This window comes from Acinetobacter sp. SFA (assembly GCF_001647535.1).
Lineage (GTDB): Bacteria > Pseudomonadota > Gammaproteobacteria > Pseudomonadales > Moraxellaceae > Acinetobacter > Acinetobacter pecorum.
Map to the genome: position 1 here is coordinate 57,672 of NZ_LSZI01000001.1, position 230,686 is coordinate 288,357.

Below are 230,686 nucleotides of genomic sequence, written 5' to 3' on the forward strand. Positions count from 1 at the left end.
CTGCCAGTTCAGTACTTTTGATTTGACGAGAAGAGTTTGCGATATCAATGGTATTATCCCCTACACCATTACAGAACTGCTTTAAACCGCCTGAAGAACCGCCAGAACCGACGACTGGTGTTTTAAACTGTGGAAAAGTATTACCGAATTCTTCTGCCACGATACTGGCATATGGAAGTACAGTTGAAGAACCTGCAATTTGAATGGTGTCACGAGCTGCATGTGCAGTCGTTACAGCAGCTGCCCCGGTTACTGCTAATGCTAAAGCTAAATTTGTAAAGCGCATTCTAGTATCTCTCTCATTTATGCAAATTTGGAGTACACCACTTTTTATTCAGTTTTGTACTTCTTTCGATACCTGCATTTTGATTTTAGAATATGACAGATAAGTTACAGCTTTATTACGATTTAGTGATTTTTAATCTAGCGGTTTTTTCTTGATTAAATTTTTATGGATTTCAATGATTAAGTTCTTTATATCATTCAGTTCAATAAAAAATTTAGACCGATGACATGTAACATTTTTTATAAACCCGAACCCAAGATAAATCCTGCTCCTCAGTTTTACATAAGCCTATGACAAATAAATAACAGGCTAAACGGGATTCAGACCTTCTGGATTTTTGTGGTGAATTTTGATCTGGGAAATGACCTTTTTTGTTTTTTTAAAGCCCATAAAAAAAGGAGATCATTTCGATCTCCTTTTTATTTAAATACAGAATTTCAATCTAATTTTATACAAAAATATTATGCATCTACCTGAACCTTTGGAATGCGATATTTAATCAGGAAGACACAGCAGAGAGCCAATAATAGAGGTACGCCAAGCGCATAAAAATAACCTGAAACACCATATTGCGTGAGTACAATTCCGCCAATGGCTGATCCTAAAATTGCACCCATACGGCCCATTCCAATTGCCCACCCTGTGGCAGTTGCTCGAACTTGAGTTGGATATGCAGCGACCACCAGGTAATTCAAAGCCAACTGCTGACCGCCAATTCCAAATCCTGCCAATGCAATCAAAGCGAAGATATAGCCCCACTGATTACTTTCAATAAATAAACCTAAACCAGCGACGATCACCAATCCTGTAATTAGCATAAAAGTGAGAATTTTAGCTGTATTTACTTTAGGTAGCCAATAAGCTAATGGCAAGGCAAATAAGATAAAGGCAGCATTTACTGTAACGGATGCATAAGGCGCATTTTCCGGTGCCAATCCTGCCTGTTTCAATACAGTCGGCAACCACGATAACAACATAAACCACGCAATCCAGTTAAAGAAATAAGTACCCCATACGCCAATGGTAGTACGAGCCAAATTATTTTGAAACAAGATCGCCAACTTGGCTTTTTGTTGTTGTGTCTTATTTGGCTGAAGTAGGTCTTTGACTTTAATCTCGCCAATCCCCGGAGAAATTTTATTGAGAATTTTTTGAATTGATCTCAAAGAGGAACTTTTATTGTTTTGCGCTAAATATTCCAAAGATTCAGGCAACAAGAAATACATGACAAACAGCAATAGCAACGGGAATCCACCGCCAATCAAATAGATCCCTTGCCAACCTAGCACTGGCAAAATCTTGGCAGCCAGTAAGCCACCTAACATTGCCCCTGCTGGCAAGGCTAACAAAACGCCTGTAGTAACTGTGCCTTTGAAACGTTGCGGAGAATATTCGGCAGCCAATGCAAGCAACACAGGTGTCGCTCCACCCATCCCCAATCCAGCAATAAATCTCAATACTAATATTTGATCAACACTCGTCACATACGCAATAAATATAGTTGCTAGAGAAAAAATGGCCGTACATATGATTAATGTTTTTCGACGTCCTAATTTATCCCCTACTAGTCCTAAGAGCATTGCACCTATCGTCATTCCGACGATACCTGCAGTTAAAATCGGTGCTAATGCACCTGTTTCTAAGTCAAAGTGTACTAGCAAGGCGGGTGCAGTAAATGCAACAGCTTGGGTGTCAAAACCATCAAATAATGCAATCAGAAAACAAAGTGCAATGACCATCCACTGATACTTAGAAATTCTTTGATCAATCACCGTTTTGATGAGTGATTTTTCTTGTATATTTTGCTCCATATTTCCGAGTTTTCCATTTTATTTTGAATAGCTTATTATTTTGAAAAACACGCAGCAAAGACTTAAAAGGTATATTTATATATTGAGGCTAGTTTGATCCTGGCCTCTAAAACTAAAATTTAATTATAAAAAAAGGAGATCTTTCGATCTCCTTTTTTCACACCACAATCACTTATGCAATGGGTGGCGTATAAGTGCCATCAGCGATTGAATCCTTGATTCGATCCGCTTCTGCAAGCACCAATGCCAGCAAGTTCTTCACGTTATCAAGCGTTGCAACCGGGCTTAAAGTGGTCATTTTCAGAGACTGAACCTGTCCCACTTTCGTCACACCAATGTTCGCTTCACCACGCGCAAACAATTCGTCTGCTACGTTCTGGTTCAGGGCATCCAAAAATTCTGCTGGATAAGCTGCTGGAACTACACGGAACAGAACTGATGCAAATTGCGGCTCGACCAGAAGTTCCAGACCATCAGTTGCCTTGATATAGTCTGCCACTTCACGCGTCAATTTTACGCCATGGTCAATCATTGAACCATATAACTCTTCACCAAGTGCTTCAACGGTCATCCACAATTTCAACGCGTCAAAACGACGAGTCGTTTGCAGAGACTTCGATACCAGGTTTGGAACGCCATGCTCTTCATCATAAGCGGAGTTCAGATACTCAGCTTCATAATGCATGAAACGATAATTCGCCTCATCTTTCAGCAGGAACGCGCCACAAGAAATGGTCTGGAAGTAATGCTTATGAAAATCAAGCGTGATCGAATCAGATAATTCAATACCATCTAGCATTGAACGATATTCATTCGACAGGATCAGCGCACCACCCCATGCCGCATCGATATGCATCCACGCGCCATATTTATTAGTGATTTCACGAATCTGTTTCAGCGGATCAATCGCACCCGCATCCGTTGTACCTGCAGTCGCAACCACACATGCCACGATTTTACCTTCAGACTGAAGGTGCGCCATGGTTTTTTCTAGTGCATCTACGTCCATCTGTGCATTTTCATTCACAGGAACAGTTACAACAGACTGGAAGCCCATGCCCATCATGGCCATGTTCTTTTGCACAGAGAAATGTGCATTTTCAGAACAGATGACTTTGACGTTGCGCATTGCATCCGCAGGAATACCATCACGCTGAACAGACCACGGATTGCCGTTTTCGTCTTTCCAGTTTTTTGCGATGCAGGCATCACGTGCCAGCAATACACCCATCAGGTTCGATTGTGTACCACCAGAAGTAAATACCCCTGCCTGACCTGAACCATAACCCACTTTTTGACGCAACCAGTCGATTAACTGAACTTCCATCAAAGAACCCGCTGGGCTTTGATCCCAAGAGTCCATTGACTGGTTAGTTGCATTAATCAGCACTTCTGCAATCTGGCTTGCCACCATGGTAGGACAGTGCAAATGCGCTAGAGAATGCGGATGATGTACTTTCAGGCTTTTGTTGAGGAATAGCTCAACCATACGCTCTAAAGACTTCTGGAGGCCCATACCTTCTTGAGAAGGCTTGAAAGAAATTGCGCTACGCAATTCCTTAATGCTACCGCCTGGGTACATTTTGTCGTCTTGCAACCATGCTGCAACCGCTTTGGTCGCCTGTTCCATTGCTGACTCATAGTCAGCAATGGATGCAGCATCATTGCAGAGTAACGCTTTACGATGTTCTGCAAAATCTACCATGAATTATACGCCTCGAACTGCTATCAGAGCTTCAGCAACCGCTCTCTTGAAGCGGACAATAACTTCTTCACATTCTGTTTGAGTGATGATCAGTGGGCAAAGTAAACGGATTACCGTACCGTTACGACCACCTTTTTCAAGTAACAGTTTGTTGTTGAAACAAGCGGTCTGAATTGCTGCGGCCAATTGACCATCAGCAGGCAAAGAGCCCATATGATCCGCTGGTTTACGCTCGTCAACAATCTCAACCCCGATCATCAGACCACGGCCACGCACGTTGCCAATACATGGAAATTCATTGGCTAACTCTTTTAATGCAGACTGTAGATAATCACCGCGCTCTTGTGCATTTTGCGCCAGGTTCTGCTCTTTAATCGTATTGATTGTCGCAAGACCCGTACCCATAGCCAACTGGTTGCCACGGAAAGTACCGGTATGTCCGGCAGGCTGCCATGCATCAAACTTGCGTTTAATACCTAGAACCGCAAGCGGCAGGCTACCACCCACGGCTTTAGACATCACTACAACATCAGGCTCAATGCCGGCATGTTCGAATGCAAACATCTTGCCTGAACGCGCAAAGCCTGCCTGTACTTCATCAAGAATCAACACGATGTTGTGCTTTTCAGTCACTTCACGGATTTTTTGCAACCATTTTACTGGCGCAGTCACCACACCGCCTTCACCCTGAATCGCTTCGAGGATTACAGCTGCAGGTTTGGTCACGCCGCTTTCGACATCCTCAATGAAGTTTTCAAAGTAGTAAGTCAGGGCATCTACACCGGCTTCACCGCCAAGACCCAATGGGCAACGGTATTCATGCGGATACGGCATAAATTGCACGCCTGGCATTAAACCGTTCACTGCATTTTTCGCAGACAGGTTACCTGTCATTGCCAATGCACCGTGAGTCATACCGTGATAACCGCCAGAGAAGCTGATTACAGAGCTACGACCGGTAAAGGTTTTCGCGAGTTTGATTGCAGCTTCTGTTGCATCTGCACCGGATGGACCGCAGAACTGCAAGCAGTACTCTTCTTGACCACCTGGAAGATAAGAAAGAAGTGCTTCAGTAAAAGCATCTTTTAAAGGAGTAGTAAGATCCAGGGTATGCAATGGTAGACCGCTTGCAATCGTATCCTGGATGCTTTGAATGACTGCAGGATGATTATGGCCTAATGCCAACGTCCCTGCCCCAGCTAAACAATCAAGGTACTCAGTACCTTCAACATCGGTAACCCAGCAACCTTGTGCTTTCGCTATCGCTAACGGTAATTTACGTGGATAACTACGCACATTCGATTCCATCTGACTTTGGCGAGTCAAGTAGTATTCGTTTGTGGAATTGGTGGCAGGGTTTACAGAAGTAACGCTCATATCGAATTACCATCTCTGATATGGGTGAAAGAAATAAGTCTGGTGACGTTTGGTCCTTTGACTCGGCGCTTTATAAGGTTCTAGCTAGCAGTTTTGTATTCGAATAACTAGGAGGCGGATGATACCGAATTTTTCAGGAAAATAAATAACTTTCAGTCACATTTTGTCCTAATCTTTATCGAAAAAAAACATCGTGCCAATCCATCCCCTGAATCATCATCTTACAGCCTGATAGCAGAAAGGAAAGCCTGTTCTTTTATGCTTTTTTGTAGCACAGCTAATATTCAGAAAATAAATTTTAAAATTTATTATTAAACAATTAATTATTAACAATAAATATAGATTAAATAATAAGTTAAAATGAAAGAAAAATTAACACTCTTACCACAAATATTTCGTAAAAAGATCACAATTGAGAATTAATATTTCTTTAACGGCTTAGATGGCCAATTTTAAGAATAACAGGACAATTTCATGCGTCTCTTAGCACTTACCAGTTTTATCCTTGCCAGCACACTCGCCACAGGCGCATTTGCAGCTCCCGCCGAACCCATGAATTATAATGTTGTTAATCTTTCAGCAGAGGCCAGTCGTGAAATTTCAAATGATGAAATGCATGCCGTACTTTATATTGAAAAATCCAACAAACAGCCGGCTGAACTGGCCACCCAAATCAACCAGCTCATGAGTCAGGCGATTGCTACAGCACGCAAATATCCTACTGTGAAAATCGAAACAGGTACACAAAGTACTTACCCTATTTATGACAATGATAACCGTAAATTAAAAGAGTGGCGTGGTCGTGCCCAGATTCGCCTAGAATCAAAAGATTTTAAAGCGGCTTCGCAGCTCATTGCAGAATTGCAGCAAAATTTCCAGACCGAGTCAATTAATTTCAAGGTATCAGATGAAAAGCGCAAAAAAGTTGAAAGTGAACTGATGATTGAAGCGACTAAAAACTTCCAGCAACGCGCCCAAGCACTCACCCAGACTTGGAACAAACCGGGTTATCAACTGGTAAACTTGAACATCAATACCAATAACTATGCACCACAGCCCGTACCGCGCATGGCCATGATGAAATCAGCTTCGTCTGATATGATTCCAGAGCAGGCCGTTGCGGCAGGTGAATCGCAAATGACTGTCAGTGCCAATGGCTCGATTCAGTTTAAATAAGACTTCTTTATATTATTCGGATTTTTAAGAACCACCCTTTTGGGTGGTTTTTTATCATGTGAATATTCTTTAAAAAGCGAAGCTACAAATTCATACAAACTCGGGTAGGAATTGAGGTTTGACCGGTTTACAGTAACGGACATTTGCACCAGCCCTTTCTACTCATGTCTCCTGCTCAACTAAACCTTTCCCTGTTTCATCTTCTCAATGTACCTGATCAAGCCTCGATCTGGATGATCAACTATGCCTCCCTGATTGCGCATGATCTGGTTTATCTTTTTTTGCTAATTTTTGCTATTGCCTGGTTCCGTGGTAGTTACGAAGTAAAAACAGGGATTATTAAAGCCTTCATCTTTACAGCTATTACCTTATTGATGAGTGAAGTGTTGTCTACGGTACTCAATACCCCACGCCCGTTTGTGATGGATGTTGGTCGCACCCTGCTTGAACATGCACCGACTGGTTCTTTTCCCAGCAACCATATGAGTATTTTTAGCGGGATTGCCTTCGCCTATTATTTTTCACCGCAGCGAGACTTGGGACGAATTCTAATCTGGACAGCTTGGCTGGTAGCGTGGTCGCGTGTTTATGTCGGTGTACATTTTCCGATTGATATGCTGGGTGCATTCCTGATGGCAATAACAGTAAATTTAGCTGGATTACCATTGTGGTGGAAATATCAGGATAAACTCATGCGCTTTATTTTAAATATTCATCTATCGCTGTTTGCGCCATTGATCCGGATGGGGTGGATTAAATAAGCTTCAATGACAAAAATCCCGCTCGAAGGCGGGATTTTGTGTATCTCTTAACTTAAATCCGAATAACTTAGTAGATTGCCATATGATTGCGATGAATCATCTCTAAAGAACGTGCTTCACCTAAAACCTGATGAACCTTATCTGAGGCCAAACCTTTAACGATTTCCGCAGAACGCGAACTAAAATTGACACGCCCTACAGCAATGCGATGACCTTGTCGATCGACACATTCCACCACATCGCCACGTTCGAAGTGCCCTTCAACTGCTTTTACACCGACAGGCAACAAGCTGCGATGATTGTCTTTGATAGCTTTCACTGCACCATCATCAATCACCAACCGACCTGCAGTCTGCAGGTGTGCTGCCAACCATTGCTGGTGCGCGGTCATACGGTCTTTGTCAGTCACAAACAAAGTTCCCAACATCTCGCCCGCCATCAGACGTGATAGAACACCATCACTGTCACCGCTTGCAATTAAGGTTGGACAACCCGATTTTGCCGCCAGACGTGCAGCACGAACTTTGGTCAGCATACCGCCACGACCAAATTTACCTCCCCCACCTGCCATATCAAACAGGCTTTCATCCATCGCACGTACGGTATGAAACAGTTTGGCATCTGGATTCGACCGTGGATCTGAGTCAAACATTCCTTCCTGATCCGTTAAGATAATCAGAAGATCTGCATGTACCTGACCAGCCACCATGGCAGCAAGTGTGTCGTTATCACCAAAACGGATTTCGTCAGTAGAAACCGTGTCATTCTCATTGATCACCGGAATCACACGCCATTCAATCAGGTGCTGCAAGGCATCACATGAGTTGAGATAGCGACGACGATCTGCCAGATCATCATGAGTCAATAGTACTTGAGCAGTTTGAATCTTGTGTTTCTCAAGTACGCTTGACCAAGTATGAATCAGGCCCATCTGACCGATGGCAGCACAAGCCTGAAGACTGGGTAGATCGGTGGGTCGATTCTCAAGTTTCATTCGCACCATACCTTCAGCCACAGCACCGGAAGACACCAGAATAATCTCGTGTCCTGCATTGTGTAGATTTGCGATTTGTCCCGCCCAGTGCGAGATGGCATCTAAATCTAGACCTTGTCCGTTTGCTGTGAGTAAAGATGATCCGATTTTAACAACGATTCGTTTACAACCCTTGAGCTGACGTTGCCCATCTACCACTTCTATCATCTTGTCCTCAGACTCTTCTCTCAGAGATTAGCGTACGTAGTACACTTCCACATCACTATCATCATCGCCATCTTCATCATCTTCGTCATCGCCTAGAATACCGGCAAGACGTTGCTGACGACGCATCTCACGATACGCTTCTTTTGCAGCGATGGTTTGTTCACGTGTTTCAGCTTCAAGCTGATCACGGAATGCTTTCATTTCTGCTGCATATTCTGGATCTTCAGTTTCGCGTTCACGCTGCTCTTCGATCTGATCCATCAGGTAGTAAACTACGTCTTTGGTGCCTTCAGCCGTTAAGCCAGAAGTTTCAAAAACCGGCCCTTCCCACTGCAATTCTTCAAGAATATGAGTACACCATTCTTCACGTGTTTCCTCAGCCAACTGATCGACTTTGTTCAGCACCAATACGATCGGTAGTTTTGAAAGCGTTGGGGAGAAGTTTTTTAGCTCTTTCATAATTGCTTTGGCATTATGTGCCGGATCTGAGCCATCAATCGGTTGTACATCAACGATGTGCAACAGGATACGGGTACGCGCCAAGTGCTTCAGGAAGCGAATCCCAAGACCTGCACCTTCAGATGCGCCTTCGATCAGACCTGGAATATCCGCCATCACGAATGAACGATGACTGTCGGCATCGACCACACCCAGGTTTGGCACCATAGTAGTAAATGGATAATCTGCCACTTTTGGTTTTGCAGCCGAGACTGCACGAATAAAGGTTGACTTACCCGCATTTGGCATACCCAGCAAGCCGACATCGGCCAGAACTTTAAGCTCTAGACGGATTTCACGGAATTCACCTTTTTGACCATGCGTACACTTACGTGGTGAACGGTTGGTCGATGATTTAAAGTGGGTATTACCTAAACCACCCTCACCGCCTGCCGCAACTTTCACGCGTTGACCATCTTCGATCAAGTCGCCAATAATGTCACCAGACTCTACATCTACAATTGTTGTTCCTACCGGAACTTTTAATACGGTATCTTCACCGCCACGACCAGCACAGTTCGCCCCACGGCCATTTTTTGCTCGTTCTGCACGGAATTTACGTGTATAACGATAATCAACTAGCGTACTGGTGTCGTCGTCAGCCTGAATATAAATGCTGCCGCCACGACCACCATCACCACCATCTGGACCACCAAATGGTACGAATTTTTCACGGCGAAAACTGGCTACGCCATTGCCACCGTCGCCAGCCTCTACGGTAATGACTGCTTCATCAACAAAGCGCATATTGCCAATCCTCTAAAAACTTTAAAACCCCATATTCTGCCATATTTTAAAGAATTTCTCGACTATATTTATGACACAATCAATGAAGATCGTTCACCTTGCTCTGAATTTTATTCAACAAGTCTGATTTCCTTGTTTTGAAAATTAAAAATTATATAATTCTTACTTATATAAGGTGTAATTAATAAGTTGCTCTAGTATAGGATCAAATCCTATCTGAGATTTTTTAACCGTTTCTCTAGCATATTTATTAGAATTCTTGTGTAAAATATCCCAATACTCAACATTACGTTCTTGCGCCTGCTGATTAAAAATTTTAGTGATTTCATACAAATTATCATTTAAAAGAATAATAGATTTCTTGATTTGTATTCTTAAATCATGAAATTCATTAACATTTTTCTGACTCTTTTCGAAGCTGATATTGCTTACACAAACACCGCTAAATATTTCATTATTAAGTGCTCTTAATTCCAATATGTCAGTGGTTATATCTTTAGCTAAGATCGCTACAACCTCACTCCCTTTCTGCTCTCGCCAACTGTTATATGTCATCAATACTGCAACAGGTGCAAAGATCGCTGCAGACCAAAGCAAGAGATTGGTTGCTAAAGTAATATCAACTTTTAATATCTTAAAAATCGCATAAAGTGCAATACACAAAATCAGGATGATCGTATATACCGCCAATAAGGTCGCAATTAAGTGTTCAGATTTTTTTCATTTATTGCTTCCCCAAAAGCAATGCAATATTATTTTGCTACGCGTGCTTTATTCTCTACAATATCTGGCAGACTTTTCTCAATCCAGCCAATTAAGTACATAATTTTTTCAGCTGCTTGTGAACCGGTAATCGTCAACTGATATTCTACTTTCGGCGGCACGACCGGATAAACAGTTCTTAAAATAAAACCATCCTGCTCCAGCATTTTTAAAGTCTGGGAGAGCATCTTTTCACTCACCCCTTCGATTCGCTGTTTCAACTCGCTAAAACGATGCACCCCTTCACTGAGACAGCGCAAAACTAAAACAGACCACTTATTGGCGATATGCTCTAATATTTCTCGAGAAGGGCAATCAGTAGATAAAACTTGCCCCAATAATTTACTGGTTTCATAAGCAGACATAAAAATCTTCCCTTCTAGTAATAAGCTTACTTTTTAATATGGGCTTAAATTGAGTAAGTTATCAGATTAATATTTATTCATCAAAAAAAGCGAGAATAAAAAATGAAAATTGCAATTACTGGCGCAACGGGTCATCTCGGTCATCTGGTTATTCAACACCTACTTCATCAAACATCTGCAAACAATATAGTTGCCTTAGTGCGTAATGTAGAAAAAGCTGAATCATTTCAAAACCAAGGAATCGAAGTCCGCCATTTTGATTATGATCAAATCGAATCTCTTCAACCTGCCCTTCAGGGAGTCGATAAATTACTTTTAATCTCTGCCAGTGAAATTGGTCGACGGACCCCGCAGCACAAAGCGGTAATCGATGCTGCTGTTGCGGCTAAAGTTCCCTATATCGCCTATACCAGTTTATTGCGTGCAGATACCTCCCGGCTTAGTCTTGCACAGGAACATCGTGAAACAGAACAATTTATCCATGATAGTGGCCTAAAATATACCTTATTAAGAAACAACTGGTATATCGAGAACTACCTAGCCAACATTCAACACACGATTGACTCAGGTATTTTCTATGGTGCGGCTCAGGATGCCCTTATCAGCGCTGCTCCACGTGAGGATTATGCAGAAGCTGCAGCAAACGTCCTGCTTGGTTCAGATCATGACAATAGAACATATGAATTGGCGAGTTCTAAAGCATTTACTTTTGACACTTTGACCAAAACGATTTCTGAAATTAGCTCGAAAACTGTCATTTATAAGAACTTGAGTGCTGAAAACTACAAACAAATGCTTCTACAGGCAGGACTACCTGAAAGCTTAGCTGAGACAATGGTGGAGGCAGATGTTGAAGCAACTCGTGGTGCATTTTTCAGTGAGAGTAAAGATTTAGAAAATTTACTGAAGCGTCCTACCACTCCAATTGAAACGACAGTTAAATCTTCACTTACCTCTTTTTGATCACGTATAAAAAAAAGAGCCTCAAATGAGGCTCTTTTTTTAGCTAAAAACTAATTATGCATTAGTCTCAGCAGGAATTTTAGGATAGCTTACGCCGCCCATCTGTTCAGCAATACGAAGTACCTGACAGCTATAACCTACTTCATTATCGTACCAAACGTAGCAAGTTAAACGGTTACCTGAAGTGATAGTCGCTTGCGCGTCAAATACACCTGCAGTACGTGAACCGATAAAGTCAGAAGATACCACTTCAGTTGAGTTGGTATAGCCGATTTGACCTTGCAGGCTAGATCCGATTGAAATCTGACGAATGTATTCGTTCACTTCATCACGATCAACATCCTGACCCAAGGTAAGGTTAAGAATCGCCAATGATACGTTTGGTGTAGGTACACGTACAGAGTTACCTGTCAGTTTACCTTGAAGAGCTGGAAGCGCCTTAGCAACTGCTTTCGCTGCACCAGTTTCAGTAATGACCATGTTCAGTGTAGCAGCACGGCCACGACGGTCAGCTTTATGATAGTTGTCGATCAGGTTCTGGTCGTTCGTGAACGAGTGAACTGTTTCAACATGACCATTAATCACTGTGTATTTGTCGTTTAACACTTTTAATGTTGGAGTGATCGCATTTGTAGTACAGCTTGCTGCAGAGATGATTTTGTCTTCATCCAGAATGTCAGCCTGGTTCACACCAAATACCACGTTCTTCATGTCACCTTTACCCGGTGCAGTCAGAATAACACGGGCAGCGCCTGGACATTTCAGGTGCTGAGCAAGGCCTTCCGCATCACGCCATTTACCTGTATTGTCGATAACAAGTGCATTTTCGATACCGTATGCAGTGTAATCTACTTCAGATGGGCTTGATGCATAGATCACTTTGATGAACTGACCATTAGCAATAATTGCTTCGTTTTCTTCATCAACAGAAATCGTACCCGCGAATGGACCGTGGATTGAATCACGACGCAATAAAGACGCACGTTTTTCCAGATCACCATCAGACGATTTACGAACGACAATTGCTTTCAGGTTCAAGCCACGGCCCAGACCTGACTGGCTGATCATCAAACGTGCAAGGATACGACCAATACGACCGAAACCGTAAAGAACAACATCTCTACCTTCAACAGAAGTTGGATTGCCTTCAAGAGATTTCACAGCGTCAGCAACGAATGCGTTAACATCCCCACCTTTTGCTTTGAACTCAACAGCAAGTTTGCCTAGATCGACTTCAGCAGTACCGATGTTGTCAATTTTCGCCAATGCTTCAAGGATTGGGAAAGTGTCTACAACAGAAAGTTCAACGTCTAGCACGCGAGTACGGCGATGTGCTTTCAGAATCTGAATCACAGAACGGTTAATTAAAGAGCGACCATAAACTGTAGCTACAATATTTTTTTCACGATATAACTGACCCACAAGGGCAATCATACGTTCCGCAAGTTCTTCACGGTTTTTCCAGCGACCTTGGTGCTCTGCATGTAGGGCAACGATAGTGTCTTTGCTCACAGATACGTCCTCTAATTAATTGTAAATCTAGGCATAAATTTCTAAACCCGACAATTGTAATGGAATTGGCGGCAAGTTTGAATCAAAAGCTCATTATGACGGGCAGTTTTTAACGTATATTCACTATAAATTTTAAAAATAATTGTAATTAGCTGAATGATTTTGCATCCAAAAATTTTAAAGATAGCTGTTTTTTAATCACAGGCATAAATTTGTTAAATGTTGTTTATTCATGCGATCTCTTCTTAATTTTAAGATTGAAGTCGATCTTTATAGTTTTCCAGATTTTTCTTAAGGGCTAATTGATGTTTACGTTGTCTGAGTAAATGCAAGATTCCTTCCACTACCAGCACGAAGACGGCCAACCAGATTGGGATATAAGTCAGCCATTCACCTGATTCTACGCGCTCACCAAGTGCCATTGAAGCAAAAGCCAGCAATACCGGTTCAAGATAACTCAATAGCCCAAAAATCACAAAAGGCAAATATCGACTGGCCAGGATATAACTGCCTAAACCGAGCGCACTTAAAAAGCCTAACCCAAGCACTGCCAATATCAAGTGATAATGACTGAATATTAATGGCAAAGAGTCGCTATAAATAAAGCCAAGATAAAACGCAACAGGCAAAATCAGAAATAAATCCCACCAAAATCCACCCAGGTGATCGGTAGCGAATTTACGCCGCATAAAGAAATAAATTGGGTAAGCTAAAGCAACATAGACTGTTTCCCATGCGATTGAACCAATTCGCCAGATTTCATGCCCTACTCCCAATACTGCCAATGCAACAGCGACCATCTGGAAAGATGATAATTTTTCTTTGTAGAGCACACAGCCGAATAACACCATTACCAGAGGCAGGAGAAAATAGCCGAGCGAGACTTCGAGACCACGCCCATTGATAGGCCCCCATAAAAACAACCACAATTGTGTGGTACATAACAGCGAACTAATCAGCAACCAGATCAAAAATGAAGGCTGTCGTAATACCCGCTTAAAGATACTGCTGATATGTTTCAGGTCCCCTGACCACCACATAAATGCAGTCAGAAATGGCAAGGTCGCCAGCATACGCCAAGCAAAGGTCTGTTCACTGTCTAAAGGCTGTAAAAAGGGCGTAAATATATAGAGCACTCCAAAAACCACGGAGGCCAATACAGATAACGCAATGCCTTTATACATAGTCAAACTCTACTTTGATTCGTCTGCATTATAGCGACTAGCATTATAGAAAGCTTGATAATTCACTTATATAAAAAGGTCTCCATTTAAAATTAGATACTATGTTTTCACAAAGCATAAAAAACCATGCCTAAGCATGGTTTACATAAAAACGCTAAACTTATCTTTGAGTTTGCTTGGTATAAATCACATCACTCAGGTCATAGCCCACCGACTGTGCATATTGCAAATATTCATTCACTACGTTTTTATCCAGTTGGGGATTACGGGAAAGTATCCACATGTATTTACGTTTAGGCTCGCCCACCAACACAGTCTGATAGTTCTCATCCAGTTTTAAAACCCAGTAATCACCACGGGCGACCGGAATCCAGCGAATAAAGTCTGGCAAGAAACTGACTTTTAACTTGGTATTCTGTGGTGGATTCTGCACAAATGCCTCACCCAGTGATTGGGTTTGTCCACCATCTTTTTTAATGCAGCGGTTATCCACCACAATATTGCCATTTTCATTTAAAGTATAAGTCGCTGTGACATCACGATCACACTTATTCTGAAAATACAGAGGCTTGCGTGCTACTTCGTACCATGTCCCCAAATAACGGTCCAGTTCAACTTTCTCAATGGTCGGTAATGGCTCGTCTTTCGCATAAGCCATAGTAGCGGCGCCCAAACCGAGAAGAACCGCGCTACCCACCGCAATTTTTGCCAGCTTTAATCCGGTACGTGAAGATTTTTGAGTTGTCATAAAGATACCTATTGCATGTTCACAAAATATTTATTTAAAAAATTCTGTTCATACAATAGCTTTATCACAGTCCTTAATTTGTTACATTGTGTTTGCTTTGTGATTGATTTTACGTCATTTAAATATAATTAAATGCTAAACCACTCAATCAAACATCTGGGCTTTCAAGCGTAAAATTTCATCACGCATACGTGCGGCCTGCTCAAATTGCAGCTCTTTGGAAGCTTTCAGCATCTCTTTTTCCAGTTTGTTAATATGTTTCGCAAACAGTTTCGGATCTGCCATGATATGCCGCTCATCCGCACTGATCGCACGTGCCTGATCTGATACGTGTAATTCAATGGATTCATCATCCAATATTTCACCGGTATCAATTTCCTTGATCACCTGACGCACTGCACTACGTGGCGTAATGCCATGCTCTTCATTAAACTGAATCTGCTTGGCACGACGACGATCCGTCTCATCAATGGCTTTCTGCATCGAATCAGTAATACGATCAGCATACAGAATCGCCTTACCTTTCAAGTTACGCGCAGCGCGGCCAATGGTCTGAATGAGAGAGCGCTCAGAACGCAAAAATCCTTCTTTATCTGCATCCAGAATAGCCACTAACGATACTTCTGGCATATCAAGGCCTTCACGCAGCAGGTTAATCCCGACCAGCACGTCATGAACCCCAGTACGCAGCTCATGAATGATTTTTACCCGTTCAACAGTATCGATATCCGAGTGTAAATAGGCGACCTTAATCCCATATTCTTTCAAATAAGAGGTTAAGTCTTCGGCCATGCGCTTGGTCAAGGTTGTGACCAGCACCCGCTCATTAATATCTTTACGCAAATTAATTTCTGAAAGCACATCATCGACCTGTGTCAAAACTGGACGAATTTCAATTTCCGGATCGATCAGACCGGTCGGACGTACTACCTGTTCGACAATCTGCTGGGATTTTTCCAGCTCGTAACGTGCGGGCGTTGCGCTAACATAAACAGTCGTCGGCACAATACGTTCCCACTCCTCAAACTTCATCGGCCGGTTATCCAGCGCACTCGGTAAACGGAATCCGTAATTCACCAGATTTTCCTTACGCGAACGGTCGCCCTTATACATGGCGCCAATCTGCGGCACCGTCACATGCGATTCATCAATAATCAGCAAGGCATCATCAGGAATATAATCGAACAAGGTCGGTGGTGCTTCACCCGCAGGACGACCCGACAAATGCCGTGAATAGTTTTCAATGCCGTTGGTATAACCCAGTTGCTGCATCATTTCCAGATCATAGCGTGTGCGCTGCTCGATGCGCTGGGCTTCCAGGAGTTTGTCATTTTCCCGGAAGAACACCAGGCGCTCTTTAAGTTCTTCCCGAATGGTTTCGATGGCACGGGACAAATTGTCTTTCGGCGTAACATAATGGCTTTTAGGATAAATGGTTACGCGAGGTACTTTACGAACCATTTTCCCTGTCAGCGGATCAAACCAGCGAATAGAGTCAACTTCATCATCAAACAGTTCAATCCGGATTGCATCCTGATCGGATTCTGCCGGAAAAATATCAATAATTTCGCCGCGAATACGATAAGTACCGCGCAGGAATTCCAGTTCATTACGCGAATACTGCATCTCGACCAGACGGCGAATAATGTCATCACGACCAATACGATCGCCTTCTACCACATGCAGCAACATGCTCATATAGGCATTCGGATCACCCAAACCATAAATCGCAGATACCGATGCGACAATAATCGCATCACGTCGTTCTAATAATGAGCGGGTTGCAGAAAGGCGCATCTGGTCAATATGGTCATTAATTGCAGCATCTTTCTCGATAAAAGTATCTGAAGATGGCACATAGGCTTCCGGCTGGTAATAATCATAATAACTGACAAAATACTCAACGGCGTTATTGGGGAAGAATGCTTTAAATTCGCCGTAAAGCTGCGCAGCCAAAGTTTTGTTATGCGCCATGACTATGGTCGGACGCTGGGTCTGCGCAATGACATTGGCCATGGTATAGGTTTTACCAGACCCGGTAACTCCCAGTAAAAGCTGATCATGAAAACCCTGTTCAATGCCTTTGACAAGTTTTTCAATGGCCTGTGGCTGATCGCCTGCTGGTTGATAACTGGTCACTAATTCAAAGGGCTTTTTATCACTCATAGCTTTCGCTGACTTCGTTGCGGATATAGATTTGATTTATTATGAGGGTAAATTGGAATTACTCAATCCCTGCTTAGGTTTCTGTTTGGTAAAATAAAACAATATTACTATTCATTATTTGTTAGCACTTTAATCGCCATCTGGTTTGAAAAATCATCAAAAAATATACAGTTACAAAGCGAATAAATACAGAACAAACCAATCATTTTCAGCCAGCAGCTTTATTTGGGCGTACTCGGCCTCATATTTTGGCGCATGGGTGGAATATTGACTTATCTGTTTGGATAGCGCTGCAGAATAATGCCTTGACCCCTATTCATTTCACGGGCAACATGAAGATCAGGATGGCCTAGAATAGACAATTATGACTTACCACTATCACGATGAAAGTATTGTTAAATCCCTTCCAGAAAATACCGTTTTTGTGTTTGGCAGCAACCTGGCTGGCCAGCATGGTGGTGGAGCAGCTAGAACGGCACTTGAGCATTTTGGCGCAGTCATGGGCGTCGGTCGTGGCTGGGCGGGTCAAAGCTATGCCATTCCCACCATGAACGAGCATTTGCAACAAATGCCGCTCTCACAAATCCAGCACTACATTGATGACTTTAAGATTTACACCAAAAACCATCCTAAAAATAAATATTTTATTACTTCCATAGGCTGCGGGATCGCAGGTTATAAGGTCGAGGAAATTGCACCGATGTTCAAAGGCATCTCGCGCAATGTCATTTTCCCGCAATCTTTCCGTCCTTTTGTCGAAAAACCTTTGCCCAAATTAACCGCAAATTTCTTGCATACCATTTTCCGTGATTCGGTCATTTTAACTCCGGCTAGTGATGAGCTGATTGAAGAACTGCCTTTGACTGAAAATGAGAAAAGTCTGGCAAGGATTATTTTAAATACTCAGATCTACCCGACCGACAGCAATGGACGGGAACGTGTTTTTGAAATTGAAGATATCCTGCATAACCTGAATACCAAGCTGGTCGATTTTCAAAGCCAGACAGAAGGTGCCATGTTGTTTGGAGGCGTGATTTTAGCGCTACTGGAACTTTATAATATTAACGAGAAAGATTTTATTGATGTCTGGCAAGGTGAGCGAGAAATTGCTCCACCCAAACCGGAAAATAAAGCACGTAAAAGTATTCGTTAATGCCGCTACAATACCCCTACGTAATCTTTAACAAAGCCAATTTCTGAATTGGCTTTTTTTTAGCTACTCAAATATTGAATATGAAATAGATCAGGTCTGGATTTTGTTTTGTTTGGTATTTAGAAAGCTTAAATATTTCGTTTGCTTTATTAAGAATAAAACTGAAAGAGATTTGGATCATCCGGTTTTTTACTTTTTCATGCTCAGGAAGCTGCAAAAATGAAATACAGATCACCACTCCCGCTAAAAACTTCCACAAAAAAAGCCATGATTTATCATAGCTTTTTGAATGGGATCAATTAGCGTTTGCCCATTGAACGGCGAGTACCACGTGGCGGCATCCAGGTACGGTCAGCATAGCGCTGCGGTCTTGGTCTTAAATCTTCCAGAACTTCTTCGGCAGCATTTTGCTCTGCTTGTTTAATAGGGAAAGGTAAATTGACCAGGGGCTTTTTTTTGGGAGTCGTTTGGGTGCTCATATGATTCACTCAATAATATATAGAACTATTGTACAAAAAAACTCAACCTACTGGGTAGCAGCATCTTGGATAAATTCATTTCGACGTATTTTTTAAAATAATAAATATGCTCAGACAGACATTTACATGAACCATGCCCAGCCTAAAATTTACTTAAAATATCATGTAGATAATCAAAAATTAGTTTGATCGATAGTTGAGTTAACTCCAAGCTAAACTTTCTTTATATTTACATTAAAATTAAGCAGCAAACTCCTCATTTTTCAAAGCACTTTTCTTTAAAAAAGCAACTAGGATACACATAAAGCATACAGCCGTTACCAAGATTAACTATTGATTAACTTTTAGCCTATTGTTCTATAACTGAATTTTTAAATTTAATTCACATAATTAATGAACTAGAAAAATGAATAAATACACTGGACATGGAGTTCCAAATCAATGAAAAAAATGCTGGCATGTATGGCAGGCTTGGCGACTTTACCTATGGTCGCTCATGCAGATTCCCCTTATTTTAGCTTGCAGGATGGAGATGGCTTTAAACGCTTTTCTGTATCAGTTGGTGCATTGCATGTAATGCCACAGGGTAAAGCTCAACCATTTAAGGTGAATACTGCTGTCAAAGAAAGTGAAACATCAAAAGTAGGTGACATATCAATTGCTTCAGTCAAAAATAATCTCGATCCGGAAATGGACCCCAATCTGTCCTCGTTTTTTGTCAATTTTCTGGATGCATTCAATGCAGAAACATTACCTGCAGCCTTAAGTGGGCAAGCTGAAATTTATGGACTGGAACGCTGGGATAATCCCGGTACAGGTCTGGTAGCGGATGATGTCACCACCCTAGGCATTTTAACCAACTATTATTTTACCGATAATATTTCTTTTGAAATGAAAGCCGGCATTCCACCCAAAGTGGATCTACAAGGTAGTGGTAAAATCTATGCACCATTTTCTGCACTTGCGACTCCAAGTATTGATTTGATTCCGCAAATTCCAGGTGGAATTGATTTACCTGGTATTTCATTAAAAAATGATATTTTGATTACCGACCTGGAAGCTTATGGTCCTACCGCCTCTGCTCGTGCCTGGACACCCGCATTCGAATTCCAGTATCACTTTGGTAAAACCGGGGTCAATAAATTCCGCCCTTATGTTGGTTTAGGTGTGATGTATGCCTATTTCAATGAACTGGAAATTAACTCACGTACCGAACAGGACCTGATTGCTGCAGGACATATGATTGCCAATATCAAGGAAGGAAAAGCCGGTGCTTCCTTGGACGGAACACCAAGCGCCGCCAATCCGAAAGTTGATCTGAAGGCATCCGATACTTTCGCGCCTGTGGCCACGGTCGGCTTTAGCTATGACTTTAATGACACCTGGTTTGCTGTCGGCTCGGTTACTTATGCCCATTTAAAAAATGACACCACAATTACGGTCACAGATGCGAATTTAGGTGAATTGATTCGTTCCAAAGCCGATATTGAAATTAATCCGATTCTGGCCTATGCCGGATTTGGAATGCGCTTCTAAGTTAATTTTTTACTTTTTAAAGAAAACGGCTCCGGCCGTTTTTTTTGCGAATGATATTGATAAAAAAAATTTATCTTTTGATCAATTTTTATTTAATCGTCTCTCTTGCTTGAATCGAATACTATACCTATCAACTTTTATAGGCATGAATGATGTATGGCTGACGGTCAGTTTTCCAAAGCTCTGGTTTTTATGCTCATTGGCTCCGCCATTATCTTGGCATTGTCGCTGGGCGTACGCCATGCATTCGGCCTGTATCTGGTGCCGATGAGTGAAGAATTTGGCTGGGGTCATCATGTTTTTAGTCTGGCGATTGCCATGCAAAACCTGATCTGGGGCGCAGTTCAGCCGATTACCGGGGCATTTGCCGATAAATATGGTAGCAAGATTGTCGTTGCTGTAGGTGGAGCTTTATATACAATTGGCCTGCTCCTGATGGCAGTCAGCTCGACCGGGCTACTGCTCAATCTGAGTGTAGGATTAATTCTGGGTCTCGCCCTGTCAGCTACGTCATTTCCGGTGTTATTGTCTGCAGTGGGGCGTGCAGCACCGCCAGAAAAGCGTAGTCTGGCCATGGGAATTGCCAGTGCAGCCGGATCTTTTGGCCAGTTTATCATGTTGCCTTCGACCCTTTTACTCTTACAGAATGTCGGCTGGTCAGCAGCGTTGGTGGTCAGTGCCATTCTGATTGCACTGATTGTGCCATTGGCCTGGATGCTAAAAGCACCGATGTATGTTAATCCCAATGCAGCCTCTACCCCGAATAAAGTCTCACTGAGTTTTAAACAGATTCTGGTGGTAGTAAAAAATCATAAACCATTCTGGTTTCTGGCCTTAGGCTTTTTTGTTTGTGGTTTCCAGGTGGTATTTATTGGCATCCACCTGCCTGGCTATCTGATCGATCATGGTTTTAATGCCACAACAGGTACAATTTTTCTGGCGCTAGTCGGTTTGTTTAATGTGGTAGGTACCTATACTGCCGGCTGGCTCGGTGGCAAATATTCCAAACCGCATCTGCTGATGGGGCTTTATGGTTTGCGCGGGATCGCGATTATTGCCTTTCTCATGCTGCCTCTGAGTACATGGACAGTTTATGCCTTTGGTGTCATCATGGGATTACTCTGGTTATCGACCGTTCCGCTGACCAATGGCATTGTCGCGAATATGTTTGGGGTAAAATATCTGACCATGCTCAGCGGTATTGTATTTTTCACCCATCAAGTTGGCTCATTTTTCGGTGGCTGGCTGGGTGGAGTCAACCATGATTTGAGTGGCAATTATGATGCGGTGTGGATGCTGTCAATTGTCCTCAGCATTTTTGGGGTAATGGTACATTTCTGGGTCAATGAGGAGCAAATCGTCCATGACTGATTCTCTACTGAAACTCAAAATTTCGATTACTGTAGTCCTTCTGCTTTTAATGGCTTTGTCGATTGGGCTGTGGTTTCAAACCCCAGAGCTGTTTGAATATTTTAATCAGGCTTTCTGTGCCCACTAATCTGCTGGAATATCCTCAGCAAAAAACACGCAATCCATCGCAGAATAAGTTAAATGCTGTAAAATCAGCAAAATAATAAAAATATAAGCTTCTTCATAAACTTATCACTTCTTTTGATTTTATTTCAGTCCGGAATTTTCTTAGATTCTGATTATTAAAAAATTCTGAGACTCGATAATGACCAGCTTAACCCAACTTTCACAAGCCATTCATGATGCTCCACGCTGGCATCAGCAAGATCAATTTCAACATCCGACTGAAATCAAGATTGTTCCGCAAACAGATCAGGCCTTAGGTGCAGTGGTCTATGGTCTGGATGCCCGTAAAGCACAGTCATCTGAAACCATTCTGAAATTAAAACAGGCGCTGGCCGAGCACCTGATTTTGATCTTTAAGCAGCAAAGTCTGGATGATTTACAATACTTGGCGTTTTCAACTTATTTCGGTTCCATTTTCCGCCCAGGTGCAGATACACCGGTACTGGCTGCGCAGTCAGATAGCGGTGTTCCACCCGATGTCGTTCCGGTGTCCAATGCTGTTGGTCAGGGAGATTACACCGGGCATGGTGAACTGACTCCACATGCCGATCATCAATGGACACCCCTACCTTCTTTTGGTTCCCTTCTGTATGCAATTGAACTGCCTCAGGACGGCGGTCAGACCAGCTGGATCAATACCATTAAAGCCTATGATGCACTCGATAAAGAAACCAAAGCACAAATTGATCAGCTACAACTGATTACTTACAACCCATTCGTGCGCCGTCAAAAAACTAGAGATCAGGTTGAGGATCAAGGTTATGGCAATAGCCCGCTGTATCGCTTTAAAGATCAGCCCATATTAAGTCATGCCTATCCACATCCACTGGTGCGCACTCATCCCGAATCCGGTCGTAAAGCACTTTGGCTGAATACGCATACCGAAGTTGAACTGGTCAATTATGATGATCAGGCTGGCAGCGAACTGATTGCAACATTGCGTGAGCATATTTCAAAACCTGAGTTCGCTTATGAACATCATTGGGAAGTGGGCGATATCGTGTTCTGGGACAATCAGGTGACTCTGCACTCCCGTCGTCCTTTCCCGGCTGATCAGCGCCGTTTATTGAAACGTATCAGTCTGGCAGGTAGCCGTCCATTTTAATAATAAAAACGAGAATAACGAGAAAGGTAGAACTAGCTTAAACCTTCAATAATTACAATTCATCATGTCGATCTTCCACCATTGAGACTTTGACCACCTCAATGGTTTTTTATTTTCAAGCAAAAAATTAACTTTGAATATTAGCTTTGATCCAGTCGATCTTTAACAAAACAAAGTAGCGGTTTACTTTTTCTCACTTAATCTGTCTGGTGTATTTTCCTTTTTCTGCTTAGCGTATTAGAAAATCAGCAATAAACCCCTGGAAAGAGGAAACAACAATGAATCAGCTTCAATTTTCAGATTGTGTTCAGACCTGTATGAGCTGTTCTCTCGCATGTGCCAACTGTGCCAGCGCCTGTCTTAAAGAAAAAGAGCTAGAGATGATGCGGGAATGTATCCAGCGCTGTCTGGATTGTGCAGATATTTGTCAGCTGTGTGCCCGTATGGAACAAAAGCAGTCTCCTTTCATGCATGAGATATGTGAACTTTGTGCAAAAGCATGTGACTACTGCGCAGAAGAATGTGGTCAGCACCAACATGAACATTGTCAGCAATGTGCCGAAGCATGCCGCCGTTGTGCTGAAGAATGTCGAAAAATGGCTGCCTAGCCCTCACGGTGACTGGTCAAAAGTAGCTATAAAGATTAAAAAAGAAAAACCCGCAAGATTGATCTTGCGGGTTTTTGGCTAACTTGAATGAGTCAAATTAGAATAAACGGTTCATACCATTCAGCGTTGCCACACGATAAGCTTCCGCCATAGTCGGATAGTTAAAGGTAGTTTCTACAAAGTACTTGATGGTATTGTTCGGGCTGTTCATGACTGCCTGACCAATGTGGATAATCTCAGATGCATTATTACCGAAACAATGAACACCCAAAACTTCCAGCGTTTCACGATGGAACAGAATCTTCAATTCGCCCACAGTATCACCGGTAATCTGTGCACGTGCCAGGTGACGGAACGATGCCTGACCGACTTCATATGGAATTTTCTCTTCAGTCAGTTGCTGTTCATTCTTACCAATCGAAGAAATTTCAGGAATGGTATAAATCCCGGTTGGAATATCAGTGACCGGAGCAACGTCTTTCTCGCCACTCATGTTTGCACCCGCGCAACGACCTTGGTCATAGGCAGCAGAAGCCAGAGATGGCCAGCCAATCACATCACCAGCAGCATAGATATTTTCAACGTCAGTCTGATATTGATCATTTACAGTCAATTGACCACGACTGTTCGGTTTCAGGCCGACATTTTCCAGACCCAAGCCATCGGTATTGCCTGAGCGGCCGTTACACCACAAAATTGCATCTGCTTTAATTTTCTTGCCACTCTGAGTATGCAGAACCACATATTCATCAGACGTTTCAAGATAATCAATCTGTTCGTTATGACGGATCAAAACACCCTGTTCACGCAAGTGATAAGACAATGCATCAGAAATTTCATCATCCAGGTAGCTGAGCAGTTTCGGCTGTGTATTGATCAGGTCAACTTTATGCCCCAGACCAATAAAGATCGATGCATATTCGCAACCAATGACACCTGCACCATAAATAATGATTTTTTGGATTGTATAATCCAGATCCAGAATCTTGTCTGAATCAAATACACGCGGGTGATTAAAATCGAGAATTTCAGGACGGTAAGGACGAGAACCGGTCGCGATCACTAACTGTTTAAACTGAATCGTTTCCTTGATGCCATCCGGGGTAAATACAAAAATGGTATTTTCATCCTGAATGTAGGCACGGCCATGGAAAATATCAATTTTATTACGGTCGTAAAAACGCGAGTGTGTTTCAACCTGCTGTTGAATCACTTTATGTGCATTACGAAGCACCTGCTTCATGGTGAACTGTTTCCATTCACCTACTTTTTGAAACATTGGATCACGTTGATAACGGATGATGCTCGATACCGTCTGACGCAATGCTTTACTTGGAATCGTACCAACGTGGGTACAGTTACCACCTAGCTGTTCACGCATATCAACGATTGCAACACGTTTACCTGATTTGGCAAGTTTCATTGCCGCGCCTTCGCCCGCAGGGCCCGAACCTAGAACTACCGCATCATATTTAACGAAAGTCCCACTAACGACCTCTTTTTTACGTGGCATTCAACGCTCCTCAAAATTAAAAAATTTACTTTAATCTACCTGCTTATTATGACGTAAATCCTGTTGATTTGGTGTATTTAACTCACATATATTACTTGATAAGAACATTTTTTAAATGAATAGTCCTTTTTGCCCCATTTGTAGCTAAGTCCGTTATAATAAAGGCGCTATCTTTGATTATCTCCTCCCTTCAAAAACAGTGGAAAGTTAAATATGTCTGAAAACCGTAAACCAGAACAGGGTGTCAAACTTCGTGGCGCGGAAAAGGTCGCTCGTATTCCTGTAAAAGTTGTACCTACGGTTGAAACACCACGGAAGCCGGACTGGATTCGCGTCAAAATGGCAGCACCTGATGAAGTACAACGCATTAAAACTACACTTCGTCAGCAAAAATTACATACCGTATGTGAAGAAGCCGCGTGTCCAAACCTGCCTGAATGTTTTGGTGGCGGCACTGCTACCTTTATGATTATGGGGGACATCTGTACCCGTCGCTGTCCGTTCTGTGATGTGGCTCATGGCCGTCCAAATGCACTCGATGCAGATGAACCGCGTCATATGGCTGAAACCATTGCCAACCTGGGTTTGAAATATGCAGTAATTACTTCCGTAGACCGTGATGATCTGCTGGATGGTGGTGCTCAGCATTTTGTAGATTGTATTAAAGAGGCACGTGCCTTAAGCCCGAATACCCTGCTGGAAATTCTGGTGCCAGACTTCCGTGGCCGTATGGATATTGCGCTACGCATCATGACTGAGTGTCCGCCTGATGTGTTTAACCATAATATCGAAACAGTGCCACGTCTGTATAAAGCCATGCGTCCAGGTTCTGACTATCAGCACTCTTTAAACCTGCTGAAAATGTTTAAGGAATACTGCCCAGACATTCCAACCAAATGTGGACTAATGGTAGGAATTGGTGAAACTGAAGAAGAAGTGCTTGCCCTGCTTGATGATCTGCATGCGCATGGCGTGGACTATGTCACCATTGGTCAGTATTTGCAGCCTTCCAAGGAACATGCAGCGATTGACCGCTTCGTGACACCTGAAGAATTCGAACGTTATACTGAACATGGTCAAAAACTGGGCTTCCGTAATATCTGGGCAGCGCCAATGGTTCGTTCAAGCTATTTTGCCGACCGTCAATACTATGGCGAACCTGTACCATCAGTGCGTCGTAAGGTTGATCCTGCCAAGAAAATTGCAGTTCAGACAATTGAAGCTTAATTGGTTTAAATAGATGAAATAAAAGCCCTCTCAAGTAGAGGGCTTTTTAATATCTATAATTAAAATTTTACTCAGCCTTAAGCTGTTTTTTCTCTATTAGACAAAGATTAAGTCATTACTTATCTTCACATTTCTTTGCGCGTTCTCACTTGAAGAATGAGCATTTTTCAAACAATCTCAAAAATAGATAAACAACTTATCTTATTCATTTTAATACTTGAAAAAGATCATTCTCACACGTGCACTGCTGAAGCTATCCAAATCTCAAGTGACAAGAATGAATGAATTGTAATAACGAAATATCCATGAGGGATCTTGGCAAAGCCAGCTTGGTATAAATCTGGAGAAATATAACAATGCTATTTATATTTGCTGTACTACTGCTATTACTCAGTTTATGGGCTGTTTTCTATTTTCAGCTCTCGCGTAGTGCGGGTGCAATCACGCTAATTATTATGTCAGTGGTATGTGCCTTTATTAGCCCATGGTCACTTATTCTCGGTATTCCGCTCATCCTGATTAGCCTTGTAGTAATGATCGAACCTTTGCGCATGTCGTTTATTTCCAAACCGGCCTATAAAGCACTGGCCAATGCTATGCCGAGCATTAGTCCGACAGAACGCGAAGCACTGGATTCCGGAACCAGCTGGTGGGAAAAAGAGCTGTTCATGGGTGCACCGAATTGGGAAACCTTTAACAACTATCCTTATCCAAAGCTGTCGCTAGAAGAACAGGCATTTCTGGACAATGAAGTTGAAACCTTGTGCAGCATGCTGGATGAATGGGAAATTTATGAGCAAAAAGCGCTGCCTGAGCACATCTGGCAATACATCAAAGACCATGGTTTTCTGGGTCTGATTATTCCCAAAGAATACGGTGGTCGCGCCTTCAGCTCCTTTGCCCAAAGCCGGGTGATGAGCAAGATTTCCTCCCGCTCGCTCACCACAGCCGTGAGTTGCATGGTGCCAAACTCTCTTGGTCCGGGTGAGTTATTGTTGCATTACGGTACTGAAGAACAGAAAAACCGTTATTTGCCAGGTCTGGCGCGCGGTGAAGAAATTCCCTGTTTTGGTCTGACCAGCCCGGAGGCCGGTTCGGATGCCGGTGCGATTCCTGATACCGGTGTAGTCTGCTATGGTCAGTTTGAAGGCCAGGAAGTTCTGGGCTTGAGAATGAATTTTTCCAAACGCTGGATTACGTTAGCCCCAATTGCAACAGTCGTAGGCCTGGCCTTTAAAATGTATGATCCTGATCATCTCCTGGGTGAACAGACTGAATACGGCATTACCTGTGCCCTGCTCCCTGCCAGTCATGAAGGCGTAATAGTGGGACCACGGCATAACCCGGGACCACCATTCATGAATGGTACGGTTGAAGGTAAAGATGTCTTTATTCCACTGGACTGGATTATTGGTGGCGTCAAAAATGCCGGTAAAGGATGGCGCATGCTGATGGAATGTCTGGCAGTCGGTCGTGGCATTTCCCTACCAGCGCTGTCTACGTCTACGGCAGAAATGACTTATTTAAATGTGGGTGCTTTCTCTCGTATCCGTCAGCAATTCAAAATTTCAGTCGGTAAGTTTGAGGGGGTACAGGAAGCCAATAGTGAAATCGCCAGTGATACCTATATGCTGGAAGCCTTCCGTTATCTGGTCACCTGTGGTCTGAATCAGGGTGGCAAGCCTGCAGTAATGACGGCGATTGCCAAATATTATGCGACAGAAGGTATGCGTAAAGTGGTCAATCACGGTATGGATGTGGTCGGTGGCCGCGCCATTCAGATGGGTCCGCGCAACTTTCTGGCGCCTTACTATCAGGCAATTCCAGTCTCCATTACCGTTGAAGGTGCCAATATTCTTAGTCGTTCCCTGATGATTTTCGGTCAGGGTTCAATGCGTTGCCATCCTTATCTTTATGAAGAATTACAGCTTTTACAGGCTGAAGATCGGGCTGCCGCTCTAAACCCTTTCGATGACCTGCTTTTTAAACATTTGGGATACACCTTTAACCGGACTGCCCGCTCCTTTGCCTATGCCTTTACAGGTGGCTCCAGTGCTGCACCGCAAAGTGCGGTTGACTTTACCCATCCTTATTACAAAGTGATTAACCGGCTGAGTGCCAACTTTGCCCTGACCGCGGATATGTGCCTAGGATTACTCGCGGGTGATATCAAACGTAAGGAAATGCTTTCGGGTCGTCTGGCCGACATTCATGCTCACCTGTTTATTGCATCGGCAATTCTCAAGTTTTTTGAGCATAGTAAAAAAACTGAAGATGAGCGTTTACATGCACAGCTTGCGGTAGAAAAGTCTCTGTATACAGCGCAAGAAGCATTTTTTGACCTGTTTGCCAACTTTCCATCAGGTGCAGCAGCAGGTATGGTCAAACTGTTATGTTTCCCATTTGGCCGTCCGGTACAGAAACCATCAGACTATCTGAAACAACAGGTAGCGAACAGTATGATGGAAGACAATGCTTTCCGGCAGTCACTCAAAAAACATGTCTACTATAATATCAATGAAAATGATGTCACTGGCCGTATGGAATCAACTTTCAATCTGCTCCTAGAGATTGAAAAGCTCTGGGATCGCTTTAAAAAAGCTGAAAATAAAGGACAATTTAAAGGACTTAGTTTTGCTGAGCATGTAGCCGATGCACATCAACAAGGCTTTATTAATGATCAGGAAGCAGAAAAACTGGTGCACTATAATGCGCGCCGTTATGACAGCATGTTGACCGATGTATTTGATCTGCAATTGAATGAGGTATTAGAGCTTGAGAATCCGTATCTCATCAAGGAAGATGCTAAAGGAACGGATACTTCAGTGCAAACTGATCCTTCACACTCAGTATCACCTTAAATAAAACTTAGATTTAAGATGTCATAAATTCCAGAGTGAAGTCATTTTATTGCTTTACTCTGGAAGCTTTACAAGTGGCTTTTCTGCCACTTTTTTACGACTATGGCACGATAGTATTTTAGCTTAAAAGCGTTAAGCTAAAGCAATAATAGAATTGAGGATAAAGCATGTCACAACAAGATTATGAAAATGGCTTGAAAGTCCGTACCGAAGTAATGGGGGAAAGTTTTGTGCAGCGTGCTCAGGAAAATACCGTGCCTTTTACCCAGCCTCTACAGGACTGGATTAATGAACATGCCTGGGGTTCGACCTGGCAACGTGAAGGTGTTTTACCACGTAAATATCGTTCTTTAATTACCATTGCCTTCCTAACCGCGCAAAAAAGTCCCACTGAACTGAAAGGCCATGTGCGAGGTGCGCTGAATAATGGCGCAACGGTTGAGGAAATTCAGGAAGTGCTGCTGCATAGTCTGCCTTACTGCGGTGCACCGGCGACTCAGGAAGCATTTCGTGCGGCGCTTGAGGTGATTCAGGAATATGAAGCGAATTAAGAGACCTAAATATCAGTGTATTAGAGCTCTTTCATAAATAATTCTTAATGATTAAAAATTATTTATGAAATTCCCGCTCCTCATAGGAGAGGTTCTTTATAAAAAATCTCTCATCCTCTTGCGGAGCATGCTCCTCACCCCTAAGGGAGAGGGAACATTAAATATGAATGGACGATCATTTTCTAATTCATAAAAGAAATCTATTTATTTAAATTGCTCAAATATCAGTTAAATTCAAAACTGCTTAGGCTATTTAAAGTAATGCTTAATAAGAAAGCCGAGAGTTGTTAAATTCCCGGCTTTTCATATTTTTGATAATAAATCTGTCGTTATGGATTTAATTCAAAATTAATAGGTTCTCTATGAATAGCAATTTATAAGAAAGACTTTAATCCCTTAATTCAATTTGCGTACGTTGTTCCAACCCTTGTACCGCAGCGGAAAAATCCAGCTGACTGGCCTGAGGTCTGGTAATCTGTTGAAACTGTTGTTGCACCAATGACATGACTGATAAATCCAGTTGCTGCTGTTGCACCAGTTCCAAAGCAATACCAATATCTTTCTGCAATAAATCCAGCGCAAAGGTTTTATGAAACTCACGGCTCAGTACACGCTGCGCCATGATATTTTCCGACATGCTGCTTTTACCGCTGGAATGATTAATACAGTTCAAGGCACTGCTTAAATCAACTCCCTGTCCTTTCAGTACAGTTAAGCCTTCAGCCAGTGCCCATAAATGGGTAGCCATCAAAGTATTGTTAACGGCTTTCACTGCAAAACCGGAACCACTTTCTCCTACATACTCAATCAACCCAGCAAAAGCAGCAATGACCGGTTTGGCTTGTTCAAAGGCAGCTTTATTTCCTCCCACCATCACGGTTAAAGTACCTTTTTCTGCGCCAATGGTCTGACCGGATACTGGAGCATCCAGATAATAACTTCCCTGCTGCTCCAATCGTTGTGCCAGTTTTTGGGCTGATTCTGGTACACCGCTAGTACAGTCAATCCAGATTGCACCTGGCTTGGGTGGATGTGCAGCGATTAGATTTTCGACATCCTGACTGGTGGGTAAGCAGGAAAAGATAAAGTCGGCTTGAACCGCCTGCTCAATACTGACAGCCTGAGTGGCGAAAAGTGTGGCATGCTCTACAGCTTTCTGTTCAGACCGGTTCCAGACCCAAACCGGGTGTCCGAGTTTTGGCAAATGGGAAGCCATATGCCAGCCCATTGCGCCGAGTCCTAAAAATGCAATTGTATGACTCAAAAGATACTCCTTATATTTAAGCAACCGGTTTCACTTCAATGTCCGTTGCGGTTGATGCAGATACAGGCGATTCTTTATCTTCCCCACGATTCAGGAACAGATTAAGTAAAATCGCAGCCAGAGTCGCAGTGCCAATCCCACCTAAATCAAAGCTACCAATCTGCAAGCTATAATTACCTGTACCCATAATCAGACACACTGCGCCAATGATCATTGTGCTGTTCTTGGTAAAGTCAATACGGTTATCTATCCAGATTTTGGCACCTGCAACCGTAATCAGACCGAATACTACAATCGAGGCTCCGCCAAGCAAGGCCACAGGAATCGTACTGATCACCGCACCAAATTTCGGTGAAAGCCCGAGCAAGATAGCGAATATCCCGGCAAAGACAAACACAGTGGTTGTATACACTTTGGTCACTGCCATAACACCGATATTTTCAGCATAGGTGGTCATTCCCGTACCTCCCACAGAAGCGGATAAGGAAGTACAAACACCATCTGCAAAGAAACCGCGTCCCATATACGGCGACAGATTTTTACCAGTCATTGCAGATACTGCCTTAAAGTGTCCCAAATTTTCTGCCACCAGAATAATGGCCACCGGTGCAATCATCAGCATGGCATTCATTTCAAAGACTGGACTCTGGAAAGTCGGCAGACCAAACCATGCCGCTTCACTGACTTTGCTGAAATCAATTGCAGGCCCGAAGCCCATCACATTGGTGAAAAGAAAATAAAGTAGATAGGAAGACAATAAGCCGAGTAACAGCAGCAGACGGCGCACCATTCCGCGGGTAAACACGGCAATCACACTGATACAGAGAATGGTGACCAATGCCATCCAGGAATCAAACTGGTTAGCAGATACACTTTTGATCGCGACCGGTGCAAGATGCAGACCGATAATCATCACGATGACGCCCGTAACCACGGGTGGCATCAGCTTTTCAATCCAGGCTGTGCCAGTTTTCATGACCAGCAAACCAATCAAGGCATAAACAATACCGCAGGCAATGGTTCCGCCAAGTGCGAGCGCAATATTGGAATTCGCACCTACTCCTGAATAGCCGGTAACCGCTACCACGGCACCAATAAATGCAAAACTCGACCCCAGATAACTCGGCAACCGGCCGCCAGTGATCAAGAAAAATAAAATGGTGCCAATCCCGGTAATAAAAATTGTGAGATTGGGATCAAACCCCATTAAAAGTGGCGCTAGTACGGTTGCCCCAAACATCGCAAACACATGCTGTAACCCGAGAATAATACTTTTCCCAGCGGGCAGATATTCGTCTGTTTGCACTGGTGTTGAATCGATATTGCCTTGGTAAGGCTTAAATTTTGGAAACCACGATTCTTTTTCTTGCATGGGCTTCCCCTCCTTGATTAGGATTGAATTGATTTAGCACATTTTGTGTGGCTCACAGTAAGAACGGTTAAAGTACATCAGCGCATTGCCTTGACGCTGGCACATGGCTTTCACTTCACAGAACAGCACGTCATGACTGCCTACAGATACTTGCTGCACCACCTCACAGTCAAAACTGACCAAGGCATCCTCAAGTACAGGTGACTGGGTCAGCAACGTTTTCCAGTTCCCCTGACTGAAACGCTCTGCCATAGGTGTTTTTCCACCAAACAGATTGGATAAATGCTGCTGATGTGATGCTAAGGTATTCACACACAACACCTGATTATTTTTAAAAGTTTCATAAACTGATGCTGAACGGTTCAGACAGACCAGCAAAGTCGGCGGCGTATCAGTCACACTACACACGGCGGATGCGGTAAATCCAGCCATGCCTGAACGACCTTGTGTAGTAATCACATTCACTGCCGCACCCAGATTGGACATGCCCTGACGGAAAATCTGCTGATCGACCTGGGTAAACATTTCAGCTGCGTTTTCAGTCTTTACCACCTTATTTAGTGCACTGTTATCTGCAACTGCTTCTGTAATCATTTTAGACAATTTGGCATTCATGCTGTTCTCCTCCGCCCCAAGTCAGTTTTCAGTGACAGACTTAGGGCTGATATAGATGAAATTGAATCAGGTGGTTCGGCTTAAACATGGGCAATCGAGGCGATTTCGACCAGTGCATCCGGTTTTACCAGGCCAGTCTGTACGCAATATCGTGCCGGTTTATCTCCCGGAAAATACTCTGCATAAACGGTATTAATTGCTGCATAATCTGCCCAGTCTTTGACAAACACATGATTGAAAGTGACGTCATCCATGCTGCCACCGGCTTCTTCAATGACACGTTTGATGGTTTCCAGAATATGACGGGTCTGGGCTGCCGCATCACCGACATGCACAACGTTATTATTTTCATCAAAAGCCAGCGTGCCTGACACATAGACAATATTGTCTGCCTTGGTTGCCGGTACAAACGGTGCTAATGGTTTTGAAGTTCCTGCTGGAATAATGACTTCTTTAGGCATACTGTTTTCCTTAATCTTGATATTTAACTTCTTAAGCGCTTTGAGCTAATCCAGTTTCTTTAAGTGATTCACTTTCTTTTTGAAAGGTATCGACAAAATTTGAGGTATCCGACACCCAGCCAAAGAAGGTCTTGATGTTGTACAGGCTGGCTTCGTGGGCTTCGACTGGACCGGCCTGATGGCAGGCATCCGCCAGCGCCACGCCAAAATATTCCAGAAAGAAACCATCACGCAGCGTCGACTCCACGCAGACATTGGTGGCAATTCCGACAAAAACTAGGTTACGGATACCACGAACACGCAACATGCTGTCCAGTGCGGTATTAAAGAAACCGCTATAGCGAGGTTTTTCAATGACCAGATCTTGTGGTAGTGGCTGTAACTCATCAATCAGGTCAAAGTCCCAGCCCCCTTTGGCCAGTAATTGCCCCTGTAATTCGGGACGTTTGCGCATGGTCTTTAAAGCATTGGATTTATGGAAATTTGGAGAATCCGTACCACCTGCTTCCTTATATTCTGCATCCCAGCCATTTTTAAAATAGATGACCTGAATACCGGCCGCATGCGCAGCATCGACTGCTTTCTTGATATTTTCGACCACGGGTTTGGTCTTTGAGACATCAAAACCCGCCAGATCCAGATAGCCACCCTGCGAGGTATAAGCATTCTGCATATCAATCACAATCAGGGCAGTCTGTTCTGGTGCCAGACGGATCGATTCAGGTTCCGCCTTGAGCACTTTGCCCGTGCCTAATGCTTCAGTAAAGCCTACAGATACGATGTGCTCACTCATGCGCTTTTCTCCAAAACGGGTGCTGTATCTTCAATCACAATATGTTCACGGCACTTCATTAATGGCTGGATTTTCTGACCGAAATCTTCCACACCCTGAACGAAATCATCAAAAGTCAGCAGCACACCTTCTGTACCTTTGATTTCGCCAATTTCATCCAACATTCGTGCCACATTTTTATAAGAACCTACCAAAGTTCCCATATTGATATTTACAGGAGATACGCTAGAAGCCATTTGACGGATATTGGTATCTGTACCGGAAGTCGTGTCTTTCCCACCTTGATTCATCAACCAGTTAATCGCTTCCATATCGGCACCATCGTTATAATGCTGCCATTTAGCCTGAGCTTCTTCATCAGTTTCGGCTGCAATCACCATAAACAGCACATACGTCTGCACATCACGACCAGTAAGGTCGGTTTTTTCTTTTAAGCGATCATTAATTTCTGCATAAGCCGTTGGAGTATTCAGCCCTTTACCAAAAACAAAGTTGTAGTCGGCGTATTGCGCAGAAAATTCCAGACCGGCATCAGACTGACCTGCACAGATGATTTTCATATCGGCTTGCGGGCGCGGACTAACACGGCAGTCTTCCATCTGGAAATGCTCACCTTTAAAGTCGGATTTTCCGTTTGCCCAAAGCTCACGCAAAATTTGTACATATTCAGATAGATATTCATAGCGTTTGCCAAAATACTCATTGCCTGGCCACATGCCCATCTGGGTGTATTCAGGCGGCTGCCAGCCAGTCACTACATTTAGCCCAAATCGGCCATTAGAAATCGAGTCAATGGTAGATGCCATGCGCGCTACAATTGCAGGTGGCATGACTAGAGTTGCAGCTGTTGCATAAATTTGAATTTTGCTGGTAACAGCAGCAAGGCCGGCCATCAGGGTGAAAGTTTCCAGGTTATGTTCCCAGAATTCAGTCTTGCCACCAAAGCCACGCAACTTGATCATGGAAAGTGCGAAATCGAAACCATAGTGTTCAGCGCGCTGCACGATTTGTTTGTTTAACTCAAAAGTCGGCATATATTGTGGTGCATTTTCAGAGAGTAACCAGCCGTTGTTTCCAATTGGACAGAAGACACCTATTTTCATTTTCACACCTCATTATTTTTTAACACTTATTCAAAATCTTGAATCCACTACGGGAGTCTTATTTACAATATAAACATTGCAAACCGTGTGCCAACTATATTTATTCATTTTATTTCAATAACTTAATATTTATTTTTTTGAATTTTTAGTAAAATAACTATTTTTAAGCATGAATCAATTTCGCTCACTATGTTTCATTCAAGTGCATTTATAAAAATTCATGCGTGTGCAGAACCTGTATAAATTCGCAGTAAAATTCCTGCTCATACCATAGAAACGATTCATTAGAAAAAATAAAAAGTCAGACCCAAGGTCTGACTTAAATAAACAGATTTATTGGCTGAAAATATCAGGCTGATTTTAAAAAATGCAGTATGTTTTGGTTGATCAGGGCAGTTTCAGTCACCGTAGAAGCATGTGCTCCAGTTTCGAGCAGGTTTAACCGGCTATGTGGCAATAACTGCTGCAGTTGTTGTGAACGTTGATATGGCACCAGAAAATCATCCCGATTGGCAATCAGATGTACAGGAACATGTTTGAGTGCCTGCTGATGCACTTCTTCTACTTGAAAAGCTTGTACTGCCTGTATACGTGCCAAGACATTTTGAATCGGTGGAAAGTCAAGGAGCTGCTTATTTTCTGCTTCGGTTAATGGGTCAATATGTGTTGAGATCCAGTGTGGTGGATATAAAAATAAAGCTTGGGCCCGAACATAGGCTTCTGCTCCGCTATTCAGCAATAAAGAAGTCCTTGCCTGAAAACATTTTTGGGTATGTGAGTCCAGTTCGCCCCAGGCATTCAACATGGTTAGACTCAGCAACCTAAATTTTTTCTCCGCCTGATAGGTTGCGAGCTGCATGCCAATATGCCCACCCAACGCATGTCCAATAAAATGAAACTCGCAAATATTCTCATTGATCAATAAATCCAGGATCTGCCGGGCCATACGATCTACGGAATAAGGCGTTGGCAAGAGTTCAGAATCCGAATGACAACCTTCCTGATCATAGGTCACCACATGAAAATCTTGCTGTAAGGCTTTAATTTGAGGATTCCAGAAGCTGGCATGTCCGCCCAAGCCGGAGGAAAGCACAACATATGGCGCATGTGCCTGTGCTGCAGAGTGAATAAATAAAGACATAAAACTCTCATATTTGAACTATGAGATGAATACAGCAAGATATATGCCTGAATAAGACTTTTTTTGAACAGTTGATAAAATTATAGCCAGTACACATTGAACCTGTAATAGAACTCCTCTACCTCAAAGCGTACGTTATAGCCCAGTTCTGTCAACTCCGCTGAAAGATGGTGGATTTCTTCCAGTGGCAGATGCTTGGGAAAAACTGCAGTACCGCTGTATTACCCTGTCTGGCATTATCTTCAATTAGTTGCGCTAAACGTGGCTTGAACATCTCAATATTGATATTGGCTACATCAGATAATATTTTGGCTTGATCAGCAGTCATAAAACTCATTGTTGAATACTCTTTTTAATTTTATTCAATAAAATTAAATGATTTAAATCACATAAAATATTCTTGTTTTGTAATCTAAATATAAAAAGCTGACCAAAAAAAATCCCTCAACAAGAGGGATTTTTTTATTTAAATTTACTGACCTGGCAAAGGAATATATTGCGAAGCACTATTTTGTGCCTTACGTTCAGTTACTACCACTTCAAGCGTCATCGGTTTACCTGCACGCTCGATTTCAATCTGGATAGTACTGTTCGGTTTTTGCAAGGCGACAAAATTAATCAAATGTGAGGCTGAGCTGATCTCTTCCTCATTCACCTTGATAATTTTATCACCACGCTTGATTCCAGCCTTAGCAGCGGGTCCATCTGGTAGCACCTCAGCGACGGTGACACCTTTTTCTTTAGGTTGCAGCACATCATCACGTTCGGCAGGTAACAAGCTAATCCCCAACCAGCCACGAACGACGCGGCCATCTTCCAGAATGGCATTCAATACCTGCTGACAGATTTTAGCCGGAATAGCAAAACCGATGCCCAGTGAACCACCAGACTGCGAGAAAATTGCGGTATTCACCCCAATTAAGTTGCCGGCGACATCAATCAGTGCACCACCCGAGTTACCCGGGTTGATGGCGGCATCGGTCTGGATAAAATCTTCATAGGTATTGATACCCAGATCAGAACGGCCTGTGGCAGAAATAATTCCTTGAGTGACGGTTTGACCTACACCGAATGGGTTACCAATGGCCAGGACAACGTCCCCGACTTCGTTACCACTGAGCTTAAATGGCAGCACAGGTAATTTATCCAGCTCGATCTTGATCACGGCAAGATCTGTATCTGGGTCAGTCCCGACGACCTTGGCTTCAGCACGACGACCATCCTGCAAAGCCACTACAATTTGGTCCGCCTGCGCGATCACATGATTATTGGTCAGGATATAACCGTCCGGACGAACAATCACCCCAGAACCCAAGCTGTTTTCATTCGGGCTTTGTCCATACTGGTCAGGTAACTGATCGCCAAAGAATTCACGAAATACCGGATCACTCAGCAAAGGATGAGCCTGCTGCTTGACTTTTTGAGTAGTAAAAATATTCACCACAGCCGGTGCTGCCACTTTGACCGCAGCATTATAGGAGACAACGCCTCCTGTGCGCGAAATATCAATCAACGGCTCTACTTTTTCAGCAGGCATTTTGACGCCATCTGGCGCAACTGGTGCCTTTGGTTTTTGGAGTTGTTGCCACCCCAGAAAACCGATAATGACCAAAATCAGTAACACCCAAGGTAACCATGTAAAGGTGCGGCGCACGTTATTATCCTCTAAAATATTTTAATTCGTTGATGACTAAGTAATTTATATTCTATTGTAATGCTAAATACATAACTAAATACAAAAAAATCCACAGAGATTTGTGCAGCTTTAGTTACAATCAAACCCATAGCTAACTATGGGCAAGCTTTTAAACTAACAGGACTTTTATGGCGAATTTGAACGATATTATTCACTGGTGTGACCAGACCTTGGTAACCCGTGAATTTAAGGACTATGCACCAAATGGCTTGCAGATTGAAGGCAGACCCGAGGTAAATAAAATCCTCTGTGCTGTGACTGCTTCCCAGAGTGCCATTGAAGCTGCAATTGAACAAGGCGCAGACTTGCTGCTGGTTCATCATGGATATTTCTGGAAAGGTGAAGCTTACCCAATTACCGGGATGCGTGGAAAACGAATTAAAACACTGATTAAAAATGATATTTCTTTAGTCGGATATCATCTTCCTTTAGACAGTCACCCTGTTTTAGGAAATAATGCCGCGATTGCAGATCTGCTTGAACTGGAAAATATTGAACAGCTCGATCCAACCGAACGACATCCGATTGGCAATATTGGCTATTTAAAACAGTCCTTGACTCCAGAAGGTTTCAAAGCCTATGTATCAGAAAGACTCGGCTTTGACGCACTACATTTGCCTGCAGAAAAATCCTTGATTCAAAAAGTTGGTTTCTGTACAGGCGGGGCGCAGGATTATATTCAAAAAGCGGCCCTACAAGACTGTGATGCTTATATTTCGGGCGAAGTGTCTGAACGGACCTTTTATGAAGCTCAGGAACTGAATGTGCACTATTATGCCTGTGGCCATCATGCGACTGAAAAATACGGTGTGCAACGCCTGGCCAAGGCTATTTCAGAACAGTTTAATATTGAGTATGATTATTTCGAATTAAACAATCCGATTTAATTCGACTGACGGTTATGATCAGTGGCTTTATTCATATATTTTCAGGCTTTATTCTGTATTGTTATTTATACACGATGCCCATTTCGGCCCGATTATCTATTACAATAACGCCACTTATTGTTAAAACCCAGCAAAATGCAAGGAATTGAGAACATGACAACCATTACTTTACCAGCATTACCTTACGGCTACGAAGATCTTGCTCCACACATCAGCAAAGAAACTTTAGAATACCATCATGACAAACACCACAACACTTATGTGGTTAACCTGAATAACCTGATCGCTGGTACTGAGCTTGAAGGCAAAACTCTAGAAGAAATTATTACAGCAACTGCTGGTGATGCTTCTAAAGCAGGTGTGTTCAATAACGCGGCTCAAGTTTGGAACCACACATTCTACTGGAACTGTATGGCTAAAAACGGTGGCGGTAAAGCAACTGGTACTTTGACTGCAAAAATTGACGAAGCTTTTGGTTCTTACGAAAAATTTGCTGAAGAATTTGCTGCTGCTGCAACTACTCAATTTGGTTCAGGTTGGGCTTGGTTAGTGGCTGACGAAGTAAACGGCCAGCTTTCAATCATGAAAACTTCAAATGCTGATACGCCAATGGCGCACGGTAAAATTGCAGTGTTGACGATTGACGTTTGGGAACACGCTTACTACATCGACTACCGCAATGCTCGTCCTAAGTACATCTCTACTTTCCTGGAAAGCCTGGTGAACTGGGATTATGCAAATGCGAAATATGCAGGCCAGCCTGCAGGTGTTGAGAAATAATTCTTTATTTCTTTGCTAAAAAAATCACCCATTTTGGGTGATTTTTTTATTTTTAGACTCTAAATGAATATTTATAAAGCAAACAATTCATTTCTTTACATTAATTGATTGACGACCTGCCGATTCCTCCCTAAAATGCCGATCAGATTCTCCAATAGCTCAGTCGGTAGAGCGACGGACTGTTAATCCGCAGGTCCCTGGTTCGAGCCCAGGTTGGAGAGCCAATCTATTCTCCCATAGCTCAGTCGGTAGAGCGACGGACTGTTAATCCGCAGGTCCCTGGTTCGAGCCCAGGTGGGAGAGCCAGGATTCTAAAAACCCACTCATTGCGAAGTGGGTTTTTTTATACCTGTGTTTTTAAAATTGAGATCATATTGATTTATATAGGCGATCAACCACTCATCGCTTATGTTCCAGCTCGCTTATAAAAATTAAGGCTGATCGCGATTTTGTGGTTAGGACCGCTTTACATAAACATAACAGTTTGAACTACAAACCTTTTCGACTATTTTTAAAACACTTGATTCAATTTATGCTGCTTTTTTCTAAAAGTGCCTTGACCCCTTTTCAAATCTCTCTATAATCGCTGTCAGATTCTCCAATAGCTCAGTCGGTAGAGCGACGGACTGTTAATCCGCAGGTCCCTGGTTCGAGCCCAGGTTGGAGAGCCAATCTATTCTCCCATAGCTCAGTCGGTAGAGCGACGGACTGTTAATCCGCAGGTCCCTGGTTCGAGCCCAGGTGGGAGAGCCAGGATTCTAAAAACCCACTCATTGCGAAGTGGGTTTTTTTATTTTCTCTATCTGTGATCTATGTTTGATTTGAGTCAGTTTATATTTTTTGTGATTGGTTGCCTGGCAACCTTTGCATTAGTTTGTCTGCTCTTCCCACATCTGTTTACCCGTCAAAAGAAATTCTATCCAAAACGTGTGATTACTGCTTTTGAAAGCAGGATGTTTACTCGTCTAAAAGATGCCTTTCCTCATCATCATATTCTGGCCCAAGTCGCGTTTAGCGCCTTGATCACGCATGACCAGATCAAAATGCGCAATCAGTTCAATCGCAAAGTCACAGACTTCGTGGTACTTGATCGCGAATATAATGTGGTGGCGATTATTGAATTAGATGATCCGAGTCATATTGGCAAAGAACAAGAAGATGCTGAACGTGATGCAATGTTGATTGCAGCAGGATATACCGTGATTCGATATACCCAGATTCCGAGTATCAGACAGCTACAAAGGGATATAAGATAAATTAAGGAACAGTTACTGTACTTTCAGATGCAGCTTGAGTTGAATTTGCTAAAGCATCCTGCTCTGCTTTGAGCTTTTCCGCAGCTTCTCGTGCTTCAATACGTGCAATCATATCTGCCTGCTGCTGCTTGTATTTTTCCTGATTTTTAGCATCACTATTTACCGCAAGAAATGCCATACTAATTAAAAATACCGGAATACAGAGGGCAAGCGTACCGAAGATCAATAGCTTTTTGACACTGCGGGGCTGTGGCTGCTCAGACATAACAAACCTGCTTTAATTTCGTCATTTAATTGCAATGCCCAATATAACAAAATAAAGTCATAGCTCAAGGCCGAACAGTATTTAAATCCACGCCGACTTCAAGCCAGCATGGGTTTATCCCTCTTATTTAATTATGACACTGGCGTATTCATAACGGCTTCTACCGTATTGAGCAGTGCGGGAATATTTTCAGTGACCACTGTAGCGTGCGTGGCATTTAGGATCGGAATTAACTCTACATTAGTTCCGTCTGCAAGCATACCATCATATAAGATCTGGGTAATGGTATAAGGTACTGTGGTATCTGCGGTGCCTTGAAAAATATAAACTGGACGGTCTAGTCGGGTTTGTGCAGGCTGATTATCTATCAGATAATTCATAATATCAGGGTCGCTCAGGAAGTTTTCCCGTAATGCCTGATATTGCGAGAAATTCACATCACTTTGTAATGCCGTTTGAATATCTGCACCAAAACGCTGTGCAAGCTCAGGGGAACATAAACTTTCAGCCTGTCTAGCCAGATCTACCTTGGCATTAACAAAGGCCTGATTGTAATTAAAGTTGGTTTTTTCTGCCTTAATTCCTGAACTGACAATAGCGGCATACGTATACAAAGTCGCTGCTATTGGTACTGCTTGAGCTACATTACCATCAGCAGCCAGACCTTGAGCAAATAAAAGCCCTTGTTCCAAGGTATCATTAAGATAAGAAGCTGGGGCAATTGCAACTGCACCACGATAAGTATTATTTGGTAAAGCCTTATAAAACTCTGCGGCTGCTAAAGCTGCATGTCCGCCCTGTGACCACCCGATCACCCCCCAATCTTTGGCCAGTAGTCCACCATACTGTTTTTGAGCTTCACTAATCGCCGATAATATTGAATTGGCAGCACTTTCCAGATGCAGATAAGGATGTGGCTCATTATCATTGCCCAGACCCTCATAATCTGGGGCAATCACCGCATAACCTCGTTGTACCAGCCCCATAACCAAGGCCTTTTCAGGTCCATCCAAGGCAAGGCGTGAAGGTGCACACTTATCTGCTCCACCTGTAGTACCATGGGCCCAAACCACAATCGGCCAGCCACCTATAGGTGGAGTACCTTTAGGGGTAAATACCAGTGTAGTAGCACGAATCTCTCGATTCTGTACACCTTCCATTCGATAAGTAAAGATATCATGACGCCCGACAACCGCTTTCACCTGCTCATCAACCGTATAAGTTCGAACAGGATTAAATCCTACAAAATTATCGTTATCATCATCTCCACACGCAGATAAAAACAGTACCGAAGAACACAGTACGCCCAACATCAATTTCTTATAACTGTTCTGCATATTTCTATCCTTTTATTGTTATTCCCTATCTCTTTTTATCGAGATCACTCAAAATTAAGCATAAAAAAAAGCATCCTTATAGGACGCTTTTGTTATTAGCCGATAGACGGTTAGTACCAAAGAGCCAGAAAAATTCCAGCAAAGATTATGAATCCAATCCAGCGGTTATGCCTAAACGCCCAGAAACACAGCTGTGGATTTTTATCTCGAGTTTTAAACCATTGGTAAATAAAATCAAGAGCAACAACAATTAGTGCAGCCAGACCAAATGGAACCAGTAAATTTTCTAGCCATAATGCAGCACCTATCAATAAAATACTACTTACCTGCAATGCACTAATGATCTGAATATCGTGCTGACCAAATAAGATCGCTGTCGATTTTACCCCAATTTTCAAATCGTATTCACGATCTGCAATTGCATATTGGGTATCATAGGCGACGGTCCAGGCCAGATTACCAAAATATAGAAGCCAGCAGATTAAATCCGGCGTTTGCCCGACTGCAGTATAGGCCATCGGAATCGACCAGGAAAATGCTGCACCCAAAAAGACTTGAGGTAAATGGGTATAGCGCTTCATAAAAGGATAAATAAACGCTAAAAATAAAGCCCCGAATGACCAGTAAAAGGTTTCAATCGGCAGGAAAAGAAGCAGGCAGGCGCTGGCAGCCACCAAAACCAGAAATACCATCACGGCTTCTTTGGCACTGATAACTCCGGTCGCTAACGGACGGTTTTTAGTACGCTCTACATGTGCATCGACTTTACGGTCAGCAAAATCATTAATGGCACAACCTGCTGCCCGCATAAAAATCACCCCCAAAATCATGGGAATTAAAATTTCAATGCGTGGCATGCCCTGAGCAGCAATCCACAGCGCCCACATGGTGGGCCAAAAGACCAGTTCAGTGCCAATCGGTTTATCAAAACGACAAAGATAATAATAGGCGTTAAGACGCTCACGCCAGGTGATTGCTTGTGCGGTTGCCATAAAAATCAAGCCTGTGAATTTTGTATAAAGTGTTCAAATGCCGGTAAAAATGTTTCTTGTACGATAAATTTACAGCCGTGCCAAGTATAGCAGCTCTGACGGGTCCAGCCCTCATCTAAAAGTACCACCCGACGCTGGCAGAGTGGATTGGTACGTTGAAACAGAAACCAGCCAATCGGTTTGGTGCCAATATGCTGAAAAATTCGGGCTTTTTTTTGCAGGCTTAAAATTGGAAAAATACTTTTGGCTTTCACCCAAGGAGATTGTTCCGAACCATAGAGATAACTTTCACGCACCCAGGAAGTATGCTGAGGTGACATCTGCATCCATTTGGCATTGGCAAAGCTTAAACGCTGAAAATGCTCTTGAATTGGCTCGACATGAAATTGTCCCTGCCCCAAATCGGTCAGTTGCTGCGTAAGCGAACCTGAGGCATATAGCCACGGTTTTAACTCAGCCGGCAGAGCTGATAGCAACACACGCGGATTTTGTTTTCTAGAACGACTATTCATTGTTAACAGTTATCTGTTTTTGCAATGATTTCATATTTGCCTTGCGGAGTCTTAATTAAAATAAAACCTTCAGCACTCAAATAAAATGAATCGGGATAAGCATAATCCAGCGCCATTTCTGGATTTTTCAGCCCCACAAATTGAGCCTGCTTATAACCCTCGGGAGTCCGCCCCACTTCAACATAAGTCACTTCAGAGAAATTCAGTTTGAAACCTTTGTCATGATCTTTTGGATCAATCCATGGATAAAAGCTGGTGTGCTTTTTACGTTGTGCCATTTAAACCCATCAATCATTTAAAATTATAAATAGATGATACAAAAAAACCCGCGACATGCGCGGGTTTTCTTCACTTTAATTCGGAATGAATTACAAGCTGTAGTACATTTCAAATTCAACTGGATGAGTAGTCGTGTTCAGGCGACGAACTTCTTCAGTTTTAAGCTCAATGTATGCATCAAGCATTTCTTTGGTGAACACACCACCTTTAAGCAGGTAATCTTGGTCCGCTTTAAGCGCATCAAGAGCCATATCCAGGCTGTGCGCCACTGTAGGGATTTTTGCTTCTTCTTCCGGTGGAAGATCATACAAGTTCTTGTCAGCAGCTTCACCTGGATGAATCTTGTTTTGAATACCATCGATACCCGCCATTAGCAATGCTGCGAAACCTAAGTACGGGTTCATCATTGGATCTGGGAAACGCGCTTCAATACGCTTGCCTTTCGGGCTCGACACGTAAGGAATACGGATAGACGCAGAACGGTTACGCGCTGAGTAAGCAAGCATAATCGGTGCTTCGAAATGTGGAACCAAACGCTTGTACGAGTTTGTAGAAGGATTAGTGATCGCATTCAAAGAACGGGCATGTTTAATTACACCACCGATGAAGTACAACGCCATTTCTGAAAGGCCTGCATATTCATCACCAGCAAACAGGTTTTTGCCGTCTTTAGAGATCGACATATGCACGTGCATACCAGAACCGTTATCACCCACCATTGGTTTAGGCATAAAGGTTGCAGTTTTTGCATATTGATGCGCAACGTTCCAAACTGCATATTTGAACTGTTGAACTTCATCTGCTTTACGCACCATGGTATTGAAGCTCACACCAATTTCTAACTGGCAAGAAGCAACTTCGTGGTGATGCACTTCTACACGACCTGGCCCCATAATGTCTTCGATACGCGCACACATATCAGCACGCATGTCATGTGAAGAATCTACAGGAGGAACTGGGAAGTAACCGCCTTTTACGCGTGGACGGTGACCAGAGTTGCCGCCTTCATAGTCTTTGTTGGTTGACCATGCAGCTTCTTCAGCGATCAATGTATGGCGCGCGCCAGACATGTCGATTTCCCATTTTACTTCGTCAAATACGAAGAATTCTGGTTCTGGGCCAAAGAATGCTGTATCACCGATACCAGTAGATTTCAAATATTCTTCTGCACGGCGCGCAATCGAACGTGGATCACGATCATAACCTTGACCAGTAGATGGCTCGATTACGTCACAAGTTACAACAACTGTTGGCTCTGCAAAGAACGGGTCGATAAAACCAGTTTCCGCGTCCGGACGTAAAATCATGTCCGATGCTTCGATGCCTTTCCAACCTGCAATTGAAGAACCGTCAAACATTTTGCCGTCTTCAAATGTATCTTCATCAATACTGTCTGCTGGATAAGTAACGTGTTGCTCTTTACCCTTGGTATCAGTAAAGCGAAAATCGACCCATTTTGCGCCACTTTCTTGTATGAGTTGAAGGACCTTGTTCGCCATGCTCATTTTGCTCCGATGTTTTTGTTGCACCCGTGAAGTGCGTGTTAGCAGTTGATAGTTATTAAGCAATTACCATACCAACTTTTAAAAGTATAGATAAAATCTTGAATTCTTTATAAGAATTCATGAATTAATAAAAATACTTTGCGGCTATTATACTAGCTGCAAAACTAAATGCACTATATTCAAGCATTCTTCATTTATTTTATTTCAGCTTTATTTTTTAGCGCACCTAAATAGTGCAGTGGTGAATAAAAATGTATTAGAAACATAATTTTTTATAGTGGATATGCTGCTTTTTTCAACTTTTGTTTAGTTTTTATTTAGTTTTAGCTAAGAATTAAGCATTTTTTATGAGATATCAGTAAAGAAAACTTCCGGATTGACTTAGGATCACCTGATTATTTTGAGGCATTTTCTTTAACTATACTTTTGAAATAAAATTTTATATCACGCGGTCTGATTCAAGTGATGTTTTTTTCACCAAAAAATTTTAATCTTTTTTTAACTTTCTTTTTAATTTTTAAGTTCTACTCTAAAACTAATCATACTTATAACTTTCTAATGGTAAGTCTATTACTTAAAATAATGATTCAATAATTTCCATTCTGTTTAGATCGGCTTCTTAAGCCATCAAATTTGATGAAATTGTTGCGCCGAATATGGCTATTTTTTGCTATGATGAAGCGTGCTTTATTTTCACACAATGAAATCAATGATTTAGTTGTGTTACCCAAGTGCTTGCAATAAGCGCGAATTAAAGTACGATCGGGACAACTTTAGCACAGTTAAGTGCATTAATTTCAATAGGTTAAGCTCATGCTTTTAATGGTCGACAACTATGACTCCTTTACTTATAACATCGTCCAATATTTTGGCGAACTGAATCAAGAAGTAAAAGTAGTCCGTAATGATGCCGTGACATTGGAAGATATAGAGCGATGGCAACCCAAGTATTTAGTGATTGGTCCTGGACCGTGCTCGCCAAGTGAAGCAGGAATTTCTATTCCTGCAATTCAGCATTTTGCTGGTAAAATTCCCTTACTGGGCGTTTGTCTTGGTCACCAGAGTATTGGTCAGGCATTTGGCGGCGATATCGTGCGTGCCAAACGTGTGATGCATGGCCGTCTGTCTGATATGTACCACAGTAATACCGGGATTTTCAGCAATCTTCCTTCTCCATTTCCTGCAACGCGCTATCATTCACTGGTGATTGATCAAGCTACCTTGCCTGAATGTCTGGAAGTCACCTGCTGGACCAATGAAGCGGATGGCTCTATGGAAGAAATTATGGGTGTGAAACATAAGACATTGCCGGTCGAAGGCGTGCAGTTCCATCCTGAATCGATTCTGAGCCAGCATGGTCATCAAATCTTTAAAAACTTTCTCGAAATTTATGCCTAAGAACACCTTATGAATATTCAACAAGCTTTAAGTAATATTACTAAAAACATTCACCTGACTCAGGATCAAATGCAAGACGTGATGCGTGCCATCATGTCAGGTGAAGCAACCGATGCCCAGATTGGTGCCCTGCTGATGGGCTTACGCCTTAAAGGCGAAAGCATTGATGAGATTACCGCAGCTGCACGTGTCATGCGTGAACTTGCCACCAAAATTGATGTCAGTGACATTCCCTATCTGGTCGATATCGTCGGCACAGGCGGTGATGGCCAGAACCTGTTTAATGTCTCTACTGCTTCCGCATTTGTAATTGCAGCAGCGGGCGCAACCATTGCCAAACATGGTAACCGCGGCGTTTCGACCAAATCAGGTTCGTCAGATTTACTGGAACAGGCCGGGATTAATCTGGACCTGAATATGCAGCAGACCGAGCGCTGTATCCGTGATGTCGGTGTCGGTTTCCTGTTTGCACCCAATCATCATCAAGCGATGAAATATGCAATCGGCCCACGCAAAGAATTAGGGATTCGCAGCATTTTCAACTTACTTGGCCCGCTTACGAATCCGGCCGGAGTAAATCGTTTAGTCATTGGGGTATTTTCCAATGAACTCTGCCGCCCTATTGCCGAAGTCATGAAACAGCTCGGTGCTGAACATGTGATGGTAGTACATTCACGTGATGGTCTGGATGAAATCAGTATTGCCTCTTCAACTCATGTCGCTGAACTGAAAAATGGCGAAGTCACGGAATGGGAAATCACGCCTGAATCGGTCGATATTGAATCGCAAACTCTGACCGGACTGATTGTGGAAGATTCTGCGCAAAGTCTGGCTTTAATCAAAGATGCACTGGGCAAGAAAAAATCAGACATCGGTGATAAAGCCGCCAACATGATCGCGCTGAATGCCGGCGCGGGTATTTATGTCTCCGGTTTAACCAGCAGCTATAAGCAAGGTGTTGCGCTGGCACATGACATTATTTACGGCGGTCAGGCACTTGAAAAAATGAGTGTGCTGTCTGAATTTACCAAAACCATTAAACATTACGAAGCTTAATTCGGTCAGGAATTTTGATCATGGTGGATATCGCAAACACAATTTTAGGCAAGATTGTTGACCGTAAAAAAGAAGAATTTGCCCTACGTTTAAAGCAGAAAAGCTATAAAGATCTGGAGGAACTGGCTCAGGGTGCATCACCTGTACGTGGTTTTGCACAGTCTTTAATGTCGAAACGTCTTGGTGTGATTGCTGAAATTAAAAAAGCTTCGCCATCCAAAGGGATTATTCGCGAGAACTTCAACCCTGCGGAAATTGCGGCACAGTATCAGGATGCAGGCGCAGCCTGTTTATCGGTGCTGACCGATGTAGACTTTTTCCAGGGTCATGATGACAATATTCAGATTGCCCGTTCACATTGTGACCTGCCTGCACTGCGCAAAGACTTTCTGATCGACCCTTATGGGGTCATCGAAGCACGTGCCCTGCATGCAGACTGTATCTTGCTGATTGTGGCTTGCCTGTCTGACCAGCAGTTAGAAGAAATGTCTAAAACTGCATTTGAACATCATCTGGATGTACTGGTTGAAGTTCACGATGAAGAAGAACTATCACGTGCTTTAAAGCTTTCTGATCGTTGTCTGCTCGGCGTGAATAACCGTAATTTAAAAACCTTTGATGTCGATTTAAATACATCATTACGTTTGAAAAAATTACTGGACCCTTCACGCCTGCTAGTGACTGAAAGCGGTATTGCAACTCCTGCCGATGTGGCCATGATGCAGGAAAATGATATTCACGCCTTCTTGGTCGGCGAAAGCTTCATGAAACAGCCACGTCCGGATCATGCTTTCCGCGATCTGTTTGGTGAGCCTGAAGCGGTTTAAAATGTAAATGCTCACCTAAGCATTAAAAAAGCCCAATCTCAGAATTGGGCTTTTTAATTTTATTCAGCAAAGTTTCACAGCAGATAAACTCAAATTACATTGCAATTGTTTTAAGCAGAACTAAAGAGAGTGGAAATAAAACAGGCGAAGATTGACAAAGTACTGCCTCGAAACGAGCCCCTGCACTTTGAGCCTTGGTCTTAAAATATAATCCTGCAAACATTGCAGCGAACATAAAAATAATCAATGTTGGACTGAATAATTTTACTGACTGGATATCGAATAAAATGAGCGAAAATAATCCGACAATACTCAAGTTATAAAAATATTGAAGATGCCACATATCCTCATTTCCTTTTTATTAAGAGTATATATCGGACTTATGCATTTCTATATCTGAAAACTTCATTTTACTGATCAAAATAAGATAGCAGTTCTTCAAACTCCGGCAGTTCAGTATAGCTTTGATTCACCTTGATTTCGTCTGCCCAAGTAATTTTAGAGCTCAGGCAAAAACTTAATTTTTGCTGAATCTTTGGTGCATTATCTAACAACCCTAAAGGAATCCATATCAATGCAGTTGTGCCCACTTGATTGGGAACGGGTGAGCCACAGCGCTGACAAAAATGGGAGCGAAAGCCAGTCTCTTTTTGATAACAGGATATTGAGGACGTGACTGACGTCCATTCAAAATATTGCTGATTGATTAAAGTGGCTGCATTGGCGGCCGTACCACTCTGTTTCCGACACAAACTGCAATGACAGTGATACATGCTATGAATGTCTGTATTAACCCTAAATTTTACATTGCCGCATAAACAGCTGCCTGAATAATTCATTTTTTATTTTCGCGATTATATGATCTTATATTTAAAAAAGAGATATTCCATAGAAGCAACTATTTAAGTGATCAAATCAGAAAAATCACGAAACATCTTTTATTTACAGCGGATTCGGTTTTTTGATTGTAAAAATGTGCCGCTATTTTAAAGTCCAATTTTTATATTATGTGGTTATAAACGCATTTCATTTCTCCTTTCAGCCATTTAAGACTATAATTCTATTAAATTCCGTTTCTCTCCCCATTTTCAGATTATGAGCAAACATGATTCTTCGCTTTCTAAAGATCAGTACAACTTACTGAAAGATTTAAAAAAGCAAATTAGTCAGCCTAAGGCTGAACCTGTTGCCCCTGTCGTGAAAACAGCGGAGCAAGAACAGGCTGAAGACCTCGACCTGTTTCGTAAACAAATGCAAGGTGTACAAAAAATCGATGCCGGCAATACTGCCAAAATTGAAAAATCTGCCAAGAAAAAGCCGGATGCACAAATTCTGGCAAAGCGTGCCGCTGCCGAAGGGCCAATGCACACCGATGAAACCGTTCTTTCAGATACTCAAGCCATGCTGAATCCAGTCGGTAGTCAGGCCAACTTGAGCTATCGTATTGCCACCTTGCAACATAAAGTTTTTGAAGACTTAAAAGCCGGTAACTTGCGCTGGTTTGAAGCTGTGGATCTGCATGGCTGTACCGTAGAAGAAGCGCGACAAGCTGTGCTGCAGATTATCCAGATCGCCAAAGATGAAAATCAAAACGTGATTAAGATCGTACATGGCAAAGGCCCAGAAGCGATTTTAAAAACCTATGTCAACGGCTGGCTGCGTCAGCATCGTGACGTTTTGGCCTTTGTCAGTGCCCCTGAAAAACAGGGCGGTACTGGTGCGGTACTGGTTCTGCTGAAACGTGCGGAAAAGAATCCAAAGTTCAAACAATAAACGGTTTTAGCTCCAAAACAAGGCATTGTAAAAGTTTTCTGCTACAATGCCGTCCTTGTTCATTCTCAGTTTAAGTGAATACGTCATATGACTATGCAGCAATCCTACGCAAACATTCTTACTGCCGTTGGCGAAGATCTCAATCGCCCTGGTCTCAAAGATACGCCAGTGCGCGCTGCGAAAGCATTTTCATATTTAACATCGGGTTATAGCCAGACACTTGAGGAAGTAACCAACAAGGCGGTCTTCCCTTCTGATAACCGTGAAATGGTACTGGTCAAAAACATCGAATTTTATTCGCTCTGTGAACATCACTTACTGCCATTTTATGGCCGCGTGCATATCGCCTATTTACCGGAAGGTCATGTTTTAGGTTTATCCAAATTTGCCCGCATTACAGAAATGTTTGCGCGCCGTTTGCAAATCCAGGAAAATCTGACCCAGCAAATTGCAGAAGCAGTGGCTGAAGTCACCAAAGCACGCGGTGTTGCAGTCATGATTGATTCTGCACATATGTGTATGATGATGCGTGGTGTAGGCAAGCAGGAATCAACTACTCGTACGGTATCGTTTATTGGGGATTTTAAAACCGATAAAGAAACACGTCGTGAATTTTTAAGTGCAGTTCCAGAAAATTTCTAATAAATTCATAAATGGAAGCCTCAATTGATATTGGGGCTTTTTTATCACAACGAGGCTACCAATGTCATCTATCTGGATTGCGGGTCAGGGTTTAAGTCAGGCTAAGGAAAGTGTCGATTATCCACGACCAGATCGTCTGGTCAAAGCCAATCCTCAACGCCTGACTCAGAGTGCCTATCAGCATCCTCATATGGACTGCGGCATCTGGCAATGTGAAATCGGTGCCTGGAATATTGTATTTGCCGAGAATAAACAGGAATTTTTTCAGGTCATTGAAGGCATCGTACGTTTACATGATACCCAAAAACAGTCATTTGTTGAAATTAAGGCAGGTGAAGCCGGCATTATTCCTCCTGGTTTTATTGGTACTTTTGAAGTGATTGAAGCTGTTAAAAAGTATTATGTGGTAGTGGAATGTTAAAAGGCTTTTCGCACTTTATTTTCCTCAACGGTGAAGAAATTTCGTAATAAACTCCTTAACTATTTTAATATTCTTTAGACTTTCTCATTTTTGAAATTCTTTCTATAACGCTTGTTTAGCTAAAAACCTTCTCAGCATATGATCTGAATCTCCCTTTTACTTCTATAAATAAAAAAATGAAAATAAGTCGTTTCATATCCTCTATTGCGAATTTCTAAACTACATTTTCTGTCATGTTTAAATACAGATCTTGCTGTTAGATGATTGCATGATTCAGGTATGCAAATACTGGAACTCGCCATGAGCAAAAAGCAGCCTGCTCCTCCTAAACGCACTTCACGTGTTTATTCAAACAGTTTTGACTATAGCCTGGACTTTAAAAAAATTAATTTTCGCAAACGACCAGAACTGTACCGGATTGGCCGTGGTGAACAAGGCGTGTTACTGGTTGAACCTTACAAATCGGAAATCCTGCCGCACTGGCGCTTTGCCGATGCAGACAAAGCCCAAGCCAGCAGTGACAAGATCTACCAGCTTTTCCTAGAATATTTGAAACAAGAAGATTTTATCGGGGCAGACATGGCACGCAAGTTTTTACAGATGGGTTTTACCCGTGCGCGTCGTTATGCCAACCATAAAGGTGGCAAAAAATACGATGGTCCTGTTCCAGAAGATAAAAAAGGCTTGAGTGGCGCACATGGCCGTTCAGAGCTGCCACGCTATCAGGAAGATCCGGTTAAAGCCGCTGCTGCCGAAATTTTTAAACAGAAATGGGATGAAGCCAAAACCCATCCGGCATATCTTGAGCAAAAACAGAAATTTCAGGATTTTTTACAACAGCAGTCTCTAACTGGATAAATGCATATAATTTAGACTGAAAGTGGCTGTACGGCCGGCTTTACGGACTGATGAGCCATATAGACTCTGTTACGCCCGTTATTCTTCGCCATATACAAGGCAGAATCTGCTGCGTTCAGGAAGCGCTGATAATCCGGATGTCCATCATAGAGGGCACACCCAATACTGACAGTAAATTTAAATTGATGGCCTTGTACCGAATTAATCATGCCATTTTCAATATATTTACGAATACTTTCTGCAATATTCAGGGCGCGTTTTTCATCAGTATCCACCAGTAACAGCAAAAATTCTTCACCGCCGATCCGGAAAACATAATCACTGCCCTGACTGTATTTTTGCAAGCCTTCGGCCAGAAACTTCAAGGCCAAGTCACCTGCAGCATGCCCGAATTTGTCATTGATACTTTTGAAATAGTCGGCATCAATGGCAAGCAAAGACAAGGGGGTATGATTCTTGCGAGAAAAAGTGATTTCACGTGAAATAATCGTATTCAAATAACGACGATTCAGTAATTGAGTCAAGGAGTCATTGCCTGATTCAATATACTCGGCTACCTGAAATAACTGATCTACCAGTAGCTGAATTTCACGATTCAGATTCCGGATTTTCTGGATCAACCCCAGCATATTATTCTTATCCGTACAGTTCATAATATCTTGATTGAGTTCATCAACCTGATAAATCCGCTCAATGATTAAATCGACCTGATCAGAACCGGTAAAAGCATAAGAGGCTTTATGGACAAACCATAAACCGAACTCCGACTTGGATAGCATCGGATGATTGAATTTCTCATGCTCGGAAAAGACCTTGAACATGAGTTCATTTTCCCAGTCCAGCAGCGAGCTGCGCTGTTTATCTTTTTGTACGGCCACATCCTGCATTGCTGAAAAAACACGATAGCTGTGTTTGATTTCCTGGTTCAGGGCTGTTTTGGCTTCATAGGATCGGCACATTATTTCTGTGGCAAAGCCCATAATTTGGATAATATAACTGCAGGTGGTCAACACACCCTGGTCAGGATTCTCATCCAGCAGTTCAAACATTTTACGTTCAATTTCACGTACACCACGCATGATCAACCAGGATGGAATCCCGACACGTGCATGCACATGCCCCACCAATGCCTGTTTCTGTACGGCATCAGCATAACGTTTATTAATTCCTACACTAAAGCTTTCAAGTAACCAGGCATTCAAGGTGTCACGCAAGCGCTTCTGAATCAGGTCATCGGAAAAGAATTCTGCAGATTCCTTTTCGATAAGCATGTTTTTATAGAACTCTTCAACCAGAATCAGGGAATGGTCTTGAATAAACTGAAAGGCATGCAATAAATTATCTGATGAATAATTTTGACAGATCTGTTTCCACTGCTCGGCCAACCTTGCCATGCATTCATTATCCATACTGCCTGTTCCCCAAAACTCTGAAATTTGCACTCACATTATGTGATAAATATAACAAATATCAGGTATTTTTCCTAAAATATTGATCAGATTATTTGTATCAGACCAAGCCACTCTCTATACAAGATAAGGGCAAACGGAAAGACAGCCTTATGGAGAACCAAGGATTGATGAATAGTTTAAATCTATTTTAACCCATTTTAAAAAAACCGTATCAAGCCAAGGCTCCATTGATCCCAGTCTTTGGATTGCTGTTGCTGATACGTCCAAGACAGCCGAAGCGCATGTTGTGGATTGAATGCATATTGGAGCTGGGTATTCAATTTCAGGTGCCAGTGATGCGAATCCTCCCAATACGGCAGCTCTACCTGTACCAGACTGTTAATCTGATCGCTCCAGATATTCTGACAACCCACGGTGGGGCCAGCACCTATGCGCCAGCCCTGATCGAGTGCCTTGCCGGCCTGTAGCTGAGTTTGCATTTGTGCATAACATAGATGTTCACGGCTGGCATTTGCCCAGCTATAGCCAACCTGAGATTTTAAGCTGGTAACGCCATGTTGCGCATTTTCACTAAATCGGCCATGCGCATCCAGTGCTTCCTGTTGCCAACCCAGATTAAAACCCCAAGATAATGGTGTATTAAACGGATTGACCGGGTTATAGGAGTTGACAGTCAATAGATCCAGATGCTCCAGTTTGAGTTCACTGTCACGATATTGCAAAGCCCCATCTAGAAACAGCAGTTGTGTGCCGGTTCGAAAACCGCCTTGCGGGTCGACGAGATCGTGATAGGCCTGCCGATGGCCAAGCTGGACAAAAGATTCACCCTGAACCTGTCCGGCCTGAATACTGATATTGCGTGCATGATGGCTTTGTACCGGATCTATTTTTGGACGTTCCGGCGCTTTACGCTGTTTCTCGACATTTAGCTGACTTCTTAAACCCAATAGCTTGCGGAAACGTGGCTGGGAAAATGATTCATCGACTTTCTGCCGGAGGAAATCCAGATATAAATGATCATAGGCCATTTCCAGAATTTTGGCCTGATCCTCTGCCGGATAATCTTGCAAGATTGAAGGCATTATGTCTGCTTCTGCATAAGCTAACTGATGTGCACTTTTTGCCAGCGCTTTGCCATGCTGTCTGGACTGAGCCAACAATTGAGTCTCAAGCGCCGGACGATAAACTTTCTGCTTAACCAAGCCCTGCTGTTCTACGACTTTCAGCGTTTCAATCGGAATTGCAGTCGAATTAAACTGTTTCTGTAGATTTAACTCGGGACGAACCAGATCAAACAACCCGAGTAAACGATAGGAGCAATTATCGTTGATAAAATAATAAGGGAAACTTACATTTTGCATTTCCCAAAGATGCTGTACCAGAAATCTGGTTTCTTGCGGGCTTAAGTTTAATTCGTATTCCCATAAATCCCGGCTTTCGAAGTCACCATACTCTTTGACCTTGCGGTAATACGGCATCAGTGAATATTCACCCGGATATTGTCCGGTTAGTCCTTTCCAGGCAAAGGACCAGTTATCATTGCTATTAACCGTTGCAGCATAGTTGACGGCATAAGAAATCAGATTAAGTTGTTGCTGGTCTTTAGGGTCCAGACGCAACAAGGTATGACCAAACATGGAGCTGGGATTGCCCATGAAATCCGTGGCATAAATCAGGGTCGCCTGATAAGGCTTGACTTCGCCTAGCCATTTCTCCAAATCCGGACAGCTGACCGCAGGCAATTGCTGTTCAGAAATATCCAGTTGCTGCATTAACCAGCTGCTTCGTGCCGGAAACTTACAGCGCACGGACTGATTCGGTTCTGCACTCAAAAATAAAGCCTGAATGTTATGTTGCATTTCCTTTTTTAAATCGGTTTTTCCCTGTTCTGCCAGAAAATATCCTGAGTAGCTTACTTCGCTATGACCTTTGGGATTGGCATACATCAGACGTTGCCAGGTAGTGCTTTGGTCCAGATGCTGTGTTTCGGCCTGAACCAGATAATGCTGGATGTCTGAATTAATTTCACTGGAAAAACTTAAAGGGCTGAATGTGAGGCCCAGCACAAAGAACGCATATTTCATTCAGTTAACTTATTCTCATCAATTTCTTTTAATCATAAGAAAACCCTGCCAGAACAGCAGGGTTTTTATGGTATGAATCAGATGTAAGCTTTTAAGACTTCATCTTTGGCCATCACAGTTTGTAAGGTGTTTAAAACCTGTAAGGTATTCTGGTTGTGTGCAGAATAGATTTCAGAAAAATTTTGCTTGGAAACGCTAAAGAAACGTGCTTTATCTTCAGACTTGATATTAAGTAGTTCCGCCAGTACATTCAGGCTTTCACCTTCGCCAACCGCCATATCACGTGCCAGTGCTTCAGCATTTTCATTGGTAAAGGTCACCACTTGAGCAGTTACAGTACCACCCTGGCTACATCCTAGAGTACCAAAAGTAATCCCGAGCCACTGATTCGTAAACAGAACGTTAGTCGTACCTGCAAGTAGCTTAGGAATAATGCCTGACTGGCCCGCCCACACCTGACTACCGATACCACAACCGACATCGTTATCCGCCATCGCCATACCAGAACCCGTTGCCAAAACCACAGCGAGCATAATTTTTTTCAACATACTTATTCTCCGATTATTCTCATGCAATCTTTGTTATTACTCTAATTATGTAATTTAAATTACATACTGAGCAGAGTAGCGATAAGTCAAGTTTGGTGCAATCGAAAAAATACATGCTTTACATAAACATAACCTGAATAATTTTACTGCACTTTAAGTGTCCAATTGCCTTGTGAATTACGCTGTCCCAAGATTTTCAATACCAACACCAGACTCAGCAATAACAACAGATACCAAGACCCGAGTTTGCCCCACCCCACCATATGCCATTTTTCTACCTGGCTTGGATAGAGCCAGATCTGGTAAAAGGTGCTGATGTTCTCGGCAATCCAAATAACAAATGCCAGAATCAGCAGTACCGGTAGCATCGGCAACTGAAAAGCATGCTGATTCAGCTGAAAGCGGATTTTGGTTTTCCAGAACATGGCCACGCTCCAGACAAATAAAATCACCCGATAGTCGGGAATAAAAAACTTGCTCATAAAGTTGATATAAGACAAGACTGCCAGAGCCAACATATGACTAAAACGCGGTAACTTTTCGAATGACACCTGATATATGCGCAAAGAACGGGCAAAAAAACTGCCAACCGCAGAATACATAAAACCGGCAAATAAAGGCACAGTCATAATTTTAAAGACTGCAGGTTGAGGGTAATGCCAGGATGCAATTGCTGGATGGGTCAGAAAAATTTCCATGACCATGGCCATGAGATGAAACAGGGCAATGACTTTAGCTTCAGCCCATGATTCAAGTTTGGTATAGAGCAGCAATACCTGAATGATCAGGGCAAAAAACAGTAAATAGTCATAGCGGTAAAAACCAAAAAAACGATCACTACCCATAGAAGCGGTCAGCGCAAAAGCCAGCAGGAGTAAAATCCCAAATAAGGCAGCCGAAGCTGCCTTATAGGTAAATTCAAACCCTGATTTAAGTAGGTCAATCAAAGTTCACATCCTAGAGATATTTAGCGCTGTACTCATGTACGGTATCAATAAATGCCTTAGGCTTGGCCGGATCGACCCATTGGGTAATACCATGCCCCAGATTGGCGACATAACCGCTTTTTTCCCCATTGGCATAGGCATCGTCCAGCATGGCTTTGGTCGCTTTCATGATGGTTTCTGATGAACCATATAAAGTGGCAGGATCCAGATTGCCCTGAAGTGCTGCACGTCCAGCAATGGTCTGACGCGCAACATTCAATGGTGTCGTCCAGTCCAGTCCAAATGCATCTGCACCTGTGGTAACCATCGGTTCCAGCCACTGACCACCACCTTTAGTAAACAGAATCACCGGAATCTTGCGACCGTCTTTCTCACGTTGCAGGCCAGCGACAATCTTCTGCATATAGTTCAGCGAGAACTCAATATATTCACGATGCGCTAATGCCCCACCCCAACTATCAAAGATCTGTACCGCTTGTGCTCCCGCATCAATCTGCGCATTCAAATATTCAGTCACTGCATCAGCCAGACGGTCCAGTAAAGCATGTAAAACTTCAGGCTGTTCATACATCATCTGTTTGGTAAACCGGAAATCTTTGCTTGAACCGCCTTCGACCATATATGTCGCTAAAGTCCAAGGGCTTCCCGAGAAACCAATCAGAGGCACCTGACCACCCAAGGCTGAACGAATGGTCGAAACTGCGTTCATTACATAATCCAGATCCGACTTGGCATTAAATGCAGGCAGGTTTGCCACATCCTGCTCGGTACGTACAGTTTTATGAAACTTAGGACCTTCACCAGCTTCAAAATACAGTCCCAATCCCAGAGCGTCTGGCACTGTCAGGATATCCGAGAATAAAATCGCAGCATCCAGATCATAACGGCGCAAAGGCTGCAAGGTCACTTCACAGGCAAATTCTGTATTTTTGCAAAGAGACAGGAAATCTCCAGCTTTGGCACGTGTTTCACGATATTCTGGTAAATAACGGCCAGCCTGACGCATCATCCATACGGGTGTAGCATCTACAGGCTCACGCAACAGTGCGCGCAGAAAACGATCATTTTTTAAGGTCGTCATTCACATTCCCATCTTTCTTTGACATTGCCGACATCATAGCAAAAAGGCTACAGTTTTAATAACTTCTGCCGACTTTTAAAATCGATCATGTGTCGTGATCAAATGTGATCAATTACACAAAACAACTACTGCATCTCCACATTTTTTCTGTAATACTTATAGTGTTTTTTCACATAGTTAAGAAATATTTTAAGGTTGAGTTACATGTTCGTTCGCACAATGCTCGCTGTGAGTCTAGGTTGCATTTTCGCAGGTACTGTTTTCGCTGCGTCTACTGCTGAACAACCATTAAACCCCCAAGTAGTAACTGATGTTTCAGTACAGGATCCGATTGATCCTTTGGCAACTGAAGCTTCGGCAGCCCAGGCTGAAACCAGAATTACTGCCCAAGAACAACAAGACCTGAAGAAAGCTTCTGACGCTCTAAATGTACTACAAAATACTGAAGACCAGACTGCTGATATTGGCGCCGCTCCGACCAGTAAAACTCCAGCCAGCTCGGCTGCAGCCAAAGCTTCCTGGACCTTAGACGGTCTTAATAATGCGGAATGGTATGAAAATATCGGTAAAGGTCAATTTCCTGTCTATGCACGTGCTCATGTCATGCTGAATAATGCACATGCTTCTCCGGGTGCAATTGATGGTACCAGCGGTAAAAACACCCTGAAAGCGATTGCATCTTTCCAGCAAATGAACGGCATCAAGCCTACTGGAACACTGACCAAAGAAACCTGGGATGCGCTGGTAGCAAAACAGGGCTCTAAACCTGCCTTCGTCGAGTACACTATCACTGAGGATGATCTTAAAGGTCCATATGCCCAGTCTATTCCGCATGATTACGCCTTGCAGGCCAAAATGAAAGGCCTGTATTACACCCGTGTATCTGAAATGTTGGGCGAAAAGTTCCATATGGATGAAGACTTTTTGAAAAAGTTAAATCCGAAAGCGACCTTTAAAAAAGCCGGGGAAAAACTGATTGTTGCCAATATCCGTAACGAAGTTCCTGAAGACATCCATCTAATTGTGGCGCATAAAGGTGCCAAGCAGTTATATTTATTTAATAACCGTAACCAGATGATCGGCTCTTTCCCTGCCACTATTGGTAGTTCGGACACTCCATCTCCTACCGGCACTTATAAAGTGACTGGAGTAGCTCCAAATCCATGGTATAGCTACTCACCAAGCAACTTTGTTCAGGGCAATAACAAGAAACCGTTATCTTTACCACCTGGTCCAAATGGTCCGGTCGGTAATATCTGGATTGGTTTAAGTAAAAAATCCTTTGGTATTCACGGTACGCCAAACCCGTCTGCAATTTCTAAAACTGCATCGCATGGCTGTATCCGTCTAACCAACTGGGATGCCAATGACTTAGGCCGTAAAGTGAAATCTGGTGTGACGGTCCGTTTCCTAGAATAATGACCTCTCTACCGGTTAAAATAGAATAGCCTGCTTTTGAGCGGGCTTTTTTATTCCTGAGTTTTTGCTTTGAGCTGTGTCGTTGCAAAAATGCAATGATCTGTCGCCTATTTGAGATTTTTTCAGCTTTAAAACGACAGTATGATGATCTCAAGTTCAAAATAATATCGAGATTAAATCATGAAAGCTTTTCTACATCCGAGTGAAAATCGTGGTCATGTAAAAATGGGCTGGCTGGAGTCTAAACACAGCTTCTCATTTGGTAACTGGTATAATCCGAACTACATGGGAGTCAGTGCCTTACGCGTGATTAATGATGATTTAATTGATGCACATCAGGGTTTTGGCACACATCCGCATGACAATATGGAAATCCTGACCTGTGTGCTGAAGGGAACCATTACCCATCAGGACAGCATGGGCAATCATGGCGGAATCTCTGCGGGTGAATGGCAACTCATGAGCGCCGGAACAGGTGTACGACATAGTGAAATGAACCAGGGTGATGAACAGGTCCATCTGTTACAGATCTGGATTATTCCCAATGAACGTGATGCCAAGCCGAACTATCAGCAAATCCGTCTGGATCCCCATGAGCAACCCAACCAGTGGCATTTGATTTGTGGTCCAAATGACAATGCACCGATGCATATTCGTCAGAATGCCGAAGTCAAAACTGCGGTAATTCAGCGAGGCCAGAGCCTGGAAGTCAAAGCAACCCAGCATATTAATTATGTACATGTGGTTTCTGGTACTGTCGAGATTGCAGAACATACAGTTAAGGCGGGTGGTGCAATTGCTTTTCTGGAAGACTCCGAAATTAAAGCAAGTGAAGATGCGCAAGTCATCTGGTTTGACTTACCTGAAGTACCAAACTAAGCTTTTAATAAGGCTCCCTCTACAAAGGCTATTGATCATTTTGATGAATAGCCTTTTTTATACATAGAATAATGAATAAGAAATATAAGTTCGCAGAATCATTATAAGGTTTCCTCACTAAGAAAATTATGCCTACTACCTATACAAATCCAACCAATTCTCATCACATTTTTACCTAACCACAGCACTATTTAGGTGAATATAAACTGATCCATGTCCAGGAAATCAAACGCTGTATAGCTTTGATCATTCATGACTAGTTTGATATTGTCTTTTATAGGCATAAAGTGAATTGACCTTTTCATTTAGGTTAAATAAATAGAAGAGCATATCGGTATGAACCAGATTTTAGAGATTCAAAACAGCCAACAACAAGCTTTGCTTTATTTATTAGCCTTTTTAAAAGAACAAGATTATCACTTTACAACCATTACCCCGCTTTCACATCAGCGAATTCTGGACCGAAAAAAGAATGAAACTTATAAGCACAGAACCCTTCAGGATATCTTTGGCTGGAATCTAGGTTTCAAGAAAACTGATCTTGATCCCGTCCTGTTTGAATTATTGCAAGAACATCAACTTCTACAGCTACAGCAAGGCCAATACTTGAGTCAGGTTCGGGTTTCTTCACTTGATAATGAACTCTTTATTCATTCTGCTTTTCCCACCACTCAGCAGGATGCAGTATTTTTTGGTCCGGATACTTATCGCTTTGTCTATCATCTTAAGCAATATCTAGCCACTCAGCCTCATCCTTTTAAACGGGCCGTAGAAATATGCTGTGGTACGTCAGCAGCTGCGATCAGCCTCGCCAGACATTTTCCAGATAATAATGAAATCATGGTTGCTGATCTGAATCCCAAAGCTTTGCTCTATAGCCAGATTAATATCAGTTTTGCCGGCTTAAATCATATTCATCCGGTTCAAAGTAATTTATTTTCCAATCTTGAGGGGAATTTTGACTTAATTTTTGCTAATCCGCCGTATTTAATTGATCCAGATCAACGTCAATACCGGCATGGCGGTAATAAACTGGATGGCTGTGATTTATCATTCAGGATTATAAAAGAAGGTATACAACGGCTGAATTCTGGTGGACGTTTATTCCTATATACCGGTGTGACCGTGACTGAACATGGCAATCTATTTTTGCAGCATCTTAAAGATTCGATGAAACAGCATCAAAATATAATCTGGTCCTATGAAGAAATTGACCCGGATATCTTTGGTGAAGAGCTAGAGCAGCCGGCTTACCAACATGTGGAAAGAATTGCTTTGGCTCTGATCAAGATTGAAGTACATGCTTGAAAAATATCTATTTATAAATTATTGATTTTTTAAATGGTGGTTTTCTTCGAATCCCGTTTATTTTCCAGCATTCTATTAAAATCTTAAAGTAATAAAAAACCCCAATCTTTCGACTGGGGTTTTTAAAATTTGGCGGAAGCGGTGAGATTCGAACTCACGGAGGACTCACACCCTCGTCGGTTTTCAAGACCGGTGCATTAAACCGCTCTGCCACGCTTCCATGTGCGCAATAATACGGAGCTTTTATCCGACTGACAAGTGAAAATTACAGTGAATGCAATCAACTGCATATAGTTTCATCAAATCGCTACAATTTTGCTGCCAATTCCGCTCCTTCACGAATAGCACGCTTGGCATCCAGTTCAGCTGCCAGTTTTGCACCGCCAATAATATGATACTGCGCCAAGGTATTTTCCCCGTTAAGCGGCATCAGATCCTTCACCGATTCTTGGCCTGCACATACCACAATACTATCCACACGCAATAATTGAGCATGGCCATCGACCTCAATCCATAAACCTTCATCGGTAACAGATTTATATTGCACACCGCGCAACATACGTACTGCATGTTTTTTTAACTGGGCACGATGTACCCACCCTGAAGTCTTGCCCAGCCCTGCACCAAGTGTTGTTTTTTTACGCTGTAACAGATAAATTCCCCGTACCGGAGGTTCTACTTCAGCTCGCTGTAACCCGCCTTCAGTCACATAATCTGGTTGGGAATCTACACCCCACTCTCGCTTCCATTCATTTACGGGTTGCGGCTGTATCTGATGCGGTGGCTTTAATAAAAACTCGGACACATCAAAACCGATCCCGCCTGCGCCAATGACCGCAACACGATCACCGACAGGTGCTCCACGTAGCACTTCTGCATAAGACAAGACTTGTGGTGCCTGACTGCCTTCGATATTCAAGGCACGTGGCACGACACCTGTAGCCACAATCACTTCATCAAAACCTTCACGCTCCAACTGCTCGCGGTTTACCCGCGTATTTAAACGTACATCTACTCCGGTTTTTTCCAGTTGCACCTTAAAATAGCGAATTGTTTCGTGAAATTCCTCTTTCCCCGGAATCACTTTAGCCAGGTTAAACTGCCCGCCTACTTCGTGACTGGCTTCAAATAGCGTCACATCATGGCCACGGCTGGCAGCGACTGTGGCTGCTGATAAACCCGCAACTCCTCCTCCAATCACTGCAATACTTTTTGATTTTTTGGTTTTGACATAGACCAGTTCGGTTTCATAACCGGCACGTGGATTGACCAGACAGGTTGCCCGCTGGTTTTTAAAGGTATGATCCAGACAGGCCTGATTACAGGCAATACAGGTATTGATTTCATCAACGCGATTGGTTGCAGTTTTATTGACCCAGAACGCATCTGCCAAAAGTGGACGTGCCATCTGTACCATATCTGCCTGACCGGAAGCCAGAATCGCTTCGGCAGTGTCTGGCATATTGATGCGGTTAGACGCAATCACTGGCACCGAAACATGTTTTTTGACTTCAGCGGTGTAATCGACAAAAGCTGCTCGCGGCACAGAAGTGACAATAGTCGGAATACGCGCTTCATGCCAGCCAATACCGGTATTAAGTAAAGTAATTCCGGCCTTTTCCAATGCTTTAGCTACGGTAATCACTTCCTGCATAGTATTGCCATCATGCACCAAATCGAGAAGCGACAAACGGAAACAGATAATAAATTTCTCACCAATTTCAGCGCGAATCGCTTTAACAATTTCTACGGCAAAACGCATCCGGTTTTCAATCGGGCCGCCCCAACGGTCAGTACGCTGATTGACATGACGACTTAAAAACTGATTCAGCAAATAGCCTTCAGAACCCATAATTTCCACGCCATCATAGCCAGCCTTTTTGGCAATGCTGGCAGTTTTCACATAATCCTGAATGGTATTCAGGATCTGTTTATCTGACATTTCACGCGGTTTAAAAGGAGAAATTGGTGATTTGATCGGGCTGGCCGAAACCACAAAAGGCTGATAGCCATAACGTCCGGCATGCAGAATCTGTAAAAGAATTTTGGCGCCATGCTTATGAACTGCATGCGTCACCAAGCGGTGCGGTGCAATATCGCCCAAGGTATTCATGGTACCGCCCGCCGGCAACAACCAGCCTTGACGGTTTGGCGATATTCCACCTGTAATCAGCAGACCCACACCACCCTTTGCACGTTCGCCAAAATAAGCTGCCAGTTTAGGATAATTATAAAAGCGATCTTCCAGACCAGTATGCATCGATCCCATTACCACCCGGTTTTTAATGGTGGTGAAACCCAGATGAAGTGGTTTTAAAATATTGGCATAGCGCGTCGTAGTCATAACATATCCCTGATTTTTATTTGGCTAATAGCTTAAATCTTATAAAGGTACTTTAACTGATTTTTAGGGGCTTTTTATGACTATCAGGTCTGCATTCTCAGGCACAAATACCAATTGGCATATTCATGTCGAACATTCGCGATTAAATTATTGCTGCCATTGCCGTGCACTGGATTTCCATAATGCAATCGCACCCAATACTGTCCCAATCGGAAAACTGAACAGCATGAGGATTGCCATCACTCTGGATAATGTCCGCCCTGAACCATTCCCCAGCTTAACCTTGAGACAGGCCTGTATATTTAAAACAATCAGTATCAACAAAATTAGTAGGATCATTCCCAGACTCAGCATGGAAATCGTGGATTGCTGATATTCCAGATATAAAAAAGCAATCGTACTAAAAACCAGCAAACCGGCATAAATCCCATGCAACAGTGCCAGCGTTTCATTCTTGGTTTTTGGATTTAAGTTAGGTAATGGTGGAATAGGAGACGCCATGATTTTATTCCTCATTTATCTGATTTTTTAACTTTATGCGCTGAATATAGCGAATTTTTAATTTTTTAGCAGGATTCTGGTCAAAATTGTGCGATTTATGATTATTTAAGTCTATTGAATAGAGATTTTAAAACGAGTTTTTCTTTTCTAAAGCAAACCTAAATAAATTAATGATACAATTGATGCAATATGTATTTTTTCAGGCCACCAATTCTGGCGTGCCTATTTCATATCATTAGGATGAACAATGTCTGATAATGCAACTATCTTGCAGAATGTCCCAGTAGGTAAAAAAGTTGGTATTGCCTTCTCTGGTGGTCTAGATACTTCTGCTGCTCTTTTGTGGATGAAACAAAAAGGCGCTGAACCTTATGCTTACACAGCTAACTTGGGTCAGCCAGACGAAGACGATTACGATGCGATTCCAAAAAAAGCTGAAGCTTATGGCGCAGTAAAAGCACGTTTAATCGACTGCCGTTTACAGCTTGCATTAGAAGGTATTGCAGCAATTCAATGTGGCGCGTTCCACATTTCTACTGGTGGTGTTCCTTACTTCAATACGACCCCGCTTGGTCGTGCAGTTACAGGCACCATGCTGGTTACTGCCATGAAAGAAGATGACGTGAACATCTGGGGTGACGGCTCTACTTATAAAGGTAACGACATTGAGCGTTTCTATCGTTACGGCTTGTTGACTAACCCGAATCTTAAAATCTATAAGCCTTGGTTAGACCAGACGTTTATTGACGAATTAGGCGGCCGTGCAGAAATGTCACAGTTCCTGATCGACAACGGTTTTGACTATAAAATGTCAAAAGAGAAAGCATACTCAACAGATTCCAATATGTTAGGTGCGACTCACGAAGCCAAAGATCTTGAATACCTGGATGCAGGCATCAAAATCGTTGAGCCAATCATGGGCGTTGCGTTCTGGAAAGAAGAAGTAGAAATCAAACCTGAAGAAGTATCCATTACTTTTGAAGAAGGCTTCCCTGTGGCCATCAATGGTCAACGTATCGAAGATCCAGTTGAGTTCATTCTTGAAGCAAACCGTATCGGTGGCCGTCATGGTCTGGGTATGTCGGATCAGATCGAAAACCGGATTATCGAAGCGAAATCTCGTGGTATCTATGAAGCTCCGGGTATGGCACTTCTTCATATTGCTTATGAACGTCTTGTGACCGGTATTCATAACGAAGATACCATCGAACAATATCGTATTAACGGTTTACGTTTAGGTCGTCTGCTTTACCAAGGTCGCTGGTTCGATTCTCAAGCGCTGATGCTGCGTGAAACTGCACAGCGTTGGGTCGCTAAAGCAGTTACCGGTACAGTGACGCTTGAACTTCGTCGCGGTAATGACTACACCATTATGAATACTGAATCTCCTAACCTCACTTATGAAGCTGAGCGTTTGACTATGGAGAAAGGTGATTCCATGTTCTCGCCGATGGATCGTATCGGCCAGTTAACTATGCGTAACCTGGATATTACAGATACTCGCGCGAAACTGGGCATTTATACAGAGACAGGTTTACTCGCAGTCGGTACAGCATCTGCAGTGCCACAACTGAAAGACAAAAACTAAGTTTTGTCTTTAGCAAAAAAACCGCGCCTTGAGCGCGGTTTTTTATTGGTGATGCTTATAGATGTTTAGAATTTCTAACCATTTGCGATATCTGAATTGACTGATCGAATGGACTGATAATAGATCTGATTGCGTCCAAGCTGCTTGGCACGATATAGCGCCTGATCCGCGATTCCCAACAATGCATCTTTATCAATATCATCCTCACCACGATAGACAGTAATACCTAAACTGATAGTGATATGTTTCGCAACTGAAGATTTTTCATGTGGAATTTCCAGCCGGTCAATCGCTTTAAAGATATTTGATGCCACTGCATAAGCACCATGCGCATCCGTTTCAGGCAAGAGGACCACAAACTCTTCTCCGCCATAACGTGCGACAAAGTCCATATGCCGGATCGCATTCTTAATTGTTTTAGCAATGCTTGAAATAACGTCATCACCTTTCTGATGTCCATAAAAATCGTTGTAATTTTTAAAGAAATCTACATCAATAAACAGAATCGCCAAAGCCGTTCCCTCACGGCGAGCACGTTCGAAATGGACCTCCAGTGTCTCATCAAAGGTTCGTCGGTTCGAAATCTTGGTCAGCTCATCATACTGGCTTAAATGTAATAATTCGGTGGTATGAATACGCTGGATTTGCTCACTGATTCTGGCACGAATGCTATAGAGAAAGATCACACGTTCACGTGCAAAAATCATATGACTAATCACATAACCCAACAAACAACTCCCAATCAGAATACGCCCAAAAACCAAGGGGCTAAATTCTATGGACATGATTGATAAAGCAATAATCGTGGTAGCTGCTGCAGCCAGTCCTGTCACCAGCATCTGTACAGGCTTGATACCGGTTAGAACATATCCCAGTATATAAATAATGGTGACAATCGCCATCGACTGATGCTGTAAAGCTGGAGTTTTAATCGACATGGTAATACACGAAATTGAAACCAGCATCCAAAATACCAGCAGCATTGATGCCTGCGGGAAAAACCGCCTGATTTTGGGTAAACAGGAAAACATATAAAAGAGGGTTAATGCGATGCAGCCATTGATGAGACCCAGCATGCACAACACAAAATCATGTACGAAATGTTCTTTGCTGATAATCCAGTAATCTGTAGGAATGATCACCACTAAAAAAATAAAATAAGCCAATACTCCGCCCCAAACATATTTTTCGACATGTTTACGGGCACGTTCCAGATTTTTTGTCCAGAATTCTTGTTCCAGATTTTGAGGGAAGACCGGACCTACACGCTGACTTTGCCGTGCGATCAATTTTTCTATGTCTTCTTTATTATCTTGTAATTTCGCTAGACTGTACTTGTATTCCATTGCCAAGTATTTATGTAATTTTTTTAGTAATTCTAAAATAACATACTTTTTGAAATTAAATTATAGATATCCCTTATTTTGTAGCGCTTTCTCGTTACCATTTTTATTATAGATGGATTATCATTCACTTTATTTGTTCGACTGAATTTGCCTTGAATACGATTACGATTCTCCAGCCAGATGACTGGCACGTTCACCTGCGTGATGGTTTAGCACTTCAACGTACCGTTCCCGATTTAGCCAAACAGTTTGCTCGTGCCATTTGCATGCCAAACCTGGTGCCACCCGTTAAAACCGTGGAGGAAGCCAATGCCTATCGTGAACGCATTATGGCCCATGTGCCTGAAGGGGTAAATTTCGACCCACGTATGGTGCTGTATTTCACTGACAACACCCCGGCAAGCGAAGTTAAAAAGATCAAAGAATCTGCGTATGTCAATGCCATCAAGCTCTATCCTGCAGGTGCGACCACCAACTCCGATAGCGGTGTGAGCGACATGAGCAAGGTCTACGGCGTAATTGAACAGCTTGAAGAACACCAGGTGCCTTTATTGCTGCATGGTGAAGTAACGCACAATCATGTGGATATTTTTGACCGTGAAAAGCGCTTCCTGGATGAAGTGCTAGCACCCTTACTCAGACAGTTTCCAAAGCTAAAACTGGTACTCGAACACATTACCACCAGTGAGGCTGCAAATTTTGTGCTCGAGCAAGACCGGAATGTCGCTGCAACCATTACCCCGCAACATTTATTGTTTAACCGCAATGATATGCTGGTCGGTGGGATCAAGCCGCATTTCTACTGTTTGCCAATTTTAAAGCGTCAAACGCATCAGCAAACTTTGCTGGAAGTCGCAACCAGCGGTAATCCTAAATTTTTCCTGGGAACAGACAGCGCGCCACATTCAAAAAATGCAAAAGAAAATGCGTGTGGCTGTGCAGGATGTTATAGTGCGCCGACTGCCATTGAGCTGTATGCTCAGGCATTTGATCAGGTGGGTAAAATTGAACGCCTGGAAGGTTTTGCCAGCCACTTTGGTGCAGACTTCTATGGTCTGCCACGTAATACCAGCACTATTACCCTGATCAAAGAAGATCAAGTGATTCCTGAAAGTTTAGACTACCTGGATGGTGCACAGATTATCCCTCTGTATGCGGGTAAAACCATTCAATGGAGAAAAGTGTGACAAATGAAACTCTCCCAATCATTGGTCAACGTTTTCGTGGATTCTTACCTGTAGTTGTCGATGTCGAGACTGCAGGTTTTAATGCACAGACTGATGCATTGCTGGAAATTGCGGCCATTCCGATTGTTTATAATGAAAATGGTCAATTTGTGCCAGGTCAAGCCTACCATGCACATATCAATCCTTTCGAAGGAGCAAACCTCGACCGCCGTTCGCTGGAGTTTATTGGGATCGACCCCTCTAATCCGATGCGAATCGCAATGGCCGAAGATGAAAAAACTGCGCTTAAGCGTATTTTTAAATCTGTGAATGAAGTACGTCGCCAGCAAAACTGTACCCATGCGGTTTTAGTTGGACACAATGCACATTTCGATTTGGGTTTTCTTCAGGCCGCGATTGCCCGTACTGGAACCAAAAACCAGAACCCGTTTCATAGTTTTTCTGTCTTCGATACAGTGACTTTAAGTGCGGTGATGTTTGGTCAGACCGTACTGGCGAAGTCCTGTATCCAGGCTGGAATCGAGTTTGATGGCAAAGAAGCCCATTCTGCATTATATGATACGCAGAAGACCGCTGAACTGTTTTGCTATATTTTAAACAAACTCGCACCTCACCTGCTTGACACTCTGGTGGCGGATCAATAAGATACCGCCATCTTCTAAACGTCCCTATCGTCTAGAGGCCTAGGACATCGCCCTTTCACGGCGGTAACCGGGGTTCGAATCCCCGTAGGGACGCCATCTATCTTCTTCTCTTCCTTTATATATCTTGTACCAGCCCCTCAAGCTGATTAATTCATGAACATTCATTATTTTATTAATGAAAATAATTCTCATTTTCATTGATTACCACACCATAGTTAATGATAATTACTTACATTATCTTTCTCATAATCAAGCTCTCTCATGCGTTTTGCTTATTCCCCACTTTCTATTGCGGTTTTAACTGCATTGAGTTCAACTGTTTTTGCTGAAAAATCCGATCAATCAGAACAAGTCAAATCACAAGCTTCTGTTAAGTTTTCCACCATTGTGATTCAAGCTAAAACAGAAAATGAGGTGGGGAAAACGGTTTACAATAAAGAGGACATACAGCAAATACCAAATGGCTCTAAGACCATCACCGAATTATTAAAAGTTAATCCGAATGTACAATTTGATTCAAACGCACGTAGTGGATTGCAGCAAGGCGAACTCAACGCGACGGATATCAGTATTAATGGCAGCCTACCCTACGATAATAAGTTTTTGATCAATGGCCTCAGCATTAATAACAATATTAATCCAGGTAGTGACGCAAAAAGTAATACCCTGAATGAAATAATGGGAAGTTCACAAACGGTGACAATTAATGCCGATCTGCTGTGTAAAATCACCCTACTTGATAGCAATGTGGGTGCCGAATTTGGTGAGTTCACAGGTGGCGTAGTCAGTGCAGAAACCTGTGTTCCCCAAACCGAAATTGGTAAAATTCATGGCAGCCTGAGCTATGACTATACTTCTGATCATTGGTCAGACATCAATTTCCCTAGTAAAGAAGCAGCTGAAGAATTTGAAAATTCCACCAGTGAAAGCAAACAACCTTTCTTTACACGTCAAGGGATCAGTGCAACGTCATATGGCAAACTTGCTGAAAGTTTGGGTTTCAATGCATTTGGTTCATATCGCCGTGCAGATATTCCTTTAAAAACAAGTATTGATAACCCAGATTCTTATGAACAAAAACGAGGTTCAAACAATGCAGGTATAGAGTTTTTCTATACTCCCAGTGACAATACGGTTTTAAAGATCGGCACACAATTTATGGAATCGAGTGGTGACTATTTTCTTTCATCCACTCATAACTCCCAAAGCTCACATACATCAGACAGCCAAAGTTTCTATATCAACTTAAAAAATAAATTGAATTCAGTTGAACTTGAGCAACAAGCCAATTATCAAACGCAGACTGCAAACCGTAAAAGTGCGACAGATAATATTTCCTGGTTGAAATCATCAACCAAAAACTGGAAGTCCTCGGGTATGCAAATTGAAGGTAGCTTTGGAAGCACTCAGCAGCAGGAAGAAAAACTGGAATATAGTCTTAAGGCATTATTTGAACCCATTCAAACCCAGCATACGACCCATACGTTCAAAATGGGCGGAGGATATGGACACTATAATGCTCATTGGAAACGTCCTGTCACAACAAGCATTTATTCTAGTGCGACTGGAAATATTGCCAATCTCAGCTGTTATTCAAATACTGGTCATAAATATGATGCATGTGATGAAGGAAATGGCCAAGACGGACAGTTTCTAAAAAATCGCACCTCTTATTTGGCAGGTAAAATTGAGGTACAGCAAGACCGTTGGCATGCATTTTTACAGGATCAGATTCAATGGGACAAATACTTCACAGCAACACTTGGCTTTCGTGCAGACTATGACAGCTTAACTAAAAATAATAATGTTGCACCACGTAGCTCATTTGTTTTTAAACCTTTTGCTAATGAACAATTATCCTTTACCACTGGCTGGAACCGCTACTATGGTTTAAATGCCTTTTATAATGAATTACAAGATCAAAAAGGTTTATTGATCATTCGCCAAACACGTGACAACCTATCAGCCGACTGGAAAGAAAAAGCATATGCCGGTTCTTTTACTTATCGTTCGCAGCTTGATACCCCTTATGCAGATGAAACCATGTTCGGAATCAATGCTGAATATGCAAATAGCCGTATTGGTCTAAAATGGGTTAATCGTAAAAATAAGAACCAGATCCGCCGCACAGAATCAGTTAAGGATCCAGCCATTTCAACCAATCGCTTTAGCTATACTTATGATAATGAAGGTAAATCTGAATCTAATATTTATACCTTAAGCTTGATTAACATTAGCCCATTGAAGTTATTTGGCACACAGCATTTATTCAGCCTAAATGCAGATTATACTGAAACCCAGCGTAACTTCGACTCATACAGCACAGCGTATTATACCGGCACACCCATCATCTACTACGATGGTAAATTGATCAATGCTGAAGATAAGCCATCTGAAATCTTTAATACTCCCTGGACAACACGTTTAGGTTGGAATATTAAATTTGACCGGATTCCTTTAAGCATTAATAACTTCATCAGTTACCAGGGCAAAGTGGATGCCATGAAGAAAATATCAAAAGGTTATTCTGATAAAAATAATGAACAATATGATATGTATACCCCATACACCACCAAAAATACCTTCTACTGGGATGTACGGACGACCTATGATATTCCTTTAAATAAGGACCTTAAAGCCATTTTAGGTTTAACGATTAACAATGTGACGAATCGTGATAATTTTTATCTGGATTCGGGTATTGCCTATCCACAAATTGGCCGCCAATTTATTGCAGATGTCACTTTTAAATTCTAGAGTCTGAATAGAGGTACATGCTGCTGCTCTTTTTAATTTGCTTAGGCTATAATTAATGCGATTTCATATTGTGCCTTTGTGTCATGTTAAAAAAGATCTTACTGGTTTTACTGATTTTAGCCCCATCCGCGCTATATCTCTATATCGTCAACCGTGATGATAACCATACTGCGGAGACTGAGACAGTGACAACGCCAGCTGAAAACTCTCAGCCTGAGCAATATCAAACTCCAGATCACTAATTTTGAGTGATCTTTTCAAAGATTTATTTTTTAAATTAAAAAATAACTTTATGGGGAAATTTCAATTTATATGATATTTCATATAATTAAAACTAAAATACCTCTTTTGAATCTCCTCTCTCGATTTAGTTATGCAATCTCCCTCTCCACCTTCACAGCATTCGTCTGTTGAGGGTCAAACTCCGTCGTTAAAACGTGCCATGGGCACACGCCATCTGATCATGCTTTCTCTGGGTGGTGCGATTGGTACCGGGCTGTTTATGGGCTCAGGTGAAGTGATTTCCCAGGCTGGTCCGCTCGGTGCCGTACTGGCCTATATTATTGGTGGCTTGATCGCTTATATGGTCATGCTCTGCCTGGGTGAACTGGCAGTACATTTGCCAGTATCCGGCTCCTTTGGTGCATTCGCCACAAATTATATCGGTCCGGGTACCGGCTATATGGTGTCTTGGATGTACTGGCTGGGTTGGTCCGCGACCTTGGGTACAGAATTTACGGCCGCTGCCATTCTGATGCAGGAGTGGTTCCCGCAAACTTCTATCTGGTTATGGACATTAATCTTTGCTGGCGGGGTCCTGTTATCCAACCTGAGTTCAACCCGCACCTTTGCCGAGTCTGAATTCTGGTTATCAATGATTAAAGTCGCCACTGTATTGATTTTCATCATTCTGGGTTTTGCGTGTATTTTTGGATTTATTCCTTTCCACGGCTATGAATCTGCACCACTGTTTAGCAATCTGACCGAGCATGGCTGGTTGCCGAATGGCTTGATTCCCCTATTTACCACCCTTCTGATCGTAAACTTTGCCTTTAACGGTACAGAGATGATCGGAATCGCTGCAGGTGAAACTGAAAATCCCGAGAAAAATGTACCTAAGGCGATTCATGCTGCGGTATGGCGTCTGATTATTTTCTTTGTCGGCACCATTATCGTTATCAGCTCACTACTATCTTATACTGATGCAGGTCTGCAAGTCGGTGGTCATGGTGGCCTGAGTAGCAGTCCATTTGTATCGGTATTTACCCAGATGGGCATTCCCTATGCAGAAGACTTTATCCGTTTTGTGATTATCACTGCCCTGCTTTCTACTGCAAACTCCGGCCTATATGCTGCTTCACGTATGATGTGGGCACTTTCTTCAAAAAATCATTTGCCCCGAATATTTGCTAAAGTCAGTAAATCAGGTGTGCCTTATATTGCGGTTTGGGTAACCATGATTGGGGGTTTACCGGGCTTACTGTCTGAACAGTTCGGTGCTGATGTGATCTTTAAGAACCTGATGGGTGTTGCCGCATTCACTATGGTCATTGTCTGGATGAGCATTTGTTGGAGCCAGTTTAATTTCCGTCGCCAGTGGCTCAAATCTGGTCATGCGCTGTCTGATCTTAAATTCCGTACCCCATGGTTTCCACTTGTACCAATTTTAGGTTTTGTATGCTGTACCGCAACGGGATTAAGTATGGCGGCTGATCCTGAAATGCTGTCCGGTTTTATTGGCTGCTTACTGTTTATGGCGGCATGTTATGCAAGTTATTACTGGCTCTATCATAAAAAAGCTTAATTTTTAGACTTCGGTATAGAGATTTTTCTCTCTTTAATAAACCCAATTTCGATTGGGTTTATTTTTTATAATCTGCAAATCTGTTCAGAAAATAATATCTTAATAAAATAAAGTTTTTGTTTTGCCTAATGTTTAAACTGTTAAATGAATTTTAGCAAAAACCCTTTTGACAAAACCCGGCTTAATCCTTAATATACGCATCACCTCACAACGTCCCTATCGTCTAGAGGCCTAGGACATCGCCCTTTCACGGCGGTAACCGGGGTTCGAATCCCCGTAGGGACGCCATCTATTGATCTCATACGATCAGACCTTATTCGAAATTACTATTATTCGATTGCAGATTTGTAGTTTTTCACTACAATAGCTCGCTTCATTCCTTTGAAGTATTTCTTATTTCCTATGCACTCATCTCCGAATGATGCTACGCATCAGGGCAATTCTGCGCCTTTAAAACGCGCTATGAGTACACGACATCTGGTCATGATTTCGCTGGGTGGCGCAATCGGAACAGGCCTATTTTTAGGGTCGGGTGAAGTCATTGCACAAACGGGGCCTGTAGGTGCCATTCTCGCTTATCTCCTGGGCGGTATTATCGCGTACATGGTGATGCTATGTTTGGGCGAACTTGCCGTCCACATGCCAGAATCTGGTTCATTTGGCGCTTATGCCAAACGTTATATCGGACCAGGTACAGGCTATACCATCACCTGGTTATACTGGCTGACGTGGTCGGTCACTCTCGGAACTGAATTTACTGCAGCTGCCTTGCTGATGCAGGAATGGTTCCCGGATATTTCCATGTGGTTATGGACCATTATCTTTGGTGTATTCGTATTTAGTCTAAATATGATTTCAACCCGCTGGTTTGCCGAATCCGAATTCTGGCTGGCACTGGTCAAAGTGGTCACGGTTGTTGCTTTTATTCTTTTAGGCCTATTGGCCATATTTGGTGTTTTGGGCTATCAGGGATATGAAGCCGCTCCTTTATTTACCAATCTGACTGCACAGGGCTGGTTCCCTGAAGGTCTGTTCCCGATTTTTGCGACGATGCTGATTGTGAACTTCGCCTTCTCTGGCACCGAGTTGATTGGTGTGGCTGCGGGTGAGACTGAAAACCCTGCCAAAAATGTTCCTAAAGCGATTAATACTGCGATTTTCCGCTTATTAATTTTCTTTGTAGGTACGATTATTGTGGTAACAGCTTTACTTCCGCATCAGGAAGCGGGCTTAGCTGCGGAAGGCGTAAGTAGCAGTCCATTCGTAACAGTATTTCAGCATATTGGTATTCCTTATGCTGAAGATATCATCCGTTTTGTGATTATCACTGCATTGCTGTCTGCTGCCAACTCGGGCCTGTTTGCTGCTTCACGTATGATGTGGTCATTGTCATATAGCAAACAGTTGCCTGCAATATTCTCAAGACTCAATGCTCGCGGTGTACCGTATATTGCAGTCATGGTAACTATGCTGGGTGCATTGCCAGGTTTATTGTCTGAACAGTTTGCGCCAGAGACTATCTTTACCAACTTGCTGGGCGTCGCGGCGTTTACCATGGTGGTGGTCTGGATGAGTATCTGCTTAAGCCAGTTCAACTTCCGTCGTCAGTGGTATAAACAAGGTCATACTGCCAAAGAACTGGGCTTCGCTGCACCATTGTTCCCGATTGTGCCAATCCTGGGCTTTGTGTTCTGTTTTATTACCTGTATCAGTATGGTCTTTGATCCATCAATGCGGATCAGCTTCATAGGCTGTCTGATATTTATCGCGTTATGTTATGCAAGTTACTACAAGTTCTATCACAATAAAGCTTAAATCTTAAAGCACATAAAAGAGCAGCTCCGGCTGCTCTTTTTGTCAATATATCTTTAATTCAAATCTATACATTTCCTGCTTTGCTTTTATCTGTTCCCATAAATATACATATGTCTGTTAATCCTTGTTTTATCAAAAAAATTTAAAACATTAATACTACAAGAAGCGCCGGTTCAGCTGAGGCAAGATTTTTATACTATGGGTATAAAACTGTCGGTCTCAGTGAGGCATCGATGAAAATTGTTTTTATTCATGGCATGAACAAGCAAGATTATACAGCTACTTCATTACGGCAACACTGGCTGCATCTTCTCAAAAAAGGCCTGCGCAAAAATTCGCACCAGCAAGCTCGTTTCACTTATTTAAAACGGCATATCCGCATCCCTTTTTATGGAGATTTACTCTCTCAGCATCATTTGCGTAATCTGCTTAGTGGAAATATTTTAATGCCACAGCAGTGGCCGCATTTTCCCTTCCTGCATCCAGTTCAGCGGCAACCCACGCCACCTGTAGATCAGCGTATCAATCAAATTTGTGACGTCCCACAATTGAACCTTGATGACGCACTCAAGTTCAACCAGAAACTGAGGTTCATCACAGCGTTAAGCAAGGATATTGCTTTACGCGATTTTGTGATACTCCTTAATTATTTTCCCCGCTTGCATGCCAGTTTGTTGCAAAAATTTTTACAGGAAACTTATCTTTACTTGGCCAATCCAGAGTTTATGCAGGAAGTTCACCTTCGCATTCATCATCAACTATATAGCAGCAAACCACAGATTGTAGTGGCACATTCGCTTGGCACCGTGATTGCCTATAATTATTTGATTGAGCACCCGGAACTGAATATTAAACGTTTTATTACCCTCGGATCACCGCTGGCATTTCGGGTCATCCAAGCCCATCTCCAGCAACCGATCACACGACCTGCTGCCATTTCAGGCGATTGGATAAATTTTTATTCACCTGATGATTTTCTCACTGCATTTCCACTCTCAAAAAGCCCTTTTAACTTTCAACCTAACATTATCAATCAGGAAATTCGTACTTTTGTGGAACGCCCACATGACGTTGAAGGTTATTTACAGCATCCGAAAGTATTAACTGCCATGCTGGAATTGCTTAAAAATCCTGCTTAATTCGGGTAATTTTCCCCTATTTCCATAAGATTGTTTTAAATTTACGCACTCAACCCGTAAAATCATTTTTTTTATGGAAATGCGTTTGACACCCCCCTGTTTTCACCCTATTATACGCCCACCTCTGAAACGTCCCTATCGTCTAGAGGCCTAGGACATCGCCCTTTCACGGCGGTAACCGGGGTTCGAATCCCCGTAGGGACGCCAATTTTCAGAAGTACATTTTATTAAGTCCCTATCGTCTAGAGGCCTAGGACATCGCCCTTTCACGGCGGTAACCGGGGTTCGAATCCCCGTAGGGACGCCATTACTTCCAGCTAAAAGTAAGGGTTTTAAAATTTATCTTCTGTACTGTCCCTATCGTCTAGAGGCCTAGGACATCGCCCTTTCACGGCGGTAACCGGGGTTCGAATCCCCGTAGGGACGCCATATTCGAGATGATTATCTTATAAATGATCTTCTCACAAAAAAGCTCAGGCATTGCGACCTGAGCTTTTTTTTACCCACTTAGAAACCTCAATTCTATTTTTACCGCTCGTTCAAATTCTGCGGTTACTTTCCTGAATGCCAACCTATTCTTAATTTTATAATTTGTATTTTTTTACATTTCTATGCACAGAAATATCCGTTCATTTTCATTTAAAGCAATACATCAATAAATTAGAACAAAAATTCAACACCCTGAGTTTAGAGCTCACGTTAAGGTAAATAAAAGAAATCTGCAAGGATCAGATTATGTTCTTCAGCACAGAGTTAAGTTTACCTTTATCGCCGAATAAAAATCATAATTTTCAATTTAAAAGCTTTAAGGAGTGGGTCGACTTTTTTCAAGATACTGAAATTTCGATGTATGCCAAAACCGAACAAGCCGAATCTTATTTGAGTGATCTGATTAAAAATTTAAAGATTAATACTCTCGGATGGTTAGATCAGCCTGCACAGGTTGAACAGCATCTTCTAGAACAACATCATCAGGTTTGTACGACTTTCCAGGCCTATGTCAATCGCCGGAAACAGCACCAAGCCCGGGAATATTTTCCTACGGTTTCCCATGCTTTCGAATTCCTGGCAAAAGTTGCACCAGTCAAGCTGGTCGATGGTGCTTGGTTATATTCGACCGTACCGAATTGCAATCAGCCCGAGCTGAAAGATTTGATTTACATCTATCTCGAAGAGCTTGGCTTAGGGCATCCGCGTGCCAATCATGTCACCATGTATCAGGACGTGTTAAGTCATTATGAGCTGAACAGTTATGCCGAGCATCTGGATGACAGTTACTATGAACAGGCTGCCGTACAGTTGGCACTGGCTTATGCCCCGGCCAAATATTTACCTCTGGTCATTGGCTTTAATCTCGGTTATGAACAGTTACCGCTGCATCTGTTAATCACCAATTATGAACTGGCTGAACTGGGTATTGATCCGCATTATTTCAATGTGCACATTACTATTGATAATGCTCACAATGGTCATGCGCAGAAATCCCTGCAAGCATTTATCCAGCATTTTAATCATGCTGAAGATCCACACGCTTATCTGGATCTGATTAAAAAAGGCTATGTTCTAAATGACCTTGGTAAAAGTTCTTCCCAAATCATCCGGGAACTGGACATTGAGCAGATGGCTTTAAAAGTTTTCCAGAACAAGGCCCTGATTGGCCAATATATTCATAATCAGAAATGCCAGTTTAGTGGCAAGACCATCAATGACTGGTTATCCGATCCTGCCCAGATTGCCGAGTTTTTGCAGGTGATGATTGAAAAAGGCTGGATCGTGAAAGATGCGCCAGTAGAACAAAGTCGCTTCTGGAAAATGATCGATCATCCGGAAGGTAAAATGTTTGGGGTCTTTAATGCGACCGAAAAACAGATTATTAAAGACTGGATTCAGGGTGCAGGCTTGGCAACTCGCCTGTCCTCACGTAGTGCAGCCCCATCACAAGCAAAAATTGAACCTGCAATGAGCCGTATGGACCAGCAGCGCTTAAATCAGTTAAAAAGCCGCTTCATGCGCTGTGAGGGTGCTGAACAGAAAATTGATTTACTGATTCCTTATACTGCACCGCATATGCATCATACCGAAATAGGCTTATGGGCGACTCGTCAGTTAAGTCAGTTATTATTTCCTTTTCAGACCCAGGCGATGCATTACTCCTAAAGCCCCCCTAAGTGCCAGAAATTAAAAAAACCGGACATTTGCAGTGTCCGGTTTTTTAATAAAGATTAAGCCGATTTTCGCGAGTTTAATTGTCCCTTGATCACCGCTTTGACATTGCCTTTCAGATACTGCAAAAAGACTTTTAGTGGTGAGAGTTTCGGATTAGGCTGCTTGCCTTTGGCAATTTCCTTAAACTGCGCGGCATACCAGATGATTTCCATAATCGCCATCTTGTCGACCATTGGAATACCGGTTTTAATTTTCTCAACTGCATAACGTACATCCTGCCCTGCAACCAGACGATTGCCCAAGTCAGGTTCTACCGCAAAGGGACGTGCAATCCCGACAAAATCACAAGCACCACTGTCGAGCGCGGCATTCATGCCTTCAACTGTTCGGAATCCACCAGTGACCATGATATGGCACTTTACTTCCTGACGAATTTTTTCGGCAAAATCGAGGAAATAGGCTTCACGGGCAATGGTCGAGGCCTTGCGCTTGTCTGCTTTCACGCCGGCCATCGCAGGTGCTTCATAGCTACCACCTGACACTTCAATGATGTCGATGCCTGCAGCGTCCATCGCCTTAAAGACATAAATGACATCTTCTTCGCTAATACCACCGCGCTGGAAATCAGCTGAATTCAGCTTGACTGAAATAATAAAATTTTCCGAAGTCGCAGTACGAACAGCCTGATAGGTTTGCAGCAAGAAACGGGTACGATTCTCAATACTACCACCCCATTGATCCTGACGCTTATTGGTCAGCGGTGACAGAAACTGGCTAATCAGATAACCATGTGCCCCATGCAACTGCACCCCCTCAAATCCTGCTTTTTCACAGATGGCAGCCGAAGTGGCAAAGCGCTGGATAATATCTAGGATTTCATCTTCACGCAGTTCCCGTGGGGTTCCAAAGCTCATTGCCAATGCCGGACTAAAGGGTACTGCGGACGGTGCAACTGTTTCTTTATTCAGACCTTTAGGACACTGGCGGCCCGGATGTGACAACTGGACCAATTGTACCATGCCATGCTGTTTGCCTACGTCAGCCCAGACTTTGAGCTGTGCCAGATCACGTTCTGTTTCTACCACTACGACGCCCGGTTCATTCTTGGCACGATAATCCACCATGACATTACCCGTAATAGCACAACCCAAGCCACCTTCGGCCCATGCTTCATACAACTTGAAATGCGCCTGATTGGGCTGGCCGGCATCATTGGCCAGTGCTTCACTCATGGCACCTTTAATGATGCGGTTTTTAAAAGTGGTATTGCGAATTTGAATGGAATCGGCCAATTGAGTCATGATCTGTCCTGATACGTTACTTTTATTTTGTACTCGTTTATAACGTAAGCCAGAACAATTGACAATCAGTCTTGTCAAATTTACACAATTTTTATCTGCTTATTTTTTCATGGTTAAAGATTTTTGTGATTTAGTTTCTTGGATCAAAAGCATCCCGTACTGCTTCTCCCATATAGATCAGCAAACTCAGTACAATCGCCAAACTAAAGAATCCCGACAATGCCAGCCACGGCGCATTTAAGTTGTTTTTGGCCTGAAGCAAGAGTTCCCCTAGGGATGCCGAATCGGGTGGCAAACCATACCCTAAAAAATCCAGAGCCGTCAGTGCAGTAATATTGGCAGTTAGCATAAAAGGTAACTGTGACAGGCTAGAACCTATCACATTGGGGAGAATATGTTTGAACATGATCCGTCCATCCCCAGCCCCGATACTTCTTGCTGCCCAGACATATTCCAGATTTCTGGCGCGCAAAAACTCAGCGCGCACCATACTCACCAGTGTGGTCCAGCCAAATAACAGCATGATCAGAAATAGCCAGTAAATACTCGGGGTAAACAGACTGACCAGTACCATCACCATAAACAGCATCGGCAAACCGCTCCAGACTTCGAGTATGCGTTGCCCGATCAGGTCAATCCATCCACCATAATAACCCTGAATTGCTCCTGCTAAAATTCCCAACGCCGCAGACAATAAAGTCAGAGCAAAACCAAACAGTAATGAAATCCTTAAGCCATATAGAATCCGTGCCAGAACATCACGGCCCTGATCATCTGTTCCCAGCCAGTTTTGCGCACTCGGTGGCGAAGGCACCGGTTCAGCCAGTTCAAAATTTGGCGTTTGATAGGAAAATGGAATGATGGGCCAGATCGCCCAGCCTTTTTCTGCAATCAGTTGCTGTACAGCGGGATCTTTATATTCTGCTTCTGTCTCAAGTACTCCACCAAACGTGGTTTCCGGATAGGATTTCAGGATGGGCAAATAAAAAGCATGATCATATTTCACCAGCAAGGGCTTATCGTTAGCAATCAGTTCTGCACCCAAGGAAATAATGAAAATAGCACTGAAAATAATGAAGCAACTAAAGCCCAGCTTATACTGCTTAAAACGTTGCCAGCGTGCTTGCATCAAGGAAGACATTATTGTGATCCTCGACGTGAACTGAAATGAATCCGTGGATCTATCAGCTGATACAGCAAATCGCTGAGTAAACGCAGTATCAGACCGAGCAAGGTGAAAATAAACAAAGTACCAAAAATAACCGGATAGTCACGCTGGATAATCGCCTCAAACCCTAAAACACCTAACCCATCCAGATTAAAGATAATCTCGATAAACAGGTTGCCCACGAAAAACACCCCGATCAGAACTTCGGGCAAACCTGCTATAAGCACTAAAATGGCATTCCGGAATACATGCCGATACAGCACTGCATGTTCAGTTAAACCCTTTGCCCGCGCTGCCAGAACATATTGCTTGCTCAGTTCTTCCACAAAGGAAAATTTCACCAGATAAGTCAAACTGGCAAATCCGCCAAGCACCATGGCCAACAGCGGCAAGGCCATATGCCAGAAATAATCCTGAATTTTCGCAAAGAATGAGAGTTCTGCAAAATTTTCAGAGCGAATGCCCTGCAAGGGAAACCAGTGCAGATAAGACCCGCCAGCAAAAAATACGATGAGTAAAATAGCAAAAATAAAGGCTGGAATGGCATAGCCCACGGCCAACACTAGAGAGGTGGTCTGATCAAACAGACTGCCATGTTTGCGGGCTTTACTGATCCCTAAAGGAATGGAGACCAGATAAATCAGCAAGGTACTCCACAGGCCTAAAGAAAGCGATACTGGCAATTTTTCCCAGATGAGTTCAGTCACAGGCTTGTCTTTGAAAAAACTCTGCCCCAGATCAAACTGCGCATAACGCGTTACCATTTCCCAAAAGCGGATATGCAGCGGCTGGTCAAAGCCGTATTGGATATTAATCTGCTCAAGCATCTCGGGTGTGAGGCCTTGCTTTCCCTGATACTGCAATCCGGTATGCGCCAAACCATTGACCTGTTGCGCCTGATAAATCGCCTGCTCCACCGGACCACCGGGTGCCAGCTGGATCACCATGAAATTGATCAGCAAAATGATCAGCAAGGTTGGAATCATCAGCAACAGACGTTTGAGAATATAAGTGCTCATGGCACTCCCTGATAGGCTTGGAGCTTAATGCTGTTTGAAATAATCAGCCACATGTCTGGCCTTTGCCGTATCGACCCACCAGTAGTCAATCCCGGCGGAGAGTTTAGGTTTTCGTTGCGGCTGCTGATACATATTCCAGTAAGCATACCAGTATTCGCCCGTACCATAAGTCAGAATATGATAATAGCCTGCACGCAGTAAACGGTCTAATGCTCGGGTACTATTCACCAGCTGTTCACGGTTTTGAGCCTGTGTCACCTGCTGAATGACGGCATCAATGGCCGGATTTCGAATGCCGGCATAATTATAATTACCTGGCTGCGTGGCGGCCTGACTGCCCCAGAACTGTTTCTGCTCCTGCCCCGGTGTCAGGGATTGCGGCATGGTATCGACAATCATATCAAACTGATAATTCCGCAGCCGTTCATAATATTGCGCGGTTTCTACCATACGAATGCTGGCCTGAATGCCCAAGCGTTTTAAATGACGCAGATATGGCATCAGATCACGCTGCTGTTCCGCCTGATGTAACAGGAACTCAATCTGTACCGGTTGACCCGCAGCATTGACCAACTTCCCCTGTTGATAACGATAGCCTGCCTTTAATAGCAATTGACGGGCCTTTAACAGATTGTTCCGGTTAAAACCGGAGGCATCTGACTGAGGATATTTCCAGTCCTCAAGTACCGCCTGACGTTGAACCGGATCAAGCTGCTTTAAATGGGGTTTCAAAATGTGCAGTTCTTGAACACTTGGCCGTCCATGAGATGCAAGCTCGCTATTGGAAAAAAAGCTGTTCAGGCGCTGATATTCACCATAGAACATGGCTTTATTCAGCCATTCAAAGTCATAGGCAAAACTCAAGGCTTGGCGGAAACGGATATCGGCAAAAGGCTGACGACGGGTATTGAATATCAGACTTTGGGTCGGAATCGGGTTGTGATGCTGAAAGCGGTAACGCTGCACCTGTCCTTGCCGAACGGCGGGAAACTGGTAGTCTTTCACCCAGCGGTTGACCTGTTTTTCCTCATGCAAGGTAAATTGGCCCGACTTGAAAGCTTCGAACTTGATTTCAGGACTACGATAATAACGATACTTGATCCGGTCAAAATTATAACGTCCGCGGTTGACCATCAAGTCTTTACCCCAGTATCGGGGATTGCGTTTGTAGCTAATACTACGTCCAGCATCTATGTGTTCAATGACATAAGGTCCTGAACCCAGCATCGGTTTCAGCGTCAATTCTTTAAAATTACGCTTTTGCCATTCCTGTTTAGAATAAATGGGCATCTGCGCGACAATCATCGCCATTTCCGGATTATGTCCGGATTTAAAATGCATTTTGACCTGTAAAGGTGACAGGACTTCCAGCCGGTTTAAATCAGCCAGATACATCTGCAGTCCAAAATTGGACTGGGTCTGAAACAGTTCAAAACTGTATTTGACATCTTGTGCAGTTACCGGCTGGCCATTGCTAAACCGTGCTTTCGGATTTAAATGAAAAATAATAAAGGCGGTTTTCTTGGGGTCAAAACTGACTTTTTCTGCCAGCAAGGGATAGTACACACCGGGCTCATCCAGTGACTTGGACAGCAAACTGTCAAAAATATAGTTGATCCCTTCAGTGACATTGCCCTTGCCATTCATGCTGTTCAAATTATCGAAACTGCCATCAGCTGCCAGAATCAGCGTACCGCCTTTGGGCGCTTGCGGATTGGCATAAGGCAGGGATTTGGCCTGGGCATATTTCGGCTGGTTATATAGCGCGATATATGGGGTGGTGATCAGGGCTGCCCAACTGCTACTCACGAGCAGCGGGGCTAGCCAGATCAACCTGAAAGTTTTAAATAAATGAGCGAATCTCATGATCCATTCATTAATTCGGTACTTTAATCACATCGCCAATACGCAATTGCGTATTCGGTTTGAGATCATTCATTTCCGCCAGTTCATTGCTGTTCATACCATAGCGTGAAGCCAGACCGATTAAGGTATCACCGCGTTTGACTTTATAATCAGTCACCAGTTTTGGAATCTGAATGGTTTGACTGACCCTTAATCCTGCGCGTGGACTTAGATTATTTAATTGAGCCAAGTCGGTCACGCTTATGCCTAAACGGCTGGCGATTGCATTCAGGGATTCGCCTGATTTAACGGTATAGGATTCAGTTGCCTTAGAAGCTACAGGCTTAGTTGCCACTTTCACATCTTCAACTTTTTTATCTACCGGAAAGTCACCCTCAATTTTTAAACGCTGACCAATACGCACCGTACTATTGGTATTCAGGCCATTTAAATCTGCCAGATATTTCAGTTGTAAATGATACTGACGTGCAATAGAACTTAAGGTTTCACCTGACTTCACCACATGCGAATCCGATTTTGTATTCTTCGTCGCAGTTTCAGCAACCACTTCACGTACCGGTTCAGCAACTTCACCACTGAGTTTCAGGCGCTGTCCCACACGCAAGCCGGCATTACGTGACATGCCATTCAGGCTCGCCACCTGGTCCATTGACAGATTGTATTTTGCGGCAATGCCGGTCAGCGTATCACCCGCTTGAACCGTATAGGTTTCAGGGATCTGACTGCCGGCTGGAATCTTGATGGTCTGACCTATACGTAAACCACTATTGGCAGACAACCCATTCAATGCAGCCAGTTCAGAAACACTCAGCTTGCTTTGACTGGCAATGCTATACAGGGTTTCACCGCGTTTGACCTGATAGTTTTCAGTCGCAGTCTGATCGACTTTGACATTTTCAAACTTCTGCTCAGTTTTCTGGCTAGATGCCGTTAGCCCTTCAACTTCCTGAAGTGGTACATTGATTTTCTGTCCCACCATCAGACTGCTACCGGCAGTCAGACCTGAAGTCAAGGATGCCAGTTCAGCATTTGAAAGCCCATAACGATCGGCAATCAGTTTCAGATACTCACCACGTTTCACTGTATAGGATTTGGTCTGAACCTTGACAGTTTCAGCTTTTTTCGTGTCTTCAACTTTGGCTTTGGACTGCCCTGTATCTTTCAATGACAGCTTTTGCCCAACAAACAGACCGCTATTGGTACTCAGTCCATTAAAATCAGCCAGTTGTTTCACACTAAAACCAAACTGATTCGCTACACTGGTCAGGGAATCATTGGCCTGAACCACATAGGTTTCCGGTTTTTCTTTGGTTGCAGTTGCTTCTTGTACGGGTTTGGCATCATACAGATAAATGGTGGTGCCCACATATAGCGGAGAATTTGGATCAATCTGGTTCCATTTCGCCACATCACGCCAGTTCACCCCATTTTTAGCTGCAATCAGAGCCAGATTATCGCCTGCTACAACCTTATAAGTACTGCGTTTGCCTTTTGGAGCGACCACTACCACTTCAGAATCCGTCTTGACGAAATTTTTGCCCTGATTTAGCTTGGCTTCAACTGAGTTTGCGGTGGTATTTTCAGCAACCTCTTTTGGATAAGAGAAGCCTTTGGTCAGTTCCTTGCCTTGCTGCTCGGCCACAGACAGGCTGGTTTGAATGGCAGTCAGCTTGATTTTGCCGTCATAAGGATCAACAATTTCTGTGCCTGCCGGTGCCAACGCTTTTAGCTCCTCAACCACCTGAGCCTGTTCTGCCAGTGTTGCGACAGGCTGCAGAATTTCATCCACAGTCTTGTTCATATCCTGTGCGGCTACGACCTGTTGAATTTGCTGACGTTCAGCTGCTGAAATCGGTGGTTCAACCTGAATCTGCTTCACTGGTGCGGCAGGTGTCACTGCCACCGGAATACGTGGTGCACTTGGAATAGGCAAATCACTTTGTGCCGCAAAACTCGCCAAGGCAGATGGGCCTTGAGGTGTCGAAACCTTTTTCGTGGTCTGGGTCACAGTATTTGCTGTGGTCGACGTACTTACAGCAGCTGTTACCACGGGTACGGTCGTGACAGTTCTTGCCGGAGTCGTCGTTTTGGCAACGGTCGTTGCTGGCTGATTACTAACAACCGCTGGCGGAGTCTGTTTAGAAGGCGTAATCGTTTTCGTATTTAATTCTGGCGGTGCAGCTCTGCTGGGCACCACTGTCGTCGTATTTCTCGGCAGGCTGCTCGTGTTACTCGCCCATAAACCGCCTGAGCCGGATAATTTTTTCAGCTTCTCATCCACTGAAGGACTTAAGTCAGCAGGAATCAGAATACGGCGCGGACTTGAAGGATCAATATGATCACCACGATGACCAGGGTTTAATTGATACAGCTCTGCACGGCTTAGACCAGTGATGGCTGCAATTTCATTTAAACTGGCCACACCGACCGGTACTTCACGGAAATGTGGACGGTTGGCAATCGGTGGCAAGCTCACCCCATAGCTGCCTGGATTTTTAATAATCTGTGCAACTGCCAGGAAACGTGGCACATAACTCATGGTTTCTTGTGGCAATTTCAATGACCAATAATCGGTAGGCAGACCTGCGGCTTTGTTGCGGTTTATCGCCTGCTGGATACGGCCTGGGCCGGCATTATAAGAAGCAAGTGCCAATTCCCAGGAACCAAATTGGTTATACAGACTGCCCAAAAACTCATAGGCTGCACGGGTCGATTCCACGACATCACGACGACCATCGTATAAAGGGGTCTGCTTTAAACCATAAATACGGCCGGTACTTGGAATAAACTGCCATAAACCTGCCGCTGCCGCACTACTGGTCGCTGCCGGGTCATAGGAACTTTCAATAATCGGTAACAGCGCCAACTCGGTCGGCATGCCACGGCGTTCTGCTTCTTTTACCGTATAATACAAATAGCGTGATGCACGGGCACTTAAGCGGTCCAGATAAGGCTGACGTGAAATAAACCAGCCGCGCTGTGCATCAATCCGTGGATTCCAGACACTTAAATTCATCTTGAAACCTACAGTCATGCGCTTCCAGACATCACCATGTTTCAAAATCTGTAAACGGTCACCCTCAACTGCACGCATATCTGTTGCAGAAAGTAAATCTTCCAATCCATCCAGACTGCTGCCATCCAGATATTGAGATCCAACCTGCTTGCTTTTTGCTGTTTGGTTCGCATTATGTGTAGACGAACAGCCCGTCAGTCCCAGAGACGCAAGTGCAGCTCCCAGTACAGAAAATTTCAAAAAAGTCGGTAATGTCGGCTGCCACAAGATTGTGGTTGGTTTATACATAAAGAAATCCAAACAACTCGTATATAAATTTATTTTTTAGATATGCCATTGTAGTGAAGCATGTCGAAGACACAAGGCAATAATTTACCGCGATTTCACGTTAAATGTTACAAGAAATTAAAAAATCCGGAACATATAGATTGATCGACTGCATTTGCGCTATACAATAACCCTTCCAGTTTGTTCCATTTTGATCGGATTTAATTTATGTCACACACTATCACACTTTATGTTGATGGCGCCTGCCGCGGCAACCCGGGTTTAGGTGGTTGGGGGGCATATATTGTAAATGAACAGCAAGAATACAAAATATATGGTGGTGAAGACCATACCACCAACAACCGCATGGAACTGACAGCTGCCATTGAGGGCATTCTGTTTTGTGACAAGCAAGACAAACTGGTGATCTATACCGACTCCAACTATGTCAAACAAGGTATTACCGAATGGATTCATGGCTGGAAGAGGAAAAACTGGAAAGACGTCAAAAATCCTGACCTGTGGCAAAAACTGGATGCAGTTTGTCAGGGACGAGAAATTGAATGGCACTGGGTTAAAGGCCATGCTGGACATCCAGGTAATGAAATGGCCGATCAGTTAGCCAATCTGGGTGCCGATGAAACCCTGAAAAAATCCAAGCAAAGCCCTTCAATTTCTGAAGATAAAAAAAAATCTGAACCAGACTGGTTGCTAGATGATCCTTTCGGTCTGGATCTGGCCGAGAGTGAAGAAGAACTGGAAGAACTGCCCGAAGCCATCATCGAAGTGACTGTTGAAGAAATTGTACAAACTGAATTAGCAACGGTCAGCAATGAAGATGCTTCATCTTCAGACGCATCTGCCGCGGCTCAATTACACCCGCAAATTGTCATTACACCGGCCAAGTTACAGCTGCATGGCCCACGTCAATTGATTCTAGATACCGAAACTACCGGTTTTTATTATCAGGATGGTGACCGGATCATTGAAGTGGGTGCCCTTGAGATGATTAACCGGAAGCTTACCGGCAGCTCGATTCATATTTATATCAATCCGAAAAAACCGGTCGGTGATTCTGTCAATGTCCACGGTATTACCGATGAATTCCTGCAAGACAAACCGCTGTTTGAAGAAATTTCCCAGGTGCTATTTGACTATTTGCACGGCGCGGAAATTATTGCGCATAACGCGATCTTCGATATGAACTTCCTGGATATGGAATTCAAACGCGCAGGTTTTAAAGCGCTCTCCGAGGTCTGTGAAGTCACCGACACCCTAGCAATGGCCAAATCCAAGCATCCCGGGCAGAAAAACTCGCTGGATGCACTGGTGCGCCGTTACGAGATTCCACAACGCGACCGTACCTTCCACGGCGCCTTGCTCGATGCGGAAATCCTGTCCGATGTTTATCTGGCCATGACCGGTGGACAGGTCTCTTTTGATATTGATGCCCTGTCTCAGTCGGAAGAGCAGAACAGTCGCTCTGGGATGGCTAGAGTTGAAATTGATTTGCCCGTGATTCTTCCATCAGAACAGGAATTACAGGAACATGAGAAATGGGTCAAACATTTCGAAGAAAAACATGGAACTGCTTGCCTTTTCGCGAAATAAAATCTACATTTCCGGGGATACTTTAGGTTTAAAACTATCGTTCTTCAGTTATAGTAAATACAAAGAGGTCCCGCAGTTTGAAGCGGGGCTCATATATAGATAATACTTCAGGAAAGGTGCAGATCATGTCTTACCAAACCTCTATACATTTTGATCCAACAGCCTTACTGATAATAAAAAATGAGGTTGATAACTCGATCAAGTTAGTCGAATCAGCAGTAAGCACCTTGGTAGAAGACCAGACTTTACCTTTTGGCATTGATGATGCATTAACTCAGTTTGAACAATGCGCCCAGGTTCTGGCTCTGATCGACATGTCCAGTCTGGCAAAAATCGCTCAATATTCAGCAGAACTGATGCGCAAGATCATGGGGAATCCAGCGCAGGTCAATACTCAGGATGTTATTGCCTTGAGTGAAGGCACCACCATGCTGAAACGCTATATCGAATTCATCTGCCTGCGTGAAGTGAAAATTCCACAATTTTTGCTAGATACCCTGAACCGCCTGGAACTGGCTTTGGGTAAACCGCTGACAACTGAAGGCCAGCATGTAGAATCCTTACTGGATTGTATTACTCCTGACTTTGCATTGCCACAAGCGCCAGGTCTGGAAAAATCCGAATATGTACACCGCCTGTATAAGCTGTCACTGAACAAGCTGATTACTCAGGAAGAAAGTGAACTGGATCTGCAAGCCATCAAACTGGTAGGAGCCTATCTGGCTGGACTTTCCGAACAGCATGATGGCAGCAAACAGTACTGGAATCTGGTCTATGTTGCCTTCAACAATATCGAGCATCTGTTCATTAATGAGCCACGTCTACGCACCCTGGTGAGCATTGAACGTAACATGGCACAGTATTTTAGCTCGGCAGACAGTTTCAAGGCTTCATTGGCTGATCTGGCCAATGTGCTCAGCCTGTGTATCAGTCAGGAAGATGAAACTGCACAGTCTATCCGCAGCCAGCTGAATGTGAGCGATGACCTGCTGACCGATATGCAACTACAGGTTTTCAGTCGCCATCTATATGGTCCAGACTTTGAAACCATGCATACCATCAGCGAATTGGTGACCACAGAAATGGCGCACATTCGTAATGACATCGAGTTCAACTATCACAGCATGACACCTGAAAAGACCCAGGAATTACAGGCTCAACTAAATAATCTGGCCAATATCTTCAAGGTGTTGAACCTGAATGAAGCCTATCATGACCTGACCCGTCAGGCTGCTACACTGAGCCAGCCGGAGATGATGCAAGATGCCAGTTTTGCCCAGCAGTTGATGAATGTCATCCTGTCTGCCATGAACTCGATTGGCGTACTGGAGCGTCATCACACTTCGAGCCGTTTGCAGCTGCGCGTCAACAACATGAATATTTCCCTGGACCGTCTGGATGAAGCACATGCTGCTTTACTCACTGAAACCAAGGCACTGATTGAACTTTCCAGCCAGATTCTCAGCAATTACTTGCAAGACCAGGACTTGGCTGCCCTTGAAGCTGTACCTGTACAGTTTTGCGAGATTGGCGGCGCCATGCTTTTCCTGAATGCAGAACATGTTCGTACTGCCTTCGTCACAACTGCGGAATTTATCAAGAACCGTATTGATCTGTCGATTGCATTAAGTCCAGAAGAAATTCATCGTGCTCTAGACACCCTGGCCAGTGCCGACATGATGATTGATAACTTAAAGAACAAACAGCCTGTATTACAGACCATGTTTCAGGTAGCATTGGACAGTAGTGAGAAACTCAAAATAGTTGCCTAATGTCCAAATTATCACTTGCTTATATTTTTCAACAACAGCAACTGCTGGTCGATCAACACTTTCAACTTCCACGGGTTGAAGCCTTAGCAAGTGATTTGCTACTCCACACGGGTGATCAGGTGATTGCCCGTGACCTCCTTCCCGATGAGCCAATTCCTCCAGGCTTGCAACTGGTTCCCATCCGTCAGCTGTTACAGTTCTGGAATACCCAGCAATTTGAACAGGCTAGTCGTGCGGTACAGCTTTTAGAATGGCGTCGTAACCATAAATTTTGCAGTCATTGTGGCACAGCCACTGAAGCACATACTGTTGAATATGCCATGGTCTGTCCATCCTGCAATTATCGCCAGTATCCACGGGTACAGCCTTGCGTTATTACTGTCATTACCCGAGGCAAAGACGAGATTTTACTGGCTAAAAATGCACGTAATACCAAAAGCCAGATGTATGGACTGATTGCCGGTTTCGTTGAAGTGGGTGAAACCCTAGAAGATGCAGTACGTCGTGAAACGCTGGAAGAAGTCGGTTTAAAGCTCAAGAATATTCAGTATCTGGCCAGCCAGCCCTGGCCGTTTCCAAGCAACCTGATGATTGCCTTCAAGGCAGAATATGCTGGCGGTGAGCTACAGCTGCAGGAAGAGGAAATTAGCGATGCGCAATTCTTTAAATTCGATCAGCTGCCGGAAATTCCATTCAAAGGTAGTATTGCCCATGCCATGATCATGCATGTGACTCAAGGCACGCCCGTCGCAGACGACACCAAAACCTGGCTATAAGCCTGTACTTAAAAGTAAATTTTTCAAGGTGTACGAGAGTAAAAAAGTATCATACTGGGTTACTCTTAACCCTTTGATTTTACCTAGAAGTACCTAAGCTAAAAAACAATAAAGATTCATACCGAAGTGATTAAGCATGACCTACATATTTTTTTGAAGTAATAAACTTTCATACTGGAAATGAAGCTTTAGCCTCAGTAAATTAATTTTATATTATTCAGATGGTTAATTTTGATACTAAAGTATTTAATTTATCTTAGATTATTATAAGTGATTGATATTATTTATTTTAAGTAATAAGCACTATTTTTTATAATAAGAAACGCAATAGTTCATTTCTTATAATATTAATTATTCATTCAGATCCACTATAGCTTTAAACTTATTTTTATGATTTGAAAAAATCTTTTTATAACTTTGGTTATATAACTATCTAAAATTATTACAGAAAAATTACTAAAATTTAATATGAAATTTACATCAAAGTTGATAATTGTAACTTAAAATAAAATGGGAAATAAAAAGTGAAAAAAAATCTATTAGTTTAGCCCTATGTATACCATTCTTGCATGGATGTTCCGTTGACGAAAAAAATATTAACTCAACACTTATTACCCCTGACCAAGTTTCGGTTAGTAGCATTACTCATGAAACGAAAGTGAAAGAATCTTATAAGCAATTTTTCCTTCTTTCAAAGGATTTAAAGTTCGATAAAGATTTACATCAACTAGAAGCGATATGGCTTGGTAAATTAACTCTGCACAACAATTGTTTATCCATTTTAGTAGAAGGGAATAAAGAAACTCTTTATACCTTAGTTGTTCCTAAAAATTATGAAATTTTATTTGATAATCAGAAGAATATTATAGGGATTAAAAATATTAAGTCTAAAGAGCAATATAAAATAGGTGAATCATTAACTTTCGGGGGATTAGCTTTAGACAAAGCAAAAATGAACTCAAATAAAAGTATACCAAATTATTGTGAGCCACGACTGGCCCTACCCGGAGACATTAAGAAATGAAAAAAAATGATTTGAAAAGAAAAATATTATTAAGCCTGTTATTGGTGATTTAGCATTGAATGCTTCATATAAATATTAAATACAGTATTCAGATACTGAGGATTCAATAAGTATTAACTACACGGACAAAGATAAAAAACTTCATTCTGAGTCTATAATAGCATATTCTGCTAAATATGCTAAAGAAGATCTTATATTTAATATCAAATAAATATATCAAATTAATTAAATAAACAACTGCAAAGTGATTTTTTTAGAATTAAGAAAGTTATAAATATTAAATCTCATTACTCTGTATCATACTTTAATACTTAGTATGAAATTTTATTACTCTCATACGCAAGACTCAAAAAAAGAACCCTATGGATAATCGCCTGGGGTTCTTTTTTATGTGTTGCTACAGGGTTATCCAGCTATCAGCTCAGGATTTAAACGCATCTTCGAGTGCCCAAAGCACCTGAGACTTGGTCTGGAAAAAGTGGCTAAACAAACTGGAGAGCGAACCCACGATCGTAATATGGCCAAGTTTCGGAATATGAATCAAATGGCTATGATTGCCCTTCTCTTTCAGTACGCGGTCCAAATCATGGCTATTGAAATGCCCGACAATCTTGTCTTTTTCGGCAATAAACAGATAATGCCGGGTTGAGCTATTTCTAACAAAATAATAAGGCATGACCTGCTGATAAGGTACCGCCTGATCAAATGCACCTGCACAGATCGGATCATTTTTATAATCAAAATGATAAGGCCCTGCCAGACCAATAATCGCCCGGATTTGACTATGATCGATAGTGGCAGATTGCGGATGATACAAGGCAGACATGACATTGAATGCGCCGGCAGAGTGTCCCATCAGGACCAGATTTTCAGCACAGATCTGCAACTGCGCAGCCGACTGCTGCAAATGATTTAGCAACAAATGCAGATCATGAATATAGGTAGGGAAAATATGCTGTGGTGCCAGATGATAATTCATCACCACTACATCATAACCTTCTTTGGCAAAGGACTCGCCAATAAACTGGTAATCCCTTTTATCACCATGCAACCATGCACCACCATGTACAAACACAATCAGGGGACGGTGGGGCAAAGGCTGCTGACTTCGAAACAGGTCAAAGCGTTGTCGGGATTTCAGACCATAGGCCAATTGGGTTTCGACCATATAACCCTGTTTCGGAGTTAAACGATTTAGGGCATAGCTGCCAAAATCGTATAACCTGAAATCTTTATACTGTTGCTGAAGCTGAAGAATACGCTGTGAAAGTTGGGTTTTAAACTGACCGACCTTATGGTTCATAGGTCGGTTCAACCTTATCAGGATCAATGGCAACCGGTGTCTGTTCAATACCCGGCTGCGCATATGCCGGTGCAGCAAAATTCTGACTGGCCAGACTTGAGGATTGCTCAACATTATCGATCAGGGTCACGATTTTAGTAACATTGCCTACCTGCTGTAACACCTGATTCAGGTCAGTAATCTCGGCACTGTTTAAACGTCCCATCACATACAATATGCCATCTTCAGTATGAACATGCACCTTACTATCTGCAACTACAGGCGCCTTCATAATTAAACCGCGGGTATTTGCAGTCACCGCCGTATCCTGCATGATAGTGCTATAGCTGATCTGATTGCCGACAGTAATAAAATTATGAACTGCCTTCACATCACTCATGGATTTGACATTGTCTTCGGCCAATTGTTTCAGATGGGCATCTGGCACCTGACCGGTCAGCAGGACATTGCCATGAAAACTTTCAATATTGACCCGGGCCTGCTTAAAACGCGAGTCCAGTTTATAAAGGTTAATTTTTGCAGTACGGACAATCGAGGAATCAATAAATACCTGCCCCAAGGTACGCGCCCCACTTTCAGTTCCGACAGGAGCCGTACCTGTGCCGCTAGAAATAAAACTGGCACAACCTGATAAACTTGCGACACACAGCATTGTTATTGCAATACGCTTAACCACTCAGCAAGACTCCTTCATTTTATTACGTCTTTTCAATCTAATCATCTTTTCCAAGCTCAGATCATGGCAATTCTGCTTGAACTTTACAATGATCTTGAAGCAAATATATGCATCTTTAGATCTTATTTTGTTTAAAGGTTAATAAACTCTTGATCAAAAGTAAAAGCATTTTCAATCCATGCCAGATCATAAGGGTATTGCGAAAAGTCATGCTGTAGGGTTTTTGCAAATTGCTGTTTAAAATCAAAACAAATCACGTCAAAACGATAGTAATAGTGTGCAAATTGTGGATTTTTTTGAATAAAGCACATGGCTGTCTTGAGCATCTTGCCCTGTTTCGCCCTGGACACCGACTCGATCGCTTGTGCATATCGGGTTTGTGCACGTGCTTTGACTTCCACAAAGACCAGCTCCTGATCACATACTAGAATCAGATCCAGCTCGCCATAGCGACTGTGATAATTGGCTGCCAGGAACTGAAATCCATGGTTTTGCATCAATTGGGCCGCTTGCTGCTCCGCCCATGCACCTAGTTGCTGTCGTAGCATTCCTCTTTCGCTCATAGTAGCTTGACGCCTGTGCCACTATACTGAAAACATTGTGGACTACGCTGAATACTGTGGTCCGTGATTTCAATCCGGCCAGTTCTACCCTGAAATTCAATATGCTGCAAATGCGGTTGTGACAGGTACTGCTGGGTAATCTGCCAGGCATCTCCCCCGAAGGCAATCAGCCGCTGATAGGACATATCCACCGCTTCTTTGGCATAGGCTTGTACAACATCTGGCCAGTCAGCCAGATAAAGTACCGGAACATCACAGAACTTGATCCCTTTCGGGGGTCTATGCTGCTCGCTGATCGCATTGGCCACGGTATACATCCGTTTATGGCTTAATTCAGGTATGGCAGCCAGCCCTTCTGCATTGCCGAGGTATAACAGCCCTTGTTTTGGCATTAAAAAAATGGGTGCCTTGTTCACGATCTTGAATTTCAGATCACTTTGACTGAACAATGACATCAGCAACAGTTCATGCTCGGCTTCACTGCCCGGCTGGCGTAAAATCAGCAGCTGTTGAATTCCATCTTTGTGCAATAAGGTTTTTAGGGCAGCGGCATCTTCTTTTTTGGACAGGCTGAATTGCCAGACTTGGGGTGATGACCCTGCTACATCATTCAGGCTGAGGGTACGTACTTTAGGTTTGCTCTTGAGTAGTTGTTCTACATCGCTACGTGCCAATGGACCCACCACCATTTTGGTCTTTTTATTGACATGCTGTTTCAGTAGCTGGGAGATATTTTTCTGATTGGAATTGACCCATTTTAATGGAACTTTCTGCCCGGAAGTAGCATAAGCACTGAGAAAACCCTGTTTGATACTCGATGCAGCTCGCGTCAAAGGTCCGGATTCGGGTAGAATGATCAACACTTCTGCTTGTACGCTGCTGATGTAGCTGACTAAACACAAGCCCAATATTTTATTTTTAATCTTCCATTTTTTATTATTCAATTTATTCCACATGGAGAAACCTATGAGTGCTCAGTTATTTGTTGTTGCGACTCCAATCGGGCACTTAGATGATATTAGTTATCGTGCAATTCAGGTGTTAAAGTCGGTGAGTCTTATTGCTGCTGAGGATACACGAACTTCAGCACAATTGCTTAAACACTTTAATATTCAAACACCTCTGACTGCCTGTCATGAGCATAATGAAAGCAACAAGATTGATCAGCTGATCCAGCGCCTGCTCAATGGCGAAGATATGGCCCTGATCAGTGATGCTGGCACTCCCCTGATCAGCGACCCTGGCTTTAAATTTGTCCGGGCTGCTCAAGCGCATAATATCCGCGTGATTCCCGTTCCTGGTGCTTGTGCGGCTATTGCTGCCTTAAGTGCTGTTGGCTTGCCGAGTGACCGTTTCAGTTTTGAAGGTTTTCTGCCATCCAGACAAAGTCAGCGCCTGCTGAATCTGGAAAAACTGAAAGATGAAACCCAAACCCTGATTTTCTATGAAGCACCGCATCGAATTCTGGAGTCCGTTAAAGATATGGCCAGCGTTTTCGGAGCAGATCGCCCGGTCGGTTTTGCGCGTGAGATTACCAAGACCTTTGAAACTATCAAGAAAATGACCTTGGGTGAACTAGTCGAATTCATTAGCAATGATCACAATCAGCAAAAAGGCGAAATTGTTCTGGTGATTGGCGGCGCCACCGAAGAAAAAGATCTGGATCAGGAAAAGCTGGATAAATTATTGAATCGCCTATTACAGGACCTTTCGGTCAAAGCTGCTTCACAACTGGCGGCAGATTTAACCGGAATCAAAAAGAAAGTCGCTTATCAACGTGCTTTAGAACTGACTTCGGCAAACGACTAATTGCTTTAGATATTTCTATCTCATTTTGGTTTGCAAAAAAACACCACATTTAATGTGGTGTTTTTTATAAGAAACAAGTTAATCAATAACTTATTCTTTGGCTACTGATTCATCTGCCGGCACTTCAACAATACGACCACCACTAGCAAGGAAAGCCGCAATCTCGTCTTCAAGTGCTTGACGCTTTTTCAGCTTTGCAGTAACGGTCAAAGTTTCAGCTTCTACAAGATCGGTATCACTGACGACCTCTGTGCTATCGACCGCGCCTTTTTCAGCGGCTTTTGCTTCATCATCGTCAACAATTGAATCTTCAACGTCATCATCATAATCATTCATGTCTGTCATTTGCATCTCCCCAAAAATGGCCCTCGCTTGGTATTCCAAGTCAGGTATCGAATTAAGTGAAATTTAGCAATCTCTTTGACCTTCGCCTAGTACCAAAACTCAAAAAATCGTATCTTTTTTAAACAAAAACGTTACTCTTTATTGGCATTTGTTTAAAAAATTTACATTTCTCCCTTAAGCTGCGTAGCGTGTGTCTTTGAGTAAACTCAGGCCGTTGGCCTGTGACATAAATGCATCTTTTAATATTGGCTGATTTTCTACCTGTTTTAAACCAAAATTACGTACCCAAACCATTGGGAAGAATGAAGTGGTTTCCATCCAGCCAATCGCAGACATGCTATGCATCATGGCATCGTTCTGACCTTTACGGCGATGTTCATAGCGTTTGAGGGTCTGCTCATGTGCCCATACGCCACGCGCCTGATCATGCAGTAAAACATCACAGAGCACTGCAGCATCCAGACAGCCAATATTCACCCCTTGACCTGCCAGCGGATGAATCACATGTGCGGCATCGCCAATCAGGGCTAAACCGTCTTGAACATATTGCTGAGCGGCACGGGCTTTTAAAGGGAAAGTGGCACGTGGTGTTGCCTGCAATACTTCACCCAGCATATGCTGGCTTTCACGGGTTAATAGCTGGGTAAATTCAGCATCTGGGAGCGCTGCATATTCCTCGGCATAATCCTCTGGCAAGGTCCAGACAATTGATTGCCAGTGTCCCTGCTCTTCTGGATTAAGGCTGGCCATAGGTAAAAAAGCCAGAGGGCCAGTTTCGAGAAAAATCTGACGTGCCATGTGCTGATGAGGCTGTACAGTTTTAATGGCACAACTGATGCCTGCCTGTTTATAGTCCAGTACATCAATGTCGATGAACGCTTGCTCACGAACAAAGGAATTGGCACCATCGGCACCGATCACCAGCTTGGTTTTAAGCTGAGTGCCATCGGCCAGATGAATGATCCACACACCGACGCCACGTTCCATACGACTAACTTTAACCTGTGTTCTATAATCTTGAACATCTTCCAGCATCTTTTGCTGAATGGCCAAATTCAAAATGCTTGGTTCCACCATCGAGCCTAAAGCCTGCTCTACCGATAGTGTTTTTTCTGAAGACTGGCCAAAATTAATTTCTCCATAGCCATTTTTATTCCAGACCTGCATGCCGGTATAAGGCTGCTGACGTGCTAAATTTTCCCAGACACCCACCGTTTTTAATAGGTGAATGGTTGCCTGACTTAAAGCCAGGACACGCGGATTAGCCACCCTTAAGGTTTTATCTGCATCCAGAATTGGCGCTGCATCCAGAACTGTAGGCTGCACGCCCCCTTGGGCCAGCAATAGCGCAGTGAGCCCGCCTACCAACCCACCACCAATAATGACAACGTCTAATATTTCGTTAGTTTGATTTAAGCTCATGCTTTTAACCCCATGGCATAATTTGCAACGAGTGGCTTGATGCCTGGAATCGTATCAAATGCGACTAAACCTGTATTACGCATCAATTTTAAAAACGGATTCTGGTTACTGAAACCGCGTACCACTGAATCACAGAACTTGATCACACGCTGCTGGTCACTGAGACGGGATTTCTCATAGTCTAGCAATATTGCAGCATCGCCCAAGTCTGAGCCTTGTGCCTGCTGCTCTTTCAGGTAACGCACCAATACATGCGCATCACGCATACACAGGTTAAAGCCCTGTCCAGCGACCGGATGAATCGTATGTGCTGCATTACCCATGAGCACTACACGACCAACAGCCTGCTTTTCAGCTAACACTTGAGACAATGGAAAACTGAACCGTTTTCCGGTTTTCTGGAATTTTCCGGCACGATCGCCATACGTTTCCTGCAAGGCATCCAGAAAATGCTGGTCATTTTCATCTCCCAACCATTCTCCTTCAGTACCTTTTTTCACAGGCCAGACCACTGAACGGCGATACTCACCCGGTAAGGGCAACAGTGCCAAAGGGCCTAAATGACTGAAACGCTCAAAACCTACATGACCATGTGGCTTCGACGTTTGTACTGTGGTCACAATCGCGACCTGATCATAATCATGTTCTGATGCACCAATACCCAAAGCCTTACGACAGAAAGAATCCCGCCCATCGGCGGCAATAACCAGTTTGGACTGTAATTTCAGTAGAGATTCGCCACGATGCGCTTCGATATAAGCAAACTCTGCATCTTGAGTCAGTGAGCTCACCTGCACACCATCAATCAGTTCAATTAATGGCTCTTTTTTGACTTGAGTGAGAAGCACCCGACCGAGCCAGGCATTTTCAATGACCTGACCAAAGCTTTCGACTTTTTCCTGCTCGGCTTTCAGTCGGGCCTTACCAAAGCTGCCCTGTTCGGTAATATTCACTTCCAGAATTGGGGTAGCATGTTCTTGCAAGGCATTCCAAAGTCCAAGCTCCTGATAGATTTGTACGCTACGACGTGACAAGGCGCTATTACGTGCATCAAAACTGGAATGATATGGCGCAAGATTTTCATCATCATAATTTGGGTATTTGATGGCTTCCAAAAGTTTGACTGCAATATTAGTTTTCGCCAACATTAATGCGAGGCTTAAGCCCACCATCCCACCACCGACAATGATGACTTCTTGTTGCATGCTGTAATCCTTTCAATGTCGTATCTATACAAATAGATACTTATAATCATGATGGATTTTATATTACATCATGACTCGAGATTTTGACATTGTGATACATGCTGTTGTTGTAGCTTGTTTTGACCTCAATGTTCTGCTGTCTGGCAGACCAGACAAAGGCTGAAATGCATTACTACTAAAAATACCCGGTCAATCAGCTTAGCTCTTATTTAAAAGAAAAAATTAGAATCTATTTTCAAAACTGTAGAAAAAATTAAAGTGAATAAAAATTCACCCAAAATAATTTTATATTTTTAATAGATCATTTTTCTAAGATATCTTTTTATAAAATTGAAGATTTTAAAAAGTATTAATAAAATTTCAGCTTCTATTTTTTCCAACAAGCTCTCTGAGCTAATAATTGGTTTAGTTTGTCTTGAATAGTGACTACGGTCCAATCTTCTAGGTAAAGTGTTATCTCTATAAATAATTCCATTTTGACAACTGCTTCCCAGACAACGCAGTCCATGCTTATCAGTAACTTCATCTATGGCATTGGTATAGGGAATAGGTCCCGTGGTTTTCAGTACACCACTCCAGCCATATCCAAATTTAATATAAGTATAGTTTTCTAAATTTTCTGTTATTTTTTCAACCACATTGGCCAAATATTTATTTCCCGGCGAAGATATAATATTCCATTGTTGGTATTCTTTACCTCTTTTAATCTGTATATGCTTTCCGAACTCTTCATATTCAGCTGCTCCTCCTTGCCATTCAAAGACCAGCAGTTCATCATCTTCTAAAAGAATGTCACTTAAACTACAGGTGGTAAAACTTTTTAAATCAAAATATGCCCCACCTAAGCTATAAAGCAATAAGTATCGAAAATAATCAGTTTGTGCAGCGCCATATAATGGATTTATTTTAAGAAACGCATTTAAATATCTGGAAGAATAATGATTTTTAACAAAATCTACCATGTCATTATAATCATAAAAACGGTATTCCCAATCAGGATTATTTTTCAGAAGAACAGCCCTTGCCGTTCTATCTTCTTCTGATAGAAAATTTATTCCTTTTGTATGAATTTGATGAATTATTTTTGGTATTTTCATATTGAGGTACGTCCTTAATCTTATAAATTTCAATATTCTTGGAGCTGGTATGGTTTATATTAATCAAATCCCAGATAAAACATTTCACCTGAAATACAAAATATTGAGGCTAGTAATTGAGTAAGTACACTATACTTAAACCTAGTTCCCATATTTAATACAATCAAACTATTCTAGATGGCAAATAATTTCTTCTTAATATTTGATTTAATATAGATTCATTAAACAGCGTATTACTAATTAAGAGCCCTTAAGATAATACTAAGCACTGAGCATTTTATTAATTATCTTTATTATAGCTGTATATTAATGCCCTCACATTATTTTTTTAACATACAACCATAAAATTGATGTTAGTACTTTAGTTTAAATATCAATTAGAATAATAAAAAAAAATTTTAAGTATTTCCCATCTTCTCATATCAGTAAAAAGGTAAATCATCACATTTGCTGTGATAAGAAAGACAATACCTATTGTTACAAATTCAATAGTTATAGACTCTTTTTTTGTATGATTGATATTTCTCTAAAATCAGTTTTTTATTTTCAGATAGCACTCAGACTAAAATAACACCAGACTTTCCAGTAGCTATTTAGAAGGCTGAATGCTGTAATTTTATCTGATTCTGATGATATTCAATAACCAGCTCAATTAAACGAGTAATTAAATTAGTGTATGTCAGTCCACTTGCTTCCCAAAGCTTCGGATACATACTGATGTTGGTAAAGTCTGGTAAGGTATTTATTTCATTTACTAAAATTTCACCATTTTCGGTCAGGAATAGAGCCATCTTCGCCCAGCGTTCCAGGCACAATTGGAAAAATAATATCCAGTTGAAATAAGTTTTGTTCTTTAAATTCAATAATTTGCTTTTCTCTCCAACCCGGAATAAAGGCAAGATTTCTACCGGATTGATGCAGTGCGATTAAAGACGGATTATCCGAATTTAATAAAAATGGGTACTTTCATCCAAATGCCAAATCCCATTTTTATCAAGCCCAATCAGGGTAACATCAAATTTTTCTCGATCGATCGCATCAACTATATTTCTTGCTGACTAAGTGAAACTTCATGTTCTGTAGACTTACTGCCAAAGATAATACCAATATTTTTCTTTTGCACGTTTATATTCCCTTGGTTCTAGACAAGTACCCAACTTAACAATAAATTATCGTTATTAATTTTTTGATCATTCAGTAATTTTATGCTTATAAAAGTATAGGAAAATCTCTGTTAATGGAAAAAAATCTAAAAAGATAGTAATAAAAAACGAAGCCTAAGCCCCGTTTTTTATTCTTGTACCATTCATTCAAGCCGGATTTCATATTATTCAAAATTGGCCTTATAGCCATGCAAATCATCTAGACCTGCTTTAGCTGGTTAACGCACAACATTGGTATGATGATCTGTATGGTGTACTGTTTTGCCAAGCTTCGTTCCTGTATAGATCAGGTACAATGCCGACAAACCAACCAATACATAAATAATTCGAGATAAGGCGCTCATATCACCAAAGATCGCAGCGACCAAATTAAAATCGAATGCACCAATTAAGCCCCAATTGATGCCACCAATAATTGTCAAGGCATAAGCAATCCAGTCAATCGTATTTAATCTCATAAGTCTTCTCCTGCTTTTATTTAAGTTTATTTAAGTATCAGAGAAATTATGAGAATATCAGCAGATATAATATGTAGCTTTGATGCTAAAAACGGATTTTCTGTGTTGACTTCCTGTCAATTTTTAAGCTGTAAATTTTAATTAGGTTTGTTTTATTTGACTTGTTCAATATAAACGTAAGTTATATTGCTGGTTGATCATTACGAAATATTTTAAGACACCTACTTTGCACAGCATATAAGTGTCATAAAAAAGCCGGTCTTTCGACCAGCTTTTTTGAGTTTTCTCAGATCAGGCAGCTTGAGCTTTTGCCATCAATGCTTCAATATCTTCTACCGTTTTGACCACTTTCGCGGTTAAAACCAGTGGACCATTTTCGGTAGCAACAACATCATCTTCAATCCGGATGCCAATACCGCGCCATTTCGAATCTACGGTTTCATCATCGGGCGCGATGTAAAGACCGGGCTCAACTGTTACGACCATGCCCTCTTCATATGCACGCCATTCACCATCAACCTTATAAGCACCGACATCATGTACATCCATGCCGAGCCAGTGTCCGGTACCATGCATGTAGAATTGGCGGAAAGCTTCTTTTTCTATAATCTCGTCAATATTCCCCTGCATCAAGCCAAGATCGAGCAAACCTTGCACTAGGATGCGCACTGCAACATTATGTGGTTCTTTATACGAGTTACCAATTTGCACAGCATTAATTGCAGCAATTTGAGCATCCAGCACTACATTATATAAAGCTTTCTGTTCCGGGCTAAATTTACCATTCACTGGAAAGGTACGGGTAATGTCTGAAGCATAGAACTGATATTCAGCCGCAGCATCAATCAGGACTAAATCGCCATCTTTGAGTTCTTTGTCATTTTCTACATAATGCAAAATACATGCATTTTCACCGCCACCGACAATACTGTTGTAAGCTGGAACACCGCCATTTTTGCCAAAAACATAATTCAGTTCGGCTTCCAGTGCATATTCCATCATGCCCGGCCGTACTGCCAGCATTGCTTGAGTATGCGCATCAGCAGAAATATCGGAGGCAATCTGCATCAGTTCAATTTCATTTGCATCTTTATGCAGACGCATTTCATCGACAATACGATCTAGCTGAATGACTTGCGCTGGCGCAGAAGTCCCACGACGGCTTTCACCACTTGCAGTTGCAATCCATTTCGCTACACGAGCATCAAATTCTGCATGCTGCCCGATGCGATAAAATAACCGATCCTTATTTTGCAGTTTTTCCAGAATTTCTTCATCGAGCAGATCAATCGCATAGGCTTCATCTGCATCATAATCCTGAATAGCCCCGTCAATACCCGCGCGGTAGCCGTTCCAGATTTCCATTTCACGGTTACGTTCCCGGCAGAACAAACTGTAGCTATAGCCTTCTTCTTCAGTATCAAAGGTTTCAATCACAGCAACAGCTTCAGGTTCTGCAAACCCGGTTAAATAGAAGAAACTGCTGTCTGCACGGTATTTATAATCTGCATCACGGTTACGCATGGCTACCGGACTGGTGGCGATAATAGCAATACTGCGTAAACCGATTTCCCCTGCGAGGATTGCGCGACGTTCCTCAAAAACTGCCTGTGTCAATTTCTTCATTACACCTTACTTCTTATCGTTTAGTACTGTTATTTAGAATATGATCTTGAAACCAGACCATCAACTTTACTGTAACCAGCAAAATATATGCCTGATTTCAAGTATGAGTTAGTTCACCTCAGCATTTCATCAACTTGGACGTTTAGGCGAGAAAATCTCGACAACGCTTTGCGGCTCTGTAGGAGCGGCATCGTTAGGCTGATTTTTTTGACCAAATTGCTGCAGGAGTGGCGTTTCTTCAACTCCTACTTTTTTACGCCCTAAAGACAGGCTAACCGGAATCAGGCGCACAAATTCATACAATTCCTGATAGCTTTCTTCACCTTCAGCATCATCGTCCGAATCTTCAAATTCAACTGCGGCTACATCCTGCAAATGTTCAATTAGTTCAACTTCATCCTGGCGGATATGCCCGGATGCCAGTCCAAAACCTAAGACTACACCTGCACACCAGTCCGCCAGTGCCTGCACACGTTCTGAAAGCGTATGCTCATCATCAGGTAACAAAGGTAAATAATCCAGCTCATCTTCAGACAAGGCATGGAAGATGTCTTCGGCTTCGCCTGTCAACAGCTCTAATGCTTCGGCATCCAGTTCAGATACGTCCAATGTTTCTAAAATCTGTAACCACTCTTCACTGCTTGGGGCCTGAGTGACACAAACAATGCCCGTCAGCAAACCATGCAGTTCGCTAGGGCTGGAAATCTCCTCAATTGAAGAAAAATTGCGGTGCCATTCGGTCCAACCTGAAATATCGTCTTGCATTCGTTTATCCAATCTTTATACTGCTTATATATTACCTTTGTTTGCAACACTGTGCGACCTCGATATGTTAGAAGAATTACAGCGTCTACAAGTGCAGATCGGCGTGTTAAAAACGCGACTTGCACGGCTTGAAAGTGAAAATTCCAGCTTGCGCGAAGAGCAAGACTCTTCATCAATGCAACATCAACTGCAAATTGAACAAAAGAACAGCGTAATTGCGCAAAAACAACAAGAAAATGAAAACCTGACAGAACAATTGACGGACTCCCGGGCCCAGTTTCAACTGCTTAATAATGATGCAACTGCACTGGCAGACCGTTATGGCAGACTTGAAAAAAGCTGCACCGATCTGAAAAACCGTTTTCAGGAAATTCTGGCTGAACGGAATGATTTGCGGGTACTTAAAGAAAAGATGCTGATTGAACAGCGTCATTCTCAGCAGGAAATCCAGCGTTTGACTCAGGAAGCTGAACGTTTAACCCAAAAAAATGAAAATGCCAAAGCCAAGGTTGAAGCAATTATTCAACGTCTGGCTATTCTTGGCACTGCGCAGGATCATCACGCACAGGAAATTCAACAACTGGCCCATCCGACTGAAGTCATTGAGGAAGCTTCATCATGAGTGAACAAATTGCAATCGATCTCAGAGTATTGGGGCATAGTTTCCGTTTAGCCTCGCCTCCTGACAAGCAGGAAGAATTACAGCGTGCGGCACAGTTATTAAATGAAAAGTATGATGAATTTCGTCGTAAAGCTCCACGCATGGAACCTAGTAAACTGATTATTATGGTAGCACTTGAGTTGATGCAGGAAGTTCTGAGCATGAACCGGTCCCTGCAACAATACGGACATTGCGAACGTTTGTTACAAACCATTTTAGAAGAAGTTGAAGAACTTACTGAATAATCACATATTCCGCTTAAACTTCAGACATTCGAATGAACTGTTTACAGTTCATGAACAGCATGGAGTTGCCACACCGGCATTATTGTTTATAATTAACTTAACTCTGGGGTGTTCGCCAGCGGGTCTATTCCCCTGCCGATACTAACACTTATGGGTGTGGTCTGTATATTTAGAGTGTATGCCCATCTTCGTATGGGAAACCCAGCAAGTATACGTCACATCCTCCTTGAACTCATCGGGTTCAGGGTAACGACACATGCAGCGGCATCTCCGGAGTGCTTATTTTCTTAGTGAAAATATATTATTTATAATTCATATAAAATTCTTTCTAAATCTTCTCTTCTCATTTCAGCATTTATTTCGATCACGCCCCCCTTGTATTAACGCAGTCATCTTGTATGCATGAAATGCCTCAAAAGTCCTTTTCACTTTATTTTATTCAAAAATAATTTCTTAAGCTATTTTATCCCGATATAAAATATATATGGCCCAGATTGCAGCAGGAATCCAGCCAAAAATCGAAATCTGAAGTAGCAAACATACTACCGATTCGGCTGGCCGATGAAGAGTCATAAACAATGACCACGGAAAAATAAATGCAATAATTGATTTCACTTTTTAAAATCCTCTTTTTGCAATGTCTTGAGCTTTTAAGTCCAGTATTTACGGATACCTAGAACTGCTACTTATATTCAGATATTTTTAATGTGATAAGCAGAATCTCTGTACATACGAAATCACGTTTAAAAATATCTTGAGAGCCTAATTCAGCCAGCTTAAAAGAAGCTTAAAAGAAGCTTAAAAGAAGCTTAAAAGAAGCTTAAAAGAAGCTTAAAAGAAGCTTAAAAGTTATCTTACATCCACTCAGCTCTTGTATCTTTTCAACCCGAATGTTGACGTTTTAATAAAAAAAGTTTTTGCTTCAATTTTTTCTATGCAACAGGCCCATATCCAAATAAGGCACTTAGCCTATTTATATTTATAGATTTATTTTTTGGGTCTTGTACTCAAGGGTGATACCCGCCAGATCACGTCTCCGACATCATCTGCCACTAAAATGGCTCCTGAAGAATCCACTGCTACACCAACAGGACGTCCATATGCTTTCCCTTGATCACTTAGAAATCCGGTCAAAACATCCTGAGGCTGTCCGACTGGTTGGCCATTTTGAAAGGGAACAAAAATCACTTTATAGCCGCTATGTGGTTTGCGGTTCCACGAGCCATGCTGACCAATCAGTGCCCCATCACGATATTGAGGCATCAGATCTGCCCTATAGAAAGCCAAGCCCAATGAGGCAGTATGATTGCCTAATGCATAATCCGGTGGAATTGCTCGCCCAACTAAGGCAGGGTTTTGCGGTTTGACCCGTGTATCAACATGCTGACCATAATAACTATAAGGCCAGCCATAAAAAGCGCCCTCTTTGACAGAGGTCAAATAATCAGGAACCAGATCATTGCCGAGCTCATCACGTTCATTTACCACCGTCCAGAGTGCGCCGCTCTGGGGTTGCCAGTCCATGCCATTCGGATTACGTAGTCCGGTTGCATAAGGTCGAGCTTGGGCACTATTCAAATCAAACTCCATAATGAGTGCCCGGCCCTGCTCCTGCTCTAAGCCATTTTCAGCCACATTACTGTTGGAACCCACTGTGATATAAAGTTTATTGCCTGCAGGATTGGCAATAACATTTTTGGTCCAGTGATGGTTTAAACGGCCTGCCGGTAAATCGAGCACCTTGTTACCGGCTGCTGTGATTTGAGTCATCCCGTTCTGATAAGGAAAGCGCATCAAGGCATCAGTATTGGCTACATACAATGTATTGCCAATCAGCACCATACCAAATGGAGAATTGAGATTTTGCAAGAATACGGTTTTTTGTTCAGCAACCCCATCTCCGTTACTGTCCCGAAGTAGTGTGATGCGGTTGGCACTAGGATGCGATGAGCCGGCGCGCTGCATTACCCACTTCATGATTTTTCCTTTGATCCCTTTACTATCATCAGGCTTGGGCGGTGCATCCGTTTCAGCCACCAGCACATCACCATTCGGCAATACATACAACCAGCGTGGATGTCGCAGTCCTTTGGCAAATGCCTGAACTTTTAAACCTGTCGCAGGTATAGGCATTTCACCCACAGGCCAGCCTTTGGCAGGCGCAATATTGACCGTAGGCAGCAAGCTTGATTGTGGTTTAGGTAAATCTGGATCGGAACCATAACTATCAGTAATGGGCGTTTTGGAAGGCATCGTACATCCTGTCATAGTCAGGAAAGATGCACAGGCGGTACCAGCAACTAAAAGTCGTATGTGCTGAATAAGCATTTTTATCTCTTTGTTATTATTATCCTCGACTTAACTTTAAAAAACTACAAGAGATGCCACTAGCTGATTCTTGTTTTTTCTGGTTATGAATTGGTTATCAACTTTGAGTCAGGTCTGATGTTTTTCTTGCTGTAAACATAAATTTATTCTGACTCACTTACGCAGGACAACACGACAACATTTCCAGAGTAATTTTTTTTACCTCATTACGGCTGAGTCGAATATGAGCCTCTAATATAGAAAGGCAGGAGACTGCATCTTGAGCAAGCAGCGCCTTTAAAATCTGTTGATGTTCAGCATAGGTGGCTGTAACCCGATAATCCTTGGAAAAATCCAGCCGGCGTATGATCCGAATTTTTTCGCTGATCTCACTATGTATTTTTGCCATTTCTGCATTGCCGGCTGCAAATACCAAATGACAATGAAATGCTTCATCTTCTACAGATAACCGCCTGAGATCATAGATATATTGTTCTGGTTGAATACACCAGGTTTGAATCAAAACAGCCAGAGCAACCTGCAACTGGTCTTTGGGCATCTGACAAAGTTGTTCGACTGCATAACCTTCCAATAAAATCCGCAGATCATACAGTTCTTCATAAACTTTAAAGTCTAGGGGCCGGACCTGCCAGCCACTTCTAAACTGAACATCCACATAACCTTCCTGCTGCAAGCGATACAAAGCTTGCCGGATGGGTGTACGGCTTACGGCATAGCTTTCAGCAATTTCCGATTCGGTAAAGCGCTCTCCCGGCATCAGCTTAAAGTCAAAAATGTCATTTTTAATTTTCTGGAAAACCAGCTCAGACAGATTGTCTGAGCTTTTTCCTGTCGCTTTAGTACTTGGATTGCGAACAATAGTCATGGCTCAATCCATTACTCCATATAGACCAGTGGCTCACCACTATGCACGGTCTGACCAGAACGGCAGATAATGGCTTTGACAATGCCATCATCGTCAGCATAGACCGGCAGCTCCATTTTCATGGCCTCGATGATGGCCACCGTGTCACCTTTTTTCACAATCTGCCCGGCTTCTACAAAAATCTTCCAGATATTGCCGGTCATAGAGGCGTTGAGAGGGACATACTGGCTGTAATCGGTATCATCCTGCAGCACTTCTATTTCTACAGGTGCATCAAAATCGTCTTTCCAGCGTTCAACTTCGGTGCTAAAAGCGGCCTGTTGCTGTGCTTTAAAAGCCACAATACTGTCCTGTTCTGCAGCTAGGAAATCCTGATATGCTGCAAAGTCAAACTCGCATTCCTCAATTTTGATTTCTGCCAGACCATGGGCGAAATCAGCACGGAACTGATCCAGTTCGGCCTCAGTGACCTCATAATATTTAATCTGGTCAAAAAAGCGTAAGAACCATTGCTGATCGCCAAACTGCTTGTTCTTTTTAAACTTGTTCCAGATCGGCACGGTACGGCCAATCAACTGATAGCCACCCGGTGAGTCCATGCCATAAATACACATATACATGCCGCCAATCCCGACTGTGCCTTCGGCGGTAAAAGTACGGGCCGGATTATATTTAGAACTCAGTAAACGGTGGCGCGGATCAATGGGCACTGCACAAGGTGCAGTCAGATATACATCACCTAGCCCCAAAATCAGATAATTGGCATCAAAAATAATGTCTTTAACTTGCTGGCGAGTATGTAGACCATTAATCCGCTGAATAAAATCAACATTATTCGGAAGCCACGGGGCTTTGGCACAGACGCTTTCCTGATAACGCTCAACCGCACCCAGAGTCGCCGAGTCCTCAAAGGCCATGGGTAAATGGATAATTCTTGAAGGAATTTTAATGTCACGCAAATCGCCCATCTGTTCTTCAAGACCAAGCAGGAAGTGAATCAGTTGCTGCTGGCTACACTGCAGACCATCATATTTAATCTGCAAGGATCGCACACCAGGCGATAATTCCAGGATACCGTCAAGATCAGCTTCACGAATCAGTTGCATCAAGCAGTGTACGCGCAGGCGCAGGGCCAAATCCAGTACGTTATCGCCATATTCCAGCAAGATATAACTGTCTCCTGCCTGACGATATACAGCTTTTGGTGCATCTGGTGTAGCTTCACGCAATGCCAGGATACTTTCTGCCTGAACTGCAACAACTTCAGCCTCGTGGGTCATCTCTGCCTTGGCAAAGTTTTGGAGGGTTTGAATTTGCTGCCGCTCCAGCGCATTGGCCTGCTCTATCGAGATTGGATAGAAGCTAATCGTGTCATCGGCTTTCAGTTGACCAATTTTCCAGAGTTCTGCTTTGGCAATGGTCACCGGACAGACAAAGCCACCCAGGCTCGGACCATCTTTGGCAAGGATTACAGGGAAGTCACCGGTAAAGTTGATTGCACCAATGGCATATTCACAGTCATGCACATTGGATGGATGCAGCCCCGCTTCACCACCATTTTCACGCGCCCAGCTTGGCGTCGGTCCGGTTAAACGGATACCCAACCGGTTCGAGTTAAAATGCACTTTCCAGCTTGATGCAAAAAACTCCTCAATATATTCAGCTTTAAAGAAATCAGGTGCTCCATGCGGACCATAGAGCACACCAATTTTCCATTCCTTGCCATAACCTGGAATCAGAGCTGTTGCCAAAGCTTCAGGTTCTGCAATCGCCAAAGGTAGACCATCGGCCGGCAGCTCAGGATTCACCATCTTAATCATGTCACCAGCCCGTAATACTCGGCCTGCATGTCCACCAAAATTACCTAAAGCAAAGGTAGAACGGCTACCCAGATATTCCGGTACATTCAGACCATTTCGCACAGCCAGATAAGTCCGGCATCCGGATTCAACCTGTCCAATTTTTAAGGTTTGTCCTACTTTTATCTGAATAGGCTGCCAGAAATTTACTGCTTCATCATCCAGACTTACCGGACAAGGGGCGCCAGTTAAAGCAATGACATTGTCTGCATGAAACTTGAGGGTTGGACCTTGCAGGGTAAATTCGAACCCGGCGGCGGCCTCGGCATTCCCGACAATTTTATTGGCCAGCCGGAAGGCATAATCATCCATTGGGCCTGAAGGCGGTACACCAATATCCCAATACCCGACACGACCCGGATAATCCTGAATCGAACTTTGTGTACCCGGCTGAATCACCTCAATCACATTCGGCACATATTTGAAATCATCCAGCATGCGTGTCCAGATCTGCATCTGTTTAAAACGTGGATCTGAAATAACAGTATGCACATAATCCAGATTGGTACTAATACCATTCAGGCGAGTTTCAGCTAAAACTGATTTAAGCGTACGAATGGCAGTATCACGATCTTCAGCATGCACAATAATCTTGGCAACCATCGGATCAAAATATTGGGAAATTTCAGTTCCGGTACTCACCCAGGTATCAACCCGGACATTTTCCGGAAAAAAAACATCGGTCAAAATCCCTGGACTCGGCTGGAAATTCTTGACTGGATCTTCGGCATATATGCGTACTTCAATCGCTGCACCCCGAGGCTGAATACTGCTTAGATGCTTCCAATCCAAAGTATCGCCTGCTGCGATTTTCAACATGCATTCGATCAGGTCTAAACCGGTCACCATTTCAGTGACAGGATGTTCCACCTGCAAACGGGTATTCACTTCAAGGAAATAAAACTCGTCACGTGCTGCATCGTAAATAAACTCAACCGTACCGGCACTGCGATATTTCACCGATTTGCCCAGTTCAACTGCCGCCTGATGCAGTTTTTGACGGGTTGCATCAGGTAAATGAGCCGCTGGTGTTTCTTCTACGACCTTCTGATTACGGCGCTGTAATGAACAGTCACGCTCACCCAAAGCCACTACCTGTCCCTGTCCATCTCCAAAAATCTGAACTTCGACATGACGGGCTTTATCCACAAAGCGTTCCAGAAACACCCCGGCATCTTTAAAGAACTGCTCACCCAGACGTTTTACACTTTCATAAGCCTCTCGAAGTGCTTCTGCATCATCACAACGGGTCAAGCCAATTCCGCCACCGCCTGCTGTGCTTTTCAGCATAATTGGATAACCAATTTTTTCAGCTTCTGCCAAAGCTTCGTCCAGACTATTTAGCAGACCTGTACCGGGAGTCATGGGTACATTGGCAGCTGCAGCAAGTTCACGGGCACGATGTTTTAAACCAAACTCTAAAATCTGCGCAGCTGTGGGTCCCATGAAAGCAATGCCATTTTCTTCGCAGGCACGGGCAAAATCAGCACTTTCTGACAGAAAACCATAACCCGGGAAAATTGCTTCGGCCCCGGTATTTTTGGCTGCAGCAATCAGCTTTTCGATACTCAAATAGGTATCGCTAGGTTTAGTCCCTTGCAGAGATACGGCAACATCTGCATCAAGTACATGCTGCGCATAACGATCTGTTTCTGAATAAACGGCGACACTGGTTACACCCATTTTTTTTAATGTGCGAATGGCGCGAACAGCAATTTCGCCGCGGTTTGCAATCAGTACAGTCTTAAACATATGAATCCCCTGTTATTTTATCTATTTTTTTGAATCTGCTGAATGGCTCTGTTTCATTTTTTATTGATTCAGCTCATGGACATAGACTCGCTACCTACCAAGTTCACTGATCTGTAATGCAGGTGCAGATGCACACTATCCGCATATACAGCTTTCCTGAATGCATCAATTTTTTCTTTCAGATATGTGCCAGTCGCAACCAAAATACAGGCAGGTCCATTACGCTCGAATTGTGCATTGAGTTGAGTGGGATTTTTCGGTGAGAACTGTTTTGGCTGATCGGCCGCACGCCATTTCAGGACTGTCCAGTCGATCATTTTGTGAGGAAGCATTCTGTATCCAATCTTGTATCCAAGTTTAAATACAGATATGCAGAACTTATGCCAGTTTTATTTTTATATTAATTTCAATATTTTAATATTATTTAAGATGTCCCAATGAGAGGGAAATTTGATTAGATGACTGTTTTTGGTTCAGTCTGTTTTCAATTCAGTGCAAAAATTATTCTGTAACTCATATTGCATGATCTGCATCCCTTCAACTTTTACAATTGATATATAAAACCTATCTATTAATAAACCTTTAAGGGAACCATTCAGCTTATATCTTGGACTAGTAATAAAATTGGAGGTACTCCATGCCGGACTTAAGGGGGTTTTAACCCAAGATGCATTATAGGCAAACAGGAGATGATCAAAAGGAAATATAAAAGGAGAGGTTTCAAATATTGAAGTAAATAAGGCTGCCCAGTAGTATTCACTGAAATTGCGGATAATCTCTGTCACTCAACCACGAAAAGCGGCTTCAATCACGGCAACATCAATTTTCTTCATGTCCATCATGGCCTCAAATGCACGTTTGGCTGCAGCACGGTCAGAACTGTTACAGGCATTGATCAGGACCGCTGGCGTAATCTGCCAGGAAATGCCCCACTTGTCCTTGCACCAGCCACACTCACTTTCCTGACCGCCATTGCCCACAATGGCATTCCAGTAGCGATCTGTTTCCTCCTGGTCTTCAGTCGCCACCTGAAATGAAAATGTTTCATTATGCTGAAAACCAGGACCACCGTTCAACCCGATGCAGGCAACGCCCATTACTGTAAATTCGACCGTAATGACATCACCTTCTTTCCCAGAGGGATAATCTCCAGGAGCAAGGTTGATCGCGTCAATCGAGGAATCTGGAAAGGTGTCCGCATAAAATCGCGCAGCAGTTTCAGCATCGTTATCGTACCAGAGGCAGATAGTGTTCTTCACAATATTCATCATGTTCTCCATTGAGTTAGGTCTTACGTGCCTACCTAAGTCCAATGTCCAATGTGTATCATTTCTCAGCCGAGAATAGTCATATGATTCCGTATCTATACTATTTCACCAAAAACGGGACAAATCTATTCTGAAGCTGTATGTTTATTGATCTAAAGCTTTTCAACATTTTTCTAATTATTCACTGCTGCAGCTTGCTATCACCCTGTTAATTACATAAAAAGCGATGAGAATCAAAGAGCGTATACTACTCGCCTCATCACCTTTTAAAAACAGGTCATAAAATTTCTTTAATTAGACTTTAAACCTGGCACGATTTATATCGGGAGATAAAATGCAATAGGACATTACAATTCAGAATTATTTTTTACTTTTCCAGAATTCCCACTTAGACTAGAGCACAATTTTGTTGCATATGCTTTTGCGCCCTATGACCATTCAGGAATTAAGAAGATACCTTCGTAAAACGCGTCGTCATCTCTCTAAATTTGAGCAAAGGCAGGCCGCACAAAAAGTCTTGAACCGTCTGATCCGTAGTCCACAATTTATTCATGCCCAACGTATTGGGCTGTATCTGCATGCGTTTGGGGAAATTCAGACTCAGGCGATTATTGAACGCTGCTTTCAGCTGGGCAAGCAGGTTTATCTCCCTGCAATTTGTGACATGAATCAGCATCTAGTCTGGATCCGGATCAGCCTGCATCAATACCATAACAGGCGCTTTGCCCACCATCGGCTGGGTATGCGAGAGCCCATGAGCACCCATGGTGTGCATGTTTCCAAACTGGATCTGTTGCTCATGCCATTATTGGCCTGTGATACTTCAGGCACCCGGATTGGTATGGGCGGCGGTTTTTATGATCGCACCCTAGCTTCTGCACCCAAACACCCTTTCCGTCTGGGACTTGCGTATGACTTTCAACTGGTTAGCCAACCTTTAAAACGGGAAAAATGGGATCAGCCCCTAGATGCTTTAATCACTCCGACAGTTTCTATCAAGTTCAAACGTTAATTTTTCAATTTTGCTCTTGATAACTACTTCAAAATCACATAATTAGTCATTTTTCATACAATTTAATCTCAACTGCCCTTGTATTTTTAAAATTACCCATCACTATTAAAAGCATGGCAACACCGTTGTCACTCATTAGGAGTGCCCATGTCTGAAATTATCATGAATCCAGAAACCTTAGAGCCGCAGGTTCCAAGTGTACTACCCCTTTTGGCGCTGCGTGATGTGGTGGTTTATCCGCACATGCAAATTGCGCTGTTTGTCGGTCGTGAAAAATCGATCAATGCAGTTGATGTGGCTCGTAACAGTGACAATCTAGTATTTGTGGTTGCACAAAAAGATTCGCTTACAGAAGAAATTGATCACGACAATTTATATCAATACGGTACTGTCGCGAAGATTGTGCAAGTTGTGAATCACGAAAATGATGAAAACTGTATTAAAGTCCTGATTGAAGGACTGCATCGTGCCAAGCTGAAAACGATCATTGACGAAAACGAGTATCTGACAGCAGAGCATGAACTCAGCCCAATGACAGTTACGATGGATAAAGACACGCAAGCTGTGCGCTTGCAAGAATTACGTGCGCTTTTCGCTCAATATGCAGAAGCGAAGTTACGTAATGCACGTGAACTGATCACTGCAGCCAACAAAATTGAAGATTTATTACAGTTATTGTTCTTCGTTGCAACCCGTGTTCCATTGAATATTGAAGTGAAACAAAAGTTCCTGGAACAGGACGAGTTCGAAGCGCATTTAACTGAATTAATGACTTATCTATTGCAACAGTCTGAAGAACAGCAGATCGAGCAAACCTTGCATGACTCTGTTAAACGTCAGATGGAAAAGAACCAGCGCGAATACTTCCTGAATGAAAAAATGAAAGTCATTCAGCGCGAGCTTTCTGATATGAACGGCGGTGCAGAAGATGATGTCGCCGAAATTGAAAAACGTCTTGCTGAAGCAGATTTGCCTGAGCATGTACGCAAGAAAGCAGAAAACGAGTTCCGCAAGCTGAAAGCAATGCAGCCTGCTTCAAGTGAAGCTGCCGTGGTACGCAACTATCTTGAAGTCATTCTGGATACACCATGGAATAAGGCCAGCAAAGTCAGCATTAACCTGAACAAGGCGCAGGAAATTCTGGATGCAGACCATTATGGTCTGGACGATGTCAAAGATCGTATTGTGGAATATCTTGCTGTTCAGTCACGTGTGAAAAAATTGCGCGGTCCGATTCTATGTCTGGTTGGTCCTCCAGGTGTCGGTAAAACATCACTGGGCGAATCCATTGCCAAGGCGACCGGTCGTGAGTTTGTCCGTATGGCGTTGGGTGGTGTACGTGATGAAGCCGAGATTCGTGGTCACCGTCGTACCTATATCGGTGCGATGCCAGGTAAAATCGTGCAGTCTTTAATTAAAGTAGGTGTGAAGAACCCGTTGTTCCTGCTTGATGAAATCGACAAGATGGCACAAGACTACCGTGGTGATCCTGCTTCTGCGATGCTTGAAGTACTAGATCCATCACAAAACAGCAAGTTCAGTGATCATTACCTTGATCTCGATCTTGACCTGTCAGAAGTGATGTTTATCTGTACTGCGAACAGCATGAACATTCCTGAGGCGCTGCTGGACCGTATGGAAGTGATTCGTCTTCCGGGTTATACCGAAGAAGAAAAAGTGAATATTGCTGAGCGCTATCTGGTTCCTAAAGCAATCAAGAACAATGGCTTACGTTCTAAAGAGCTTACAGTTCACGAAGAAGCCATTCGTGATATCGTGCGCCATTACACCCGTGAAGCCGGGGTTCGTAATCTTGAACGTGAAGTATCAAAAATTGCACGTAAAGTGGTAAAAGAAGCAGTCAGCAAGAAAGCTAAAAATCTTGAGGTAGATGTAACAGCAGTTAATCTTCCAGAATACCTGGGTCCACACAAATTTGACTATGGTATGGCGGAAGAAGAAGCACAAATCGGTCGTGTGAACGGTCTGGCTTGGACTTCTGTCGGTGGTGAGTTACTGACTATTGAGGTTGCTGCAGTTCCGGGTAAAGGTAAGTTTATTACTACCGGTTCTCTTGGCGATGTCATGAAAGAATCGATTACCACTGCCATGACTGTTGTGCGTACCCGTGCAGATGAACTCGGCATCGAAGCCTCTCGCTTTGAAGAAACTGATGTGCATGTGCATTTACCTGAAGGTGCGACACCAAAAGATGGTCCATCGGCAGGTTTGGCACTCACCACTGCACTGGTATCTGCCTTCACCGGTATTCCGATTCGTCCGGATATCGCGATGACAGGTGAAACCAGTCTGGGCGGTCGTGCACTACGTATCGGTGGCTTGAAAGAGAAACTTCTGGCAGCCCATCGTGGTGGCATCAAGCTGGTATTCATTCCACAGGAAAACGTACGTGACCTGGCGGAAATCCCAGAAAATGTCAAAGAAGGTTTAGAGATCAAAGCAGTAAAATCAATTGATGAGATTTTACCGCTGGCATTGACCTCCTTGCCAAAAGCATTGGTTAAACCGCCAATTGTGAAAACCAAAGAAGAAGCGAAAGCAGCACGTCATTAAGACCTGCTGATTCCTAAAAACCCTGCTCCGGCAGGGTTTTTTTATTGGGTAAAAAGCCACTTAACTCAATTATGGCTGTAGCGCCATAGCAACCAGCCCATCAATCACATACGTCATCTTGTTCAAGTCCAGCTTGTCTAAGGTGTCCAGTTCGGTGTTGTAATAAGGATTGCGATAATTCGCAGTATCGGTGATCAGCATAGTTGAATAATTGAATTTGGTATAATTCAGATAGCCCGAGAAACTCATATCCTGAGCAAAACTTGGACTGACAAAACGCTGACAATCCAACCTGTTAAGCCGTTGCATAGCATCACAATAATCGCCGGTCAGGCCGGTTGAGGCCAAATGTCCAATTGATGCAATAAAGTTGCCATTTCGTGGATAAATCCATTTTAATCCGACTGGATAACTCTGTACCTGATGTTCATCAAAATAGCCAATCGAATCCAGAATCACCACGCCTTTAATTTTCTGTTTTTGCACTTTTAATGATTTGGCATGTATATAACTGCCCATGTGTTCTGTCTTAAAAAAGGGTGGCTCTTCCAAGGTATAGAAAGCAAATTCAATATCATGCTTGAGTCTGGATTTTTGCAAAGCAAGTAGTCTTGCCGTTTCCAGCAGACCCGCTACACCTGATGCATTATTGTCAGCCCCATATCGGGCACTGAAAACATCATAATGTGCTCCCATTACCATCTTGGTTTTGGCTTGAGTATTGATTTGACAGACGACATTCCGGTAACTCAAGTTATTGACCACATAAACCTGATACTGACATGGGACACCCAGACGCTGCATCTGCCCTTTGATCCAGGCAGACACCCGATTCAGCTCCTTAATATTTTTATAATTCCGGTATTCATCCACATTCATAATCTGGCTAAAAAACAATTCCAGATGGGGGACTTGAGCACTTTTGCTTGAGCTGGCCATACATAGGCTTGAACCCATGAGACCAAGCAGTAACAGGAGCACAGTACAACATCCTTTTATCATGACACTGTTCCGCATTTATTATTATTCCATTCCTTTATCAAGCGGATACTTGAACTACGGACATTAAAGCAACACTAAATCCCCCCTTTCAATTTCAATTTGTTTCCTGGTTCAAATTCATGTTGTTTGATCGTTATAATGAAGTATCCAATTATTGATCTGCCTGTATGAAAATCCGTATTCTGACCATTGGTCAAAAAATGCCAGCTTGGGTGTTGACTGGTTTTGAAGATTATTTCAAACGTATTCAGCCTTTTGTACAGACCCAGATTATTGAACTGCCGATGGCCAAGCGCGGGAAAAATGATTCTGAAGCAGATATTCTGAAATACCGCAATATTGAGGGTGATAGCATTTTAAATGCACTGAAGCAGAATGAAATCCTGATCGCGCTAGAAGTAGGCGGACGTGAATTCAGTACTGAAAAACTGGCTGAAACCATGAAAAGCTGGATGCTGGAAGGCAATGATGTGGCACTTGCGATCGGTGGACCGGATGGTCACTCGGAAGCCGTGCGTAAAGCTGCGGCATGGCACTGGTCCTTGTCGAAGTTAACCCTGCCGCATCCTCTGGTACGTGTCATGCTGATTGAGCAGCTCTATCGTGCCATGAGCATCAATCATAACCATCCCTATCATCGAGCGGGATAATTTAATAATGCGTTCTGTATATGCAACGTTTTGTTGAATTATTACCCCTGCCTTTATCCCTGTTTTTATTGCATGATTAAAACATTCAACTAATGTGGTTTGACTTATGAACTTACAGACCTTGCCGGGCTTATTTATTTCTCATGGCTCGCCCATGCTAGCACTCAATCCCGAGCAGGTAGGCCCAGCATTGCGTCGCTTAAGCCTGAATCTGCCACGTCCAACTGCGATTATTGTCATGTCGGCACACTGGGAAAGCGAAGCGCTTGAGGTGAATACCGGCATCCGTCCTGAAACCTGGCATGACTTCCGCGGTTTTCCACCTGAGTTGTATGAATTACGCTACCCGGCTCCTGGAAATCCCGAACTGGCTGAGCAAGTGCTAGGCTTATTGGCCAATGCCGGTTTTTCTGCACATGCCAATAGTACCCGCCCGCGAGATCATGGTGTCTGGATGCCTCTATTGCATATGTATCCAGAAGCAGATATTCCAGTGGTTGAAATTTCTTTACCAATCACGATGAGTGCTGAAGATATTTACAGAATTGGTCAGACCTTGGCACCTTTGCGTGAACAGCAGGTATTTCTGATTGGATCAGGCAGTATTACTCATAATTTGCGGGAACTGTCTTGGCAGGGAAATACCGATGAGGTTCCTGAATGGGCCTCAACTTTCCGTAATTACGTAGTGAATAAACTGGTTCATAGTGATTTTGATGCCGTACTGGACTGGCAAACGTTACCCCATATCAAGCGTAATCATCCAACCTTGGAACACTTTGCGCCCTTATTCTTTGCTATGGGTACTGGAAACCGCTTCAGTGTCGTGCATAGCAGCTTTAGCATGGGTGCATTAGGAATGGATATTTACCGCTTCGACTAGCCGATAATACCGAGCTTTTAAGTTTAGCTTCTGATTTGGATACATTTTGTTAGCAAAAGCTACGATTTGTATCAATATTTTTCGCTAATCTCCTGATTATAATCACGTTGAAATTTAGCACATAGAATTACACTGATGAAATCAAGAATTTTTGCACTTGCTCTGCTCCCTTTAGCTTTAATTGCGTGTCAATCCTCTCATCTTCCTGCGACTTCAGGAGATACAGCTATTTCCACTCCATCGACTACATTAAAAACACCAGCGCAAATCCTGTCTGCTTATACCTGGGAACTGGATCGTGGACTAGAACGACCCATCGTACTCCATTTTGATGCTCAAGGCCGGCTGAACGCCGTTACGAGCTGTAATGGACTCGCAACGACATGGTCAGTCAAAAACAATATCATCACGACCAGCGAAGTCGTAGGCACCGAAATGGCTTGTGATGCAGCACTGATGGAGCAGGAACGTTTTGTCAGCCAGCTTTTGCAAAAGCGTGATATTCTTTTCAGCTTAGATCTCAGTGATTCTAATCAGCCAAAATTAAGCATTACTGCAGCCGATGGGAAAAAATATATTTTTACTGGAAAAATGACCCCGGAAACCAAATACCAAGGGCAGGCAGAAACTATTTTTCTGGAAATTTCTCCACAAACCAAAACCTGTACCGGGGTAGCTCTACAAACCTGTTTACAGGTGAAAGAAATTAAATATGATGATAAAGGTTTAAAGACTCAGGTCGATAAAGACTGGACTTTATTCTATGACCAGATTGAAGGCTTTCAGCACTCACCAGATGAGCGTCAGATTATCCGGGTAAAGCGTTATGAAATTAAGAATCCGGCTGCAGACCAGTCTAAATACGCCTATGTATTTGATATGGCAGTAGAGCGTGAAGTGGTAAAAACCACCCTCTAAAGCAAAAAATAAAAATAAAAAAACCGAGGTAAATACCTCGGTTTTTTCAGCTTAGACTAAGTCAGACTTAGAATACGCCTTGAGCAAGCATAGCATCAGCAACTTTTACGAAGCCCGCAATGTTTGCACCGTCCACATAGTTCACAGTACCGTCTTCCTTAGTACCGAATTTTACGCAGTTACGGTGAATTTCTTTCATGATCGCGTGTAAGCGCTCGTCAACTTCTTCGAAAGTCCAACCTAAACGCAATGCGTTTTGAGACATTTCCAGACCAGAAGTTGCTACACCACCTGCATTTGATGCTTTACCTGGCGCATAAAGAATTTTCGCTTCAACGAATTTCTCAACCGCTTCAAGCGTAGAAGGCATGTTTGCACCTTCAGCTACACAGATTACGCCATTGGCAAGAAGTGCAGCAGCATCGTCTGCATCCAGTTCATTTTGCGTTGCACATGGCAGTGCGATATCACACTTAATACCCCAAGGACGTTGGCCTTCAAGATATTCGAAACCATGTTTAGAGGCAAACTCTGAAATACGGCCACGTTTTACATTCTTAAGTTCCATAACTTCAGCAAGAAGCGCCTCAGTGAAACCGTCTTTAACGTAAACTGTACCCGCAGAATCCGAAAGTGAAACTACTTTCGCACCAAGGTACATTGCTTTTTCAGCAGCATATTGCGCAACGTTACCAGAACCTGAAATCGCAACGACTTTATCCTTGAAGCTTTCGCCACGAGACTTGAGCATTTCCTCAGCGAAATACACAGTACCGTAACCCGTTGCTTCCGGACGTGCCAATGAACCACCGAAAGTTAAGCCTTTACCAGTGAATACACATGCAGTGTCGTTACTTAATTTTTTCATCATGCCGGCCATGTAGCCCACTTCACGACCGCCTACACCAATATCACCTGCAGGGATATCTGTGTTCGCACCAAGGTGACGATACAGCTCGATCATTAAAGCTTGGCAGAAACGCATGATTTCGCCTTCTGATTTGCCTTTAGGGTCAAAATCAGAACCGCCTTTACCACCACCCATAGGAAGTGTGGTTAAAGCATTTTTAAATGTTTGCTCAAAGCCTAAAAATTTTAGGATTGAAAGATTCACTGAAGGGTGGAAACGCATACCACCTTTGAATGGACCGATCGCTGAGTTGTACTGTACGCGGAACGCACGGTTTACCTGAGTTTGACCTTGGTCATCTACCCAAGAAACTCGGAACTGGATCGCACGTTCTGGCTCAACTAGACGCTCTAGCAAACCATGTGCTGCGTATTGTGGATTCTTTTCAATGAACGGCCACAAACTGGTCATCACTTCTTCTACAGCTTGAAGAAATTCTGGTTGATGTGCATCACGTGATTTTACGTAATCTAGGAACTCATTAAGTGTGTTGTATTTCAACGCTTAATCCTCAGCAGAAAATGGATCAAAATTGGTCAAATTTACAATCAATGTTAAATTTTGGCGCAAAATATTAAATATCTTTTGTAACCAATCTACAATACTTTTTTTGAAAATACTTTAAAATTAATTTGATAACAAATATTTATATTGATTATGAATATTTTTTCTAGGTTATTAAATACCAATTGAATCAATACCTAATTGTCATTTTATGCCTAAAAATAAGGCATAAAATGACCTCAATTCGTGCACCACTCAGTATCCAAAAAACATGTTAAAATTAATAAATCGACATATTTTGTTTCACTTACTCTCTCATGCTTGCCATGAGTAATGCTGGTTATACATGAATTCGCCTATTTCTCTGGTCCAATCGATTGATACTTTACTCCCTCAAACCCAATGTGGACTCTGCGGTCACCGTGACGGATGTTTACCTTATGCCCAGTCGATTGCTGAGGGTGAAGATGCCAACAAATGTGTACCTGGCGGGCAGCCTGTTGCCGATGCTCTGGCCGTATTATTAAATCGCTCTAAACTACCGGCTGAAGAAAGCGTCTGGCCAGTTCAAGCCGATGGTCGTCCCCAGCGCATGAAAGCGGTTATTCGTGAAGATGAATGTATTGGCTGTACCAAATGTATTAGTGCCTGCCCGGTCGATGCAATTATTGGCTCAGGTAAACTGATGCATACAGTGCTTACTGACCTGTGTACCGGTTGTGAGCTTTGTATCCCGCCTTGTCCAGTAGACTGCATCGATCTGGTTGAAGATCAACAACCCTTACCGACTGAAGCACAGCGCATTGCAGAACAGGATGATCTGCGTCAGCGTTACTATGCGCACATCCAGCGTGAAGAAAAACGGCGTACCGATCGTAAAGGACCTGTGGTCCGTGCAGAAATCGATACTGCCCTGTTTGCCCGTTTCTCAGCTTTAAATGAGCAACTCCCCGTGATTGAAGTCGCGAGCAAGCCAGAGAATGCCCCCGTATCACTTGATTCCAAGACCACGATTGAACTGGCAAAACTACGTACCCAAATTAAAAAACTGGAAAAACAACTCTCAGTTCGTGAAGATGCCCGAAAGCGCGCCCAGTTAGAAGAATTGACACAGCAATTACAGGCTTTACAGGCTTTACAGGGATAACATGACAATTGCCAAGGCCAAGCCCGTTAAAAACATGACCAAAAAACAGATTCAGACCTTTTTTGAACGCCTGCGTGAACAGCGACCCAATCCAAAAACCGAGCTGAATTATGCTAATCCCTTTGAATTGCTGGTCGCAGTCACGCTGTCAGCCCAAGCCACAGATGTCAGTGTCAACAAAGCCACAGACAAACTGTTTCCAGTCGCCAATACACCGGAAGCAATTTATGCGCTAGGTGTCGATGGTTTGAAGGAATATATCAAGACCATTGGTTTATATAACTCAAAAGCAGTCAATGTGATTAAAGCCTGTGAAATGCTGATTCAGAAGCACAACAGCGTGGTACCGGATAATCGTGCGGATCTGGAAGCCCTGCCGGGTGTAGGTCGTAAAACGGCGAATGTGGTACTGAATACGGCCTTTGGTCAGCCGACCATGGCGGTCGATACACATATTTTCCGGGTCGGTAACCGTACTGGACTGGCAGTTGGTAAAAATGTGCTTGAGGTCGAGCATCGTTTAGTGAAGGTCATTCCAAAAGAATTTATTATTGATTCACATCACTGGCTGATTTTACATGGCCGTTATTGCTGTGTTGCACGTAAACCGAAATGCCATGAATGTGTAGTTGCAGATGTATGTAACTGGCCGGACCGGTTTGAGTTTGGTGCAGATCGTGCAATTCCGGTGAAAAATATTGAAGCTGAAACTTAAGCTCAGCTTTTTTCGTTTAGAGTACCTCAAAGCATTTATTTATTATTTTGCTCAGCCTGCTCTTGTTCGTGCTTCTGTTGAAGTTCTGCCTGTAATTTGGGATGTAACTGACGTGCCGGTACTTTTCCGGCATTTTCTGCCCGTTCTTCCTGGCGTACCTTGTTAAGTATTTTAAAACTGATATAGAACAAACCCACCACTACTGCCAGCAATATAACCATTAATACCAATATGCCAAATTTCATAGCAGCAAGCACCCTGTTTAAATACACAACAAAAAAGAGCCCTAATATGGCTTAGGGCTCTTCGATTGTCAAAATAATCGGTTAATGATTATTTTGATTGATCTAAAATCGCGAAAAGATCTTTTTGAACTTCGTCGATTGGACGCAAGCCATTCAGCTTGTCATAAGTCGGTGCATTTTCCCCAGATGCTGCACGGCCTTGGTAGAAACCCACCAGCTGTTCAGTTTCAGTGTGGTAAGAACCTAGACGCTTACGAATTGTTTCTTCCTGGTCATCAGGACGCTGAACCAGATCTTCACCTGTTTCATCATCTTTACCTTCCACTTTTGGCGGGTTGTAAACGGTGTGATAAACACGACCAGACGCCGGATGCTGACGACGGCCTGACAGACGTTGAACGATTTCTTCATCTGGCACATCAATTTCAATCACGTGATCAATTGCAATGCCTTCTTTTTCCAAGGCTTCTGCTTGAGGAATGGTACGCGGGAAACCATCAAAGATGCAGCCGTTTACACAGTCAGGTTGCGCAATACGTTCCTTGACCAGACCAATGATCAACTCATCAGAAACCAAACCGCCATTGTCCATGACACTTTTAGCTTGTAGACCTAATTCAGTTCCTTCACGAATTGCAGCACGGAGCATATCACCGGTTGAAATTTGTGGGATATTGTAGCGCTTACAGATCAACTGAGCTTGTGTACCTTTACCTGCTCCAGGTGGTCCGAGTAAGATAATGCGCATATATAAACATCCTCATTTAAACAATATGTATGACGCCACGACCACAATCACCCGATTGTGTCCCCCGGCATCTCATTATAAGAAAGCCACAAACAAATGGATTAAACCCGCGACAAAACCGGTTACCCCACCCAATAAAATCAGAATCCATTCATCTTCCTGAAATGCAGGACGTAAAAGATTCTGAAACTCCTTCGGAGTCAACTCACGTATGCGGTCTCTAAACATTTGATAGATTTTCTGTGCACGGCTCGCATTAAATGCTGGGTCGCATACAGGTACCATCGTAATTTCAATCGAGCGATCGATCAAGTCCGTCTTGAGTTTTGCATACTCTTTTGGTCCTAAAGACAGCTGTAAAGAGGTTCTGACCAGGGGTGTTTCCATAATTTCATTAATATGACGTTTGATAATGCGGCGGGTTTTATCTTTTCTGCCGCCATACATCATCTCGGTCATGATCGATTTTAACGTAATCAGATCTTCTGTGACTACACTTGCGAAGACGTCAGAGACTTCATCCTGACGTTTCATAAATGCGCCTTGTATGTTATAGGTGCCGATACGAGGAATCACCGGTTTGATCCATGGAAACTTGCGATCTGCGGTACGGCTAAAGAATTGCAGGTATTTTACCGGATGTGGTTCTAGTGGGTTGAAGACCATCCAGATGGCAATCCAGTTGGTCAAAAAGCCCCAGATGGCAGCCCAGAACGGTACGGTCCAGTGCCAAGGCACCACAAACCAGACAATCATCTGGAAAATACCAAAGAACATCCCGATGAGCGCACTGATATGCCAGATGAAATTGATCTCTTTTTGACCCACTTTCAGGAACATGCGTACCATAAGTCGGCGGTCACCTTCCATCTGGCTGACCACCATTTCACGCATATCCACAAGTGACTCGACGTTCATGGTCAGCTCAGTCACTAATTCACGTAAAATTGCCGGCATTTGTTTCTGTGCTTGTGCATAAATTCTGCGCTTGATGGCAAAAGGTAGGTTTTCCCAAAGGACCGCATTGCGATCCATCATGACTTCATCAATCAGGTGTTCCAGTTCAAAGCCAACCTGCTCCCCAATGATCCGTGCCATGTCATCGGGATCCATCGCCTGTAAGAACTCACGGATGGAACCTAGTTTTGAGAGTGTATTATCGGTAATAATGCCTGAAATACGCCCAGCTTTGCGTGGCACAATTCCCTGCCAGCCGATAGGAATGGGCCCTAAATGAAAACCCCAAAAATTGATCGGATAAAAGACCATTTTCAGTGCCATCCAGACGTGAGCCCAGGTTACAAATGCAGTCACCGGAATAATGCTGAGCACGGCCCAAAAATCTGGGCGATTTACAAAGGCTTGCCACAACTCGTTGATGTACTCAAGCATGCATAATTTCCATATTTAATTTTTTGTTCACAGAATACACATATTAATAAGGTCGAATATTTTGTCTATAAACCGATACTTAAAGTATAGGAAAATTGTAGTCGGGGTTCTGTTTCAGCCACAACAAAACCAGTTCGGTCTTCGAGTTTCTCCCCCACACCGATCCCCACACTAAAACTGCTGATCCGTTCAGAACTAAGCAAAACATAAGCCAAGTCAATACCGGCACCTAAGCGGGTCTTGTACTCATTGTCAATCCGCCTGCTATCAATATGCCCTGCATAAGCCCCGACATAATAACCATTATTGTCTTTACCAGTGAGATAGGCCGGATAACGAAAGCCAGCCTGTGCTCCTATCTTATGGTCATCATTCAGAAAAACCCCACCTTTCACATAAGCAATCCCGTAAGGATTAACCCATTCAGTATTTAAGTGTATCAATTCCTGGGTAATACCAACGCCAACATTAAAGGCTTTTGCCGGCTCAGGTTCTATTTTAGCAGCAGTAGTATTGATTTGATCATGTGCATAAGCCCCATTCGCCCAAAATGCAAACGCTAACAAAGGGTAAACCTTGTTCATTCCTTCACCATCTTCCTTAATTATAGTTTTTGGTATAGTCCTATTTTTATTGGATTTTACTCTAGCAGAATTATCACAACTCTTGTATACAGCACTTTACAATTTTAATGTCTGCAAAGTCAAAGCTTATAGAACTGATGACAAGGTCAGTTTTTCATTATCAAATCAAGTGTACTTGCGTTAGAATATTCCACTTTGATTCTTTTCAATCACTCTCAGGTCTTAAGTCGATCGCGTATGAAGCAGCACTTTCCTTTAAAAAATGCACAACAAGAAAAGCGCATCTATCGCAATCGAGTCTTGATTTCCATGGGAATTGTGATTTTCTTTATGCTGCTGCTGGTCAGCCGCTATGCCTATTTGCAACTGTTCAACTTTGAAAGCTTTAGTACGGCTTCGGACGAGAACCGGATTCGCTTGCAGCCCCTACCCCCAGCACGCGGTTATATTTATGACCGTAACGGCGTATTGTTGGCCGACAACTATCCAGTCTTTACTGCCACTTTAAGTCGTGCCGATGTACAAGACATTGACCAGACACTCGAACGCCTGAAACCAATTCTGGAACTGACCGAAGAAGACCTGGAACGCTTTCAAACCCGTATTAAAACAGCACGTAAGACCGAACGGGTTTCGATCAAGCTCAATCTGAATGAAAATGATATTGCCCGTTTTAGTGAAGTGAAATATCAGTTTCCGGGCGTGAATATTGAAACCCAGATGACCCGCTACTACCCGCATGGTGATCTGTTCGCGCATGTGATTGGTTATGTAGGTCGAATTAATGACAAAGAACTTAAGGCTATTGATAAGGACCTGTACGCCGGAACCAACCTGATCGGAAAGATCGGGGTGGAAAAATCCTATGAAGAGCTTCTGCATGGTGTGCCAGGAAATGAATCGGTAGAGGCCGATGCCTTTGGTAATGTGCTACGTCATCTGGGCCGCAAGGATCCGGTGCGCGGTAATGACCTGTTCCTGTCACTCGATTACGGCTTACAGGTAGTAGCTTCAGAACAGCTGGCTGGGCGTCGTGGCGCAATTGTAGCGATGAATCCCAAGACTGGAGAAATTCTGGCGCTAGTATCCAGCCCAAGTTTTAATCCGAATCTGTTTGTAACCGGAATCAGTACCAAGGACTACAGCGGTTTACGTGATAACCTCGATCAGCCTCTCTATAATCGTGCTGTACAGGGTACCTATCCACCCGGTTCTACCATCAAGCCGATGTTTGGTCTGGGCGGACTACATTATGGCCTGGTGGACTGGAATACCGCTATCTCGGATCCAGGCTATTTCACCTTGCCTGGTGACAGTCACCGCTTCCGTGACCATAAAAAAACCGGGCATGGCTCAGTAAATATGCATAAAGCACAAATTGTGTCCTGTGATACCTATTTCTATGTCATGTCCTACCGCATGGGCATTGAAAAAATGAACACCTGGATGCGTCAGTTTGGCTTTGGCGAAAAAACCGGGGTCGATTTACCAAGTGAAAGTTCCGGACTTTATCCTAGCCCGGAATGGAAGATGCGTACCCGTAATGCCAAATGGTCACGTGGTGAAACCATTTCTGTCAGTATTGGTCAGGGCGCTTTTACCTCCACACCGTTACAGCTGGCTATGGCCACTGCGATTACCGCCAACCAGGGTAATAAAGTTATTCCTCATGTGCTGCGTGAAAGTCGCGGTGCCAAACCATTCAAGGTACATAATGGTACTCATGGCAAGATCGATTTTAACGGTCAGGAAGAAGACTGGATCAAGATGCGTGAGGCGATGGTAGATGTCATTCAGTCGGGTACAGGTCGAGGCATCAAAAGCGGCCTGCAATACTCTATTGCGGGTAAAACCGGGACAGCACAGGTTAAAAGTATTGCTCAGGGCAAACGCTACAATGAATCCCTGTTGACCGACCGTCAGTTGGATCACGGTCTTTTTGTCGGTTTTGCCCCTGCTGAACAGCCCGAAATTGCAATCGCAGTCATTCTGGAAAATGGTCGTGGTGGTAGTGCGGCCACTGCCTTGGCCCGGCCAATTTTCGATTACTGGTTACTGCATAAAGATAAAAATCCAATACGCCCACAGGGACACCAATTAAGTGGCGGCCTGATGACAGCCGGAATCAAGCCAGCTGAATTACCAAGTGGTGCAGGTATGCTAAGTCAGGATGCAGCCTCTAGTGCAGCTCCAGCCAGTACCCAGTCCGCTCCTCCTGCTCCGGCTTCTACAAATACTGCTGCATCTCCCGCAGCGCCTCATGCTCCGATACCGGTAGAACGAGATTAAAGATGAAAAACCAGCTTCGAATTATTGGTGGTGACTGGAAACGTCGTCAACTACCTTTTGCCAGTATTGAGGGTTTGCGCCCGACGCCTGACCGTGTCCGGGAAACTCTATTTAACTGGCTGATGTGGGAGGTGCAAAATGCCCAGGTTCTGGATATGTGTGCCGGTTCAGGGGCATTGGCTTTTGAGGCATTATCTCGTGGCGCTGCCTCAGTGGTGATGATTGAACCTGATCGTACTCAGGCTCAATTTTTAACTCAGAATCTGGAACTATTGAAAGTCACCAAGACACGTGCCCAATTGAAAGTAGCTACTGCGCAACAAGTTTTGCCCACGCTGCAGACACAATTTGATCTGGTTTTTCTAGATCCGCCGTATAGCCTGAATTTATGGGAAACCTTGTCTGAACAGGCAAATCATCTGATCAAGGATAATGCTTATATTTATGTAGAAGCGGACCGCGATCTGCAATCTCTTAAATTACCCGCCTCATGGCGTTTAATTAAAAATACCAAAGCCGGAATGGTCCGTGCAGGACTCTATCAAAAAACGCATCTGTAAGACCAAAATTTAAAAGGATTCCTGTAATAAGAAATCCTTTTGGTCAAATCATAGGGTTTAAAAATTAATGAGCGGATAACAGAGCAATTAACGGGTCGGAGATGGAGGTGGCGGATTCCGATTGTTTTGGCCGGGATTATTCCAGTTAGGACGGTCTTTGTTGTTATTCCAGTCAGGACGATCTTTGTTGTTATTCCAGTCCCGGTCACCATGTGGTCGATCATGATGCCTATCCCGATCTTTATGACCACGATAATCATCGTGAGGATCCGAAACACAACCGGTTAATGAGACTGCCAATACAGAAAGTAATATTACTATTTTCATGTTCATTACCTCTTGCGGTACAGGTTTCAGTATCCGGCAATTTGATTGATAATTCAGAAACTCCGTGTTGGATTCTTGTTTTATTTTATGCTCGGATTTCTTGATTTCCGATGCAGACAAGAGCTAAATTCCCTGGCGTTTATATCAATTTGCACTGAGATTTGCATAAATACCACTAAGCAAGTACTTGGTTTTTCCAGTTATCTTTTTAATACTACTGACTTTAATTTCGTACCGATCCTTATGACCTGGTTGTTATTTATTTTTGGTGCGATGGTCGCAGGTTTTGTTCAGGGTCTGACTGGTTTTGCCTTTGCCCTGATTGCCATGTCCTTCTGGGTTTGGGTATTAGCTCCGCAACTAGCCGCGCCCCTGCTGGTATTTGCCTCGGTCTGGAGTCATGTGATTTCACTGAGTCAGGAACAGACGCAGCCCTTTTTATCCAGACAGTTAGTACTGCCTTATCTGATTGCCGGCCTGATCGGTGTACCGCTTGGTACTTATTTGTTGCAGATCATTCAAGCAGATACCTTCAAAATGGTCCTAGGATTTTTTCTGGTGCTGTGGTGCCCGGTGATGCTGCTTAGCCCACAACTTAAAATGATTCAGCATTCAGGAAAATTAGCGGATAGTGGTATAGGCTTCATGGGTGGCATCTTAGGCGGACTGGGTGGTTTTTGCGGCGCTATTCCTTCAGCCTGGGTCATGCTAAAGCAAATACCCAAAGCGCAGCAGCGCTATATTTTGCGGCATTTCAATTTTGCCATTCAGCTTTTCACGTTGGGTACGTATCTATGGCAAGGCCTGATTAATCAAAGCCATTTACCTTATATGGCCTTGCTGATTGTTTTTGTGAGCCTTCCGGCGATTCTAGGGGCAAAATTATTTTATAAAATTTCAGAATTACTATTTAAACGTATTATCTTAAGTTTACTTTTTAGTACTGGCTGTTTTCTATTAGCATCTCAATTCATTTAGGCATAAGAAAAAGCCACGCCCTGTTTTCCCTCTAAAGCTTGAATCTAGCAAGATAAATGCTATTTTAAGGCCATTCTTTCGCAATACAGATCATCATTATGCAGATTCGTGATCAGATCGTTCTTGTTACTGGCGGTGCACGTGGTTTGGGTTTAGCCATTACCCGGGCTTTACTCGCTGAGGGTGCGCGCGTGGTCGTCAACTATCATAGCAGTCAGCAGCAAGCTGAACAGCTGGCCCAACAATATCCTGCGCAGGTATTTACTTATCAGGCAGATGTTACTGAGGCTGATCAGGTACGCGCTTTATTTGCCGCGGCAAAAAATCATTTTGGGGAAGCAATTCATGCGATAGTCAATAATGCGTTGATTCAATTTGAATTTAATGGCGATGCACGGCCTAAAGTTGAAACACTCACTTGGGAAATGTTGCAACAGCAGTTCAGCGGTGCAGTACAGGCAGCTTTAAATACCACCCAAGCCGCACTGGATGATATGAAACAGGCAGGATTTGGCCGGATTGTGAATATTGGTACAAACCTCGTGCAAAATCCGGTAGTTCCTTATCATGACTATACTGCTGCCAAAGCCGCATTATTGGCGTTTACCCGTACTACGGCACAGGATTTGGGACAGTATGGTATTAATGTAAATATGCTTTCTGGCGGCCTGTTACAAACCACAGATGCCAGTAAGGCCACACCTGACTTTGTCTTTGACCTGATTGCTCAATCGACCCCTTTACGCCGTGTGATTACTCCCGAAGAATTTGCCGCTGCAATTCTGATGTTTCTGTCACCTTATTCACGTGCAGTCACAGGACAAAACCTGATTGTAGATGGCGGTCTGGTCAAAGGTTAGGCGGTTAGTGCATGCAATTGATTTTAAAATTCTATTATTCTATTTTTTAACCATTTGGTAGATTAAAAAGGTTTTTGGAACAGTTTTTACTTCTACAATAGAGCGTTCTCATAAAACCTTTTGCCTACTTTCATGAAATTTATCACGACATTGCTCAGTACCTTGCTGCTGGCAGGTTGTATGTCCAGCGATTTGAAAAAATCCGAACAATTACTGCGAAATTTCCACTGTGCCAAGGTAGATACCGCACAAATGCCACATAGCAGTATGAATGACTATTATCAGCAGATGTTGTACAGCAGCAAATCCAAAGTCGAGTCTTATATCAAACAGTATCATCAGGGTGAAAAGCTGTTTGATCTACCGCTACATGAGGTAGTGGAACAACAATATGCTTTGTATAAAGATGCCTGCCAAAACCTGGGAGGAATTTTACCCGCTTCTGAAAATGCATCTTAAGCCTGTCAATTTTAAGATTAGACGAAAAAAAGCAGGAAATATTTTCCTGCTTTTTTCCAACCTAATTTTAACTCTGATAATAGCGCTGATCTACACTGAAGCATTCAGGGAATTTTGGTTCAATATCTGCATAAAATGCCATAATTTCTGCCATATCCTTTTCATAATCCCCCGTCGGATAGACAATTTTTCCTACACCAGTTTTTTTCTTGGCATAGTCCATATAGGCCAATGCAATTGGCACACCGGCATTGATGGCGACATGATAAAAACCCGTCTTCCACTGTTCCTGCTTGGCTCGGGTCGCTTCTGGCGTGACCAGCATGACCAGTTTCGGATGGGTCTTGAATAATTCCGACATCACCTGAACCATACTCGGACGAGGCTCCCCCGGCTGTTTAGGTCGGCGATCAATACCGATTCCACCCATAGCCCGAACAAAAGGCCCCAATGGAAACTTCATATAACTGTCTTTAATGGTTAAGCGAACATTCACACCTAATGCTTTCAAAGCCAGACGCGCATAAAGTGCATCCCAATTACTGGTATGTGGCGCAGCAATCATGACACATTGATCTAAATCTAATGGCCAGTGATTGTCAATTTTCCAACCCAGTATATTCAGGCTTTGTTCTGCTAACTTCTCAAACACGTCACGCACCAATTCTATTCAAAATTGCGCGAATTTTAACAACCTAAGCAAATATAGATAGTGCAAAAAGATCAATAAACAACCAATTAATCTATATTTGTATAATTAGATTTTTCAAATGAAAGATTAATTTATAGTTCTAATATTTAATTCCCCACTGATAAATAAATCATAAAACGATTTATGCTCTTAGCTTTAAAATGGTACGAAATAAAGGAAGATTCAGACCTTGAAAGCCCTGCAACAGGCTGGCAAAAATCAAGTATGTCTCTCAAATATTATGATAATCATCATATTTTCAACTGTAGATATAAGCACTCATTTTACTCAGAGTAGGCCAAATAATTTGGCTAAACTCGATTAAATTTTAAAGTTAAATTTAACTATTTTAATCAACATGTTCAAAATGAATCGTACAGCCCATCAATAAATGCATCAGCTCGATTTGCGAACAACAATGGGTTTTTTCATAGATATTTTTAAAATAAGTCCGAACCGAACTAAGGGTAATGCCACACTGCTCTGCAATATCTTCTATTTTATATCCATTAATCAACAACTCACATAAATCAAATTCCCGTTTAGAAAGTTGATAGCACTGTTGTAGATAAGCTCTTGAAAGTGAATAATGCTGGCTTTTATGGGTCATAAATAATGCAACCTGATGTTGGGCAGACTGTAGATGTTGCATATTCCTTAATTTCTTAAAGGGCACCACTGTAAGCATGAGTTGCGCGCCCATAGTATCACTTAGCGCCAGAACCCCGCCTGCTTCTGTGTGAATAGCCGCATCTTCGAGTAAAGCACTTTCCAGCAATTGATCGAGACGTGTCTGCTGCCCAGAAGCGGCTTTCAGACGATTATGCATATCTAAATCAAGACATGAACTTTGATCTAGCATCTTTTGTGCAACCGGATTGGAATAGCTTAAACACAAATTTTGGTCCAGCAGTAAAATTCCTGTCTTGAAATTATCCAGTACCGTATACAAGCTTAAATTATCTTGCTGGATGACATTGATTTGCCGATGAATTTGCAAAGCCCGACGTAAATGGAGACTGATACGCCTTAAAAAATCCAGCTCAACCTGTGCAAAAGGCTGCACTTCACGTGTACGATGAATACCCAATACTGCCCAACGATAATTCCCCCGATCCAGCAGTACTCCTGCCAGATGACAGATACCACTCGGTTTTAAACATTTTTCATAGAATACATAGTGATCGGTTCCCGGATGCTGGGCATAATGCTGACAGCTTTGACTTAATGCCTCTCCTATCTCGCTTCCATTCCATAATGGCATATGCAGTTTCATATCAACTACTCTGATTCGGTCATCTTGATAAGCGGCCAGAGTTTCATTTGGGATATTATGCGTATACACAAAATCATAACCTGGATTAAGCTGATCCAGACCGGTAAAAATTGCGCTCTTGCTTTTAGTATGGTTCACAATATCTTTGATTACATCCAGCCATAGATTCGGCAATAAAGCAGCATCATAAATTTTTGCGATCAGATTATTTTCTCGTTCTAACTTCATTATCCTCTGCTCTTTATCATTATCATTATCATTATTTTCTTAATAATAGCGTTCAGAATCCCAGAACGAAACAGCATAAAGTTACTTTGAACTTTGATAAAAATTATTTAATTCTATTCAACTAGGAGTAACTTCAGCCTCATTCACCTAATGAATCAAACATTAACAGGATTGCCCTAGTTATCTGTACAGACTACTTTTAAGCTAAGTGATAACAACAAATCAATAAGGTCCGAACAATGAAAAAACTACCACTTATTGCAGCGACAGCAGTCACTCTCGCAGTAGCCTTAAGCGCATGTTCAAAGCCAAATAATAATGAACCGATGAATAATAATGCTGAATCAAGCCCGGCAACCATGGAACAAAACACCGCAGATACCAACATGGCTCGTGCTGATAGCGCAGAAACCTCACTAGACTGGGCGGGTGAATACGAAGGTGTGTTTCCTTGTGCGGACTGTGAAGGAATTAAAGTCGAATTAGACCTACATCCGGATAAAACCTATGAGCTAAATGAGGAATATTTGGGTAAAACTGGAAAGAATGAGTTTGAGACTAAAGGAAGTTTCAGTTTTGACCCTCAAGATCCGTCAATTATTACTCTAGATAACCATGCTGACAATCGTAAGTTTTTTGTAGGTGAAAACTTTATTGAAGCACGTGATGTAGAATCAGGTAAAAAAATTGACAGTAATTTAAATTACAAATTAGTTAAAAAATCTGCATCTTAATTTTGTAAACATATAAAAAAATCCCCGCAATTGCGGGGATTTTTTAGTTTCAATCAGGCTAAGCTTAAATTATTTACCGCCAAACACATATGAAACACCTACACGACCACCAACTTCGCTACCACCGAAACCTAGTGCAGCGCTTAGAGAAGTACGGCCATCAGCAAGAACACTTGCAACACCTAGAGCAGCAGCAGATTCACCTTCATAGTGACCTACACCGCCAAACACTGCGTACTGACCAGCACCGATGTTAGGAATTTGTTGTTGAGTCGCTAACGCGATAGCGATACCACGGTAAGAAGTCTTCTCTACATCATCAATACGGCTGTTCAATTGACCAACACGGCTATTGAATCCTGCAACTGCATTATCAGTATAAGCATTTGCAGAGGCTAAAGTTGCTGCATCCCCCTCTACAGCTGCAGCACGAATCGCCTGGCGGTCTGTTGCCGCTGCTGTTAAACCTGCATCAACTGCAGCTACAGCTTCAGTTACGAATGTTTGATTTGCAGCCAATTGAGTTTCAACTTGCGCCACAACTTCCTGAGTTGCTTCGCCTACAGAAGTCTGAATATTTTGAACGATGCTTACACCACCGATCTGGAAGTCAGCAGCATTAATTACGCCTGTAGTGTTGATACCATCTGCATTTACTTCTGTGAACTTATCTGCTTTACCAGTTTCTTTTTGAGAAACAACTACACCATAAGTATTTTTACCATCTTTAGATTTTACAATACCAGTAGTAACTGCTTGTTCTACTGATGTAGTCGGGCTAGTTGAACCAATACTGAACTGATTACCTGCCTGTAATACTTCAGATGTATCTGTAGAACCCACAGTAATTATGCTCGCATTAGTGAATTTTTCAGTTTTTTCACCATATACAGTTTGTGTAGCTCCAACAAAAGCAGTATTCGTTTGCTTAATAGTTTCAGCATCAAATGCACCTGTAGCAGCACCACCAGCTACAATTGACAGTCCTTCAATAGCAGCAGCATTAGCTTTTGTTAGTTCAGAACCATTAGCACCAACTGTATAGTATTCACCATTGAATTTAATTACATTAACAGCGCGACCAATTTCATTTTTATCCTGATCACGTGCAATAGTACCGTAAGCTACTAGATCAGTACGATCAATTTGCTGGCCTGCTTGAATGGTACTAATGGTCACTTCACCAGTATTGAAATCAACTTCTACCTGAGAATTTGGATTTAGCTTCGCTAAATCAACTGGTTTTACAAGTGTTAAACCTTGTGAGTTAAGAGCTGAAGCTGAATATACTTCAGTATTTTTAGCTTCATCAGCTATGATTTGTGCTGAATAAACACCGGTATTATTACCATTTGAACCTTCAAAGTTACCTACTTGAAGATATTGTTTAAGAGATTGTGTAGTAGTACGAGCATCCTCGGTAGTCAAGTTACCGTTAATATCCGCTGCATCACCCAGTTCATCGGTTACTTGACCGATATAATCCGTTGAACTACCAGTGGTAGTAATTACAGTTTCTTCTAAATAACCCCAATTTTGATTTTCACCATAAAAATCATATTCTGTTTTCGGTAGATTAACAGTAGGAACTGTACTGGTTGTACCTACTAGCCCACCACGACGGAATTCATATTTAGTTGTATCTTTAACATCAATATCTTTAACTTCTTGATATTTAAAACCACTCGGAATGCTTGAATCTTCTATACGATCATAAATCTTCCCATTGATTTCATAAACATAAGAGCTAGTTGCATTACCTTTAGCATCTAATACTACATATTGATTAACAATTTGCTCACCAGGCACTGTAGTTGTTGCAAATGCTGTTGAGGTAATTGCTGCTACAGCTAAAGCTACTGCCAATACGGTTTTTTGAAATTTCATATAAATTTCCTTCAATTTTTATAAAAAGACTGGTCTACCCTAGGATTGATGTAAACCAGCAAAACTGATTTGAATGTCTGGTTGTTCTGGAGACTGCCATCCACTACAAACCGCTGTCATAGCGGTTCTGCAGCAATAATAAACAAAAAGAAACAATAATATCAATCAATATTTGATTTAATTTTAAAGCAATAATTACCTAGAGGTATTAACAAAATATAAATATTTATTAATTTCAATTAGTTAATTATAAAATACGATACGCAAAAAAATATATATAAAGTGAAAGTTGATATAAATTTGTGGAAATTTTACTAATTAAGTTAATCTAATAAATAACTTTTCGTATCTCAATAGTCCTTTTCATCTTAGGAGGCCGCTACAAAAAGGAGGTGATACCTTGGATAGAGATCACAAGTTTGTTTTTTATTTAATATATTTTTTGTTTTTTGATTAATTTAACTTTAAAGCTACAATTTAATAAACAAATAATTGTACAAAAAGCATAAAATACAAAAAGGTATATGATTTATTTTGGATTATGAGTAATCAACAAGAAAAAAAGCTATTTGCTGAACGCTTAAATAAAGCTTTGCTGGAAGCAAAGCATCCTATTAGTCCCACTTACTTGGCGAATGAATTTAACAACCGTTACAATGGTCAACCTATCAGTGTACAGTCAGCCAATAACTGGTTATTAGGTAAAGCAATTCCTAATCAGGATAAGTTAGCCATATTAGCCTTATGGTTAAATGTATCTAATCAATGGTTACGTTTTGGAGACATTGATCAAATAAATACACCTAATAGTAATTCATTAGAGTCAATGGATTTAGATTTTCTATTGAAATTCAGAAGATTAAGTAATTCTCAAAAGAAACTGGTTACTTCATTGATAGATGAAATTCTAAGATAATTTATTATGTAGAAGCTTCATATAATGTTGCTTCTCCTTCCTGTAGATCTCAAGCAAATCTTCATATTCTCTTATTTTTGCATATAATCTTTTCAGCTCATTTTTTTTAATGACCACTGAATCTATAGGATCATAACAAGTTCCTAAACATGCCTTTTTTTTCTGTTCCATACTTAAAATAATAAATCAATATTTGATTAAATCATAAACTATCTACAATAAAAAACCAATAAAAAAGCCACAAAAATATACTTTTGTCTATAAAACTGTGACCTGGTTCATAAGCAAAAAACAATTTCAATCAATCACTTAATTTTACTTATTAAAGGAAACCATATTTTTTAATCAAAAAATCCCCGCAATTGCGGGGATTTTTTTATGAAATGATCAGCTGATGAATTACATCATACCGCCCATACCACCCATACCACCCATATCAGGCATCGCAGGTTTGTCTTCTGGAATATCAGTGATCATGCATTCAGTTGTTAACATGAGGCCAGCTACAGATGCAGCGTGCTCAAGTGCAGAACGAGTTACTTTCGCTGGGTCAAGAATACCCATCTCTAGCATGTCACCGTATTCGCCAGTTGCAGCGTTGTAACCAAAGTTACCTTCGCCATTTTTAACAGCGTTGATCACTACAGAAGGCTCATCACCCGCGTTAGATACAATTTGACGAAGCGGTGCTTCGATCGCGCGGCGAAGAATGTTGATACCTACATTCTGGTCATCGTTCGCGCCTGTTACACCTTCAAGTGCTTTAGCTGCACGTACCAGAGCAACACCACCACCAGCAACAACACCTTCTTCAACTGCAGCACGAGTCGCGTGAAGCGCATCGTCTACGCGATCTTTCTTCTCTTTCATTGCAACTTCAGTTGCAGCACCGATTTTGATGACAGCAACCCCGCCAGCAAGTTTCGCTACACGCTCTTGAAGTTTTTCTTTGTCATATTCTGAAGTCGACTCTTCAATCTGTGCACGGATTTGCTGTACACGCTCAGAAATCTGAGTTGCATCACCAGCGCCATCAACAATTACAGTATTTTCTTTAGATACAGTTACTTTATGTGCAGTACCCAAGTGATCAAGTGTTGTTTGATCAAGCTGCATGCCGATTTCTTCAGAAATTACAGTACCGCCAGTCAAGATCGCGATATCTTGAAGCATTGCTTTACGGCGATCCCCAAAACCAGGCGCTTTCACTGCACATACCTTGATGATGCCGCGCATGTTGTTTACCACAAGTGTAGCCAGTGCCTCACCTTCAACATCTTCAGCAATGATCAGCAGCGGTTTGCCAGTTTTTGCAACAGCTTCAAGTACAGTGATCAGTTCACGGATATTACCGATTTTCTTATCAACAAGAAGAATGAACGGATTTTCAAGTTCTGCTGTCAAAGTATCTTGTTTGTTTGCAAAGTACGGAGAGATATAACCGCGATCGAACTGCATCCCTTCAACTACATCCAGCGAATCCTCGAAGCCTGAACCTTCTTCAACCGTGATCACGCCTTCTTTACCTACTTTTTCCATCGCTTGCGCAATCAGCTGGCCTACAGTCGTATCAGAGTTAGCAGAGATCGAACCTACTTGTTCAATAGCTTTAGAGTCTGATGCTGGTTTTGCAGTTGCCTTGATGTTTTCAACAACAGAACGTACTGCAATATCGATACCGCGTTTCAAGTCCATTGGGTTCATACCCGCAGTTACTGACTTGATACCTTCGTTCAAGATTGCTTGAGCAAGAACAGTCGCAGTCGTTGTACCGTCACCTGCGATGTCATTGGTCTTAGAAGATACTTCGCGAACAAGTTGAGCACCCATGTTCTCGAACTTGTCTTTTAAAGTAATTTCTTTGGCTACAGTAACACCATCTTTAGTGATGTGCGGCGAACCAAAAGAACGGTCGATGACAACATTACGGCCTTTAGGACCAAGCGTAACTTTTACTGCATCTGCAAGGGTGTTTACACCAGCAATCATTTTTGAACGAGCTGAATCACCAAATTTTACGTCTTTAGCTGACATATTTGACTCCGAATATTATTGTATCTTTACAAAATCTGATTTGGAACGAATAAAACTTTTTAGCGTAGATTAAGCTTCTAATACTGCTAAAATGTCAGATTCTTTCATGATTAAAAGCTCTTCACCGTCTACTTTTACAGTAGTACCTGCATACGTACCGAACAATACTTTGTCGCCAACTTTTACATCTAGTGCACGTACACCATTGTCGGTGATTTGACCATTACCAACTGCAATAACTTCCCCTTGAGCAGGTTTTTCAGCAGCCGAACCAGGAAGTAAAATCCCTCCCGCTGTTTTAGTTTCTTCTTCAACACGACGAATAACAACGCGATCATGTAATGGACGAATGTTGCTCATAAATAACTCCATCAGACTAAGTCTTTTTTAAGGTCACTGATGACGACTTAATTATTCCATGGGTCATCATCAAAAATTTTTGATGTCACTTTTATGGAGATGGAATAAAACGCTTCAAGGGCAAAAATGAAAAAAAATTGGTTTTTTTTAAAGAATTCTTAATTTCCGTCTATTTCTTGGACAGATCAGCTTTAAACACAAAAGATTGTGCCATTTCATCGAACAGATATTGAGAAATGTTTCCTGTGGCATCAATCAGGTTAAAGCTATTAGGTTCATTTTGATGCAGACGATTTGAGGCAGAAGTCCCCGCATGTACATCGTAAACCGGATGATCTAATCCTAGCTTAAATATCTGGTTCAGATCATAAGTCGCCGGTTGATGCAGATGTCCATGCAACACACCAAACAGGCCATGCTCCGCCCAGGCTTGTAACGCAATTTTAGCCATCAGTGGGCTGTCCTTGAAACCGCGCTTGTTTTGAGAAGGCACATAAAAAGGTTGATGGCTGACAATGATTTTTAGTTTGGAAACCGGTGCTTGGGCCAGCTTCATATCAATACGTTGAATCTGCTCAAGCGATAAATGTCCTTTGGTATGATACCGGCGCCGGATTGAATTCACGCCAATCAGGTAAAAGTTTTCTGTTTCAAACACCGGCTCCAGTTCGCCAAAAAAAATCTGGTAGCGGGTGAATGGATTGAAAAACCGGTTCCACAAATGATAAAGCGGAATATCATGATTACCTGGAATTACCATATAAGGTGTATTGAGCTGATCCAGAAATTTCTTACAGTCAAAGAACTGACCAAAACGCGCACGTTGCGTCAGATCACCACTCACCACTACCGCCTCCAATGGGTGAGACTGGCAAAATTGTTGAATCGCTTTTAAACACTCCGGTCTTTCTGTACCAAAATGCAGATCAGAAAGATGTAGAATCATGCGGCACCATTACATTTAAAGCATTTTTTAAAACTGAAATATTTAGAGGAGGTGTCATTTCTACAGTCTCTCCATCTATAGCAATCATCAGCTTGTTACGTCTAGATTCAATCCGTACCTGATCCGCAGCAAAACTATACACATCCGATGCTTCATCAATCTTGCCCCGGATGAGCTGATATACCAGCTTAAACAACGTCATTTTGTCACTTTTAGCGACCACGACACCGGCAACCTTCCCCTGTTCCGCAGCCTGAGCAATCCGCATTTTCATTTCGGCCAGTTGTAGTGGATTATTACCAAAAAAAATCAGGGGAGTTTTAACCGGGTATTTTTTTTGATCTACCCAGATTTTGAGTTTTAATTCTTTGCGATCGCGAATCAGCACATCTAGCGCAGAGGTATAGGCATGTATAGGTAGCCGCCCAAAGATCCGGTTGTAATCTTCACGCTTTTTTATAAATAAAGGATAGAGTCCCAAACTGGCATTATTCAGATAAATTTCCTGATTAATACGAGCGACATGAATAGATTTAATCTGACCTGTGGCAATGACTTGTGCGGCTTCAACCAAGTCCAAAGGAATACCCAGCAACCTTGCTACATAATTAAAAGTACCTAAGGGCAAAATACCTACCGGAATCTGCGTTTCAAGTAAATGTTTTGCGACAGAGTTCAATGTTCCATCTCCACCAGCTGTGACCACTACCCCAGGTTCGACAGACTGCTGATGGCGCAGCAAAACTTCGGCCATAATTGTTTTAAATTGCTGTGAATCATTGATTTCATAGCTTTTAATCTGATAACCATGCGTTGAAAAAATTTCCATCAATTGCTTATAATTTTCTTGCTGATCGAGTAAACGAAAACCAGAATTATGGTTATAAATAATCGATAAGGGTTTAGATTGATTAGACATTTTTTGTTCAGATTAATGTAGACCTATTGGCATTTTGTCCAATTCATACACAATTAATAGTGGCTTTATGTAAAATTCAAATAGTGACCATTTATTTAATCAATGACAAACCAGATTAAACCATTTTATTTATATTATTGATTTTAAATAAAATAATTAAAATAAATACTATACATAAAATTAATAAATACAATATTAAGTCTTTGAATTTATTTATATCTAACTGTTTTTTCTATATTTAAATAGAAAATAGCATAATATTCCAAATAAAATCCAACACTTCTTTGGTCTTATTTTTTTTACGATTTTATGCTTTAATACAGCCACTTTTTTTTCATATTTCATCTGGCCAGTATTTTATTGACCAGATTGTACTTTGTACAACATTTTGTACACATTTGAGATAGGCCTCACCATGACCCAAGTGAACGCACCAGAATTCGTTCGTCACCCTAAGCTTATTGCGTGGGTGGAAGAAATTGCTAAATTGACAAAACCAGCAAAAATTGAATGGTGTGACGGTAGCGCAGAAGAATATCAACGTTATATCGACTTGATGATCGCTAACGGCACAATGCAAGCGCTTAACCAGGAGAAACATCCGGGTTCTTATCTTGCAAATTCTGATCCTTCTGACGTTGCTCGTGTTGAAGGTCGTACTTATATCTGTTCAGAAAACAAAGAAGACGCTGGTGCGACCAATAACTGGGAAGCACCTGCTGAAATGCGTGCTCGCCTGAACGGTTTGTTCGACGGTTCTATGAAAGGCCGTACTTTGTACGTTGTACCTTTCTCTATGGGTCCTTTAGGTTCTCATATTGCACATATCGGTATCGAACTGACTGACTCTCCTTATGTAGCAGTCAGCATGTCTAAAATGGCTCGTATGGGTAAAGCTGTTTATGACGTTTTGGGTACTGATGGCGAATTTGTTCCATGTGTACACACTGTTGGTGCACCTTTAGAAGAAGGTCAAAAAGACGTTGCTTGGCCTTGCAACCCTGAAAAATGGATTGTGCATTACCCAGAAACGCGTGAAATCTGGTCTTACGGTTCTGGTTACGGCGGTAATGCATTGCTTGGTAAAAAATGCCTAGCTTTACGTATTGCATCTTATATGGGTCGTCAACAAGGCTGGTTAGCTGAACACATGCTGATCCTTGGCGTGACAAATCCACAAGGCGAAAAACACTACATCGCAGCTGCATTCCCATCTGCTTGTGGTAAAACAAACTTCGCGATGCTGATTCCACCAGCAGGCTACGAAGGCTGGAAGATTGAAACTGTAGGTGACGATATTGCCTGGATCAAACCAGGTGAAGACGGTCGTCTATACGCAATCAACCCTGAAGCTGGTTTCTTCGGTGTAGCGCCTGGTACTAATACCAAGACCAACCCGAACTGTATGGCTACACTGCACAAAGACGTGATCTATACCAACGTTGCTGTGACTGACAACGGCGAAGTTTGGTGGGAAGGTCTGACTAAAGAAGCACCTGCTAACCTGACCAACTGGAAAGGTCAACCACACACTGGCGAAGAAAAAGCAGCGCATCCAAACGCTCGTTTCACCGTTGCTGCTGGTCAATGCCCTTCTATCGATGCTGATTGGGAAAATCCAGCGGGTGTTCCAATTTCTGCGTTCATCTTCGGTGGTCGCCGTGCAGACACAGTACCGCTAATTTCAGAAGCTATTGATTGGGTTGATGGCGTGTATAAAGCTGCAACCATGGGTTCTGAAACCACTGCCGCTGCTGTTGGTCAACAAGGTGTTGTTCGTCGTGACCCATTCGCGATGCTGCCATTTGCTGGCTACAACATGGCTGACTACTTCACGCATTGGTTAGAAATGGGTGAGAAAGTGGGCGAGAAAGCTGCTGCTGCAGGCAACAAGCTTCCAGGTATCTACAACGTGAACTGGTTCCGTCGTGATGCTGAAGGCAACTTCGTATGGCCTGGTTTCGGTCAAAACATGCGTGTTCTTGAGTGGATCATTGACCGTTGTGAAGGTCGTGCAACTGCTGTTGAGACTCCAATTGGCCGTGTTCCAACTTACGAACAGTTGAACTGGAACGGTACTGATTTCTCTAAAGAACAGTTTGACCTGGTAACTTCTCAAGACAAAGATCAATGGATCAAAGAGCTTGAAAGCCACACTGAATTATTTAACAAATTAGGTGATCGTTTACCTGAAGCGTTGAAAAAACGTCAAGCTGAATTACTTGAAGCTGTTAAATCTGCTTAAGTGCTGATTTAATTTAAGAAGGTCGCGTAAGCGGCCTTTTTTATTAGGTGTCTAAACAATTGATCACAATTCGCCAGATCAACAGATCTGGCAAACTATGGCATACTCGGGACAATACATCAGGGAATATAACTATGAATAAAACCACAATTTTTTTAGGATTAGGTCTCAGCAGTCTACTCATCAGCGCATGCCAGACAGCACCACAACAATTTAATGGCCAGACAGGTTATGAAGTCCTGGAGCGTTCAGAAAATGCTGCGACCCTGAGCTATACACTCGCAGGGCGACCAAGCCAAGATGGAAACCGCCTGCAAGCCGCTTGCAGACAGGTTTTAGGCAACTCTAAAACTTACAATATCCAGATTCTAAGCATAAATGAAATTCCCAATCCCACTGCGGAACAAGAACAATATGGCCGACAATTAGGGAACAGCCGTACGCAAATCAGCTTAAGTAATACACCTGATTTATATAATAGCGATAACCCCGGTGCACGCGAAGCCTTAGATGCCCGTCCGACGATCATGCGTGTAATTCGTTATACTTGCTCTTAATCACTGATACTTATTTAAAATGAGGCAATAAAAGGGCTAACAGCCCTTTTATTTTTAAACTTTAAAGGGTTTTATAAAAACTGACATTACGAAACTCGGGTGATTCATCTAAATCTGGCCAGGTCGTTGCGCTGCGTTCCTCCAGTTTTTCGTATAGGGGATGGCTAAAGTTTTTGACCCGACTATCTGCAACCCATACCTCAGGGGCAAATTTTAAAAACTCGTCCAAGAAGAAACGGTTGCACTGATCATAAAGCACATCTGCAGCTAACAGAATATCCACCTGCTCGGCTTTATATAGATCATCCAGATATTCAAGCTCGATATCATTCAGCTCAGCATTGGCCCGACATGCCTCCAGACTGACCTGATCGATGTCACAACAAATCACACGTTTCGCGCCCGCCATTTTTGCGGCAATTGCTACTACACCCGACCCTGCACCAAAATCCAGCACCACCTTATCTTTGACATGATGCGGCTCTGCCAATAGCCATTGAGCCATCGCCAATCCTGATGCCCAGCAGAAGATCCAGTACGGCGTATCATTCCAGATGCGACGAATCACTTCATCATCCAGCTTATCTGCCGGAAATACTGGTGGAATCAGCCAAAGTGAAATTGGCGTTTCAGGCAATTGCTGTGCCAGCAACTCACAACCAGGGATTACCTCATGTAAGACTTGAAGTAAATGCTCGGGGGCTTTGGGGAATTGGAAAGTACAGCTCATTGGATTTCTTTTTAATTGGTATTTATATCTTTAAATAATCTCCCCTAACCCCTCTTTAAAAAAGAGGGGAAACTCCATCCAAAAATAATGATCAGAGTTCCCTCCTTTGAAAAAGGAGGGTTAGGGAGGATTTAAAATTAACCTAGCGCTTTTTCAGCAGCTTCAACCGTTTGACGAATCAAGGTGGTAATGGTCATAGGACCTACACCACCTGGAACTGGCGTGTAAGCAGAAGCTATTTCTTCAATACCTTGTAACTGGATATCCCCCACACCACCGCCATCACGTGGATGGAAACCGGCATCTACAACTACTGCACCGGGTTTGATCCAGTCTTTCTGAATCAGCTCAGCCTTACCTACCGCACCAACAATGATATCTGCTTGCTTCACGAAGCTTGTAAGATCTTGAGTACGTGAGTGGCAAATGGTCACAGTTGCATTGGCTTCAAGCAGCATTGCTGCCATTGGTTTACCCAAAATTGCAGAGCGACCAACCACTACCGCATGTTTACCAGCAATTTCAATGTTGTTTTCTTTCAGGATGGTCATGATGCCTGCAGGCGTTGCAGAACCATAAGCTGCTTCACCCATTGCTATACGGCCGTAGCCCAGACAAGTGACACCATCTACGTCTTTTTCAAGCGAAATTGCATCAAAACATGCACGCTCATCAATTTGCGCAGGAACCGGGTGTTGGAGCAAAATACCATGTACATCTGGGTTTGCATTTAGTTTTTCAATTTCAGCAAGTAATTCTTCAGTAGTGGTCTCCTTAGGAAGTTCCACTTTAAGTGAATCCATACCAACACGGCGGCAAGCATTGCCTTTCATGCGAACATAAGTAGCAGATGCACCATCGTCACCTACCAAAATCGTCGCAAGAATTGGAGTACGACCTGATTTTGCTTTCAGCGCTTCTACGCGAGTAAACAAGTCAGCTTCTATTTGCTTCGCCAATGCACGACCGTCTAGAACTAATGCCACAGCATTTCTCCCAAGTGTTGATATGAATCAATTTTGCACATTCTACATGATAATGCTAAATATTTTCCGCCAGATGCTGTTTTTATGCGCATACGAATGAATACACTATTGTTTTTTTTTCTGAGCTTGATAATATACGCATCAACAAGACGCGGCGGGGTGGCAGAGTGGTCATGCAGCGGACTGCAACTCCGTGGACGCCGGTTCGATTCCGACCTCCGCCTCCATCTTGTTAAAGCCCGAGTGGTGAAATCGGTAGACACAGGGGATTTAAAATCCCCCGCCCACAAAGCGTGCCAGTTCGAGTCTGGCCTCGGGCACCATTCTTCTACTATAGAAAATGGTGCAAATAAAAGAACCCAGCGAAAGCTGGTTTTTTTATGCCTGTAATTTAGTTATTCTAAAAATGAGTAAGTCTAAATTTCCTGTTTAAGTTTCATTACCTATTATGCAGCGCCCTGCTTTCATTTAAAATATCATCCGGCAGAGCGTAAATATCCTTGCAGATCCTGTTCCAGTTTTTGCTGAAAATGAATCGGTTCAATGATTTTCACATAAGGTAACCAGTAACGCACCAAAGGCAGTAACTGCATTTCATGACGAATCTGGCAACTAATCAATAATTCTCCAGACTCCAACTCCTGCTCAATCTGCTGTTCCGGAAATAAACGGCGCTCTTTAAAAAATACTGTGACTGCAGGCTGTACCTTGACCAAAACCTGCTGTTTTTGCCGTCCAAACCAGATACTGTCTTCATCTGTTAGCATTTTCAGTACTTCAGAATCATGCTCAAAACTTTCAGCCTTGAAAACCAGTTTTACCTGCTGCAACTGGCTTAGGCGATAGGTTTTCAACTCGCCCTGAATCACACCAGCCAAGTACCAGATACCATGATGATGAATCAAGCGATAAGGCTGGATAATTCGCACTTGATCTGAATAGAGCAACTCAATCTGCTGACGTTTATAGATCGCACCTGCAAGCAGCTTGAAATGTTCGGCAAACTGTTTGGCATCTTCAAAATAGTAGCCTTTTGCCGAAAACACCTGATTTGCCCGCTCATCCAGCAGTTCACGTATAAAAGACATGTCCAGCGTCGGGTACAGATCACTGATCCCGGACAATTGGGCAAAATTCTGGATATCCTGTAACTTGAAACGTCCTAAATAGGAAGGTTCAAGATAATAGCGTTTTGTATGTTCATCCTGTATCAGCGGCAAATAAGAATTAAGGCGATCAAAATCACGCTCAATCGTTCGGGTGCTCACCTGAAATTCTCGTGCCAACTCCTGCACATTTAACTGATGCCCTATATTAAGTTTGGTTAAAATACTGGCCAAACGTTCTGCGAGGCGCTCATGCGTTGACGCATTGCCCTTCATAAATCCCCTCTTTTCGCTATTTTTAGCGCAATGCATACTCTGCTTAGAATTTTTAAATTATGGGAAAATTATACAGCTTAATAAAAATGAGATTAGAGTTAATTACTTCAACTTAAGGCTAATAGGAACAGTCTTTTTAAGCTTTTTTACGGCGTTTAAAAGCAGATTTAGAACTTTTCCGGTTCAGCCGTTCCATATAGCGTTCCAGATGCAGCATAGCCTGATACAGCTTATGTAAATCTGAACGGATGAACTGATTAAGAATAATGACTTTATGCAACCGCTTTAATGCCCGAAAGCCATGTTCACGCGTATAGGGAGCTGACACTATTTTCATCATATACTTCCTCTTGTTATGTGATATTTCATTCAATACCAAACAATTTAGTCAGGTTAATTTTAATTGTTAATTTACTCCCCAGTTTCGACAGGTTGTGTCGAACAATTAACATTTTTACCATTTTTTAAAATTTAAACCCCCATATCAATCAATTAATTTAAATTAGTTGTCATTTTTTATGTAAAATAAAAGCCAACACAAGTTGGCTTTTATTGTTTTTAGTATTCTAATCACAAGAATAATTAGATGATTTCCACCACAATTTTTCCAATATGTTCACCGGTATCCATGGCTGCATGCGCCTCCTGAATCTGGTCAAACTTAAAGGTCTGATAAATCATTGGCAGACATTCGCCTTTTGCCCATAAGGGTGCCACATGCGTTTTCAAACCTTGTGCAATTTCAGCTTTTTCAGCCGTGCTACGTGCACGCATGGTTGAACCAGTAATAGTCAGACGTTTCATCATGATCTGACCCAGTTTCAATTCCTTAGCCTTGGCACCACCCAAAAATGCGATATATACCAGACGGCCATCACGGCGGAGCAAATTCAAATTACGCTCTAAATATGGCGCACCGACCATATCCAGAATCATATCTACACCTGCATTATCCGTTGCTTCATTAATGACCTGCTCAAAGTCCTGAGTCTTGTAATTGATTCCTGTGGTCAGATGTGAAATCGCCTGGATTTTCTCGTCATTACCTGCTGTGGCAAAGGTTTTAATACCCAAGGATTTACATAGCATGAGTGCCGTGGTTCCAATCCCACTGGTTCCGCCATGCACCAGTACCGTCTCCCCTGCCTTGGCTTTACCCATCTGGAACAGATTTGCCCACACCGTAAAGAAGGTTTCAGGAATCGCGGCGGCCTGCACAAAGCTCACGCCTTCAGGAATATTTAAAGTCTGACTTTCAGGTACGATGCAATATTCTGCATAGCCACCACCATTGGTCAGGCCACAAACCTTGTCACCGGCTTTAAACTGGCTTACATCAGTTCCGACCGCAACCACTTCACCTGCCACTTCCAGACCTGGAACAGGAGTTACGCCTTTTGGCATCGGGTACAAACCCTGACGCTGCAAGATATCCGGACGGTTAATTCCAAAAGCATGAACCTTGACCATCACCTCGTCAGCTTTGGGTTCAGGAATAGCAACTGTTTCATAAGCGAGTTTATCCACCCCACCCGGTTCTGTAATAATGACGTGTTGCATGTTTTGTTGCGACATGGATTGTTTCCCTAACGTTGATGTTTTATCTCTCTTAAACTTATTTGAACATAGAACGCTTATGGATTGAAGGCTAATGGACTTATGTATAATCTTTGGGGTATTTTATAAATTGATATTAAGCAGCCCATGACTATTATTATTCAAAAAGTTGAAACAGAGGATATAAATCCAGTTCTAGACATCTGGCTAAATGCCTCCCTACAGGCGCATGCCTTTATTCCCGCACCATATTGGCAACAACAGCTGATTGCCATGCGTGATCTATATCTGCCTCTTTCTGAAAATTATATAATCAAAGAAAATCATACAGTTCTGGGTTTTGCCTCATTGCTAAGATCAGAGCAGGTATTGGCCGCACTTTTCATTGATCCCGCCCAGCAGGGCAAAGGTTATGGCGTACGTCTGCTGAATTTCCTGAAACAGCAATGTGAGCAACTGCATTTAAATGTGTATGCTGAAAATACCTCAGCAGTTCAGTTCTACCAGAAACAAGGTTTTAAAATGACCAGTCCAGGGATTGACCAAAATACCGGCCATGCAGAACTAGGTATGAGTTGGTGCAGGCCTTGATCTGGAACATATAAGGGCAACTTATGTCAGCAGTCATCCTTTATAACGAAGATAATTATAGCGATTTTGAATGGTATGAAGGCCTTGCGGTGATCCGCTTCTATGCAGACTGGTGCAAACCCTGTGTTCAAAACTTTCCTGTATTTGAACAACTGGCAGCGTATTATGCTGAGCACAAACCAACCATCAAGTTCGGCAAGATCAATGTTGACCAGTCACCGATTCTGACTTTACGCTATAACGTCTATGGCCTACCTTCCACCTTGATTTTTAAAAATGGCCAGATTATTCACCGTATAGCCGGTGTAAAAAGTCTGACTGAAATGAAAGCCATTCTGACCCAAGTAATGGATGAATTATCCAACTGATGCAAGCAGATCAATCCCCTATTTGGCAGATTGATTCGGCATTTGCACAAACCGCATCAGGAATTTACGCACCAGTGGCAGCACCACCAAAATTAAGGGAAATGCCATCAGCCATGACATGCTCCAGGCATGCAGCCACACTGAGATAAACTGATTACTCCAGCCTTTATTCAGTAGCAGATTAAAGCAGGAAATTGCGCCACTCATAATGCCAGATAGAATCAGCGGCATGAGCCAGTTCAGATGTTTGGCATGAAATTTGGGAACTATATTTTTCATCATTTTACCTAATTTTTAAATCGTGAATCGAATTACAGACGTGTGATGTTTATTGCTGCTTGGTCGATCTGTTTTGCAATCTTTTGAATATCTTCAGTGCTTAATTCATCATCAAACAGTTTGTATCGCAATGCAGCTTTCAGACTTTCCATCGCAGTATTAATGTCGATATAACGCTCATCATCTTTAATCCGGCGACGGGTTTCAAACCGGCGAAGAACTTTTTGCAGGATTTCCTGATAGCTTTCCAGATGCTTAAGACCTTCGTCAGTAATGTGATATTGCTTGCGCTCATCAGCGCTCATAGTCACTTGTGTATATTGCTGCTCTTCCAAATAACTAATGGTTGGACAGATCGTGCCGGTGCTCGGCTTGTAGTTTCCGCCGACCAAAGCAGCCACTTCTTTAATAATGTCATAGCTAAACCTGGGTGCCTGGGCAATAAAATGCAGCACCAGCAATTTCATTTCACCTGCTTCAAACAGACGTTTGCGAAGTTTTGGAGAGTTTTCTTGTTCTTCTGAAATAACAGAGTGAGGACTTACAGGCATGGTTAAGATATATCTTAAATTTAATTAAGATATATCTTATTGAGAATTTAATTAAAATTCTAGTTCTAATTCAACTTTTATTTGATCAACTTAAGCATCTAGAAAACCATCATGAATAATTTTATTTCTCATTTCTTTTAGAAAAGTCAAACTTGATGATTCGGACTCAAATAAACTTCCACTTAATTCATTCAACCTCAATAGTTTTCTTTTACCATGTTTAATATCATGTTTATAACATTCAAGCTTTTGATAAGAAGAAAGTGTTATAAATTAATTTTCTTTCAAATTGATATGCATAATCCATCAATGGAGAGTGATATTCTTCCATCCCATTCTTATAAAAATGGTTGATTATTATTTTGTTCACCTTTTACCCCATTTAAATTAAAGTACAACATTTCAATTTCTCTTTTTTAACAGATTAACTCTTAATTATTTCCGACTCAAAAAATTTTTTATCATCTTTTCACTTACATCTTCCGGATAACAAAGTGGTGCATATCCACCAGCGCGGTTATAAGCACTGCGTTTCCCACAACGGCTGCCATTACGTGCAGTATTGTAAGGGCATGGACAATTGCCCGGATAACTCTCAATCGACTCTTTAATAATTTTCTGCTTGATCGCTTCAACACTTTGACTACTCTGTTTGGCTTCAGCTCCAAAAGCTACACACACCAACCAGTAATAATAATTTTTTCATAAATACCCCCATTTATGGAGCATTGTATTAATTGACTAGTAAATTGAAAGATCACATTTTGACTAATCGAATGATTTTCATGCAAACAAAATTTAGGCAATAAAAAACCCGCTTTACAGCGGGTTTCTCTAAAACCAGTCCAGTCTTATAGACGAACCAATTCAACAATCTTTTCAGCAAGTTCTTCAGCAGACTCCTGAGCAAAAGTAACATCTGTACCTTCAGTTGCATCAGTTACTACAACTACACCGGTTTCACGCACTAGCGTAACTTGATCAGCTGAAAGACCTGCTTTCGCAATCGCAACTACACCTTGCTGGATCAGCAGGCTTTCAAGAGCTTGAGCATTTTCAAGCGCTTTAGCAGACACAGTTACCGCAGCAGGTTTCTGACCTAAACGCGCAGCACGCGTTTCAGCCGTTACAGGCTCGTTGTGCGCAGTCCACTCCACTGTCGCTTCAACCATTCCCGCACCAACAGTCACGTTGCTTAGACGGTCAATAAAGATGAATGAGCCGGTGTAACGGCTATCCTGATAACGGTCGAATACCACTGGCGCATCAAATTCGATGGTGACATCAGCAATTGCATTCAACTCCAGCTGCTCAACTTCCATTTTTTCCAATGTGTTGACATTGGTACGGTAGTGAATTTTCGCAACTTTTGCTGGAATGGTCTGAGTACCGAACTTCACGTTATAAAGTTTGCCAATGACTAGCGGCTGATCATTCATCCAAACCACTGAGGCTCGCGCAGAACGTGAAATTAAAGGCTGCTCACCCGCTTTAACGAGAATGTTACCACGTGAAATATCAATTTCATCATTCAAAGTTAAAGTAATGGCTTGCCCCGCAACAGCGTGATCCAGATTACCATCAAAAGTGACGATTTCTTTGACTGTTGATTTCTTGCCAGATGGCAGGGCAACAATCTCATCACCAACTTTTATTTCGCCCAGAGCGATCGTACCGCAGAAACCACGGAAGTCGAGGTTCGGACGGTTCACATACTGAACCGGAAAACGGAATTCATCTTTGCTGGTATTACGCGTAATTTCAACAGTCTCCAAAGTCTCCATTAAGGTTTGACCTTGGTACCACGGCGTATTTGGTGATTTGTTAACGACGTTATCACCGTTGAGTGCAGAAATTGGCGTGAAAATAATATTTTCAGGCTTACGTTCACCCAACTGTTCAATGAACTTGTTGTACTCTGCCTGAATTTCATTGAAGCGTGCTTCAGAAAATTCAACCAAGTCCATCTTGTTCACGGCCACTACGATATTATGAATTCCTAAAAGACTCGCAATAAATGAGTGACGGCGGGTTTGAGTCTGCACGCCGTAACGCGCATCAATCAGGATGATCGCAAGATCTGCTGTCGACGCACCTGTCGCCATGTTACGGGTGTACTGTTCGTGTCCCGGTGTATCAGCAATAATGAACTTACGTTTTTCAGTCGAGAAATAACGGTAAGCCACATCAATAGTAATGCCCTGCTCACGTTCGGCCTGTAAACCATCTACAAGAAGCGCCAGATCAGGTGCATCGCCAGTGGTACCGACTTTTTTCGAGTCACGGGTAACTGCCTGCAGCTGATCTTCATAAATCAGTTTTGAATCGTAAAGCAGACGACCAATTAAAGTTGATTTACCATCATCTACGTTACCGCACGTCAGGAAACGCAATAAGTCTTTATTTTCATGTTGTTTCAAATAACCCAAGATATCTTGGCTGATTAAATCAGATTGATGAGACATTGCTCAAAGCTCCACAAATACGTTGAAATCGGTTGCTAATCTTTAAATCCACCTAAATCCTCCTTTAATAAAGGAGGACTTTCCTCCAATCAATTTCTGGAGTTCCCCCCTCTTTTCTAAAGAAGGGGTTAGGGGGAGATTACGAGACTCTAGAAATAACCTTCCTGCTTTTTCTTTTCCATCGAACCTGCTTCATCATGGTCGATCATACGGCCCTGACGTTCAGATGTGGTCGCTAAAAGCATTTCCTGGATAATTTCCGGCAAGGTGTTGGCTGTAGATTCCACAGCACCCGTAAGCGGGTAACAGCCTAGAGTACGGAAACGAACCGATTTCATTTGTGGTACTTCGCCTGGATTCAGGCGCATACGCTCATCATCCACCATGATCAGCGTGCCATTACGCTCGACCACTGGGCGTTCAGCCGCCAGATACAGTGGCACAAGTTTGATATTTTCAAGATAGATGTATTGCCAGATGTCTAGTTCAGTCCAGTTAGACAGGGGGAATACACGGATACTTTCACCTTTATTCACTTTACCGTTGTAAAGGTTCCATAGTTCTGGACGCTGGTTTTTCGGGTCCCAACGGTGTTTAGAATCACGGAATGAATACACGCGTTCCTTCGCGCGTGACTTTTCTTCATCACGACGTGCCCCACCGAAAGCTGCATCAAACTGATATTTGTCCAGCGCCTGTTTCAGACCTTGAGTTTTCATGATGTCGGTATATTTTGAGCTACCATAGTCAAATGGATTTACGCCCGCATCACGGCCTTCCTTGTTCTGATGCACGATCAGATCAAAGCCATGTTCTTTTGCCATGTTGTCACGGAACGTGATCATGTCTTTGAATTTCCAGCCTGTATCTACATGCAGCAATGGAAATGGAAGTTTTGCAGGATAAAACGCTTTCAGTGCCAAATGCAGCATTACTGCTGAATCTTTACCGATTGAATACAGCATGACCGGATTTTCAAACTCGGCAGCAACTTCGCGGATGATATGAATACTCTCAGCTTCGAGCTGTTTGAGATGAGTAAGTCTTTCCTCATTTAACGACATGGACAACACCAGCTTAGAAAAACGTGTACTTATGACACTTTTGAAAATTTATATTCATTATAGTGATTTACCTATCCTATCCATTGCTTGTTTTATGATATTGATATATCAAAAGCTCATATAAAAATTCATCAATAATGAATATCAGTTTTTATGAATCAAGGTTTTGCATAACGCAGGCTTGGATATTTTGTAGTATTTATCCAGGGGCACTCTGTCAACAAACCAATAAAATCATAGAAAAATAATCTAAAGTAGTGGTTCTCAAACAGTTGAAAAATTACTAGAGTAAGCTCAACTCTGCCCTTTCATATATGTTATTTATGCCCTATAGCGCTTTTGATCTCAGCACAGTAAAACACCGCCTGGAACAGGCTCAGCTTGCCGGCTACATTTATCAGCACCAGCAGCATATTTTAGTTCTGCAAGAACCTTTTAGTGATGATGGCAAGCCCTTGAATATCTATCTGCAACATGAACTGACCGCAGACCAAATCGGATTGCAGTTTGCTTTACGTTTACATGAAGGTCATTGGGAATTTCTAGTGGGCATCACCTATAGCAACCAGAATGCAGCTTACGAAATTGGTGTCAGCCATCTCAAAGGAGATCAAAAAGCCTTTAACTTGCTATATGCCTTTTATAATTATCCTAAAGCCTTCTATCTGGTGGCATTACCTTTGACGAGTAGTAGTCAAATGCTGGAGCAAACCCTGCAACAACAGCTTTTCAGTCAGCCTGATCTGAACTTCCTGAATACCGCAGTCAAGGTCAATCCTATGGGTGAACAGGTTAAATGGATGCAGCAGTATATTCTGCAACAGACCCTCGATATGAAAGTGCGAATTCAGACCGCCCTGCTCTAGCAGATTTAAATAGAAAATATAAAGATACTCTGGTTGAAGTATCTTTATATTTTTCCCAGAAACATACAGACAACAGGCGTTACTTGCCATAATTTCTATGGAATTATTCCATTTCTCTATCAAGAATCTGATTCGCTTATAGTTTATTATTAATTTTAATAGTTCACTGATTATTAAATAATCTATATATTCAATCCCTGTTTATCAGGTTTTTTGTTATTTTTTTGCATACAAAAACTACAATTACTGCTATCGTAAGCCTGATAAAAAATTTCAGATACTTTTCCTAAAAACATAATTATAGAGATAAAAAATGTGGGAACTGTTTACACATCCATCCAATATCGTATTTAGCATCAGTTTAAGCCTAATGCTGATGTTTGCTGCACTTGAGTGCATTCTGCTGTTGCTCGGTGGCGGATCACAGCATATGTTTGAACAGTTTTTACCTGACGACCCCCTGCATCCGGAAATAAGTCCGGATCACCCTCCCGGTGTTTTCAGCAAAGTATTTGACTGGTTATATTTGGGACGTCTGCCTTTATTTATCTGGCTGATTATTTTTCTGACCAGTTATGGTTTGAGTGGTTTATTGATTCAGGGCATATTTGAACGCCTGACCAGCCAACTTTTCAGTGTCTGGCTGATTTCTCCAGCCTGCCTGTTTCTGTGTATGCCCGTAGTACGCTTTCTTGCCAAGGCGGCAAGCAAGCTTCTGCCTGAAGATGAAACTTCCGCCATTCATAGCGATGAACTGATCGGACGTACCGCGACCATTATCCTGGGAGACGCTAGAGTGAATTCTCCGGCACAGGCCAGAGTTCAGGACCAGTATGGGCAGACCCATTATGTGCTGGTTGAACCTGAAAGTAATCAGACTTTAAATCAAGGCCAGGATGTGGTTCTGACCCAAAAAACTAAAAATGGCTTTCAAGCCATTGAACTTTAATTTTATTTAGCCAAAACTCAATTGAGACTTTATAACAATGTTAAAATTTGATTTATATAATATTTTAATTATTGCGGGAATTATTTTTGTAGCACTGGTGACCTTCGGTCTCATCATTGCACGCTTATACCGTCGTTCAAGCAAGGAAATTTCCTTTGTACGTACCGGCTGGGGTGGAGAAAAAGTGATTTTAGGCGGAGGTGCCATTGTGCTTCCAGTCCTGCATGAAATTATTCCGGTAAACATGAATACCTTGCGCCTTGAGGTGCGTCGTGCAGATGATCAGGCACTAATCACCCGTGACCGGATGCGTGTCGATGTCATGGCCGAATTCTATGTACGGGTCAAACCTACCGCTGATTCAATTGCCACCGCAGCACAAACACTCGGTCAAAAAACCATGTCACCAAATGAACTAAAAAATCTGGTGGAAGGCAAGTTTGTCGATTCACTACGCGCAGTAGCCGCAGAAATGGCTATGGAAGAACTACATGAAAAGCGGGTGGATTTCGTACAGAAAGTTCAGCAGGTGGTGTCTGAAGATTTACATAAAAATGGTCTGGAGCTTGAAACTGTTTCACTAACTGGTCTGGATCAGACCGGATTTAAATATTTCAATCCACAAAATGCTTTTGATGCAGAAGGCCTGACCAAGCTTACTGAAACTATTGAGGATCGTCGTCGCAAGCGTAACCATATTGAACAAGATACAGATCTGGCAATTAAAACCAAGAATCTGGAAGCTGAACAGGCTCGCCTGCAAATTATTCGTGAAGAAGAATATGCCAAGCTACAGCAGGAACGTGAAATTGCCATTCGACGTGCTGAACAGCTGGCTGAAATTGCCGCTCAGGAAGCTGGCAAAAAACGCGAAGCAGAGGAAGCCCAAATTGCGGCTGAACGCGAGGTCGAACTCAAGCGTATTTTGGCCGCCCGTGATGTAGAGAATGAAAACATTCAAAAAGCACAGCTGATTCAAAAAGCCCAAGTCGAACAAAAGAAAACCATTGAACTGGCTGAACAGGATCGTGCCATTGCCATTGCGGAAAAATCCCGTGCCGAATCTGAAGCCAAAGCCCAGGCCGACCACGCCCGTGCGCAGGCGGTAAAAGCAGAAGAAGAAGTTGTCACCGTGCGTCAAATCCAGCAGGCAGAGCGTCAAAAGGCGGTCGAGCTGGTTGCGGCCAAAGAACATGCTGAAAAAGATGCGATTGCAATTACAGTGGCCGCTGAAGCTGGCAAACAGGCGGCAGCAGACGATGCAGAAGCCGTACGCATTGCTGCTGAAGCTGAAGCTGAAAAGGTCCGTCTCAAAGCCAAGGGTGAAGCGGATGCGAAAATCCTACTGGCTCAAGCGATGGAGAAACAGTATCAGGTAGATGCTGAAGGTACCCGTGCGGTCAATGAAGCCAATAATGTTCTGTCACCAGAACAGGTTGAAATGCAGATTCGTCTGGCCATGCTGAAATACTTGCCTGAAATTATCCGGGAAAGCGTCAAGCCAATGGAAAATATTGACGATATCAAAATTCTTCAGGTCAATGGACTACATGGCAGTCATGCCGGTTCTTGTCAGGCAGATGCACATCATGAAGGGGGCAATGTTGCCCTTTCAGATCAGGTTGTCAATAGTGCCCTGCGTTATCGTAGTCAGGCACCTTTAATTGATAGCTTGATGAGTGAGCTGGGTATTCAAGGTGGTGATATCAATGGCATGACCCAGAGTCTCAAAGCTAAAACCTGAAAAATAGACTGAGATATAAAAAAGCTCCCATCTGGGAGCTTTTTTATTACAGCCTTACTTTAGATATCAAGCCAAACCTTTATCTTTTAACACTTGCAGCATGGTTGAACCGAGTTCAGCAGGACTACGCGTATAGGCCATGCCCGCACGCTCAAAGGCTGCAAATTTTTCTTCAGCTGTACCCTTGCCACCTGAAATAATCGCACCTGCGTGACCCATACGTTTGCCTTTAGGCGCAGTTACGCCCGCAATATAACCAACAACCGGCTTAGTCACATTCGATTGAATATATTCAGCTGCTTCTTCTTCTGCCGTACCACCAATTTCACCAATCATAATGATGGCTTCAGTTTGCGGATCTTCCTGGAACAGTTTTAAGCAGTCAATCTGGTTCATGCCCGGAATCGGGTCACCACCAATACCGATACAGGTCGACTGACCTAAACCTAGGTTAGTGGTCTGTGCCACGGCCTCATAAGTCAGTGTACCTGAACGCGAGATAATTCCGATTTTACCTGGTTGATGAATATGTCCCGGCATAATCCCGATCTTACATTCACCCGGCGTAATAATACCCGGACAGTTTGGTCCAATCAGACGTGTACCGTTGCCATTGGTTTCCAGATAACGCTTGGCTTTCAGCATGTCGAGGGTTGGTACACCTTCAGTAATTACCACAATTAATTCAATGCCGGAATCAACCGCTTCAATAATGGAATCCAGTACAAAAGGTGCCGGAACATAAATCACCGAAGCATCTGCGCCAGTTTCCTTCACCGCTTCACGCATGGTATTAAAAACGGGTAAATCCAGATGGGTTTGACCGCCTTTTCCTGGAGTGACACCGCCCACAACTTTAGTGCCATAAGCCAAAGCCTGTTCAGAATGGAATGTGCCGTTTTTACCTGTAAAACCTTGTACCAACACTTTGGTGTCTTTATTAACTAATACGCTCATGATGGATACTCCTTAAGCTTTTACAGCAGCAACAATTTTTTCTGCAGCATCAGCAAGACCATGTGCAGAAATCAACTTCAAACCTGATTCATCCAGTAATTTTGCACCCAATTCCGCATTGTTGCCTTCAAGGCGAACAACCACAGGAACAGTCACATTTACTTCCTGAACCGCTGCAATAATTGCTTCAGCAATCATGTCACAACGTACAATTCCACCAAAAATATTGATTAATACGCCCTGTACAGAGCTATCTGCAAGAATAATTTTGAAGGCTTCAATCACACGCTCTTTCGTAGCACCACCACCCACATCCAGGAAGTTGGCTGGTTGACCGCCATAGAGCTTGATAATATCCATGGTTGCCATGGCAAGACCCGCGCCATTAACCATACAGCCAATGTTACCCTCAAGTGCCACATAGTTCAGATCAAATTCAGAGGCTTTTAGTTCGCGCTCATTTTCCTGAGACTTATCTCGCATAGCGGCGATTTCTGGCAAACGGTATAGCGCATTTGAATCAATTCCGATTTTGGCATCAACACACAGAATGTCACCATTCTCACGCACAGATAGCGGATTGATTTCAAAAAGTGCAAAATCATTCTCTACAAATGCCTGATAGGCAGCTGTCATGATTTTTACAAATTGATTGATTTGTCCATCTTTCAGTTTCAGTGCAAAAGCAACTTCACGTGCCTGAAATGGCATCAAACCGACTAAAGGTTCAACTTCAACTTTAATGATTTTTTCCGGGGTTTCTTCAGCTACCTTCTCAATCTCAACACCGCCTTCAGTTGATGCCATAAAAGTGATCCGGCGAGTCGAGCGATCGACTACAGCACCCAAGTACAGCTCGCGCTCAACCGGATAAACATCTTCCGAGACTAAAATGCTATTGACTGGCTGACCATTGGCATCTGTCTGATAAGTGACCAAGCGTGAACCAATTATCTGGTTGGCATATTCAGCAGCCTCGGCAGCCGATTTTACTACTTTTACACCGCCTGCTTTACCTCGACCGCCGGCATGTACCTGTGCTTTCAATACTGCGAACTTTCCACCCAACTGCTCAAAAGCTTGCACCGTTTCATCGGCATTAGTGGCCAGTATGCCCTCCTGTACAGGCATACCATATTTTTTTAATAGCGCTTTTGCTTGATACTCATGTAAATTCATGGAATAACCTTTTATTACTTCTTTAGCTTGTTATAACTCACCAGCACCCAGACGTCCGTCAAAGCAGCACCAGCATTTCTTCAAATCGTTATCTTTATTTTTAGATGATTGTTCCAATAAAAACAACCATGAAATACAAAAGAGCGACCTAAGTCGCTCTTTTTTTGCATTACTTACGTTTACGCTGAATCGCGTGAATTGCACGGCCATCAACAGCAAGAGCTGCTTCATGCACCACTTCAGAGAAGGTTGGATGAGCAAATGTCATTAACTGCAGGTCTTCAACTGACGATACAAACTCAAGTGCGATCATGCCTTGGTGGATGATATCAGACGCAGCAGGTCCAATCACATGCATACCCAATAGACGATCCGTTTTTGCGTCAGCAACAAACTTCACGAAACCAGCACCTTCACCCGCAGCCAAAGCACGACCATTGACAGCAAAACCGAATTGGCCAGTTTTTACTTCGTGACCTTTTTCTACAGCCTGCTGCTCTGTTAAACCAACCCACGCCGCTTCTGGGTGTGTGTAGATCACAGAAATAATGGTGTCATAGTTTACTTGCGCAGCATGTCCGTGAATACGCTCAACAGCCATCACACCTTCTTCCATGGCTTTATGCGCAAGCATTGGACCACGTACCAAATCACCAATTGCGTATACACCTTCAACTGAAGTTGCACACCAGTCATTTACTTCAACCAGACCACGTTCAGTCAGCTTGATACCTGAATCTTCAGCCAGTAGACCTTCAGCATAGGCACGACGACCTACACAAACGATCAATTTATCGAAAGTTTCAGTTTTATCTTCACCAGCTTGGGTATATTTAACTGTCACTTCACGACCGTTAATTTCAGTGCCAGAAACTTTCGCACCGATACGGATATCCATACCCTGTTTAGTCAGGATTTTTTGGTATTCTTTAGACAATGCTTTATCAGCCATTGGCAAGAATGCGTCCATTGCTTCAAATACAACAACTTCTGCACCAAGACGACGCCATACTGAACCTAGCTCAAGACCGATTACACCCGCACCAATCACACCTAAACGCTTAGGCACTTCAGTGAATTCAAGTGCGCCAGTAGAATCAACGATTAAGTCTTGATCTACAGGAGCTGAAGGAATGTTAATTGGTACAGAACCTGTCGCAAGAATCACGTATTTAGGCTCTAAAACTTGAACTTCACCTTCAAATGGTGTGAATTCAACTTTTTTGCCCGCAAGCAATTTACCTGTACCTTGCAACCATTCAATCCCGTTGCCTTTAAGCAACTGGGCAACACCGCCAGTCAACTGATCTACAACTTTGTCTTTACGACTCATCATTTTAGAAAGATCAAATTTAACTTCACCGGTCGTAATACCATGGTCATCTAAATGCTGAACGGTATCTTCATAACGATGTGAAGAATCAAGCAATGCTTTAGACGGGATACAACCCACGTTTAAGCAAGTACCACCCAAAGCTGGCTTGCCTTTATGAATACGTTTTTCGATACACGCAACTTTGTAACCAAGTTGAGCTGCACGAATTGCTGCTTCGTAGCCGCCCGGGCCACCACCAATTACGACTAAATCGAATTGAGACATGTTCATCTCCAAAAATGGGCCTAGAGTTTTGCCCTAAGCCCATAAATATATTCTTAAAAATTAAAGATCAAGGATAAGACGTGCTGGCTCTTCTAACAATTCTTTGATTGTTACAAGGAAACCAACTGCTTCTTTACCATCGATTAAACGGTGGTCATAAGACAATGCAAGATACATCATCGGCAAGATTTCTACTTGACCATTTACAGCCATCGGACGTTCCTGGATTTTATGCATACCCAGAATCGCAGTTTGTGGCGTATTTAGAATTGGTGTAGAAAGCAATGAGCCAAAAGTACCACCATTGGTGATCGTGAATGTACCACCAGTCATGTCTTCGATGCCCAGCTTACCGTCACGTGCCTTCGCAGCATATGCACGGATGCCGTTTTCAACTTCAGCATAGTTCATGCGGTCTGTATCACGAAGTACAGGAACCACAAGACCACGTTCAGATGAAACTGCAACACCGATGTCATAGTAACCATGATAAACAATATCATCGCCATCAATTGAAGCATTTACCGCTGGATAGCGTTTTAGGGCTTCAGTTGCTGCTTTAACGAAGAATGACATAAAGCCAAGACGCGCACCATGACGCTTCTCGAATGCATCTTTGTATTGAGCACGCATTTCCATGATTGGTTTCATGTTCACTTCGTTGAACGTGGTCAACATTGCAGTTTCTTGAGTTGCTGCAAGTAAACGTTCAGCTACACGCTTACGAAGACGTGTCATCGGAACACGTTTCTCAATACGCTCACCCACCGCAACGCTTAATGGCTGCGCTGCAGGTGCTGCCGGCTTCGCCTGATGATTTGCCACATCTTCTTTAGTGATGCGACCACCACGGCCCGTACCTTCGACATCAGCAGCAGCCACACCAGATTCAGTCAATGCTTTACGCACGGCTGGAGCCTGATCCTGTACCTGTTGACGTTCAACGATCGGTGCATTACCCGCTTCAGTTTGCGCAGCAGCTTGTTCAACTTTCTCTTCAGACTGAACTGCTTGAGTTTGCGTAGCGCCAGAAACAGCACCTTCTTCAAACTGTGCAATTACTTCAGCTGAAAGAACAGTATCGCCTTCACCTTTAATAATAGATGCAAGTGTACCGTCTGCAGGAGCGACAACTTCTAAAACAACTTTATCAGTCTCAATATCGCAGATCACTTCATCACGTGAAACTGCTTCACCTGGTTGTTTGTGCCAAGTTGCGATCGTACCGTCCGCAACTGACTCTGGAAATACCGGTGCTTTAATTTCGGTTGCCATTACTTAGAATCTCCTGGATTATTCAGCATCGATCGCAAGCGCGTCGTTGATGAGCTGAGCTTGTTGTTTTGCATGCAAATATGGTGAACCACATGCCGGTGCAGCAGAAGCTTCACGGCCGGCATAGCTAATACGTACTTGTTTACCCGCTTTCATCACATCATCATAAAGACGCGGTGCAATGAACAACCAAGCACCTTGGTTTTTCGGTTCTTCTTGTGCCCAAACAAGATCTTTCACGTTTGGATACTGAGCCAGAACTTCTGCCAGGCGTTTTTCTGGGTATGGATATAATTGTTCAATACGTACAATAGCAGTATTGTTCAATTCTTTTTCACGACGTTTTTCAATCAGATCGTAATACACCTTACCCCCACACAGAATCAGACGGTTTACCTCTGACTTGTTGATGTTATCTACTTCATCGATCACAGTTTGGAATGTGCCGTTTGCCAGCTCTTCCAGGCTCGATACAGCCAGCTTGTGACGAAGTAAAGATTTCGGCGAAGTAACGATCAGCGGCTTACGAATTGGACGAATCGCTTGACGACGTAATGCATGGAAAATCTGTGCAGGTGTAGTCGGTGTGATCACTTGCATGTTGTCTTCAGCACATAACTGCAAGAAACGTTCCAAACGTGCAGATGAATGCTCTGGACCCTGACCTTCGAAACCATGCGGAAGAAGCATGGTCAGACCACACACACGTTCCCATTTGGTTTCACCAGATGAGATGAACTGATCGATTACAACCTGTGCACAGTTTGCAAAGTCACCAAATTGTGCTTCCCAGATGATCAAGCTCTTTGGAAGAGTGGTCGCATAGCCATATTCAAATGCCAATACCGCCATTTCTGACAATAAAGAATCATAGATTGCAGTACGCGGCTGGTTTTCTTTGATGTGACAAAGTGGAATATAAGTTGAACCATCTACCTGATTATGCAGTTTCGCATGACGATGCGAGAAGGTACCACGGCCTACATCTTCACCTGTTAAACGAAGCAAGTAACCTTCATCTAGTACAGATGCATACGCCAGAGTTTCAGCAGCACCCCAGTTCAGTGGCATTTCGCCTGTTTGCATTTTCAGACGGTCATCAATTACTTTTGCAACTTGACGCTGCATCACGAAGCCTTCAGGAAGCTCACGCATTTTTACACCCAGCTCTTTCAGACGTTCAATTGGGAAAGTTGTATCCCATTCGTCAGTATATTCATGACCCAGATAAGGCGTCCAGTCCACAAACATTTTTTTGTTCGGCTCAAGGACCAGTGCATTGGCAACGTGATTACCCGCTTCAAGATCTGAACGGTAGTTTTCTACCATCTGATCTGCGCTTGCACGATCAAGAATACCCTGCTGTACCAATTGATCCGCATAAAGCGTACGTGTAGTCGCTTTCTTGTTAATCACCTGATACATCATTGGCTGAGTTGCAGCCGGCTCATCTGCTTCGTTATGACCGCGGCGACGGTAGCAGAACATGTCAATCACAACATCTTTACGGAAAGTATGACGGAAGTCATGTGCCAGTTGTGAAATGAACACCACCGCTTCAGGATCATCACCATTGACATGGAAGATTGGCGCCTGAATCATTTTTGCGATGTCAGTACAGTATTCTGTAGAACGCGCATCACGTGGATCAGAAGTGGTGAAACCCACTTGGTTATTGATCACGATATGAACCGTACCACCCACGGTATAACCGCGAGTTTGTGACATCTGGAAAGTTTCCTGGTTGACGCCCTGACCGGCAAATGCAGCATCACCGTGTACGATTAATGGCAATACATCATCGCCACCAATGTCTTTACGACGTACTTGACGTGCACGTACTGAACCTTCAACTACAGGTCCAACGATTTCCAGATGTGAAGGGTTAAACGCCAATGCCAGGTGAACTTCGCCACCCGGAGTCATGACGTTTGAAGAGAAGCCTTGGTGATACTTAACGTCACCAGAACCTTTCTTGTGAATAGACTTACCTTCGAACTCACCAAACAGGTCAGCCGGGTTTTTACCCATGATGTTAACAAGAAGGTTTAAACGGCCGCGGTGAGGCATACCGATCACAACTTCTTTACAACTTACAGAACCTGCACGCTGAATGATTTCGTTGACCATCGGGATGAATGCTTCACCGCCTTCAACGCCGAAACGTTTGGCACCAACGAATTTATTACCAAGATATTTTTCCAGACCTTCGGCTGCAGTCAAACGCTCAAGGATATGTTTCTTTTGATCTGCAGAGAAGTTAAATTTACCACGCGCACCTTCAAGACGTTGTTGAATCCAACGTTTCTCTTTAGTGTCTACGATGTGCATGTATTCAGAACCTACTGTATGACAGTAGGTAGATTCTAATGCTTCGACAATTTCTGCCAGGGTCGCTTCTTCTTTACCAATCGCCAGATTACCAGTATTAAATACAGTATCCAGGTCAGACTGAGTCAAACCGTGCGCAGCCAGATCAAGGTCAGGTACAACTTCACGCTTTGCCAAACCTAATGGATCCAGTTTTGCCTTCTGGTGGCCACGATTACGGTACGCAGCAATCAACTGTAACACGCCAATTTGACGACGTTCATGTTCTGAGCTGACTGTTGACTGAACAACAGGCTGAATCCGGCTTGAATTGCGACCTAGCAGCAGGAATTGCTCACGTACATTACTGTGTGGTTGATCACCTTTTGGGAATTTATCGAAGTACGCTCTCCAGTCAGCACCCACTGAATCTGGAGCAGTCAGATACTGCTCATAAAGTTCTTCAATGTACGCTGCACTATCAGCGGAAAGTTCAGTGTCAAGACGCAGAGCGTCAGCAACTTCTTGCATTTGTGGACCCATTTCCTATTGCAAAAACATTTTCAGGATGCTTTTTAAGCAAAACCCAGGATTATTAGCATCAAATTGGTAATATGATACTAGTCCCCCATAAGGCATAAGCCATGAGGCGTTATCACCACACCAAGAAAATCTTGATATGTATAATGAACAATAACACCCCTCAGCGGTATCATCACTCATCGAATACCCGATCGAAACCGGGCAATTTTTTGCAAATCGACTTAGAAAAAAATAAGCATGAACAAAAGTTTTTTCTAAAGCGACTCAGTTCTATCTTTATATACCAGTCCCAGATTCTACAGTGTTTAAAAAATGTACCTAAAAGTGCTTTTTTTAAAGATATACATGGGCTGAATGCTACCATGTTCTCCACTTTTCAATTGATTTTTTTGACACATACCTTCTATAAATTGGCTAAATACAGTTCAGATATTTTACTCTAATATATGGTGCTTTATCCTAAAAATAGATTCAATGTAGACTTAAGTTCTAAGCATTTCCGATAAATAAAAAGAGAGCAAACTTCTCAATCCACTCCCTTTTCAAATTTCCGTTATATAATAACATCGTTCTTGTTATTTTTCAGGTCAGTTTTACACCGATCTTGTTATTTTTCAGCTCATTTTTAGCTCTAAAAGTCATAAATACCCCCAAATAATCCAGTGTCCGCCGTTAATGATGTTCAACATCTTCCTTATTCCCGAATTGCCTGAATCAACTCTATACATATTAAGTATGGTCTTCTTATTTTTATCTTATGATTGATTATTTTTTCTTGAATAATTTGCATAAAAAAGCACACCCTCAGGTGTGCTTTTTTCAAACCACAGAAGCAGCCTATTAGCCAGCCATATCTAAAAGCATATTACGGATGTGACCGATTGCTTTAGTAGGGTTCAAACCTTTCGGACATACAGATACACAGTTCATGATGCCTTTACAACGGAACAATGAGAACGGGTCGTCAAGACGAGCCAAACGCTCTTGTGTTCCAGTATCACGCGAGTCAATGATGAAGCGGTAAGCATTCAACAATGCTGAAGGACCCAAGAACTTGTCCGGGTTCCACCAGAATGATGGGCATGAAGTTGAACAGCATGCACATAGAATACATTCGTAAAGACCATCAAGATGCTCACGCTCTTCCGGAGACTGTAAACGCTCTTTAGGAGGTGCAGGCTGATTGTTGATCAAGAACGGATGGATCTTGTTGTACTGATCGTAGAACTGGTTCATGTCAACCACCAGATCTTTAATCACAGGAAGACCAGGCAATGGACGAACAGTAATTTCATTTGGTAAATCGTTCAGGTTCCAAAGACACGCCAAACCGTTTTTACCATTGATGTTCACACCATCAGAACCACAGATCCCTTCACGACATGAACGACGGAACGTTAAAGTTTCGTCCTGTACTTTCAATGCAAGAAGCGCATCAAGCAACATACGGTGCTTATCAGTCAGTTCCAGCTTAAAAGTTTGCATGTACGGTGCTTTATCCTTATCAGGATCATAGCGGTAGATATGAAATGTACGAGTACCTCTACTCATCTGAATTCTCCTGATTAGAATGTACGTGGTTTAGGTGGAATCGCATCAACCGACAATGGACGGTAACGAACTGGCTTGTACTCTAGATGGTTGTCTGCAGAGAACCAAAGAGTATGTTTCATCCACTCATCATCACGACGACCGTATGGGTAAGCAGGATGGTCTGGAGACTCTTCAAAGTCTACAACCGTATGCGCACCACGGCATTCTTTACGCGCTGCAGCTGAAATAAGCGTTGCTTTAGCAACTTCATACAGGTTTTCAACTTCAAGTGCTTCAATACGTGCTGTATTGAATACTTTAGATTTGTCTTTCAAGTGAATGTTGCGTACACGCGGTTCAATTGCAAGAATCTGTTTTACACCTTCTTCAAGCAGTGCAGATGTACGGAATACACCAGCGTGATCTTGAACAATGTCACGAATTGCATCAGCAACTTCCTGTGCATTCTCACCTGAGGTCGATTCGTCAAGTTTACGAACGCGCTCAACAGTTTGTTGAAGTACAGTAGTAGGCAGTGGTTCGTATTCATCACCGTGATGTTTAGTCACGTAATCAATGATGTGCTGACCAGCAGCCTTGCCAAATACAACCAGGTCAAGTAATGAGTTTGTACCTAGACGGTTTGCACCGTGTACAGATACACATGAACACTCACCAATTGCATAGAAGCCTTTCACTGGTTTAGTGAAGTCACGACCTTCTTGATTTGTTGAGTAAACATCATTTTCTTTGTCGTAGTGAGCAACAAGCGCTTCAGTCTCGCGAGTTTCAGGAACAACAACCTGACCATGAATATTCGTCGGAATACCACCCATTTGGTAATGGATTGTTGGTACTACTGGAATTGGCTCTTTAGTAATGTCAACGTTCGCGAATTTCTTGCCAATCTCAAATACAGATGGCAGACGTTTCATGATCGTATCCGCACCCAAATGCGTCATATCAAGCAGGATGTAATCGCCTTTAGGACCACAACCCCGACCTTCTTTGATTTCCTGGTCCATAGAACGCGATACGAAGTCACGAGGAGCCAAGTCTTTCAAAGTTGGAGCATAACGTTCCATGAACGGTTCGCCGTCTTTGTTACGAAGGATTGCACCTTCACCACGACAACCTTCGGTTAACAATACGCCTGCGCCCGCAACACCCGTAGGGTGGAATTGCCAGAATTCCATATCTTGCAATGGAATGCCTGCACGAGCTGCCATACCAAGACCGTCACCAGTGTTGATATATGCGTTTGTAGATGCACGGTAAACACGACCCGCACCGCCTGTAGCGAATAATGTTGCTTTCGCCTGAAATACCGCAATTTTACCTGTTTCCTGGTCAATTGCAGTCACACCAAGTACATCGCCTTTTTCGTTACGGATCAAATCAAGCGCGATCCATTCTACGAAGAATTGAGTACCCATTTTCACGTTGCTTTGATAAAGCGTGTGAAGAAGTGCGTGACCTGTACGGTCGGCAGCAGCACATGCACGTGGAACTGCTTTTTCACCGTAGTTTGCTGAGTGACCACCAAACGGACGTTGGTAAATTGTACCATCAGCATTACGGTCGAATGGCATACCCAGGTGTTCAAGTTCATATACAACTTGTGGCGCTTCGCGAGTCATAAACTCGATCGCGTCTTGATCACCTAACCAGTCCGAACCTTTAACGGTGTCATAAAAGTGGTAGTGCCAGTTATCTTCTTGCATATTACCAAGAGATGCACCAATACCACCCTGCGCAGCAACAGTGTGTGAACGGGTTGGAAATACTTTAGTCAGAACCGCAACTTTCAAACCAGCTTGAGCAAGTTGGTAAGACGCACGCATACCTGAACCACCACCACCAACGATGACAGCATCGAAAGTTTCGTGTGGAATATTTGTGTAATCTTCTTTAGGGTTTATAGCGCCCATGATTGTTTCCTATCAATTCGCCCAAAAAATCTGGATGGCCCAGATTGCATATGCAAGTACAGCAATGATCACTGCTGAAGTCAGTACAAGGCGTAAACCTGAAGCTGAAGGACCCATTTGACGAGTAGTCACATAATCAGTGAATACCTGCCACATGCCGATCCATGCGTGTGCAACAAGAGATAAGACCGCCAATAAAGACATGATCTTCATTGGAACTGTCATCATAAAGCCGTACCATTGTTCAAAGTTGAAACCGCCATTTAGGAGAATCCAACCCAGTACAACAACGGTATAAACAGCTAGAACTACAGCACTGATACGTTGGAGAAACCAATCGCGAGAACCTGAACCTGTTAAACCAGTAGCGCTTTTCATTAGAGTACGATCCATACAAATGCTGCAACAATACCAATTGCAGACAAGATTAATGCGATAGTAGATGCAACACGGCCACTTTCTAGTTCTTCAGCAACACCCATGTCAGCAAGTAAATGCTTAACACCAGCGATGAAGTGAAAAATCAAGCCGGCGACAAATACCCATACAATGAAACGAACAATGAAACCACTCATGATTTCTTGAACTTGCGCAAAACCTTCAGGCGAAGACAATGACTTGTCTAAGAGCCATAGAAGGACCGGTACGAGTAAAAATACGATAACACCTGAAAGACGGTGTAGAATTGATGCAATAGCCACGGGTGATTTTAAGTTTACTTCTAAAACTTGACCCATGGACAAATTGACAGGTCTGTTGCTTTTCACAGCGGGCATCCTGTAAGTAAAAACTCCATCCGGAGTTTGTTGGAATTAATTCGAAGGAAAGCTGGCATTTTTAGGCAAATTCATTACCTAAAATCAAAACGACACTGAATTATAAAACGTCAACTATCAAAATACAAACGGCGGAATTTGGCTTTTTGGAGAAAAAGCCATTAAATAAGAATCATTAACATCAAAAATTTAAATCTCTCTACCCTCCCAGTCCTACTTAATCTTATCTATATGGTTGTTTTTAAAAAATTAATTTGATTAATTTAATCTACTTTCAACCTAAAGACTCATGTGCTCGTTTTAGACTAAAGACGCACAGTTCAAACACAAATATTATTTAAATCTCTTTTTAAATCAGATTAAAATCAATTGCCTATATTCTACAGACCAATTGCCCTCCATAAAAAGCAGATCAATCATGAAGATATCTCGTTGTTAAATAGCCACTTAATATTCATTACGATGGTTTTTTCAATCGATTTAGGCTATTTGGATTCAAAAAATCATTTATTTATTTTTATACCACGCCCTTCTGCTATAAAACTGGCCATTTATTAAGCTATTTTTTAATCAATTAAACAGAACTAAAAATCCAATTAATTGCTTTTATTTATAATTCCGAATGTGACGTTTTGGATGATAAAAACGATGTAAGTTATGAGATTTATATAGTTTTAAGCATATTGGCTTTAACTTCTGACAGCTTTTATCTCGATTTCTTATAAGAAAAAAACGCTTACAAATACCCCAGACAATCTATTTTTTTCTGCACCTAGGCATTAATTTGACTTATTATAGAGGTTTGATGCTGTGATTTTACTGAACTTTTTATACTGAACAGATCTGACTAAATTGCTGTGCGACTGTCATTTTTCATCCATAAGTATAATTGACAAAATTTCAGTACTCACTAATCTTATAGCAAATTTTTGATCCGTCCGTTTTGTGCATTAAAAAATTGATAGGCAAACCGGATATACATTCACCAGGACAGGAGATCTATTGAATGTCTGAAGCAACTGGCAAGAAAGCCGTTTTACAGCTTGATGGCAAAGAAATTGAACTACCAATTTACAGCGGCACATTGGGCCCAGATGTAATCGACGTTAAAGATGTGTTGGCTGCAGGTCACTTTACTTTTGATCCTGGTTTTATGGCGACAGCGGCGTGCGAATCTAAAATCACGTTCATCGACGGTAACAAAGGTGTTCTTTTACACCGTGGCTACCCAATCGACCAGTTAGCGACTAAAGCAGATTACCTGGAAACTTGCTATTTACTGTTAAATGGTGAACTTCCAACTGCTGAACAAAAAGAAGAATTTGACGCTAAAGTACGTAACCATACGATGGTTCACGATCAAGTTAGCCGTTTCTACAATGGTTTCCGTCGTGACGCGCATCCTATGGCGATCATGGTGGGTGTGGTTGGTGCGTTATCTGCGTTCTATCACAACAACCTTGACATTGAAGATGTAAACCACCGTGAAATCACCGCGATTCGTTTAATCGCGAAGATTCCAACACTGGCGGCTTGGAGCTACAAGTACACGATAGGTCAACCGTTCGTTTACCCACGTAACGACTTGAACTATGCTGAAAACTTCCTTCACATGATGTTCGCAACTCCTGCAGACCGTGATTACAAAGTTGATCCAATTCTTGCAAAAGCAATGGACCGTATCTTCACGCTGCATGCTGACCATGAACAAAATGCGTCTACATCTACAGTACGTTTAGCTGGTTCTACCGGTGCGAACCCGTATGCATGTATCGCAGCTGGTATTTCTGCACTTTGGGGCCCTGCTCACGGCGGCGCGAACGAAGCTGTTCTTAAGATGCTGGACGAAATCGGCACTGTAGAAAACGTTGCTGGCTTCATGGAAAAAGTGAAGACCAAAGAAGTTAAACTGATGGGCTTCGGTCACCGCGTTTACAAAAACTTCGATCCACGTGCGAAAGTAATGAAAGAAACTTGCGACGAAGTTCTTGGTGCGCTTGGCATCAATGATCCACAGCTTGCATTGGCTATGGAACTTGAACGTATCGCGCTTTCTGACGAATACTTCATCAAACGTAACCTTTACCCGAACGTAGACTTCTACTCAGGTATCATTCTTAAAGCGATTGGTATCCCAACAGAAATGTTTACTGTGATCTTTGCGCTTGCACGTACTGTTGGCTGGATCAGCCACTGGCTAGAAATGCACAGCGGTCCTTACAAGATCGGTCGTCCTCGTCAGCTTTATACTGGCGAAGTTCAACGCGATATCGCTCGTTAATTCGAACGACGTTGGAAGACAGAAAAACCACCCTTTAGGGTGGTTTTTTATTACTGACAAAATCCTACACTTAGGTTATTTAATATCTTTTAAAATGAATAAATCTAAACCAAATTCATAGATTAAAATTCGAACAGGATTTGTACTTGATGTTGTTTTATGCTGCTCTACCTTTCATTCTGAAGCTTGTCCGTTTTGAACAATTCAAATGTCGCAGCCTAACCCCTGGTGAAATCAGCATCTGCCAACAGGTATTTGGCAACCTGATTGACTATTCAACAGTCAAAGTCATGAACCACCCCTACCTTCCTTGGCAATCCAGACATGTCATTATGGCACCTAGCGGCTATATTCATGCACGCAATTTAAATTATCGAGAAGACTATTCACATGAAAGCTTGGCATATCAGGCATTATTCATTCATGAGATGACGCATATTTATCAATACCAACAGAAGATTAATGTGGTTTTAAAAGGCGCGCTCCTTCAAAGTGCTTATTTTTTAAGCTTGAGAAAATATAATCCTTACAAATATCAATTTAATCCCAACAAATCATTTTCACACTACAATATTGAACAACAAGGTGATATTGCACGAGATATTTTCTTAAAAAGAATCCCGAATATAATTTTAAATCCCTAAATAAGCAGATGATATTTAATTACTTTAATTTGAAGAAAAATCAAAAGCACATATTTTAAAATCCCTTATTCCCGCTTAAGTCTTTACTTCTGTATATGTATACATGTATAAAACATCAGCATATTTTGTAATTTTATATCATTACTTTCCCATTCGATGTCTCTTCTTGCTAAGTCAAGTCTAGCTTATCGATAAAATTTCGATAAAATAAGCCAGTATGATTATTTTACTTCGCACATTAAGATTCAGTAATCATGCGATAAAAAGTTTTTTATTTTAGCCATTTGGCATTTTATGAATATCGAAGTGCACTTAACTGGATAATTAGAATAATAAAAATCAGTAATTTAGTGTATTAACCTATAGGAATAGGATTTAATTGGATGAAAAGTTTTAAAATTGCGATTGCTCAATTCTCTCCACATGTCGGCAATCTGGATGCAAATGCGCAAAGAATGATTGAGTTGGCCAGTCAGGCCAAAGAAGATAAAGCGGATCTGATCATCTTTCCTGAGCTTTCAACACTGGGCTACCCTGCAGAAGATTTATTAATTCGCCCAAGTCTGGTGAAACGTACCAAGGCGGCTTTTGAAAAACTGACTGAAGTAAAAGATATTGTCATGGTCTTTGGTTTTGTCAATCAAACCGAAGATGGTCAGCGTTATAACTCAGCTGCTGTCATGAAAGATGGCGAAGTGCTGGGGATCTATAACAAGCAAGTGCTGCCAAATTATGGGGTATTCGATGAAAAGCGCTATTTTGGCGAAGGTCATCAGCACCTGGTTTTTGAGTATCTCGGACACAAATTTGGCATACTGATCTGTGAAGATGTCTGGTCTTTAGCGACCGTTCAGCAACTGGCTAAATTGAATGTTGACACCGCTTTGGTACTCAATGCCTCTCCATATGAAGTAGGTAAGCCCCAACATCGTATTGAAACCATGGCGGCCTTAGTCAAGCAGCTGAATATCAATCTGGTGTACTGTAACCAAGTTTGTGGACAGGATGATTTGATCTTTGATGGTACCAGCTTTGTGCTGAACAAATCTGGTGAGGTAGCTGTACGGGCCCCCAGCTTTCAGGAAAAACTGGCGATTGCCGAGTATGATGCTGAAAAGCTTCAATTCAAGACAGGTAGCATCACTCCTGCCTTAGACACCATGGCTGAGATTTATCAAAGCCTGGTCATGGCAACACGTGATTATGTACAGCGCTCCGGCTTTCCTGGTGTAATTCTAGGGCTGTCTGGCGGTATTGACTCTGCCCTGACTCTGGCAATTGCCGTAGATGCACTTGGTGCAGATAAAGTTCAAGCTGTGATGATGCCTTATACTTATACCGCACAAATCAGTGTGGAAGATGCAGCTGCTCAGGCCAAAAATATGGGCGTGACTTTCGGTATTGCCGAAATCAATCCAGTGGTAAACGGCTTTATGCAGGTGCTGTTCCCATTCTTTGGTAATGCTCCAGTCGATGCGACCGAGGAAAACCTGCAAGCACGCTCGCGTGGTACTTTATTGATGGCTCTGTCCAACAAATTTGGTAACCTGGTGCTGGCAACTGGCAATAAATCCGAAATTTCTGTAGGTTATTGCACCCTGTATGGCGACATGGTGGGTGGTTATGCTGTTCTGAAAGACGTGTATAAAACTATTGTGTTCGAATTGGCGAAATACCGTAACAGCATTTCAGAAACGCCAGTAATTCCAGAACGTGTCATTACACGTCCGCCTTCAGCAGAATTGCGCCCAGATCAGGTCGACCAAGACTCTTTACCTGCCTACGACATTCTGGATGCGATCTTGTATTCTTATATTGAAGAAGATATGAGTCAGGACGATATTATTGCTAAAGGCTTTGATGCTGAAGTGGTGAAGAAAGTGATTCGTCTGGTTGATACCAATGAATACAAGCGTCGCCAAGGAGCAATTGGTCCGCGTATCAGTTCACGGTCTTTTGGTCGTGAACGCCGCTATCCACTCGTCAATGGCTGGAAAGCAGGAAACTAAGTCTGTTTCGATGAGATAAATTAAAATCGTTCCAGCGAGTGCTGGGACGATTTTTTATGCCGTACTAAAGATTCAAGATCATATCTCACATCAAATAAAACTGATATGTTGAGAACATGTGCAAAATTAGTAGATACTTCAAGTATTATTTATGATTTTCTTTGCAATGCTTTTCTATAGACAAAAAAAGAGACCAAGCTGAGAGCTTGGTCTTTAAAAATGGTGGCTATGACGAGACTTGAACTTGTGACCCCCGCATTATGAGTGCGGTGCTCTAACCAACTGAGCTACATAGCCGTAAACTGTGTGCGCATTATCGTAATTTAAGCGTGTATCGTCAAGCATTTTAGAACACAAATGTTCAGACTTTATGCAAATACCCAATAAACTTTTAAAATATAAACAATAAAGCTTTTTTAGTAGGTAATTCACGTATTCATAACACTATTTATTGCTTATAGGATTCATCAAATGCATAAAATCAAAATACTTATTTCAGTAACTGGACTTTCATGTCTCAGTGCCTGTCAGATCATTTCCCCGATTTTTGTAGATTACAATGGCGTCAGACGCGATGTCGCACAGTGGATTAACCAGCAGCAACTGATGAGCATGCAGCAGAAACGTTCTTTGGCACAACTCAGCAGAGCACAGCAGAAAATCAAACGCTATCCGGAATATGAGCAAACTCAACGACTGGAAGTGACCCGAGAAAATCAGATCGCCTTACATTGTGCACGTTTGTATGTGACAGAACATAAAATCCGGCAGCTGCAGCAGCAAATTTATGCAGATGAAACCCAAACCATTTTAAATCGCTATGAACAGCTGTCACCGCAAATAAAACTAGACCCCGCCTCTATTCAATGTGACTGACCGCAATTTTGGGTAAGCTGATTTTTTACATATAAATGATTCACTTAGATTCCATCAATAATCCGATTAAAGCACTGTTAGCAGATGCTTTACTCTTCAATCTATTAGATCTTATACCTATGTATTTACTTGGTTTTATTTTTATAAAATACAGGCTATGATCAAAGTATAAACAATTATTCGTATTCCAGTTCAACGCGTCACAATTTATAACTCTTACTTCTTCTCAGGAGAATTCTAATGCCTTTTGAACATATTTTAGTACCCATCGACGGTTCAGAAACATCTTATGCTGCAGTAGATAAAGCAGTAGAAATTGCCAAAGCATTCAACAGTAAAGTAACAGTCGTTCAGGTGCTGGCACTGGATCCTTATATCGCTGCAGAATATATCTCTGCGGCACAGACCAATGACCTGATTGAACGTGCCCGCACTTCAATCTTAAAAACCTTGGATGAAGCCAAAGCAAAATTCTCTGCGTCAGGTATTGAAGTGGATACACAGCTGCTTGAAGGTCAAGTGATTCACAGTGAGATTCTGGCAGCCGCAAAAGATTTAAATGCTGATCTGATTGTAATCGGTTCCCATGGCCGTACTGGCTTCAAAAAACTGTTCCTTGGTAGCGTAGCGCAAAGTATTCTTGGACAGGCGGACATTCCAGTCATGGTGATTCGCAAGTAAATAATCTTATAAATTTCCATTTATACAGACCTCCACTTCTCAAAAAGTGGGGGTTTTATATTTCAATCTGACCATTCCATTGATAGCGTTTTAAATCCACACGCTCACCTCTTAGAACAACTCCTTCCTGCATGAGTTTTTGCTGCTGGATATTGTGGCCATGTTGATCCAGTTGCTTCAGACTGATTTTCGCCTGAGCATTGATGACCCGATACCCGGGAATATCGCTATCAGGTTCTAAATGGCTTAATACTCGTCCGACCAAGCGTGCATGTTTAGGCAAACCTGCCAGTCTGGCAATCTGTCCATAAGTAGCGACTTTGGCATACGGAATCTGATTCACCACAGCCAAAATCATCTCTGCCATTTCCTGACTGGCTGAAGTTGTTTTGATCACTGGCATGTTTTAATAACCCGTTTAAATGAAAATATACCTGTCTCCTTACAAAACTCTCTGAGAATGATCAAGCCTGCTTATACTGATTTAGGCTTGTTCGATTCTTTGCCTAAACAAAAAACCCCATAGTATTTTGATATCATTGATCTTATATTTAGAAGTTGTCCGGGTTTTCTAACCGTTTGACTTCCTGAACCTTATCTGGATGATGCACCGTAGCGACGCCATCTTCATCTTTTTGATCAATCATGATATCAGGCTGAAAGACGGTGATGGTTTCATTTCCTTTGGTATCTTCCCCGACAATATAGCGAAAGCCCTTACGGTTCAGCTTGTGGCACATGCGTTGATACCAGCCTTTGAAGCCCTCAGTTTCTTCATTGGGATTATAGTAAAAGGCATTCATCACTGCAGGTAAGCCCAAGCCACATACCACACCAGACAATAGCACCACAATAAAGGTATAGCCCACCAGAATACTGCTATAGGCTTCCAGTTGTGGAACATTGGCTACAGCTAAAATGAGTGCCAGGGAAATCCCGCCCCGTACTCCGCCCCAAGACAGGATGGTTAAACTACCGTTATAGCTTTTCTTGCTGACTTTTGGAAACATGGCAAAGGCCAGATAGTTGGCTGCAAAACGGGCCAGATGTAGGATCACAAAAGCCACCATTCCGCCCAGAACCAGGCTGGTACTCAAGTCTAGAATAAACAATTCCAGACCAATCAGGGTAAACAGGAATGAATTAATAATTCCTTCAACGGTATGCCAGAAATGATTAACATCACCGATTTCAGCATCAGCCAGGATTTCTTTCCATTTATTACCGACAATCAATCCACCAATTACACAAGCAATTGGCGCTGAAGCATGGGCCAGTAATGCCACCAGATATGAACCGCAGGCCAGCAAGGCTGTGGTCAGAATAAGCGATTCCATTTCATGTTTGCCGCGCAGAATCCGCAAGATTCCAAAACCAAATCCCAGACCGATCAGCACTGCCACCACAATCTCATAAAGCAGGGTTTGCAGCACCCCCAAGACTGTAAAGTTTTCACCTTGCAGAACATTGAGCAAGGTCATAAATAGGGCGATACACATCGCATCATTAAATAGTGATTCGCCTTCCAGCTTGACAATCAGATGATGCGGTGCGCGAACCGAACTCAATACCCCTTTAATACCGATCGGGTCTGTGGCACCCAAAGCCGCACCGAGCAACAGTAAAACCAGCAGGTCGACATGCTTACCAATCAGGAATTGATAACCATATAAGGCCACACCAAAGAATACCGCACAAAACACCAAAGCCAGGCCCGCCAGAATACTGATGGGCCGCCAGTGGTTACGCAAATCCGAGACCTTAAACTTCAGTGCAGATGAGGTCAGAATAAAACAGATTACGCCATTGATCAGAAAATCATAAAAATCCACATGACGAACAGCCTGCTCGATATTGTCAATATTGATGCTAAAGAATGGATTGCCATGCAGTAAACTGGCACCCCACTGCAAAATAAAAACAAAAATTGCCGAGACAATCGGAACACCGATCGCTTGTGGAAAGCCCAACACACGCTTATTAAACATGGTTGTGGCAATGGACAAGGCAAAGACGACTGTGAGTAGCTGAAGAAAAAAGAAATTTCCCATTCGGTTTCCTAAAATCGGGCGAGATGGAGCACTATGCGCAGAGCGGCGTTGTTAAAATAGAGGTTTGAATAGCAGCGTATTCTGACAAAACAAGTTTAATCCTCTTTTTATCGAATTGAGTTAAGTTTCTTTTCAGTATTTCCGAATGATGATTTAACATACAGATCAGCACTTGGCTTTTGCTTTCCTCACCTTTCTATTTTGAATTTTTCTCCCATGCATCAAACTGTCAAAATCATTTTCCGCCTCTGTTTTGCAAGTGTGATTTTTCTGGTCACATTGTCCTTATGTTTTACCAGCTTCGCTAAAATTCAGGAAATTCTGCAAGCAGAACAGCATTATCAGCAGGCAACCAGCATTCCCTTGAAAAGTACCGCTAGCGAACAGTATGTTCTGGTATCTAATAACCAGCGACCGGACAATGCTATTTTCATTCTGATAGCGGGAAATGGGTATGTGGCCAAAATCAACTGTGAGCATTACAGCACTTTATGCAGCGATGATTATAATCAATCGCATACCCGCCAAATCCAGAGCATTGACCTCATTAAAGCAGGAAACCTGTTTTATATTGAAAAAATCCAGTTTAGAGACAGCCGGACCGGTAAAGAAACTACCCTTAAATATTCCAAACAGGATATTCAGCAGTTTTATCAGAATGACATCAGCAACCTGAAATATACGGTCTTTGCAATTACCCTGTTTGCTTTGGCTGCGTTATTTGTCAGTATCAAAATATTAAGAAATTTCCGACATTTTCTGTATAAATAAAAAAAGGAGCCTAAAGCTCCTTTTTTATAAGCAAATGAGCTAAATATTTTGATTAAAGGTATCGCAATTCGCAATCTGACCGGATTGCAAGCCAGTATTAAACCAATGTACTCGCTGTGCGCTGCTGCCATGAGTAAAGCTGTCCGGTACCACCTGTCCGCGCGCACGTTTCTGTAAATAGTCATCACCAATTTTATGTGCAGCATCCATGGCTTCCTGCACATCACCCTGTTCTAGAAACTGGGTTCGCTGATGATTATGGTAGGCCCAGACTCCGGCCAGACAGTCTGCCTGTAATTCCTGACGTACTGAAAGCTGGTTACTCTGTACTTCACTTGCCTGCTGGCGTGCCTGTTGTACCTGGGAAGAAATACCTAAAATCGTCTGGATATGATGACCCACTTCATGGGCCACAACATAGGCCAAGGCAAAGTCTCCAGCCTGATCATTGCGCGAGAGTTCGGTGGCATTCTGTTCTCCGCTAATGCCCATCTGGGTACGCATATCTTTAAAGAATGCAGTATCAATATAGACTTTCTGGTCTGCCGGACAATAGAAAGGGCCCATCGCCGCCTGAGCCGTACCACAACCCGAATTCACGATGCCATTAAACAGCACCAGTTTCGGAGGAACATACTGCTGGTTTAACTGCTGCTGGAAAACCTGATTCCAGGTATCTTCAGTATCCGCCAATACGGTTCCGACAAACTCAATCGATTCCTGCTGCTCCGGGGTGGGATTTTCCAGTCCACGGGTTTCTGTTGCACCCGAGATACCCTGAGTTACCTGTTTGGTAGTTTGATAGGTTTGTTGTGGATCAACGCCAAAAAACTTCCAGGCCACAAAGGCAACAATTAATCCGATAATACTGATTCCGCCTGCTTTGGCACCGCCACCGCGACGGTCTTCTACATTGCTACTGACACGACGACCTTTCCAACGCATAGCCTTTTCCTTCTTTTAATCTGCTCAATTTCCAGATATTTCTGCATCTTAAGCTTTTGATGATTTAGGCCAAATCTTTTGGATCATTGCGACTACAAGCAATACCACGAGGCCCGCAACAAAACCAATGACCAGATTAATTAAAGTGGGAGTAACCGCACCAATAATATTTCCAACATTGGGAATATGCTGTATATGATCAACAGAATCTTCAGTTAAATGATGAAACCACGGAATAGTATGGGCAATAATCCCACCGCCCACCAAAAACATGGCAAGTGTTCCCACAATGGTCAGTGTTTTCATTAATTTTGGAGCGAAAGCCAGCAAGCCACGTCCAATGCTCTGCTTGAAACTCGAGGCCTGCTCAGTAAGATACAGTCCCAGATCATCAATTTTGACAATCATGGCTACAAATCCATACACACCAACGGTCATTACAATAGCAATCAGTGAAAGTACCATGACTTTAGTACCAAAAGCTGCTGTTGCTACTGTGCCTAATGAAATCACCACAATTTCAGCCGACAGAATAAAATCTGTCCGGATTGCACCTTTAATTTTTTCTTTTTCAAATTGAGCTAAATCGGTTTCAATTGTATTGAATTCGATTTCAGCTGCTTCTTCAGTTTTCACTTTTTTATGCTTCAGGCTATGCAGTACTTTTTCCACCCCTTCATAACACAGAAACAAGCCACCAATCATCAGCAGAGGATTGATAAGCCATGGAGCGACGACACTAATCAGTAAGGCTAGAGGAACAAGAATCAGCTTGTTAACAAAAGATCCTTTGGCGACTCCCCACACGACAGGCAGTTCACGCTCGGAGCGTACACCACTGACTTGCTGGGCATTCAATGCCAGATCATCACCGAGGACGCCTGCTGTTTTTTTTGCTGCCATTTTGCTCATGACAGCGACATCATCCAGAACAGTAGCAATATCATCTAATAATAGTAATAAACTGCTCGCCATACTTATTATCCTTATCGTATTTCAGCTTATTTTAATCAAAATTCTTAAAAATATTGTATTCACTTGTTTAATTTATAAGATTTTTTTACTACAGCTTTTTTTCTGGCTGACAATCAAAAACAGAATGCCGTACAATGTTGCCATTCGTTAAAATACAGCTGTAGTACTGACTACCCTTTGGAATAGATAATGAGTAATCAAGATAATCGTCCAGTGATCTTGACGGGCGACCGTCCTACCGGACAACTCCACCTCGGCCACTTTGTGGGTTCATTACGTTCTCGTGTAGGTCTGCAAGATTCCCATCATCAACACTTGTTACTTGCGGATGCTCAAGCCTTAACCGATAACGCGGACAATTTTGAAAAGGTCCGCCGTAACATTATTGAAGTGGCAACGGATTATCTGGCTGTGGGTATTGACCCGACTAAAACCACAATTTGTGTTCAGTCTTGCCTTCCTGCACTGAATGAATTGACCATGCTTTACCTCAACTTCGTGACAGTTTCACGTCTTGAGCGCAACCCGACCATCAAGTCTGAAATCCAGATGCGTGGTTTCGAACGTGATATTCCAGCTGGCTTCTTGTGCTATCCAGTGGCTCAGGCTGCTGACATCACAGCCTTCAAGGCCACTGTGGTTCCTGTGGGTGAAGATCAGATTCCAATGATCGAACAGACCAACGAAATTGTACGTCGTTTAAACCGTCAAATTGGTCATGACCTGTTACCAGAATGTAAGGCACTTCTTTCCAATGTTGGGCGCCTGCCTGGTTTCGATGGTAAAGCAAAAATGTCGAAATCTTTGGGTAATACCATTGTGCTGGATGCGACAGATAAAGATATCAAGAAAGCGGTAAACGCCATGTATACCGATCCGAATCATCTGCGCATTGAAGATCCGGGGCAGGTAGAAGGCAATGTAGTATTTACTTATCTAGATGCTTTTGATCCAAATAAAGAAGAGCTGGAAGAACTCAAAGCCCATTATCGTCGTGGCGGTTTAGGTGATGGTACGGTAAAAAAACGTCTGGAAGGCATTCTTAAAGAATTGATTGGTCCAATTCGTGAGCGTCGTATTGAACTGGCTAAAGATCCAGACTACATCATGGACATTCTGAAAACCGGAACTGATAAATGTCGCGATATTACCCAAGCAACACTGGATGAAGTTAAATCTGGTCTCGGCGTATTCCATTTTTAAATATAAAAAATTGCTTTTAAAAGCTCTTCTGATGAAGAGCTTTTTTATTTAAGCTGAAAATGCGCAGTAATAATGCAAATATCCCCACATAATCTCCATAGTTTTAACCTTATTTAACATGTATTAACATGAATACTGATGAGTCATATGAGAATGCATCCTATTATGATCATATTCAGTAAGGAATCAGATTTAACTCTCTCCACAGTTAATGAAGTAGTTTGAAAGACGTTCCTTTTTCTACGCAATGACAACCCCAATCATTGCGTTTTTTTTGTCTTGAATTTAGTAAACCTATAAAAATAAAAAAGCCTACTCAGTCGCAGGACTTTTCAGTATCTAAAATTAGTATTTAAACAGCCCTTTCTCTAAAGGAATTTCGATTCCAAGTGAGGCTCCCCCATCTTGGCCATTCACCTCGGAATTACTCACCCAGACATTGAATTTGAGTGGCATGTCGGGACGGATATAATGCGACCAGTTCAAATCCAATGCTTTAATCTCATCATTAAAAGCAAAAGCAGCATTATTAACAGCAGCACGTTCTGATTGATTCACCTCAGCCAAAAGTATACGACCTGATAAGCGGTTCATAAAATCAATACGAATATCCCCACCCACGGAAATCATCTGCGCATCTCCCCCCAGAGCATGTGCCAGAGGATAACCATGCTGATAAAAACCATCTGTATAATTCGTATGATTATAAGAAATCCCTTGAACCTTGCCATTAGTCCGCGTATCTGCCCATTCTGCATAAACTTGGTATGGCATATTTTTCAAACTAGCAGAATAGTCGATTCCAGCCAAATACATTTTTTTTGCAGGTAAGCGGCCAGCCTCGTCCTCTCCCACATATTGAGCATATAGACCTACCGGAATTTGGGTAAGAGAAAATAAATTTAACCGCGCATCGAAGCCGGCAATCTGGTTAGACGGGTCAGGTTCACCTGTACCCCCATTATCTTTACTGCCTACAAAAGCATCCCATAGCGAACTTAAACTTTCAGGTCGACCCTCACCACCCCACTGAATCGCACGCGAGGCACCGAGCTCTAAATAAGGTAAAGGCTGTGCTGTAACACGCAAACCAATCAATTTGGCGTCTGGAACTGCGTAATAGTCATCGAGTTGACCTGCAAAAGCCTGATACTGCCACGACCCAATCCAAGATAACCATTTATTTTCAAATGCTGTCTGTTCTGCACGTTGAACTGTAAAGCCATAGACCGGACGACTAGCATCACCACGAATCAAGCTACCATCATGGCCTGGGCCCCAGTAAGTTGGAATCTGCCCACCAATCAGCCATTGATTCCAAAGTTTCCCTGCTAGATAAGAGCCTTCAAGATTTACATTCTGATCATTATCAATTTATGGATCTTTTTCAGCATTCACCCTGATTTTAGCATCCCAATTCGTACTGCCAGCATTAAACTCTAAAGCTGCCTGATATTGTGCTTTTTGCTGATCCCCGAAAGCCTGTGGAATATCTTTTTGATCGGTTTCTGCAAATAAACCCAATTTTAGCTGTTGATTATCTGCCTTTAGTTTAGCCAGAACTGAATCGATCACACGCTGCTGCACAGTATTGCTGATCTGCGCATTTGATAAGGCTCGTTAAATTTCATCCCCACTCAGCGGCCAGGTTGAGGTACTGATTTGAATAACCCCTTGCTGGTTTAACCAGTTCAGGTCAGTACGCAAATTTGCATCATTTAGAACCAGACCCTGAGCAAAAGCAGGAAAAGTAAATGTACTCAGCAATATTTTTAATAATTTTTTTTTAAATAACATAAACTAATTTTTCATTATTATTTTTATTCTACCCTAGTCATGTTCATATTAATTTTCAATAACTAAATTGTTTATTTTTTAATCATTTTTCAAATATTTCTATAAAAAAATAACCCACACGATGGTGGGTTATTTTGTATTCAGCACTTAAGCATTTTTATGACGCATATGCGGAAACAGGATCACATCACGGATACTTGCTGCATTGGCAAAAATCATCACCAGACGGTCAATACCGATACCCTCACCTGCAGTTGGAGGAAGACCGTATTCTAGTGCTTCGACAAAGTCTGCATCGTAATGCATGGCTTCATCATCACCAGCATCTTTTTCAGCAACCTGTGCCTGGAAACGTTCAGCCTGATCGATTGGATCATTTAACTCCGAGAAGCCATTGGCCAGTTCACGACCGCCGATGAAGAATTCAAAACGGTCAGTAATGTGCGGATTATGATCATTACGGCGCGCCAATGGAGAGGTTTCCGCTGGATATTCAGTAATGAACGTCGGCTGACGCAATTTGGTTTCTACGGTTTCTTCAAATACCATCGTTTGCAGTTTGCCCAGACCAAAACCTGGCTTCACCTGCTCTTTCAATTCTTCCTGAAGGAATTTTGCCAGGAACTCACGGTCATTGACATTTTCAGGAGTAAATTGTGGGTTATTTTCAAGAATCGCATCAAACATTGAAATTTTCTTGAATGGACCTTTGAAGCTATACACTTCATCACCATAAGGCACGTCAGTGGTGCCCAAGATATCAATCGCCAGACGCTCCAGCATTTGCTCGGTCAATTCCATCAAGTCTTTGTAATCTGCATAAGCCTGATAGAATTCAATCATGGTGAATTCAGGGTTATGACGGGTAGAAACACCTTCGTTACGGAAGTTACGGTTAATTTCAAACACACGTTCAAAACCACCGACTACCAAACGTTTTAAATAAAGCTCTGGCGCAATACGCAAGAACAATGGCATATCTAATGCATTATGATGTGTTTCGAAAGGACGCGCAGATGCACCGCCTGGAATCACATGCATCATTGGCGTTTCAACTTCCATATAGCGTTTTTCAGTCAGGAAGGCACGGATACCTGCCACAACTTTGGCACGAATTTCAAAAGTCTTACGCGTTTCTTCATTGACGATTAGATCAAGATAACGTTTACGATACTTTACTTCAGTATCGTTCAGGCCATGGAACTTGTCTGGAAGCGGACGCAATGATTTGGTCAATAATTCAAAATGCTCGATATGTACATACAGATCGCCTTTACCCGAACGACCGATATAACCTTCCACTGCGATGATATCGCCTAGGTCCAGACCTTTAATGGTAGCAAGTACATCTTCTGGGAGTTCTTTACGCGCCACATAAAGCTGAATACGACCGGTCATGTCCTGGATCACGATAAATGAACCACGGTTCAACATCACACGACCGGCAACTTTAACGTAGACTTTTTCGCCTGCTTCAATTTCTTCTTTAGATTTATCAGCGAACTGGTCTTGTAAATCCTGGGCATAATGCTCACGCTTAAAGGTATTCGGCCATGGGCTCTTACCTGTTTCTTGTGCCTGAGCTTCGATTTGCTTTAACTTGGCATGACGCTGTGCAATTAAATCGTTTTCGGAAATGATTTGTTCAGAAGTCGATTGAGCGTTAGTTTGCGTCATCTCTGCCTCGAATAAGATTAGTTAAAAAATAGAAGTTGCATAGAATAGCAGAAATCGTTCCCAAATCGTAGCGCAAACCCTTCCACGAACCGGCTTTTCTTTGGAAATATCTACTATCCCCTTCTTTTTGCAATTCAGTTGCATCCATCTGCCACCCTGTTAAATTTCTTTTGCCCAATTTTTTGCAGCATTCGGCTGCTCTCAACTACGATTAAAGTCCAAAGCAAAGAGGTTTTACATAAAATTATTGGAATGTGAAACGGCGGCTTAGACCAATAGCTAACTGTCTTGTACAGCTAGACGTTCTACAATGATGTTCAGATTGAAGAAGGCATGCCCATCCACAAATAAGCAATATGGCATGTCTCATAAAAATGAGTAATAAACTATGTCTAAGATTTTGTTTTTACATGGCTTAGATTCCTCGAAAGAATCCACCAAGTTCCATGCCATCGATATAGCCCCTAAATACTGTATCGATGTCGATTACCGAAATCTGAGCTATAGTTCGGTTGCCGAGTTTTATCACGAGACGATTGAAACCATCAAACCGGATATTCTGGTCGGACACAGTCTGGGCGGCTATTGGGCATTGAAAATGTCCCATGCCCATCAGATTCCATGCGTCATTGCAAATCCCAGTCTGCAACCCAATTTTCGTGATGACTATCCTGCAATTTGCGACAGTGATTTGCAGCACGATATTCCGCAAATGGCTTATCTGGAATTAGGCGATGAAATTCTGGATATGCATGCTGTACAAGCTCAGCTGGAAGATTATATGCAGATTCATGCTATTGATGGCGGACATCATCGTCTGGAGCACCCGGAACAGGTGAACGAGCTGATTCAGGAAATCGAATATCATTTTATCCGACAATAAAAAAGCCCCAATGTCCGGGGCTTCTTTATATGCTTTAAGCTTAGGCTACTGCAGCTTCAGGCTGGGATTTATCATCCAGTACTGACCAGATCTCCATGCCTAATTCCATATGCAGGTCAGGAAGATCAAGGAAGATACTTGCACCTAGAACTTCATGCTGGCATTTTTGAGCCAGTTCATGAACCGCTTTTAGAGTTCCACCAGTTGCCAGAACGTCATCCACAATAATTACTTTTTGGGATTGAACTTCCGCAGACATTTCTAAACGATCCAGACCATATTCCAGGCTATAACCAACACCGACCACTGGAGGTGGTAATTTCCCTGCTTTACGAACCAGCAATAAGCCTTTACCTGTACGTTGCGCTAACAAACTTGCCAAGACAAAACCACGTGCTTCAACCGCAATAAAGCTTTCTACTTCTGCCAATTTGTCAGCAGGAATGCTAGCAATCAAGGCATCAGTCAATGGACCAATATTGCTCATGAAAAGTGGTGTCAAATCATAGAAGCAAATTCCAGGTTTTGGAAAATCTTGGACCGTACGAATGTGAGACCACAAAGAAGTAGACAAATTGCTCATGGGAGATCTTAAAAAAGAAAAGGAATATAAGAATTTTAAACTTATTTGAGGTACGTGGACAAGCCAAGCTGTATAATAAAAACCCGTTACTTAATAACAACTATTTGATTTTATTTAATTCATTTATTTTAAAAAATATTTAATCCAGACTTTAGCTATTTTAAATTACCTGAAAAGGAGAATTTTTACTGCAAGACTTTGGTCGGTCACACCAGAAAACTGTAATTTTTATTCATAATCAGATTGGTGTCTTCAACCGCCTACAGCAGTAAAGCAGATGAAAGTAGTTTTCTGATAAATAAGGAATGCGAGCTCTATTCTGCTGCTAATTTCGCTGATTAAGCTTTTATTCACTTTACTTTCTGAACAGAACTGCGTAAAAATTTAGCCAAATATGTTCACTGTTAAAAAGTTATATTCTTTTAGAGTCTTGCTATTTTATGGATTTTAAGCTGACGCCTAGAATTGCTTAGTTTTGGAGAGTTACATGAGAAAGTTTCAATGCATCGTATGCGGATGGATTTATGATGAGGCAGAAGGCTGGCCTCAAGACGGAATCGTAGCAGGAACCAAGTGGGAAGATATTCCGGATGACTGGACCTGTCCAGATTGTGGCGTGTCTAAAGTCGATTTCGAGATGATCGAAGTCTAATGACGCCCAGTTAAAGGCCATATCTATATGGTCTTTTTTTATGCCTTTCTATCATTTATACAGCATGGAGCTCTACCATATGGAAACAACTATGCATCCTATCGTCATTATTGGTTCAGGTATGGCGGGTTATGCCGTAGCACGTGAATTTCGCAAGCTGAATCCAGAGCATGAACTGCTAATGATTTGTGCCGATGATGCAGTCAATTATGCTAAACCGACGCTTTCCAATGCTCTGGCCGGTAATAAAGCACCTGAACAGATTCCACTGGGCGATGCAGCTAAAATGTCAGCACAGCTGAATATGCACATTGAACAGCACACCTGGGTCAAAGCGATTCATCCGGAAGATCATCAGCTGATTCTTGAAAAAGATGGTCAGGAAAGCACGCAACCTTATAGCAAACTGGTCTTGGCAGTCGGTGCCAATCCGGTACGTCTGGCCATTGCCGGGGACGCTAGCGATGATATTCATGTCGTCAACAATTTAAATGACTATAAAGCTTTCCGTAATAATCTGGCGGCACGTGAAGATAAGCGTGTGGTGATTTTAGGTGCCGGCCTGATTGGCTGTGAATTTGCCAACGACCTGCAAAATACCGATCATCAGGTTACAGTCATTGATTTGGCACCGCAGCCGCTTGGCCGTTTATTGCCGGAATATGTTGCCACAGCATTCCAGAAAAATCTTGAAGAAACCGGCATCCACTTTGTCTTGGGCACCACGGTCGAAAAAGTTTCTCGAGCCAATAACGGTGATTATCTGGTCACGCTGGCCAATGGCCAGTCTCTGGTCGCAGATGTGGTGTTGTCTGCGGTAGGCTTACAGCCAAATATTTCTTTGGCAAAACAGGCAGACATCCATACCAGTCGCGGAGTTTTAACCACAGCACAACTGGAAACCAGTCAGGCCGATATTTATGCTGTAGGTGACTGTGCAGAAGTCAATGGAATCTTACTGCCTTATGTCATGCCAATCATGCAACAAGCTCGTGCTCTGGCAAAAACCTTGAACGGTGAACACACTGCCGTACATTATCCGGCTATGCCTGTGGCAGTTAAAACGCCTGCTGCACCTTTAACAGTATTGCCTGCACCCGTCGATGTTGATGTCATCTGGGAAACTGAAGAGTTTGACGATGGCATGCTGGCTAAAGCAATTGATACCCATGGAACCTTACGCGGTTTCGTGCTTTTGGGTGCCACTGCAGCCAAACAGCGTCTGGCCTTGACCAAGCAGGTTCCTGACTTGATTCCTGCGGCAGTTTAGAGGTTTAATAGCAAGGATATTTTTTAAACAAAATATCCTTTTATCAGGACAGCGACCATGTACAGCTTAGAACAGCTTAATCTTTCCCCTTATACCCCGTTCATGCATGAAACTAAGGTCGATCTTGGTAATGGGATCCAGCTACATGTCGAGGTTGGCGGCAATCCGGAACATCCTACCATTTTGCTGATTATGGGTCTGGGTGGGCAAATGCTATACTGGCCGGATTTTTTTTGTAAATCCCTGATTGATAAAGGTTATCATATTGTACGTTTTGATAATCGTGATATTGGGCTGTCTTCAAAAATCCATCATAAAGGCCCACGTCTGAACACCCTGAAAATGATGAGCCGTTTTGTGCTAGGTCTGGGCAATCAGGGTGCACCTTATGATCTGTATGATATGGCGGAAGATGTCAGTCTGCTGATTGAAAAAATGCAGTTGGGGCAGGTCTATGTGCTGGGTGCCTCAATGGGCGGCATGATTGCGCAGATTCTGGCAGCCCGCTATCCGGACAAAGTTAAAAAACTGGGGTTATTATTTACCAGCAATAACCAGCCGCTGTTACCACCACCCTTTCCCAAGCAGCTCTTTAGTTTAATTGACAAACCATCTTCAACAGATGAAGATGGTATTGTCGACCATAGCTTGAAACTGTTTAAGATCATTGGCTCACCAGGTTATGTCAATCATCTGGAGGCAGTGCAGACCGCACGCAAATTATATAAGCGAAGTTACTATCCTGCCGGTATACTTCAGCAGTTTTTAGCAATATTATGTACAGGCTCATTGCTGCAACTGGACAAGCAAATCAAACAAGATACCTTGGTGATCCATGGTTCTCGAGATCGATTGCTACCTCCTAGCCATGGCAAGGCCGTTGCGAAAGCAATTTCAGGGGCTAAATTTGAATTAATTGATGGAATGGGGCATGATATCCCACCGCATTTTATTCCATATCTTAGCGAATTATTTGCTGATCATTTTAAATCATAAACATTAGGACACTATGGCTGCATTACCATCCCTAAGACAGCTGTCATACCTCGTAACACTGTCAGAGACGCTGCATTTTACAGAAGCTGCTCGCCGCTCGTTTGTCACCCAGTCTACCTTGTCTGGCGGCATCATGGAGCTGGAGCGTTTACTCGGTGGCGTACTTGTTGAACGCGACCGTCAGAATGTTCGTTTAACGCCTCTTGGTGAACAAGTGGTTGCTCGCGCACGTGTTCTACTGGCCGATGCTCAGGATCTAATGCGTTTAAGTCGTGAGATGAGTGAACCCTTAACTGGTGATTTACATCTCGGAATCATTCCAACGATCGCTCCTTTCCTGTTGTCCCAGCTGCTAGACGAAGTGCATAAACAGTTACCAAAAATTCAGTTACATCTACATGAAGCACAAAGTGAAAAGATTGTAGAAAAGCTAGAACACGGTAATCTGGATATGGTCGCCCTGGCATTGCCTTTCGACACCCGTGGTCTGAAAGTCGCTGAAATTGCCAAAGAGAATCTGTATCTGGTTTATCAAAAATCTGATCAGCATGCGGCACAAGCCAATTCTCTGGCAGATCTGGACCTGTCTCGCCTGATGTTACTTGAAGAAGGTCATTGCCTGCGTGATCATGCTTTAAGTGCCTGCCCGATTGGTGAGCGTAAAAATGATCATCGGCTAAAAGCCAGCTCACTGCCGACTTTAATCGAAATGGTTTCAGCCAATCTTGGTTTTACCCTGTTGCCTGAAATTGCGATCCATACCAATATGGTAAAAGCTAATCCTGAGATTCAGGTAAAAGCCATCGAGTCAGCCCCAAGTCGTACCCTGGCATTGGTAACCCGTAAAAGCACTCCGCTACAAAGCGAGTTTGATGTGTTGTTACAGATTTTCCAGAAGATTACCCGTCACGACGGCGCTTAATCCCAGTATGATAAAAAGGAGCAACAAGTGTGCTCCTTTTTTTATATCCTAAAACTCATACTCCAACTCAAATAAAGCCAGCAAGGCCTCAGGTTGAACATGAGTAAAAATATTCCGAGATAGAAGATAAGCAGTCTAAAATAAATATCAGATCATTTCATTTACTGCACCTGCACCTATTCTGCAGCACAGTTAAATCCTCTTTTCAGAATGAAAAAGAGGCTGAAGATTCAGCCTCTGGAAATACCTAAACCTATTTAAACAGCTCTAGCAAAACACGTTGTGCATTATGCGGCTTTTCACCTTCTTGCGGATGTGCTCGCACCCAGGTTCCATCACCTTGCAATAACCAGGCTTGCTGGTTATCTTTCAGGTAATTAAAAAGACCCTGCTGATAGATACGTTTTTTCAAGCCTTCATCTTCTATCGGGAAACAGGCTTCGACCCGGTTAAACAGGTTACGATCCATCCAGTCGGCACTTGAACAGTAAATCCGTGCATTGCCATTATTGCTGAAATAATACACACGGGTATGCTCCAGGAAACGCCCGACAATTGAACGTACCCGAATATTTTCAGACAGGCCCGGTAATCCCGGACGCAAACTGCAAATCGAACGGATAATCAGGTCAATCTGCACCCCGGCCTGAGAGGCCTCATAAAGTTTATTAATCAATTGCATTTCGGTCAGGGCATTGACTTTGACGATGATCTGCGCCGGCTTACCTGCCTGGGCAAAGGCAATTTCATTATCGATATAGTTCAGTAACTGGGCATGCAAGGTAAACGGCGCATGTAGCAGCTTTTTCAGCTTGGCCATTTTCCCCATACCGGTCAGTTCCTGGAAAATCCGATGCACATCTTCACACAGGTCTTTGTCCGTAGTTAACAGCCCATAGTCGATGCACCGGACTTTGATAAATCGACACGTGGCTTAAAACAAGGACGTATTGCCAACTACCGGGGCTTTATTTTTGTAAGCCTGGACACCACAGCCAACGATACCCTTGAAGACTTTCTGGGCGACGCCAAAGTCTTTCTAGATTTAATGGTAGAGCAATCCCCTACCGGTGAACTTGAAGTCCTGCCAGGTAAATCAAGCTATACCTTTGCAGGCAACTGGAAACTGCAAAATGAAAATGGCTTAGATGGCTATCATGTCAGCACCGTACATTACAATTATGTCTCTACAGTTCAGCACCGTCAGCAAGTCAATGCAGCCAAAGGCAATGATCTGGATACACTCGACTACAGTAAATTAGGTGCAGGCGATGCACAGACTGATGATGGCTGGTTTAGCTTTAAAAATGGTCATAGTGTACTGTTCAGTGATATGCCCAACCCGACAGTTCGCCCGGGTTACAGTACCGTCATGCCGTACTTGGTAGAAAAATATGGTGAAAAACGCGCTGAATGGGCCATGCATCGTCTACGCAATTTAAATCTCTATCCAAGCCTGTTCTTTATGGATCAAATCAGCTCGCAACTGCGTATTGTGCGTCCTGTTGCCTGGAACAAAACTGAAGTCATCAGTCAATGTATTGGCGTCAAAGGTGAATCGGCTGAAGCACGTCGTAATCGTATTCGCCAGTTTGAAGATTTTTTTAATGTCTCAGGACTCGGTACTCCAGATGATTTGGTTGAATTCCGTGAACAACAACGTGGCTTCCAGGCACGTTTAGAACGTTGGAGTGATATCTCTCGTGGACACCATACTTGGTGCTATACCCAGAACCATAATGCCAAAGCCCTAGATATTCATCCGGTGATGATTGGTACTGAATTTACCCATGAGGGACTGTATGTCAATCAGCATGGCCATTGGAAACAACTCATGCTGCAAGGTTTAAATCAAAGTGTATTAAAAATGGCAGATGAGGATTCAATGGTCGCAACAGGCGAAGCATGCACCAAAGAATCATGTTCTGTGGAGGAGGTTTAAGTCATGTCTATGGAATTACAATTTGCAGTCAGCCAATTCTTATACCGGAAAGCAGCGCTTTGTGACGCGTATGACTGGGATGCTTACCTCGATCTTTATGATGAAGACAGTGAGTATCATATTCCCCAATGGATCAATGAGCATGAATATGTCCAAGATCCAAACCAAGGCTTGTCTTATATTTATTATGAAGACCGATCCGGCTTAGAAGATCGTGTATTCCGCATCCGTACCGGAAAGGCAGCTTCAGCCACGCCTTTACCGCGTACATTGCATAGCATTAATAACATTCAAGTCGAAGAACGTGAAGATGGTCTTCTTGAAGTAAAGGTGAATTGGAATACATTCTATAATCGTCAGGGCCTAGAAGGTTGCTTCTATGGTTTAGCCACTTATGTCTTGCGTCGTACTGAAGATGGTGATTTTCGTATTCGTCGTCAGCATGCTTTATTACTGAATGACAAAATCGATTCTGTACTCGATTTCTATCACGTATAAGGAGCTGAGTATGGGACATTCTGCGGCACTCAATTTTTCCGATGGCAAAACATTTTTCATTGATGTACAAAATCATGAACTCCTGCTTGACGCCGCAGTGCGTCAAGGGATTACCCTGCCTTTAGACTGTCGTGAAGGGGTTTGTGCAACCTGTCAGGGCCGATGTGATTCCGGTCAATATGAGCAAGACTATGTCGATGAAGATGCACTGACTGAACAGGACTTGGAAGATCGTAAAATCTTGGCCTGCCAGACACGTCTGAAATCGAATGCCACGTTTTATTTCGATCATGCTTCCACCTTCTGTCAGGCAGGTGAAGCATTAAAAGTTCAGGCAACAGTGACTGCACTAGATTGGGTATCTGATGAAACGGTTATTTTAAAATTAGATGCCAGCCAATATTCACAGCCCATTCAGTTTTTGGCAGGACAATATGCCCGGATCTATGTTCCTGAAACAGGTGAATACCGGGCCTATTCTTTTGCACATGCGCCTACTGCAGATAATCAACTGCAATTTTTAATTCGTTACCTGCCTGATGGTTTAATGGGACAATTTTTAAAATCACACTGCCAAGTTGGCCATACTTTAGAACTTGAAGTGCCATTTGGCAGCTTTTATTTAAGAGAATCCGAGTCAGACCAGACCCTTTACTTTATTGCAGGTGGTACAGGGCTTTCCGCTTTTCTAGCGATGCTCGATCAGATGCTACCGAGTAATCAAGCGATTCATCTATATTATGCGGTGCGTCATGAGGTACATCTTTGTGAACAAGAACGTATTGCTTCCTATAAGGCAAAATTTCCAAACCTGCTTTACCAGCCGGTAATTTCCCGACCAACTGATAGTTGGCAAGGTTTACAAGGTTATGTACAGGATCATTTAGTACCCGAACAGTTAAAAGACAATCACTTTAATATGTATGTCTGTGGTCCACCTGCCTTAGTTGAAGCATTGAAGTCACATTTAGCTGAACATCAAATTGAAAACTGTCATTTTTATAGTGAGAAATTTATTGCCGCTGCAAGTCAATTGGATGTGGCATAGAATTTAAGTTTTTTATATTTTTTATTTACCATATAGCTGCCTACTTAAACCTGAGTTGGCAGCTATTTATATTTTAAAAATATTAAAATAATACAAACATTTGGAACGAAAATTGCAATCACTTAAGTAGATTTTTTTAATCACTTGATTTGGTATTTAAGATGAACGCAGCTGCTCATTTGTTAAAGCATAGTATCCATGCTTCTACGCACTCGATTGATACAGCCAATCAATGCCTTAATCAGATCATTGGCCCACATGAATTAGTAGATTTATCACATGAAGAGCCTTTAAATTTCAGTTTTAAAGGTGAACAAATGGGTGGCATCATTATAGGTGACTTGATCTATGGTAAGGATGTTGTATTTAAGACCCAGCATCAGCAAGATATGCACTTTTATTGCATTAGCCGCCCTAAAATCGGGAAACCTGTTTTCCGTCAGGAACATGGGATCTTTGAAGCCAGCCCAGGTAATGCGGCTATTGTGTCTCCATTCGATAAATTTGAAATTGAGATTGAACGAGACTGCGTACAATCCTTTATTTCAATCTCTAAACCATTGCTTGAAAACACGCTCTCGGATTTAATTCAACGACCTCTAGATGCGCCGATTGAATTCAACCATATCATGTCAGTACAGAATGAGCGAGTTAATGCATGGTGGAATTTGCTTGAATATTTCGGTTCATATGGCAGACGGGATATGAATTTTGAATGCTTAATGAATGAAATCAAGCATGATTTTGAAAAGATCTTGGTAAAGTCTTTATTACTGTCACAACCCCATAACTATAGCCAGTTACTTGCTGACAATCACCACAATAACCCGGAATTTCTTCAACGCGCTTTGCAGTATATTCACAACAATATCCAATATAATATTTCCAGTGAAGATCTTGAGCGGATCTCAGGTGTATCTAAGCAAAAACTGTCTAAAGCCTTTCGTGACCGGATGAAAGTATCTTTTAACAGTTATATACGCCATTACCGCTTAAAATGTATTTACCAGGAATTGTCCTTGGCACAGGATAAAAAAAATATTACCAGTATTGCCATGAAATGGGGGGTGAATCATTTGGGACGTTTTTCGATTGAATATAAACAGCAATTTGGAGAAAGCCCGAGTGATACCATTCGTAAATCGATACTGCAACAGCCAGTGCTTTTAACACGACGATAATTTCTTCTAATTTTCTACGTTGGGAAGCAATATATATTTAAATATGTTTCCTTTTTTATAAGTCTCTAAAAAGAGGTCAAATTGAGACCTCTTTTTATATTACAAAGATGTGCTTTTTTAGAAATGATAGGCTGCCCGAATCATTGGTACGCTTGCAGTTGCCCCCTTGCCTGCCTCACCTTTTGTATCATTCCCGTATTTATTTTTCCAGTATTGATAGGCTGGACCTATTTTAAAGGTTTGTGCTTTGGTACCGAGTGTATTGCCAATATCATACATAATTGAGGTATCAATAAAGATTTCAGGCTTGGTATCTCCACCAAACTCATTTTTCCCTTTTTCACTCATCCACACCGCAATACCATTAAATTCTAATCCTGTTTTTTGTATTGGAAGCCCCCATGAAAGTTGTAATGCTAGATATGGATCATAGGTATATTTACCATCAATCACATTCGGCTTATTGCTTTCATAATAGCCCAAGATATTGAAGTTTAAAAATCCAGGGACATCAAACATGATACTTGGACCTGCAACAATCATTTCACGATTAGAACCATAATCATCATTTTTAGTGTTCCAGTCACCACCGATGATCAAGCCGATTCCCCGCAGAAAATCTGGTTTGTCTTGAATAACACCAAAGATTTTTTCGTAGTCGAAGGTATGTCGATAAATCACATAGGCTTCCTGAGCACCTTCGCCAGATACATTGCCATTTGGTTCATTATTCGACTGATGGAGGTTGACTTGAAAGAAATTGCTGCCGTATTTATAACCACTCACATGCACCAATGAAATAATATGCTTATCAATTTCAAAGGCGCTACCATCCCCATTGTTTTTAAACGGTTCTGAAAACTCTGTTCCGTAACTGAGCGCAATGGAAGTATCACTCCACTCTGCCGCCTGTGTACTTATACTTGCTGCAACGATTAAACCAAACCCCCAGCCTTTCAAGGCCATATTCAGAAATTGCATGTATAACATTTCCTTTTTACAGTGCATAAAAAAAGCCAACCGTTATAACGATTGGCTTGATGAAAATTAACGTAACCCTTTTGCTTCTAGCAGTGGTAAGACGTTGTCACGGAAGTAAGGGAATTCTTCGACATAATCCAGGAAAGATAAAGTGGTTCCACTAAAGCCTGCCTGATGCAAGTCTTCAATACTCTGTGCAACCTGTTCTGGTGTACCGACCAATGGGAATCCGCCATGTCCTACGGCCATACGGTCACGCAATTGCTGACGAATTTCTGCAGGAAAGCTTTGTGCATGGGCAAACATGAGGTTCATCAGGTTATCCAAGGCTGGAATATCCGCATTATCTAGCTGACGTTGCCACTCAGCTTGAGCTTCTTCTAAAGTGGGACGACAAATGACATGCGAGAATGTCATCACATTAGTCGTACGCCCTCTCTCTAGACCAGCTTGCTTCAGTTCAGTGACTTCTTCAGCAGAACGGCCCAAGTCTGATACGGGTGTAAATAAAAAGTCTGCATTATTAATCGCAAAGTCACGGCCATTTTTTGAGCCTGCAGCATTAAAAATAGGCGGTACAAAATTAGGACGGGGCTTACCATAGCTGTTTTTGGTTTTAAAATACTTGCCATCGAAGTCAAATGGCTCTTCACTTGCCCAAACTTTCTTGATCAGGTCATACCATTCTTGCGCATAGCCATAGCGAGTTTCATGATCATCTGGCAGCTCTAAACCCAGTGCATCATATTCGGGCTTGTTCCAGCCTGCGACAATATTTAAACCCACACGGTCCTGACCAATTTTAGACATCGTGGCAATTTGTTTTGCAACCGCCATAGGATGATTCACTGCAGTCTGAATCGTGGCAAATACAACAAGATTTTTAGTACAGGCTAAAAGTGCCGATGCCCAGGTAATGGTTTCAAGTACCGTCCCCTGGAAATCCTTTTCACCACCATAACCGGTAAAACGTGCGATGGGCAGCATAAAGTCGATCCCCGCATCATCAAGGAGTTGAGCTAACTTTAGATTTTTCTCCCAGCTTGCATCCCAACCTTCAGGCAATTTTGAAATGGTCATACCTCCCGAACAGTTGCTCGCAAAAGTGCCTAGCAGGAATTTATTGGTTTCTAAAAATGGATGTTTAGACATGACTTCCCCCTGACATTGAGCTCAAAGCGCAATGCCTGTAAATAATTAAATTGATTTAGATAAGAATAGAGTTAATCAAGCACATTGTTCCAAATGGACAGGATGAAGCTGTGCTTGATGGTATTTACCGTTATGGAATAACAAAGGTTTGCCTGTATTTATTCTGCAGTGTTCAATTTGGCCGAGGATAATGTAGTGATCGCCCGCTTCAACCCATTGATAGTTTTTGCATACTAAAGTTGCTAAAGCATCAGATAACACCGGAATACCTAAAACATCTTCTACCTGATCAATTGAATTAAACTTATCAGCTGCGGATTTGGCAAAATGGTTAGAAGTTTGCTCCTGCTGATCATTTAAGATATTAATGGCGAAATGCTCACATTCACGGAAATCATCCAGATTTGTTGCCGTTTTTGCGATATTCCACAAGATTAATGGTGGCTCTAAAGATACTGATGTAAAAGAATTTGCCGTCATACCGACTTTACGTCCGTCTTGACCAGTAGTTGTCACCACAGTTACGCCTGTTGCAAACTGACCCAATAAACCGCGAAGTTGTTTTTTATCTGCTTCTTCTGCCAAGAAACGTTCTGTTTTTTTCATATTTACTCCAGAATTTTAAGGAGCAGATCAGCCTTGCTGAGGTCGACTCATCTGCTCATTCATTAATGCCCTAAGGCAAATCAGTCAATGGGTTTCCCTTCACTAGATGGCCAGGTTGGCATCAATTCATTTGAAGGAATGCTTTCGTCTAAAAGTTTGTGTGCAGTAATCGCACCTGCCACGGGTAAACCAGTTGGATCAATCAAACCGAGCTGTACCAATAGACTCGCCTGATCCCAGTAAATATGTTCATGACACAGTTTTGGACCACGGAACTTAATGACACCCAGCATTGGAATTTCAACAAATTTTCCGGTGGGTTTGATGCCAGGAATAAGCCAGTCGATTTCCTGATCATGAGTAAAGCGCATGATAAATTCATCCACCACTTGCGTAACACCTACAGTACGGGAAATCGAGATTAAGCTCATATCTTGCGGATTATTGTGTACAAAATGGTGACGGTAAAAACGTGATAACTGTGCATAACCCACACCGCCTGTTAAGGTTGGAATGTGGTTCACGTAAGGTTCTGCCACCATAGTCGCCATCGTTGCGGGAACATCACGGGTTTCAAATTCATATTGGCAGTGATCTTCCCACAGCGCTTCCAAGTCATACTCAGGACCAATCGCTTTACGTAATGCAGTGACTGTACGTTCATGGGCAATTAAAGCACTTGGTTTGTGGTAATGATCACCATGTGGGCGGGCAAAGGCATGATCAACATTTGGGTAAAGGAATGTTTTCACATTCTTTTTATGTGCTGATAATGCCTCAGTGATTTGGGTACGTGCCTCAGCTGAACAGAATTGGTCAAGTTCTGCCATATGTAACACAAGCTTGCCCTGAATATTCCGCGCTTCATCTAGGTTATTTTCGATCCCGACGCCGTAATAGCCCACAGTACATGCCACTTCAGGCAAACGGCACGCAGCCAGATACGCTAATTTACCGCCAAGACAATACCCAACGACACCTAAGCCGGCTTCTGCATCACATACATCTAAAGTTTTTAAGGTGGCAAGCGTGTCTTTAATATCTTCAATACCAAGATTTTCATCAAAGCCTTGATAAAGCTCAAATGCTTTTGCGAAATCAGCTTCGGTATAACCCAGTTCAATGCCTGCCTGAGTACGCCAGAATAAATCTGGAACCAATACGGTATAACCTTCTTCCGCAAGGAAATCAGCTTTTTCACGCATTACACTGTTGATGCCAAAGATTTCCTGACATAAAACAATTCCTGGACCCTTGCCAGCTTCTGGCACAGCAAGATAAGCATTGAATTTTTTATCCCCGTTTTCAATCGCAATATAAGAACCTGTCATTCTCTGATCTCCTCTATCTTGAATTTATCTTGTAGGTTAAAACCCCCAAAAACTATCCATAAAATTTGTACGTTTTATCCGTTTTCATGAAGTTTTTAACGTGACAGATTCTAGCTTATAGCTGAAAATTTATTTCAAATCATATATATAGTTATAAATACTAAAAATGGATGCATAGCTGCGATTTTTTGGATAGTGGAAATTTCTATTCTTTCGTTCAATCAAAGTTAAATAAACAAAGTGCACTTTTTTTTCACGCTTTGTTTTCATCATCAATTAAAAAATAGTAGAACGAAGGAGTGAGCATGCAAATAATTCAACCCCAGCATATTATTGACCGAGAGAAACTTTCCCCTTTCCAGTGGATGGTCTTTGCTTTCGGCTTTTTAGTCTTTTTTTGTGATGGTTTAGATACCGGTATTATTGGTTTTATTGCACCTCAGCTCATTGAAGACTGGGGAATCAGTAAGCCTGCGCTTGCGCCAGTGATGAGTGCGGCACTGGTAGGTATGTGTTTAGGCGCTTTATTTTCAGGTCCATTGGCAGATAAATTTGGACGTAAAGGTTTAATTGTCACGACTTGTATTCTATTTTCTGTTTTTACCCTTTTATGTGGATTTGCCAGCACCACAAATGAACTGATGTTGTATCGTTTTATTACTGGTCTCGGTTTGGGTGCAGCAATGCCGAATATCAGTACGCTAGTATCTGAATATATGCCCACAAAACGGAAGGCGTTTTTAACAGGGCTGGCAGGCTGTGGCTTTATGCTTGGAATTTCCTTTGGTGGGGTGCTTTCAGCTTATTTACTCGATCATTTTGGCTGGGAAATTGTCATTATGATTGGCGGTATCATTCCTCTTGTACTCGCAGTTATTTTATGCATGAAATTGCCTGAATCTGTGCAATATTTAGTGAAGATTAATCAGTATGATCGAGCACGTGTCATTCTTAGTCAGATCGAAGGTAAACGTTTAAACCCTACTGCTAAACTATCTTTGGATGAGTCTCAATGCGAAACCACAGAAAATCCGGTTAAAGCACTTTGGGCTGGTTATCGCTGGAATTCGATCTTTTTATGGGTGTGCTGTTTTACCAGCCTATTGGTCTTTTATCTATTAACCAGCTGGATGCCGACCATTTTAAAAACAGCAGGACTCACGACACAGCAATTTAGTTTAATTGCTGCGATTTTTCCTTTTGGTGGCGTTGTCGGCGCCATCATCATGGGCTGGTATATGGATAAAGTAAAACCCACCAAAGTGCTAAAATATTCTTATCTCATTGCTGTTCTATTTTTCATTATCGCAGGTTTGGTACATACTCATGTGCTCTTACTGGGAATAACAATTTTTCTGATCGGTGCTCTTTTGGCTGGTGCACAATCTTCTTTATTACCACTTGCCGCCATTACTTATCCGACATCCTGCCGTGCAGTAGGAGTTTCATGGATGCATGGTATTGGACGTACAGGTGCAATTCTTGGCGCTTTTTATGGTTCTTTGATTTTTAGTTATGAACTTGGACTGGCACAGATTTTCTTTCTATTGGCAATACCTGCAGCAATTTCATTCCTTGCTTTGTTGGCAAAAGTTATTTATGAAAATCGTCAAGCAACGTTAAAAGTAGAACCTATTGCTCAGCTTGAAACATCACAATCTTAATTAAAATTTAGACATGAAAAGAGATTACAGTAGAACTGTGATCTTTTTTAAATTTTAGTCGGTATATCTGACCTTGAGTTAAATATTTTTGTGATTTCAATTGAGAAGCTTTTTTATTTGCTGGCTTCTGATCACTAAAAATAATTTTAAAAACGATCAAGAGACTTTTACTTACATCATTTTATCTGAGCGAGGCATAAATCAGATAAGAACTTGAATATGCCAGGTTCATGAAGTAGATTTTTTGGAAAAATTATAAAAATACACATAAATTTTTGTAATATATAGAATTTTAATTAAATTAAATTATGAAGTGGTCTTTAGGTAAACATAAGTTAAATACCGTTTACCTAATAATAACTTCATATCCTTCTTTCTTAAATAAAAATTCAATAACTTAAGTGATTTCTATTTTACTTATAAAATATGATATGTTGACCTTAAGATTGAAAATTTGAATTGGTTATAAAGTTTTGACAAAAGCTAAAAGCAACAAATTGCTGATAAAAGATTTAATTATATATAAGCGTAATGATGGCTTGAGCCTTTACTTCAGTCGCTGGTACGGGAATAGCATTAGAATAGTAACGAGCTTTAAATGATTTAGTAATTGTACCTCCTGCTCCAATTATACCAAGACTGAAAAAGCTATTTGAACTCTCTATTACTTTAGGCGCAACTGGAAGTGGTATTCCATTATTATCTGTTATTTGTACCGCCACATTCGGAGAACCGTTTGTTACTGTATTTTTTAATAGCCCTGAATTGTTGCTGCTTCCTGATGAAGAGCTGTCTGTCAAAAGCGCCATAAGACTCTTGTTGACATCACTTGCATCACAACCGCTCACATTTACATTAAATGCCGTTTCACCTAAAGTTTTTCCAACGGAAGTAAACTCGGCTGTACGAACCGTTGGGAGTCTGACATTGATTGCTGCGCCACCATTCACTACACAAGTTGTTTTGGTAATCGTAAAAGTGGAATTGGACAATCTAATGATCGTGCTTGCAGATTGGAAAAGACCGCTAGTTGCTGTAAGTAATCCAAGCCTTGGATTATTAATAGTGTATTTCCCCTGTGCATTACCAATACCAGATACGAGTAAGCGAACATTCTGTAATCGAATACCTCTGGTTGCACTTGTACCTGTATAGAATGAATATGATGTTGTCTCATTATTTACCCAATATTCTCTAGCACTATCTTGATTATCTTTTACGCTAAATGCAATGTAAACGTTGAATGTGGGTGTTGGCGTAATATAACTTGCTGGAATTTGATAATAGGTATATCCATCCTTAAAGATCTTCGAAGATGTATTTAAATCCGTACTTGATAACATAGTAAATTGACTTGAACCACCACCAATACCATTACATCCTGAAATAGGCTGTGAAGAAGATTCCTGTACTGTTTGAGAGGAAAGCTGGTAATAACTATTATCACTTACTGCATTCGCCATAATCGCTGTAAAATTCACCGGATCAACAGAGCTTCTACACCAAGAATGTGCCTTTGTCGCACACAGTAACATTAGTATAAGTCCCAAAAATTGTTTATACATTTAATGGCACTCCACATTGATTATGTTTAAATGATTCGATTTCTTGTTTAATGCTCCAGAAAAATTTTCTGGAGGAATCATGCAACTTTGTTGCACCTGATCGCCCCATACAACTTTTAAGGGTTCTTTTAAATCATGGATATTGTTGCTTAATAAAGACTGATTTGACTGTCCCATGATCCCGATTAATTTACCTGATTGAGTTTCAATTCGGCTTCCCATTGGAAATTGAATCTCTTTGAATGGATTATGTATTCTTAATAAAATATTGGACTGAACACTGGTTTTAAAAGTCGCTAAAGTTGAACTGTATAACCGCGGTATCACTTGGATTTGATTACCATCCAAGGTGATTTCTGGAGGTAATTGATCCGGGTTAATTGCAATTGAGTTCATGTTATAAGCAGATACATTTGGATATATTGCATTCCCCCAACGATCTAACTTGGCACCCCGGGCATTTTCAATACTTGCACCACCACCCTGCTCTACATGGACAATCGTATAGGTATCAGCTAGGGAATTTGTTGCGGTAATTCCATAAGGATGAGCAACAATAGCTCCTTGCGCAGATATTGAATATTGAATGTCATGTCCATTACTATATAAAGTTGCGGCTAAGTTGGTTTGTGGTAATAAGTAGCTGATATTCGCATTATAGGTCTTTGATTCAGAACCATTATAATTAGACTGAGTAACCCCTAATCCAAAATTCAGGTTGTTATGTTCACCCGTAGTACCTGATACATTTGCACCAAAAATATTACTTTTTTGATCTTTAAAGTCATTATGCTGATAATTTGAGTTCACAAATATATTTGATTTTTTATAATCTAACGGTAAGGACAGGCTAAAATAGACGCTCAGATCAGACTTAGTGCTACTTTCTAAATAACTGGTTTTGCTTACCCCGGCCGTATAACTTAATAGCTTCCAGGTATTCCCATAGTTTAAGTTAAACTGATATTGATCTGGCTTATCTGTCCAATACTGATTGGATAAAAAACCAAAACTAAAAGAACCCAAATGATGATGAGTAAAGCTTTTGTTAAAGTTGATATTTAATTGATTTTTTAAGTCAGCCGTTAAATTCAAATTCTTCTGCTCGTCACTAATCAAGTCATCAAAATTTAGTAACGCTAAAGCATTGGATAGGGTTAAATAGTTTTTACTCTGTAAAACTCCACCCAGAGTTAGATTAAAATTATAGGGGTTCCAATTATAATGATAATCTACTGAAACACGTTGTCCTTGATAATCATTTGAATATAAAGAAGCTTTACTCAAGTTTCCTATCAAACTAAAACCACCAATAGTAGTATTCAGGCCTGTACCTAAAAGCATACTTTGGTAGTTTTCGGTCAGATTGAGGCCACTTAATAAAGTCAGGTAGTTATTTAGACCATAATTATAACTACCCTGTAAAAGGGTGTTTTCAGTGATCTTATCGACAGTTTTATATTTACCTAGAGCTACATTATACTGATATTGCTCAGGTTTAAGTAAATTCAGACTATTCTGCATCGGGATAACAAAGGTTTTCTTCTCTCCCGAATTTTCTATTACTTCAAGTGTCAAATTCCCGCTTGAAGTTGAGGTTAAATCTTTAATTTTAAATGGTCCTGCCGGTACCGTACGTTCATAAATTTTTTGTCCATTTTGAAAAATGCGTACCAAGGCATTGGTTAGAGCTATATTTTCAATTACCGGTGAATAATATCGCATTGACCAGGGCAACATATTCAAGTCAGTTGCAAGTTGTGCTCCAACAATACCTATGCTCTCCTGTTGCATAGCATAGGTATTAAACTGACCGATATTAATACGTGCATGAAGAGGCAAAACATCACGGTTTAAAGCATTTTGGTACGAACGGTATCGACCTAAACCAGAGTAGCTGTTTGACTGAAAATTACCTGCATGCCGGAAATACCAGCCATCAATATTTAATCCACTAGTCAAACTTAGATACTGGTCATTACCTATATCTGTATGATTGAAATTCGTATTATAGCCAAGAAAAGCAGAAGTGATGCCTTTATCAAACTGTGCAGGATCGATATATCCCTGTGGATGCTCATTGATAAATTTTTGTGGAATAAAAATGGCGATTTCTTGTGTTGCAGTATCAAAATCATAATATGCATCAGAAGAAATCTCTTTGATTGTTAAACACGCTCTTTGAGGTAATTGCTTTAAATAATACTCTTGTATATCCAGTTGAATGAGTAAAGCCGGATCGATACACAATACAGCATTATGTGAGTCATCTAAATGCTTCAACCTAATAGTTAACTCACCTAACGACCGCTGATTAACGGCAACATTCACGACTTGGCTACCTTCAGCAAGATAGTTAGCTGTTCTAAACAGATCTAGATTTACGGCTTTATTTTGTCTGCCAAATAAAGAAGCTGAGTTAAAAGTAATGAATTGAGTTTGATTTCTTGCTGATATTATTTCTGAGTTTTTGATTACGCCTTCTTCATTAGAAGCTGCATATGACTTCGTGATCAAAACCATAAAAATACATAGATACCCCCACCGATAGCTCATGTTCATAAAAATTATTCTCGGCAGAGTCTTTAATCAATTTTTTTTTCAAAGACTTGGTTTCCGCCAAGATCATTTACGATTTGATAGGAAAATTTTTCAGGTAGGAAATCTACTGTAAAGCTTTTTAAAGCTTGTTGTGAATAAGGGCTCAGCATAACCGCCTGGTCATAACTGGTATGTTGATCCTTTGAATCAAAGTTCATTTGGGTCATCGTAATAAAATAGGGTGTTGGATTATCTAAAGTAATTTCTTTCGAAATCCGATTGTAATTAACCTTGATTGAACTAAATGCCGTATTTAACTGCATTTTTAGATTTGTGGGACGGTAGAATAATTTAATGCGTGTCCGTACATTAAACGTTAATATATTTTTTCCTGAATATTCTGGATCATCCGGTGGAATATCTAACATATTGAACCAGAATAGGGATTCACGGTCTTGCGGCAAGCCAGATGAACCAGTTGGGAGAATACGTATAACCTGCCCTTTGTTTGGCTCAACACGAGTTAAAGGCGGTGTTAATACAAAAGGTATTTTATCTGCATCTGGAATCTCATTAATGTTGCCATCATCAATCCAGGTCTGCACCAGAGCAGGAGTGTTTACTCCATTACGTAATTGTACACTGATACTTTTTGCATTAGATGGAAAAATAATGCGCGTACCATCTATTGTGATGCCAGCAAAAAGTGGTTGGCTACATAGTGTGGAGACTAAAATAAGATATGTACGAAACATTATTTTTCCTAAAATACAATAACTTAGTTATATTCTAAAGTGTAATTAATACTGGTTTTAACAGTTTGCGAGGCAGGACTCACTTTGTTTGAAATATATCGAGCTTTAAGAAGGTAAGCGCCATTAATAGGAGCACCTAGCTGTTTAGATGATGAAAAGTCGACTGGTGTTGTACCATCTGTATTAAGAATTTGGACGTACACATCTTTAGTTACTGGTGCAGAAGCATCCGTATTAATCAACCATGATTTATTGGTTGAATCAAAATTTGTACCTGCAGATCCACTTAATGTGATGTTTTTTACAGCACCTAAAGTAAGTGCATCACAAGTACCGCCACTCCCATCAGTTACAGTAAGGGTAAAAGGTTTCTCACCAGTTGTTGCATTGGGAGCAGTAAATGCCGTATTACGTACAGTATCCAGCTGAACAGCTACGCTATTTGCTGTTCCAGTTGCACCTGAAGACCCTGTAAGAGTACAAGTTCCATTAATTACTTTACCACTTATAGTAATAAGGCCATCTGCTGCGAATGCAGAATTTGTGATCCCTACGATACTCATAGCAGTAACTAATAACATCAATTTTGTTTTTTTCATGTGAAACACCTTGTGGTGTGAAAATAGTTTGAATATCGTCAAATTATTTTCGTTATTAAGAATGTGAAAAAAAATTAAAAAACAAAGTCTGTGAAAGCCTGTTTTTCAACTAATTTTGTATATTTATACTGCAATAATGTAATAAAATGTTAACTTGTTCACGCATTAAATCTAGTTGACAAAAATAATTATTTAATTTTACTAAATGTAATTTAGAGAAAATTAAAATAAAATTCAAAAAAAATTAGTGACATACAAACAATTTATATATTCTTAAAACATATAATATTTTAAATTTAAAAGACTTTAAAAACTTAAAAAATAGTTCATAACTTGAAATTAGGAGCATATTTTTCATTGTAAATTGTCTATTTTTTAATCTAAAAACTAGCGTTATAAATCACTTTAGTAAGTTTATTTTGTGATACTTCTAATTTTAGAAATCGTTACTTCAAGGGACTCACCTATCGGTGTGCCTTTTTTTTCATTTCATATAGTTTTTATTAGGTTAATTTTAAATAAAACTCTCTAGAGTGTATGCTTAAAATAATGTTTATAAATATATGTTTTTATTAATAATTAAATAATTTTTTTGTTATAGACGAGACTTTATCTAAACATAAGTTAAGTGAAGGACACTTGTAATATAGTTCATTTATATTGATAAATAGTAAAGTTTACTCTTCTTTATATTAAGCTTTACATTAGAAAATTTACGAGAACCTATAAACAAAAATAGAAGTTATTGTTGAATAGCTGTTCTTTAAAAAGCAAAGCATAGTTGAATAAGCCAGAGTATGTTACTATTATTTCAGTAGTTACTTTTCAGTTTGTTAATTCCCCATGAGTACAAATACCAGTCTTGAAATCTGCCCCATTGCTAGAAGTTTGTCTGTTTTAGGTGATGCTTGGAGTATGCTGATATTACGAGATGCACATGCAGGTTTTACTCGATTTGACCAATTTCGTAAAAGCTTGGGTATTGCTCCAACAATGTTAACTAAACGCTTGTCTGCTTTAGTTGATGAAGGACTACTTAAAAAAAGGCAATATTCAGAACATCCTCCACGTGAAGAATATGTATTAACTCAAGCTGGTCAAGATTTTCTCCCTGTATTATTTGTGATTGGTGCATGGGGACGTAAATACAAACCTTATGAGCATCCGGAAGAAATGGTAACGTTTCTTGATACTGAAAATGGTACTGAAATTAAGCCTATCGTAATTGATCAAGTGACAGGAGCCGAAATTGGTACTCGTCCTATTCGCCAACAAGATAAGTAAAGCTAAAAAAGCACTCAAAATGAGTGCTTTTTTCATAACCTCAACGAATAGTTCATGATTTTATACGGGTATATTGGGTTGCATACGTTCCCCAACCACTACGTAAAACAGATTTAATAAATGCCCATAAACCACTTTTTAGGTTTTGGTGCTTTAATTTAACTACACCAGATTCGTAAGTACCACCTGAGATTTCGATCAGATTCAATTCCTAATGTTGCTAAAGATTTCATGACATCTAACGAATCTTCTTTTGTAAATTCACTTGGTTTGAAAAAAGCGGAGTTGAGTTTAATTACGATTTGAAAAATCTTTACCGACTTATTTACAAATCTCTTTATAAATTTCCATTAGAAATTTACGACGTTTTCCAGGTGCACCATCCCACTCGTCCTTTCTTAAATTATGTAATGGAGATAAAAATTGATCAATCTAATATCCACGTGCAGTATGGATTTCAATACCACTAAATCCAGGATTTTTACATATCACGGCACTACGACCAAAGCGTTGAATAATTATCTATAATTTCATCATTTTATTTACCTACTTATTAGTATTTGGATCAGATTATTTCGGGGTTTCGATTAATTATTCATCTAGAAACTGTATGGCATGTTTAACGAAACGTTCTGGATACTGAAACTGTGCGCCATGCCCTGCATCTGGATAAATGAATAGCTGTGCATTTGGAATATTAAGTGCCATCTGATAGGCATTAATCGTCGGAATCATCACATCATCTACCCCATTGAGAATAAAAGTAGGCTGTTTAATCTCGCGTAAATGCGCAAATGGATCTTGTTCATCAAACTTTGGTAAAAAGTTCATATTGGCTTCAATCTGAGCCTGCATCACATCGATTGAACTTGCTGGATCCTGATCTTTACGTTGATGGCGACGTTGCCAAAACTCACGACCTGCTTGAATTGCTTTTGGTGATCGACCAAAGAATAAAAATAGAAAGTCCTCTTCAGAAGGCACAGCACTGGTTGCATGCTTCAAGACTAAAACAGGCACATCTGGATCATCGCCGCGTGGTTTTCCACCTCTTGGCCCTGTTCCCAAAAGCATTAATTTTCTGACCAGTTCAGGGTGACGGCGTACCAAATCTTGTGCTTGAAATCCTCCCAGTGAAAATCCGAGTAGATCCACTTGTTTTAAGTTCAATGCACGAATTACTGCGGCAGCATCATCCGCCATATCTTCAATGCGGGTACGTGGCTGACCTGTGGATGAAGCGACACCGCGACCATTAAATAAAATGACTTCTCGCCCTGCTGCTAATCTATCCGTAATTAAAGGATCCCAATTGTCTAACCCACCACGAAAATGTTGAAGAAAAAATAAAGGCGGTTGTTGAGTGTCCGAATTCCCCCAGCGACGATAGGCAAAAGTTGCTCCATTAACTTCTATAAACTGGGTTTTAGCTGTTTGGTGAGTAATTGCAGTCATTTTCATTGTCCTTATTTTATATATTTGTTTGGGTTTAAATTTATTTATCTAAGAAAGTGAGAGATTGTTTGACGAAATCTTCATGAAACTGAAAGATCCCACCATGTCCTGCATCTGGATAGATAATAAGCGAGCTATTTGGAAGGCGTTTTGCCAAGTCATAGGTATTCACTGTTGGAACCATACGATCATAATCACCATTCGCTACCAATACTGGCTGTTGAATGACAGAAAGATCATCTGGTTTCTTATTTCCCCATTTTTTCAATGCTTTAAGCTGGGCACGATATGCAGAAATCGTGATTTCTTTATCTCGATTTTCAGTACGTTCATGAATCCGTTGCACAAATGCTTTTGCAGCCGCTTTGCCATTATCTGTACGAGTAAAAAATAAGTAGACTTTAGGGTCTTGACGAGTCACTAGACCACGGACTAAATCCCAATTTGAAACTCGACCTACTGTACTAATCCCAGTTCCGCCTGCGGGGCCAGTTCCGGATAAAATCATTTTCCGGATCAATTGCGGTTGCTTCAAAACGATTTCTTGCGAAATCATGCCTCCCATCGAGAAGCCAAATAAATCAACTTTTTTAAATCCTTTTGCTTGAATGAATGCAATCGCATCATCTGCCATCTGTTCAATCGACTGGGCTGGTTCACCTGTAGAAGCACCCACACCACGGTTATCAAAAACCACCACATGATGTTTTGCTGCAATACCATCTATGATTCGTGGATCCCAATTGTCTAATACAGCAGCTAAATGGTTTAAGAAAATGACAGGTGTTTCACCATTTTGTTGACCATATTCTCGATAGGCGAAGTTAATACCATCTACTGAAATGAACTGAGTTGGGACAGTTGTCCATTGATATAGTTTTTCTGCCATTACAGTCACTCCTGAATTAGGGTTATAGCGGGATTTAGATCAGCCTACACTGAACCAGAAGCAGCGAAAGCCATTGAAATGAAATTTTTATGAGTAAGTCACCTATGATTAATTTCTAAAAGGAAGGTGAATATCTAAACGCTACCCTAAAAATAAGAACCCCATATTTTCGGAATCACTTATATCTTGAGCTGGTCTTTGGGCTCTTTAACAGGAAAAAACCATCACTATCAAATTAATACTAACAATACAGAAGTGATATCAAATAGTCACTATCATTTTTGTATTAACTCTTTATTATTTGGATTATGATAAAAAATAAACATTGTTGATGACTCGAATACACTTTTGAGTTCTAACTAAAGCATCTGATATGCAACCTAGTCTGCAAATTTAATGTAGATTTACAGGTGTAAAACATTAAAACAAAAAGCGAATCAATTGAGGTGTTCTATGAAAGCAGCCTACATTAGCCGTTACGGCAATATTGATGATGTAAAACTGGATGAACAATCTAAACCCCTGATTACAGAAAATGACGTACTTGTTAAAATACATGCAGCAAGTATTAATCCTCTGGACTTAAGGGTTTTAGAAGGTGAATTTAAGGTAATTCAGCCTGTTAAGTTTCCTTTTATTTTAGGCAATGATTTTGCAGGTACAGTTGTCCAGGTTGGCGCAAATGTTAAACAGTTTAAAGCGGGCGATGAAGTGTATGCCAAAACTGATCAAAATGGCGCTTTTGCTGAATATACTGTAGTTCATCAATCTTCACTGGCTCTAAAACCTCAAAATATTTCGATGGAACTCGCAGCTTCTCTTCCTCTTGTTTCATTGACAGCATGGCAAGCCTTAGTGGAAATTGCGAAAGTTCAAGCAGGACAAAAAGTATTGATTCATGCAGGCTCAGGAGGTGTAGGATCGATTGCAATTCAGCTTGCTAAATATCTAGGGGCAACTGTTGCAACAACGACAAGCACTAAAAATATGGATTGGGTTAAAGATTTAGGTGCAGATATTGTTATTGACTACAAAAACACAGATTTCGAAGAACAGCTTAAAGAATACGACGTGGTTTTCGATACACAAGGGGGTAAAACCTTAGAAAAATCGTTGAGTGTTCTCAAAAGAGGTGGCTGTATTGTGAGTATCTCAGGTCCTCCTGATCAAGCTTTTGCCGAATCGCTCAACACAAATTGGCTGCTCAAAAAAATTATTCCTCTTTTAAGCTGGTCGATACGCCATAAAGCGAAAAAACGAGAGATCAAATACTCTTTTATGTTTATGAAGCCCAATGGTCAGCAGCTTGCTCAAATATCGCAGCTTGTTGAAGCTGGGACAATCAAACCAGTGATAGATACAACGTATGAATTCTCAAGGGTCAAAGAAGCTCTGAAATACGTCAATACAGGACGATCTAAAGGTAAAGTGGTTTTAAATATGCTCCCATAGCAAGCATGCCTTAATAGCATAAAAAAATATCACCTTGTCAATCTATGCGAGGTATCAGAAGCATATGTGAAATCAATAAAAATCTGATACCTAACAACTTTCTTATAATGAAGGTCCAACTTGACCTACATACACCAATGGAAATGACTATTCCTTATTATTACAAACAGATTTTTTTCGATCAGCGTATCCAATCATTCCATTAAGCAAAAATCGCTACGGTCTGTGTGCCTGACAAAACTAATTCGCTTTGTTCATTCCACACTTGCATGCTTTGGTAAGAATACCCACCTCCTGCAATTAAACTGAACGATCGCACCAGATACCATCCACTGTATTCTGCAGGTTGAGTAAAATCCACCGTCCAATTCATTGAGCTGATCGGGGCCAGGTTTTTAAAACATACGGTGGATGCGGGTGGAAGACAATCCCCAATCATCAGTAGAGCAACTTCAGGTGAAATTTCATTTAAACCCTCTAAACGTACCCATGCCAACAGTTCAGGCGTTTCCGCTCCTGAAAAGAACATTGACTGACTGACCAAACGAATATCAAAGTTTTTAAAAAAATTGGGAGTCGGTAAGTTTTTCGGAATAGAGGCATAATGTTCAGGTGTTTCAACTGGAGGGCATTCAACGTAGCGGTGATGAATACTGCTTTCTCGCGGACTTGCAAAAGTAAAACCCGCTCTTAAGACGATTGCATCATCAACACGTGCATCCACTGCAACTTGGGTGGCAGACTTCCCCTGCCTTAAAGTTTCTACCTGAAAGGACACCTGTTCCGTGACCGGACCAATAAATGCAATCTGTGCTGCTTTTAAAGGTGGTCGCTCCAAAGATAGGTGATTAAGCGCAATTTGAAGCGCCATTGCAGATGAAAAACCACCATAAGCCGTTCGCCCCTGACGCCAATGTTCAGGCGGAGTAAATGCTTTTTCTGTGGTCAATGCATGAAACATCTCGGATAAGGTTGGCTTGTCCATATCTGTCCTTTTCTATGGTTTTATTATCTCAGTTGCTTAAGATCAATCGATTCATCGGCAAAATGAGCGGGATCAATCTGAATATTGTCATTAATGATTCTTTTACTGATCATAAATTCTAAGGGACGATTAATACAATCTGCAGCAATTAATTGTTTATTTTTAAAATAAAATGCTACAAAGCTTTTGCTGTTCTGAAGATCCCCTCGAATGACCAACTGATCGTAGCCATGATTTAAGCCAGCAATTTGCAGTTTGATGTCATACTGATCTGACCAAAACCAAGGTAATGCGTCATAAGGTTTAGATTTACCACAAAGTGTTGCTGCTGCAACTTTAGCCTGTTCATTGGCATTCGGTACTGACTCTAAGCGAATCTGTCGTTGATAGTGATGATTGAAATGACTAGTACAATCCCCTGCTGCCACAATATCAGGATCATTGGTTCGCCCATAGGCATCAATCACAATCCCGTTGTCAACGTCAATCCCGGCTGCTTGTACAAGTTCACTATTCGGTTGTACCCCAATCCCAACAATAACAAGATCTGCTGGAATTGTTTTGCCATTGGTACATAAAACGCCTTTCACCTGTGTTGCTCCAATAAAACGCTCTATCGTAATATTGTTATAAATGCTCACACCCTGCTCTTGATGAATTCTGGTATAGAAGTCAGACAATTCTGGCGCAGTCACACGTTGTAAAATTCTTGGCGCAGTTTCCAAAAGTGAAACCTGGATTTCCTGTTTTCTTAATGATGCGGCGGTTTCTAAACCAATATAACCACCGCCAATCATGACGGCATGTTTTGCAGTTTGGATATGCTGCTGTATTGCTGCAATATCAGCGGCGTTTCGTACATAGTAAATCCCCTGCAGTTCACTGCCCTCACTGTTCAATTTTCTGACCCGTGCACCTGTACAGAGTGCCAATTTGTCATAGGATATCTGGGAACCATCCGCAATATTTAAAACCTTCCGTTCGCGGTCTATTAACACCACATGACCATGTAGAAACTGAATCTGCTGCTTTTCATAGAAGGTTGCAGGGCGAATCAGCAAATCCTCAATGCGTTTATCACCAGATAAAAAGGTTTTGGATAATGGCGGACGATGATAGGGTAAATGTGGTTCATCCCCGATCATCACAATATCACCCTCCCAACCTTCTTGACGCAGACTGACACTCAGCTGTGCCGCTGCATGACTTGCCCCGATGATCACCGCTTTCATTTTTTGCATCCCATGACCTCCATTTCGATTCTAAGTCACCTTTCTTGTTCAGTTTTTTGCCGTGAGTTTGACCATCAGTTTTGAATAGCCACGGACAAAATTGGACTGCACGATCTTAGGCTCATCCACGACCTCCAGGCGGTCAAAACGATTTAAAATTTCTTCCCATAAAATGCGCAGCTGCATCTCTGCCAAACGGTTGCCCATACAGCGATGCACCCCAAAGCCAAATGAAAGATGATTACGGGCATCTTTACGATCGATGATGAATTCATCAGGACGGTCAATCACGCGTTTATCGAGGTTGCCTGAGGCATACCACATCACCACTTTGTCGCCTTTACGAATAAACTGGCCGTTGAGGATGATGTCCTGTTTGGCAATACGGCGCATATACGCCAACGGTGTTTGCCAGCGGATAATTTCTGACACCATATTCGGAATCAAGCCTGGGTTTGCTTTCAATTTGGCAAATTGCTCAGGGAATTGGTGTAATGCCAGCACGCCACCACTCATTGAATTACGGGTGGTGTCATTGCCACCCACAATAAGCAATGCAAGATTGCCCAAATATTCCATAGGACGCTTGATCAAATCATGTGTGGCATCACTGCTTTGCATTAATGTAATCAGGTCAAAACTCGGTGTTTCGCCTGTTGCCAGACGTGCTGCTTTATCATGCCAAAGTGCAACAAAGTGTTTGGCCATATCCGCCACACCGATAAAAGACTCATCCAAGTCCTTATCTCCCCCTGTACTTTGTGGTGAAGATGAAAAGAGATCTGACCAATACACCAGTTTTAGTCGGTCTTCATAGGGGAAATCGAGTAAGGTCGCAAGCATTCGTGCTGTCAGTTCAATCGAAACAGTGTCTACCCAATCAAAGGGTTGCCCAATCGGCAAGCTATCTAGGACTTCAGAAGTTCGCTTACGAATCAGCGATTCCATTTCTTTTAGATTTTTTGGCGCCACCACGCCTTGAACTGCTTGACGACGTTCATCATGTTTAGGTGGGTCCATCGCAATAAAGGTTTCGACATCAATCGGTGCGGTACCAATCAAAATTAGTGGCTCTGCCGAAAACAGTTCATGGTTTTTATCCACAAACACGATGTCTTTATAACGGGTCACTGACCAGAATGGTCCAAATGGACTGTTGGCTTGATAATGCACCGGACATTCATCACGCAGTCGTTTCGAATAGGCATTCCATTGATGCTGTCTAAATAAAAACGGATTACTTAAATCGATATCTTGGATCGCGACGGTGGAAACATCCGGAATCGGTTTTTCGACAAACTCGGGGAAATAGTCTTTTTGGGTAATCAGCCGTTTAGTCCGTTTAAACAGATGTACACCTTTGACTTGCATATCCATCGGAATCCATGGCGAGAGTCGATTCGATGCCTCATTTTTGACTTTGTTCAGTATGCTTTCAAACTGGGTCATTTTATGATGTCCTATTTTTATTATGGAGTTTGCTGTCAGCGTTTTATACTTGTAATCGATGCGATTGATTACATTTGATATTCTGGCAACTGTACACGCATACCATCCATGTCCTCAGAGACTTGTACTTGGCATGCCAAACGTGAACTCGTGGTTTTTTCAGGGTTAAGATCGAGCATTTGCAGCTCACTTGCTGAAGCTGTACCGACTTGTGCGATCCACTTCGCATCTAAAATCACATGACAGGTGCCACAGGCACACTCACCGCCACAATCGGCATCAATACTGGGTATGCCTTGATCAATGGCAATTTGCATTAATGATTTACCTACCTCCAAGTCAGCAGAATGCTCTGTTCCATCATGCTCAACAAATGTAATCGTTCCCATTTCTATTCTCCTTCGCAGGTATGAATGTGCTATTCATCGGTTTTTATTTGGATGACTACAATCTAATGCTATAAAGGCCACTCAAGCAGGTCATTTTTTGACAAGATAGGGTCATTAGAAGACATGTAGAAAATTCAAAGAAAAAAATTGGGTGTAACTCGCTTGATCGCTATGACAGGAGGTCAATGTATACGAAATGAAAAACAATATAGGGATGGATGAAAATCTCGATATTGCCAATATTCCCTCCAATTATGCGCGGCTCATTGGTCGAGAATTGGCACTGAATATTCGTGAATTACCGCAGTTGCTGCAATTTACTCAGCTCACAACTGCGCAATTCATGCAGGATGACACTTTACTCACCGCAAGACAATTGGTACAGATTTTACAGAACAGCGTCGCATTATCTGAACATGCTGATTTTGGCTTACGCTTGGGTAAGCGCTTGACACCAACCACGCATGGTGCCATGGGATTCTTGGTGAACAGTAGTCCCAATTTGTTGATAGCTCTAAAAGCCTTTAAGGAATTTATTCCTACACGCATCAGTTTCGCGCGTTTAAGCATTGAATATACTGAATATTCGGTCATTATGTCATTGCATTTTGATATTCAGCTTTCTGAACAGGTGCATCGCCTATTGGCTGAAACCTGTGCAGTGATTTTATTTGAATGTGCTGAGTTTATTGTCGGACGCCCCATCCATGACGCTAAAATCTGTTTTGCGCATGCAGAACCGAACTATAGCCAAGCCTATCATCACTATTTATCGGGACATTATTCTTTTGCCGCTCCCGAGATCAAAGCAGAGTTTTCTTTAAGTCTGTGTAATATTCCCAATGCCTCTGCCAATCAAGACAGTTATCTGCTCGCGATGCGGCAATGCGAAAGCATGCTACAACAATTGCAACCCATCAAACAGAGCTATGTTTATCATATTCAAAAAATGATGCTGTCGAGCTCTTTACATGAACTTAGCGAGGAACAGATAGCGGCATCCTTATTTATGAGTAAGCGCACATTGGCTCGTAAACTCGCTGAGAATGGTACGAGTTTTCGAGAAATTCGGGATTCAATTCTTTCTCAGCAAGCCAGCAGTTATTTACTTGAAAGTGGTTTGTCTATTGACGCTATTGCAACCCTACTCAATTATCACGATAGTGCCAACTTCAGGCGGGCTTTTAAACGTTGGTTTCAAATGTCACCAAGCGAGTATCGTTATAAAAATAAAAAATCATCATAATGAACTGAGGACAACTTTGTAAATTTTAGAATAATTAGCTAGGTTCATAAACTGATCAAAACAAGATTTCGATTTTTATAAAAAAATGAAGAATTATTGCTAAATTTTTTTTAAAGTAACTCTCTTCTTCGTTATTTAATTGTTCCTAACCAAAAACTTCATTCAATAATAGCGCTTATAAAAACTCGTTAAGCCCCAACATTACTCTTTATCAGCTTACATTTACAGACATAGCTAATACATCTCAATTTAATCAGAGTATCTACACAAGTTTTAGAAAGATAGAGGAAATTCAGCTGGAAACGTATTCAAAGATTCTAATTCTAGCTTTATTCGGATTTACTGGCAGCTTAGCTAATGCAGATGAATCCATTCCAATAGAGGCAACTATCGCAGCCGAGGCACAACAGGTTGCTCAAGATTATGGAGATCAGAAAGACCAGAAATCAGAACTATCTGATGAATAGCTCCTTAAGTCGAAGGTTTCATTCTTCTATTTCCAGCTTCGAATACAGCTACTATTCCAAGACAGTTCAAACTGGTTTGAGTCTATCTGATGTTCAATGAGTACTATATTTTCATCAATCACAACAAATCGACTATAAGAACTGTAGGATTCAGGCTTTTCCATATAGCTCACTTCTCCGCAGTCCACTATCTGATTGCGAAATTTTGCAGAATCTGGATTAGGAATAAAGTTTTTTGTTATTTCTCTTATAGCACTGAGTTTTTGTTCATTCGCAACTTTTGAATCTGAGGGTGGATCATCAAACTCTTTTTCAGTGCAACCAAATAACATTGCAATAACTAAAAAAACCTAGATTTTTCATGATGTTCCCCTTTGCATAAGGGCGAAACTTTACATTATATTTCAACTTATACTAAGGAATGAGAAAACAACTTTGTAAGATTATGTTAGATCGGCCAAAATTCTACTGAAATTGATACTACACGTAACAACCAAAAATCTCTCTCTAGAAAATCTCGTGCAAGATCAAATAATTCAGTTAACCGGTTGGCAAACCATGTAAATAGTACTGGCAATCCCTATCACCGCCAATATGGATATAAATATTTCTATTTTAGTCATCATAGTTATATTCTTAATCTCATTAGAATATATTTTATACGATTATTCTGAGTTAATTAGAATAGCAGTATATTACAAATACATTATATGTTCGATATTAAAAACCACTCTTTCGAGTGGCTTTACCTAATTGAATGTTTGTCCTACGGCGTAAATCATCATGGATATAATCATGACAGCTACAATAATTAATAAGATCTCAATTTTTGTCATTAGGAAGCTCTCCGACTTCTACAGCTATATTTTATATAATTCGAAAAGAAAGACCTATAATTAAAGCGTTACAAGGTTTTAAATTATAAAACTCTCTTGGAGAACAATTTTTTGATTTTTTATTAGATTGAAAATTAATATAAATGAAATCAATTTGATCAATATCATCAACCTATTCAATTATGCTTGAGACTTGAGAAGTTGACTTAGTAGGGGGTGAAAATTAAATATATAGGGTTGATATTCAACTTTAGCAATTAAAAAAATATGAAGCAGTATTCGAAGAATATTGTAAATATTCCTGATAAACCTGTAAGTTCATAATTTAAATACTCTAATTGGTTGAGTTGATTTATTTTGTAACATCAAAATAACACCATTGTTTTAATGGTCAAATAAAAAATGACCTTTAATAACAAAGCTATTGAACATTTCCGGAAATTTGCGTCTTTATTTTGAGCATAAGTTGAAAATACCTGATGCAAACACTTGGTTTTATTTGGAAAAATAATGGTTATACTTTAATTAAAATGATAGAGAAGAATAGACCATGAAAGTGAACCTTTTACCTGTTTTACTGCTATCCTTTTCCGGTTGTGCTTGCCAGGGATCACAGCCTGAAGATAAGGTAAAGCCAATTATTACGTCCATAGAACAATCAGAAAATACTCTCGCGGGTTTTATAAATCAGCTTGAATCAGATATTATCTCAGTTGAAAAGAAGAAAATAATTTTATGTGAAGATTATCCTCGTGAATTTGAAACCAATTTCTTATCTAATATGCTTAAGCTTGAGTCCTCTGAATACACAAAAGAGAGCCTCCTAAAAGATCTAAATTTAAATTTAAGCTATTATAAACATCTTAAGAATATTCAATGCTAGCCAACATGTAGAACTCTTGTCAAAACAGTATTTTAGCTTTTTTATTTTTAGTAAATTAAATTATTGGTGAATATCAGGGTTGGTTAGAATAACAGTAAATTATCAGACTATACGGAAATAGGTTCTCTCTATGCACAATGCAAATTTCAAGAATTTTGAAGAAGCTGGCCAGGCCATTTTAAAATTTTTATCTCAACGATTTGGATTTAAGTTATGGATGATTACCCGTACGGAGGGTAATGACTGGATTGTACTGTTGAGTGAAGACAATGGTTATGACATTAAGCCTGGGCAAGTGTTTAATTGGGCTGATTCTTTCTGCTCACAAATGGTACTAAATAATGCGCCGCGTATAGTTCCCTATTCACCTGATATTCAAATATATGCGAATGCACCAATAAATCAGCTAGTTACTATTCAAGCCTATATTGGTCAACCTCTTTTAAAAGAAGATGGCTCACTGTTTGGTACCCTCTGTGCGATTGATCCTGAACCTCAATCTAAAATTCTTGTTGAAGATACTCCACTATTCGACCTCATAGCCAAAGTGCTTAGTTATACGATTCAGGCTGAATTAAAAGCGGCTGAACATGTGCGTAGAGCCGAACGGTTTGAATTGGAAGCATTGTCTGACCCAATGACTGGGCTTTTTAATCGTCGTGCTTGGGACCGTTTAATTGAATTAGAAGAAGAGCGGTGCAAACGCTATGGGCATCCTACCGCTGTATTAATGATAGATCTTAATGATCTTAAGATTACAAATGATAGCCTGGGACATACGGCGGGTGATGATCTAATTCTGAGAATGGCACTCACGCTAAAGGATATAGTCCGTAGCAATGATATTGTTGCTCGCTTAGGTGGTGATGAGTTCGCTGTACTCAGCATAGAAACCAATCTGGAAAATGCTAAAAGACTTGTATCAAGAATTCAAAAGGCTTTCGCAGAAGCTGGTATTAGTGCTGCAATTGGCCTGGCAATGCGTAATCCGACATATGGGTTATCAACTGCCATCATTGAAGCAGATGAAAATATGTATCAGAATAAATCATTCATTAAATCTGGTAATTATTGATCAAAGCCATCAACCCGATAGGAGCTTGTTTAAATTTAACCTAGTTGGTTCCCAATGAAACATTGCTTATAAATAGTTCAGCCACCCTCCCCGTAGCAACAAGCCGACCCTAAAATATGTCGGCTTGTTTTTAAGCAGTTCTGAATAAAAGATGGCACTGATAGAAATAATTATTTAACAGGTTTCTATAATGCCTATCGTTTATAAGCTCTAATTCGTAGTATTAATATTACTGGCGCACCAATAGTTTAGAGTTTTGTTGGTGCTTATTTTATCCAGAGATATAGTACCGGCAACAGGACTAAAGTAAGCAAAGTTGATGAAATAATCCCGCCAATCACCACAGTTGCCAAAGGTCTCTGTACTTCCGCACCAGTTCCTGTGGCAAGAGCCATGGGTACAAAACCAAGTGAAGCCACACAAGCGGTCATCAGCACAGGGCGTAAGCGTAAGATCGCCCCTCTCCACACGGCTTCTTCCAAACTGTATTGATATCTTAACTCTTTAATAAACGTCAACATTACAAGTCCATTCAGTACGGCGACACCTGACAATGCAATAAATCCAATACCTGCTGACATCGATAATGGAATATCACGAAGCCAAAGGAACAATACTCCACCTGTCAACGCAAAAGGTACACCGGTAAAAACAAGAAGGCTTTCTTTAACATTATGGAAAACAACCATAAGTAGAATAAAGATTGTCAGTAAGGCAAGTGGAATCACTATTTGCATACGTGATCTGGCTGAAGCCAGATTTTCAAATTGCCCACCATATTCAATCCAGTAACCACTTGGCAGCTCATAATTTTTCACTTGCTTTTGTAGTTCTGCGACATATGATCCTAAATCACGCCCGTCAACATTGGTCGTCACGACAATACGACGCTTACCGTTTTCACGACTGACCTGATTCACACCTTCAATCGTACTCACCATCGCAACATCCGCCAATACAATCTGTCCACCATTTGGAAGCTGTAAGGGCAACTGAGCAACACTTGCAAGATTACGGTCCTCATCACTTAAACGAACCACAAAATCAAAGCGTCGGTCACCTTCTAGAATCTCGCCTACACTTTGACCGCCGATACTTGCTGCAACGAGATCTTGAATTGAGCGTACGCTCAAGCCATATTGTAAAGTGCCTCGGCATAACACAAATAAGAGGCAATTTTTGCATCCTCTGGTGTCAACACCCGGTGCATCGGGTCAATAAACTGTTGTAACCAATCCCAAACCGGTAGTCCTTCTGCCGTGCCACGCAATAAACCGGAATGGCAATGGGTATTGATCAAGCCCGGCATCAGGATCGTTTGTGGGTAATCCTCAATGAGCACCTCTGGATATTGCTCTGTTAAATGCTGTAATGTGCCAACTGCTTTTATTTTGTCTTCCTCAATCAGTATCGCGCCATTTTTAATGCATTCATTCTGTGCATTCATGGTGAGGACATAGGAAGCTGTTAAAATTTTCATGATTTATACTCAAATCTATTCTATTTATGATGAATGGCTGCAGTTATGGCACGAAGGTTTTACCTAAAGAAGATGGTAAATTCATTTTCAACACTTTTTTATTCCGCGAAATCATGACTAGCACCACAATGGTGGCTATATAGGGCAATGCGGCAAGCAACTCATTCGGCACCTTAATTCCAAGCGCCTGGGCGTGAAATTGTAAAATGGTTACGCCACCAAACAGGTAAGCGCCGAGCATTAAACATGTGGGTTTCCACACCGCAAATACTACCAGTGCAATCGCAATCCAGCCGCGACCTGCCACCATATTTTCAATCCACATCGGGGTATACACGGTTGATAAAAATGCCCCGCCAACCCCTGCCATCAAACCGCCAAAAAGTACTGCGCCATAACGAATCGCCAACACGTGATAACCCATGGCATGCGCACTTTCCGGTGATTCTCCAACTGCTTTAAGCAATAAGCCCAAACGGGTTTTAGCCAAGACAAACCACACCAGAAAAAAGCTCAAGATGGACAGATACACCACATAGTTTTGCTGGAATAAAATCGGACCCAATACTGGAATATCCGCTAATAGTGGAATATTAAAATTAGCCAGACCCGGTAAAGCCATACTGACGTAGTTCTGACCCAAAAATGCAGAGATACCGAGTCCAAAAATGGTTAAAGCCAAACCACACGCGGATTGATTGGTACTTAAAGACAAGGTAAAAAAGGCAAAAATCAGGGCCATCAGCATGCCTGCCAGACCACCCATCAATAAGGCACTTAACACACTGGCATCATATTGCGCAGCAAAGGCAAAACCTGCAATTGCACCGACCAGCATCATCCCTTCTACTCCAAGATTAATCACACCAGTCCGCTGTGTGACCAATTCCCCCAGACCTGCGAAAATCAGTGGTGTTGCTGCTGCAACAGTACCTGCAAGAATTGCAGTTATTTCTAAAGCCATATCATGCTTCCTTTTGCTGTAGACAACATTGGGTTAAAGGGTAGTTGCTGTGGGCTGAGGGACCGGTGACGCCATTTTTTTGCTAAACCGGTAACGGTTTTCAATTAATGCATCGGAAGCCAGCAGGAAAAATAACAGCAGACCCTGGAAGATACCGGTAATCGCGACCGGAAGCTGGAGCTGCATTTGTGCCATTTCACCGCCCAGATAAATCAGCGCCATAAAACAGCCTGACAGCACAATACCGATGGGGTTCAAACGCCCTAGATAAGCCACGATAATCGCTGCATAGCCATAGCCTGGGGACAGGTTCGGATTTAGCTGTCCAATAGGTCCAGCCACTTCACAGAGTCCGGCAATACCTGCCATCATTCCGGAAATCACCAGACTCATCCAGATAGCTTTGGAGGAAGAAAAACCTGCGTATTTGGCAGCTAAAGGTGCCTGACCGCTGACTTCCAGTTTATAGGCCGTCAGACTTTTGCGCATAAAAACCCAGAACAGGACCACTGCAAAAAGAGTGATAAAGATAGAGGCATTAATGCGGGTGCCTTCTACAATGAATGGCAGCGTAGCACTCTCATTAAAAACCACCGATTGAGGGAAGTTCATCCCTTCCGGATCACGCCAGGGACCATTGACCAGGTATAGCAACACACATACTGCGACATAATTCATCATCAGGGTGGTCAGGGTTTCTTCAGCATTAAAATGGGTTTTCAGTAAGGCAGGAATTGCGCCCCAGAGTGCCCCACCGAGTGCGCCCATGACGATCATTAGCGGGAGAATCCACCAGCCAATTTGGTCGTGAAATAAAATCGCAATACCACCGCCAAAAATTGCCCCGATCGTAAGCTGACCTTCAGCACCGATATTGAATAATTTCGCCCGAAATCCGACCGCCAGTCCCAAGGCAATCAGAATCAGAGGTCCGGCTTTCACTGCCAGTTCACTCCAGCCATAAGATGATGTCAGCGGTTCAATAAAGAAGATGTACAGGGCTTGCGCGGGATTAATCCCCAACATTAAAAACAGAATACTGCCGACAATCAGCATGGCCAGCAGTGCAATGAGCGGTGAAAGCCACTTCATGATTTGAGATGGATGTTCACGCGGTTCTAGTAAATGCATGTCGCTCTCCTCTCAACCTGTATATTTGTTTTTTTTGGCTATATTAAGCATGAGCTTGCTGCTCCTCTACTATGATCGCAGTGTCATGGACTGGAATACCTGACATCAAGACCCCCACATTTTCAGTATTGGTTTCATGGATAGGTATCGCTGGAGATAGTTCACCATTGGCCAACACACAGAGACGATCACTGATTTCAAACAGCTCTTCTAATTCTTCTGAAATCACCAAAATAGCAACACCTTGTCGAGAGAGGTCAATCAGGGTTTGCCGGATAAACATGGACGCACCTACATCAACACCCCAGGTCGGTTGAGCCACTATCAGGAATTTCGGGTTTTGCAAAATTTCCCGGCCCACAATAAATTTTTGTAAATTTCCACCGGACAAGGAACGTGCTTCTGCCTCTGGGCCACTGGCTTTAACCCCGAATTTTTCAATACAGTGCTGGGCAAAAAGCTTACATTGTGAAAACTTGATTAATCCCCATTGCGTCAGATTCTGCCGAAATGCAGTCAGTAAGGCATTCTGGGACAGCGTCATGTTTGGAACTGCTCCTCGGCCCAAACGTTCTTCAGGTACGAAGCCCAGACCCAAGTCACGCCGTTGTCCGGGACTGAATCGGGAAATATCGATTTGATCCAGAACCATCCGGCCATGTTTCAGGCTGTTTTCTCCCGACAATAAAGACAGCAATTCTGCTTGCCCGTTGCCAGAAATCCCGGCGATTCCTACAATTTCACCGGCACAAATATTTAAATTGATATTTTTCAGCGATACACCAAAAGGATCATCGGACTGGTAATTGAGATTCTCGACCTGAAATAGCACCTGTTTTTCACCTGTATATTCTGGGCGTACATAGGTCGGTAAATCACGGCCAATCATTAAGCGCGCTAAATCACTGGTGCTGTTGTCTTTGGGATTAACATTTCCGGTCACACGGCCATTACGCAAGATGGTCGCTTCATCACAGAGTTCTTTAATCTCATGTAATTTATGACTGATATATAAAATTGAAACGCCTTGGGAGGCCAATAAACGCAAGGTCTTAAACAGTTGCCGCACCGCTTGTGGTGTCAGTACCGAGGTGGGTTCATCTAAAATAATTAAAGCGGGATTTTGCAAAAGGCAGCGAATAATTTCGACACGTTGCCGCTCACCTACCGATAAAGAATGTACTTCGCGGCGTGGGTCAATGGGTAAACCATATTGCTCTGAAACTGCAATAATTTTTTGACTCAGGACTTTTAAATGAATTTTTTCATCCAGTCCCAGCGAAATATTCTCCGCCACGGTCAAAGTCTCAAACAAAGAAAAATGCTGATAGACCATGCCAATCCCGAGCTTTCTTGCCATCGACGGATTATCAATATGAACTTCTTTACCGTTCCAGAGCATTTGTCCCTGGTTGGCCTTGGTTGCCCCATAAATAATTTTCATCAGGGTGCTTTTGCCAGCACCATTTTCACCCAGAATGGCATGAATCTGTCCGGGTTGAACGGTTAAATGTATCTGGTCATTCGCTTTCAATGAATTGTAACTTTTACAGATATTGATGAGCTGTAAACGCGGTACACCTGAAGAAGCCATGTTCCTCTTTTGTATATGAGCAGATCTATCGTGTTGAGAGGTCATCATCAGTGCCCTATTCAATGCTGTAGTAATGCAGCATCCATCGATGGTTGTCAGGCATGCAAATGGATGCAGAAAAGTACATCAAAGTATTTAAAGTTTTTTGAATTGCAAAATGACAAAGCTTTATTTAGGTAATGAGCCCTCTACGCCCTTCACGTAGTAATTCATTTTGCTTAGTGCTGCATCATCTAGGCGCTTGCCTTTTGCCAATACCAATGTGCCATCCTGTTTATGAAGCGGACCAGTAAATGGATGTACTGTGCCCTTTAAAAGGCCATCACGTACACTCAGCGCTTTTGCTTTAGAGGCTGCAGATACTGAAGGACCAAAGCTTTCGATATTTACTGCTTTTTGTTTTACGCCATACCACATGGCACTTGGTTTCCAGGTTTTATTGCTGACTTGCGTCATTACCGGAGTGTAGATTTTCTCCCAATGTAGAACGGATGCTGCAAGATGCGCTTTAGGACCAAATTTGCTCATATCAGAGTCCCAGCCAAAAGCAAAGACACCTTTTTGTTCAGCAGCCTGTACCACTGCCGGAGAATCGGTATTTTGCATCAGCACATCCGCGCCTTGAGCAATCAAGGCCAAGGCTGCATCACGTTCTTTCCCCGGGTTAAACCATGAATTCACCCAAATGACTTTGGTTTTAATCTTTGGATTTACACTTTGTGCGCCGAGGGTATAGGCATTGATATTACGGATGACTTCAGGAATCGGAAAAGACGCGACTACGCCCAATACATTATTTTTGGTTTTTTGACCGGCGACCACACCCAGCATATAAGCACCTTCATAGGTACGGACATCGTAGACCCCTAAATTTTTGCCCTGCTTATAACCGGTTGCATGCATGAATACAGTATTTGGAAATTGCTTGGATACTTTCTCCATCGCATTCATATAACCAAATGAAGTCGCAAAAATGACTTTATTGCCTTGCTGTGCCAGGTTACGGATCACACGTTCGGCATCTGCTGTTTCAGGGACATTTTCGATATAAGAGGTTTTATATTTTCCAGTTAGTGTTTTTTCAGCCTTGATGCGACCCTGGTCATGAGAATAAGTCCAGCCATGGTCGCTGGTTGGGCCAATATAAACAAATGCGGCTTTATCTTGGGCCTGGACATTGGCGACAGCGGCCATGCTCATCACACCACTTGCCATTAATACCCCTACCAATTTTTTCAATCCGGTTTTCAAGCTATTTTTTTCTTTCATTCTATTCTGCTCTTGGTTGTTCTGTGTCATGCAACACATGCTTTAAAATGACTTCACTCAAATGTGCCCAGTCTGTTCAATATATAATTAGCAATAAGCATTCCAGTTTTATCAAAAATAATAAAAAGAGGGTTTTAAAATAAGATATTTTTGTTTTTTTTATTTAATAAAAGCGTACTGTTATTAAATTTATAAATACTAATTTTATAATTGATCCTAAAATTTAATTTTATAAAAGGATTTTTTTTATTTTTGCTTACAAGTAGTGCGATAAAATAAAATGCCTTAAATTTGCGCATTCCTTTTTTTAATTCAAGCTTCATATTTTTCATGAGCAAAGATAAATCTAAATGATAGAACCATGTATTGAGCTTCATTGAGGGATTGGAATTTTTTTATATAAGTTATTAATATTAAAAATTTAATATTTTTTAATAATTCGATTTAGCTTGTAATGCACTGAAAGGTTGATGTTTTACAGATATTGTTCTTTTCTCTCCTCATTGAAGGAGGTTGGAAATCGCCAATCGAAGCTTGCCTAGATTGATTTATTTTAATTTCCAAATTTTGACAATCTTAATCAATTTTAATTAAAGAATAAGGAGATATAAATAATATTTTGATCATTCAAAAATAATATAAATAAAAACCACTATATTAGAATATAGGGTTTCTATTCAAAATTTAATCTAAATTTTAAAATTTTAAGATATATTAGACAACATAACGTTTACTTAATCCCCACTCGGCTAAGATTCGACGATAGGTGGTTGAAGAACGATCCGCTTCAAAGTGTGCTTCCATAGAAATATCGAGCGGTAATTCTTCAGGTTTCTGGCTTTCCACCATGTCCTGATCTTCGGCAAAAATTTGTGCATTGAAGTCATATACCGCCTGTAAATCTCCTGTGGTATCGAAGTTGCGTGTCAGTGGCACAAATAAACGGGTTTTATTGTGTGAGATCGGACAACAGGCATTGAGAATTTTTAATTGTCCTTGTTCTGGGAAATGTACGGTAAGCACTGCAGAAAACGGTGGATAGACATCAAATACACGTTTCCACAAAAAGCCTTCCGGT

The 230,686-nt window shown here is 42.1% G+C and carries 201 protein-coding genes, 13 tRNA genes, 1 other RNA gene and 8 pseudogenes (2 of these 223 only partly in view); 96 read left to right on the forward strand and 127 right to left on the reverse strand.

The genetic code is table 11. The features are described 5' to 3' along the window. The 4 genes from AY607_RS00245 to AY607_RS00260 all read right to left on the reverse strand — a co-directional run. Positions 1–286, reverse strand: partial view of a substrate-binding domain-containing protein gene (locus AY607_RS00245; RefSeq protein ID WP_064095490.1) — the 5' portion only. It extends 746 nt beyond the left edge of the window; the window shows 286 of its 1,032 coding nt (coding positions 1–286); the start codon lies at positions 284–286; the stop codon falls past the left edge of the window. A 461-nt stretch (positions 287–747) separates the two neighbouring features. Continuing rightward, complete coding sequence (locus tag AY607_RS00250) at positions 748–2,097, reverse strand: MFS transporter (RefSeq protein ID WP_064095491.1); 1,350 nt, start codon at positions 2,095–2,097, stop codon at positions 748–750. 172 nt (positions 2,098–2,269) lie between these two features. Further along, on the reverse strand, positions 2,270–3,802 hold the full coding sequence (locus tag AY607_RS00255; RefSeq protein ID WP_064101393.1) for a pyridoxal phosphate-dependent decarboxylase family protein: 1,533 nt from the start codon (positions 3,800–3,802) through the stop codon (positions 2,270–2,272). Between the two features lie 3 nt (positions 3,803–3,805). Further along, positions 3,806–5,179, reverse strand: coding sequence for a diaminobutyrate--2-oxoglutarate transaminase (locus AY607_RS00260; protein ID WP_064095493.1), 1,374 nt, complete (start codon positions 5,177–5,179; stop codon positions 3,806–3,808). A 474-nt stretch (positions 5,180–5,653) separates the two neighbouring features. Between AY607_RS00260 and AY607_RS00265 the strand changes: the two genes are divergently transcribed. Together AY607_RS00265 and AY607_RS00270 are read left to right on the forward strand one after the other, a co-directional pair. Beyond that, on the forward strand, positions 5,654–6,355 hold the full coding sequence (locus AY607_RS00265) for an SIMPL domain-containing protein (RefSeq protein ID WP_064101394.1): 702 nt from the start codon (positions 5,654–5,656) through the stop codon (positions 6,353–6,355). Positions 6,356–6,519: 164 nt separating this feature from the next. Further along, positions 6,520–7,116 (forward strand): phosphatase PAP2 family protein, encoded by a 597-nt coding sequence (locus AY607_RS00270; RefSeq protein WP_064101395.1) that lies wholly within the window; start codon positions 6,520–6,522, stop codon positions 7,114–7,116. Between the two features lie 67 nt (positions 7,117–7,183). Here the strand turns inward: AY607_RS00270 and proB are convergent, their stop codons facing one another. The 4 genes from proB to AY607_RS00295 all read right to left on the reverse strand — a co-directional run bounded on the left by proB (position 7,184) and on the right by AY607_RS00295 (position 10,689). Next, positions 7,184–8,317: a glutamate 5-kinase gene (gene proB / locus AY607_RS00275; RefSeq protein ID WP_064101396.1), complete on the reverse strand. Its 1,134-nt coding sequence runs from the start codon at positions 8,315–8,317 to the stop codon at positions 7,184–7,186. Between the two features lie 27 nt (positions 8,318–8,344). Continuing rightward, positions 8,345–9,562 carry an Obg family GTPase CgtA gene (gene cgtA, locus AY607_RS00280; protein WP_064095497.1) on the reverse strand — a complete coding sequence of 406 codons (1,218 nt, stop codon included), beginning with the start codon at positions 9,560–9,562 and terminating at the stop codon, positions 8,345–8,347. A 162-nt stretch (positions 9,563–9,724) separates the two neighbouring features. After that, on the reverse strand, positions 9,725–10,252 hold the full coding sequence (locus AY607_RS15125; RefSeq protein ID WP_227509941.1) for a hypothetical protein: 528 nt from the start codon (positions 10,250–10,252) through the stop codon (positions 9,725–9,727). Between the two features lie 62 nt (positions 10,253–10,314). Beyond that, the gene (locus tag AY607_RS00295; RefSeq protein WP_064095498.1) at positions 10,315–10,689 is read right to left on the reverse strand and encodes a winged helix-turn-helix transcriptional regulator; all 375 of its coding nucleotides are present in this window, start codon (positions 10,687–10,689) and stop codon (positions 10,315–10,317) included. A 102-nt stretch (positions 10,690–10,791) separates the two neighbouring features. Here AY607_RS00295 and AY607_RS00300 point away from each other — a divergent pair, with 102 nt between their 5' ends. Next, a complete protein-coding gene (locus AY607_RS00300; protein WP_064101397.1) occupies positions 10,792–11,652 on the forward strand; it encodes an SDR family oxidoreductase in 861 nt (286 codons plus the stop codon). 54 nt (positions 11,653–11,706) lie between these two features. Here AY607_RS00300 and AY607_RS00305 read toward each other — a convergent pair whose 3' ends face one another. From AY607_RS00305 to uvrB, 4 genes are all read right to left on the reverse strand, one after another. Next, positions 11,707–13,164 carry a glyceraldehyde-3-phosphate dehydrogenase gene (locus tag AY607_RS00305; RefSeq protein ID WP_064095500.1) on the reverse strand — a complete coding sequence of 486 codons (1,458 nt, stop codon included), beginning with the start codon at positions 13,162–13,164 and terminating at the stop codon, positions 11,707–11,709. Between the two features lie 251 nt (positions 13,165–13,415). After that, the gene (gene rarD / locus AY607_RS00310) at positions 13,416–14,348 is read right to left on the reverse strand and encodes an EamA family transporter RarD (protein WP_064101398.1); all 933 of its coding nucleotides are present in this window, start codon (positions 14,346–14,348) and stop codon (positions 13,416–13,418) included. Between the two features lie 160 nt (positions 14,349–14,508). Continuing rightward, positions 14,509–15,096, reverse strand: coding sequence for a lipocalin family protein (locus tag AY607_RS00315; protein ID WP_064101399.1), 588 nt, complete (start codon positions 15,094–15,096; stop codon positions 14,509–14,511). Between the two features lie 144 nt (positions 15,097–15,240). Continuing rightward, on the reverse strand, positions 15,241–17,262 hold the full coding sequence (uvrB, locus tag AY607_RS00320; RefSeq protein ID WP_064095503.1) for an excinuclease ABC subunit UvrB: 2,022 nt from the start codon (positions 17,260–17,262) through the stop codon (positions 15,241–15,243). A 364-nt stretch (positions 17,263–17,626) separates the two neighbouring features. Between uvrB and AY607_RS00325 the strand changes: the two genes are divergently transcribed. After that, positions 17,627–18,415, forward strand: a complete 789-nt coding sequence (locus AY607_RS00325; RefSeq protein ID WP_064095504.1) for a hypothetical protein — start codon at positions 17,627–17,629, stop codon at positions 18,413–18,415. Between the two features lie 299 nt (positions 18,416–18,714). On the opposite strand, the gene AY607_RS00330 is transcribed toward AY607_RS00325, so the two are convergent. Continuing rightward, entirely contained in the window at positions 18,715–18,894 is a 180-nt protein-coding gene (locus AY607_RS00330) for a hypothetical protein (RefSeq protein WP_064095505.1), read from the reverse strand. Between the two features lie 441 nt (positions 18,895–19,335). On the opposite strand from AY607_RS00330, the gene AY607_RS00335 reads away from it, so the two are divergent. The 5 genes from AY607_RS00335 (at position 19,336) to AY607_RS00350 (ending at position 23,679) form a co-directional block, all read left to right on the forward strand. Next, complete coding sequence (locus tag AY607_RS00335; RefSeq protein WP_064101400.1) at positions 19,336–20,430, forward strand: OmpW/AlkL family protein; 1,095 nt, start codon at positions 19,336–19,338, stop codon at positions 20,428–20,430. A gap of 156 nt (positions 20,431–20,586) precedes the next feature. Continuing rightward, positions 20,587–21,801, forward strand: coding sequence for an MFS transporter (locus AY607_RS00340; protein WP_064101401.1), 1,215 nt, complete (start codon positions 20,587–20,589; stop codon positions 21,799–21,801). Next, a complete protein-coding gene (locus AY607_RS15265) occupies positions 21,794–21,928 on the forward strand; it encodes a hypothetical protein (RefSeq protein WP_263600624.1) in 135 nt (44 codons plus the stop codon). Before AY607_RS00340 ends, AY607_RS15265 begins: the two co-directional genes overlap by 8 nt. 177 nt (positions 21,929–22,105) lie before the next feature. Then, a complete protein-coding gene (locus AY607_RS00345; protein WP_064095508.1) occupies positions 22,106–23,071 on the forward strand; it encodes a TauD/TfdA dioxygenase family protein in 966 nt (321 codons plus the stop codon). A gap of 278 nt (positions 23,072–23,349) precedes the next feature. Then, positions 23,350–23,679: a four-helix bundle copper-binding protein gene (locus AY607_RS00350; protein WP_064095509.1), complete on the forward strand. Its 330-nt coding sequence runs from the start codon at positions 23,350–23,352 to the stop codon at positions 23,677–23,679. Positions 23,680–23,776: 97 nt separating this feature from the next. Here AY607_RS00350 and sthA read toward each other — a convergent pair whose 3' ends face one another. Then, complete coding sequence (gene sthA, locus AY607_RS00355) at positions 23,777–25,192, reverse strand: Si-specific NAD(P)(+) transhydrogenase (RefSeq protein ID WP_064095510.1); 1,416 nt, start codon at positions 25,190–25,192, stop codon at positions 23,777–23,779. Between the two features lie 213 nt (positions 25,193–25,405). On the opposite strand from sthA, the gene lipA reads away from it, so the two are divergent. The 3 genes from lipA (at position 25,406) to AY607_RS00370 (ending at position 29,831) form a co-directional block, all read left to right on the forward strand. Beyond that, a complete protein-coding gene (gene lipA, locus AY607_RS00360; RefSeq protein ID WP_064101402.1) occupies positions 25,406–26,419 on the forward strand; it encodes a lipoyl synthase in 1,014 nt (337 codons plus the stop codon). Positions 26,420–26,775: 356 nt separating this feature from the next. Beyond that, a complete protein-coding gene (locus AY607_RS00365) occupies positions 26,776–29,280 on the forward strand; it encodes an acyl-CoA dehydrogenase (protein ID WP_064101403.1) in 2,505 nt (834 codons plus the stop codon). A 167-nt stretch (positions 29,281–29,447) separates the two neighbouring features. Then, positions 29,448–29,831, forward strand: coding sequence for a carboxymuconolactone decarboxylase family protein (locus AY607_RS00370; RefSeq protein ID WP_064101404.1), 384 nt, complete (start codon positions 29,448–29,450; stop codon positions 29,829–29,831). A 388-nt stretch (positions 29,832–30,219) separates the two neighbouring features. Here AY607_RS00370 and AY607_RS00375 read toward each other — a convergent pair whose 3' ends face one another. From AY607_RS00375 to AY607_RS00415, 9 genes and pseudogenes are all read right to left on the reverse strand, one after another. Beyond that, positions 30,220–31,059 carry an NAD(P)-dependent oxidoreductase gene (locus AY607_RS00375; RefSeq protein ID WP_064101405.1) on the reverse strand — a complete coding sequence of 280 codons (840 nt, stop codon included), beginning with the start codon at positions 31,057–31,059 and terminating at the stop codon, positions 30,220–30,222. A gap of 52 nt (positions 31,060–31,111) precedes the next feature. Then, entirely contained in the window at positions 31,112–32,467 is a 1,356-nt protein-coding gene (gene rutG, locus AY607_RS00380) for a pyrimidine utilization transport protein G (protein WP_064101406.1), read from the reverse strand. Positions 32,468–32,500: 33 nt separating this feature from the next. After that, the gene (rutF, locus tag AY607_RS00385) at positions 32,501–32,992 is read right to left on the reverse strand and encodes an NADH-dependent FMN reductase RutF (RefSeq protein ID WP_413772516.1); all 492 of its coding nucleotides are present in this window, start codon (positions 32,990–32,992) and stop codon (positions 32,501–32,503) included. Between the two features lie 170 nt (positions 32,993–33,162). Next, positions 33,163–33,543, reverse strand: a complete 381-nt coding sequence (rutC, locus tag AY607_RS00390; protein ID WP_064101408.1) for a pyrimidine utilization protein C — start codon at positions 33,541–33,543, stop codon at positions 33,163–33,165. A gap of 31 nt (positions 33,544–33,574) precedes the next feature. Continuing rightward, complete coding sequence (gene rutB, locus AY607_RS00395; RefSeq protein WP_064101409.1) at positions 33,575–34,336, reverse strand: pyrimidine utilization protein B; 762 nt, start codon at positions 34,334–34,336, stop codon at positions 33,575–33,577. After that, positions 34,333–35,439, reverse strand: a complete 1,107-nt coding sequence (gene rutA / locus AY607_RS00400) for a pyrimidine utilization protein A (RefSeq protein WP_064101410.1) — start codon at positions 35,437–35,439, stop codon at positions 34,333–34,335. The genes rutB and rutA overlap by 4 nt, the downstream gene beginning before the upstream one ends. Positions 35,440–35,788: 349 nt before the next feature. Next, positions 35,789–36,580 (reverse strand): pyrimidine utilization protein D, encoded by a 792-nt coding sequence (gene rutD / locus AY607_RS00405; RefSeq protein ID WP_064101411.1) that lies wholly within the window; start codon positions 36,578–36,580, stop codon positions 35,789–35,791. A gap of 80 nt (positions 36,581–36,660) precedes the next feature. Beyond that, positions 36,661–36,917, reverse strand: a pseudogene (locus tag AY607_RS00410) (hypothetical protein). Between the two features lie 135 nt (positions 36,918–37,052). After that, complete coding sequence (locus AY607_RS00415; protein WP_064095522.1) at positions 37,053–38,234, reverse strand: S1C family serine protease; 1,182 nt, start codon at positions 38,232–38,234, stop codon at positions 37,053–37,055. Between the two features lie 170 nt (positions 38,235–38,404). Between AY607_RS00415 and AY607_RS00420 the strand changes: the two genes are divergently transcribed. The 7 genes from AY607_RS00420 (at position 38,405) to AY607_RS00450 (ending at position 41,199) form a co-directional block, all read left to right on the forward strand. Next, positions 38,405–39,163, forward strand: a complete 759-nt coding sequence (locus tag AY607_RS00420; RefSeq protein ID WP_064095523.1) for a Nif3-like dinuclear metal center hexameric protein — start codon at positions 38,405–38,407, stop codon at positions 39,161–39,163. A 153-nt stretch (positions 39,164–39,316) separates the two neighbouring features. Then, entirely contained in the window at positions 39,317–39,943 is a 627-nt protein-coding gene (locus tag AY607_RS00425) for a superoxide dismutase (protein WP_064095524.1), read from the forward strand. A 148-nt stretch (positions 39,944–40,091) separates the two neighbouring features. Next, positions 40,092–40,167 (forward strand) — tRNA-Asn (locus AY607_RS00430). 6 nt (positions 40,168–40,173) lie between these two features. Next, positions 40,174–40,249, forward strand: a tRNA-Asn gene (locus tag AY607_RS00435). A gap of 289 nt (positions 40,250–40,538) precedes the next feature. Further along, positions 40,539–40,614, forward strand: a tRNA-Asn gene (locus AY607_RS00440). 6 nt (positions 40,615–40,620) lie between these two features. Then, positions 40,621–40,696 (forward strand) — tRNA-Asn (locus AY607_RS00445). Between the two features lie 59 nt (positions 40,697–40,755). Continuing rightward, the gene (locus AY607_RS00450) at positions 40,756–41,199 is read left to right on the forward strand and encodes a DUF2726 domain-containing protein (RefSeq protein WP_064101412.1); all 444 of its coding nucleotides are present in this window, start codon (positions 40,756–40,758) and stop codon (positions 41,197–41,199) included. Position 41,200: 1 nt separating this feature from the next. On the opposite strand, the gene AY607_RS00455 is transcribed toward AY607_RS00450, so the two are convergent. From AY607_RS00455 to glnA, 6 genes are all read right to left on the reverse strand, one after another. Beyond that, positions 41,201–41,464, reverse strand: a complete 264-nt coding sequence (locus AY607_RS00455; protein WP_064101413.1) for a hypothetical protein — start codon at positions 41,462–41,464, stop codon at positions 41,201–41,203. A gap of 131 nt (positions 41,465–41,595) precedes the next feature. Then, positions 41,596–42,801 (reverse strand): alpha/beta hydrolase family protein, encoded by a 1,206-nt coding sequence (locus AY607_RS00460; protein WP_064101414.1) that lies wholly within the window; start codon positions 42,799–42,801, stop codon positions 41,596–41,598. 110 nt (positions 42,802–42,911) lie between these two features. Next, a complete protein-coding gene (gene ubiA / locus AY607_RS00465) occupies positions 42,912–43,793 on the reverse strand; it encodes a 4-hydroxybenzoate octaprenyltransferase (RefSeq protein ID WP_064101415.1) in 882 nt (293 codons plus the stop codon). A 5-nt stretch (positions 43,794–43,798) separates the two neighbouring features. After that, positions 43,799–44,305 carry a chorismate--pyruvate lyase family protein gene (locus AY607_RS00470; protein ID WP_064101416.1) on the reverse strand — a complete coding sequence of 169 codons (507 nt, stop codon included), beginning with the start codon at positions 44,303–44,305 and terminating at the stop codon, positions 43,799–43,801. A gap of 2 nt (positions 44,306–44,307) precedes the next feature. Then, the gene (locus AY607_RS00475) at positions 44,308–44,583 is read right to left on the reverse strand and encodes a hypothetical protein (protein WP_064101417.1); all 276 of its coding nucleotides are present in this window, start codon (positions 44,581–44,583) and stop codon (positions 44,308–44,310) included. Positions 44,584–44,673: 90 nt separating this feature from the next. After that, positions 44,674–46,089, reverse strand: coding sequence for a type I glutamate--ammonia ligase (gene glnA / locus AY607_RS00480; protein WP_171254921.1), 1,416 nt, complete (start codon positions 46,087–46,089; stop codon positions 44,674–44,676). Between the two features lie 813 nt (positions 46,090–46,902). On the opposite strand from glnA, the gene AY607_RS00485 reads away from it, so the two are divergent. Genes AY607_RS00485 through trpC form a run of 3 tightly spaced genes read left to right on the forward strand, consistent with a single transcriptional unit; the run spans position 46,903 to position 49,370 of the window. Then, entirely contained in the window at positions 46,903–47,487 is a 585-nt protein-coding gene (locus AY607_RS00485) for an anthranilate synthase component II (RefSeq protein ID WP_064095532.1), read from the forward strand. A 9-nt stretch (positions 47,488–47,496) separates the two neighbouring features. Then, on the forward strand, positions 47,497–48,543 hold the full coding sequence (gene trpD / locus AY607_RS00490; RefSeq protein WP_064101418.1) for an anthranilate phosphoribosyltransferase: 1,047 nt from the start codon (positions 47,497–47,499) through the stop codon (positions 48,541–48,543). A 20-nt stretch (positions 48,544–48,563) separates the two neighbouring features. Next, on the forward strand, positions 48,564–49,370 hold the full coding sequence (gene trpC / locus AY607_RS00495) for an indole-3-glycerol phosphate synthase TrpC (RefSeq protein ID WP_064101419.1): 807 nt from the start codon (positions 48,564–48,566) through the stop codon (positions 49,368–49,370). A 410-nt stretch (positions 49,371–49,780) separates the two neighbouring features. Here the strand turns inward: trpC and AY607_RS00505 are convergent, their stop codons facing one another. Then, positions 49,781–50,209 carry a GFA family protein gene (locus AY607_RS00505; protein WP_064101421.1) on the reverse strand — a complete coding sequence of 143 codons (429 nt, stop codon included), beginning with the start codon at positions 50,207–50,209 and terminating at the stop codon, positions 49,781–49,783. 256 nt (positions 50,210–50,465) lie between these two features. Between AY607_RS00505 and AY607_RS00510 the strand changes: the two genes are divergently transcribed. The 4 genes from AY607_RS00510 to AY607_RS00525 all read left to right on the forward strand — a co-directional run bounded on the left by AY607_RS00510 (position 50,466) and on the right by AY607_RS00525 (position 53,064). Then, positions 50,466–51,143 (forward strand): Smr/MutS family protein, encoded by a 678-nt coding sequence (locus AY607_RS00510; RefSeq protein WP_064095537.1) that lies wholly within the window; start codon positions 50,466–50,468, stop codon positions 51,141–51,143. Between the two features lie 93 nt (positions 51,144–51,236). Beyond that, positions 51,237–51,785 carry a GTP cyclohydrolase I FolE gene (folE, locus tag AY607_RS00515; RefSeq protein WP_171254931.1) on the forward strand — a complete coding sequence of 183 codons (549 nt, stop codon included), beginning with the start codon at positions 51,237–51,239 and terminating at the stop codon, positions 51,783–51,785. Between the two features lie 61 nt (positions 51,786–51,846). Beyond that, positions 51,847–52,206 (forward strand): cupin domain-containing protein, encoded by a 360-nt coding sequence (locus tag AY607_RS00520; protein WP_064101422.1) that lies wholly within the window; start codon positions 51,847–51,849, stop codon positions 52,204–52,206. Between the two features lie 300 nt (positions 52,207–52,506). Beyond that, positions 52,507–53,064, forward strand: a complete 558-nt coding sequence (locus tag AY607_RS00525; RefSeq protein ID WP_064101423.1) for a DUF4385 domain-containing protein — start codon at positions 52,507–52,509, stop codon at positions 53,062–53,064. 11 nt (positions 53,065–53,075) lie between these two features. Here AY607_RS00525 and AY607_RS00530 read toward each other — a convergent pair whose 3' ends face one another. The 5 genes from AY607_RS00530 to hemE form a co-directional block, all read right to left on the reverse strand. After that, entirely contained in the window at positions 53,076–54,473 is a 1,398-nt protein-coding gene (locus tag AY607_RS00530) for a diguanylate cyclase (protein WP_064101424.1), read from the reverse strand. 200 nt (positions 54,474–54,673) lie between these two features. Continuing rightward, positions 54,674–56,560, reverse strand: a complete 1,887-nt coding sequence (locus tag AY607_RS00535; protein WP_064101425.1) for a DUF4105 domain-containing protein — start codon at positions 56,558–56,560, stop codon at positions 54,674–54,676. 77 nt (positions 56,561–56,637) lie between these two features. Then, positions 56,638–57,108, reverse strand: coding sequence for a DUF3015 family protein (locus tag AY607_RS00540; protein WP_064095543.1), 471 nt, complete (start codon positions 57,106–57,108; stop codon positions 56,638–56,640). Between the two features lie 143 nt (positions 57,109–57,251). Next, positions 57,252–58,055, reverse strand: coding sequence for a DUF817 family protein (locus AY607_RS00545; RefSeq protein WP_064101426.1), 804 nt, complete (start codon positions 58,053–58,055; stop codon positions 57,252–57,254). A 10-nt stretch (positions 58,056–58,065) separates the two neighbouring features. Then, entirely contained in the window at positions 58,066–59,136 is a 1,071-nt protein-coding gene (hemE, locus tag AY607_RS00550) for a uroporphyrinogen decarboxylase (RefSeq protein ID WP_064101427.1), read from the reverse strand. Positions 59,137–59,340: 204 nt separating this feature from the next. Between hemE and AY607_RS00555 the strand changes: the two genes are divergently transcribed. From AY607_RS00555 to AY607_RS00565, 3 genes are all read left to right on the forward strand, one after another. After that, a complete protein-coding gene (locus AY607_RS00555) occupies positions 59,341–60,555 on the forward strand; it encodes a L,D-transpeptidase family protein (protein WP_064095546.1) in 1,215 nt (404 codons plus the stop codon). 180 nt (positions 60,556–60,735) lie between these two features. Beyond that, positions 60,736–61,434 carry a pirin family protein gene (locus AY607_RS00560; RefSeq protein WP_064095547.1) on the forward strand — a complete coding sequence of 233 codons (699 nt, stop codon included), beginning with the start codon at positions 60,736–60,738 and terminating at the stop codon, positions 61,432–61,434. Between the two features lie 336 nt (positions 61,435–61,770). Beyond that, a complete protein-coding gene (locus AY607_RS00565; RefSeq protein ID WP_064101428.1) occupies positions 61,771–62,742 on the forward strand; it encodes a methyltransferase in 972 nt (323 codons plus the stop codon). Between the two features lie 130 nt (positions 62,743–62,872). Here the strand turns inward: AY607_RS00565 and AY607_RS00570 are convergent. From AY607_RS00570 to AY607_RS00580, 3 genes are all read right to left on the reverse strand, one after another. Next, positions 62,873–62,962 (reverse strand) — tRNA-Ser (locus tag AY607_RS00570). Positions 62,963–63,049: 87 nt separating this feature from the next. After that, the gene (locus AY607_RS00575) at positions 63,050–65,086 is read right to left on the reverse strand and encodes an NADPH-dependent 2,4-dienoyl-CoA reductase (RefSeq protein ID WP_064101429.1); all 2,037 of its coding nucleotides are present in this window, start codon (positions 65,084–65,086) and stop codon (positions 63,050–63,052) included. Between the two features lie 147 nt (positions 65,087–65,233). Then, positions 65,234–65,587 carry a hypothetical protein gene (locus AY607_RS00580; protein WP_064095550.1) on the reverse strand — a complete coding sequence of 118 codons (354 nt, stop codon included), beginning with the start codon at positions 65,585–65,587 and terminating at the stop codon, positions 65,234–65,236. Positions 65,588–65,834: 247 nt separating this feature from the next. On the opposite strand from AY607_RS00580, the gene argG reads away from it, so the two are divergent. Further along, positions 65,835–67,175, forward strand: a complete 1,341-nt coding sequence (gene argG / locus AY607_RS00585; RefSeq protein WP_064095551.1) for an argininosuccinate synthase — start codon at positions 65,835–65,837, stop codon at positions 67,173–67,175. Between the two features lie 74 nt (positions 67,176–67,249). On the opposite strand, the gene AY607_RS00590 is transcribed toward argG, so the two are convergent. Further along, entirely contained in the window at positions 67,250–68,521 is a 1,272-nt protein-coding gene (locus AY607_RS00590; RefSeq protein WP_064101430.1) for a GGDEF domain-containing protein, read from the reverse strand. Positions 68,522–68,673: 152 nt separating this feature from the next. Here AY607_RS00590 and pyrC point away from each other — a divergent pair, with 152 nt between their 5' ends. The 13 genes from pyrC to AY607_RS00650 all read left to right on the forward strand — a co-directional run bounded on the left by pyrC (position 68,674) and on the right by AY607_RS00650 (position 80,024). After that, the gene (gene pyrC / locus AY607_RS00595; RefSeq protein WP_064101431.1) at positions 68,674–69,708 is read left to right on the forward strand and encodes a dihydroorotase; all 1,035 of its coding nucleotides are present in this window, start codon (positions 68,674–68,676) and stop codon (positions 69,706–69,708) included. Further along, positions 69,693–70,352, forward strand: coding sequence for a ribonuclease T (gene rnt / locus AY607_RS00600; RefSeq protein ID WP_064101432.1), 660 nt, complete (start codon positions 69,693–69,695; stop codon positions 70,350–70,352). Before pyrC ends, rnt begins: the two co-directional genes overlap by 16 nt. A 20-nt stretch (positions 70,353–70,372) precedes the next feature. Continuing rightward, positions 70,373–70,448: transfer RNA gene (locus AY607_RS00605), tRNA-Glu, on the forward strand. A gap of 165 nt (positions 70,449–70,613) precedes the next feature. Beyond that, on the forward strand, positions 70,614–73,109 hold the full coding sequence (locus AY607_RS00610) for a TonB-dependent receptor plug domain-containing protein (RefSeq protein ID WP_064101433.1): 2,496 nt from the start codon (positions 70,614–70,616) through the stop codon (positions 73,107–73,109). Positions 73,110–73,192: 83 nt separating this feature from the next. Next, positions 73,193–73,351 (forward strand): hypothetical protein, encoded by a 159-nt coding sequence (locus tag AY607_RS14995; RefSeq protein ID WP_171255251.1) that lies wholly within the window; start codon positions 73,193–73,195, stop codon positions 73,349–73,351. A 131-nt stretch (positions 73,352–73,482) separates the two neighbouring features. Then, positions 73,483–74,913, forward strand: coding sequence for an amino acid permease (locus AY607_RS00615; RefSeq protein WP_064101434.1), 1,431 nt, complete (start codon positions 73,483–73,485; stop codon positions 74,911–74,913). Between the two features lie 212 nt (positions 74,914–75,125). After that, positions 75,126–75,201 (forward strand) — tRNA-Glu (locus AY607_RS00620). Between the two features lie 114 nt (positions 75,202–75,315). Then, a complete protein-coding gene (locus tag AY607_RS00625) occupies positions 75,316–76,728 on the forward strand; it encodes an amino acid permease (protein WP_064101435.1) in 1,413 nt (470 codons plus the stop codon). Positions 76,729–76,961: 233 nt separating this feature from the next. Next, the gene (locus tag AY607_RS00630) at positions 76,962–77,867 is read left to right on the forward strand and encodes an alpha/beta fold hydrolase (protein WP_064095557.1); all 906 of its coding nucleotides are present in this window, start codon (positions 76,962–76,964) and stop codon (positions 77,865–77,867) included. A 131-nt stretch (positions 77,868–77,998) separates the two neighbouring features. After that, positions 77,999–78,074 (forward strand) — tRNA-Glu (locus tag AY607_RS00635). Positions 78,075–78,098: 24 nt separating this feature from the next. Further along, positions 78,099–78,174, forward strand: a tRNA-Glu gene (locus tag AY607_RS00640). 46 nt (positions 78,175–78,220) lie between these two features. Then, a tRNA-Glu gene (locus AY607_RS00645) sits at positions 78,221–78,296 on the forward strand. A gap of 306 nt (positions 78,297–78,602) precedes the next feature. Beyond that, complete coding sequence (locus tag AY607_RS00650) at positions 78,603–80,024, forward strand: iron-containing redox enzyme family protein (protein ID WP_064101436.1); 1,422 nt, start codon at positions 78,603–78,605, stop codon at positions 80,022–80,024. A 65-nt stretch (positions 80,025–80,089) separates the two neighbouring features. Here AY607_RS00650 and AY607_RS00655 read toward each other — a convergent pair whose 3' ends face one another. From AY607_RS00655 to AY607_RS00675, 5 genes are all read right to left on the reverse strand, one after another. Next, positions 80,090–81,334 carry an NADH:flavin oxidoreductase/NADH oxidase family protein gene (locus AY607_RS00655; RefSeq protein WP_064101437.1) on the reverse strand — a complete coding sequence of 415 codons (1,245 nt, stop codon included), beginning with the start codon at positions 81,332–81,334 and terminating at the stop codon, positions 80,090–80,092. Positions 81,335–81,464: 130 nt separating this feature from the next. Continuing rightward, the gene (locus tag AY607_RS00660; RefSeq protein WP_064101438.1) at positions 81,465–82,475 is read right to left on the reverse strand and encodes an ABC transporter permease; all 1,011 of its coding nucleotides are present in this window, start codon (positions 82,473–82,475) and stop codon (positions 81,465–81,467) included. Then, on the reverse strand, positions 82,475–83,521 hold the full coding sequence (gene yejB, locus AY607_RS00665) for a microcin C ABC transporter permease YejB (protein ID WP_064101439.1): 1,047 nt from the start codon (positions 83,519–83,521) through the stop codon (positions 82,475–82,477). The genes AY607_RS00660 and yejB overlap by 1 nt, the downstream gene beginning before the upstream one ends. 24 nt (positions 83,522–83,545) lie before the next feature. Beyond that, complete coding sequence (locus AY607_RS00670; protein WP_064101440.1) at positions 83,546–85,387, reverse strand: extracellular solute-binding protein; 1,842 nt, start codon at positions 85,385–85,387, stop codon at positions 83,546–83,548. Between the two features lie 10 nt (positions 85,388–85,397). Then, a complete protein-coding gene (locus AY607_RS00675; RefSeq protein WP_064101441.1) occupies positions 85,398–88,691 on the reverse strand; it encodes a lytic transglycosylase in 3,294 nt (1,097 codons plus the stop codon). 207 nt (positions 88,692–88,898) lie between these two features. On the opposite strand from AY607_RS00675, the gene dnaQ reads away from it, so the two are divergent. The 4 genes from dnaQ (at position 88,899) to AY607_RS00695 (ending at position 93,853) form a co-directional block, all read left to right on the forward strand. Next, positions 88,899–90,281: a DNA polymerase III subunit epsilon gene (gene dnaQ / locus AY607_RS00680; protein WP_064101442.1), complete on the forward strand. Its 1,383-nt coding sequence runs from the start codon at positions 88,899–88,901 to the stop codon at positions 90,279–90,281. A 125-nt stretch (positions 90,282–90,406) separates the two neighbouring features. After that, entirely contained in the window at positions 90,407–92,053 is a 1,647-nt protein-coding gene (locus tag AY607_RS00685; protein WP_064101443.1) for a hypothetical protein, read from the forward strand. Then, positions 92,053–92,829 carry an NAD(+) diphosphatase gene (gene nudC / locus AY607_RS00690; RefSeq protein ID WP_064101444.1) on the forward strand — a complete coding sequence of 259 codons (777 nt, stop codon included), beginning with the start codon at positions 92,053–92,055 and terminating at the stop codon, positions 92,827–92,829. The genes AY607_RS00685 and nudC overlap by 1 nt, the downstream gene beginning before the upstream one ends. Before the next feature lie 658 nt (positions 92,830–93,487). After that, positions 93,488–93,853, forward strand: coding sequence for a hypothetical protein (locus tag AY607_RS00695; RefSeq protein ID WP_064101445.1), 366 nt, complete (start codon positions 93,488–93,490; stop codon positions 93,851–93,853). A gap of 421 nt (positions 93,854–94,274) precedes the next feature. Here AY607_RS00695 and AY607_RS00700 read toward each other — a convergent pair whose 3' ends face one another. The 4 genes from AY607_RS00700 to AY607_RS00715 all read right to left on the reverse strand — a co-directional run bounded on the left by AY607_RS00700 (position 94,275) and on the right by AY607_RS00715 (position 97,351). After that, positions 94,275–95,156 (reverse strand): alpha/beta hydrolase, encoded by an 882-nt coding sequence (locus AY607_RS00700; RefSeq protein WP_064101446.1) that lies wholly within the window; start codon positions 95,154–95,156, stop codon positions 94,275–94,277. Continuing rightward, positions 95,146–95,832: a BON domain-containing protein gene (locus AY607_RS00705; RefSeq protein ID WP_064101447.1), complete on the reverse strand. Its 687-nt coding sequence runs from the start codon at positions 95,830–95,832 to the stop codon at positions 95,146–95,148. Before AY607_RS00705 ends, AY607_RS00700 begins: the two co-directional genes overlap by 11 nt. Positions 95,833–95,963: 131 nt before the next feature. Then, entirely contained in the window at positions 95,964–96,380 is a 417-nt protein-coding gene (locus tag AY607_RS00710; RefSeq protein ID WP_081408781.1) for a YraN family protein, read from the reverse strand. Between the two features lie 11 nt (positions 96,381–96,391). Then, positions 96,392–97,351, reverse strand: a complete 960-nt coding sequence (locus AY607_RS00715) for a penicillin-binding protein activator (protein ID WP_064101449.1) — start codon at positions 97,349–97,351, stop codon at positions 96,392–96,394. Positions 97,352–97,361: 10 nt separating this feature from the next. Here AY607_RS00715 and rsmI point away from each other — a divergent pair, with 10 nt between their 5' ends. Continuing rightward, the gene (gene rsmI, locus AY607_RS00720) at positions 97,362–98,204 is read left to right on the forward strand and encodes a 16S rRNA (cytidine(1402)-2'-O)-methyltransferase (protein ID WP_064101450.1); all 843 of its coding nucleotides are present in this window, start codon (positions 97,362–97,364) and stop codon (positions 98,202–98,204) included. Positions 98,205–98,294: 90 nt separating this feature from the next. Here the strand turns inward: rsmI and AY607_RS00725 are convergent, their stop codons facing one another. The 8 genes from AY607_RS00725 to AY607_RS00760 all read right to left on the reverse strand — a co-directional run bounded on the left by AY607_RS00725 (position 98,295) and on the right by AY607_RS00760 (position 106,285). Then, a complete protein-coding gene (locus AY607_RS00725) occupies positions 98,295–98,549 on the reverse strand; it encodes a hypothetical protein (RefSeq protein WP_004646359.1) in 255 nt (84 codons plus the stop codon). Between the two features lie 174 nt (positions 98,550–98,723). Next, positions 98,724–99,971, reverse strand: coding sequence for an FAD-dependent monooxygenase (locus AY607_RS00730; protein ID WP_064101451.1), 1,248 nt, complete (start codon positions 99,969–99,971; stop codon positions 98,724–98,726). Then, positions 99,968–101,176: a 2-octaprenyl-6-methoxyphenyl hydroxylase gene (gene ubiH / locus AY607_RS00735; RefSeq protein WP_064095573.1), complete on the reverse strand. Its 1,209-nt coding sequence runs from the start codon at positions 101,174–101,176 to the stop codon at positions 99,968–99,970. The genes AY607_RS00730 and ubiH overlap by 4 nt, the downstream gene beginning before the upstream one ends. Before the next feature lie 293 nt (positions 101,177–101,469). Next, positions 101,470–102,273, reverse strand: a complete 804-nt coding sequence (locus tag AY607_RS00740; protein WP_064101452.1) for a glycosyltransferase family 32 protein — start codon at positions 102,271–102,273, stop codon at positions 101,470–101,472. 593 nt (positions 102,274–102,866) lie between these two features. Further along, positions 102,867–103,064, reverse strand: a complete 198-nt coding sequence (locus AY607_RS15375) for a hypothetical protein (protein ID WP_064101453.1) — start codon at positions 103,062–103,064, stop codon at positions 102,867–102,869. A gap of 590 nt (positions 103,065–103,654) precedes the next feature. Next, on the reverse strand, positions 103,655–103,894 hold the full coding sequence (locus AY607_RS00750; RefSeq protein ID WP_064101454.1) for a DUF378 domain-containing protein: 240 nt from the start codon (positions 103,892–103,894) through the stop codon (positions 103,655–103,657). A 291-nt stretch (positions 103,895–104,185) separates the two neighbouring features. Next, a complete protein-coding gene (gene pepP / locus AY607_RS00755; RefSeq protein WP_064101455.1) occupies positions 104,186–105,520 on the reverse strand; it encodes a Xaa-Pro aminopeptidase in 1,335 nt (444 codons plus the stop codon). 129 nt (positions 105,521–105,649) lie between these two features. Beyond that, entirely contained in the window at positions 105,650–106,285 is a 636-nt protein-coding gene (locus AY607_RS00760; protein WP_064095579.1) for a UPF0149 family protein, read from the reverse strand. Between the two features lie 64 nt (positions 106,286–106,349). On the opposite strand from AY607_RS00760, the gene AY607_RS00765 reads away from it, so the two are divergent. From AY607_RS00765 to ssrS, 3 genes are all read left to right on the forward strand, one after another. Further along, complete coding sequence (locus AY607_RS00765) at positions 106,350–106,907, forward strand: hypothetical protein (RefSeq protein WP_064095580.1); 558 nt, start codon at positions 106,350–106,352, stop codon at positions 106,905–106,907. Beyond that, a complete protein-coding gene (locus AY607_RS00770; protein WP_064101456.1) occupies positions 106,904–107,191 on the forward strand; it encodes a cell division protein ZapA in 288 nt (95 codons plus the stop codon). The genes AY607_RS00765 and AY607_RS00770 overlap by 4 nt, the downstream gene beginning before the upstream one ends. A 97-nt stretch (positions 107,192–107,288) precedes the next feature. After that, positions 107,289–107,472: non-coding RNA, 6S RNA (gene ssrS / locus AY607_RS00775), on the forward strand. Positions 107,473–107,644: 172 nt separating this feature from the next. On the opposite strand, the gene AY607_RS15350 is transcribed toward ssrS, so the two are convergent. The 6 genes from AY607_RS15350 to AY607_RS00800 form a co-directional block, all read right to left on the reverse strand. Continuing rightward, on the reverse strand, positions 107,645–107,806 hold the full coding sequence (locus AY607_RS15350) for a YqaE/Pmp3 family membrane protein (RefSeq protein ID WP_155858348.1): 162 nt from the start codon (positions 107,804–107,806) through the stop codon (positions 107,645–107,647). Between the two features lie 372 nt (positions 107,807–108,178). Further along, positions 108,179–109,459, reverse strand: coding sequence for a PQQ-dependent sugar dehydrogenase (locus AY607_RS00780; RefSeq protein ID WP_225215702.1), 1,281 nt, complete (start codon positions 109,457–109,459; stop codon positions 108,179–108,181). Between the two features lie 217 nt (positions 109,460–109,676). Then, positions 109,677–110,384 (reverse strand): GntR family transcriptional regulator, encoded by a 708-nt coding sequence (locus AY607_RS00785; RefSeq protein WP_064101458.1) that lies wholly within the window; start codon positions 110,382–110,384, stop codon positions 109,677–109,679. Between the two features lie 11 nt (positions 110,385–110,395). Beyond that, complete coding sequence (uca, locus tag AY607_RS00790) at positions 110,396–113,995, reverse strand: urea carboxylase (RefSeq protein ID WP_064101459.1); 3,600 nt, start codon at positions 113,993–113,995, stop codon at positions 110,396–110,398. A gap of 68 nt (positions 113,996–114,063) precedes the next feature. Next, on the reverse strand, positions 114,064–114,327 hold the full coding sequence (locus AY607_RS00795; RefSeq protein ID WP_064101460.1) for a hypothetical protein: 264 nt from the start codon (positions 114,325–114,327) through the stop codon (positions 114,064–114,066). A 453-nt stretch (positions 114,328–114,780) separates the two neighbouring features. Beyond that, on the reverse strand, positions 114,781–115,263 hold the full coding sequence (locus AY607_RS00800) for a VOC family protein (RefSeq protein WP_171255252.1): 483 nt from the start codon (positions 115,261–115,263) through the stop codon (positions 114,781–114,783). A 430-nt stretch (positions 115,264–115,693) separates the two neighbouring features. Between AY607_RS00800 and AY607_RS00805 the strand changes: the two genes are divergently transcribed. Together AY607_RS00805 and lon are read left to right on the forward strand one after the other, a co-directional pair. Further along, the gene (locus AY607_RS00805; RefSeq protein WP_064101462.1) at positions 115,694–116,275 is read left to right on the forward strand and encodes a 5-formyltetrahydrofolate cyclo-ligase; all 582 of its coding nucleotides are present in this window, start codon (positions 115,694–115,696) and stop codon (positions 116,273–116,275) included. Between the two features lie 147 nt (positions 116,276–116,422). Then, a complete protein-coding gene (lon, locus tag AY607_RS00810) occupies positions 116,423–118,849 on the forward strand; it encodes an endopeptidase La (protein ID WP_064095588.1) in 2,427 nt (808 codons plus the stop codon). 69 nt (positions 118,850–118,918) lie between these two features. Here the strand turns inward: lon and AY607_RS00815 are convergent, their stop codons facing one another. Continuing rightward, the gene (locus AY607_RS00815; RefSeq protein WP_081408783.1) at positions 118,919–119,851 is read right to left on the reverse strand and encodes a M28 family peptidase; all 933 of its coding nucleotides are present in this window, start codon (positions 119,849–119,851) and stop codon (positions 118,919–118,921) included. Between the two features lie 167 nt (positions 119,852–120,018). On the opposite strand from AY607_RS00815, the gene rlmH reads away from it, so the two are divergent. The 3 genes from rlmH to AY607_RS00830 all read left to right on the forward strand — a co-directional run bounded on the left by rlmH (position 120,019) and on the right by AY607_RS00830 (position 122,302). After that, complete coding sequence (rlmH, locus tag AY607_RS00820; protein WP_064095590.1) at positions 120,019–120,501, forward strand: 23S rRNA (pseudouridine(1915)-N(3))-methyltransferase RlmH; 483 nt, start codon at positions 120,019–120,021, stop codon at positions 120,499–120,501. Between the two features lie 106 nt (positions 120,502–120,607). After that, entirely contained in the window at positions 120,608–121,384 is a 777-nt protein-coding gene (locus AY607_RS00825; RefSeq protein WP_064101464.1) for a dioxygenase, read from the forward strand. Positions 121,385–121,519: 135 nt separating this feature from the next. Further along, complete coding sequence (locus AY607_RS00830; protein ID WP_064101465.1) at positions 121,520–122,302, forward strand: META and DUF4377 domain-containing protein; 783 nt, start codon at positions 121,520–121,522, stop codon at positions 122,300–122,302. Positions 122,303–122,369: 67 nt separating this feature from the next. On the opposite strand, the gene gdhA is transcribed toward AY607_RS00830, so the two are convergent. Beyond that, the gene (gene gdhA, locus AY607_RS00835) at positions 122,370–123,713 is read right to left on the reverse strand and encodes an NADP-specific glutamate dehydrogenase (RefSeq protein ID WP_064101466.1); all 1,344 of its coding nucleotides are present in this window, start codon (positions 123,711–123,713) and stop codon (positions 122,370–122,372) included. A gap of 349 nt (positions 123,714–124,062) precedes the next feature. Between gdhA and AY607_RS00840 the strand changes: the two genes are divergently transcribed. Further along, entirely contained in the window at positions 124,063–124,863 is an 801-nt protein-coding gene (locus AY607_RS00840) for an RnfABCDGE type electron transport complex subunit B (protein ID WP_064101467.1), read from the forward strand. A gap of 1 nt (position 124,864) precedes the next feature. After that, a complete protein-coding gene (nth, locus tag AY607_RS00845; protein WP_064101468.1) occupies positions 124,865–125,578 on the forward strand; it encodes an endonuclease III in 714 nt (237 codons plus the stop codon). A 35-nt stretch (positions 125,579–125,613) separates the two neighbouring features. Here the strand turns inward: nth and AY607_RS00850 are convergent, their stop codons facing one another. From AY607_RS00850 to AY607_RS00865, 4 genes are all read right to left on the reverse strand, one after another. Beyond that, positions 125,614–125,823, reverse strand: coding sequence for a hypothetical protein (locus AY607_RS00850; RefSeq protein WP_064101469.1), 210 nt, complete (start codon positions 125,821–125,823; stop codon positions 125,614–125,616). An 88-nt stretch (positions 125,824–125,911) separates the two neighbouring features. Further along, the gene (gene adk, locus AY607_RS00855; protein WP_064095597.1) at positions 125,912–126,571 is read right to left on the reverse strand and encodes an adenylate kinase; all 660 of its coding nucleotides are present in this window, start codon (positions 126,569–126,571) and stop codon (positions 125,912–125,914) included. Positions 126,572–126,646: 75 nt separating this feature from the next. Then, positions 126,647–127,963: a hypothetical protein gene (locus AY607_RS00860; RefSeq protein ID WP_064101470.1), complete on the reverse strand. Its 1,317-nt coding sequence runs from the start codon at positions 127,961–127,963 to the stop codon at positions 126,647–126,649. A gap of 65 nt (positions 127,964–128,028) precedes the next feature. Further along, positions 128,029–128,547, reverse strand: coding sequence for a hypothetical protein (locus AY607_RS00865; protein WP_064101471.1), 519 nt, complete (start codon positions 128,545–128,547; stop codon positions 128,029–128,031). 237 nt (positions 128,548–128,784) lie between these two features. Here AY607_RS00865 and mrdA point away from each other — a divergent pair, with 237 nt between their 5' ends. Beyond that, the gene (gene mrdA / locus AY607_RS00870; RefSeq protein WP_064101472.1) at positions 128,785–130,836 is read left to right on the forward strand and encodes a penicillin-binding protein 2; all 2,052 of its coding nucleotides are present in this window, start codon (positions 128,785–128,787) and stop codon (positions 130,834–130,836) included. 2 nt (positions 130,837–130,838) lie between these two features. Continuing rightward, positions 130,839–131,396 (forward strand): 16S rRNA (guanine(966)-N(2))-methyltransferase RsmD, encoded by a 558-nt coding sequence (rsmD, locus tag AY607_RS00875; protein WP_064095601.1) that lies wholly within the window; start codon positions 130,839–130,841, stop codon positions 131,394–131,396. Between the two features lie 87 nt (positions 131,397–131,483). On the opposite strand, the gene AY607_RS14760 is transcribed toward rsmD, so the two are convergent. Then, a complete protein-coding gene (locus AY607_RS14760; protein WP_413772515.1) occupies positions 131,484–131,723 on the reverse strand; it encodes a hypothetical protein in 240 nt (79 codons plus the stop codon). 243 nt (positions 131,724–131,966) lie between these two features. Between AY607_RS14760 and AY607_RS00880 the strand changes: the two genes are divergently transcribed. The 3 genes from AY607_RS00880 to AY607_RS00890 all read left to right on the forward strand — a co-directional run bounded on the left by AY607_RS00880 (position 131,967) and on the right by AY607_RS00890 (position 134,020). Next, complete coding sequence (locus AY607_RS00880) at positions 131,967–132,701, forward strand: sulfite exporter TauE/SafE family protein (protein ID WP_064101473.1); 735 nt, start codon at positions 131,967–131,969, stop codon at positions 132,699–132,701. 98 nt (positions 132,702–132,799) lie between these two features. Further along, positions 132,800–133,561 carry a 3-oxoacyl-ACP reductase gene (locus tag AY607_RS00885; protein ID WP_064095604.1) on the forward strand — a complete coding sequence of 254 codons (762 nt, stop codon included), beginning with the start codon at positions 132,800–132,802 and terminating at the stop codon, positions 133,559–133,561. 132 nt (positions 133,562–133,693) lie between these two features. After that, the gene (locus tag AY607_RS00890; protein WP_064101474.1) at positions 133,694–134,020 is read left to right on the forward strand and encodes a hypothetical protein; all 327 of its coding nucleotides are present in this window, start codon (positions 133,694–133,696) and stop codon (positions 134,018–134,020) included. 67 nt (positions 134,021–134,087) lie between these two features. On the opposite strand, the gene AY607_RS00895 is transcribed toward AY607_RS00890, so the two are convergent. Both AY607_RS00895 and AY607_RS00900 read right to left on the reverse strand, forming a co-directional pair. Then, positions 134,088–134,672 (reverse strand): 1-acyl-sn-glycerol-3-phosphate acyltransferase, encoded by a 585-nt coding sequence (locus AY607_RS00895; protein WP_064095807.1) that lies wholly within the window; start codon positions 134,670–134,672, stop codon positions 134,088–134,090. A 388-nt stretch (positions 134,673–135,060) separates the two neighbouring features. Continuing rightward, positions 135,061–136,215 carry a helix-turn-helix transcriptional regulator gene (locus AY607_RS00900; RefSeq protein WP_064095606.1) on the reverse strand — a complete coding sequence of 385 codons (1,155 nt, stop codon included), beginning with the start codon at positions 136,213–136,215 and terminating at the stop codon, positions 135,061–135,063. Between the two features lie 239 nt (positions 136,216–136,454). Between AY607_RS00900 and AY607_RS00905 the strand changes: the two genes are divergently transcribed. After that, positions 136,455–136,949: a copper resistance protein NlpE gene (locus tag AY607_RS00905; RefSeq protein ID WP_064101475.1), complete on the forward strand. Its 495-nt coding sequence runs from the start codon at positions 136,455–136,457 to the stop codon at positions 136,947–136,949. A gap of 69 nt (positions 136,950–137,018) precedes the next feature. Here AY607_RS00905 and AY607_RS00910 read toward each other — a convergent pair whose 3' ends face one another. Further along, positions 137,019–138,836 carry a YadA-like family protein gene (locus tag AY607_RS00910; protein ID WP_064101476.1) on the reverse strand — a complete coding sequence of 606 codons (1,818 nt, stop codon included), beginning with the start codon at positions 138,834–138,836 and terminating at the stop codon, positions 137,019–137,021. 541 nt (positions 138,837–139,377) lie between these two features. Here AY607_RS00910 and AY607_RS00915 point away from each other — a divergent pair. After that, the gene (locus AY607_RS00915; RefSeq protein ID WP_064095609.1) at positions 139,378–139,752 is read left to right on the forward strand and encodes a hypothetical protein; all 375 of its coding nucleotides are present in this window, start codon (positions 139,378–139,380) and stop codon (positions 139,750–139,752) included. A 399-nt stretch (positions 139,753–140,151) separates the two neighbouring features. Here the strand turns inward: AY607_RS00915 and groL are convergent, their stop codons facing one another. The 4 genes from groL to AY607_RS00940 all read right to left on the reverse strand — a co-directional run bounded on the left by groL (position 140,152) and on the right by AY607_RS00940 (position 144,011). Then, positions 140,152–141,786, reverse strand: a complete 1,635-nt coding sequence (groL, locus tag AY607_RS00925; RefSeq protein ID WP_064095611.1) for a chaperonin GroEL — start codon at positions 141,784–141,786, stop codon at positions 140,152–140,154. A gap of 69 nt (positions 141,787–141,855) precedes the next feature. After that, on the reverse strand, positions 141,856–142,146 hold the full coding sequence (gene groES / locus AY607_RS00930; protein WP_064095612.1) for a co-chaperone GroES: 291 nt from the start codon (positions 142,144–142,146) through the stop codon (positions 141,856–141,858). Positions 142,147–142,315: 169 nt separating this feature from the next. Beyond that, positions 142,316–143,092 carry a metallophosphoesterase family protein gene (locus AY607_RS00935; protein ID WP_064101477.1) on the reverse strand — a complete coding sequence of 259 codons (777 nt, stop codon included), beginning with the start codon at positions 143,090–143,092 and terminating at the stop codon, positions 142,316–142,318. Further along, positions 143,073–144,011 carry a diacylglycerol/lipid kinase family protein gene (locus AY607_RS00940; protein ID WP_064101478.1) on the reverse strand — a complete coding sequence of 313 codons (939 nt, stop codon included), beginning with the start codon at positions 144,009–144,011 and terminating at the stop codon, positions 143,073–143,075. Before AY607_RS00940 ends, AY607_RS00935 begins: the two co-directional genes overlap by 20 nt. 415 nt (positions 144,012–144,426) lie before the next feature. Between AY607_RS00940 and AY607_RS00945 the strand changes: the two genes are divergently transcribed. Both AY607_RS00945 and AY607_RS00950 read left to right on the forward strand, forming a co-directional pair. Next, complete coding sequence (locus tag AY607_RS00945; protein WP_064095615.1) at positions 144,427–146,256, forward strand: phosphoenolpyruvate carboxykinase (GTP); 1,830 nt, start codon at positions 144,427–144,429, stop codon at positions 146,254–146,256. Positions 146,257–146,390: 134 nt separating this feature from the next. Beyond that, a complete protein-coding gene (locus AY607_RS00950) occupies positions 146,391–146,813 on the forward strand; it encodes a hypothetical protein (RefSeq protein WP_064095616.1) in 423 nt (140 codons plus the stop codon). 61 nt (positions 146,814–146,874) lie between these two features. On the opposite strand, the gene AY607_RS00955 is transcribed toward AY607_RS00950, so the two are convergent. Together AY607_RS00955 and folD are read right to left on the reverse strand one after the other, a co-directional pair. Next, positions 146,875–147,543, reverse strand: coding sequence for a class I SAM-dependent methyltransferase (locus AY607_RS00955; protein ID WP_064095617.1), 669 nt, complete (start codon positions 147,541–147,543; stop codon positions 146,875–146,877). Positions 147,544–147,680: 137 nt separating this feature from the next. Further along, positions 147,681–148,529 (reverse strand): bifunctional methylenetetrahydrofolate dehydrogenase/methenyltetrahydrofolate cyclohydrolase FolD, encoded by an 849-nt coding sequence (folD, locus tag AY607_RS00960; protein WP_064101479.1) that lies wholly within the window; start codon positions 148,527–148,529, stop codon positions 147,681–147,683. A gap of 153 nt (positions 148,530–148,682) precedes the next feature. On the opposite strand from folD, the gene AY607_RS00965 reads away from it, so the two are divergent. Together AY607_RS00965 and AY607_RS00970 are read left to right on the forward strand one after the other, a co-directional pair. After that, a tRNA-Cys gene (locus AY607_RS00965) sits at positions 148,683–148,756 on the forward strand. Between the two features lie 10 nt (positions 148,757–148,766). Beyond that, positions 148,767–148,852: transfer RNA gene (locus AY607_RS00970), tRNA-Leu, on the forward strand. A gap of 153 nt (positions 148,853–149,005) precedes the next feature. On the opposite strand, the gene AY607_RS00975 is transcribed toward AY607_RS00970, so the two are convergent. The 3 genes from AY607_RS00975 to AY607_RS00985 all read right to left on the reverse strand — a co-directional run bounded on the left by AY607_RS00975 (position 149,006) and on the right by AY607_RS00985 (position 151,486). Next, positions 149,006–149,911 carry a helix-turn-helix transcriptional regulator gene (locus AY607_RS00975; RefSeq protein ID WP_064095619.1) on the reverse strand — a complete coding sequence of 302 codons (906 nt, stop codon included), beginning with the start codon at positions 149,909–149,911 and terminating at the stop codon, positions 149,006–149,008. Between the two features lie 136 nt (positions 149,912–150,047). After that, positions 150,048–150,248 (reverse strand): hypothetical protein, encoded by a 201-nt coding sequence (locus AY607_RS00980; RefSeq protein WP_064095620.1) that lies wholly within the window; start codon positions 150,246–150,248, stop codon positions 150,048–150,050. A gap of 245 nt (positions 150,249–150,493) precedes the next feature. Next, positions 150,494–151,486: an NAD(P)H-quinone oxidoreductase gene (locus AY607_RS00985; RefSeq protein WP_064101480.1), complete on the reverse strand. Its 993-nt coding sequence runs from the start codon at positions 151,484–151,486 to the stop codon at positions 150,494–150,496. Positions 151,487–151,615: 129 nt separating this feature from the next. Between AY607_RS00985 and AY607_RS00990 the strand changes: the two genes are divergently transcribed. Both AY607_RS00990 and AY607_RS00995 read left to right on the forward strand, forming a co-directional pair. Continuing rightward, complete coding sequence (locus AY607_RS00990) at positions 151,616–152,059, forward strand: N-acetyltransferase (protein WP_064101481.1); 444 nt, start codon at positions 151,616–151,618, stop codon at positions 152,057–152,059. Between the two features lie 23 nt (positions 152,060–152,082). Next, complete coding sequence (locus AY607_RS00995) at positions 152,083–152,427, forward strand: thioredoxin family protein (protein WP_064095623.1); 345 nt, start codon at positions 152,083–152,085, stop codon at positions 152,425–152,427. Positions 152,428–152,445: 18 nt separating this feature from the next. Here AY607_RS00995 and AY607_RS01000 read toward each other — a convergent pair whose 3' ends face one another. The 5 genes and pseudogenes from AY607_RS01000 to cysD all read right to left on the reverse strand — a co-directional run bounded on the left by AY607_RS01000 (position 152,446) and on the right by cysD (position 156,786). After that, entirely contained in the window at positions 152,446–152,706 is a 261-nt protein-coding gene (locus AY607_RS01000; protein WP_064101482.1) for a DUF2798 domain-containing protein, read from the reverse strand. A 32-nt stretch (positions 152,707–152,738) separates the two neighbouring features. Beyond that, positions 152,739–153,257, reverse strand: coding sequence for a PadR family transcriptional regulator (locus tag AY607_RS01005; protein ID WP_064101483.1), 519 nt, complete (start codon positions 153,255–153,257; stop codon positions 152,739–152,741). 435 nt (positions 153,258–153,692) lie between these two features. Continuing rightward, a pseudogene (locus AY607_RS15130) lies at positions 153,693–153,963 on the reverse strand (hypothetical protein). Between the two features lie 145 nt (positions 153,964–154,108). After that, positions 154,109–155,722, reverse strand: a complete 1,614-nt coding sequence (gene cysN / locus AY607_RS01015) for a sulfate adenylyltransferase subunit CysN (protein ID WP_064101484.1) — start codon at positions 155,720–155,722, stop codon at positions 154,109–154,111. 149 nt (positions 155,723–155,871) lie between these two features. Further along, on the reverse strand, positions 155,872–156,786 hold the full coding sequence (gene cysD, locus AY607_RS01020) for a sulfate adenylyltransferase subunit CysD (RefSeq protein WP_064095628.1): 915 nt from the start codon (positions 156,784–156,786) through the stop codon (positions 155,872–155,874). Positions 156,787–157,109: 323 nt separating this feature from the next. Here cysD and AY607_RS01025 point away from each other — a divergent pair, with 323 nt between their 5' ends. From AY607_RS01025 to AY607_RS01035, 3 genes are all read left to right on the forward strand, one after another. Beyond that, the gene (locus AY607_RS01025) at positions 157,110–157,652 is read left to right on the forward strand and encodes a hypothetical protein (RefSeq protein ID WP_064101560.1); all 543 of its coding nucleotides are present in this window, start codon (positions 157,110–157,112) and stop codon (positions 157,650–157,652) included. A gap of 313 nt (positions 157,653–157,965) precedes the next feature. Next, positions 157,966–158,601, forward strand: coding sequence for a YqiJ family protein (locus AY607_RS01030; protein WP_064095629.1), 636 nt, complete (start codon positions 157,966–157,968; stop codon positions 158,599–158,601). A gap of 37 nt (positions 158,602–158,638) precedes the next feature. Then, the gene (locus AY607_RS01035) at positions 158,639–160,345 is read left to right on the forward strand and encodes a flotillin family protein (protein ID WP_064095630.1); all 1,707 of its coding nucleotides are present in this window, start codon (positions 158,639–158,641) and stop codon (positions 160,343–160,345) included. Between the two features lie 66 nt (positions 160,346–160,411). On the opposite strand, the gene sucD is transcribed toward AY607_RS01035, so the two are convergent. The 9 genes from sucD to sdhC all read right to left on the reverse strand — a co-directional run bounded on the left by sucD (position 160,412) and on the right by sdhC (position 172,449). After that, complete coding sequence (gene sucD, locus AY607_RS01040; protein WP_064095631.1) at positions 160,412–161,302, reverse strand: succinate--CoA ligase subunit alpha; 891 nt, start codon at positions 161,300–161,302, stop codon at positions 160,412–160,414. 12 nt (positions 161,303–161,314) lie between these two features. Next, on the reverse strand, positions 161,315–162,481 hold the full coding sequence (gene sucC, locus AY607_RS01045; RefSeq protein WP_064095632.1) for an ADP-forming succinate--CoA ligase subunit beta: 1,167 nt from the start codon (positions 162,479–162,481) through the stop codon (positions 161,315–161,317). A gap of 169 nt (positions 162,482–162,650) precedes the next feature. Beyond that, positions 162,651–164,081, reverse strand: coding sequence for a dihydrolipoyl dehydrogenase (lpdA, locus tag AY607_RS01050; protein ID WP_064095633.1), 1,431 nt, complete (start codon positions 164,079–164,081; stop codon positions 162,651–162,653). 60 nt (positions 164,082–164,141) lie between these two features. Then, positions 164,142–165,356: a 2-oxoglutarate dehydrogenase complex dihydrolipoyllysine-residue succinyltransferase gene (odhB, locus tag AY607_RS01055; protein ID WP_064095634.1), complete on the reverse strand. Its 1,215-nt coding sequence runs from the start codon at positions 165,354–165,356 to the stop codon at positions 164,142–164,144. Between the two features lie 18 nt (positions 165,357–165,374). Continuing rightward, a complete protein-coding gene (locus AY607_RS01060) occupies positions 165,375–168,197 on the reverse strand; it encodes a 2-oxoglutarate dehydrogenase E1 component (protein WP_064101561.1) in 2,823 nt (940 codons plus the stop codon). Positions 168,198–169,049: 852 nt separating this feature from the next. Then, on the reverse strand, positions 169,050–169,760 hold the full coding sequence (locus AY607_RS01070) for a succinate dehydrogenase iron-sulfur subunit (protein ID WP_064095636.1): 711 nt from the start codon (positions 169,758–169,760) through the stop codon (positions 169,050–169,052). A gap of 14 nt (positions 169,761–169,774) precedes the next feature. Then, positions 169,775–171,673, reverse strand: a complete 1,899-nt coding sequence (locus tag AY607_RS01075; RefSeq protein ID WP_064101485.1) for an FAD-binding protein — start codon at positions 171,671–171,673, stop codon at positions 169,775–169,777. Between the two features lie 12 nt (positions 171,674–171,685). After that, positions 171,686–172,051 carry a succinate dehydrogenase, hydrophobic membrane anchor protein gene (gene sdhD / locus AY607_RS01080; protein ID WP_064095638.1) on the reverse strand — a complete coding sequence of 122 codons (366 nt, stop codon included), beginning with the start codon at positions 172,049–172,051 and terminating at the stop codon, positions 171,686–171,688. Further along, complete coding sequence (gene sdhC / locus AY607_RS01085) at positions 172,051–172,449, reverse strand: succinate dehydrogenase, cytochrome b556 subunit (RefSeq protein ID WP_081406340.1); 399 nt, start codon at positions 172,447–172,449, stop codon at positions 172,051–172,053. Before sdhC ends, sdhD begins: the two co-directional genes overlap by 1 nt. A 1,006-nt stretch (positions 172,450–173,455) precedes the next feature. Here sdhC and gltA point away from each other — a divergent pair. From gltA to AY607_RS01100, 3 genes are all read left to right on the forward strand, one after another. Then, the gene (gltA, locus tag AY607_RS01090; RefSeq protein ID WP_064095640.1) at positions 173,456–174,730 is read left to right on the forward strand and encodes a citrate synthase; all 1,275 of its coding nucleotides are present in this window, start codon (positions 173,456–173,458) and stop codon (positions 174,728–174,730) included. A gap of 149 nt (positions 174,731–174,879) precedes the next feature. Next, a complete protein-coding gene (locus AY607_RS01095; RefSeq protein WP_064101486.1) occupies positions 174,880–175,374 on the forward strand; it encodes a hypothetical protein in 495 nt (164 codons plus the stop codon). Positions 175,375–175,757: 383 nt separating this feature from the next. Next, positions 175,758–177,383 (forward strand): NAD+ synthase, encoded by a 1,626-nt coding sequence (locus AY607_RS01100; protein WP_064101487.1) that lies wholly within the window; start codon positions 175,758–175,760, stop codon positions 177,381–177,383. Between the two features lie 220 nt (positions 177,384–177,603). Here the strand turns inward: AY607_RS01100 and AY607_RS01105 are convergent. After that, positions 177,604–177,680 (reverse strand) — tRNA-Met (locus tag AY607_RS01105). 174 nt (positions 177,681–177,854) lie between these two features. On the opposite strand from AY607_RS01105, the gene AY607_RS01110 reads away from it, so the two are divergent. Next, complete coding sequence (locus AY607_RS01110) at positions 177,855–178,259, forward strand: hypothetical protein (protein WP_064101488.1); 405 nt, start codon at positions 177,855–177,857, stop codon at positions 178,257–178,259. Positions 178,260–178,499: 240 nt separating this feature from the next. Further along, positions 178,500–178,940, forward strand: coding sequence for a universal stress protein (locus tag AY607_RS01115; protein WP_064101489.1), 441 nt, complete (start codon positions 178,500–178,502; stop codon positions 178,938–178,940). Between the two features lie 55 nt (positions 178,941–178,995). Here AY607_RS01115 and AY607_RS01120 read toward each other — a convergent pair whose 3' ends face one another. After that, positions 178,996–179,298: an MGMT family protein gene (locus tag AY607_RS01120; protein WP_064101562.1), complete on the reverse strand. Its 303-nt coding sequence runs from the start codon at positions 179,296–179,298 to the stop codon at positions 178,996–178,998. A gap of 193 nt (positions 179,299–179,491) precedes the next feature. Next, positions 179,492–180,991, reverse strand: a complete 1,500-nt coding sequence (locus AY607_RS01125; RefSeq protein ID WP_064101490.1) for a cation:proton antiporter — start codon at positions 180,989–180,991, stop codon at positions 179,492–179,494. Between the two features lie 216 nt (positions 180,992–181,207). Here AY607_RS01125 and AY607_RS01130 point away from each other — a divergent pair, with 216 nt between their 5' ends. After that, positions 181,208–181,762: a hypothetical protein gene (locus AY607_RS01130; protein WP_064101491.1), complete on the forward strand. Its 555-nt coding sequence runs from the start codon at positions 181,208–181,210 to the stop codon at positions 181,760–181,762. Between the two features lie 39 nt (positions 181,763–181,801). On the opposite strand, the gene AY607_RS01135 is transcribed toward AY607_RS01130, so the two are convergent. Next, complete coding sequence (locus AY607_RS01135) at positions 181,802–182,707, reverse strand: neutral zinc metallopeptidase (RefSeq protein WP_064101492.1); 906 nt, start codon at positions 182,705–182,707, stop codon at positions 181,802–181,804. Positions 182,708–182,755: 48 nt separating this feature from the next. Beyond that, on the reverse strand, positions 182,756–183,682 hold the full coding sequence (locus AY607_RS01140) for a DUF808 domain-containing protein (protein WP_064101493.1): 927 nt from the start codon (positions 183,680–183,682) through the stop codon (positions 182,756–182,758). Positions 183,683–183,871: 189 nt separating this feature from the next. On the opposite strand from AY607_RS01140, the gene trpS reads away from it, so the two are divergent. Beyond that, a complete protein-coding gene (trpS, locus tag AY607_RS01145; RefSeq protein WP_064095663.1) occupies positions 183,872–184,885 on the forward strand; it encodes a tryptophan--tRNA ligase in 1,014 nt (337 codons plus the stop codon). Between the two features lie 345 nt (positions 184,886–185,230). Here trpS and AY607_RS01150 read toward each other — a convergent pair. Together AY607_RS01150 and lysS are read right to left on the reverse strand one after the other, a co-directional pair. Further along, positions 185,231–186,682: pseudogene (locus AY607_RS01150) on the reverse strand (capsule assembly Wzi family protein). Between the two features lie 147 nt (positions 186,683–186,829). Continuing rightward, on the reverse strand, positions 186,830–188,359 hold the full coding sequence (lysS, locus tag AY607_RS01155) for a lysine--tRNA ligase (protein ID WP_064095664.1): 1,530 nt from the start codon (positions 188,357–188,359) through the stop codon (positions 186,830–186,832). Between the two features lie 388 nt (positions 188,360–188,747). Here lysS and AY607_RS01160 point away from each other — a divergent pair, with 388 nt between their 5' ends. After that, positions 188,748–189,242 carry a YqiA/YcfP family alpha/beta fold hydrolase gene (locus tag AY607_RS01160; RefSeq protein WP_064095665.1) on the forward strand — a complete coding sequence of 165 codons (495 nt, stop codon included), beginning with the start codon at positions 188,748–188,750 and terminating at the stop codon, positions 189,240–189,242. 40 nt (positions 189,243–189,282) lie between these two features. Here the strand turns inward: AY607_RS01160 and AY607_RS01165 are convergent, their stop codons facing one another. Further along, positions 189,283–189,825 (reverse strand): adenine phosphoribosyltransferase, encoded by a 543-nt coding sequence (locus AY607_RS01165; protein WP_064095666.1) that lies wholly within the window; start codon positions 189,823–189,825, stop codon positions 189,283–189,285. Positions 189,826–190,312: 487 nt separating this feature from the next. Here AY607_RS01165 and rubA point away from each other — a divergent pair, with 487 nt between their 5' ends. From rubA to oxyR, 4 genes are all read left to right on the forward strand, one after another. Continuing rightward, entirely contained in the window at positions 190,313–190,477 is a 165-nt protein-coding gene (rubA, locus tag AY607_RS01170; protein WP_004279415.1) for a rubredoxin RubA, read from the forward strand. Positions 190,478–190,568: 91 nt separating this feature from the next. Further along, on the forward strand, positions 190,569–191,747 hold the full coding sequence (rubB, locus tag AY607_RS01175; RefSeq protein WP_064095667.1) for a rubredoxin reductase RubB: 1,179 nt from the start codon (positions 190,569–190,571) through the stop codon (positions 191,745–191,747). A 57-nt stretch (positions 191,748–191,804) separates the two neighbouring features. Continuing rightward, entirely contained in the window at positions 191,805–192,743 is a 939-nt protein-coding gene (gene estB, locus AY607_RS01180; protein ID WP_064101494.1) for an esterase EstB, read from the forward strand. A 13-nt stretch (positions 192,744–192,756) separates the two neighbouring features. Further along, a complete protein-coding gene (oxyR, locus tag AY607_RS01185; protein WP_064095669.1) occupies positions 192,757–193,665 on the forward strand; it encodes a LysR family transcriptional regulator OxyR in 909 nt (302 codons plus the stop codon). A 253-nt stretch (positions 193,666–193,918) separates the two neighbouring features. Here oxyR and AY607_RS01190 read toward each other — a convergent pair. Continuing rightward, positions 193,919–194,566, reverse strand: a pseudogene (locus tag AY607_RS01190) (RNA degradosome polyphosphate kinase); the annotation flags it as partial. 9 nt (positions 194,567–194,575) lie between these two features. Here AY607_RS01190 and AY607_RS01195 point away from each other — a divergent pair. From AY607_RS01195 to AY607_RS01210, 4 genes and pseudogenes are all read left to right on the forward strand, one after another. After that, positions 194,576–195,607, forward strand: a pseudogene (locus tag AY607_RS01195) (SRPBCC family protein); the annotation flags it as partial. Positions 195,608–195,610: 3 nt separating this feature from the next. After that, positions 195,611–196,105 (forward strand): anthranilate 1,2-dioxygenase small subunit, encoded by a 495-nt coding sequence (gene antB / locus AY607_RS01200; RefSeq protein ID WP_064101496.1) that lies wholly within the window; start codon positions 195,611–195,613, stop codon positions 196,103–196,105. Between the two features lie 10 nt (positions 196,106–196,115). Then, the gene (gene antC / locus AY607_RS01205) at positions 196,116–197,153 is read left to right on the forward strand and encodes an anthranilate 1,2-dioxygenase electron transfer component AntC (RefSeq protein WP_064101497.1); all 1,038 of its coding nucleotides are present in this window, start codon (positions 196,116–196,118) and stop codon (positions 197,151–197,153) included. A gap of 161 nt (positions 197,154–197,314) precedes the next feature. Continuing rightward, positions 197,315–198,334: an AraC family transcriptional regulator gene (locus tag AY607_RS01210; RefSeq protein WP_064101498.1), complete on the forward strand. Its 1,020-nt coding sequence runs from the start codon at positions 197,315–197,317 to the stop codon at positions 198,332–198,334. Between the two features lie 117 nt (positions 198,335–198,451). On the opposite strand, the gene AY607_RS15135 is transcribed toward AY607_RS01210, so the two are convergent. From AY607_RS15135 to AY607_RS01230, 4 genes are all read right to left on the reverse strand, one after another. After that, positions 198,452–199,315 carry a hypothetical protein gene (locus AY607_RS15135; protein WP_064101499.1) on the reverse strand — a complete coding sequence of 288 codons (864 nt, stop codon included), beginning with the start codon at positions 199,313–199,315 and terminating at the stop codon, positions 198,452–198,454. Positions 199,316–199,381: 66 nt separating this feature from the next. Then, the gene (locus AY607_RS01220) at positions 199,382–200,467 is read right to left on the reverse strand and encodes an LLM class flavin-dependent oxidoreductase (RefSeq protein ID WP_064101500.1); all 1,086 of its coding nucleotides are present in this window, start codon (positions 200,465–200,467) and stop codon (positions 199,382–199,384) included. A gap of 75 nt (positions 200,468–200,542) precedes the next feature. Then, on the reverse strand, positions 200,543–201,073 hold the full coding sequence (locus tag AY607_RS01225) for a flavin reductase family protein (RefSeq protein WP_064101501.1): 531 nt from the start codon (positions 201,071–201,073) through the stop codon (positions 200,543–200,545). Between the two features lie 80 nt (positions 201,074–201,153). After that, a complete protein-coding gene (locus tag AY607_RS01230) occupies positions 201,154–202,404 on the reverse strand; it encodes a dienelactone hydrolase family protein (protein ID WP_064101502.1) in 1,251 nt (416 codons plus the stop codon). A 305-nt stretch (positions 202,405–202,709) separates the two neighbouring features. Here AY607_RS01230 and AY607_RS01235 point away from each other — a divergent pair, with 305 nt between their 5' ends. Further along, the gene (locus tag AY607_RS01235; RefSeq protein WP_064101503.1) at positions 202,710–204,068 is read left to right on the forward strand and encodes an MFS transporter; all 1,359 of its coding nucleotides are present in this window, start codon (positions 202,710–202,712) and stop codon (positions 204,066–204,068) included. A gap of 512 nt (positions 204,069–204,580) precedes the next feature. On the opposite strand, the gene AY607_RS01240 is transcribed toward AY607_RS01235, so the two are convergent. The 4 genes from AY607_RS01240 to AY607_RS01255 are packed head-to-tail and all read right to left on the reverse strand — an operon-like array spanning position 204,581 to position 209,528. Beyond that, positions 204,581–205,633 (reverse strand): fimbrial protein, encoded by a 1,053-nt coding sequence (locus AY607_RS01240; RefSeq protein ID WP_064101504.1) that lies wholly within the window; start codon positions 205,631–205,633, stop codon positions 204,581–204,583. Further along, the gene (locus AY607_RS01245) at positions 205,634–208,195 is read right to left on the reverse strand and encodes a fimbria/pilus outer membrane usher protein (protein ID WP_064101505.1); all 2,562 of its coding nucleotides are present in this window, start codon (positions 208,193–208,195) and stop codon (positions 205,634–205,636) included. A 23-nt stretch (positions 208,196–208,218) separates the two neighbouring features. Then, positions 208,219–208,929 carry a molecular chaperone gene (locus AY607_RS01250; protein WP_064101506.1) on the reverse strand — a complete coding sequence of 237 codons (711 nt, stop codon included), beginning with the start codon at positions 208,927–208,929 and terminating at the stop codon, positions 208,219–208,221. Positions 208,930–208,952: 23 nt separating this feature from the next. After that, on the reverse strand, positions 208,953–209,528 hold the full coding sequence (locus AY607_RS01255; RefSeq protein WP_064101507.1) for a fimbrial protein: 576 nt from the start codon (positions 209,526–209,528) through the stop codon (positions 208,953–208,955). Positions 209,529–210,371: 843 nt separating this feature from the next. Between AY607_RS01255 and AY607_RS01260 the strand changes: the two genes are divergently transcribed. Next, entirely contained in the window at positions 210,372–210,812 is a 441-nt protein-coding gene (locus tag AY607_RS01260; protein WP_064101508.1) for a winged helix-turn-helix transcriptional regulator, read from the forward strand. Between the two features lie 52 nt (positions 210,813–210,864). On the opposite strand, the pseudogene AY607_RS14765 reads toward AY607_RS01260, so the two are convergent. From AY607_RS14765 to AY607_RS01270, 3 genes and pseudogenes are all read right to left on the reverse strand, one after another. Next, a pseudogene (locus AY607_RS14765) lies at positions 210,865–211,331 on the reverse strand (hypothetical protein); the annotation flags it as partial. Between the two features lie 72 nt (positions 211,332–211,403). Beyond that, positions 211,404–212,267, reverse strand: a complete 864-nt coding sequence (locus AY607_RS01265; RefSeq protein ID WP_064101509.1) for an alpha/beta fold hydrolase — start codon at positions 212,265–212,267, stop codon at positions 211,404–211,406. Positions 212,268–212,307: 40 nt separating this feature from the next. After that, positions 212,308–213,156, reverse strand: coding sequence for an alpha/beta fold hydrolase (locus AY607_RS01270; protein ID WP_064101510.1), 849 nt, complete (start codon positions 213,154–213,156; stop codon positions 212,308–212,310). A gap of 453 nt (positions 213,157–213,609) precedes the next feature. Between AY607_RS01270 and AY607_RS01275 the strand changes: the two genes are divergently transcribed. Next, positions 213,610–214,608, forward strand: a complete 999-nt coding sequence (locus AY607_RS01275; protein WP_064101511.1) for an NADP-dependent oxidoreductase — start codon at positions 213,610–213,612, stop codon at positions 214,606–214,608. 202 nt (positions 214,609–214,810) lie between these two features. Here the strand turns inward: AY607_RS01275 and AY607_RS01280 are convergent, their stop codons facing one another. The 4 genes from AY607_RS01280 to AY607_RS01295 form a co-directional block, all read right to left on the reverse strand. Beyond that, on the reverse strand, positions 214,811–215,593 hold the full coding sequence (locus AY607_RS01280; protein WP_064101512.1) for a thioesterase family protein: 783 nt from the start codon (positions 215,591–215,593) through the stop codon (positions 214,811–214,813). Positions 215,594–215,616: 23 nt separating this feature from the next. Next, positions 215,617–216,834, reverse strand: coding sequence for an NAD(P)/FAD-dependent oxidoreductase (locus AY607_RS01285; RefSeq protein ID WP_064101513.1), 1,218 nt, complete (start codon positions 216,832–216,834; stop codon positions 215,617–215,619). 39 nt (positions 216,835–216,873) lie between these two features. Next, the gene (locus AY607_RS01290; protein WP_413772517.1) at positions 216,874–218,202 is read right to left on the reverse strand and encodes a cytochrome P450; all 1,329 of its coding nucleotides are present in this window, start codon (positions 218,200–218,202) and stop codon (positions 216,874–216,876) included. Between the two features lie 140 nt (positions 218,203–218,342). Then, positions 218,343–218,663 carry a 2Fe-2S iron-sulfur cluster-binding protein gene (locus AY607_RS01295; RefSeq protein ID WP_064101515.1) on the reverse strand — a complete coding sequence of 107 codons (321 nt, stop codon included), beginning with the start codon at positions 218,661–218,663 and terminating at the stop codon, positions 218,343–218,345. 196 nt (positions 218,664–218,859) lie between these two features. Here AY607_RS01295 and AY607_RS01300 point away from each other — a divergent pair, with 196 nt between their 5' ends. Next, positions 218,860–219,909, forward strand: a complete 1,050-nt coding sequence (locus AY607_RS01300) for an AraC family transcriptional regulator (protein ID WP_064101516.1) — start codon at positions 218,860–218,862, stop codon at positions 219,907–219,909. A 493-nt stretch (positions 219,910–220,402) separates the two neighbouring features. Here the strand turns inward: AY607_RS01300 and AY607_RS01305 are convergent, their stop codons facing one another. Next, complete coding sequence (locus tag AY607_RS01305; protein WP_064101517.1) at positions 220,403–220,708, reverse strand: hypothetical protein; 306 nt, start codon at positions 220,706–220,708, stop codon at positions 220,403–220,405. Between the two features lie 1,054 nt (positions 220,709–221,762). Here AY607_RS01305 and AY607_RS01310 point away from each other — a divergent pair. Continuing rightward, the gene (locus tag AY607_RS01310) at positions 221,763–222,095 is read left to right on the forward strand and encodes a hypothetical protein (protein ID WP_064101518.1); all 333 of its coding nucleotides are present in this window, start codon (positions 221,763–221,765) and stop codon (positions 222,093–222,095) included. 130 nt (positions 222,096–222,225) lie between these two features. Then, the gene (locus AY607_RS01315) at positions 222,226–223,170 is read left to right on the forward strand and encodes a sensor domain-containing diguanylate cyclase (RefSeq protein WP_064101519.1); all 945 of its coding nucleotides are present in this window, start codon (positions 222,226–222,228) and stop codon (positions 223,168–223,170) included. Positions 223,171–223,436: 266 nt separating this feature from the next. Here AY607_RS01315 and AY607_RS01320 read toward each other — a convergent pair. From AY607_RS01320 to AY607_RS01355, 7 genes and pseudogenes are all read right to left on the reverse strand, one after another. Continuing rightward, positions 223,437–224,312, reverse strand: a pseudogene (locus tag AY607_RS01320) (efflux RND transporter permease subunit); the annotation flags it as partial. Positions 224,313–224,314: 2 nt separating this feature from the next. After that, positions 224,315–224,650, reverse strand: a pseudogene (locus AY607_RS01325) (imidazolonepropionase-like domain-containing protein); the annotation flags it as partial. A 43-nt stretch (positions 224,651–224,693) separates the two neighbouring features. Beyond that, complete coding sequence (locus AY607_RS01330) at positions 224,694–225,614, reverse strand: ABC transporter permease (protein WP_064101522.1); 921 nt, start codon at positions 225,612–225,614, stop codon at positions 224,694–224,696. Positions 225,615–225,647: 33 nt separating this feature from the next. Beyond that, entirely contained in the window at positions 225,648–226,745 is a 1,098-nt protein-coding gene (locus AY607_RS01335) for an ABC transporter permease (protein ID WP_064096817.1), read from the reverse strand. Positions 226,746–226,788: 43 nt separating this feature from the next. Next, positions 226,789–228,387 carry an ABC transporter ATP-binding protein gene (locus AY607_RS01340; protein WP_064096816.1) on the reverse strand — a complete coding sequence of 533 codons (1,599 nt, stop codon included), beginning with the start codon at positions 228,385–228,387 and terminating at the stop codon, positions 226,789–226,791. Between the two features lie 120 nt (positions 228,388–228,507). After that, complete coding sequence (locus AY607_RS01345) at positions 228,508–229,608, reverse strand: BMP family ABC transporter substrate-binding protein (protein ID WP_064096815.1); 1,101 nt, start codon at positions 229,606–229,608, stop codon at positions 228,508–228,510. A 714-nt stretch (positions 229,609–230,322) separates the two neighbouring features. Next, positions 230,323–230,686 carry the 3' portion of an aromatic ring-hydroxylating oxygenase subunit alpha gene (locus AY607_RS01355; RefSeq protein ID WP_064096814.1) on the reverse strand. Its footprint extends 692 nt past the window's final position, so the window shows 364 of its 1,056 coding nt (coding positions 693–1,056); its start codon lies beyond the right edge, outside the window; its stop codon occupies positions 230,323–230,325.

What these genes read in the sequence shown, in the direction of transcription:
- AY607_RS00250 (WP_064095491.1), bottom strand. Translation starts at nt 2,097, where the DNA reads ATGGAGCAAAATATACAAGAAAAATCACTCATCAAAACGGTGATTGAT.
- AY607_RS00255 (WP_064101393.1), bottom strand. Translation starts at nt 3,802, where the DNA reads ATGGTAGATTTTGCAGAACATCGTAAAGCGTTACTCTGCAATGATGCT.
- AY607_RS00260 (WP_064095493.1), bottom strand. Translation starts at nt 5,179, where the DNA reads ATGAGCGTTACTTCTGTAAACCCTGCCACCAATTCCACAAACGAATAC.
- AY607_RS00265 (WP_064101394.1), top strand. Translation starts at nt 5,654, where the DNA reads ATGCGTCTCTTAGCACTTACCAGTTTTATCCTTGCCAGCACACTCGCC.
- AY607_RS00270 (WP_064101395.1), top strand. Translation starts at nt 6,520, where the DNA reads ATGTCTCCTGCTCAACTAAACCTTTCCCTGTTTCATCTTCTCAATGTA.
- proB (WP_064101396.1), bottom strand. Translation starts at nt 8,317, where the DNA reads ATGATAGAAGTGGTAGATGGGCAACGTCAGCTCAAGGGTTGTAAACGA.
- cgtA (WP_064095497.1), bottom strand. Translation starts at nt 9,562, where the DNA reads ATGCGCTTTGTTGATGAAGCAGTCATTACCGTAGAGGCTGGCGACGGT.
- AY607_RS00295 (WP_064095498.1), bottom strand. Translation starts at nt 10,689, where the DNA reads ATGTCTGCTTATGAAACCAGTAAATTATTGGGGCAAGTTTTATCTACT.
- AY607_RS00300 (WP_064101397.1), top strand. Translation starts at nt 10,792, where the DNA reads ATGAAAATTGCAATTACTGGCGCAACGGGTCATCTCGGTCATCTGGTT.
- rarD (WP_064101398.1), bottom strand. Translation starts at nt 14,348, where the DNA reads ATGTATAAAGGCATTGCGTTATCTGTATTGGCCTCCGTGGTTTTTGGA.
- AY607_RS00315 (WP_064101399.1), bottom strand. Translation starts at nt 15,096, where the DNA reads ATGACAACTCAAAAATCTTCACGTACCGGATTAAAGCTGGCAAAAATT.
- uvrB (WP_064095503.1), bottom strand. Translation starts at nt 17,262, where the DNA reads ATGAGTGATAAAAAGCCCTTTGAATTAGTGACCAGTTATCAACCAGCA.
- AY607_RS00325 (WP_064095504.1), top strand. Translation starts at nt 17,627, where the DNA reads ATGACTTACCACTATCACGATGAAAGTATTGTTAAATCCCTTCCAGAA.
- AY607_RS00330 (WP_064095505.1), bottom strand. Translation starts at nt 18,894, where the DNA reads ATGAGCACCCAAACGACTCCCAAAAAAAAGCCCCTGGTCAATTTACCT.
- AY607_RS00335 (WP_064101400.1), top strand. Translation starts at nt 19,336, where the DNA reads ATGAAAAAAATGCTGGCATGTATGGCAGGCTTGGCGACTTTACCTATG.
- AY607_RS00340 (WP_064101401.1), top strand. Translation starts at nt 20,587, where the DNA reads ATGGCTGACGGTCAGTTTTCCAAAGCTCTGGTTTTTATGCTCATTGGC.
- AY607_RS15265 (WP_263600624.1), top strand. Translation starts at nt 21,794, where the DNA reads ATGACTGATTCTCTACTGAAACTCAAAATTTCGATTACTGTAGTCCTT.
- AY607_RS00345 (WP_064095508.1), top strand. Translation starts at nt 22,106, where the DNA reads ATGACCAGCTTAACCCAACTTTCACAAGCCATTCATGATGCTCCACGC.
- AY607_RS00350 (WP_064095509.1), top strand. Translation starts at nt 23,350, where the DNA reads ATGAATCAGCTTCAATTTTCAGATTGTGTTCAGACCTGTATGAGCTGT.
- sthA (WP_064095510.1), bottom strand. Translation starts at nt 25,192, where the DNA reads ATGCCACGTAAAAAAGAGGTCGTTAGTGGGACTTTCGTTAAATATGAT.
- lipA (WP_064101402.1), top strand. Translation starts at nt 25,406, where the DNA reads ATGTCTGAAAACCGTAAACCAGAACAGGGTGTCAAACTTCGTGGCGCG.
- AY607_RS00365 (WP_064101403.1), top strand. Translation starts at nt 26,776, where the DNA reads ATGCTATTTATATTTGCTGTACTACTGCTATTACTCAGTTTATGGGCT.
- AY607_RS00370 (WP_064101404.1), top strand. Translation starts at nt 29,448, where the DNA reads ATGTCACAACAAGATTATGAAAATGGCTTGAAAGTCCGTACCGAAGTA.
- AY607_RS00375 (WP_064101405.1), bottom strand. Translation starts at nt 31,059, where the DNA reads ATGGGCTGGCATATGGCTTCCCATTTGCCAAAACTCGGACACCCGGTT.
- rutG (WP_064101406.1), bottom strand. Translation starts at nt 32,467, where the DNA reads ATGCAAGAAAAAGAATCGTGGTTTCCAAAATTTAAGCCTTACCAAGGC.
- rutF (WP_413772516.1), bottom strand. Translation starts at nt 32,992, where the DNA reads ATGTTTACCCAGGTCGATCAGCAGATTTTCCGTCAGGGCATGTCCAAT.
- rutC (WP_064101408.1), bottom strand. Translation starts at nt 33,543, where the DNA reads ATGCCTAAAGAAGTCATTATTCCAGCAGGAACTTCAAAACCATTAGCA.
- rutB (WP_064101409.1), bottom strand. Translation starts at nt 34,336, where the DNA reads ATGAGTGAGCACATCGTATCTGTAGGCTTTACTGAAGCATTAGGCACG.
- rutA (WP_064101410.1), bottom strand. Translation starts at nt 35,439, where the DNA reads ATGAAAATAGGTGTCTTCTGTCCAATTGGAAACAACGGCTGGTTACTC.
- rutD (WP_064101411.1), bottom strand. Translation starts at nt 36,580, where the DNA reads ATGTCTTTATTTATTCACTCTGCAGCACAGGCACATGCGCCATATGTT.
- AY607_RS00420 (WP_064095523.1), top strand. Translation starts at nt 38,405, where the DNA reads ATGGCGAATTTGAACGATATTATTCACTGGTGTGACCAGACCTTGGTA.
- AY607_RS00425 (WP_064095524.1), top strand. Translation starts at nt 39,317, where the DNA reads ATGACAACCATTACTTTACCAGCATTACCTTACGGCTACGAAGATCTT.
- AY607_RS00450 (WP_064101412.1), top strand. Translation starts at nt 40,756, where the DNA reads ATGTTTGATTTGAGTCAGTTTATATTTTTTGTGATTGGTTGCCTGGCA.
- AY607_RS00455 (WP_064101413.1), bottom strand. Translation starts at nt 41,464, where the DNA reads ATGTCTGAGCAGCCACAGCCCCGCAGTGTCAAAAAGCTATTGATCTTC.
- AY607_RS00460 (WP_064101414.1), bottom strand. Translation starts at nt 42,801, where the DNA reads ATGCAGAACAGTTATAAGAAATTGATGTTGGGCGTACTGTGTTCTTCG.
- ubiA (WP_064101415.1), bottom strand. Translation starts at nt 43,793, where the DNA reads ATGGCAACCGCACAAGCAATCACCTGGCGTGAGCGTCTTAACGCCTAT.
- AY607_RS00470 (WP_064101416.1), bottom strand. Translation starts at nt 44,305, where the DNA reads ATGAATAGTCGTTCTAGAAAACAAAATCCGCGTGTGTTGCTATCAGCT.
- AY607_RS00475 (WP_064101417.1), bottom strand. Translation starts at nt 44,583, where the DNA reads ATGGCACAACGTAAAAAGCACACCAGCTTTTATCCATGGATTGATCCA.
- glnA (WP_171254921.1), bottom strand. Translation starts at nt 46,089, where the DNA reads ATGAGCATGGCGAACAAGGTCCTTCAACTCATACAAGAAAGTGGCGCA.
- AY607_RS00485 (WP_064095532.1), top strand. Translation starts at nt 46,903, where the DNA reads ATGCTTTTAATGGTCGACAACTATGACTCCTTTACTTATAACATCGTC.
- trpD (WP_064101418.1), top strand. Translation starts at nt 47,497, where the DNA reads ATGAATATTCAACAAGCTTTAAGTAATATTACTAAAAACATTCACCTG.
- trpC (WP_064101419.1), top strand. Translation starts at nt 48,564, where the DNA reads ATGGTGGATATCGCAAACACAATTTTAGGCAAGATTGTTGACCGTAAA.
- AY607_RS00505 (WP_064101421.1), bottom strand. Translation starts at nt 50,209, where the DNA reads ATGAATTATTCAGGCAGCTGTTTATGCGGCAATGTAAAATTTAGGGTT.
- AY607_RS00510 (WP_064095537.1), top strand. Translation starts at nt 50,466, where the DNA reads ATGAGCAAACATGATTCTTCGCTTTCTAAAGATCAGTACAACTTACTG.
- folE (WP_171254931.1), top strand. Translation starts at nt 51,237, where the DNA reads ATGCAGCAATCCTACGCAAACATTCTTACTGCCGTTGGCGAAGATCTC.
- AY607_RS00520 (WP_064101422.1), top strand. Translation starts at nt 51,847, where the DNA reads ATGTCATCTATCTGGATTGCGGGTCAGGGTTTAAGTCAGGCTAAGGAA.
- AY607_RS00525 (WP_064101423.1), top strand. Translation starts at nt 52,507, where the DNA reads ATGAGCAAAAAGCAGCCTGCTCCTCCTAAACGCACTTCACGTGTTTAT.
- AY607_RS00530 (WP_064101424.1), bottom strand. Translation starts at nt 54,473, where the DNA reads ATGGATAATGAATGCATGGCAAGGTTGGCCGAGCAGTGGAAACAGATC.
- AY607_RS00535 (WP_064101425.1), bottom strand. Translation starts at nt 56,560, where the DNA reads ATGAAATATGCGTTCTTTGTGCTGGGCCTCACATTCAGCCCTTTAAGT.
- AY607_RS00540 (WP_064095543.1), bottom strand. Translation starts at nt 57,108, where the DNA reads ATGTTGAAAAAAATTATGCTCGCTGTGGTTTTGGCAACGGGTTCTGGT.
- hemE (WP_064101427.1), bottom strand. Translation starts at nt 59,136, where the DNA reads ATGACGACCTTAAAAAATGATCGTTTTCTGCGCGCACTGTTGCGTGAG.
- AY607_RS00555 (WP_064095546.1), top strand. Translation starts at nt 59,341, where the DNA reads ATGTTCGTTCGCACAATGCTCGCTGTGAGTCTAGGTTGCATTTTCGCA.
- AY607_RS00560 (WP_064095547.1), top strand. Translation starts at nt 60,736, where the DNA reads ATGAAAGCTTTTCTACATCCGAGTGAAAATCGTGGTCATGTAAAAATG.
- AY607_RS00565 (WP_064101428.1), top strand. Translation starts at nt 61,771, where the DNA reads ATGAACCAGATTTTAGAGATTCAAAACAGCCAACAACAAGCTTTGCTT.
- AY607_RS00575 (WP_064101429.1), bottom strand. Translation starts at nt 65,086, where the DNA reads ATGACTACGACGCGCTATGCCAATATTTTAAAACCACTTCATCTGGGT.
- AY607_RS00580 (WP_064095550.1), bottom strand. Translation starts at nt 65,587, where the DNA reads ATGGCGTCTCCTATTCCACCATTACCTAACTTAAATCCAAAAACCAAG.
- argG (WP_064095551.1), top strand. Translation starts at nt 65,835, where the DNA reads ATGTCTGATAATGCAACTATCTTGCAGAATGTCCCAGTAGGTAAAAAA.
- AY607_RS00590 (WP_064101430.1), bottom strand. Translation starts at nt 68,521, where the DNA reads ATGGAATACAAGTACAGTCTAGCGAAATTACAAGATAATAAAGAAGAC.
- rnt (WP_064101432.1), top strand. Translation starts at nt 69,693, where the DNA reads ATGGAGAAAAGTGTGACAAATGAAACTCTCCCAATCATTGGTCAACGT.
- AY607_RS00610 (WP_064101433.1), top strand. Translation starts at nt 70,614, where the DNA reads ATGCGTTTTGCTTATTCCCCACTTTCTATTGCGGTTTTAACTGCATTG.
- AY607_RS14995 (WP_171255251.1), top strand. Translation starts at nt 73,193, where the DNA reads ATGTTAAAAAAGATCTTACTGGTTTTACTGATTTTAGCCCCATCCGCG.
- AY607_RS00615 (WP_064101434.1), top strand. Translation starts at nt 73,483, where the DNA reads ATGCAATCTCCCTCTCCACCTTCACAGCATTCGTCTGTTGAGGGTCAA.
- AY607_RS00625 (WP_064101435.1), top strand. Translation starts at nt 75,316, where the DNA reads ATGCACTCATCTCCGAATGATGCTACGCATCAGGGCAATTCTGCGCCT.
- AY607_RS00630 (WP_064095557.1), top strand. Translation starts at nt 76,962, where the DNA reads ATGAAAATTGTTTTTATTCATGGCATGAACAAGCAAGATTATACAGCT.
- AY607_RS00650 (WP_064101436.1), top strand. Translation starts at nt 78,603, where the DNA reads ATGTTCTTCAGCACAGAGTTAAGTTTACCTTTATCGCCGAATAAAAAT.
- AY607_RS00655 (WP_064101437.1), bottom strand. Translation starts at nt 81,334, where the DNA reads ATGACTCAATTGGCCGATTCCATTCAAATTCGCAATACCACTTTTAAA.
- AY607_RS00660 (WP_064101438.1), bottom strand. Translation starts at nt 82,475, where the DNA reads ATGTCTTCCTTGATGCAAGCACGCTGGCAACGTTTTAAGCAGTATAAG.
- yejB (WP_064101439.1), bottom strand. Translation starts at nt 83,521, where the DNA reads ATGAGCACTTATATTCTCAAACGTCTGTTGCTGATGATTCCAACCTTG.
- AY607_RS00670 (WP_064101440.1), bottom strand. Translation starts at nt 85,387, where the DNA reads ATGAGATTCGCTCATTTATTTAAAACTTTCAGGTTGATCTGGCTAGCC.
- AY607_RS00675 (WP_064101441.1), bottom strand. Translation starts at nt 88,691, where the DNA reads ATGTATAAACCAACCACAATCTTGTGGCAGCCGACATTACCGACTTTT.
- dnaQ (WP_064101442.1), top strand. Translation starts at nt 88,899, where the DNA reads ATGTCACACACTATCACACTTTATGTTGATGGCGCCTGCCGCGGCAAC.
- AY607_RS00685 (WP_064101443.1), top strand. Translation starts at nt 90,407, where the DNA reads ATGTCTTACCAAACCTCTATACATTTTGATCCAACAGCCTTACTGATA.
- nudC (WP_064101444.1), top strand. Translation starts at nt 92,053, where the DNA reads ATGTCCAAATTATCACTTGCTTATATTTTTCAACAACAGCAACTGCTG.
- AY607_RS00700 (WP_064101446.1), bottom strand. Translation starts at nt 95,156, where the DNA reads ATGAACCATAAGGTCGGTCAGTTTAAAACCCAACTTTCACAGCGTATT.
- AY607_RS00710 (WP_081408781.1), bottom strand. Translation starts at nt 96,380, where the DNA reads ATGCTACGACAGCAACTAGGTGCATGGGCGGAGCAGCAAGCGGCCCAA.
- AY607_RS00715 (WP_064101449.1), bottom strand. Translation starts at nt 97,351, where the DNA reads ATGTGGAATAAATTGAATAATAAAAAATGGAAGATTAAAAATAAAATA.
- rsmI (WP_064101450.1), top strand. Translation starts at nt 97,362, where the DNA reads ATGAGTGCTCAGTTATTTGTTGTTGCGACTCCAATCGGGCACTTAGAT.
- AY607_RS00725 (WP_004646359.1), bottom strand. Translation starts at nt 98,549, where the DNA reads ATGACAGACATGAATGATTATGATGATGACGTTGAAGATTCAATTGTT.
- AY607_RS00730 (WP_064101451.1), bottom strand. Translation starts at nt 99,971, where the DNA reads ATGAGCTTAAATCAAACTAACGAAATATTAGACGTTGTCATTATTGGT.
- ubiH (WP_064095573.1), bottom strand. Translation starts at nt 101,176, where the DNA reads ATGCAACAAGAAGTCATCATTGTCGGTGGTGGGATGGTGGGCTTAAGC.
- AY607_RS00740 (WP_064101452.1), bottom strand. Translation starts at nt 102,273, where the DNA reads ATGAAAATACCAAAAATAATTCATCAAATTCATACAAAAGGAATAAAT.
- AY607_RS15375 (WP_064101453.1), bottom strand. Translation starts at nt 103,064, where the DNA reads ATGGCTCTATTCCTGACCGAAAATGGTGAAATTTTAGTAAATGAAATA.
- AY607_RS00750 (WP_064101454.1), bottom strand. Translation starts at nt 103,894, where the DNA reads ATGAGATTAAATACGATTGACTGGATTGCTTATGCCTTGACAATTATT.
- pepP (WP_064101455.1), bottom strand. Translation starts at nt 105,520, where the DNA reads ATGAAGAAATTGACACAGGCAGTTTTTGAGGAACGTCGCGCAATCCTC.
- AY607_RS00760 (WP_064095579.1), bottom strand. Translation starts at nt 106,285, where the DNA reads ATGCAAGACGATATTTCAGGTTGGACCGAATGGCACCGCAATTTTTCT.
- AY607_RS00765 (WP_064095580.1), top strand. Translation starts at nt 106,350, where the DNA reads ATGTTAGAAGAATTACAGCGTCTACAAGTGCAGATCGGCGTGTTAAAA.
- AY607_RS00770 (WP_064101456.1), top strand. Translation starts at nt 106,904, where the DNA reads ATGAGTGAACAAATTGCAATCGATCTCAGAGTATTGGGGCATAGTTTC.
- AY607_RS00780 (WP_225215702.1), bottom strand. Translation starts at nt 109,459, where the DNA reads ATGACAGGATGTACGATGCCTTCCAAAACGCCCATTACTGATAGTTAT.
- AY607_RS00785 (WP_064101458.1), bottom strand. Translation starts at nt 110,384, where the DNA reads ATGACTATTGTTCGCAATCCAAGTACTAAAGCGACAGGAAAAAGCTCA.
- uca (WP_064101459.1), bottom strand. Translation starts at nt 113,995, where the DNA reads ATGTTTAAGACTGTACTGATTGCAAACCGCGGCGAAATTGCTGTTCGC.
- AY607_RS00795 (WP_064101460.1), bottom strand. Translation starts at nt 114,327, where the DNA reads ATGCTTCCTCACAAAATGATCGACTGGACAGTCCTGAAATGGCGTGCG.
- AY607_RS00800 (WP_171255252.1), bottom strand. Translation starts at nt 115,263, where the DNA reads ATGAATATTGTGAAGAACACTATCTGCCTCTGGTACGATAACGATGCT.
- AY607_RS00805 (WP_064101462.1), top strand. Translation starts at nt 115,694, where the DNA reads ATGACCATTCAGGAATTAAGAAGATACCTTCGTAAAACGCGTCGTCAT.
- lon (WP_064095588.1), top strand. Translation starts at nt 116,423, where the DNA reads ATGTCTGAAATTATCATGAATCCAGAAACCTTAGAGCCGCAGGTTCCA.
- AY607_RS00815 (WP_081408783.1), bottom strand. Translation starts at nt 119,851, where the DNA reads ATGATAAAAGGATGTTGTACTGTGCTCCTGTTACTGCTTGGTCTCATG.
- rlmH (WP_064095590.1), top strand. Translation starts at nt 120,019, where the DNA reads ATGAAAATCCGTATTCTGACCATTGGTCAAAAAATGCCAGCTTGGGTG.
- AY607_RS00825 (WP_064101464.1), top strand. Translation starts at nt 120,608, where the DNA reads ATGAACTTACAGACCTTGCCGGGCTTATTTATTTCTCATGGCTCGCCC.
- AY607_RS00830 (WP_064101465.1), top strand. Translation starts at nt 121,520, where the DNA reads ATGAAATCAAGAATTTTTGCACTTGCTCTGCTCCCTTTAGCTTTAATT.
- AY607_RS00840 (WP_064101467.1), top strand. Translation starts at nt 124,063, where the DNA reads ATGAATTCGCCTATTTCTCTGGTCCAATCGATTGATACTTTACTCCCT.
- nth (WP_064101468.1), top strand. Translation starts at nt 124,865, where the DNA reads ATGACAATTGCCAAGGCCAAGCCCGTTAAAAACATGACCAAAAAACAG.
- AY607_RS00850 (WP_064101469.1), bottom strand. Translation starts at nt 125,823, where the DNA reads ATGAAATTTGGCATATTGGTATTAATGGTTATATTGCTGGCAGTAGTG.
- adk (WP_064095597.1), bottom strand. Translation starts at nt 126,571, where the DNA reads ATGCGCATTATCTTACTCGGACCACCTGGAGCAGGTAAAGGTACACAA.
- AY607_RS00860 (WP_064101470.1), bottom strand. Translation starts at nt 127,963, where the DNA reads ATGCTTGAGTACATCAACGAGTTGTGGCAAGCCTTTGTAAATCGCCCA.
- AY607_RS00865 (WP_064101471.1), bottom strand. Translation starts at nt 128,547, where the DNA reads ATGAACAAGGTTTACCCTTTGTTAGCGTTTGCATTTTGGGCGAATGGG.
- mrdA (WP_064101472.1), top strand. Translation starts at nt 128,785, where the DNA reads ATGAAGCAGCACTTTCCTTTAAAAAATGCACAACAAGAAAAGCGCATC.
- rsmD (WP_064095601.1), top strand. Translation starts at nt 130,839, where the DNA reads ATGAAAAACCAGCTTCGAATTATTGGTGGTGACTGGAAACGTCGTCAA.
- AY607_RS14760 (WP_413772515.1), bottom strand. Translation starts at nt 131,723, where the DNA reads ATGAAAATAGTAATATTACTTTCTGTATTGGCAGTCTCATTAACCGGT.
- AY607_RS00880 (WP_064101473.1), top strand. Translation starts at nt 131,967, where the DNA reads ATGACCTGGTTGTTATTTATTTTTGGTGCGATGGTCGCAGGTTTTGTT.
- AY607_RS00885 (WP_064095604.1), top strand. Translation starts at nt 132,800, where the DNA reads ATGCAGATTCGTGATCAGATCGTTCTTGTTACTGGCGGTGCACGTGGT.
- AY607_RS00890 (WP_064101474.1), top strand. Translation starts at nt 133,694, where the DNA reads ATGAAATTTATCACGACATTGCTCAGTACCTTGCTGCTGGCAGGTTGT.
- AY607_RS00900 (WP_064095606.1), bottom strand. Translation starts at nt 136,215, where the DNA reads ATGAAGTTAGAACGAGAAAATAATCTGATCGCAAAAATTTATGATGCT.
- AY607_RS00905 (WP_064101475.1), top strand. Translation starts at nt 136,455, where the DNA reads ATGAAAAAACTACCACTTATTGCAGCGACAGCAGTCACTCTCGCAGTA.
- AY607_RS00910 (WP_064101476.1), bottom strand. Translation starts at nt 138,836, where the DNA reads ATGAAATTTCAAAAAACCGTATTGGCAGTAGCTTTAGCTGTAGCAGCA.
- AY607_RS00915 (WP_064095609.1), top strand. Translation starts at nt 139,378, where the DNA reads ATGAGTAATCAACAAGAAAAAAAGCTATTTGCTGAACGCTTAAATAAA.
- groL (WP_064095611.1), bottom strand. Translation starts at nt 141,786, where the DNA reads ATGTCAGCTAAAGACGTAAAATTTGGTGATTCAGCTCGTTCAAAAATG.
- groES (WP_064095612.1), bottom strand. Translation starts at nt 142,146, where the DNA reads ATGAGCAACATTCGTCCATTACATGATCGCGTTGTTATTCGTCGTGTT.
- AY607_RS00935 (WP_064101477.1), bottom strand. Translation starts at nt 143,092, where the DNA reads ATGATTCTACATCTTTCTGATCTGCATTTTGGTACAGAAAGACCGGAG.
- AY607_RS00940 (WP_064101478.1), bottom strand. Translation starts at nt 144,011, where the DNA reads ATGTCTAATCAATCTAAACCCTTATCGATTATTTATAACCATAATTCT.
- AY607_RS00945 (WP_064095615.1), top strand. Translation starts at nt 144,427, where the DNA reads ATGACCCAAGTGAACGCACCAGAATTCGTTCGTCACCCTAAGCTTATT.
- AY607_RS00950 (WP_064095616.1), top strand. Translation starts at nt 146,391, where the DNA reads ATGAATAAAACCACAATTTTTTTAGGATTAGGTCTCAGCAGTCTACTC.
- AY607_RS00955 (WP_064095617.1), bottom strand. Translation starts at nt 147,543, where the DNA reads ATGAGCTGTACTTTCCAATTCCCCAAAGCCCCCGAGCATTTACTTCAA.
- AY607_RS00975 (WP_064095619.1), bottom strand. Translation starts at nt 149,911, where the DNA reads ATGAAGGGCAATGCGTCAACGCATGAGCGCCTCGCAGAACGTTTGGCC.
- AY607_RS00980 (WP_064095620.1), bottom strand. Translation starts at nt 150,248, where the DNA reads ATGAAAATAGTGTCAGCTCCCTATACGCGTGAACATGGCTTTCGGGCA.
- AY607_RS00985 (WP_064101480.1), bottom strand. Translation starts at nt 151,486, where the DNA reads ATGTCGCAACAAAACATGCAACACGTCATTATTACAGAACCGGGTGGG.
- AY607_RS00990 (WP_064101481.1), top strand. Translation starts at nt 151,616, where the DNA reads ATGACTATTATTATTCAAAAAGTTGAAACAGAGGATATAAATCCAGTT.
- AY607_RS00995 (WP_064095623.1), top strand. Translation starts at nt 152,083, where the DNA reads ATGTCAGCAGTCATCCTTTATAACGAAGATAATTATAGCGATTTTGAA.
- AY607_RS01000 (WP_064101482.1), bottom strand. Translation starts at nt 152,706, where the DNA reads ATGAAAAATATAGTTCCCAAATTTCATGCCAAACATCTGAACTGGCTC.
- AY607_RS01005 (WP_064101483.1), bottom strand. Translation starts at nt 153,257, where the DNA reads ATGCCTGTAAGTCCTCACTCTGTTATTTCAGAAGAACAAGAAAACTCT.
- cysN (WP_064101484.1), bottom strand. Translation starts at nt 155,722, where the DNA reads ATGTCTCATCAATCTGATTTAATCAGCCAAGATATCTTGGGTTATTTG.
- cysD (WP_064095628.1), bottom strand. Translation starts at nt 156,786, where the DNA reads ATGTCGTTAAATGAGGAAAGACTTACTCATCTCAAACAGCTCGAAGCT.
- AY607_RS01025 (WP_064101560.1), top strand. Translation starts at nt 157,110, where the DNA reads ATGCCCTATAGCGCTTTTGATCTCAGCACAGTAAAACACCGCCTGGAA.
- AY607_RS01030 (WP_064095629.1), top strand. Translation starts at nt 157,966, where the DNA reads ATGTGGGAACTGTTTACACATCCATCCAATATCGTATTTAGCATCAGT.
- AY607_RS01035 (WP_064095630.1), top strand. Translation starts at nt 158,639, where the DNA reads ATGTTAAAATTTGATTTATATAATATTTTAATTATTGCGGGAATTATT.
- sucD (WP_064095631.1), bottom strand. Translation starts at nt 161,302, where the DNA reads ATGAGCGTATTAGTTAATAAAGACACCAAAGTGTTGGTACAAGGTTTT.
- sucC (WP_064095632.1), bottom strand. Translation starts at nt 162,481, where the DNA reads ATGAATTTACATGAGTATCAAGCAAAAGCGCTATTAAAAAAATATGGT.
- lpdA (WP_064095633.1), bottom strand. Translation starts at nt 164,081, where the DNA reads ATGTCTCAATTCGATTTAGTCGTAATTGGTGGTGGCCCGGGCGGCTAC.
- odhB (WP_064095634.1), bottom strand. Translation starts at nt 165,356, where the DNA reads ATGGCAACCGAAATTAAAGCACCGGTATTTCCAGAGTCAGTTGCGGAC.
- AY607_RS01060 (WP_064101561.1), bottom strand. Translation starts at nt 168,197, where the DNA reads ATGCAAGAAGTTGCTGACGCTCTGCGTCTTGACACTGAACTTTCCGCT.
- AY607_RS01070 (WP_064095636.1), bottom strand. Translation starts at nt 169,760, where the DNA reads ATGAGTAGAGGTACTCGTACATTTCATATCTACCGCTATGATCCTGAT.
- AY607_RS01075 (WP_064101485.1), bottom strand. Translation starts at nt 171,673, where the DNA reads ATGGGCGCTATAAACCCTAAAGAAGATTACACAAATATTCCACACGAA.
- sdhD (WP_064095638.1), bottom strand. Translation starts at nt 172,051, where the DNA reads ATGAAAAGCGCTACTGGTTTAACAGGTTCAGGTTCTCGCGATTGGTTT.
- sdhC (WP_081406340.1), bottom strand. Translation starts at nt 172,449, where the DNA reads ATGCCCGCTGTGAAAAGCAACAGACCTGTCAATTTGTCCATGGGTCAA.
- gltA (WP_064095640.1), top strand. Translation starts at nt 173,456, where the DNA reads ATGTCTGAAGCAACTGGCAAGAAAGCCGTTTTACAGCTTGATGGCAAA.
- AY607_RS01095 (WP_064101486.1), top strand. Translation starts at nt 174,880, where the DNA reads ATGTTGTTTTATGCTGCTCTACCTTTCATTCTGAAGCTTGTCCGTTTT.
- AY607_RS01100 (WP_064101487.1), top strand. Translation starts at nt 175,758, where the DNA reads ATGAAAAGTTTTAAAATTGCGATTGCTCAATTCTCTCCACATGTCGGC.
- AY607_RS01110 (WP_064101488.1), top strand. Translation starts at nt 177,855, where the DNA reads ATGCATAAAATCAAAATACTTATTTCAGTAACTGGACTTTCATGTCTC.
- AY607_RS01115 (WP_064101489.1), top strand. Translation starts at nt 178,500, where the DNA reads ATGCCTTTTGAACATATTTTAGTACCCATCGACGGTTCAGAAACATCT.
- AY607_RS01120 (WP_064101562.1), bottom strand. Translation starts at nt 179,298, where the DNA reads ATGATTTTGGCTGTGGTGAATCAGATTCCGTATGCCAAAGTCGCTACT.
- AY607_RS01125 (WP_064101490.1), bottom strand. Translation starts at nt 180,991, where the DNA reads ATGGGAAATTTCTTTTTTCTTCAGCTACTCACAGTCGTCTTTGCCTTG.
- AY607_RS01130 (WP_064101491.1), top strand. Translation starts at nt 181,208, where the DNA reads ATGCATCAAACTGTCAAAATCATTTTCCGCCTCTGTTTTGCAAGTGTG.
- AY607_RS01135 (WP_064101492.1), bottom strand. Translation starts at nt 182,707, where the DNA reads ATGCGTTGGAAAGGTCGTCGTGTCAGTAGCAATGTAGAAGACCGTCGC.
- AY607_RS01140 (WP_064101493.1), bottom strand. Translation starts at nt 183,682, where the DNA reads ATGGCGAGCAGTTTATTACTATTATTAGATGATATTGCTACTGTTCTG.
- trpS (WP_064095663.1), top strand. Translation starts at nt 183,872, where the DNA reads ATGAGTAATCAAGATAATCGTCCAGTGATCTTGACGGGCGACCGTCCT.
- lysS (WP_064095664.1), bottom strand. Translation starts at nt 188,359, where the DNA reads ATGACGCAAACTAACGCTCAATCGACTTCTGAACAAATCATTTCCGAA.
- AY607_RS01160 (WP_064095665.1), top strand. Translation starts at nt 188,748, where the DNA reads ATGTCTAAGATTTTGTTTTTACATGGCTTAGATTCCTCGAAAGAATCC.
- AY607_RS01165 (WP_064095666.1), bottom strand. Translation starts at nt 189,825, where the DNA reads ATGAGCAATTTGTCTACTTCTTTGTGGTCTCACATTCGTACGGTCCAA.
- rubA (WP_004279415.1), top strand. Translation starts at nt 190,313, where the DNA reads ATGAGAAAGTTTCAATGCATCGTATGCGGATGGATTTATGATGAGGCA.
- rubB (WP_064095667.1), top strand. Translation starts at nt 190,569, where the DNA reads ATGCATCCTATCGTCATTATTGGTTCAGGTATGGCGGGTTATGCCGTA.
- estB (WP_064101494.1), top strand. Translation starts at nt 191,805, where the DNA reads ATGTACAGCTTAGAACAGCTTAATCTTTCCCCTTATACCCCGTTCATG.
- oxyR (WP_064095669.1), top strand. Translation starts at nt 192,757, where the DNA reads ATGGCTGCATTACCATCCCTAAGACAGCTGTCATACCTCGTAACACTG.
- antB (WP_064101496.1), top strand. Translation starts at nt 195,611, where the DNA reads ATGTCTATGGAATTACAATTTGCAGTCAGCCAATTCTTATACCGGAAA.
- antC (WP_064101497.1), top strand. Translation starts at nt 196,116, where the DNA reads ATGGGACATTCTGCGGCACTCAATTTTTCCGATGGCAAAACATTTTTC.
- AY607_RS01210 (WP_064101498.1), top strand. Translation starts at nt 197,315, where the DNA reads ATGAACGCAGCTGCTCATTTGTTAAAGCATAGTATCCATGCTTCTACG.
- AY607_RS15135 (WP_064101499.1), bottom strand. Translation starts at nt 199,315, where the DNA reads ATGCAATTTCTGAATATGGCCTTGAAAGGCTGGGGGTTTGGTTTAATC.
- AY607_RS01220 (WP_064101500.1), bottom strand. Translation starts at nt 200,467, where the DNA reads ATGTCTAAACATCCATTTTTAGAAACCAATAAATTCCTGCTAGGCACT.
- AY607_RS01225 (WP_064101501.1), bottom strand. Translation starts at nt 201,073, where the DNA reads ATGAAAAAAACAGAACGTTTCTTGGCAGAAGAAGCAGATAAAAAACAA.
- AY607_RS01230 (WP_064101502.1), bottom strand. Translation starts at nt 202,404, where the DNA reads ATGACAGGTTCTTATATTGCGATTGAAAACGGGGATAAAAAATTCAAT.
- AY607_RS01235 (WP_064101503.1), top strand. Translation starts at nt 202,710, where the DNA reads ATGCAAATAATTCAACCCCAGCATATTATTGACCGAGAGAAACTTTCC.
- AY607_RS01240 (WP_064101504.1), bottom strand. Translation starts at nt 205,633, where the DNA reads ATGTATAAACAATTTTTGGGACTTATACTAATGTTACTGTGTGCGACA.
- AY607_RS01245 (WP_064101505.1), bottom strand. Translation starts at nt 208,195, where the DNA reads ATGAACATGAGCTATCGGTGGGGGTATCTATGTATTTTTATGGTTTTG.
- AY607_RS01250 (WP_064101506.1), bottom strand. Translation starts at nt 208,929, where the DNA reads ATGTTTCGTACATATCTTATTTTAGTCTCCACACTATGTAGCCAACCA.
- AY607_RS01255 (WP_064101507.1), bottom strand. Translation starts at nt 209,528, where the DNA reads ATGAAAAAAACAAAATTGATGTTATTAGTTACTGCTATGAGTATCGTA.
- AY607_RS01260 (WP_064101508.1), top strand. Translation starts at nt 210,372, where the DNA reads ATGAGTACAAATACCAGTCTTGAAATCTGCCCCATTGCTAGAAGTTTG.
- AY607_RS01265 (WP_064101509.1), bottom strand. Translation starts at nt 212,267, where the DNA reads ATGACTGCAATTACTCACCAAACAGCTAAAACCCAGTTTATAGAAGTT.
- AY607_RS01270 (WP_064101510.1), bottom strand. Translation starts at nt 213,156, where the DNA reads ATGGCAGAAAAACTATATCAATGGACAACTGTCCCAACTCAGTTCATT.
- AY607_RS01275 (WP_064101511.1), top strand. Translation starts at nt 213,610, where the DNA reads ATGAAAGCAGCCTACATTAGCCGTTACGGCAATATTGATGATGTAAAA.
- AY607_RS01280 (WP_064101512.1), bottom strand. Translation starts at nt 215,593, where the DNA reads ATGGACAAGCCAACCTTATCCGAGATGTTTCATGCATTGACCACAGAA.
- AY607_RS01285 (WP_064101513.1), bottom strand. Translation starts at nt 216,834, where the DNA reads ATGCAAAAAATGAAAGCGGTGATCATCGGGGCAAGTCATGCAGCGGCA.
- AY607_RS01290 (WP_413772517.1), bottom strand. Translation starts at nt 218,202, where the DNA reads ATGGATATGCAAGTCAAAGGTGTACATCTGTTTAAACGGACTAAACGG.
- AY607_RS01295 (WP_064101515.1), bottom strand. Translation starts at nt 218,663, where the DNA reads ATGGGAACGATTACATTTGTTGAGCATGATGGAACAGAGCATTCTGCT.
- AY607_RS01300 (WP_064101516.1), top strand. Translation starts at nt 218,860, where the DNA reads ATGAAAAACAATATAGGGATGGATGAAAATCTCGATATTGCCAATATT.
- AY607_RS01305 (WP_064101517.1), bottom strand. Translation starts at nt 220,708, where the DNA reads ATGTTATTTGGTTGCACTGAAAAAGAGTTTGATGATCCACCCTCAGAT.
- AY607_RS01310 (WP_064101518.1), top strand. Translation starts at nt 221,763, where the DNA reads ATGAAAGTGAACCTTTTACCTGTTTTACTGCTATCCTTTTCCGGTTGT.
- AY607_RS01315 (WP_064101519.1), top strand. Translation starts at nt 222,226, where the DNA reads ATGCACAATGCAAATTTCAAGAATTTTGAAGAAGCTGGCCAGGCCATT.
- AY607_RS01330 (WP_064101522.1), bottom strand. Translation starts at nt 225,614, where the DNA reads ATGGCTTTAGAAATAACTGCAATTCTTGCAGGTACTGTTGCAGCAGCA.
- AY607_RS01335 (WP_064096817.1), bottom strand. Translation starts at nt 226,745, where the DNA reads ATGCATTTACTAGAACCGCGTGAACATCCATCTCAAATCATGAAGTGG.
- AY607_RS01340 (WP_064096816.1), bottom strand. Translation starts at nt 228,387, where the DNA reads ATGATGACCTCTCAACACGATAGATCTGCTCATATACAAAAGAGGAAC.
- AY607_RS01345 (WP_064096815.1), bottom strand. Translation starts at nt 229,608, where the DNA reads ATGAAAGAAAAAAATAGCTTGAAAACCGGATTGAAAAAATTGGTAGGG.